The 230,686-nt window shown below is 70.8% G+C and carries 196 protein-coding genes, 2 pseudogenes and 2 riboswitches; of the genes and pseudogenes, 92 read left to right on the top strand and 106 right to left on the bottom strand.

The features are described from left to right. The first annotated feature begins 87 nt into the window (after window positions 1–87). Window positions 88–1,962, top strand: a complete 1,875-nt coding sequence (locus FB453_RS16910) for a nucleoside-diphosphate sugar epimerase/dehydratase (protein WP_145791398.1) — start codon at window positions 88–90, stop codon at window positions 1,960–1,962. 183 nt (window positions 1,963–2,145) lie between these two features. On the opposite strand, the gene wecB is transcribed toward FB453_RS16910, so the two are convergent. The 3 genes from wecB to FB453_RS16895 are packed head-to-tail and all read right to left on the bottom strand — an operon-like array spanning window position 2,146 to window position 5,469. Beyond that, window positions 2,146–3,270, bottom strand: a complete 1,125-nt coding sequence (wecB, locus tag FB453_RS16905; RefSeq protein WP_145791396.1) for a non-hydrolyzing UDP-N-acetylglucosamine 2-epimerase — start codon at window positions 3,268–3,270, stop codon at window positions 2,146–2,148. Between the two features lie 37 nt (window positions 3,271–3,307). Continuing rightward, window positions 3,308–4,435, bottom strand: coding sequence for a polysaccharide biosynthesis C-terminal domain-containing protein (locus tag FB453_RS16900; RefSeq protein ID WP_145791394.1), 1,128 nt, complete (start codon window positions 4,433–4,435; stop codon window positions 3,308–3,310). Beyond that, a complete protein-coding gene (locus FB453_RS16895) occupies window positions 4,429–5,469 on the bottom strand; it encodes an SDR family NAD(P)-dependent oxidoreductase (RefSeq protein ID WP_145791392.1) in 1,041 nt (346 codons plus the stop codon). Before FB453_RS16895 ends, FB453_RS16900 begins: the two co-directional genes overlap by 7 nt. 571 nt (window positions 5,470–6,040) lie before the next feature. Between FB453_RS16895 and FB453_RS16890 the strand changes: the two genes are divergently transcribed. Then, a complete protein-coding gene (locus tag FB453_RS16890; protein WP_145791390.1) occupies window positions 6,041–7,339 on the top strand; it encodes a hypothetical protein in 1,299 nt (432 codons plus the stop codon). Here the strand turns inward: FB453_RS16890 and FB453_RS16885 are convergent. Then, a complete protein-coding gene (locus FB453_RS16885) occupies window positions 7,310–8,638 on the bottom strand; it encodes a glycosyltransferase (protein WP_145791387.1) in 1,329 nt (442 codons plus the stop codon). The two genes, FB453_RS16890 and FB453_RS16885, sit on opposite strands and share 30 nt — an antisense overlap. Beyond that, the gene (locus tag FB453_RS16880) at window positions 8,635–9,654 is read right to left on the bottom strand and encodes a glycosyltransferase family 4 protein (protein ID WP_186718346.1); all 1,020 of its coding nucleotides are present in this window, start codon (window positions 9,652–9,654) and stop codon (window positions 8,635–8,637) included. Before FB453_RS16880 ends, FB453_RS16885 begins: the two co-directional genes overlap by 4 nt. A 349-nt stretch (window positions 9,655–10,003) precedes the next feature. Here FB453_RS16880 and FB453_RS16875 point away from each other — a divergent pair, with 349 nt between their 5' ends. After that, entirely contained in the window at window positions 10,004–11,197 is a 1,194-nt protein-coding gene (locus FB453_RS16875) for a glycosyltransferase (protein WP_186718344.1), read from the top strand. 10 nt (window positions 11,198–11,207) lie between these two features. On the opposite strand, the gene FB453_RS16870 is transcribed toward FB453_RS16875, so the two are convergent. The 4 genes from FB453_RS16870 to FB453_RS16855 form a co-directional block, all read right to left on the bottom strand. After that, the gene (locus FB453_RS16870) at window positions 11,208–11,693 is read right to left on the bottom strand and encodes a DapH/DapD/GlmU-related protein (RefSeq protein WP_486480310.1); all 486 of its coding nucleotides are present in this window, start codon (window positions 11,691–11,693) and stop codon (window positions 11,208–11,210) included. Window positions 11,694–11,787: 94 nt separating this feature from the next. Further along, entirely contained in the window at window positions 11,788–13,176 is a 1,389-nt protein-coding gene (locus tag FB453_RS16865) for a lipopolysaccharide biosynthesis protein (protein WP_186718342.1), read from the bottom strand. A gap of 125 nt (window positions 13,177–13,301) precedes the next feature. Then, entirely contained in the window at window positions 13,302–14,249 is a 948-nt protein-coding gene (locus FB453_RS16860; RefSeq protein WP_145791378.1) for an NAD-dependent epimerase/dehydratase family protein, read from the bottom strand. Window positions 14,250–14,366: 117 nt separating this feature from the next. Continuing rightward, complete coding sequence (locus FB453_RS16855; RefSeq protein ID WP_486480309.1) at window positions 14,367–15,011, bottom strand: acyltransferase; 645 nt, start codon at window positions 15,009–15,011, stop codon at window positions 14,367–14,369. 373 nt (window positions 15,012–15,384) lie between these two features. Between FB453_RS16855 and FB453_RS16850 the strand changes: the two genes are divergently transcribed. Together FB453_RS16850 and FB453_RS16845 are read left to right on the top strand one after the other, a co-directional pair. Further along, window positions 15,385–18,492 carry a M14 family metallopeptidase gene (locus tag FB453_RS16850; RefSeq protein WP_145791373.1) on the top strand — a complete coding sequence of 1,036 codons (3,108 nt, stop codon included), beginning with the start codon at window positions 15,385–15,387 and terminating at the stop codon, window positions 18,490–18,492. A gap of 100 nt (window positions 18,493–18,592) precedes the next feature. Further along, a complete protein-coding gene (locus FB453_RS16845) occupies window positions 18,593–19,501 on the top strand; it encodes an NAD(+)/NADH kinase (protein ID WP_238411002.1) in 909 nt (302 codons plus the stop codon). Window positions 19,502–19,554: 53 nt separating this feature from the next. Here the strand turns inward: FB453_RS16845 and pgm are convergent, their stop codons facing one another. After that, window positions 19,555–21,195 carry a phosphoglucomutase (alpha-D-glucose-1,6-bisphosphate-dependent) gene (gene pgm, locus FB453_RS16840; RefSeq protein ID WP_112584696.1) on the bottom strand — a complete coding sequence of 547 codons (1,641 nt, stop codon included), beginning with the start codon at window positions 21,193–21,195 and terminating at the stop codon, window positions 19,555–19,557. A 31-nt stretch (window positions 21,196–21,226) separates the two neighbouring features. Next, entirely contained in the window at window positions 21,227–22,459 is a 1,233-nt protein-coding gene (gene glgC / locus FB453_RS16835) for a glucose-1-phosphate adenylyltransferase (protein WP_091401467.1), read from the bottom strand. A 70-nt stretch (window positions 22,460–22,529) separates the two neighbouring features. On the opposite strand from glgC, the gene glgA reads away from it, so the two are divergent. Continuing rightward, window positions 22,530–23,747: a glycogen synthase gene (gene glgA, locus FB453_RS16830; RefSeq protein ID WP_145791371.1), complete on the top strand. Its 1,218-nt coding sequence runs from the start codon at window positions 22,530–22,532 to the stop codon at window positions 23,745–23,747. 12 nt (window positions 23,748–23,759) lie between these two features. Here glgA and FB453_RS16825 read toward each other — a convergent pair whose 3' ends face one another. Further along, complete coding sequence (locus FB453_RS16825) at window positions 23,760–24,704, bottom strand: inositol-3-phosphate synthase (protein WP_145791368.1); 945 nt, start codon at window positions 24,702–24,704, stop codon at window positions 23,760–23,762. Window positions 24,705–24,799: 95 nt separating this feature from the next. Between FB453_RS16825 and FB453_RS16820 the strand changes: the two genes are divergently transcribed. The 4 genes from FB453_RS16820 to glgB all read left to right on the top strand — a co-directional run bounded on the left by FB453_RS16820 (window position 24,800) and on the right by glgB (window position 30,932). Continuing rightward, entirely contained in the window at window positions 24,800–25,609 is an 810-nt protein-coding gene (locus FB453_RS16820) for a DUF222 domain-containing protein (protein ID WP_486480308.1), read from the top strand. An 83-nt stretch (window positions 25,610–25,692) separates the two neighbouring features. After that, window positions 25,693–26,475, top strand: coding sequence for a hypothetical protein (locus FB453_RS16815; protein WP_486480307.1), 783 nt, complete (start codon window positions 25,693–25,695; stop codon window positions 26,473–26,475). A 189-nt stretch (window positions 26,476–26,664) separates the two neighbouring features. Beyond that, on the top strand, window positions 26,665–28,842 hold the full coding sequence (locus FB453_RS16810; RefSeq protein ID WP_145791363.1) for an alpha-1,4-glucan--maltose-1-phosphate maltosyltransferase: 2,178 nt from the start codon (window positions 26,665–26,667) through the stop codon (window positions 28,840–28,842). Further along, window positions 28,830–30,932 carry a 1,4-alpha-glucan branching protein GlgB gene (glgB, locus tag FB453_RS16805; RefSeq protein WP_145791361.1) on the top strand — a complete coding sequence of 701 codons (2,103 nt, stop codon included), beginning with the start codon at window positions 28,830–28,832 and terminating at the stop codon, window positions 30,930–30,932. The genes FB453_RS16810 and glgB overlap by 13 nt, the downstream gene beginning before the upstream one ends. A 219-nt stretch (window positions 30,933–31,151) precedes the next feature. Here glgB and FB453_RS16800 read toward each other — a convergent pair whose 3' ends face one another. After that, window positions 31,152–32,159: an alpha/beta fold hydrolase gene (locus FB453_RS16800; protein ID WP_486480306.1), complete on the bottom strand. Its 1,008-nt coding sequence runs from the start codon at window positions 32,157–32,159 to the stop codon at window positions 31,152–31,154. A gap of 83 nt (window positions 32,160–32,242) precedes the next feature. On the opposite strand from FB453_RS16800, the gene FB453_RS16795 reads away from it, so the two are divergent. Next, complete coding sequence (locus tag FB453_RS16795) at window positions 32,243–32,890, top strand: TetR/AcrR family transcriptional regulator (RefSeq protein WP_486480305.1); 648 nt, start codon at window positions 32,243–32,245, stop codon at window positions 32,888–32,890. Window positions 32,891–32,897: 7 nt separating this feature from the next. On the opposite strand, the gene FB453_RS16790 is transcribed toward FB453_RS16795, so the two are convergent. Next, window positions 32,898–33,938 carry an App1 family protein phosphatidate phosphatase gene (locus FB453_RS16790; RefSeq protein ID WP_112585653.1) on the bottom strand — a complete coding sequence of 347 codons (1,041 nt, stop codon included), beginning with the start codon at window positions 33,936–33,938 and terminating at the stop codon, window positions 32,898–32,900. A 174-nt stretch (window positions 33,939–34,112) separates the two neighbouring features. Between FB453_RS16790 and FB453_RS16785 the strand changes: the two genes are divergently transcribed. The 4 genes from FB453_RS16785 to FB453_RS16770 all read left to right on the top strand — a co-directional run bounded on the left by FB453_RS16785 (window position 34,113) and on the right by FB453_RS16770 (window position 38,505). Beyond that, a complete protein-coding gene (locus tag FB453_RS16785; protein WP_145791358.1) occupies window positions 34,113–35,768 on the top strand; it encodes a glycosyltransferase family protein in 1,656 nt (551 codons plus the stop codon). Window positions 35,769–35,833: 65 nt separating this feature from the next. Beyond that, window positions 35,834–36,631: a peroxide stress protein YaaA gene (gene yaaA / locus FB453_RS16780; protein WP_145791355.1), complete on the top strand. Its 798-nt coding sequence runs from the start codon at window positions 35,834–35,836 to the stop codon at window positions 36,629–36,631. 106 nt (window positions 36,632–36,737) lie between these two features. After that, the gene (locus FB453_RS16775) at window positions 36,738–37,484 is read left to right on the top strand and encodes a hypothetical protein (protein WP_486480304.1); all 747 of its coding nucleotides are present in this window, start codon (window positions 36,738–36,740) and stop codon (window positions 37,482–37,484) included. Window positions 37,485–37,605: 121 nt separating this feature from the next. After that, window positions 37,606–38,505, top strand: a complete 900-nt coding sequence (locus FB453_RS16770) for a TAXI family TRAP transporter solute-binding subunit (RefSeq protein ID WP_486480317.1) — start codon at window positions 37,606–37,608, stop codon at window positions 38,503–38,505. Between the two features lie 10 nt (window positions 38,506–38,515). Here the strand turns inward: FB453_RS16770 and FB453_RS16765 are convergent, their stop codons facing one another. From FB453_RS16765 to FB453_RS16755, 3 genes are all read right to left on the bottom strand, one after another. Continuing rightward, complete coding sequence (locus tag FB453_RS16765) at window positions 38,516–39,946, bottom strand: sensor histidine kinase (protein ID WP_145791350.1); 1,431 nt, start codon at window positions 39,944–39,946, stop codon at window positions 38,516–38,518. A 9-nt stretch (window positions 39,947–39,955) separates the two neighbouring features. Next, a complete protein-coding gene (locus tag FB453_RS16760; RefSeq protein ID WP_091401433.1) occupies window positions 39,956–40,612 on the bottom strand; it encodes a response regulator transcription factor in 657 nt (218 codons plus the stop codon). A 97-nt stretch (window positions 40,613–40,709) separates the two neighbouring features. After that, entirely contained in the window at window positions 40,710–41,021 is a 312-nt protein-coding gene (locus tag FB453_RS16755) for a hypothetical protein (protein WP_112585549.1), read from the bottom strand. Window positions 41,022–41,134: 113 nt separating this feature from the next. Here FB453_RS16755 and FB453_RS16750 point away from each other — a divergent pair, with 113 nt between their 5' ends. Beyond that, window positions 41,135–41,473: a DUF952 domain-containing protein gene (locus FB453_RS16750; protein WP_145791348.1), complete on the top strand. Its 339-nt coding sequence runs from the start codon at window positions 41,135–41,137 to the stop codon at window positions 41,471–41,473. Window positions 41,474–41,579: 106 nt separating this feature from the next. On the opposite strand, the gene FB453_RS16745 is transcribed toward FB453_RS16750, so the two are convergent. From FB453_RS16745 to FB453_RS16735, 3 genes are all read right to left on the bottom strand, one after another. Further along, window positions 41,580–43,337, bottom strand: a complete 1,758-nt coding sequence (locus tag FB453_RS16745; protein WP_186718340.1) for a CDP-glycerol glycerophosphotransferase family protein — start codon at window positions 43,335–43,337, stop codon at window positions 41,580–41,582. A 228-nt stretch (window positions 43,338–43,565) separates the two neighbouring features. Further along, window positions 43,566–45,677 carry a DUF6077 domain-containing protein gene (locus FB453_RS16740; RefSeq protein ID WP_145791346.1) on the bottom strand — a complete coding sequence of 704 codons (2,112 nt, stop codon included), beginning with the start codon at window positions 45,675–45,677 and terminating at the stop codon, window positions 43,566–43,568. A gap of 125 nt (window positions 45,678–45,802) precedes the next feature. Continuing rightward, entirely contained in the window at window positions 45,803–46,441 is a 639-nt protein-coding gene (locus tag FB453_RS16735; protein ID WP_145791344.1) for a TetR/AcrR family transcriptional regulator, read from the bottom strand. Between the two features lie 180 nt (window positions 46,442–46,621). On the opposite strand from FB453_RS16735, the gene FB453_RS16730 reads away from it, so the two are divergent. From FB453_RS16730 to FB453_RS16715, 4 genes are all read left to right on the top strand, one after another. Then, window positions 46,622–47,515, top strand: a complete 894-nt coding sequence (locus tag FB453_RS16730) for an ABC transporter permease (RefSeq protein WP_145791342.1) — start codon at window positions 46,622–46,624, stop codon at window positions 47,513–47,515. 34 nt (window positions 47,516–47,549) lie between these two features. Next, window positions 47,550–48,326: an ABC transporter ATP-binding protein gene (locus FB453_RS16725; protein WP_112585647.1), complete on the top strand. Its 777-nt coding sequence runs from the start codon at window positions 47,550–47,552 to the stop codon at window positions 48,324–48,326. Window positions 48,327–48,472: 146 nt separating this feature from the next. Then, window positions 48,473–49,990, top strand: a complete 1,518-nt coding sequence (locus tag FB453_RS16720; RefSeq protein WP_145791340.1) for a bifunctional cytidylyltransferase/SDR family oxidoreductase — start codon at window positions 48,473–48,475, stop codon at window positions 49,988–49,990. Window positions 49,991–50,023: 33 nt separating this feature from the next. After that, window positions 50,024–51,694 (top strand): CDP-glycerol glycerophosphotransferase family protein, encoded by a 1,671-nt coding sequence (locus tag FB453_RS16715; protein ID WP_145791338.1) that lies wholly within the window; start codon window positions 50,024–50,026, stop codon window positions 51,692–51,694. 48 nt (window positions 51,695–51,742) lie between these two features. Here the strand turns inward: FB453_RS16715 and FB453_RS16710 are convergent, their stop codons facing one another. From FB453_RS16710 to FB453_RS16690, 5 genes are all read right to left on the bottom strand, one after another. Further along, a complete protein-coding gene (locus FB453_RS16710; protein ID WP_145791335.1) occupies window positions 51,743–52,489 on the bottom strand; it encodes an alpha/beta fold hydrolase in 747 nt (248 codons plus the stop codon). Window positions 52,490–52,612: 123 nt separating this feature from the next. Continuing rightward, window positions 52,613–53,461: a C39 family peptidase gene (locus FB453_RS16705; protein ID WP_186718337.1), complete on the bottom strand. Its 849-nt coding sequence runs from the start codon at window positions 53,459–53,461 to the stop codon at window positions 52,613–52,615. A gap of 232 nt (window positions 53,462–53,693) precedes the next feature. Then, a riboswitch (cyclic di-AMP (ydaO/yuaA leader) is annotated at window positions 53,694–53,834 on the bottom strand. A gap of 284 nt (window positions 53,835–54,118) precedes the next feature. Next, window positions 54,119–54,889 carry a hypothetical protein gene (locus FB453_RS16700; RefSeq protein ID WP_145791331.1) on the bottom strand — a complete coding sequence of 257 codons (771 nt, stop codon included), beginning with the start codon at window positions 54,887–54,889 and terminating at the stop codon, window positions 54,119–54,121. Between the two features lie 132 nt (window positions 54,890–55,021). Beyond that, the gene (locus FB453_RS16695; protein WP_145791329.1) at window positions 55,022–55,444 is read right to left on the bottom strand and encodes a hypothetical protein; all 423 of its coding nucleotides are present in this window, start codon (window positions 55,442–55,444) and stop codon (window positions 55,022–55,024) included. A gap of 92 nt (window positions 55,445–55,536) precedes the next feature. Further along, window positions 55,537–56,772, bottom strand: coding sequence for an acyltransferase family protein (locus FB453_RS16690; protein ID WP_486480303.1), 1,236 nt, complete (start codon window positions 56,770–56,772; stop codon window positions 55,537–55,539). A 298-nt stretch (window positions 56,773–57,070) separates the two neighbouring features. On the opposite strand from FB453_RS16690, the gene FB453_RS16685 reads away from it, so the two are divergent. Both FB453_RS16685 and pseI read left to right on the top strand, forming a co-directional pair. Further along, window positions 57,071–58,234: a glycosyltransferase gene (locus FB453_RS16685; RefSeq protein ID WP_145791327.1), complete on the top strand. Its 1,164-nt coding sequence runs from the start codon at window positions 57,071–57,073 to the stop codon at window positions 58,232–58,234. A 133-nt stretch (window positions 58,235–58,367) separates the two neighbouring features. Further along, the gene (pseI, locus tag FB453_RS16680; protein WP_145791325.1) at window positions 58,368–59,420 is read left to right on the top strand and encodes a pseudaminic acid synthase; all 1,053 of its coding nucleotides are present in this window, start codon (window positions 58,368–58,370) and stop codon (window positions 59,418–59,420) included. Window positions 59,421–59,450: 30 nt separating this feature from the next. On the opposite strand, the gene FB453_RS16675 is transcribed toward pseI, so the two are convergent. Genes FB453_RS16675 through FB453_RS16660 form a run of 4 tightly spaced genes read right to left on the bottom strand, consistent with a single transcriptional unit; the run spans window position 59,451 to window position 62,235 of the window. Next, window positions 59,451–59,936: a hypothetical protein gene (locus FB453_RS16675; RefSeq protein ID WP_222431362.1), complete on the bottom strand. Its 486-nt coding sequence runs from the start codon at window positions 59,934–59,936 to the stop codon at window positions 59,451–59,453. A 22-nt stretch (window positions 59,937–59,958) separates the two neighbouring features. Then, window positions 59,959–60,714, bottom strand: a complete 756-nt coding sequence (locus FB453_RS16670) for an SDR family NAD(P)-dependent oxidoreductase (protein ID WP_112585527.1) — start codon at window positions 60,712–60,714, stop codon at window positions 59,959–59,961. Continuing rightward, window positions 60,707–61,987: an AMP-binding protein gene (locus tag FB453_RS16665; protein WP_145791323.1), complete on the bottom strand. Its 1,281-nt coding sequence runs from the start codon at window positions 61,985–61,987 to the stop codon at window positions 60,707–60,709. The genes FB453_RS16670 and FB453_RS16665 overlap by 8 nt, the downstream gene beginning before the upstream one ends. Beyond that, window positions 61,984–62,235 (bottom strand): acyl carrier protein, encoded by a 252-nt coding sequence (locus FB453_RS16660; RefSeq protein WP_091401397.1) that lies wholly within the window; start codon window positions 62,233–62,235, stop codon window positions 61,984–61,986. The genes FB453_RS16665 and FB453_RS16660 overlap by 4 nt, the downstream gene beginning before the upstream one ends. A gap of 73 nt (window positions 62,236–62,308) precedes the next feature. Here FB453_RS16660 and FB453_RS16655 point away from each other — a divergent pair, with 73 nt between their 5' ends. After that, window positions 62,309–62,845, top strand: a complete 537-nt coding sequence (locus tag FB453_RS16655) for a GNAT family N-acetyltransferase (RefSeq protein ID WP_486480302.1) — start codon at window positions 62,309–62,311, stop codon at window positions 62,843–62,845. Window positions 62,846–62,947: 102 nt separating this feature from the next. Here the strand turns inward: FB453_RS16655 and FB453_RS16650 are convergent, their stop codons facing one another. After that, window positions 62,948–64,684: a glycosyltransferase family protein gene (locus tag FB453_RS16650; RefSeq protein ID WP_186718335.1), complete on the bottom strand. Its 1,737-nt coding sequence runs from the start codon at window positions 64,682–64,684 to the stop codon at window positions 62,948–62,950. Between the two features lie 365 nt (window positions 64,685–65,049). Between FB453_RS16650 and pseB the strand changes: the two genes are divergently transcribed. The 7 genes from pseB to FB453_RS16615 all read left to right on the top strand — a co-directional run bounded on the left by pseB (window position 65,050) and on the right by FB453_RS16615 (window position 72,410). Continuing rightward, window positions 65,050–66,033, top strand: a complete 984-nt coding sequence (gene pseB, locus FB453_RS16645; protein WP_145791319.1) for a UDP-N-acetylglucosamine 4,6-dehydratase (inverting) — start codon at window positions 65,050–65,052, stop codon at window positions 66,031–66,033. Next, window positions 66,030–67,187, top strand: coding sequence for a DegT/DnrJ/EryC1/StrS family aminotransferase (locus tag FB453_RS16640; protein WP_145791317.1), 1,158 nt, complete (start codon window positions 66,030–66,032; stop codon window positions 67,185–67,187). The genes pseB and FB453_RS16640 overlap by 4 nt, the downstream gene beginning before the upstream one ends. Window positions 67,188–67,197: 10 nt before the next feature. After that, window positions 67,198–68,046, top strand: coding sequence for a hypothetical protein (locus tag FB453_RS16635; RefSeq protein ID WP_145791315.1), 849 nt, complete (start codon window positions 67,198–67,200; stop codon window positions 68,044–68,046). Beyond that, window positions 68,036–69,862 (top strand): class I SAM-dependent methyltransferase, encoded by a 1,827-nt coding sequence (locus FB453_RS16630; RefSeq protein WP_145791313.1) that lies wholly within the window; start codon window positions 68,036–68,038, stop codon window positions 69,860–69,862. Before FB453_RS16635 ends, FB453_RS16630 begins: the two co-directional genes overlap by 11 nt. Next, on the top strand, window positions 69,859–70,632 hold the full coding sequence (locus tag FB453_RS16625) for a glycosyltransferase family protein (protein WP_486480301.1): 774 nt from the start codon (window positions 69,859–69,861) through the stop codon (window positions 70,630–70,632). The genes FB453_RS16630 and FB453_RS16625 overlap by 4 nt, the downstream gene beginning before the upstream one ends. Next, entirely contained in the window at window positions 70,629–71,705 is a 1,077-nt protein-coding gene (locus FB453_RS16620) for a spore coat protein (protein WP_145791310.1), read from the top strand. Before FB453_RS16625 ends, FB453_RS16620 begins: the two co-directional genes overlap by 4 nt. A gap of 69 nt (window positions 71,706–71,774) precedes the next feature. Then, the gene (locus tag FB453_RS16615; RefSeq protein ID WP_145791308.1) at window positions 71,775–72,410 is read left to right on the top strand and encodes an alpha-ketoglutarate-dependent dioxygenase AlkB; all 636 of its coding nucleotides are present in this window, start codon (window positions 71,775–71,777) and stop codon (window positions 72,408–72,410) included. 14 nt (window positions 72,411–72,424) lie between these two features. Here FB453_RS16615 and FB453_RS16610 read toward each other — a convergent pair whose 3' ends face one another. After that, the gene (locus FB453_RS16610; protein WP_145791306.1) at window positions 72,425–75,235 is read right to left on the bottom strand and encodes a BTAD domain-containing putative transcriptional regulator; all 2,811 of its coding nucleotides are present in this window, start codon (window positions 75,233–75,235) and stop codon (window positions 72,425–72,427) included. Window positions 75,236–75,584: 349 nt separating this feature from the next. Here FB453_RS16610 and FB453_RS16605 point away from each other — a divergent pair, with 349 nt between their 5' ends. Then, a complete protein-coding gene (locus FB453_RS16605) occupies window positions 75,585–76,157 on the top strand; it encodes a peptidoglycan-binding domain-containing protein (protein WP_186718333.1) in 573 nt (190 codons plus the stop codon). 201 nt (window positions 76,158–76,358) lie between these two features. On the opposite strand, the gene FB453_RS16600 is transcribed toward FB453_RS16605, so the two are convergent. The 5 genes and pseudogenes from FB453_RS16600 to FB453_RS16590 all read right to left on the bottom strand — a co-directional run bounded on the left by FB453_RS16600 (window position 76,359) and on the right by FB453_RS16590 (window position 83,086). Then, the gene (locus FB453_RS16600; protein ID WP_220090132.1) at window positions 76,359–76,877 is read right to left on the bottom strand and encodes a TrmH family RNA methyltransferase; all 519 of its coding nucleotides are present in this window, start codon (window positions 76,875–76,877) and stop codon (window positions 76,359–76,361) included. Window positions 76,878–77,127: 250 nt separating this feature from the next. After that, window positions 77,128–79,611, bottom strand: coding sequence for a DNA topoisomerase (ATP-hydrolyzing) (locus tag FB453_RS16595; protein WP_486480316.1), 2,484 nt, complete (start codon window positions 79,609–79,611; stop codon window positions 77,128–77,130). 270 nt (window positions 79,612–79,881) lie between these two features. After that, window positions 79,882–80,490 (bottom strand): annotated as a pseudogene (locus FB453_RS34915) (LAGLIDADG family homing endonuclease); the annotation flags it as partial. Next, a pseudogene (locus FB453_RS34910) lies at window positions 80,488–80,916 on the bottom strand (DNA gyrase subunit A); the annotation flags it as partial. The pseudogenes FB453_RS34910 and FB453_RS34915, both read right to left, overlap by 3 nt. A 112-nt stretch (window positions 80,917–81,028) precedes the next feature. Beyond that, window positions 81,029–83,086 (bottom strand): DNA topoisomerase IV subunit B, encoded by a 2,058-nt coding sequence (locus FB453_RS16590; RefSeq protein ID WP_145791301.1) that lies wholly within the window; start codon window positions 83,084–83,086, stop codon window positions 81,029–81,031. Window positions 83,087–83,386: 300 nt separating this feature from the next. On the opposite strand from FB453_RS16590, the gene FB453_RS16585 reads away from it, so the two are divergent. The 3 genes from FB453_RS16585 to FB453_RS16575 all read left to right on the top strand — a co-directional run bounded on the left by FB453_RS16585 (window position 83,387) and on the right by FB453_RS16575 (window position 86,030). Continuing rightward, window positions 83,387–83,572: a hypothetical protein gene (locus tag FB453_RS16585; RefSeq protein ID WP_145791299.1), complete on the top strand. Its 186-nt coding sequence runs from the start codon at window positions 83,387–83,389 to the stop codon at window positions 83,570–83,572. A gap of 195 nt (window positions 83,573–83,767) precedes the next feature. Continuing rightward, on the top strand, window positions 83,768–85,024 hold the full coding sequence (locus FB453_RS16580) for an SGNH/GDSL hydrolase family protein (RefSeq protein ID WP_145791297.1): 1,257 nt from the start codon (window positions 83,768–83,770) through the stop codon (window positions 85,022–85,024). A 142-nt stretch (window positions 85,025–85,166) separates the two neighbouring features. Further along, a complete protein-coding gene (locus tag FB453_RS16575; RefSeq protein ID WP_145791295.1) occupies window positions 85,167–86,030 on the top strand; it encodes an alpha/beta fold hydrolase in 864 nt (287 codons plus the stop codon). A gap of 30 nt (window positions 86,031–86,060) precedes the next feature. Here the strand turns inward: FB453_RS16575 and FB453_RS34245 are convergent, their stop codons facing one another. Continuing rightward, on the bottom strand, window positions 86,061–86,231 hold the full coding sequence (locus tag FB453_RS34245; protein ID WP_158629581.1) for a hypothetical protein: 171 nt from the start codon (window positions 86,229–86,231) through the stop codon (window positions 86,061–86,063). A gap of 197 nt (window positions 86,232–86,428) precedes the next feature. Between FB453_RS34245 and FB453_RS16570 the strand changes: the two genes are divergently transcribed. Both FB453_RS16570 and FB453_RS16565 read left to right on the top strand, forming a co-directional pair. Then, window positions 86,429–87,058 carry a hypothetical protein gene (locus FB453_RS16570; RefSeq protein WP_112585495.1) on the top strand — a complete coding sequence of 210 codons (630 nt, stop codon included), beginning with the start codon at window positions 86,429–86,431 and terminating at the stop codon, window positions 87,056–87,058. Window positions 87,059–87,257: 199 nt separating this feature from the next. Further along, window positions 87,258–87,629, top strand: a complete 372-nt coding sequence (locus FB453_RS16565) for a hypothetical protein (protein ID WP_091401355.1) — start codon at window positions 87,258–87,260, stop codon at window positions 87,627–87,629. 36 nt (window positions 87,630–87,665) lie between these two features. Here FB453_RS16565 and FB453_RS16560 read toward each other — a convergent pair whose 3' ends face one another. After that, window positions 87,666–88,571: a DUF72 domain-containing protein gene (locus FB453_RS16560; protein WP_145791293.1), complete on the bottom strand. Its 906-nt coding sequence runs from the start codon at window positions 88,569–88,571 to the stop codon at window positions 87,666–87,668. Window positions 88,572–88,703: 132 nt separating this feature from the next. Between FB453_RS16560 and FB453_RS16555 the strand changes: the two genes are divergently transcribed. Further along, the gene (locus tag FB453_RS16555) at window positions 88,704–89,207 is read left to right on the top strand and encodes a DinB family protein (RefSeq protein ID WP_145791291.1); all 504 of its coding nucleotides are present in this window, start codon (window positions 88,704–88,706) and stop codon (window positions 89,205–89,207) included. 43 nt (window positions 89,208–89,250) lie between these two features. On the opposite strand, the gene FB453_RS16550 is transcribed toward FB453_RS16555, so the two are convergent. From FB453_RS16550 to FB453_RS16540, 3 genes are all read right to left on the bottom strand, one after another. Further along, window positions 89,251–91,308, bottom strand: a complete 2,058-nt coding sequence (locus FB453_RS16550) for a glycogen debranching N-terminal domain-containing protein (protein ID WP_145791289.1) — start codon at window positions 91,306–91,308, stop codon at window positions 89,251–89,253. Next, on the bottom strand, window positions 91,305–91,730 hold the full coding sequence (locus FB453_RS16545) for an SCP2 sterol-binding domain-containing protein (protein ID WP_145791286.1): 426 nt from the start codon (window positions 91,728–91,730) through the stop codon (window positions 91,305–91,307). Before FB453_RS16545 ends, FB453_RS16550 begins: the two co-directional genes overlap by 4 nt. Window positions 91,731–91,810: 80 nt before the next feature. Then, window positions 91,811–92,320: a mycothiol transferase gene (locus FB453_RS16540; RefSeq protein ID WP_145791284.1), complete on the bottom strand. Its 510-nt coding sequence runs from the start codon at window positions 92,318–92,320 to the stop codon at window positions 91,811–91,813. 78 nt (window positions 92,321–92,398) lie between these two features. Here FB453_RS16540 and FB453_RS16535 point away from each other — a divergent pair, with 78 nt between their 5' ends. Next, entirely contained in the window at window positions 92,399–92,914 is a 516-nt protein-coding gene (locus tag FB453_RS16535) for a 2'-5' RNA ligase family protein (protein WP_145791282.1), read from the top strand. A gap of 209 nt (window positions 92,915–93,123) precedes the next feature. Next, window positions 93,124–93,309, top strand: a complete 186-nt coding sequence (locus FB453_RS16530; protein ID WP_091401337.1) for a hypothetical protein — start codon at window positions 93,124–93,126, stop codon at window positions 93,307–93,309. Window positions 93,310–93,325: 16 nt separating this feature from the next. Here the strand turns inward: FB453_RS16530 and corA are convergent, their stop codons facing one another. Then, window positions 93,326–94,456 (bottom strand): magnesium/cobalt transporter CorA, encoded by a 1,131-nt coding sequence (gene corA, locus FB453_RS16525; RefSeq protein ID WP_145791280.1) that lies wholly within the window; start codon window positions 94,454–94,456, stop codon window positions 93,326–93,328. Between the two features lie 154 nt (window positions 94,457–94,610). Between corA and FB453_RS16520 the strand changes: the two genes are divergently transcribed. From FB453_RS16520 to FB453_RS16505, 4 genes are all read left to right on the top strand, one after another. Next, window positions 94,611–96,566: an amino acid transporter gene (locus FB453_RS16520; protein WP_145791278.1), complete on the top strand. Its 1,956-nt coding sequence runs from the start codon at window positions 94,611–94,613 to the stop codon at window positions 96,564–96,566. An 86-nt stretch (window positions 96,567–96,652) separates the two neighbouring features. Beyond that, window positions 96,653–96,764, top strand: a riboswitch (SAM riboswitch). A gap of 273 nt (window positions 96,765–97,037) precedes the next feature. Further along, window positions 97,038–97,943, top strand: coding sequence for an ABC transporter substrate-binding protein (locus FB453_RS16515; RefSeq protein ID WP_145791276.1), 906 nt, complete (start codon window positions 97,038–97,040; stop codon window positions 97,941–97,943). A gap of 39 nt (window positions 97,944–97,982) precedes the next feature. Then, the gene (locus FB453_RS16510) at window positions 97,983–98,756 is read left to right on the top strand and encodes an amino acid ABC transporter permease (protein WP_145791274.1); all 774 of its coding nucleotides are present in this window, start codon (window positions 97,983–97,985) and stop codon (window positions 98,754–98,756) included. After that, window positions 98,753–99,496: an amino acid ABC transporter ATP-binding protein gene (locus tag FB453_RS16505; RefSeq protein WP_112585475.1), complete on the top strand. Its 744-nt coding sequence runs from the start codon at window positions 98,753–98,755 to the stop codon at window positions 99,494–99,496. Before FB453_RS16510 ends, FB453_RS16505 begins: the two co-directional genes overlap by 4 nt. A gap of 28 nt (window positions 99,497–99,524) precedes the next feature. On the opposite strand, the gene FB453_RS16500 is transcribed toward FB453_RS16505, so the two are convergent. Next, the gene (locus tag FB453_RS16500) at window positions 99,525–101,099 is read right to left on the bottom strand and encodes a Na+/H+ antiporter (protein WP_186718331.1); all 1,575 of its coding nucleotides are present in this window, start codon (window positions 101,097–101,099) and stop codon (window positions 99,525–99,527) included. A gap of 114 nt (window positions 101,100–101,213) precedes the next feature. Further along, window positions 101,214–104,519, bottom strand: a complete 3,306-nt coding sequence (locus FB453_RS16495; RefSeq protein WP_186718329.1) for a BTAD domain-containing putative transcriptional regulator — start codon at window positions 104,517–104,519, stop codon at window positions 101,214–101,216. Between the two features lie 138 nt (window positions 104,520–104,657). On the opposite strand from FB453_RS16495, the gene FB453_RS16490 reads away from it, so the two are divergent. The 3 genes from FB453_RS16490 (at window position 104,658) to FB453_RS16480 (ending at window position 106,749) form a co-directional block, all read left to right on the top strand. Next, a complete protein-coding gene (locus FB453_RS16490) occupies window positions 104,658–105,536 on the top strand; it encodes an alpha/beta hydrolase (RefSeq protein WP_145791271.1) in 879 nt (292 codons plus the stop codon). 368 nt (window positions 105,537–105,904) lie between these two features. Beyond that, the gene (locus tag FB453_RS16485) at window positions 105,905–106,354 is read left to right on the top strand and encodes a hypothetical protein (RefSeq protein ID WP_145791269.1); all 450 of its coding nucleotides are present in this window, start codon (window positions 105,905–105,907) and stop codon (window positions 106,352–106,354) included. Further along, entirely contained in the window at window positions 106,351–106,749 is a 399-nt protein-coding gene (locus FB453_RS16480; protein ID WP_145791267.1) for a hypothetical protein, read from the top strand. Before FB453_RS16485 ends, FB453_RS16480 begins: the two co-directional genes overlap by 4 nt. A gap of 43 nt (window positions 106,750–106,792) precedes the next feature. Here FB453_RS16480 and FB453_RS16475 read toward each other — a convergent pair whose 3' ends face one another. The 3 genes from FB453_RS16475 to FB453_RS16465 all read right to left on the bottom strand — a co-directional run bounded on the left by FB453_RS16475 (window position 106,793) and on the right by FB453_RS16465 (window position 110,480). Further along, complete coding sequence (locus FB453_RS16475) at window positions 106,793–108,961, bottom strand: hypothetical protein (RefSeq protein ID WP_145791265.1); 2,169 nt, start codon at window positions 108,959–108,961, stop codon at window positions 106,793–106,795. Between the two features lie 8 nt (window positions 108,962–108,969). Continuing rightward, window positions 108,970–109,440 (bottom strand): low temperature requirement protein A, encoded by a 471-nt coding sequence (locus FB453_RS16470; RefSeq protein WP_186718327.1) that lies wholly within the window; start codon window positions 109,438–109,440, stop codon window positions 108,970–108,972. Window positions 109,441–109,562: 122 nt separating this feature from the next. Continuing rightward, window positions 109,563–110,480, bottom strand: a complete 918-nt coding sequence (locus FB453_RS16465; protein WP_145791259.1) for an SDR family NAD(P)-dependent oxidoreductase — start codon at window positions 110,478–110,480, stop codon at window positions 109,563–109,565. A gap of 131 nt (window positions 110,481–110,611) precedes the next feature. Between FB453_RS16465 and FB453_RS16460 the strand changes: the two genes are divergently transcribed. Next, window positions 110,612–111,433, top strand: a complete 822-nt coding sequence (locus FB453_RS16460) for an MmyB family transcriptional regulator (RefSeq protein WP_145791257.1) — start codon at window positions 110,612–110,614, stop codon at window positions 111,431–111,433. A 25-nt stretch (window positions 111,434–111,458) separates the two neighbouring features. Here the strand turns inward: FB453_RS16460 and FB453_RS16455 are convergent, their stop codons facing one another. From FB453_RS16455 to FB453_RS16445, 3 genes are all read right to left on the bottom strand, one after another. Beyond that, entirely contained in the window at window positions 111,459–112,226 is a 768-nt protein-coding gene (locus FB453_RS16455) for a TetR/AcrR family transcriptional regulator (RefSeq protein ID WP_112585459.1), read from the bottom strand. 75 nt (window positions 112,227–112,301) lie between these two features. Further along, on the bottom strand, window positions 112,302–113,936 hold the full coding sequence (locus FB453_RS16450) for an MFS transporter (RefSeq protein WP_145791255.1): 1,635 nt from the start codon (window positions 113,934–113,936) through the stop codon (window positions 112,302–112,304). Continuing rightward, the gene (locus FB453_RS16445; RefSeq protein WP_145791252.1) at window positions 113,930–114,625 is read right to left on the bottom strand and encodes an SDR family oxidoreductase; all 696 of its coding nucleotides are present in this window, start codon (window positions 114,623–114,625) and stop codon (window positions 113,930–113,932) included. Before FB453_RS16445 ends, FB453_RS16450 begins: the two co-directional genes overlap by 7 nt. A 162-nt stretch (window positions 114,626–114,787) precedes the next feature. Here FB453_RS16445 and FB453_RS16440 point away from each other — a divergent pair, with 162 nt between their 5' ends. The 4 genes from FB453_RS16440 to FB453_RS16425 all read left to right on the top strand — a co-directional run bounded on the left by FB453_RS16440 (window position 114,788) and on the right by FB453_RS16425 (window position 118,684). Beyond that, window positions 114,788–116,080, top strand: a complete 1,293-nt coding sequence (locus FB453_RS16440) for a sensor domain-containing protein (protein ID WP_145791250.1) — start codon at window positions 114,788–114,790, stop codon at window positions 116,078–116,080. Next, the gene (locus tag FB453_RS16435) at window positions 116,068–116,733 is read left to right on the top strand and encodes a response regulator transcription factor (protein WP_112585451.1); all 666 of its coding nucleotides are present in this window, start codon (window positions 116,068–116,070) and stop codon (window positions 116,731–116,733) included. The genes FB453_RS16440 and FB453_RS16435 overlap by 13 nt, the downstream gene beginning before the upstream one ends. Window positions 116,734–116,835: 102 nt before the next feature. Continuing rightward, a complete protein-coding gene (locus tag FB453_RS16430; RefSeq protein WP_112731490.1) occupies window positions 116,836–117,897 on the top strand; it encodes a Gfo/Idh/MocA family oxidoreductase in 1,062 nt (353 codons plus the stop codon). 238 nt (window positions 117,898–118,135) lie between these two features. Continuing rightward, window positions 118,136–118,684 carry a DUF1062 domain-containing protein gene (locus tag FB453_RS16425; RefSeq protein ID WP_145791248.1) on the top strand — a complete coding sequence of 183 codons (549 nt, stop codon included), beginning with the start codon at window positions 118,136–118,138 and terminating at the stop codon, window positions 118,682–118,684. A gap of 164 nt (window positions 118,685–118,848) precedes the next feature. Here the strand turns inward: FB453_RS16425 and FB453_RS34240 are convergent, their stop codons facing one another. The 3 genes from FB453_RS34240 to FB453_RS16415 form a co-directional block, all read right to left on the bottom strand. Then, the gene (locus FB453_RS34240; protein ID WP_167457729.1) at window positions 118,849–119,007 is read right to left on the bottom strand and encodes a hypothetical protein; all 159 of its coding nucleotides are present in this window, start codon (window positions 119,005–119,007) and stop codon (window positions 118,849–118,851) included. Window positions 119,008–119,391: 384 nt separating this feature from the next. Continuing rightward, window positions 119,392–119,613, bottom strand: coding sequence for a hypothetical protein (locus FB453_RS16420; RefSeq protein WP_030335934.1), 222 nt, complete (start codon window positions 119,611–119,613; stop codon window positions 119,392–119,394). A 278-nt stretch (window positions 119,614–119,891) separates the two neighbouring features. Further along, entirely contained in the window at window positions 119,892–120,986 is a 1,095-nt protein-coding gene (locus FB453_RS16415; RefSeq protein WP_145791246.1) for a PIN domain-containing protein, read from the bottom strand. 219 nt (window positions 120,987–121,205) lie between these two features. Here FB453_RS16415 and FB453_RS16410 point away from each other — a divergent pair, with 219 nt between their 5' ends. Further along, window positions 121,206–123,242 carry a glycosyl hydrolase family 28-related protein gene (locus FB453_RS16410; protein WP_145791244.1) on the top strand — a complete coding sequence of 679 codons (2,037 nt, stop codon included), beginning with the start codon at window positions 121,206–121,208 and terminating at the stop codon, window positions 123,240–123,242. 41 nt (window positions 123,243–123,283) lie between these two features. On the opposite strand, the gene FB453_RS16405 is transcribed toward FB453_RS16410, so the two are convergent. The 5 genes from FB453_RS16405 to FB453_RS16385 form a co-directional block, all read right to left on the bottom strand. Next, window positions 123,284–123,625, bottom strand: a complete 342-nt coding sequence (locus FB453_RS16405) for an MmcQ/YjbR family DNA-binding protein (RefSeq protein ID WP_145791241.1) — start codon at window positions 123,623–123,625, stop codon at window positions 123,284–123,286. Between the two features lie 65 nt (window positions 123,626–123,690). After that, window positions 123,691–124,320: a CG0192-related protein gene (locus tag FB453_RS16400; RefSeq protein WP_145791238.1), complete on the bottom strand. Its 630-nt coding sequence runs from the start codon at window positions 124,318–124,320 to the stop codon at window positions 123,691–123,693. Between the two features lie 13 nt (window positions 124,321–124,333). Continuing rightward, on the bottom strand, window positions 124,334–125,431 hold the full coding sequence (locus FB453_RS16395) for an SRPBCC domain-containing protein (RefSeq protein WP_145791235.1): 1,098 nt from the start codon (window positions 125,429–125,431) through the stop codon (window positions 124,334–124,336). Between the two features lie 68 nt (window positions 125,432–125,499). Then, complete coding sequence (locus FB453_RS16390; protein WP_145791233.1) at window positions 125,500–126,549, bottom strand: nitronate monooxygenase; 1,050 nt, start codon at window positions 126,547–126,549, stop codon at window positions 125,500–125,502. Window positions 126,550–126,578: 29 nt separating this feature from the next. After that, a complete protein-coding gene (locus FB453_RS16385) occupies window positions 126,579–127,691 on the bottom strand; it encodes an esterase-like activity of phytase family protein (RefSeq protein WP_486480300.1) in 1,113 nt (370 codons plus the stop codon). 145 nt (window positions 127,692–127,836) lie between these two features. On the opposite strand from FB453_RS16385, the gene FB453_RS16380 reads away from it, so the two are divergent. Continuing rightward, window positions 127,837–128,802: a hypothetical protein gene (locus tag FB453_RS16380; RefSeq protein WP_186718325.1), complete on the top strand. Its 966-nt coding sequence runs from the start codon at window positions 127,837–127,839 to the stop codon at window positions 128,800–128,802. A 73-nt stretch (window positions 128,803–128,875) separates the two neighbouring features. Here FB453_RS16380 and FB453_RS16375 read toward each other — a convergent pair whose 3' ends face one another. Further along, window positions 128,876–129,985 carry a ricin-type beta-trefoil lectin domain protein gene (locus FB453_RS16375; RefSeq protein ID WP_145791228.1) on the bottom strand — a complete coding sequence of 370 codons (1,110 nt, stop codon included), beginning with the start codon at window positions 129,983–129,985 and terminating at the stop codon, window positions 128,876–128,878. Between the two features lie 244 nt (window positions 129,986–130,229). Here FB453_RS16375 and FB453_RS16370 point away from each other — a divergent pair, with 244 nt between their 5' ends. Further along, window positions 130,230–132,641: a M64 family metallopeptidase gene (locus tag FB453_RS16370; protein WP_145791226.1), complete on the top strand. Its 2,412-nt coding sequence runs from the start codon at window positions 130,230–130,232 to the stop codon at window positions 132,639–132,641. A gap of 174 nt (window positions 132,642–132,815) precedes the next feature. Beyond that, window positions 132,816–133,088, top strand: coding sequence for a hypothetical protein (locus tag FB453_RS16365; RefSeq protein WP_112698206.1), 273 nt, complete (start codon window positions 132,816–132,818; stop codon window positions 133,086–133,088). 300 nt (window positions 133,089–133,388) lie between these two features. On the opposite strand, the gene FB453_RS16360 is transcribed toward FB453_RS16365, so the two are convergent. Beyond that, on the bottom strand, window positions 133,389–134,657 hold the full coding sequence (locus tag FB453_RS16360) for an Nramp family divalent metal transporter (RefSeq protein ID WP_145791224.1): 1,269 nt from the start codon (window positions 134,655–134,657) through the stop codon (window positions 133,389–133,391). Window positions 134,658–134,921: 264 nt separating this feature from the next. Here FB453_RS16360 and FB453_RS16355 point away from each other — a divergent pair, with 264 nt between their 5' ends. Genes FB453_RS16355 through FB453_RS16345 form a run of 3 tightly spaced genes read left to right on the top strand, consistent with a single transcriptional unit; the run spans window position 134,922 to window position 137,226 of the window. Continuing rightward, window positions 134,922–135,329, top strand: coding sequence for a GntR family transcriptional regulator (locus FB453_RS16355; RefSeq protein WP_030335957.1), 408 nt, complete (start codon window positions 134,922–134,924; stop codon window positions 135,327–135,329). A 20-nt stretch (window positions 135,330–135,349) separates the two neighbouring features. Then, window positions 135,350–136,240 carry an ABC transporter ATP-binding protein gene (locus FB453_RS16350; RefSeq protein ID WP_145791221.1) on the top strand — a complete coding sequence of 297 codons (891 nt, stop codon included), beginning with the start codon at window positions 135,350–135,352 and terminating at the stop codon, window positions 136,238–136,240. Beyond that, window positions 136,237–137,226, top strand: a complete 990-nt coding sequence (locus FB453_RS16345) for a transporter (RefSeq protein ID WP_145791219.1) — start codon at window positions 136,237–136,239, stop codon at window positions 137,224–137,226. The genes FB453_RS16350 and FB453_RS16345 overlap by 4 nt, the downstream gene beginning before the upstream one ends. Before the next feature lie 48 nt (window positions 137,227–137,274). Here the strand turns inward: FB453_RS16345 and FB453_RS16340 are convergent, their stop codons facing one another. From FB453_RS16340 to FB453_RS16305, 8 genes are all read right to left on the bottom strand, one after another. Further along, window positions 137,275–138,363, bottom strand: coding sequence for a DNA glycosylase AlkZ-like family protein (locus tag FB453_RS16340; RefSeq protein WP_145791217.1), 1,089 nt, complete (start codon window positions 138,361–138,363; stop codon window positions 137,275–137,277). 70 nt (window positions 138,364–138,433) lie between these two features. Beyond that, window positions 138,434–139,264, bottom strand: coding sequence for an ABC transporter permease (locus tag FB453_RS16335; protein WP_145791214.1), 831 nt, complete (start codon window positions 139,262–139,264; stop codon window positions 138,434–138,436). Then, window positions 139,261–140,226: an ATP-binding cassette domain-containing protein gene (locus FB453_RS16330; protein ID WP_145791212.1), complete on the bottom strand. Its 966-nt coding sequence runs from the start codon at window positions 140,224–140,226 to the stop codon at window positions 139,261–139,263. Before FB453_RS16330 ends, FB453_RS16335 begins: the two co-directional genes overlap by 4 nt. Before the next feature lie 174 nt (window positions 140,227–140,400). Continuing rightward, on the bottom strand, window positions 140,401–141,663 hold the full coding sequence (locus tag FB453_RS16325; RefSeq protein WP_145791210.1) for an ROK family transcriptional regulator: 1,263 nt from the start codon (window positions 141,661–141,663) through the stop codon (window positions 140,401–140,403). Window positions 141,664–141,775: 112 nt separating this feature from the next. Then, window positions 141,776–142,879, bottom strand: a complete 1,104-nt coding sequence (locus FB453_RS16320) for a substrate-binding domain-containing protein (RefSeq protein ID WP_091401241.1) — start codon at window positions 142,877–142,879, stop codon at window positions 141,776–141,778. A 52-nt stretch (window positions 142,880–142,931) separates the two neighbouring features. Continuing rightward, window positions 142,932–144,230 (bottom strand): multiple monosaccharide ABC transporter permease, encoded by a 1,299-nt coding sequence (gene mmsB, locus FB453_RS16315; protein WP_112585417.1) that lies wholly within the window; start codon window positions 144,228–144,230, stop codon window positions 142,932–142,934. Then, the gene (mmsA, locus tag FB453_RS16310) at window positions 144,227–145,774 is read right to left on the bottom strand and encodes a multiple monosaccharide ABC transporter ATP-binding protein (protein ID WP_112585415.1); all 1,548 of its coding nucleotides are present in this window, start codon (window positions 145,772–145,774) and stop codon (window positions 144,227–144,229) included. The genes mmsB (FB453_RS16315) and mmsA (FB453_RS16310) overlap by 4 nt, the downstream gene beginning before the upstream one ends. A 536-nt stretch (window positions 145,775–146,310) precedes the next feature. After that, window positions 146,311–147,489, bottom strand: a complete 1,179-nt coding sequence (locus FB453_RS16305; protein WP_145791207.1) for an alcohol dehydrogenase catalytic domain-containing protein — start codon at window positions 147,487–147,489, stop codon at window positions 146,311–146,313. A gap of 134 nt (window positions 147,490–147,623) precedes the next feature. Here FB453_RS16305 and FB453_RS16300 point away from each other — a divergent pair, with 134 nt between their 5' ends. Further along, a complete protein-coding gene (locus FB453_RS16300) occupies window positions 147,624–148,208 on the top strand; it encodes a TetR/AcrR family transcriptional regulator (protein WP_145791206.1) in 585 nt (194 codons plus the stop codon). Continuing rightward, the gene (locus FB453_RS16295; RefSeq protein ID WP_186718323.1) at window positions 148,205–149,080 is read left to right on the top strand and encodes an alpha/beta fold hydrolase; all 876 of its coding nucleotides are present in this window, start codon (window positions 148,205–148,207) and stop codon (window positions 149,078–149,080) included. The genes FB453_RS16300 and FB453_RS16295 overlap by 4 nt, the downstream gene beginning before the upstream one ends. A 186-nt stretch (window positions 149,081–149,266) precedes the next feature. Here the strand turns inward: FB453_RS16295 and FB453_RS16290 are convergent, their stop codons facing one another. Further along, on the bottom strand, window positions 149,267–149,983 hold the full coding sequence (locus FB453_RS16290) for an SDR family oxidoreductase (protein WP_145791201.1): 717 nt from the start codon (window positions 149,981–149,983) through the stop codon (window positions 149,267–149,269). 68 nt (window positions 149,984–150,051) lie between these two features. On the opposite strand from FB453_RS16290, the gene FB453_RS16285 reads away from it, so the two are divergent. The 3 genes from FB453_RS16285 to FB453_RS16275 all read left to right on the top strand — a co-directional run bounded on the left by FB453_RS16285 (window position 150,052) and on the right by FB453_RS16275 (window position 153,926). Next, window positions 150,052–150,672 (top strand): TetR/AcrR family transcriptional regulator, encoded by a 621-nt coding sequence (locus FB453_RS16285; protein WP_112585405.1) that lies wholly within the window; start codon window positions 150,052–150,054, stop codon window positions 150,670–150,672. A gap of 112 nt (window positions 150,673–150,784) precedes the next feature. Next, complete coding sequence (locus tag FB453_RS16280) at window positions 150,785–152,470, top strand: ABC transporter ATP-binding protein/permease (protein ID WP_145791199.1); 1,686 nt, start codon at window positions 150,785–150,787, stop codon at window positions 152,468–152,470. Next, window positions 152,460–153,926, top strand: a complete 1,467-nt coding sequence (locus FB453_RS16275) for an aminotransferase class V-fold PLP-dependent enzyme (RefSeq protein WP_145791197.1) — start codon at window positions 152,460–152,462, stop codon at window positions 153,924–153,926. Before FB453_RS16280 ends, FB453_RS16275 begins: the two co-directional genes overlap by 11 nt. Before the next feature lie 18 nt (window positions 153,927–153,944). Here the strand turns inward: FB453_RS16275 and FB453_RS16270 are convergent, their stop codons facing one another. Then, on the bottom strand, window positions 153,945–154,343 hold the full coding sequence (locus tag FB453_RS16270) for a hypothetical protein (RefSeq protein WP_145791194.1): 399 nt from the start codon (window positions 154,341–154,343) through the stop codon (window positions 153,945–153,947). A gap of 71 nt (window positions 154,344–154,414) precedes the next feature. Continuing rightward, window positions 154,415–154,696, bottom strand: a complete 282-nt coding sequence (locus tag FB453_RS16265; protein ID WP_145791192.1) for a hypothetical protein — start codon at window positions 154,694–154,696, stop codon at window positions 154,415–154,417. A gap of 23 nt (window positions 154,697–154,719) precedes the next feature. On the opposite strand from FB453_RS16265, the gene FB453_RS16260 reads away from it, so the two are divergent. Both FB453_RS16260 and FB453_RS16255 read left to right on the top strand, forming a co-directional pair. After that, the gene (locus FB453_RS16260) at window positions 154,720–155,979 is read left to right on the top strand and encodes a family 16 glycosylhydrolase (protein WP_186718321.1); all 1,260 of its coding nucleotides are present in this window, start codon (window positions 154,720–154,722) and stop codon (window positions 155,977–155,979) included. A gap of 170 nt (window positions 155,980–156,149) precedes the next feature. Then, window positions 156,150–157,172, top strand: a complete 1,023-nt coding sequence (locus FB453_RS16255) for a DUF4331 family protein (RefSeq protein ID WP_112624851.1) — start codon at window positions 156,150–156,152, stop codon at window positions 157,170–157,172. A 104-nt stretch (window positions 157,173–157,276) separates the two neighbouring features. Here the strand turns inward: FB453_RS16255 and FB453_RS16250 are convergent, their stop codons facing one another. Beyond that, complete coding sequence (locus FB453_RS16250) at window positions 157,277–157,507, bottom strand: DUF2188 domain-containing protein (protein WP_091401205.1); 231 nt, start codon at window positions 157,505–157,507, stop codon at window positions 157,277–157,279. 73 nt (window positions 157,508–157,580) lie between these two features. Then, a complete protein-coding gene (locus FB453_RS16245; protein ID WP_112624843.1) occupies window positions 157,581–158,240 on the bottom strand; it encodes a M23 family metallopeptidase in 660 nt (219 codons plus the stop codon). A 122-nt stretch (window positions 158,241–158,362) separates the two neighbouring features. Between FB453_RS16245 and FB453_RS16240 the strand changes: the two genes are divergently transcribed. From FB453_RS16240 to FB453_RS16230, 3 genes are read left to right on the top strand one after another with little or no spacing between them, the layout of a single operon-like run. Then, entirely contained in the window at window positions 158,363–160,807 is a 2,445-nt protein-coding gene (locus FB453_RS16240) for a PEP/pyruvate-binding domain-containing protein (protein ID WP_145791190.1), read from the top strand. Then, entirely contained in the window at window positions 160,804–161,469 is a 666-nt protein-coding gene (locus FB453_RS16235) for a hypothetical protein (RefSeq protein WP_145791188.1), read from the top strand. Before FB453_RS16240 ends, FB453_RS16235 begins: the two co-directional genes overlap by 4 nt. Window positions 161,470–161,519: 50 nt before the next feature. Beyond that, window positions 161,520–162,098 (top strand): TetR family transcriptional regulator, encoded by a 579-nt coding sequence (locus FB453_RS16230; RefSeq protein ID WP_145791185.1) that lies wholly within the window; start codon window positions 161,520–161,522, stop codon window positions 162,096–162,098. A gap of 23 nt (window positions 162,099–162,121) precedes the next feature. On the opposite strand, the gene FB453_RS16225 is transcribed toward FB453_RS16230, so the two are convergent. The 5 genes from FB453_RS16225 to FB453_RS16205 form a co-directional block, all read right to left on the bottom strand. Continuing rightward, entirely contained in the window at window positions 162,122–163,507 is a 1,386-nt protein-coding gene (locus FB453_RS16225; RefSeq protein ID WP_145791182.1) for an N-acetylmuramoyl-L-alanine amidase, read from the bottom strand. Between the two features lie 66 nt (window positions 163,508–163,573). Then, complete coding sequence (locus FB453_RS16220) at window positions 163,574–164,740, bottom strand: M23 family metallopeptidase (RefSeq protein ID WP_486480299.1); 1,167 nt, start codon at window positions 164,738–164,740, stop codon at window positions 163,574–163,576. Between the two features lie 180 nt (window positions 164,741–164,920). Continuing rightward, entirely contained in the window at window positions 164,921–166,126 is a 1,206-nt protein-coding gene (locus FB453_RS16215; protein WP_486480298.1) for a hypothetical protein, read from the bottom strand. A 122-nt stretch (window positions 166,127–166,248) separates the two neighbouring features. After that, a complete protein-coding gene (locus FB453_RS16210; RefSeq protein ID WP_145791180.1) occupies window positions 166,249–167,232 on the bottom strand; it encodes a TolB-like translocation protein in 984 nt (327 codons plus the stop codon). Continuing rightward, window positions 167,229–168,524 carry an MFS transporter gene (locus tag FB453_RS16205; RefSeq protein ID WP_486480297.1) on the bottom strand — a complete coding sequence of 432 codons (1,296 nt, stop codon included), beginning with the start codon at window positions 168,522–168,524 and terminating at the stop codon, window positions 167,229–167,231. The genes FB453_RS16210 and FB453_RS16205 overlap by 4 nt, the downstream gene beginning before the upstream one ends. 220 nt (window positions 168,525–168,744) lie before the next feature. Here FB453_RS16205 and FB453_RS16200 point away from each other — a divergent pair, with 220 nt between their 5' ends. Beyond that, a complete protein-coding gene (locus FB453_RS16200; RefSeq protein WP_145791175.1) occupies window positions 168,745–170,124 on the top strand; it encodes a CBM96 family carbohydrate-binding protein in 1,380 nt (459 codons plus the stop codon). A gap of 58 nt (window positions 170,125–170,182) precedes the next feature. Here FB453_RS16200 and mmsB (FB453_RS16195) read toward each other — a convergent pair whose 3' ends face one another. From mmsB (FB453_RS16195) to FB453_RS16110, 18 genes are all read right to left on the bottom strand, one after another. Continuing rightward, window positions 170,183–171,433 (bottom strand): multiple monosaccharide ABC transporter permease, encoded by a 1,251-nt coding sequence (mmsB, locus tag FB453_RS16195; protein WP_112585363.1) that lies wholly within the window; start codon window positions 171,431–171,433, stop codon window positions 170,183–170,185. Further along, entirely contained in the window at window positions 171,430–172,968 is a 1,539-nt protein-coding gene (gene mmsA, locus FB453_RS16190; RefSeq protein WP_112585361.1) for a multiple monosaccharide ABC transporter ATP-binding protein, read from the bottom strand. Before mmsA (FB453_RS16190) ends, mmsB (FB453_RS16195) begins: the two co-directional genes overlap by 4 nt. Window positions 172,969–173,051: 83 nt before the next feature. Further along, window positions 173,052–174,194: a multiple monosaccharide ABC transporter substrate-binding protein gene (gene chvE / locus FB453_RS16185; protein ID WP_112585359.1), complete on the bottom strand. Its 1,143-nt coding sequence runs from the start codon at window positions 174,192–174,194 to the stop codon at window positions 173,052–173,054. Between the two features lie 310 nt (window positions 174,195–174,504). Further along, the gene (locus tag FB453_RS16180) at window positions 174,505–176,160 is read right to left on the bottom strand and encodes a ricin-type beta-trefoil lectin domain protein (RefSeq protein WP_145791172.1); all 1,656 of its coding nucleotides are present in this window, start codon (window positions 176,158–176,160) and stop codon (window positions 174,505–174,507) included. A 326-nt stretch (window positions 176,161–176,486) separates the two neighbouring features. Then, window positions 176,487–177,473, bottom strand: a complete 987-nt coding sequence (locus tag FB453_RS16175; protein WP_208646727.1) for a LacI family DNA-binding transcriptional regulator — start codon at window positions 177,471–177,473, stop codon at window positions 176,487–176,489. Between the two features lie 412 nt (window positions 177,474–177,885). Beyond that, the gene (locus FB453_RS16170) at window positions 177,886–179,991 is read right to left on the bottom strand and encodes a family 43 glycosylhydrolase (protein WP_145791170.1); all 2,106 of its coding nucleotides are present in this window, start codon (window positions 179,989–179,991) and stop codon (window positions 177,886–177,888) included. Between the two features lie 340 nt (window positions 179,992–180,331). Beyond that, window positions 180,332–181,834 (bottom strand): L-arabinose isomerase, encoded by a 1,503-nt coding sequence (gene araA, locus FB453_RS16165; protein ID WP_091401160.1) that lies wholly within the window; start codon window positions 181,832–181,834, stop codon window positions 180,332–180,334. A 26-nt stretch (window positions 181,835–181,860) separates the two neighbouring features. Then, window positions 181,861–182,850, bottom strand: a complete 990-nt coding sequence (yjfF, locus tag FB453_RS16160; protein ID WP_112585349.1) for a galactofuranose ABC transporter, permease protein YjfF — start codon at window positions 182,848–182,850, stop codon at window positions 181,861–181,863. Further along, window positions 182,847–183,917: an ABC transporter permease gene (locus tag FB453_RS16155; RefSeq protein WP_145791168.1), complete on the bottom strand. Its 1,071-nt coding sequence runs from the start codon at window positions 183,915–183,917 to the stop codon at window positions 182,847–182,849. The genes yjfF and FB453_RS16155 overlap by 4 nt, the downstream gene beginning before the upstream one ends. After that, window positions 183,914–185,455 carry a sugar ABC transporter ATP-binding protein gene (locus tag FB453_RS16150; protein ID WP_145791166.1) on the bottom strand — a complete coding sequence of 514 codons (1,542 nt, stop codon included), beginning with the start codon at window positions 185,453–185,455 and terminating at the stop codon, window positions 183,914–183,916. The genes FB453_RS16155 and FB453_RS16150 overlap by 4 nt, the downstream gene beginning before the upstream one ends. Before the next feature lie 191 nt (window positions 185,456–185,646). Continuing rightward, window positions 185,647–186,651 (bottom strand): ABC transporter substrate-binding protein, encoded by a 1,005-nt coding sequence (locus tag FB453_RS16145; protein ID WP_486480296.1) that lies wholly within the window; start codon window positions 186,649–186,651, stop codon window positions 185,647–185,649. 130 nt (window positions 186,652–186,781) lie between these two features. Then, a complete protein-coding gene (locus tag FB453_RS16140; protein WP_181518457.1) occupies window positions 186,782–187,474 on the bottom strand; it encodes an L-ribulose-5-phosphate 4-epimerase in 693 nt (230 codons plus the stop codon). Next, window positions 187,471–189,153 carry a ribulokinase gene (gene araB / locus FB453_RS16135; protein ID WP_145791164.1) on the bottom strand — a complete coding sequence of 561 codons (1,683 nt, stop codon included), beginning with the start codon at window positions 189,151–189,153 and terminating at the stop codon, window positions 187,471–187,473. Before araB ends, FB453_RS16140 begins: the two co-directional genes overlap by 4 nt. Window positions 189,154–189,929: 776 nt before the next feature. Further along, window positions 189,930–190,718 carry an ABC transporter permease gene (locus FB453_RS16130; RefSeq protein WP_145791162.1) on the bottom strand — a complete coding sequence of 263 codons (789 nt, stop codon included), beginning with the start codon at window positions 190,716–190,718 and terminating at the stop codon, window positions 189,930–189,932. Then, complete coding sequence (locus FB453_RS16125; protein WP_112601657.1) at window positions 190,715–191,692, bottom strand: ATP-binding cassette domain-containing protein; 978 nt, start codon at window positions 191,690–191,692, stop codon at window positions 190,715–190,717. Before FB453_RS16125 ends, FB453_RS16130 begins: the two co-directional genes overlap by 4 nt. Window positions 191,693–191,726: 34 nt before the next feature. Next, complete coding sequence (locus FB453_RS16120; RefSeq protein ID WP_145791159.1) at window positions 191,727–192,569, bottom strand: DUF4097 family beta strand repeat-containing protein; 843 nt, start codon at window positions 192,567–192,569, stop codon at window positions 191,727–191,729. A 73-nt stretch (window positions 192,570–192,642) separates the two neighbouring features. Then, entirely contained in the window at window positions 192,643–193,167 is a 525-nt protein-coding gene (locus FB453_RS16115) for a hypothetical protein (protein WP_145791158.1), read from the bottom strand. Window positions 193,168–193,258: 91 nt separating this feature from the next. Further along, a complete protein-coding gene (locus FB453_RS16110) occupies window positions 193,259–194,407 on the bottom strand; it encodes an FUSC family protein (RefSeq protein WP_145791155.1) in 1,149 nt (382 codons plus the stop codon). Window positions 194,408–194,640: 233 nt separating this feature from the next. Between FB453_RS16110 and FB453_RS16105 the strand changes: the two genes are divergently transcribed. Continuing rightward, window positions 194,641–196,872 (top strand): hypothetical protein, encoded by a 2,232-nt coding sequence (locus FB453_RS16105; RefSeq protein WP_145791152.1) that lies wholly within the window; start codon window positions 194,641–194,643, stop codon window positions 196,870–196,872. Between the two features lie 13 nt (window positions 196,873–196,885). On the opposite strand, the gene FB453_RS16100 is transcribed toward FB453_RS16105, so the two are convergent. Beyond that, complete coding sequence (locus FB453_RS16100) at window positions 196,886–197,641, bottom strand: SDR family oxidoreductase (RefSeq protein WP_145791150.1); 756 nt, start codon at window positions 197,639–197,641, stop codon at window positions 196,886–196,888. A 119-nt stretch (window positions 197,642–197,760) separates the two neighbouring features. Between FB453_RS16100 and FB453_RS16095 the strand changes: the two genes are divergently transcribed. Further along, complete coding sequence (locus tag FB453_RS16095; RefSeq protein WP_486480295.1) at window positions 197,761–198,414, top strand: class I SAM-dependent methyltransferase; 654 nt, start codon at window positions 197,761–197,763, stop codon at window positions 198,412–198,414. 316 nt (window positions 198,415–198,730) lie between these two features. Then, on the top strand, window positions 198,731–199,825 hold the full coding sequence (locus FB453_RS16090; RefSeq protein WP_486480294.1) for an ice-binding family protein: 1,095 nt from the start codon (window positions 198,731–198,733) through the stop codon (window positions 199,823–199,825). 200 nt (window positions 199,826–200,025) lie between these two features. Here FB453_RS16090 and FB453_RS16085 read toward each other — a convergent pair whose 3' ends face one another. Beyond that, window positions 200,026–200,556 carry a GTPase domain-containing protein gene (locus FB453_RS16085; RefSeq protein ID WP_145791145.1) on the bottom strand — a complete coding sequence of 177 codons (531 nt, stop codon included), beginning with the start codon at window positions 200,554–200,556 and terminating at the stop codon, window positions 200,026–200,028. A gap of 172 nt (window positions 200,557–200,728) precedes the next feature. Here FB453_RS16085 and FB453_RS16080 point away from each other — a divergent pair, with 172 nt between their 5' ends. Both FB453_RS16080 and prfH read left to right on the top strand, forming a co-directional pair. After that, window positions 200,729–201,916, top strand: a complete 1,188-nt coding sequence (locus FB453_RS16080; protein WP_145791143.1) for an RNA ligase RtcB family protein — start codon at window positions 200,729–200,731, stop codon at window positions 201,914–201,916. Next, window positions 201,913–202,542, top strand: coding sequence for a peptide chain release factor H (gene prfH / locus FB453_RS16075; protein WP_186718320.1), 630 nt, complete (start codon window positions 201,913–201,915; stop codon window positions 202,540–202,542). The genes FB453_RS16080 and prfH overlap by 4 nt, the downstream gene beginning before the upstream one ends. 4 nt (window positions 202,543–202,546) lie before the next feature. On the opposite strand, the gene FB453_RS16070 is transcribed toward prfH, so the two are convergent. After that, window positions 202,547–203,452, bottom strand: a complete 906-nt coding sequence (locus FB453_RS16070) for an alpha/beta fold hydrolase (RefSeq protein WP_145791141.1) — start codon at window positions 203,450–203,452, stop codon at window positions 202,547–202,549. Between the two features lie 162 nt (window positions 203,453–203,614). On the opposite strand from FB453_RS16070, the gene FB453_RS16065 reads away from it, so the two are divergent. From FB453_RS16065 to FB453_RS16050, 4 genes are all read left to right on the top strand, one after another. Continuing rightward, the gene (locus FB453_RS16065; protein WP_186718319.1) at window positions 203,615–204,985 is read left to right on the top strand and encodes a bacterial Ig-like domain-containing protein; all 1,371 of its coding nucleotides are present in this window, start codon (window positions 203,615–203,617) and stop codon (window positions 204,983–204,985) included. A gap of 23 nt (window positions 204,986–205,008) precedes the next feature. Further along, complete coding sequence (locus FB453_RS16060; protein WP_145791137.1) at window positions 205,009–205,839, top strand: PIG-L family deacetylase; 831 nt, start codon at window positions 205,009–205,011, stop codon at window positions 205,837–205,839. 332 nt (window positions 205,840–206,171) lie between these two features. Further along, window positions 206,172–207,365 (top strand): glycoside hydrolase family 10 protein, encoded by a 1,194-nt coding sequence (locus tag FB453_RS16055; RefSeq protein ID WP_145791135.1) that lies wholly within the window; start codon window positions 206,172–206,174, stop codon window positions 207,363–207,365. A gap of 189 nt (window positions 207,366–207,554) precedes the next feature. After that, the gene (locus FB453_RS16050; RefSeq protein WP_112585316.1) at window positions 207,555–207,896 is read left to right on the top strand and encodes an ArsR/SmtB family transcription factor; all 342 of its coding nucleotides are present in this window, start codon (window positions 207,555–207,557) and stop codon (window positions 207,894–207,896) included. A gap of 21 nt (window positions 207,897–207,917) precedes the next feature. Here the strand turns inward: FB453_RS16050 and argS are convergent, their stop codons facing one another. Further along, the gene (gene argS / locus FB453_RS16045; RefSeq protein WP_145791134.1) at window positions 207,918–209,636 is read right to left on the bottom strand and encodes an arginine--tRNA ligase; all 1,719 of its coding nucleotides are present in this window, start codon (window positions 209,634–209,636) and stop codon (window positions 207,918–207,920) included. A gap of 341 nt (window positions 209,637–209,977) precedes the next feature. Between argS and FB453_RS16040 the strand changes: the two genes are divergently transcribed. From FB453_RS16040 to FB453_RS16025, 4 genes are all read left to right on the top strand, one after another. Then, window positions 209,978–210,733: a hypothetical protein gene (locus FB453_RS16040; RefSeq protein ID WP_145791131.1), complete on the top strand. Its 756-nt coding sequence runs from the start codon at window positions 209,978–209,980 to the stop codon at window positions 210,731–210,733. A 143-nt stretch (window positions 210,734–210,876) separates the two neighbouring features. Beyond that, on the top strand, window positions 210,877–213,480 hold the full coding sequence (locus FB453_RS16035) for a hypothetical protein (protein ID WP_186718318.1): 2,604 nt from the start codon (window positions 210,877–210,879) through the stop codon (window positions 213,478–213,480). Between the two features lie 39 nt (window positions 213,481–213,519). Then, window positions 213,520–214,008: a nitroreductase/quinone reductase family protein gene (locus tag FB453_RS16030; RefSeq protein ID WP_145791127.1), complete on the top strand. Its 489-nt coding sequence runs from the start codon at window positions 213,520–213,522 to the stop codon at window positions 214,006–214,008. A 156-nt stretch (window positions 214,009–214,164) separates the two neighbouring features. After that, window positions 214,165–214,599 carry a DUF6223 family protein gene (locus FB453_RS16025; RefSeq protein ID WP_145791125.1) on the top strand — a complete coding sequence of 145 codons (435 nt, stop codon included), beginning with the start codon at window positions 214,165–214,167 and terminating at the stop codon, window positions 214,597–214,599. 89 nt (window positions 214,600–214,688) lie between these two features. Here FB453_RS16025 and FB453_RS16020 read toward each other — a convergent pair whose 3' ends face one another. From FB453_RS16020 to FB453_RS16010, 3 genes are read right to left on the bottom strand one after another with little or no spacing between them, the layout of a single operon-like run. Then, window positions 214,689–215,351, bottom strand: a complete 663-nt coding sequence (locus FB453_RS16020) for a response regulator transcription factor (RefSeq protein WP_145791123.1) — start codon at window positions 215,349–215,351, stop codon at window positions 214,689–214,691. Further along, on the bottom strand, window positions 215,348–216,481 hold the full coding sequence (locus FB453_RS16015; protein ID WP_145791121.1) for a sensor histidine kinase: 1,134 nt from the start codon (window positions 216,479–216,481) through the stop codon (window positions 215,348–215,350). The genes FB453_RS16020 and FB453_RS16015 overlap by 4 nt, the downstream gene beginning before the upstream one ends. Window positions 216,482–216,534: 53 nt before the next feature. Beyond that, entirely contained in the window at window positions 216,535–218,403 is a 1,869-nt protein-coding gene (locus FB453_RS16010; protein ID WP_145791631.1) for an ATP-binding cassette domain-containing protein, read from the bottom strand. A 305-nt stretch (window positions 218,404–218,708) separates the two neighbouring features. On the opposite strand from FB453_RS16010, the gene FB453_RS16005 reads away from it, so the two are divergent. Both FB453_RS16005 and FB453_RS16000 read left to right on the top strand, forming a co-directional pair. Next, window positions 218,709–219,101, top strand: a complete 393-nt coding sequence (locus FB453_RS16005; RefSeq protein ID WP_091401103.1) for a hypothetical protein — start codon at window positions 218,709–218,711, stop codon at window positions 219,099–219,101. Between the two features lie 55 nt (window positions 219,102–219,156). After that, entirely contained in the window at window positions 219,157–221,535 is a 2,379-nt protein-coding gene (locus FB453_RS16000) for a DUF4132 domain-containing protein (RefSeq protein ID WP_145791118.1), read from the top strand. 16 nt (window positions 221,536–221,551) lie between these two features. Here the strand turns inward: FB453_RS16000 and FB453_RS15995 are convergent, their stop codons facing one another. Beyond that, window positions 221,552–222,043, bottom strand: a complete 492-nt coding sequence (locus FB453_RS15995; RefSeq protein WP_145791116.1) for a MarR family transcriptional regulator — start codon at window positions 222,041–222,043, stop codon at window positions 221,552–221,554. A 107-nt stretch (window positions 222,044–222,150) separates the two neighbouring features. Between FB453_RS15995 and FB453_RS15990 the strand changes: the two genes are divergently transcribed. From FB453_RS15990 to FB453_RS15980, 3 genes are read left to right on the top strand one after another with little or no spacing between them, the layout of a single operon-like run. Continuing rightward, window positions 222,151–223,200 (top strand): LLM class flavin-dependent oxidoreductase, encoded by a 1,050-nt coding sequence (locus FB453_RS15990; protein ID WP_145791114.1) that lies wholly within the window; start codon window positions 222,151–222,153, stop codon window positions 223,198–223,200. Beyond that, the gene (locus tag FB453_RS15985) at window positions 223,193–224,221 is read left to right on the top strand and encodes an LLM class flavin-dependent oxidoreductase (protein ID WP_091401095.1); all 1,029 of its coding nucleotides are present in this window, start codon (window positions 223,193–223,195) and stop codon (window positions 224,219–224,221) included. The genes FB453_RS15990 and FB453_RS15985 overlap by 8 nt, the downstream gene beginning before the upstream one ends. Window positions 224,222–224,248: 27 nt before the next feature. Next, the gene (locus FB453_RS15980) at window positions 224,249–224,965 is read left to right on the top strand and encodes an NAD(P)-binding domain-containing protein (protein WP_145791112.1); all 717 of its coding nucleotides are present in this window, start codon (window positions 224,249–224,251) and stop codon (window positions 224,963–224,965) included. On the opposite strand, the gene FB453_RS15975 is transcribed toward FB453_RS15980, so the two are convergent. Next, the gene (locus tag FB453_RS15975) at window positions 224,962–225,681 is read right to left on the bottom strand and encodes a tetratricopeptide repeat protein (RefSeq protein WP_145791110.1); all 720 of its coding nucleotides are present in this window, start codon (window positions 225,679–225,681) and stop codon (window positions 224,962–224,964) included. The genes FB453_RS15980 and FB453_RS15975 overlap by 4 nt on opposite strands. A 43-nt stretch (window positions 225,682–225,724) precedes the next feature. After that, window positions 225,725–226,486: a GNAT family N-acetyltransferase gene (locus FB453_RS15970; protein WP_145791108.1), complete on the bottom strand. Its 762-nt coding sequence runs from the start codon at window positions 226,484–226,486 to the stop codon at window positions 225,725–225,727. A 209-nt stretch (window positions 226,487–226,695) separates the two neighbouring features. Here FB453_RS15970 and FB453_RS15965 point away from each other — a divergent pair, with 209 nt between their 5' ends. From FB453_RS15965 to FB453_RS15945, 5 genes are all read left to right on the top strand, one after another. Further along, window positions 226,696–227,142: an iron chaperone gene (locus FB453_RS15965; RefSeq protein ID WP_112677142.1), complete on the top strand. Its 447-nt coding sequence runs from the start codon at window positions 226,696–226,698 to the stop codon at window positions 227,140–227,142. A gap of 117 nt (window positions 227,143–227,259) precedes the next feature. Continuing rightward, window positions 227,260–227,775: a hypothetical protein gene (locus tag FB453_RS15960; RefSeq protein WP_145791106.1), complete on the top strand. Its 516-nt coding sequence runs from the start codon at window positions 227,260–227,262 to the stop codon at window positions 227,773–227,775. Between the two features lie 67 nt (window positions 227,776–227,842). Then, window positions 227,843–228,655: an inositol monophosphatase family protein gene (locus tag FB453_RS15955; RefSeq protein ID WP_145791104.1), complete on the top strand. Its 813-nt coding sequence runs from the start codon at window positions 227,843–227,845 to the stop codon at window positions 228,653–228,655. Window positions 228,656–228,759: 104 nt separating this feature from the next. After that, entirely contained in the window at window positions 228,760–229,164 is a 405-nt protein-coding gene (gene sodN, locus FB453_RS15950) for a superoxide dismutase, Ni (protein ID WP_145791102.1), read from the top strand. Between the two features lie 61 nt (window positions 229,165–229,225). Then, the gene (locus FB453_RS15945; RefSeq protein ID WP_145791100.1) at window positions 229,226–230,536 is read left to right on the top strand and encodes a radical SAM protein; all 1,311 of its coding nucleotides are present in this window, start codon (window positions 229,226–229,228) and stop codon (window positions 230,534–230,536) included. Window positions 230,537–230,686 lie beyond the last annotated feature (150 nt).

The raw sequence follows: 230,686 nt of genomic DNA, 5'->3' as shown, positions 1-230,686 counted from the left end.
GCTTCGCCCTGTAACAAGGACAAGGAGCGCAAAGCTCCTTCTGCCGGGCGGCGGAAGCAGTCGGAAGACGGGACAGGGAGCCAGTACATGCCCCAGGACACGGAGCACACGGAGCGGCTGGACCAGCGGACGCGGCGCGCCAGGGCTCGCCGCCGCGCCATCGGATTTCTCGCGGCCGACACCACCGCCTGGGTCGGCGGCTCAGTCGCGGCCGCTTGGACCCGGTCCGAGTTCCAGCTTCCTCCCGGCCAGCTCGGCCGAGCCGCAGCGGTCGGAACGGCCGCGGCGGTCATACACGTGGCAGTGGCGGCGTTGCGCCGGCTCTACTCCGGACGACACCCGCTGGGAAGCCTGCAGGAGGTCCAGGGCGTCGCCGGCACCACCATCACGACGGCCGGGATAGTGCTGCTCGGCCTGCTGCCGTCCGGCGAGCGACCGGTTCCGGCGAGCACCCCTCTGGTCGGCGGCGCGCTCGCCCTGCTGTTCATGCTCGGCGCCCGGTTCGCGTACCGGCACCGCCGCGACCTCGCCATGCGGCCGGATGTCCGGTCGTCGACGCCGGTGCTGCTGTTCGGGATGGGAGACGCCGGCCAGGGGCTGCTCCGGGCCATGCTCAGCGACCCGCGCGGTCGGTACCTACCGGTCGGCGCGCTCGACGACGACCCGGACAAGCGCGACCTGCGCATCGGCCGGGTCCGCGTGCTGGGTGGACGGAACGATGTCGCCACATCGGTCCGGCGTACCGGTGCCACCACCGTCATCTTCTCGGTGGCCAACGCCGACGCCGCGCTGATCCGCCAGATCCGTGGGGCCACCCTCGACGCCGGCGCGGTGTTCAAGGTGCTGCCCCCGGTCCGGGACCTGGTCGACCACCGGATCACCGTCACCGACGTCCGGGACGTGCAGATCGATGACCTGCTCGGTCGCCGTCAGGTGGTCGGTGACCTGCCGCTGAGCACCAGCAGCCTGACCGGGCGGCGAATCCTCGTCACCGGCGCCGGCGGGTCCATCGGCTCCGAACTCTGCCGCCAGGTGATGAAGGCCAACCCGGGTGAGCTGATGATGCTGGACCGGGACGAGTCGGCCCTGCACAGCCTCCAGATGTCGCTCGCCGGCCGGGCCATGTTGGACGGCCCCGAGCTGATCCTCGCCGACCTGCGGGACGACGAGGGCATTCGGCGGATCATCCGGGAGCGCCGACCGGAGGTCATCTTCCACGCGGCGGCGCTCAAGCACCTAACCCTGCTGCAACGGCACCCGGGCGAGGCGGTCAAGACAAACGTCTGGGGCACCCTGTCTGTGCTGGACGCCTGCCAGGATGTGGCGAAGTTCGTCAACATCTCCACTGACAAGGCGGCCAACCCGATCAGCGTCCTCGGCTACTCGAAACGGATCACCGAGCGACTGACCGCACACGCCGCGTCCCGATTCCCGGGGACCTTCCTCAGCGTCCGATTCGGCAATGTGCTGAGCAGCCGCGGCTCGGTGGTGACCGCGTTCCAACGGCAGATCGAGGACGGAAGGCCGCTGACCGTCACCCACCCCGACGTCACCCGCTACCTGATGACCGTCCAGGAGGCCGTCCACCTGGTGCTCCAGGCCGCCGAGATCGGGCAGGACGGCGAGGCACTGGTGCTCGACATGGGTGAGCCGGTCCGCATCACGGACCTGGCCCGACAGATGGCCGACCAGGCGTCCAGTTCCGTTCCGATCGTCTACACCGGCCTTCGGCCCGGCGAGAAGCTGCACGAAGACCTCCTCGGCACCGGGGAGGTGGACACCCGGCCGTTCCATCCGCTGGTGTCGCACGTGGCGGTCCCGGCGCTCGATCCGATAGAGGTCAGCGGGCTCGACCCGTACGACGACGCGGCGAAGATTGTCGAGCATCTAGCGCTGCTCTGCGCCCAGCCGGTCGGTCCGGTGGTGAAGGGTCCGCTGGGCGTACCCCTGCAGTCGCACTGATCGACCCCGCCGCTGCGACGGCGGTGCACGGGGTGACGCCGCGGCGGCGTCACCCCGTTCCGTTGCCTGAAGGGCGCCCCGCGGTCACCGCACCCCGTGGGCGCGGGCCGGGACCAAACGCACCGCCACCAGGGCTGGCCACCACAGGTTCGTGGTGGCCAGCTCTGGTGGCGGTGCTGCTGGTCAGCGGCGGATGCCCGCCCAGTCGTGGTGTCGGCGCACGGTGGAGAGGATGAAGTCGACCACGCGTCGGGAGGTGTTGGGCACCTGGTAGTCGACCGGGCAGGGCACCCCTTCCGCGGCGACCTGCGCCACCGTCACCTCGACAGCCTCGACCACGCCCTGCGGGTCCAGGCCGGTCATGATGATGCCGCCGGCGTCGAGCGCCTCGGGGCGTTCGATCGACTCGCGCAGCGTCACCGCGGGGAAGCCGAGGATGGCGGCCTCCTCGCTGATCGTGCCGCTGTCGGAGAGGGTGCAGTAGGCAGTGGTCTGCAGGTGTACGTAGTCGAGCAGCCCGAACGGATCGTGGAAGGCGATGCCGTCCAGCGCGCTGGCATCCGGGGCCAGCGCCTCCAGCCGCTTACGGGTGCGCGGGTGGGTGGAGACCAGCACCGGGAAGCCCCACCGGTCGCGAACCGCTACCAGGCAGTCCAGCAACCGCTGGAGCCGGTCGGGGCGGTCCACGTTCTCCTCCCGGTGGGCGCTGACCAGGAAGTAGCGGCCCTGGGCGAGTTCCAGTTGACTCAGGATGGTCGAGCTGGCGATCGGCGTCCGGTAGTGCTCCAACACCTCCCGCATCGGCGAGCCGGTGTGCAGGATCCGGCGCGGGTGCAGGCCCTCGGCGAGCAGGTTGCGCCGGGCGTGTTCGGTGTAGACGAGGTTGAAGTCGGCCACGTGGTCGACCAACCGGCGGTTGGTTTCCTCCGGCACGTTCAGGTCGAAGCAACGGTTGCCGGCCTCCATGTGGTAGACCGGCACCCGCATCCGGCGGGCCATCAGTGCGGCGATGCAGCTGTTGGTGTCACCGAGCACCAGCAGCGCGTCCGGCCGCACCTCGGCGATCGCCGTCTCCATGCCGACAAGCACCCCGCCGAGGACCCGGCCCAGCGATGAGGTGTCGACGCGGAGGAACCGATCTGGCTCCCGCAGGCGCAACTCTTTGAAGAACACGTCGGACAGGGCGGTGTCCCAGTTCTGCCCGGTGTGCACCAGCGTGTGCTCCACCGTGTCGTCGAGTCGAGCGATCACCCGGGAGAGCCTGATGATCTCGGGTCGGGTGCCGACCACCGTCATGATCCGGGTCATGCCCGTCCTCTCTCTGCTGTCACATGAGCGGTCGACCTCACGCGCTGACCGTCAGTGGCGCCGACCGGGTTGCCTCCACCGTCTCGGGCCAGGTGTCCGGCCGGTCCGGGTCGAAGAGCTCGTTGGTCCAGAACATCGTCACCAGTTCGTCCGCACCGGTGTTCACCAGCTTGTGCACCCACATCGTGGGCATGTCGATGAGGGCTGGCTCGGCGCCGCTCACCGGGAACCGCAGCACCTCGGAGTCGCCGACCCGGCGCAGGCTGATCTCGGCCGAGCCGCGCAGCACCACAAAGCGTTCCACCTTCGCCAGGTGGAAGTGTTCTCCCCGGGTGATCCCCGGGCGGGTGGTGGAGCAGAACGTCTGCCCCGCCCCGCCGTGTGCCTTCACCGTCTCGACCAGTTCGCCACGGGCATCGGCCCGCCGGGGCAGTGTGATCGGGTAGTGCGCCGGGAAGCAGTGCGACCGGTACGTGTTGAACAGCCGTACGTCGTGCCGGCTCAGCAGTGACGGAATCTCCCCAGTCCGGTACGTCGCGGCCATCCCGGTGAGCCGGTCCGCGAGAGCCTGGACGCCGATGCGCAGCGCCGGCATGGCCGGATCCCACGATCCACCGATGGGCACCCCGATGAGACGCGCCGAGGCGTCGGTGACGTGCACCAGGCTCAGCTCGCGATCGGCGTGCACCTCGGGCCGCCCACCCTCGGCGAGCAGCCGGCAGAAGGTCGCCACCGCCGAGTTGTAGTAAGGCCGGCCGTGCTCGCCGTACAGGTTCGGCAGCAACACGTCGTCGAGGTCGACGCCGGTGTCCGCCAGCACGCGGGCGGCAGCGGCCTTTGCGTCGCCGTACGGTGTGCCGTTGCCGGACTGCACCGAATTGGCGTAGACCACCCGCGCCGGCGGGTCCGCGCAGTGCTTGAGCCCATCGGCGAGCTGGGTGGCGAGCTGGATGTTGCCGGCGGCGACCTCGGCCGGCTCTCCACGGTTGACGCCGGCCAGGTGCAGCAGGCGGTCGTGACCGGCGATCTTCGCCGCGATCACGCCGGGGTCGGCCAGATCGGCGCGGCTGAGCACGGTCGGCTCCGGCCAGCCGAGCACGCGCAGCAGCACCCGGACGTGCCAGCCGAGAAAGCCGCCGCCACCCGTGACGGCGAGCCTCAGCACGCCAACACCGGGTCCCGCAGGGCCAGCTCCGCCCGCACCTCGGGCAGCGTCTTCAGCAACTCGACAATCTCGGGTACGCCGAGCTGCGGCGCGTTCGACGAGTTGAAATCTTCGGTCAGCCCGTCGCCGAACTCTCCCTCGGAGACGTAGAGCGCGTAGTTGAGGTCGCGACCGTCCAGCGGCACGCGGAGAAAGTCCCCGAAGTCCTCGGCCTGGACGAGCTCCTCCCGGCTGGCCAGCGTCTCGGCCTGCTTCTCGCCGTGCCGTACGCCGATCACATCGAGCTTGGCGGGTACGTCGAAGAGCTGACACACCGCCTCGGCCAGGTCGCCGACGGTGCAGGCCGCCGCCTTACGAATGAAGATGTCACCGGTCCGGGCGTGCTGGAACGCATGCTCGACCAGCTCGACGGAGTCGGCCAACGACATGACGAACCGGGTCATTCCCGGGTCGGTCACGGTGGGCGCCCGGCCCGCCTTGATCTGCTCGATGAAGAGCGGGATCACCGAGCCACGCGAGTACATGACATTGCCGTACCGCACGCAGGAGACCGTGGTGGCGCTGTTCGGGTTGTTCCGGGCGTGCGCCTGGACGACCTTCTCCATCATCGCCTTGCTCATGCCCATCGCGTTCACCGGGTAGACGGCCTTGTCGGTGCTGAGGACCACCACCGAGCCGACACCGTTACGCTCGGCGGCCTCGACAACATTGCTGCTGCCCAGCACGTTCGTCCGTACCGCCTCAAGGGGGAAGAACTCACACGACGGCACCTGCTTGAGAGCGGCCGCGTGGAAGATGTAGTCGATACCCCGGCTGGCCTTGAGCACCGAGTCGTAGTCCCGGATGTCCCCGACGTAGTAGCGGACCCGCTCGTCACCGAGCAGCCGACGCATCGCGTCCTGCTTGGCCTCGTCCCGGCTGAGCACCCGCACCTCGCCGACGCCGCGTGCGAGGAGCCGGCGGACCATCGTCTGTCCAAAGGAACCCGTACCGCCGGTGATGAGCACGCGGCGCCCGGTGGTCGCGAAAGTCATTGGTCCTCCCGTGTTGTCGATTCGCCGGTCCGCTACCCGACGACTCGACATTGGAGCCGGGGCACCGCCCACGCATCCGTCCGGAGCAAGGGCCGTCTCGGCCGGTTGCAGCACCGGGGACAACGACATGTCGGCTCAACAGATACGCATCTCTCTGCTAAGTCGCCGTAAAGTATGACAAAGAAGAAACGACCGCCGCTTCGCACCCGGCCCAACTGACGGCCAATTCATGAAACATCCGAAGTAACAGACCGACCCTTGCTATAACACCCTTACGCACTGGTGACGCCCTCATCCGGTACGCCCCGTCTGCGACCTGGCCTGCCCCAGAGGCGACACGTCGTTGGTCATTGCGTGTGCCCACGGACGGCGAGCCTGGTGGCGCACAGCGGGGACGAACGGAACGACCACTACCGGGAGGCACCCGGCGGAGCGGACACTGACGCGGGAGCACAGCTGGATGAGCACGACAACACCAGACCTCACCACCCGTCGATTCGCGCCGCCGTCGGCGTTGCCAAGACCGAACCACAATCCGCCGGTCCTGTTCCGGAGCTCCTTGCGAGCCTGGGTGCCACTGCTGCTGGCTGGCGGTTGGATGCTGGGGACATTCAGCCTCTTCTGGGCCGGGGCATTAGCGCAGGAGGTACCAAACCCCGGCACGCTGTGGCTGTTCGTGATGAGCGCTACCGGCGCCTTTGCCTTCGGTTATGTCGCCCAGCTCTTCCGCAACGATTTTCGGCCGAGGGCCAGCACGACACGATCCACGGAGGTGCTGCGGGCGCGACGGCTGGTCCTGGCTGGCGGCATCTACTACGTGGTCTTCGGCGTGGCCCTGTTGCTCGAATACGGGGCGACCGGCCCGGGCAGCATCATCGCCAGCCTGCAAGACCCCGCAGGCGCGTACCTCAACAAATTCACTGTCTACCAGCAGCAGGAGGACAACGGACGGACGAACCCGGTCATCCAGGTACTGACCCTGCTCGGCGTCCTCGGCACCGCGCTTGTTCCACTGCTGGTCGTCCACTGGCGACGGCTGTCGGGTGGTCTGCGACTGGTCGGGCTGGCCGGCATCGGGGTCTACAGTCTCTTCTTTCTCTACATCGGCACACTCAAGGGCCTCGGGGACTTCGTCCTGATGATTGCTGCCGGACTGCTCATCGCCTCGTCGCGAAATCGCGACCGCGCCGCACAAAAGGTGAAGCGGCGGCGTGCGACAGTGCTGGTGGCAGTCGTGTTCGCGCTCTTCTGCGCCTACATGATGAGCAGTCAGGCCGATCGGGTGGACCAGTTCGGCACCCACGACCGCGTCCGCGCCAATCCGACAGTTGAGCGGATTGCCGGTGAAAGGGTCGCGACGGGTCTCGCCGCGCTGGTGATCTACCCGACCCATGGCTATCTCGGCCTCGCGTACAACCTCGAAACGCCGTTCGTCTGGTCCCACGGCCTGGGCAGCACTCCGGCAATCACCTCGTACGGCACCCAGTACCTCGGCATCGAGGCTGACCAGTATCCGGCCTACCCGGTCCGCACCGAGGGCCGGACGGGATGGCCCGCGGGCATGTACTGGTCGACGATCTATCCCTGGCTGGCGTCGGATCTCACCTTCCCGGGAACCGTGCTCTTCATGGCCTTCCTGGGTTGGTTCTTCGCCCGGCTCTGGCGCGAGGTGAACCTCGCGGGCGGCATCCTGCCGACCTTGATCTTCGTTCAGATGTGTCTGCTCGTCGCCTACATTCCGGCGAACAACCAACTCGGCATGTCGCGCCCAGCGGTGATCGGTCTCGCCACTCTGCTGTCCTTGTATCTGTGGACCGCCCTCACCCGCAGCGTGAAGGGCTCAGCGCCGCCCGAGCGGGTGCTGCGGTAGCTCACCCTTCCCCGTCGGTACAGGGCCACGACGGTGGGAAGCGGTCATCAGTTCGACCAGGAAGGACCGAATCCGCTCACCCTGCGCCGCAGGCCCCCGCGTCTGTCGTACGAACGCGGCTCCGGCGCTGCCGAGAGCGCCCCTCTCAGCAGGAGACATGCCGAGCACCTGGAGCAGTGCGTCGCGCAGACCCTTGGCCGTGTCGGACTCAGCAAAGCAGAGATACGGATCGTAGTCGGCCGGGATGCCGGGCAGCCTGGTGGTCACTACCGGAATGCCGGTGGACAGGTACTCGATGAGCTTCGACGGAAACGAGTAGCGGACGAACGACTGATCCACCGGCCTCGGATTCACCAGAACCGAGGCGCGAGCGAGGCGCCGCACCAACCCATCGCGGTCAAGCAACTCGGGTGGGGCTATCCGGGGGTCTGCCTTCGCCTGCGTCCGCAGCCACTCCTCCAACTCGCCCCGACCGAACAGGAACAGACGCAGATCGGGATCGTCCATGCCGCGGAACGCCTCGACCAGTCGGTCGACGCCGTAGGCCCGAGTGAGCCCGCCGGCATACACCACGTCCCGGAAGCCAGCTGCCGGCCCTCGACTCGCCACCGAGGGCCCGTCCGCGTCAAACGAACCAGCCCGGTCAGACGCTGATGCCTGGGCAGCCGGCGGGTGGCAGATCCCCTCCATGACAAGACGCGGAAGCGAAGGCGCGAAGTCCTCGGCAAGCGCGGCGGTGAGCACCACTACGCCGGAACACCGACGCAGCGCCATGCGGACCAACGCGTGGTCCAGCCGGCGCAGCGCCCGGACGATCCGGCCGTCATCGGGGAGTACCACCCCGGGGGGATCGGTCAGGACCGGTACAACCCGTGCGGAGCCTCGCCATGCGACCAGGGAACCGAACCACAGGAAGGGCGTGTGGACGCCGTGGATGAGCAGGACGTCGTCGCCGTGCTGCCGTAACGCGCGCGAACCTGCACGTACGGCCGCCAGGAACCGCGTCACGTGTTTCAAGCCCAGCAGATTGACGAACCCCAGCAACTCTCCCTGCACGCCGTCCTGCTCGAACCGCCCTGACCTGAAGCGGATCTGCCGATTCCGTGGAAAGGTCGACGCGGGGGCCGCGGAGAGTAGTCGTACCGGACATCCTGCCGCGCGAACGCTCTCGACCAGGGCCCATGCGAACGTGTGGGTCTGGGTGGGCAGGACGACGTCTCGCGCCACGATGTGCTGGAAGAGGTCGTCCGCGACAGTGAAACCCAACAGCAGTACGTGGGGATGCGGCTCGTCGGTCACACCACTCCTTCCAGGATGCGCCGATAAACGCCATCAAGAGACCGGAGCATGACCGGCAGGCTGTATGCGTCCTGCACCACCTTGCGGCCCGTCTCCCCCACGTGTCGACGTTCGGCAGCGTCGGAGAGCAACGGCCCGAGGGCTCCGGCGAATGCCTCCGGATCTCCGGCCCTGACGAGGTGGCCACCGCCCTGACGGAGCACCTCGACGTTGCCACCAACGGCCGAGGCCACGACGGGCAGGGCGTGGGCCATTGCCTCCAACAAAGCGTTGGACAGGTTCTCGTGCAGGGTGGGAAAGACAAAAACATCAGCGGCCGAGAGAAGGTTCGGCACGTCGAGCCGATTGCCGAGCAGCCGTACCTCGGTACCGGGCACGTCGGCCAGGGCCTGGGTGATCCCGGCTCGGTCCGGCCCGTCGCCGGCGACCAGCAGGACCCGGGGGCCAGCCTGCGGCGGCAGTCGGCGCAGCGCGTCCGCTAGGACCCCGAATCCCTTGTCCCAGTTCAACCGCGCTACCGCGATCATGACCACGTCGTCGTGGGCCAGGCCGAGGTCGGCACGTCGGCTGTTTCTCGCATCGGCATCGACAACAGCAGGTAGCGGAACCCCGTTGGGAATTACGCCGACGAACTTGTCCTCGTACGCCCGCAGGAAACTCCGGCCCGCGGCGTACTCACACACCGTGGCGAAGTGGCTGGCCATCCGCAGAGTGGACGGCTCAGCACCCTGGGCCAGCATCGCGCGGCGCCACCTGCGGCCGCCGTGTTTCAGGTCCCGCACGCTGCCGTGCACGGTGACCAGGATCCGGGGGCAGCCGGCCATCCGGGCGGCGAGCACCCCGTGAAATCCCTCGTTCTGCAGGCCGCGCACATGCACCAGGTCGGGACGTACCCGTCGCAGGAGTCGTGTCCATTGACGCAACAGGGGCACGTTGAGGCCACCGTTGCCGCCGACCTGATGCATGCGGACGAACTCGTACTGCTCGCTCAACGCCGAATCCAGCACTCGCCGCACGGCGGTCAGTGGCCCGTTGGCACCAGGCGCGCCGGCCGAATGCTGCACAACGATCGGCCGCGCCCGCACGGACCGCGCGCTCGGGCTCTGGTCGTTCCGCCTGGCTGGTTCCACTGACACTCCATCGTCGACCAGGGGCCATCGGCGGCGCGCCCTGACTCCCGTAACCGCCTCGGTGCGTACAGTAACCAGCATTAGACGCTAAAGGCCTGAGACACGCTTTATACGAATGGAAAGCATGAAAAGCTACGAGACCCTCACCTCTGCAGCTCAGCCGACCATTGCCCCGGGCGAGCCCGTTCCACGAGTGGTCATGCTGGCGGCGTATCGGTTCCCGCACGGTGACGCGATGTCGAACCGACTGCTCCAACTGGCCCGCTCCGCTACCCCTCCAGGTGCGTCGACCCTGATCATCAACGACTGGCCCGGGGACGACCGCCAGCCGGAGTCGGTCGCCCTGCCACCCGAACTGCGGTTGATCACACTGTCCGCTGCCCGCGGAGGCGGCCGAATCCGTCGATGGGCACACCGACAGAGCCGCCCCCTGCGCGTGCTCAGGGCCCTGCGACAAGCGGGGATACCCACCGGTGATCTCACCGGAGTCTGCCTTCCACTGGGGTTGTGGAACCTGAGCACCTGGACCGTGCTGCGGCTGACGCTGCGTTGCCCGTTGACGGTTGACGTGCTCGAACGGCACGACCCCGCACAGTTTCGCCACGGGCGACTGACGCCCTACTTCATCCGGCACCGGTGGCACTCGTTTCTCGCTGGGCGGTTGGCGGATCAGGTCATCGCGATCTCCACGACGCTGCAACGACGCTTCGCGCGGCTGAATCGCGCCGCCCTGGTCGTTCCGCCCCAGGTCGACTGCGCCGACTACGGCCAGCCGGCGCCGTCGTCACTGCAGGGCGGCCTGCGGTTGCTGTACGCCGGCACCGCGGGGGCCAAGGATCATCTCGCGGCCGTGCTGGAGGGCATCCGTCGGCTGCCGGAGACGGATCGCCAACGGGTGCGGCTGACCATAGCCGGAATGACCAAGGAGCAGGCCGCCGCCGCGTCCGACCTGGACGACACGGCGGTGGCGGACCTCGGCGACCAACTCGTCTTCCTGGGCCGGGTGTCGCGCGACCGGGTTCTCGCCGAACTGGGCGCGGCGCACTTCTCGGTGCTGATCCGGCCCCCTGGGGGCTACGCGGAGGCGGGCTTTCCGTCGAAGGTTCCAGAGAGTCTGGCCGCCGGCTGCCCGGTTCTGCTCAACCACACCAGCGACCTGGCGACGTACATCGACGATGGCCGAGAGGGCATCGTGCTGGCGGGGCCGGGCGTCGACGACGTCCGGGAGGGTCTCCGGCGGGCACTCGCCCTGGATGACGCACAGTGGTGGCAGATGAGCCACTGCGCCCGGGAACGGGCCTCAGCGTTCGACTACCGAGCCTGGGCACCGACGGTCAGCGCGTTCGTGACCGGTCGCGCCACTGTCCCGAGCGGCCAGGACCAGGCGGGCGGCCAACCGACCGTCGCTCCACGACGGAACGGTGAGTGACGCAGCACGATCAGGCCGTCGGTTCGGCTGGAGCCGGCGGTCTGCGCGTCCCTTTGCCGCCCCTTGGTGTCGCCGGCACCGTCTGGTGGTCGCGCTGGCCCGATACGCCATAGATCTCGCGGATCACGGCAGCCTTCTCCTGAGCCGGCAGGTGGCCACAGCCGAGTGACTTGGCCTTCATCGTGGCGAGGTACTCGTCCGTGCTTCGCAGAACGCGGGCCGGTACGCCGGCGGCAACGCTGCCGTCCGGGATGTCACGGGTCACGACCGAGCCGGCCCCGATGATGCAGCGATCGCCGATCCGCACACCCGGCATGATGATGGACCGGACGCCGATGTAGACGTCGTCACCGATGCTGATCGGAGCGGTCCACTCGAGATCGGGGTGATCCCTCCGCAAGATGAGAGTTCCGCCGTCGTGAGTGAGGAACTGCACCCCGGCCGTGATGAAGACATTGTCACCCAGCGTGATCAGCCAGGGCTCGGAGCCGAACATGCTCCGGTTGATTCCATAGAAGCGCACCCGCCCTCGCAGATTCACACCGATCGAGCGAGCGAACTGTTCCGGGTTGCGGGCCGCCGCGCGCCGATCACGCAGGGCACCGACGATGCCGCGGACTGTACCTACCATCATGCTCCCTTCCCAAAGAATTCGATCCTGTCGCTGGGACCTTGGCCAACGCCTTGCGATATCCGATGACAGCGGCCGGCAGCACGGTGATCCCGTACGACAACGCGGAGGCGAACGCAACACCGGACAGACCCCCTCTCGCCGCCAGAAGGATCTTCAGCGGTACGGCGACGACCAGGCAGGCCGCCCAACCGACGAACTGCGGCCCCAGCAGTCCGATGCTGTTCTGCACCATGAACAGCGGCGCCGCGACAGCAACGAGAATCGACCACACGGCGAGCGCGACGAACAGCGGTGTCGGCACCTGTTCGAGGTCGTCCGAACGTACCCAGAGCTGCAGAATGTCGTTGCCGCTCAGGACGAGGCACAGCGCGGGCAGAGTCACCGCCGCAGCGGACAGGTAGACCATCCGTCGGGTGCTGCGCCGGACCCATCCCACGTCGCCCCGAGCGAGCGCCTCGCCGTTGGCTGGCCACAGTGGCAGGTTGACCAGGGTCACGAACAGGGCCAGTACCGCGAACATCCGCAGTATCACCGCGTAGTTGGCGGCCGCGTGGAGACCGAGCACCCGACTGACCAGGAAGCCGTCAAGGTTGAGGGCGATGGAACTCAACAAGGAGAGCCCGAAGAAGCGGGAACCCAGCCTGAGCAGTCCGCGCGCTACCGGAGCACGAACATCCTTAACGCGTGGTCGGAAGGCGGGTTGCTGCCAACCGAAGTAGCAGATCGAGTTCGCCAGGTTCATCAGGGGCACGGCGAGCACCGCGGCCGCGATCACCAGAGCCGGACTAGCTTCCGTGGCGACAGCTGCCACCACCAGGCCCGCCGAACCAAGACTGCCAGCGGCCTGCCAGAGGTTGCTCTGCGCAACCTGCTGGTGGGCGTACTGCACCCGCTGGATCAGAGCCAACGGAATGTTGATCAGGAACGCACCGAAGCAGGTCAACACCACAGCTCGGGCGTCCCGGGCCACCGCAGGGTCCGCGACGTTCAGCAGCGCCGGCCAGGGAACCAGCCGGACGGTGACCAGCAACACCACCAGTAGGGCCACCGCCAGCGCACCAAGCACGGCGTAGGCACTAGCGATTTCCCGGGCTGCCGCGCGCCGCTCATCAGTGGCGTACAACCGAGAGAGCCTGGTGAGCAGACCGTTTCCGAGTCCGAAGTCGGCGAACAGCGCCATCGCGGTCAGTGAGGTGATGGCCATCCACATGCCGTAGCGCTCGGCCCCGAGATAGCCGAAGGCGATCGGGGTGATCAGCAGTGGCGCGACCAGGCCGACAGCCTTGCCGGCGAGCGAAGAGGCGATGCCGGAGACCAGCGCGCGACCACGCGACCGTCGCGCCATCGACGTGTCGCCTTCGTGTAACTCCCGCCCCGCCGTCCCGGCCGGTACCTCTGGAGGGGTTTCCACCAAGGCGCCGCCGACCAGGACGGACGGGGCCGCACCGGCGGCCGGAGGCCGGTCGACCATCAGGCCTGCTGCTTCAACACATGCGCCTCGAACCACTCCACGGTGGCCCGTAGACCGTCGATGCGAGGGGTCGGCACCACGTCGGGAAAGAGTGAGCGGAGCACCCTGTTGTCGGCCTCGGAGTGCCGGACGTCCCCAGGGCGCGCCGCCACGTGCCGCCGGGTGATCGGGCGGCTGATGATCTGCTCCAGTTCGGACACCACCGTGTGCAACTCCGCCCGGGCGCCGAAGGCGAGATTGACCGGCTGCGGATGGGAGACCGAACGCTCTACCGCGTCGAGCAGCACGTCGCAGACAGTCTCAACGTAGGTGAAGTCGCGTGACTGCCGACCGTCCCCGTGGAGTTCGACGGGTTCACCGCGCAGTGCCGCGTAGATGAAGCGGGGGATGACAGCCGCGTAGCTGTGATCGTGCCGTTGGGCCGGGCCGTAGACGTTGAAGAATCGGAACGCGAGCGTAGGCAGGCCGAAGGACGCCTGGTAAGCCAGTGCGTAGGCCTCGGTGGCCAGTTTGCTCACCGCGTACGGACTGAGCGGGCGGGTCCAGGAGAGCTCGGTCTTGGGCAGCACCGGGTTCGCGCCGTAGACCGAGGAGGACGAGGCGACGACGACGTGGTTCACATCATGCCGACGAGCGGCCTCCAGCACCCGCAGTGTGCCGGTGGCGTTGGCGTGGTGTGACGCGATCGGATCACGCAGCGAACGCGGCACGCTGGGCAGCGCCGCCAGGTGCACCACCGCGTCCCGGCCGGTCATCGCCCGGTCCAGCGCCTCGTCATCGAGCATCGAACCCGGACTGGTGTCGACGTCGAGACCATCGAGGTTGCTCATCCGCCCCGTTGCGAGATCGTCGAGGATCCGGATGTCGGTGACGGTGCGACGCAGGACCGCGGCACGGGCCAGGTTCGAGCCGATGAATCCCGCGCCGCCGGTGATCAGTAGTCGCATTCGTTCCGCCTTCACGCCCCGTTGAGTGGTCATCCGGTCCAACGACTCTCACCAGCGGCCGTCACGCTTCGTCATTGCGTGACTACGAGATACCGCTGGCGGGCCGGCCGAGCGACATCAGCGACCGGCAGCCGCGGATGAGACTGGCCGAACTTCAGACCCCGGAAGGTCCGACAACGCCGCCAGTTCCGCCGGGGCCAGCCGGCGTTCGGGCGGGTAGAGCTGCTGTTCGTGCGAGATGATCGTCTCCACTGGCCAGCGCAGCCGGATGACCCGGGCCGGGTTGCCGGCGGCGACCGCGTAGGCCGGCACCGGACGGGTCACCACTGCGCCTGCCCCGATCACGGCGCCCCGACCGATCGTCACCCCGTGCAGGATGACGGCACGGGTACCCACCCACACGTCGTCGCCGATCGTCACTCCCCGGTCCAGAGCCGCGTCCGAGGGAGACTTCTCGACGGAGATCATCGGGGTGCCGACCCGGTCGATCCGATGATTGCCGCCCCGGATGGTGACCTCGGGCCCGAACATGACGTTGTCACCGATCCGGATCCGAGATCGAGCGGCCATGATGACCGGACGGTGCCCGAGGTCGACGTTACGGCCGACCTCGATCGTCTCGTAGGTGTAGATGCCGTCCGGGTCGAAGGTGAAGTTGTCACCCCGGGCGGCGAACCGGCCGGCGCTCGCCAAGCCGCGGACAGCCCTGCGAACCCGCATGCCGCTGACCCAGATCAGGTCCAGAAGACGGGCGACCCCCACGACCACACGCGCGGGTCGGTGCGACGACACGCGCATCAGGCTCTACACCGCCCAGCAACGACCGCTCCCCGCTGGGCCACACTGTGGATCTGACGCATCGAACCCTTCCCTCGCCTGATTCCGACGACACCACTTCGGACATGAGCGAGCGTACGGGTCATTTGCCGCTTTGATGTGGTATTGAGCGTTTCCCGGCGATCGATAGACTTCGGTCACCTCGCAGGCGTTTTGCGCAGACAGCCCGCACCGCCCGAACCGTCACGTGCAGCAGCTGCGTTGACACGATCAGCGACCTTGCACCCATCGACCTATTGACACCGATCACGCCGCACCCAAGGCTCGCGCCTACAGGTCCTTCACCCAAGGAGGCGCGATGAGACCGAGACGACTGGCGATCGCCGGCGTGGTCACCCTGCTCGGCGCACTGGCACTGACCCCACCAGCCAGCGCGAAGCCACCGTCCGACCCGGGCGCGCGTGACGGCCTGGAGGTGTACGTCGGCACTGTCGACGCGAAACAGCGGGATCAACTGCGCGCGGCGGGGGTCGACCTCGGCCACGACGCGAAGGCGGACGCGTCCGGTCGTACGACGGTCGAGACGGTCCTCAGCCGACGGCAGGCGAAGCGGTTGACCGACAAGGGCGTACCGCTGTCGGTGAAGAAGGTGCGAGGCAAGGACGCGTCGCAGGCGCTACGGGAGCAGGCCGCGGCCGGCTGGACGAGTTTCCGTCCCTACGGTGAGCCGGGCGGCCTGCGAGACGAGCTGAACGCCACCGCGGCCCGGTATCCCAAGCTGACCAAGGTGGAGACGATCGGTCGCAGCCAGCAGGGGCAGCCGATCGTCGCCGTGAAGGTCACCAAGAACGCGCGGACCGTCGCGGACGGCCGGCGACCGGCGGTGCTCTACGCCGGCGCGCAGCACGCCCGCGAGTGGATCACGCCGGAGATGACCCGCCGGCTGATGCATCACGTGCTGGACAGCTACGGCACCGACCGGGAGATCACCCGACTGCTGGACACGACCGAACTGTGGTTCCTGCCGGTCGCCAACCCGGACGGATACGACTTCACGTTCACCGCCGGTAACCGTTTGTGGCGCAAGAACCTGCGGGACAACAACGGTGACGGGCAGCTCGGCTCCGGCGACGGCGTCGACCTCAACCGCAACTTCAGCTACAAGTGGGGGTACGACAACGAGGGCTCCTCTCCGGAGCCGAACAGCGAGACCTACCGGGGCCCGGGCCCCAACTCCGAGCCGGAGACCAAGGCCCTGGACCGGCTCTTCAAGCGGGTCGGGTTCGAGTTCTTCGTCAACTACCACTCGGCGGCCGAACTGCTGCTCTACGGCATCGGCTGGCAGGTGAGCACACCCAGCCCCGACGACGAGATCTACAAGGCGATGGTCGGGGACGACGAGCATCCCGCGGTGCCCGGCTACGACCCGGACATCTCGGCGGAGCTGTACACCACAAACGGTGACACCGACAGTCACGCCACCGTCAGGTACGGCACGCTGGGCTTCACCCCGGAGATGTCCACCTGCGAGGCCGCCTCGGCCGTCGACCCGGACGACCAGTGGCGCCCCGAGGACTGCGTCAGCGGCTTCATCTTCCCTGACGACGAGACGCTGATCGCCGGCGAGGTGAGCAAGAATCTACCGTTCGCGTTGGCCGTGGCCCGGTCGGCGGCGGACCCGGACGACCCGGTTTCGGTGGTCGGTCGGAGCACTCCGGACTTCGTGGTCGACGCCTTCGACACCTCGTACGGGCGCACCCAGCAGGTCGCCTCGATCACCCGTCGGGCGCTGAGAAACGTGCGGATGCACTACACGGTCAACGGTGGGCGGCCGAAGACGGTCGCGGTCCGCGAGTGGCGCGGCGGCGAGCGGTACGGCGACACACACGACGACTACTACGCCGAGCTACGGGGCACGGTCAGCGGCGCGAAGCCGGGCGACCGGGTGGAGGTCTGGTTCACCGGGAACAAACCGCGCGCCGGGGTGGTGGCCAGCGAACACATCACCTATCGGGTGCACAACGACGTCGGGGGCGACGTGCTGGTCCTCGCGATGGAGGACGTCACCGGCCTCAGCCCGGCGCAGACCGGCACCACAGCGAAGTACGCCGACGAGGTCGCGGCGTCGCTGGGCGCCGCCGGGCGCAGCAGTGACGTGTACGACTTCGACGCGATGGGCCGCAGGGCGCCGCACCCGCTCGGCGTGCTGTCGCACTACGAGGCGGTGGTATGGGAGACCGGCGACGACGTGATCCTGCGCTCCCCCGGTCAGGTGGCCGGCACGACGGCCAGGGCGGCGCTGGAAACCGAGCTGGCCGTTCGGGACTACCTGAACGAGGGCGGCAAACTACTGGTCAGCGGCCAGTACGCGTTGTTCGCGCAGGGCGCCAACGGTTCGTACGTCTATCACCCGGACGCGCCACCGGAGTGCACCGACGCCGAGGCCGCCAGCTGTCTGCCGCTGTTGAACGACTTCCAGCAGTACTGGCTGGGCGCGCACACCTACGTCAGCGACGGCGGAACCAACCCGGACGGGGAGCCGTTCCCGGTCGTCGGGACCGACGCGGCGTTCACCGGCTTCGAGGGGCAGCTGAACGCCTCCGGCTCGGCGGAGAACCAGGCGCACACCGCGTCGTTCCTGACCACGTCGAGCTTCCTGCCGCAGGACGAGTTCCCGCAGTTCGCCAGTTCCGCGCCGGTGGGCTGGACCCGACCGGGCGGCGCGCCGTTCGATCCGCGTACGGGTGAGTGGTACCTGTACAGCGGGCAGACCGACGAGTCGTACAAGCGGCTCGCACGCACTGTGGATCTCACCGGGGCGAGCAGCGGAGAGTTGCGCTTCTTCACCTCCTACGAGATCGAGCAGGACTGGGACTTCATGTTCGTCGAGGCGCACGAGGTGGGTAGCGACGACTGGACGACCTTGCCGGACGCCAACGGCAAGACCAGCACGGTCACCGGGGACAGCTGCACCGAGGGTTGGGTGGAGCAGTTGCACCCGTTCCTCGCGCACTACCAGGGCGCGGACTGCTCTCCCACCGGGAGCACCGGCAGCTGGAACGCGGCGAGCGGGTCGTCGGGAGGCTGGAAGGAGTTCGTGGTCGACCTGTCGGGCTACGCCGGTAAGCAGGTCGAGGTGTCGATCACGTACGCCTCGGACTGGGGCACCCAGGGTCTCGGCGTCTTCCTGGACGACGCCCGGGTGCTGGTCGACGGGTCGACAGTGGCGGAGACCTCGTTCGAGTCGGCCGACCTGGGTGGCTGGACGGTGGCCGGTCCACCGCCCGGCTCCGCTGGCAACGCCAACGACTGGTCGCGCAGCCAGCAGGCGTTCGAGGAGGGCTCGGTGGTGGTCACCGGGGACACGGTGTACCTGGGCTTCGGGTTGGAGGGTCTGCCTCCGGCGGCCCGCGATGACCTGGTCGCCCGCTCGCTGACCCACCTCGCCGGGCAGTCCCGCCCCTGATGGCGGCGGGGTGCGCCGACGGTCCGCGGACCGTCGGCGCACCTTTGGTGTACGCCGGGTACGGTCGCTGCCGATGTGGTGAGCTGTACGGGTGTCGGGGCTGGGACTTGTGCTGCACCCCACCCGGGATGTCACCGAGGTGGTCGGGATCATCGAACGGTGGGCGAAGCGTCACCACAAGACGCTGATGGTTCGCGAGGAGGACCAGCACCGCGTCTCGTCCTGCATCGTGCCGGTGCCGGAGGACGAGGTGGCGGCCCGCGCCGACGCCTTGATCAGCGTCGGGGGCGACGGCACCATGTTGGGTGCGCTGCGATCCGCCGTCCTCGACCCGAAGCCGGTGCTCGGCGTACACCTGGGTCGTGTGGGTTTTCTCGTCGAGATCGAGCCGCCGGAGCTTCCTGAGGCGCTGAGCCGGTTGCTGTCGAAGGAGTTCACCATCGAGTCGCACGCCTGCCTCGCCTGCGACGTGTGTGGCGACGACGTGGTGGCGTTCAACGACATCGCGTTGGTGCGCCAGCCCGGCTCCGGCTTCGTCAACGTCACACTCGCCATCGACGGCCAGCAGTACGGCTACTACCGCTGCGACGCCGTGGTGGTCAGCACCCCCATCGGCTCCACGGCGTACAGCTACGCCGCCGGCGGCCCGCTGATCTCCCCGGCGGCGGACTCGATGGTGATCACGCCGTCGGCACCGATGGCCGGGATCTCCCGGTCGGTGGTGCTCTCACCGAGCGAGAAGATCCGGCTGGAACTGGAGCCCGACTCGTCCCCGGTGGTGGTGGAGATGGACGGGTTGGTGTTCCGCGACCCGGCCACCGAGGGAGCGGTGGAAATCAGCTACCGCCGCAACGCCGGCCTGGTGGTGCGCTTCGACCCGCTGCGCTACCAGGAACGCAACCAGTTGAAGATGACGCTGCTCGACCTGCCGTTCCTGCCCGAGCAGCTCCGCGAGCTGCTCCCTGAGGAACTGCGCCGCACCCAGCGGGAAATACCTCCGCCCTGCTGACCCCGCCCACCCGTCCTTATCAAGGCGGGCGGATGGGCGGGTGGGCGCCGGGGTTAGGAGGTCAGGGCTTGGTCTACCAGGGCCTTGGCTTCTTCTTGGATCTTCTTGAGGTGGTCGGGGCCTTGGAAGGACTCGGCGTAGATCTTGTAGACGTCCTCGGTGCCGGAGGGCCTCGCGGCGAACCAGCCGGACTCGGTGCTGACCTTGAGGCCGCCGATCGCCGCGCCGTTACCGGGAGCGGTGGTCAGCGTCGAGGTGATCGGCTCACCGGCGAGCTCGGTGGCGGTGACCTGCTCCGGGGAGAGCTTGCCGAGCACGGCCTTCTGCTCCCGGGTGGCAGGGGCGTCGATCCGGGCGTACGCGGGGGCGCCGAAGCGTTCGGCCAACTCCGCCCAGTGCTCGCTCGGGCTGCGGCCGGTGGTGGCCTGGATCTCGGCGGCGAGCAGGCAGAGCAGCAGGCCGTCCTTGTCGGTGGTCCAGGTCGAGCCGTCGCGCCGCAGGAACGACGCCCCGGCGCTCTCCTCGCCGCCGAAGCCGACAGCGCCGTCCAGCAGACCAGGCACGAACCACTTGAAGCCGACCGGCACCTCCAGCAGCGGCCGACCCAGGTCGGCGGCGACCCGGTCGATCATCGACGAGGAGACAAGGGTCTTGCCCACCGCGGCGGCCGGCCCCCACTCGGTGCGGGTGCGGAAGAGGTGACGAATCGCCACGGCCAGGTAGTGGTTGGGGTTCATCAGCCCGGCGTCCGGGGTGACGATGCCGTGCCGGTCGGCGTCGGCGTCGTTGCCCGTGGAGATCTGGTAGTCGGCCCGCGCGGCGATCAGCGACGCCATCGCGTTCGGCGAGGAGCAGTCCATCCGAATCTTGCCGTCGCCGTCCAGGGTCATGAACCGCCAGGTCGGGTCGACCGTCGGGTTGACCACGGTCAGGTCCAGGCGGTGCCGCTCGGCGATCTCACCCCAGTACGCCACGCTCGCCCCGCCCAGCGGGTCCGCGCCGATGCGGATCCCCGCGTCACGGATGGCGTCGATGTCGATCGCGGCCGGCAGGTCGTCGACGTAGTTGGCGAGGAAGTCGTACTCCCCGGTGGTGTCGGCCGCCCGCGCCCGTGCGTAGGTGATCCGGCGGACCTCCTTGAGCCCGGCGGCGAGGATGGCGTTGGCCCGGTCCTGGATCCACCGGGTCACGTCGGTGTCGGCCGGCCCACCGTTTGTGGGGTTGTACTTGAAACCGCCGTCGTCGGGCGGGTTGTGCGAAGGGGTGATCACGATGCCGTCGGCGAGCCCGCTGGTCCGCCCACTGTTGTGGGTGAGGATCGCGTGCGACAGCGCCGGGGTCGGGGTGTAACCGTCGCGGCTGTCCACCAGCACGGTGACCCCGTTGGCGGCGAGCACCTCCAGGGCGTCCACAGCGGCCGGAGCGGAAAGCGCGTGGGTGTCCCGGGCGAGGAAGAGCGGCCCGTCCAGCCCCTGCTCGCGCCGGTAGTCGCAGAGCGCCTGGGTGACCGCGAGGATGTGGTCGGAGTTGAACGCGTTGCGCAGGCTGGAGCCGCGGTGGCCGGAGGTGCCGAAGGAGACCTGCTGGGCCGGGTCCGCGGGATCCGGATGCTCGGCGTAGTAGGCGGTCACCAGGCGCGGCACGTCGACCAGGTCGGCGGGCTCGGCGGGCTGGCCGGCACGGGGGTGGGTCACTGCGGGATCCTCCTCGGGGAGTGCCTGTCGGTCACGGCACGACCTTCTGGCCCTTGCCGATCACCACGATGCCGTTGTCGGAAACGGTGTAGCGCTGCCGGTCCTTCTCCAGGTCGACGCCGATTTCGACGCCCTCCGGGACGAACACGTTCTTGTCCAGGATGGCCCGCCGGACCACCGCGTGCCGGCCGATCTCCACACCCTCCATCAGCACCGAACCCTCGACGTGCGCCCAGGAGTGCACCCGCACCTTCGGCGAGACGATCGAGTTCTCCACCAGCGAGCCGGAGATCACCACACCCGGGGAGACCATCGAGCCGACCGCCCGGCCGACCCGCTCACCCCACTGGTGCACGAACTTCGCCGGCGGCCACGGCGGCTGCTCGGTGTAGATCGGCCAGTCGAAGTTGTACATGTTGAAGACGGGGTGCACGTTGATCAGATCCATGTGCGCGTCGTAGAACGAGTCGAGCGTTCCCACGTCCCGCCAGTAGCCGCGATCACGGTCGGTGCTGCCCGGCACCTCGTTGTCGCGGAAGTCGTAGACGTTGGCCTCGCCGCGTTCGACGAGCATCGGGATGATGCTGCCGCCCATGTCGTGCTTGCTGGACTTGTCTTCGGCGTCGCGCTCGACCGCCTCGCAGAGCGCCCGGGTGGTGAAGACGTAGTTGCCCATCGAGGCGTAGATCTCATCCGGCGCGTCGGGCAGACCGACCGCGTCGGTGGGCTTCTCGCGGAACGCCCGGATCCGCTTGCCGTCCTCGCCGACCTCGATGACGCCGAACTGGTCGGCCATCGACAGCGGCTGGCGGATGCCGGCCACTGTCACCGCCGCGCCGGAGGCGATGTGGTCCTCCACCATCTGCCGCGGGTCCATCCGGTAGATGTGGTCGGCGCCGAAGACGATTACGTAGTCGGGCTGCTCGTCGTTGATCAGGTTGAAGCTCTGGTAGATGGCGTCGGCCGAGCCGGCGAACCACCACGGGCCACGACGCTGCTGCGCCGGCACGGGGGTGACGTAGTTGCCGAGCAGCGTGGACATGCGCCAGGTCTTGGTGATGTGTCGGTCGAGGGAGTGGGACTTGTACTGGGTCAGCACGACGATCTTGAGATAGCCGGCGTTGGCCAGGTTGGAGAGGACGAAGTCGACCATGCGGTACATCCCGCCGAACGGGACGGCCGGCTTGGCCCGATCCGTGGTGAGTGGCATCAGGCGCTTGCCCTCCCCACCCGCCAGGACGATCGCGAGCACCTTGGCAGCCATGCCCCGACGCTATCCACCCGCGTCCCACTTCACCACTCGTACGGGGAGTCTTCTGCACTAGGGTGCGCACATGACCGACTCCTCCCCGGCCACCGGATCCCTGCGCGTCGATCTGCTCACCCGCGAGTACCCACCGGAGGTCTACGGCGGCGCGGGTGTGCACGTCGAGTACCTGGCTCGGGAGTTGCGCAGCCTCGCCGACGTACGGGTGCACTGCTTCGGCCTGCCGCGCACCGAGCCGGGCGTCACCGCGTACGCCGAACCGCCGGGCCTGACTGGCGCGAACGCCGCACTGCGCACGATGGGCGTGGACCTGGAGATGGCCGCCGGCGCGGCCGGCACCGACGTGGTGCACAGTCACACCTGGTACGCGAACCTGGCCGGCCACACCGCGAAGCTGCTGCACGGTGTGCCGCACGTGGTGACCGCGCACAGCCTGGAGCCGCTGCGGCCGTGGAAGGCCGAGCAACTGGGCGGCGGTTACGCGCTCTCCTCCTGGATCGAGCGCACCGCGATGGAGTCCGCCGACGCGGTGATCGCGGTCAGCGGCGGAATGCGCAACGACGTGCTCACCGCGTACCCGCAGATCGACCCCGACCGGGTCCGGGTGGTCTACAACGGCATCGACACCGTCCAGTACGCCCCGGATCAGGGCACCGACGTGCTTGACCGGCTCGGCGTCGACCCGTCCCGCCCCAGCGTGGTCTACGTGGGCAGGATCACCCGGCAGAAGGGGCTGCCGTACCTGCTGCGGGCCGCCCGGGAGTTGCCGGCGGACACCCAGCTCGTCCTGCTCGCCGGCGCGCCGGACACCGCCGAGATCGCCGCCGAGGTGGAGGAGCTGGTCGCCGAGCTGCGGGCCAACCGTTCCGGCGTGATCTGGGTGGCCGAGATGCTGCCCAAGCCCGAGGTGATCCAGGTGCTCACGCACGCCACCGTCTTCGTCTGCCCGTCGGTCTACGAACCGATGGGCATCGTCAACCTGGAGGCGATGGCCTGCGAGACGGCCGTGGTGGCGACCGCGACCGGCGGCATCCCCGAGGTCGTGGCCGACGACGAGACCGGCCTGCTGGTGCCGATCGAGCAGGCCACCGACGGCTCCGGCACCCCACTGGACCCGGACCGCTTCGTGGCCGACCTGGCGGCCGCGATCAACACGCTGCTGGCCGACCCGGCGCGCACCGAGCGGTTCGGCCTGGCCGGTCGACGGCGCGCCGTGCAGCACTTCTCCTGGGACGCCATTGCCCGACAGACAGTGGAGGTCTACCGCTCCGTCGGCGCGGCCTGAGACAGACAGGCTTCAGATCGCCGTCCCCGGCGGAGACTTGAACAACGACGTCGCCTCGGCAGCATGACCACCACGCCCGTTCCGTAGCGCGCTCGCCGCGATGCGGATGAGGTCGATGTTGACGCCGGCGGCACCGCTCGGATCGTGCACCTTCAGCTTCACGTCGAGGCTCACCGCTGTCTCACCCCAACCCTGCGCCTCAAGGTTGAGGTGAGCCACCTTCTGCGACGCGAGATGCGGCAGGTACCCGAGCGGTGCCACCTCGACGCTGTCGGCGTCCGACAGGGCGTTGAGCTTGGACTGCTTCTTGGTGTTGGGGTTCTCGACGAGGTTGCGGAAGTCTTCGGTGCCGCCCAGATTGACCTGGTAGGAGCTGACCAGCGTGAGGCCCCGCTCCTTCAGGAGTCGCAGCAGCGCGTTGTGCAGCACCGAGGTGCCGAACTGGCTCGCCAGGTCGTCGCCGAGCAACGGCAGACCGGCAGCCTCGAAGCTGCCCAGCAGTTGTGGATCGCGGGCGACCGGGTCGGCGGTGGTGTTGATGAAGGCGACACCCGCCGTGTGGGCTGCCTCGGCGTACGCCCGGGCGGTCTCCGGCCGGCCACTCGGCGCCGAGTAGAGCAGCACCTCCGCCCCGGCCAGCGCCTCCGCCACCCGCCGCACCTCGCTCGCGTCGACGAGGCCCTTCGTGACCGGCACACCCGCTCCGGGCAGGTCGCAGTCCAGCCGGGGGAAGTTGTTGGGCGCCAGGAAGATTGCCTCGGTCAGGTCCCGACCGATCTTCTCCTCGGAGGTGGCGAAGGCCGCCACCACGTCGATGTCCCCCACCCCGAGCCCGTCGATCGTCGGCCTGCGGATTCCGACCAGGCTGCCGCTCTGGCGGTAGAGAGCAAGCCCCTGCACCAGCGCGGATGTGTTGTTACCGACACCGACAACCGCGACTCTCACCCGTTCGATCATGGCCGGAGGCTACGTCACCCCCGGGTCGGCGGTCCGTCCCGGCGGGACCGACAACGGTGCCGAAAAGTGTCGTACAGGTGTTCTAGTCTCTGCCTGTGATCGATGCGTTGGAGCAGGCCGAGGCCGCGATGGCGGCCTGCTTCGACACGCCCGCCTGGGCTGCGAGCGAGCACGATCTCGTGGCGGCGTTGGATGCGACGCATCGCCTGGAGCAGCGCCTGGCGGCGGTCAAGCTGACCCTCGTACGCGAGCTGGACGGTCGCGGCACCGCGACGGCACAGGGCGCGTCCTCGACGGCGGTGTGGCTGCGCGACCGGCTGCGTCTCGGGGTCGGTGCCGCCCGGCGGTTGGTCGAGCTGGCCGCGACACTCGACGCCGCCCCGGCCGCGGTGCGGGACGCGTTGACCTGTGGGGTGGTCGACCTGGAGCAGGTCCGGGTCATCGCCGAGACGGTCGAGACCGTCCACGCCAGCGCCGGCACCGAGGTCGCGGACAAGGCCGCCGGCGTCCTCGTCGACTGGGCGATGCAGTTCGACGCCGCCCTGCTGCGCAGGCTCGGCACCCGCATCCTCGACCACGTCGCCCCGGACGTCGCCGACGCCGCCGCCGAGGCGGCGATGCGGGCCGAGGAGTCCCGGGCCGCACGGGACCGTCACATCACCATCAGCGAGCAGACCGACGGCCGGCTACGGCTCACCGGCATCCTCGACACCGAAGCCGCCGCCGCGTTGCGCGCTGCCATCGATCCGCTCACCACGCCCACCGGGCCCGACGACACCCGCACCCCGGGGCAACGCCGCCACGACGCCCTGGCCGACGTGTGCCGGCTCGCCCTTCGCAGCGGTGAGCTACCCGAGAACGGCCAGGGCAAGGGGTTGTTCGTGGCTGCGGAACCGCCCGCCTGACTCCCTGGGCCCACCGCTCGCGGGTATTCGCTCGACGCCGGGTTGGCCGCCTGTCACGATGCGGAGCCATGGCGGACGACGGGTTGAGGCATCTTCTCGAGACGTGGGCGGACGTCGATCCGGCGCGGTACCCGTTCGACTCGGTCGAGATGTCGGTGGCGGTCCGGACGTTGGTGCCTCCGCCGCCTCCCCAGCCGACCCTCGATGATGGGTGGGTCGGGTATTCAGAAGCCTCCGCCTGGGTCGAGTCCGTCAGCGTGCTCCTGTCCGACCGGTACGGTCCGTGGGCCTACCGCTGGCACTGGGGGCCCTGGGAACGGGAGCATGTGGGCTTCGTGACCGACCGCATCCCGTCGCCGGCTGACGCGCCGACGTTCGTCGCCGACTTGCTACTGGCCTGGCGGCACTGGTTGGAGAGCGTGGCTGAGCGTTTCGACCACCTTCTGCCGGCGGTCGATCCGGCGCGGGCCGCCGGCACGGCGGATGTCGTCGCCGCCTGGGAGGTCGCCGTCGCACAGCTGATGGCGTTTGTCGCCATCCCCGTCGTCGATGACGACGGCTGGCAGGGAAACTCCCAGCGCACCCTGCAGTGGTTCCTCACCGCCGCCGGCATACCGCCGGAACAGGCGCAGGTTGTGGTCGACGGAGCGCTCGATCGGTTCGGCGTGTGGGCGCCGCTGACCGCGGTGGAGATCGGCGAGGTCGCCGATCGGGTTGCCCGAGACGCGCTCGGCCTCACCGGGATCGTGCCGGCCGGCCGAGTCGGCGAATGGCCCGACACCTGGCCACACGGTTGGCCGTCCTGGCGGGCGACGAACACCGTTTCGGGCGCGAGGCCGCCGTCCGACCGCGGGCACTACAGGTGATCTCACCGGGCCGGCACCACGAAGATCCGCACTACTTCGGGGAAGTTGCCGCGTCGACGACGCCTTGAGGCAGCAGCTTCCCCGAAAGTGCGCGGATCTTGCCGGGGCGGCCCTGGGCGCGGCACCGGTGTGGGGCGGACCGGCGGGCTTGACCGCGCGCGAACGGATCTCGCGCAGTAGGTTGGCGGGGTGACTGGACGGTTCCCGATCGAAGACGTCTCCCCCGTCGTCTCGTGCGGGCGATACCCGGCCAAGGCGGTGGTCGACGAGCCCGTTCCGGTGTCGGCGCGCGCCTACCGGGAGGGGCACGACGCGCTGGGCTGCAACGTGGTGTGGGCTGGGCCGGACGGCGCGAGCCGGCCCTTCACCCGGATGCGCCCCGGCGAGCCCGGCCAGGACCGCTGGCACGCCACCATCGCACCGGACGCCGTCGGCTCGTGGACCTTCTCGGTGGAGGCGTTCCAGGACCCGTACCTGACCTGGCAGAACGCGGTGACCAAGAAGATCGCCGCCGGGCAGGGGCCGGAGGACCTGGCCAACGACCTGGCCGAGGGCGCACGGGTGCTCGCCGCCGCCCGGGGCCTCGTGCCGGCCGCCGACCGACACCGGGTCGCCGACGCGCTCACCGCGCTGGTCGACACCGACCTGCCGCTGGCGCAGCGGGTCGACCCGGCGCTGGGCCTGGCCGACCTGCTCTGGGAGCACCCGGTCCGGGAGCTGGTCACCGCCGGTGACGCGTACTCGATCTGGGTTGACCGCAAGCGGGCGCTCTACTCGGCCTGGTACGAGTTCTTCCCCCGCTCCGAAGGAGCGGTGGGCGGGCGGTCCGGCACCTTCGCGACCGCCACCGAGCGGCTGCCAGGGGTGGCCGCGATGGGCTTCGACGTGCTCTACCTGCCGCCGATCCACCCGATCGGGAGGGTCAACCGCAAGGGCCCGAACAACGCGCTCACCGCCGGGCCGACCGACGTGGGCTCGCCGTGGGCGATCGGCGCCGCCGAGGGCGGCCACGACACGATCCACCCCGATCTGGGTACGCAGGCGGACTTCCGGGCCTTCATCCAGGCGGCGGCGGCACAGGGCCTGGAAGTGGCGATGGACCTGGCGTTGCAGTGCGCGCCGGACCACCCGTGGGTCACCGAGCACCCGGAGTGGTTCACCACCCGGGCCGACGGCAGCATCGCGTACGCGGAGAACCCGCCGAAGAAGTACCAGGACATCTACCCGGTCAACTTCGACAACGACCCGGAGGGCATCCGGGCCGAGGTGCTGCGGGTGGTGCTGCACTGGGTCGGCGAGGGCATTCGGATCTTCCGGGTGGACAACCCGCACACCAAGCCGTTCGACTTCTGGCACTGGCTGATCGCCGAGGTGAAGGCGGTCGACCCGGACGTGCTGTTCCTGGCCGAGGCGTTCACCCGGCCGGCCATCATGCACGGCCTCGGCAAGATCGGCTTCACGCAGTCGTACACCTATTTCACCTGGCGCACGACGGCGGCCGAGATGCGGGCGTACTGCGAGGAGCTGATCGAGGCGGCCGACTACATGCGGCCGAACTTCTGGCCGAACACCCCGGACATCCTGCACGAGTCGTTGCAGCACGGCGGCCCGCCGATGTTCAAGATCCGGGCGGTGCTGGCCGCGCTGCTCTCCCCCTCCTGGGGCCTGTACGCCGGTTACGAGCTGTTCGAGCACGTGGCCCGACCGGGCGCCGAGGAGTACCTGGACAACGAGAAGTATGAGCTGCGACCCCGGGACTGGGCCGGTGCCGAGGCGCAGGGCCGCTCGCTGGCGCCGTTCCTGGCCACCCTCAACCGGGTACGCCAGCACAACCCGGCCCTGCATCAGCTCCGCAACCTGCGCTTCCACGAGATCGACAACCCGGCGCTGCTCTGCTGGTCCAAGCACGATCCGGAGACCGGCAACACGGTCATCGTGATCTGCTCTTTTGACTCGCGCGAGGTGCAGTGGGGCAACACCACCCTCGACATGCCGGCGCTCGGCTTCGACTGGCACGAACGGTTCGCGGTGTACGACGAGCTGACCGGCACCAGTTACGACTGGGGTCAGCGCAACGCGGTACGGCTCGACCCGTACCTGCAACCGGCGCACGTGTTGACAGTGCGTCGCCCGACCCCGCCGACCGTGCCGCTGCCGGCGGGCGCCGAGCCGGCCGACCTCACCGTCGCCGAGGTGCCCGACGACCTCTCCGGCGGTACCGCGCCGACGACACCGGCCACGACGACACCGGCCACGAAGACTCCGGCCACGACCCCGGCCACTGTGGCGTCCCGGCTGTCCGCCGCCCGTTCGTCCCGTTCCGCGCCGACCGCTCCCGCTCCGAAGGACGCCCGATGGACCAGCTGATCTCCGGCGCGACGCACGACCCGCACGCGCTGCTCGGCGCGCACCCCGCCGACTCCTCGACGACGATCCGCACGATGCGCCGGGGCGCCGCCGACGTGGCGCTGCTCGTCGGCGACGAACGGCACCCGATGAAGCGGGTGCACGACGTGGGCATCTTCGAGGCGCAGGTCGACGGCACCGTGCTCGACTACCGGGTGGAGGTCGACGGCACCACCCACGACGACCCGTACCGCTACCCGCCGACCCTCGGTGAGCTGGACCTGCACCTGATCCGCGAGGGCCGGCACGAGCGACTGTGGGAGGCGCTCGGCGCCCGGGTCTTCGACGAGGGCGTGGCGTTCGGCGTCTGGGCGCCCAACGCCCGTGGGGTGCGGGTGATCGGCGACTTCACCGGCTGGGGCCCCGACGACGGCTGGCCGATGCGGTCACTCGGCTCCAGCGGGGTGTGGGAGCTGTTCGTCCCCAACGCCCGGGCCGGGGCCCGCTACAAGTACCGGGTGCTGGGCGCCGACGGGCAGTGGCGGGACAAGGCCGACCCCCTCGCGGCGTACGCCGAGGTGCCGCCGGCCACCGCCTCGGTGGTGCACCACTCGACGTACCGGTGGGACGACGCGGACTGGCTGGCCCGGCGCGCCGAACGGCAGCCGCACCAGGAACCGATGAGCGTCTACGAGGTGCACCTCGGCTCGTGGCGGCCCGGCCTGGGCTACCGCGAACTGGCCGAACAACTCACCGCGTACGTCACCGAGCTGGGCTTCACGCACGTGGAGTTCCTCCCGGTGATGGAGCACCCGTTCGGCGGCTCCTGGGGCTACCAGGTGACCGGCTACTACGCGCCGACCTCCCGGTTCGGCGACCCGGACGAGTTCCGCCACCTCGTCGACCGGCTGCACGCCGCCGGCATCGGCGTACTCCTGGACTGGGTGCCCGCGCACTTCCCGAAGGACGAGTGGGCCCTCGCGCGGTTCGACGGCACCCCGCTCTACGAGCACCCCGACCCACGGCGCGGCGAGCACCCCGACTGGGGCACGTACGTCTTCGACTTCGGTCGCAACGAGGTGCGCAACTTCCTGGTCGCCAACGCGCTCTACTGGTGCGACCAGTTCCACGTCGACGGGCTGCGGGTCGACGCGGTCGCCTCGATGCTCTACCTGGACTACTCCCGCAACCACGGCGAGTGGGCCCCGAACAAGTACGGCGGCCGGGAAAACCTGGAGGCCATCGCGCTCATGCAGGAGGTGAACGCGACCGTCTACAAGCACCACGCCGGCGTCGTCATGATCGCCGAGGAGTCGACTGCCTGGCCGGGCGTCACCCGCCCAACCGCCGACGGCGGGCTGGGCTTCGGGTTCAAGTGGAACATGGGCTGGATGCACGACACCCTGCTCTACACCTCGAAGGACCCGATCTACCGCCAGCACCACCACCACCAGCTCACCTTCTCCCTGGCGTACGCCTGGAGCGAGAACTACGTGCTGCCGATCAGCCACGACGAGGTGGTGCACGGCAAGGGCTCACTGGCCGGCAAGATGCCCGGCGACACCTGGCAGCGGCTGGCGAACGTCCGGGCGCTGCTGGCGTACATGTGGGCGCACCCCGGCAAGCAACTGCTCTTCATGGGCTCCGAACTGGCCGACGACCGGGAGTGGAGCGAGGAGCGCGGCCTCGACTGGTACCTGCTGCACGACCCGGCCCGCGCCGGTGTGCAACGACTCGTCGGTGACCTCAACCGGGTCTACCGGGACACCCCGGCGCTCTGGGCACAGGACACCGAGCCGGCCGGGTTCCGCTGGATCGCCGGCGACGACGTCGCCAACAACACAGTGTCGTTCGTCCGGATCGCCCCGGACGGCTCGACGCTGGTGTGCGTGGCGAACTTCTCCGCTCAGCCGCTGCACGACTACCGGATCGGCCTACCGGCCGGTGGAACGTGGACCGAGGTGCTCAACACCGACGCCCACCACTACGGCGGGTCGGGGGTGGGCAACATGGGTGCGGTGCACGCCGAGAACGTGCCGTGGCACGGAATGGTTGCCTCGGCGGCCCTCCAGGTCCCGCCGCTGGGTGCCGTCTGGCTCCGCCAGGGCTGACCCGCTGACGCTCTCCCCATGATCACTTGATGCTGAGTAGTTCTGTGGATCTTCTGGCAACTACTCAGCATCAAGTGATCGAGCGCGTCCGCTCGTCGAGCCTCGAAGCGTGCGTGCCACGCCATCCACCGTCACTTCCCACCTCCCGCCCCGGCGGGTCGGATGGGACCGTAGCCCAGCGCGGCAACCTCGGCGGCAGGCAGGATCGCGGCCGGGGCATCATGGCTGCTCCGCCCGGAGGAACGCGGAGATGTCGGCGGCTATCTCGTTCGGGTATTCGCCGTTGAGGGCGTGCGAAGCGTCCGGGTAGGTCTTCACGGTGCCGTGGGTCAGGGACCGCTCCGCCAGCTTCGCGGCCTCGCCAGCGTCGTGCAGCCGGGACTTTCCCGCCATCAGGACGAGCACCGGGACGTCGACCGCCGCAAGCTGGTCCTCGGATGGCCGGGTCGGGGCGGACAGCTTCATCACGTACGCCTGCATGCCGGCCTCGATCATCCGGGCGACCGGTACGTCCTCCACCGGGGCGCCGTTCGCCGTCCAACTGGTGAAGCTGTCCCGCCAGGATCGGGGCGCCCAGCGAACGCTCACCGGGATGGACCGCAGCACCACCTCCGCTGACAGACCAGCGAAGACCAGGACCGGATCGAGCAGCACGACGCTCCCCACCTTCTGCGGCCGGTGCACCGCGAGGTTCATCGCCGTCCAACCGCCGAACGACACGCCGACCAGGTGGATGATCGGCTCGGGCAGCGCCAGCAGGACCTCGTGCAACCACTGCGCGTGTGCCGTCGTGCCCGTGATGGGGCGCTGCTGAATACTCATGCCCGGCTCACCGAGCAGATCGACGGTGTAGACGCCGCGCAGTCGCAGCAACGACGGCAGGTTGTCCGCCCAAACCGGTGACGCCGACGCCCGGCCGGGCAGGAGCAGCAGGGGCGCGGCTGTCGGCTCGGTGCCGCCGCTGAAGTGGTAGAGCCGCACGACGCCGTATCCGGTCCGGACATCGAGCGTGCGGTCGGGGGCCGGCAACTGCGCCATCGCCTCCCGGTACGCACCGACGAAACGGTCGTGGGACTCCGTCGACGTGAAGTAGCCGACGGGTGCGGGGTCGCGCAGCGCGTACGCGATCGCCACCGTGATCACCGCGAGCACCGCGGCGGCCCGGATCAGGAGGCGCCGATGCGCTCGCAGGAATGTGCCCACCCTCCGCACGACGTTCATCACCATGAGGTCAGATTACTAACCGCGTGGTAGAAAATACAACCATCAGGTCAGAAGGTGGGGGGCGAAGGGGCCGGTACGGTAAGCGGGTGCACCCGAACGACGCCACGTCAGCGCAGGTCCGCGCCGCCAAGCCACTCACGATCACCGAGCAGGCGCGACAGGCGCAACTCATTGGCGTGACCATCGATCTGGTTGCCCGGCACGGCTATTCGGGCACCTCACTCGCCCGGATCGCGGAGGCGGCTGGCATCTCCAAGGCGGCCGTCCTCTACCACTTCCCGTCCAAGGACGCGGTCGTGCGGACCGCCTACGCCTCGGTCCTGGAGTCCCTCACCGAGTACGTCGGCGCCGAAGTCGGGTCGCGATCCGGTGCGCCCGCGGTGGAGGCCTACGTCCGGTCCCTGGTGGCGTACCTGCGGGAGCACCCGGACCACACGCGGATGATCGTCGAGGCGTTGAGCGAGGAGACCGGCATCGGTGACACGCCGAACGCGCGCAGTCGGCGGGAGGCGGTCGCCGGTCTGATCGACGCGGCGCGGGCGGCCGGCGACTACCGGCCCAGCATCGACCCGCAGGCCACCGCCGTCATCGTGAACGGGGCCATCGACGCGATCGTGTCGGAGTGCCTGGCCGACCCCGACTTCGACAGCCGCCACGCAGCCGAGGAACTGGTCACCATGCTTCGCCGGTCCCTCGGCACCGCACCGCAGGACGCCGGGAATCCGTCGTCCTGATCGGCCGTCACACCAGGCCGGCGTCGCGCAGTAGCTGCCACAGGCCGGCGCCGTCCGGGGCGGACAGCCACTTCTGCCCCACCGGTCCCGCCGACGACGAGCCGGCCGGGGCGGGCAGGCTGCCGGCCAGCACCGCCTGGGTCGGGGAGAGCCGGCGGATCGCCACCCCGGCGACGTTCTCCGGGTGGGCAGCGGCGAACTCCCGGTAGATCTCCTGGTCGTGCTGCCCGTCGTCGCCGACCAGCAGCCACTTCACGTCGGGAAACTCCTTGGCCATCCGGGCCAGGGTGACCCGCTTGTGCTCCCGCCCGCTGCGGAACCACCGGTCGGCGGTCGGACCCCAGTCGGTCAACAGCAGCGGCCCGGCCGGGTAGAGGTGCCGGGACAGAAACCGGGTCAGCGTCGGTGCCACGTTCCAGGCGCCGGTGGAGAGGTAGAAGACCGGGGCGCCGGGGTGCGCGGTGACCAGCCGCTCGTAGAGGACCGCCATACCGGGAACGGCATTACGGGCGTGCTCGTCGAGCACGAACGTGTTCCATGCGGCGAGCAGCGGCCGGGGCAGCGCGGTCACCATCACCGTGTCGTCGATGTCGGAGATGATGCCGAACTTGACCTCCGGGTCGAGGATGCGCACCGGGGCGTCGACCGGTTCGGCGTCCGGGACACTGAGCCGGACCGTACCCCAACCGGGCGGCAGGTCCGCCTCGACCAGTGTGTCGACGAAGCCGCTGCGGTCGGCCCGCGTCTCGTGCCGCACCCCGCCGGCCTCGATGGTCACAGTGACGTGCTTGTTCGGCAGCGTCGTGAAGCTGCGCCAGCCGCGGACCTTGTCCAGCCGACCTCGCTGGCGGGTGTCCGGACGGCCCAGCAGCACCCGACACATCACCCGCACCCAACCCGGCGCACCGTAGCCGGTGTACGCGACGATGTTGACCCGCCAGCCGGTGCGTCGCAGCCGGCGCTCGACGAGCTGGTGCACGGCGTCCTCGATCCGCGCAGCCCGGTGCAGGTTCGGAACGGCCAGTTGGCCGGCGGGAGTGGGTGGCACGCGCCAACCCTGCCACACGTCGACAGCCACGGCCACGCGAGCCGACCCGGGCCGCGCGACCGCGGCCCGGCCACCGTGGAGCCGATCCAGCCCCACCCCGGCTGCGCCGATCCACCTCGGCGACCCGGCCGAACGTGAAACACTCCGGTCGGGACGACGACGGGGGCGCTGGTCGTGTCGCATCCAGAGCAGCACCGTGGGCGATGGCGCCCGCGACTCGATCGGCCGGCGCTCGTCGCGCTGCTGTTCGGGCTCGCCGGTGTCGTCTACCGGCTGGTCCTGACGCTCTTCACGGTGCCGGTGTCGAACAGCGACGAGGCAACGTTCGGCCTCGCCGCGCTGCACATCGGGCAGAGCCGGGAACACCCGGTCTTCCTCTACGGCCAGCACTACATGGGGATGTTGGAGTCGTACCTGGCCGCTCCCCTGGTGGCGGTGTTCGGGCCGAGCTGGCCGGTGCTGCGGCTGCCGATGCTCGCCCTCTACGCGGTCTTCCTCTACCTGATCCACCGGCTGACCCGCCGACTCGGCACCCCGTGGTTCGCCGCCTTCGTGGTGGGTCTGCTCGCGCTCGGCCCGGAGCGGGTGGTGCGTGACCAGCTCACCGTTGTCGGTGGGCGGCCGGAGGTGAAGCCGGCGGTGCTCCTGATGCTGCTGATCACGGTGGGGTTGGCCGCCGGCACGGTCCACCGCCGACGGCTCGCGATCGGCCTGTTCGGCTTGCTCGTCGGGCTGTCCGTCTGGTCGGACTGGCTGATCCTGCCGTACCTCGCGGTGGCCGGGCTGGCACTGGTCTGGGCGGTGCGGCGGGAGCTGTTGGGCTGGTCCGGTCTGCTGCTGGTGGCGGGGTTGGTCGTCGGCCTGGCTCCGATGATCGTCGACAACCTGCGGGCCGGGCCAGGTGACGACTCGCTGTCGGTGTTCCGGGAGGTCAGCACCAAGGCCGGGCCCCAGCCGCCGTGGTCCGACCGGGTCCGGGGTGGCCTGCTGGAGGGGGTGCCGCTGGCGCACGGGCTCTGCCCGGTGGACGGCTGCGGACGCTGGCAACAGTGGTTCGGGGTGCTGTACCCGGTGCTGCTGCTGGTCGCCGCGGCGCTCGCGGTGCTCGCGTACCGCCGCGCCGCCGGGGCGCCGCGTGGGGAGCGGGTCGGACGCGGGACCGGAGGGCTGCGTGGGGAGCGGGTCGGGCCGGTCGTGCAGCTCGCGCTGATCGCCGGCGCGGCGTTGACACTGCTGTCGTACGTGCGCAGTCCGCTCGCCGCGACCAGCCCGCTGGACAACGCCCGGTACCTGTCGGTGCTGCAACTGTCGCTGCCGGCGGTGCTCTGGCCGCTCTGGGTGGCGGCGCTGACCACCTGGCGGGGCACCAGCAGCGTGCTGGGGCGGTTCACCGGCGCGCTGTCCGCCGCCGTGCTGGCCGCGCTGACCGTGACCACCCTGGTGATCACCGTGCTGTTCGCGGCCACCGGCACCGCGGCGTCGCGGACCGAGGAGCGCCAGGCCCGGGAGTTGGCCGCCGCGCTGCGCGCCGACGGACCCCACGAGGTGTACGGGGACTACTGGACCTGCAACCGGTTGATCTTCAACACGGATGAGTCGGTGGTCTGCGGGGTGCTCAACGGAAACCTGTCGCCGGGCCAGAACCGCTACCGACCGTACTGGCGGCAGGTGGGGCGGGCCGAACGGCCGGGCTACGTGGTCGAGGTCGACTCGCCGATGGACCGGCGGTTGCGCCAATTGCTCGCCGACCGGGCCGACGCCGCGCTGGTGCGGGAGGTCGGCGGCTATCGCGTGTACCACCCCGACACCCCGGTGCGGCCCTGGCGGTAGGGGCTGGTCGTACGCTGGCCGGGCCGGCGCGTGGGGCGCCGCCGTTTCGCCCGTCGAGGAGACCCATGCTCATCCTGTTGCCGCCCTCGGAGGGAAAGGCCGACGCCGGCACCGGGCGGCGCTGGACCCCGGACCGGCTCTCGCTGCCCGAGCTGAACCCGGCCCGCGAACGGGTGCTGGACGCCCTGGTGGCGCTGAGCGCCGGGCCGGACGAGGAGGCCGCTCGGGCGGCGCTCGGCCTCAGCGAGGGCCAGCGGGGCGAGCTGCGGCGCAACGCCCGACTGCGGGAGGCGGCCACCGCACCGGCCGAGCGGCTCTACACCGGGGTGCTCTACGAGGCGTTGGACCTGGCCTCGTTGCCGGCCACGGCACAACGGGCGGCCCGCCGGTCGATCCTGATCAGCTCCGGGTTGTGGGGCGCGGTCCGACTGGCCGACCGGATCCCGCCGTACCGCTGCCCCATCGGCGCCCGCCTGCCCGACGTCGGGGCGCTGTCGACGTACTGGCGCAGGGAACTGACGCCGGCGGTGGACGGCGCCGCCGGGCGCGGCCCGGTGCTGGACCTGCGCTCCGGCGCGTACGCCGCCACCTGGACGCCGCGCGGTGAGCTGGCCGAGCGCACTGTCACCGTGCGGGTTCTGCACGAGCGGGAGGTCGACGGCGTGCCGGTCCGCTCGGTGGTCAGCCACTTCAACAAGGCGACCAAGGGGCGTCTGGTCCGGGACCTGCTCGTCGCCGGCGCCCGACCGCGCAACGCTGCGGAACTGGTGGGCACCCTGCGGGAGTTGAAGCACACAGTGCTGGAGCAGGCCACCGCCGCGGGCCGGGTGCGGCAACTGGATCTGGTGGTCACAGACCTGTAGCCGCACCGCAGCCGCAAGATTTGCTCAAGGCTGGGCCGGACCGGTTCCGTAACGGCGTGCCAGGGGCCACGGTAGGGCAACCCAGACTCCGACAAGGGAGCCTCCGTTGACCCACGAACCCCTAGTGCTCGACCGGCCCCACACCCCGACCACCCCGTCCCCGCTGGGCTGGCTGACACTGGGCGACGCGTTCGAGGCTGCCTGCCTGCTGCGTTGCACACCGCCACCGACCGCCGCCCGGCCCAGCGCGGTACGGGCCGAGCACACCGCCGGGGTGGAGTTCAACCGGGAGGACGCCGCGCAGCGAATGCGGCAACTGCTCAACCGGCTGGACATCCCGGTCACCCACGAGGTGGCCGTCGGCGGCCTACGTCGCCGTTACGAGCTGCACCGGCTGTGGGTGCCCCGGGAGCACCAGGGCGCGTACACCCGAATGTTGGACGCGGGCTGGTGGCAGGGGCGACGCGAGCTGCTCGGCGGGCCGCTGCCCGGCGCCTCACCGGCCCGCCGACGGTTGGTGACCCGCCTGGCGGAAGCAGCCTGGCGCTCGGCGTTGCTGGCCGCCGGGCGGCACGTCCGCCGGCACATCCTCGGTGTCCGGCTCACCGACCGGGAGCTGGCCGCGGTGCTGATCCGGGGCGCGGCCGTGCTCGACGTGCCGGCCCGGCTCCGCCCCGGCACCGGTTGCTTCCTGGTCAGCGTGGCCGACGGCCCGGACCGGCAGCGGATCCTGCGCAGTGCGGCGTTGGAGCCGGCGCGCGGCCCGATCGCGGAACCCGGGACGGCGCCCGGGGTGACCCAGGCGTCGGCACGGGGCGCGGGCGTGGCGCCGGCAGGTCGGGCGGCCTGCTGATCGGGTTCCGACCGTCCGGCACGTCGCCAACCCGGGCTTGCGCGCACCCGCCCGACGGCGCACAGTGCACCGCGTGAGTCGTACCTCGTCCCGCCGGGCCGGCCTGGCCACCCTGTCGACGGTGCTGCTGATCGCGAACCTGGCCATCGCCAGCTGCCGGGACGCCCCGACCGAGCCGACGTCGATCCGGATCGCCACCGGTAGCCCCACCGCTGTCTACTACGCGTTCGGGCAGTCCCTGGCGGCCATCCTCAACCGGGAACTCCCCGACGTACGGGCCAGCGTGGTGATCACCGCCGCCTCGGCGGAGAACGTCCAGCTCGTCGGCTCCGGCGGGGCCGAGCTGGGCTTCACCCAGGCCGACGTGCTGCCCACCAACACGGCGGGAAGCCCCACTGTCGACGCCGTCGCCCGGGTGTACGACGACCAACTGCACCTGGTCACCACGAGCGGCGGCCCGGTCCGCACGGTCGCCGACCTGCGCGGCCGGCGAGTCTCCGTCGGTGCTGCCGGCTCGGGCACCGAGATCACCGCGACCCGGCTGCTGGAGGTGGCCCGCCTCGGTGGTGACGAGGTGCGTCGCGAACGACTCGGACTGGACGACTCGGTGGCCGCTCTGCGCTCCGGGCGGATCGACGCGTTCTTCTTCTCTGGTGGGTTGCCGGTCCGGGGAATCGAGGAGTTGGCCGACGCCAGCGCCATCCGGATCGTGGACCTCAGCGAGTGGACCGAGCCGCTGCGCTCACGCTACGGCCAGGTCTACGTCTCCCGGGACATCCCCCGCTCGGTGTACGGGGTGGACGCGGTGACCACCGTGGCCGACCCGAACTACCTGATCGTCCGGGCCGACCTGCCAGAGCCGTTGGTCCGTGAGGTGACCCGGCTGCTGATGGACCGTCGCGCCGAGCTGGCCGCCGCCCATCCGGCGGCGGGACGGATGAGCCCTCGCTCGGCGATCGTCACCGCACCGCTGTCGCTGCACCCCGGCGCCGCGTCCTGGTACCGCGCCACCAAACCGTGACGGCCGGGCCTCACCGCGCCGGGGAGGGTCGCAGGTCGGCGGCCGGTTCCTCCTCCTCCGGCTCCACCAGAAGGGTCGGCGTCGGGAACCACAGGGCGGCGACCAGCCCCCGCGACTCCCCCGGGCGCATGGTGAGCCGCCCGTCCGAGGCGTCCACCAGCACGGCCGCGATGGTCAGACCGAGCCCCGCGCCGTCCACGTTCTGCGCGTCCGGGGCCCGCCAGAACCGCTCGGTCGCCTGGCCGAGCTGACTCTCGGTCATGCCGGGGCCGGAGTCGCGAACCTCCAGCGCCACCCCGCCGTCGCGGCGGGCCACCGTCACCGTCACCGCCCCGCCCGCCCCGCTGAACTTCACCGCGTTGTCGATGAGCGCGTCCAGCGCCTGGTCGACGGCGGTCGGCACGGTCTGGGCGTACGCCGGGGCGTCGGTAGTGGCCAGCCGCAACGCGACCGACCGGTGCCGGGCCAGCGGCGCCCACGCGGCCACCCGGGAGGCCGCCACCGCGGCGGCGTCCACGGTGACGCGCTCGTTCTCCTCCCGTTCGGCCCGGGCAAGGGTGAGCAGCGCGTCGAGCACCAGCGCGAGCCGGTCGGTCTCCTCCAGGGCCAGCCGGTGCTCGGAACGACCGTCCGGGTCGGTGAGGCTGGGCCCCAACTCCTCCACCCGCAGCCGCAGCGCGGTGAGCGGGTTACGCAGTTGGTGACTGGCGTGCGCGACGAAGGCCCGCTGCCGATCCATCACGTCGGAGACCACGTCGGCCATGTGGTTGAAGCTGGCCGCGAGGCGGCGCAGCTCCGGCGGTCCCAGCCGGTGCTGCACCCGGGCTCCCCGGTCGCCCTCGGCGATCTCGTGGGTGACCGCGTCCAGTTCGGTGACCGGACGCAGCACCCAACCGGCCAGCCCGAACGCGGTGAGCACGCAGGCCAGCACGGCGAGCAGACCGGCCAGGGCGAGCAGCAGCCACCACGCGACGACGGCTCGGCGGATCGGACCGGCCGGGGTCACGATCACCACCGCTCCGAGCACCTCACCTCCGTCGTTGATCGGTACCGCCACCACCACCGGGTCGGTCGTCCACGGCCAGACCGACTCGGGGGCGCTGGTCTGCTGCCCGGACAGCGCGACGTCCAACACCGTCGCGGTCCCCGGGCTGGCCTGCCACCTCGGCGACGAGACCGGGATGTTCCGGTCCCGGTCGACGATCGCGGCGCTGATCGCGTACAGGTCGTCGTAGCTGGTCAGCTCCGACTCGATCGGGCCGGGCCCGCCGTCGCGCAACGCCGGGCCGGCCAGCGAGGCGAACCGGGTGGCGTCGGCGAGCCGGTCGGCGCGGACCCGTTCGGTCTCGCGGCTGGCCATGGTGGCGGCCAGTGGGGTCTCCAACGCGATGAGGACGAGGACCATCAGCAGCAGATAGCTGATCACCAGGCGACGGCGCACGTCAGCTCCTCACGCGTCGCGCAGCCGGTAGCCGACACCGCGTACGGTCTCCACCAGGCGGGCGTCGCCGAGCTTGCCGCGCAGCGACCCGACGTGCACCTCGACGGTGTGCCGGTCGGCCCAGGTGGTGCCCCAGGCGTCGAGCAGGATCCGATCGCGGGGCACCGCCACCCCGGGCTGGCGGGCCAGCGAGAGCAGCACGTCGAACTCCTTGCGGGTCAACGTGACGGCGCGGCCGTCGACGGTCACCGTCCGCGCGGCCACGTCGATGCGGACCGGCCCGGCCTCGATGAGGTGCCGCTCGGGCGCGGCGTTCGCGGCGCGGCGCAGCACCGCCTCGATCCGGGCCTGCAACTCCACCATCGAGAACGGCTTGACCACGTAGTCGTCAGCGCCCAGGCGCAGACCCAGCACCCGGTCACGTTCCTCACCCCGGGCGGTCACCGCGATGATGCCGAGCTGACTGCTGCGCCGACGCAGCTCCCGGCACAGGTCCGTGCCGTCCCCGTCGGGCAGGGTCAGGTCGAGCAGCACCAGGTCACAGGGGGCGGCGGAGAGCGCCGCGGCGACGGTGGCGGCGTGCTCGACCTCGTACCCCCGGCGGGTGAGGGCGGAGGACAGCGCAGCGGCCACCCGGCGGTCGTCCTCCACCAGCAGGATCCGCACCCGTGCCCCCGTCCCTCGCAGCGCTGTTCTGCGAATGGTGGCAGAAGTGCGCGGGGACCGGGAGGCCGCCCACCCGCGCTGGGCGGGCTACCGGCCGCTACAGGCCGAAGGTGTCGTCGGCGATGGCGTCCCGGACGCCGTCGGTGAACCCGCGGAAGCCCGGGTCCTCGTGGCTGGCCGGCACGCTGGTGACGTTGACCCCGCTGGCCTGGGTGACCGCGTCGACCAGGGCCGGATAGTCGATTTCGGCATCCTGGAGGGCGTCATCGTCCGCCTCGGCAAGGTTGATCACATGCTGCACGTCGTCGGACGACGTGTCCGGGTCATCGGCCCACTCGCCGCCGGCCTGGTAGCACTCGTCGTACAGCGCGCGCTGGCTGTCGGTCCAGTCGTCGTCGTAGCTCTGCATCGCCCATCCCTCCGCGGCCCTTGACCTGAGCATGCCCGGCGGGAGGCGACGGGCGCGGCGGTACCGGCGAAAACCGGGCGGGCGCGCCGACCACGGCCCCGTACGCTGCTGTGGTGATCTACAAACTGCTGTCGAGCGCCGAATGGGACGACGCCCTCGCCGCCGGTGCCTTCACCGGCTCGGCGGTGGACCGGCAGGACGGGTTCATCCATCTCTCCGGCGCCGACCAGGTGGTCGAGACGGCGCGGCGGCACTTCACCGGCGCGACCGGGTTGACAGTGCTCAGCGTCGAGGAGGAGCGACTGGGCGACGCGCTGCGGTGGGAGCCGTCGCGCGGCGGGCAGCTCTTCCCGCACGTGTACGGCCCGCTGCCGGTCACGGCGGTGGTGGCGGCGCGGGCGTTGCCGGCGGACCTTCCGGCCGCCGACGCGGTGGCCGCCCTGCTGGGCTGACGCGGTGGCCGCCCTGCTGGGCTGACGCGGTGGCCGCCCTGCTGGCTGACACGGACGCGCCCGGCCCGACAGTGTCGGGCCGGGCGCGATGCCGTAGTGACGGGGCTCAGTGGCAGAGCCGGTCGATCTCCTGCTGGAACCGGTCCATCGGGTTCGCCTCGGCGGGGCCGAGCAGGTAGGTCTTCAGCTCCCGGCGGGCCTCGGTCATCGGGTCGTCGCCGGCCCGGGTGACCGACACGATCTTCTCCAGCTCGCCGCAGTCCTTGGAGAGCAGGTACGCGGCCCGCGCCGTCGGGTACTCGCGGCGGAAGTCGTCCTCCGACAGGCCGGCCGGGTTGGCCACCACGTACGGCCGCTGGCTCTGCACGAAGTCGGACACCACACTGGACACGTCGCTGATCAGCAGGTCGGTCTGGTTGAAGCAGTCGAACAGCGCCGGCGTGCGGCCGGTGACCACCAGGTGCGCGGTGCCGTCCAGCGAGGACGCGTCCGGGTTGCCGCCAGCGGCGCGGATCGCCGTGACGACCCGGTCGTGCACGGCCTTCGCCGCCTTGGACCGCGACCCGGTGAGCGGGTGCGGCTTGTAGATCAGGCGGACCCGGGGGTTCGTGGCGAGCAGTCCCTTGACGATCCGCTCACCCATCAGCACCAGCGAGGTGTGGTACGGGTCGTCGTCGAGCCAGCCCTCCCAGGTGGGCGCGTAGAGCACTGTGAACGGCCGGTCCACCGACTCGGCGCCGAAGGTGTGCACACCGGCGAGCTGCGGCCGGCCGATCTCGACGATGTCCGAGTCGAGCACACCCACACCGGCCCGCGCGTAACGCTCCCGGCCGGCCAGGCCGGCGACCCAGACCTCGTCGTACACCTTGCTGTAGGGGTTGACGCTGGCCTGCTTGTCGCTGTCGCCGTGCCCGACGAAGACGTGCTTCGTACCCGGCTCGCGGAGCATGTGGATGTTCGCGCCGACGTTTGCGGAGTAGAGCGCCGCGCGGATGCCGCCAAGGTCGAGGTTCATGAAGTCGACCCCGGCCGGTACGCAGATCACCGGCAGCCGGGTGTCGGCCAACTCCAGGAACGCCTCCCGGCTGCGCATCAGCACCACCGCGCGCTGCTGGAGCGCCTCGGTCGGGGCGAGCCACATGTTCGCCTGGTAGACGTCCTTGGCCGGGCCGGCGAAGTAGAGCGCCACCTCCGGCCGGTAGTTGTCCAGCCAGCGCTGGACCGCCGGCAGCAGCGGGCCCTGCCCGGCGCCCCGACCCCGAAGCCAGGTCAGCGCGATGATGGCGCCCACCAGACCGGTCGCCACGACCGCCACCGCGCCGGCCGCGAAGAACGGCGTCGGATCGTGCTGCACCGCGGCGGCCACGCCGGCCGGCACCAGCAGCAGGTTGAGCAGGGGCATCCGGTCACCGGCGACCGCCGCCGCCCAGGCGGGCGGTTGGGGGGCGCTGGACAGTGGACCCAGCTCGATGTTGCGCACCATGGCGGAGAGCGGGTTACGCCGCTCGATCATGGTGGAGAGCGCACCGGCGAAGACCGACACGACCCACACCGCGGCCGGCAGCACCAGCAGCAGGGTCAGCTCGCCACCGCTGAGCCGCACCTCGGCAACGACCAGCAACACGGCCGCGAGGTCCCGGGTCAGCTGCCGGTACGACCAGTGCAGGCCCACCTTCTCCAGCAGCAGCTGCGACGACGGAGACCAGCGGGCGACGGCGAACTCGCCGAAGATGGCGGCCAACCCGGCGACGGCGAACAGGCCGATCCAACCGAATACGCCACCGACGAGCATGACCAGGTAGGCCAGGACCAGTAGCGCACTCTGGGCGGCCACACCGAGGCGTCCTGTCAACGTGCCGAACAAACGAGTTCGCTCCCTACGAGATTTCGTTGCGGGCGGTGCCCGTGATGGACCGACGTCACTCCCCCGTCGCACAACGGCTCAGTAGCGGCCGGCTGCGTGTGACTGCGACCTTAACGCGAGGGGACAGCTCGGTGTCGCTCGGGTATCCGGCACCATTTCGGGCAAAGTTCCGCACCGGGGCGCGCCCGACCCCACCGCGGGGCCGGGCGCTCGGTGCGGGTGAAGCGCTCAGCCGACCCGCCGGAAGCAGGTCATCGCGCCGGGTGCCTTGCGCTTGGCGAACTCCTGGTAGCCCAGCTGCGGCGCGGTGTCGCGGGCGTACCGGTTGCCGTTGTAGACGCAGATGGTGCCCACGTCGAGGCGGTCCAGTGCCGGCTTCAACTCGGCCGGCGTCGGGCTGGCGGCGCCGTCCGCGAAGCCGGAGAGCAGCAGTCGGTCCTTGGCGAACTGGGAGTTGAGGTCGTACTCGACGAGGTAGAAGTCACGGGGCAGGACAACCCGGACCTCGCTCGTGACGATCGGCGTGGTGCGCATGATCGTCTTCGGGGCGAGCAGCAGGCCCTGGGGACGGTCCAGGTCCTTGATCCAGAACGCGATCGCCTGACGCTGCTGCGGAAGCTTCCAGGTGGGGCGGTCGTGCACCTCGACCCAGCTCTTCGGCGACCACATCGGCGTGGCGAACAACGCGAACGAGGCGACCAGCAGCACCGCGATCCCCCCGGACGCCGCCCGGCGCAGCGCCCGGGTCGGTGCCGGCACGCGCACGGTGCAGAGCAGACCGATCAGCGTCGGCAGGGCGAGCAGCCACGGCACGCGCCAGAGCACCACCGAGATGCCGCTCAACGCGCTCAGCAGCTCCAGCACGCCGGGCACGAACAACACGCTCAGCGCGAGGGCGGCACCGGCGGCGAGCAGCGCGGGCGTACGCCGACGGGCCAGCAACGCGCCGCACCACAGCGCCAGACCGCTGATCACCCCGACCACGCCGAACAGCAGGGTCCGCCGGTAGGTGTACGCCGCGTCGAAGAAGGCGTCGTCCGCGCCGGTCGCGCTCATCCCGCCGAGCACCAGGCGGGAGACCACCAGCGAGCCGATCGGGTACGCGAGGGCGGCGGCCGCCGCGACGATGGCGGCCTTCCACCGACCGACCAGCAGCATGGCGAAGCCGGCGGCGGCGACCAGCATCGGCAGGATGATCGCCGCGGTGTTGGTGAGCCCGATCGCGGTGATGGAGAGCGCCACGATGAGCAGCAGGCTGCGCCGCGACCGGTTGTCGAACCACTCGGTCAGGTAGAGCCACATCAGCGGGATGACCGCCGAGACGAACATGCCCTTGCCCTCGTGCAGCCGGGGAAGGTGGAACGTGCCCAGTGCGGCGTCCCCGCCCGCGACGAGGTAGAGGTACGCGATCGCCACGGTGAAGGCGAGCACCGGACGGCGCGGGGCCCACCGGTGCGTCAGCCGCCACAGCGCCAGCGCTGCGAGCACCGCCATGATCGGCAGCAGCACGTACCAGAGGGCCGAGCTGGCGTGGATGCCGATGACGTTGGCGAACGCGCCGTCGAACACCTCGATCGACGGGATGGGCGGCTGTGAGCCCATCGACGGCAGCACGTTCTCGGAGAACAGGAAGTCGTTGAGCGGGATCAGGTCACGCTCGGCGATCCACACCGACTTGCCGACGTAGTACACGTCGTCCGGGGTGTTGCGGGCCATGAAGAACGACGAGATGCCGACCAGGACCGAGACGACCAGCGCGTACGCCGACTGCGCCGGGGTGGGCGCCGGGGCGGCCGGCGTGGGCGTCGGCCCGCTCAACCAGGCCTGGCGCACCAGCAGCAGCCCGCCGACGGCCGCGAGCAGGCCGGACACGGCCGGGATCCACCAGGAGACGTTGACGCTGGTGTTGGCCAGACCGGCGGAGACGGCGGCCACGGCGGCGGCGGCCAGCACACCGATCAGCAGGCGACGGTCGGCGGCGGGCCGCGCGCTGACGGGCTCCTCCCGTGCCGCCGACGCGCTGTCGGCCGGGGCGCTGTCGGCCGGGGCGCGGCGGCGGGCACGCAGCACGGCCACGACCGCGAGCACCACACAGGCCAGCAGCCAGATCCGGAAGGTGACCGACGGACGCAGGTCACCCAGGAAGGCCAGGTGGTAGAGCACTGTGAAGAGCGCGAATGCGATCACCGCACCATCGGTGAGCACCGCCGGGGCGACGGCCACCAGCGCGCGTACCCGGGACAGACCCTTGCGGGCGTCGGCGGGCCGGGATGCCTGCCCGGGCCGCGGCGTCGGATCCGGTTCGGCGGGCGCTACGGCGATGCTGTCGACGTTGGCCACGGGCGTCCTTACTCGTCGGGCGGATGAGGGGCGTCGGCACGGTGACGGCCGGGTGTCAAGGGGGCAGCGTAGCGGAATCGGGCAGGGGTGCCGTTGCTGCCGGCGACCGAGTGTCGGGGAGCTGGTCAACCCGCCATCGGTGCCGCCCGCGGGCGGGGCAGCACGCTGTCGGCGCCGAGCCCGGCCGCCACGGATTCGACCAGATTGTCGAGGTAGCCGTCGGTCAGTGGGAGACGGGCGATGGCGAGCCGCCAGTAGAGCGGCCCCACGATGAGGTCGACGGCGGCGTCCAGCTCCGTGTCGGCGGGCAGTTCGCCACGCTGCACGGCCCGGGTGACCAGGTGACCGCCGATCTCCTGCTGACGGGCGTGCAGCACCTGACGCAGGGTCGCGTCGATGCTGGGGTTGCGGGCGGCCTCGGCCAGGAGATCCGGAATGATCTGCGACGCCAGTGGGTGGCGCAGCGCGTGCGCCACCGCCTGGAACAGCAGCGCGAGATCACCGCGCAGCGTCCCGGTGTCCAGTGCGGGGAGCTTGCCGTGTGCCGCAGCGGCGACGACCTCCAGCACCAGATCGAGCTTCGAGCTCCACCGTCGGTAGATCGCCGTCTTGCTGACGCCGGCCCGCCGGGCCACCGCCTCGATGGAGAGCCGGCCGTAGCCGACAGCGGCGAGCTCCTGCATCAGCGCCCGGCGGATCGCCGTGGTGATCTCGTCGCGCAGCACCGCCGCGCCGGCCGGCGCCCGCCTCTTCTCGGTGGTCATCGAGGGCTCTTATCGCAGGTCACGCCGGATAGCGTAGCGCAACGACGGTACGGTTGCGTCCCGACGTGTTTCGGACTACTGTCCTCGCAGCGACGAGGCGGCGCCCCGCGCAAATTTCCCACTAGGATTCGATCGTCGCGAGCAACCCCCGTCTGCACGAAAGATCGGAGCGCCATTTCCATGGCCACCACCGCGCTGGTCGACCCCGACACGGGCCTGACCCAGGCGCAGCTGGCCGCTCGGCACGGGCTACGGGTCGCCGGTGAGCGACCCAGCCTCGTCGAGTACAGCCGCCGACTCTGGGCCTACCGGCACTTCATCGCCGCGTACGCCAATGCCAAGCTCGTCGCCTCGTACAGCAACGCCAAGCTGGGTCAGCTCTGGCAGGTGCTCACCCCGCTCACCAACGCGGCGGTCTACTACCTGATCTTCGGGGTGGTGCTTGCACAGAACAGCATCCCGAACTTCATCGCCTACCTGACCACCGGGTTGTTCATCTTCAACTTCACCCAGAGCGCGGTCCTGGCCGGCACCCAGTCGATCAGCAGCAACCTGGGGCTGATCCGGGCGCTGCACTTCCCCCGGGCCAGCCTGCCGCTGTCCACCACGATCACCCAGTTCCAGCAACTGCTGGCCTCGATGGTGGTGCTGGTCGGCATCGTGCTGGTCACCGGCGAGCCGCTCACCTGGGAGTGGTTGCTGCTGGTGCCGGCGCTGCTGCTGCAGGCGGTGTTCAACGCCGGCGTGGTGCTGCTGGTGGCCCGACTCGGCGCCAAGTCGAGCGACCTGAAGCAGGTCATGCCGTTCATCATGCGTACCTGGATGTACGGCTCCGGCGTCCTCTACAGCGTCAGCCTCTTCGACCGGCTGCCCGGCTGGGCGACGACAGTGGTGCAGTACAACCCGCTGCTGGTCTACATCGAGCTGGCGCGGTACGCGCTGCTCGAGGAGGCGCCGCTGCTCAACGAGTCGCTGACCCAGCTCTGGCTGGTCGGCGCCGGTTGGGCGCTGGTCGCCGGCATCGGCGGTTTCATCTACTTCTGGCGCGGCGAACAGGAGTACGGCCGTGGTTGATCACTTCGACGCCCCCACCGAGGCGAGCGCGACGATGACCCGAACCCAGGAGCGCATCCCGACAGTGGTCGTGGACGACGCGCACATCATCTACCGGGTGCACCAGGGTGCCGCCGGTGGCACCACGCCGGTGGCCGCGCTGCGCCGGCTGGTCAAGCGCACCCACGCGCCGAACGTCCGGGAGGTGCACGCGGTCAAGGGCATCTCGTTCACCGCGTACCGGGGCGAGGCGATCGGGCTGATCGGCAGCAACGGCTCCGGCAAGTCCACCATTCTGCGGGCCATCGCCGGTCTGCTGCCGGTGAACCGGGGCGCCATCCACACCCAGGGGCAGCCGTCGCTGCTGGGCGTCAACGCCGCCCTACTCAACGACCTCTCCGGGGAGCGCAACGTCGTCCTCGGGTGCCTGGCCATGGGCATGCACCCCGATGACGTGGCCAAGCAGGCCGCGGGAATCATCGACTTCTCCGGAATCAACGAGCGGGGTGACTTCGCCAGCCTGCCGATGCGGACGTACTCGTCGGGCATGGCGGCCCGGCTGCGGTTCTCCATCGCCGCCGCCAAGAAGCACGACGTGCTGCTCATCGACGAGGCGCTCGCCACCGGCGACAAGGGCTTCCGCAGGCGCAGCGAGCAGCGGGTGCGGGAGCTGCGGGAGGGCGCGGGGACGGTGTTCCTGGTCAGCCACCAGCTCTCCTCCGTACGGGACACCTGCGAACGGACGATCTGGCTGGAATCGGGCGTCATCCGGATGGATGGCCCCACCGACGAGGTCATCCGGGCGTACGAGGCATACGCGAACAGCAAGTAGAGTTCCGGCGAACGTCCGGCATCGACATGGCACCCGAGGACCGCGTCGCCCGCGTTGGGGCGACGCGGTCCGCGCGTTAAGGTTCATTCCGTCGCCGCTCGGGCGGAACCTTCCGTTAACGCATCCCTGAGAGTGAGGATCCGGCAATGACGCAGGACCAGACCCCTGGCCCGGACGCCGAAGCGGAGACCCCGACGCCGTGGCGGCCCTCGCGGACAGTGGCGGTGGTTCTGGCCGGCGGCACCGGGACGCGGCTGGGGCTCGGCATCCCGAAGCAGCTGCTGAAGATCGCCGGTAAGCCGATCATCGAGCACACCCTCGCGGTCTTCGAGGCGGCACCGGAGATCGACGAGATCATCGTGCTGATGGCCACCGGCCACGTCAAGGACGCCCAGCAGATCGTCGAGAAGGCCGGCCTGCGCAAGGTCACCAAGGTGATCGAGGGCGGTGACACCCGCAACGCCACCACCCGGATCGCCCTGGACGCGGTCGGCCCGGAAGACTGCAACATCCTCTTCCACGACGCGGTACGCCCGCTGCTCAGCGGCCGGATCGTGCGCGAGTGCGTCAACGCGCTCTGGAGTTACGACGCCGTGGACGTGGCCATCCCCTCCGCGGACACGATCATCCAGGTCGACGACAACGACTGCATCACCGACATCCCGGTGCGCTCCCGGCTGCGCCGTGGTCAGACCCCGCAGGCGTTCCGCTCCCCCACGATCCGGGCGGCGTACCAGATCGCCGAGGACGACCCGGACTTCGCCGCCACCGACGACTGTGGCGTGGTGCTGCGCTACCTTCCCGGCACCCCGATCAAGGTGATCGACGGTTCGGACGAGAACATCAAGGTCACCCACCCGGTCGACGTGCACCTGGCGGACAAGCTCTTCCAGCTCGCCGCCGCGCAGGCGCCCCGACTGACCGACCACCGCAGCTACAGCGAGGAGCTGACCGGCCGGACCATCGTGGTGTTCGGCGGCAGCTACGGCATCGGCCACGAGTTGGCTGAGCTGGCCCGGCGCTACGGCGCCCAGGTCTTTCCGTTCAGCCGTTCCAGCACGGGCACCCACGTGGAGCGGGCCGAGGACGTCGAGGCCGCGCTGACGACCGCCTTCGAGGCCACCGGCCGGATCGACCACGTGGTGGTCACCGCCGGCATCCTGGAGAAGGGCGCCCTCGCCGAGATGGACGAGGAGACCATGGACCGGGTGCTCCAGGTCAACTTCGTCGGCCCGGTGACCATCGCCCGCCAGGCCCTCCCGTACCTGCAGCAGACCAAGGGCCAGTTGCTGCTCTACACCTCCAGCTCCTACACCCGGGGCCGGGCCCGCTACGCGCTCTACTCGGCCACCAAGGCCGCCCTGGTCAACCTCACCCAGGCGCTCGCCGACGAGTGGGCCGACGTGGGCGTCCGCGTCAACTGCATCAACCCGGAGCGCACCGCCACGCCGATGCGGACGCGGGCCTTCGGCGAGGAGCCGGAGCACACCCTGCTCGCCGCGGAGGCCGTCGCCCAGTCGTCGCTGGACGTGCTGATCTCCGACCTGACCGGTCAGGTGATCGACGTACGCCGGGCACCCGGTGACGGGCCCACGCCGAGCGTGCCGGCGCAGTCCGGGTCGGGTCGGGTCGAGACGCCGGCCGGCGCGACGTCCGCGAACTGACGCCGACGGCTGCGGAACCACGAACGGAGCGACATGCGCGGCGACCTGGTCCGAAAACTGGCCGCCCGGTGCCTGACCACCGGGTTGGCCGTGCTGGCCTTTGTCGTGCTGGCGCTGACCGACGCCACCGGCTGGGGGCTGGCGTTGGCCGTCGCCGCGCTGGCCGCCTCGGCCGCCGAGCAGCGGATCCGGCCCGGCGCCGACCTGGTGGCGGAGACCACGTTGATCGCCGCGGCGATCCTGGTCGGTTACTCCCGGCGGCTGGACGACGGGCTCAACCTCGCGCTGGTCGCCACGGGGCTGGTCCTGCTGGGGCTGGTGCTGCTGGTGGGGCCGCTGCGCACCGCCGGCGGTCTGGAGATCCGGGCGGCCAACCTGCCGGTACGCGCCTGGACGCCGCTGATCGCCGACCGGCTCGGCACGGCCCTGCTCGGGCTGCTCGCCGCCCTGGCGCTCGCCGCCGCGCTCGCCCTGCCGACCGGTGTGGCGCTGGCCGCCAGCCTGCTGGTCGGCGGGGGCGCCGGTGCGGTCGCACTGGACCTCGCCCGGCGGCGGTTCCGGCCGCGGGCCGGTGGCGGGTCGGTGACCGCCGCGCTGCGCCAGCACCAGCCGGAGTTCCTGCTCTACTTCTCCGCGCCTCCCGGCTCGGAATACCAGGTCACCATGTGGCTGCCGTACCTGGAACGGATCGGCCGGCCGTTCCTGGTCGTGCTGCGTGAGCCGGAGTTCCTGGCGCCGATCGCGGCAGCCACCGACGCGCCGGTGGTCTACTGCCCCACCCTGCGGGCGATAGACGAGGCGTTGGTGCCGAGCCTGCGGGCGGCGTTCTACGTCAACCACGGTGCGAAGAACAGCCACTGCGTCCGATTCACCCAGCTCACCCACATCCAGCTGCACCACGGCGACAGCGACAAGGCGCCGAGCGCCAACCCGGTGTCGGGGATTTTCGATCGGATCTTCGTGGCCGGACAGGCGGCGATCGACCGGTACGCCCGCGCCGGAGTGCAGATCCCGGCGGACAAGTTCGTGGTGGTGGGTCGCCCACAGGTCGAGTCGATCGAGGTACGCCCGGAGCCCGCGAAAGGGTTGGCGCACCCGACGGTGCTCTACACGCCGACCTGGACCGGGCACCACGCCGACGCCGACTACTGCTCGCTGCCGGTGGCCGAAAGCCTGCTGCGCCGACTGTTGGAGCGCGGCGCGACGGTGATCCTGCGGGCCCACCCGTACACCGCGCAGAACCCGGCATCAGCCCGACAACTGGGCCGCCTGACCGAGTTGCTCGTCGCCGACCGGGCCCGCACCGGCCGCCAGCACGTGGTCGGAGCGGCGGCTCGGGAGCTGAGCCTGACCGAGTGCGTCAACTCCGCCGACGCGCTGGTCTCCGACGTGTCCGGCGTGATCTCGGACTTCCTCTACTCCGGCAAGCCGTACGCGGTCACCGACATGGGCGACGAGGGCGACCGGTTCGTGGAGCGGTTCCCGCTGGCCGGGTCGAGTTACGTGCTGCGCCGGGACATGTCCAACGTGGACGAGGTGCTGACCGCACTGCTGGACACCGATCCGCTGGCCGAGGCCCGCTGGGCCACCCGCCGCCGCTACCTGGGTGACTTCCCGGCCGAGTCGTACGCTGAGGCGTTCCTGACCGCTGCCCGCCGGGAGCTGGCACCGGCTGAGACACTGACCGCGTCCACACCGGCGTAGGGCCTGTTTCATAAGGGCGGTCGAGCCGAGGCCGGCCGCCCTGACCGCTCAGCGGTACGGGTCGAGCAGCGCCAGCACCGCTGCCGGGTCCTCCACGTGCGCGTTGTGCCCGAGACCGGGCAGCGTGGCGACCGGTACGCCGTACTCCTTGAGCTGTTCGTCGGTGACCATCGGATCGTTCTCCCCGCGCGCCAGCACCACCGGCACGTCGGTCGCCGCCAGAAGCGCGGCCAGGTCGGGCTCGCCGACGGCGAAGGCGGTCGGGTCCATGGCGAGGCGCCACCGGCCGTCAACCTGGCGCAGGCCGGCGTCCACCACCGGGTGGTCCGGCGGGACCAGGCCGGCCAGACCGGAGACCCGCAGGTAGCGGCGAGCCGCCTCGGTGCGGCTGGCGAACCAGCTCACCGGGCGGGCGGCGACCTCGGCCGCGCGGGTCAGCTCAGCGGGTGACCAGAGCGCCTTGATGCCCAGCCCGACCACCGCGTCCACCGGCGTTCCGGCGTCGCGGGCGGCCAGCGCCAGGCCGACCACCCCACCCAGCGAGTGTCCGAGCACGACCAGCCGGTCGTCGGGGGCGAGGGCCTGCGCGACCTGCTGGGCGAAGCCCGCGAAGGAGTACGCCGGCAGCGGCGACGCCCAGCCGTGGCCGGCGAGGTCCGGTGCCAGCCACCGCCCGGGCCAGTGCTGCTCAAGGTACGGGGCCCAGGGCAACCACACGTCCCCGGTCGCTCCCATGCCGTGCAGCAGCAGCAGAACCGGCCTGCGGCCGGCGTGACCACCCGTCTTCTCCACCACGGCCGCAGTCTCCCACGGTTCACGGCCAGGTACGAGAGCCGTCGATGACGGACCGCGCTGACAAACGCCGCGGGCGCCGGCCCCTTGTGGGAGACGGTGCCCGCGGCGGTCAGCGTGCCCGGGTCAGGCGGAGTAGCCCCGGCTGGTGATCCAGTTGGCCAGGTCGATCGTGGTGATCCAGTACGACGGGTCGGCCGGGTTCGCCGAGTCGGCGATCCGTACGGTGCGACCGTTGTCCTTGTAGCCCACCACGGCGATGTAGTGCCCGCCGCCGTAGGAGTGCCAGCCGCCGTCGGTGTCGGTGGCGTCCCCGACGACGTTGGCCACCACGCCCCGGCCGTCGGTGATGGCCTTCACCACGTCGGCCTGGAGGCGGTCCATCTGTGCCGGGCTGGGCGCGCCGGGGAACATCCGGGTCCGGTACGGGGAGCCCTTCACCTCGGCGTTGAGCACCCGGGTGGTGTCCTCGGCCGAGTTGGTGCCCATCTCGGTGGTGCCCAGCTCGGCGCCGAGCTGCTCCTGGGTGCGGTCGATGCCGGCGGCGCTGAGCGCGTTCCGGGTGGCCGCCGGGCCGCAGTTGTAGTACGTGTTCTGCGCCTCGTAGTCGTAGTCGAGCACCTTGGTCGCGGGCGGCTTCGGCCGCTCTGGCTTCCGGGTCAGGTCGGGGTTGCTGCTGGCCTTCGCGGCGGGCGACGCGGCGCTGGTGGCCGGGGCGGCCGTGGTCGGCACGGCGCTGGCCGAGGGGGACGCGTCCCGAGCCTCGCCGCGGGAGGCGGCGACGTCGCTGCGCATCTCGGCGACAGTGGTCGCGGTGCGCTGGCCGGCCGGGGCGTCGTCGGCAGTGGTGAGCAGGGCGCCGGTGGTGGTGGCGATCGCGAGGGCCGCGGCGGAGGCGGCGACGATCTGGTACGGGCGCTCGGTGGCGAGACGGCGGAGCTGACGCTGCAGGGTGTGCTTCACGGGGTCCTCCACGGATCGGGGGGAGAGCGGCACCCGGGGCCGGACCGGCATCCGGGCAGGCGCCAGCGCGCGGACCGTGGTCCGCGGATGGTGAACCGCTCAGGGGAACGCCCGGCGCGGCCGGGCGGGGAAGGCGATGACCCGGGAGGTCAGCTCACCGTGACTGGACGAATGAGCGGGTGCACCGCCGCGCCGTGGAGGCGAGGGAACAACCGAGGGGTGGAAAGGTGCTGCACGAGGATGGGACTCCTTCCGACACCGCCTACCGGGTTAGCTGACGGATTCGGGCGGGAAGACGCCCTACCGCGGGCCGTGGCTCGCGGATTCACCCCGGACTTACTGGTGGGTCCCCGGTTCGTTGATCACGATTAAGCGGGTCGATGCGGCGTCGCGTCTTGCGATCGGTTACCGCACCGGACGGGACGACACTACTGGCGTCTCAACCCCCTGCCAAGCCAGGTTCACCTGCGTAAACCCCCATCGGCGCGACAATTTCTGCGTGTATTGGCGATGATGTGACTCGATGGGACAACCGGTTACGGCGACGCCTGCGGGCGACAACCGGACAGGCCGCAAAAAACGCGACCACAATCGCGGGAACAATCCCGCCGATCGTGCCGGCCGTCCCATTTCGCGATCAGGTGACCGGCCTCACATCACGGATTGGGCTCAACCCACCCGGGCCGGGCGCCACCGTGCCACGACGGCGGGACGCAGCGCCCCGGCCACCGTGCGGCGCGCGGGGACCAGGGTCGGGCGGAGCCGGGCCGCCGCCGCGTACGCCTCCTCGGCGAGGGCACGAGCCGACTCGGCGGCCAACTCCGCGTCGCGCCAGGCGGCCCGCTCACGGTCGGCGGCCACCTGGTAGTCGGCCAGCCGCGCATCCCGGACCACCCGGCTGATCAGCACCTCCTGCTCGACCGGGTGTCGCCGGGGATCCCAGCCGCGCCGGTGCCCGAACACGTCGCCGAGCTGCGCCATGGTCAGGTCGCCCCGCCAGTACGCCGCCATCGCCGCCCGGTGCAGATAGCGTTCCCGGGCGGCGTACTCGGCGGGGGTGTGCCGGGTCTGCGGGGTGGGCAACGCCCCGGCGCCGGCGAAGCGACGCGCGGCGGTGTCCGCCTCGTCGTACCGGATGCTGGCCTGCTCCAGCTGCTCCTGAGCAGTCAGCCAGGCGGCACGCCACCGCTTGGCGGTGGTGGCCGCACCGGCCGCGGCGACGGCCACCTCCTCGGCGTAGCGGCGCATGTCGACGGCCTCGGCGGCGGCCAGCTCCCGAGCAGTGGGCCCGGCCGGGAGCGGGTCGTCAGTGGGCCGGTCCCGTTCGGGGCGGGCGGCCAGCACGGCGAGCAGGCCCAGGGTCAGCAGGAACAGCGTCGACCAGATGGCGGCGGCCTGCGGCACCTCGGTCACGAACTGGTAGAAGACGACGGTCTCCATGGTCGGCACCTCGGGGAGAGAGCAGTGCGATGGGGAGCCGCGCGACCAGCGGGCCACGGCGGGCCACGGGTCGGCGGGTCAGGGAGCGGGTGGGTCGACAGGGAGCGGTGTCGGGACGGTCGTCCCGGTGGCTCAGCGACCGGGTGGGGCCCGGGAAACCCGACCGCCCGCTGCGTCGACGAGGGACAGCCGGTCGGATTCGGCCGCACGGACCGGCAGCACGCCGGCCGCGATGGCGCCCTGATCGCCGGGAAGCGCCACCAGCGTGTCGACCGACCATGTCGGGACCGGCTCCTCGGCGGCCTCCGGCGGTATCGCCGGGCCCGGGCGGGCCGCACTGTGTGCCTCGCAGTGCCGGTAGCAGGCCGCCAGCGACCCGACGGCGACCGAGGCCGGCACGGCGCTCGACGTCGGTACCGGGCCGGGTGTCGGCGTGGCGGCCGTGGCCGGGCCTGCGCCGAGCGCCAGGGCCGCGACGACGGCGAGGCTGGTCAGCACCCGAGTCGCCCAGCGCGCCACCCACCACAGCGGACAGGTGAACGCGACCGGAAGCACGTCCCCACGCTACCGTCGCGCCGACCCGGGCGCACCGACCACGGGCGTGTCGGATCACGCCGCGCCGGCCCCGTTGACCAGGGTGGACGTTGTCAGCGCAGGTCGACGTACGTTGATCGACCGCCGACCCGACCGACCTCGTCGGCAGGTCCGTCGACCTCTTCGCGGGCGCTGCTCGCGGGGTCTCGTGCGTCGTCGTCGCCGGCCGCGCGTTGTCGGGGGACGGGCGCCGGACGGGCCACACGGCGCGGCGCGAGCCGGCGCATCATCGGGGTTTCGACGAAGCGGTGCAGCAGCCCGGCGAGGATCAGGTTCGCCGCCAGGAAGCCGAGCACCACGGCCGGGCCACGCCAACCTGCGAAGCCGATCCCCCAGGTTCCGCTCCAGCGCAGCACGCTCGTCATCACCAGCACGTGCACCAGGTAGAAGGCGAACGAGACCTCACCGAGCCAGACCACCGGCCGGGACCGCCACGGCGAGCGCCGACCCCGCACGTCCGCGTCCGCGGCCGCCGTGATCACCAACAGGTACGCGACCGCGAGCAGCGTGGTCCACAGCTCGGCGCGGATCCACTGCGCGGCCGCCACCCAGGTGACCAGGAAGATCCCGCTGGCCACTGTCAGTCCGGGACCGCGCCAGAGCCCCCGGCGCATCAACTCGGCCGCCACCGCGCCCAACCAGAACTCCAGCGACCGCACCGGCGGGAAGATCTGGGTGAACCACCAGCGGCTCACCTCCGGCACCAACTCCTGCGCCGGCCAGAGCGCGAGGATCAGCAGCGGCAGCGCGACGATCAGCGCCCAGAGCAGCTTCGGCCGGGCCCGGCGCAGCAGTGGCAGCGCCAGCGGCAGACAGAGGTAGAAGAAGAACTCGCAGGACAGCGACCAGCTGACGGTGTTGATGCTGTAGAACCAGCCCGGCCGGGGGTCCCACGCCTGCAACAGCAGCAGGTTCTCCAACGCGGCCGCCGGCAGGACCGGGTCGGCGAACCACCAGGCGACCACCAGCGTCGCCGCGAACAGCACCAGGTGGTTCGGGTAGATCTTGGCGATCCGCCGCCGCCAGAAGGTACGCCGGGAGTCCCCCTCCCGGGCCGACCAGACCAGCACGAACCCGCTGAGGATGAAGAAGAACTGCACCCCGGAGAGGCCGAGGGTGAACAGCGCGTCGATGACGGCCTTGTAGTCCGGCTCGGCGATGATCCGCATGGTGCCGGCGTGAAAGCCGAAGACCAGCAGCGCGGCGATCCAACGCAGCCCGGTCAGCGAGGGCAGCCGGGGCGGGGCGGGTGCTGGCCGGGCGGCCGACGTCGCGGCGACGCTCGTCATGCCGGGATCCCGGCGCTCGGCAGGGTCACCAGCACGGTCGTAGCCTCCTCGTCGCGGCGTCGGACGACGCGACGGCGACGCCCACGACGACCCGGCAGGGCCGCACCGAGGCACCCTACCGGGTCACTCCCGGGTGAACCGGACGCATCCCACCCGCCCCACGAGCCCGCGATCCCCGGGTCCGAAAACGCCCATCGGCCGGCGTTAACCTTCCGCTGGGCGGGAGTTCAGAGAGTCCACCATCGGCGGCAACGTCAGGTTCCGGGGCCGGCCACCCGGGTCGTCGAAGGTGGCGGACGTGGTCAATGAGCCGACGCACGCACCGCTGCTGAGCATCGTCGTGCCCGTGTACGGCGTCGAGGCGTACCTGTACCAGTGCCTCGAGTCGATCCGGGCCGACATCCCGGCGGGCGAGTCGGACGCGGTCGAGCTGATCGCCGTCGACGACGCCTCCCCGGACGGCTGCGGCGACATGCTCCGCTCGTACGCGGTGAGCCGCGACGGCGTGCGCGTCGTGCACCTGAGCAGCAACGTGGGTCTGGGGCTGGCCCGCAACGCCGGGCTCGACGTGGCCACCGGCCGGTACGTCTGGTTCGTCGACAGCGACGACTGGTTGCCACCGGGCACGATCGCGGCGGTGCTGGACCGGCTGCGCCAGCACCAGCCCGACGTGCTGATGCTCGACCACCTGCGGATGCACGAGGACGGCCGGCGGGAGGTCGACGCGAGCAGCCCGCTGCTGCGCGGGATCACCGGCGTCACCCGGTTGGCCGACCAGCCGCAGCTGCTGCGGGTGCAGCACACCGCCTGGAACAAGGTGGTCCGCCGGGACTTCATGGACGACTTGGAGCTGCGGTTCTTCCCCGGCTGGTACGAGGACATCCCGTTCAGCCACCCCCTGCTGATCGGGGCCGAGAAGATCTCCGTGCTGGACCGGGTCTGCTACCTGTACCGCCAGGGCCGCCAGGGCGCCATCACCTCCACCCGCAGCGGCCGGCACTTCGACGCCTTCGCCCAGTACGAGCGGCTGATGGACTGGGTCGCCCGAAAGCACCCGGACGAGCGGTTGCAGGCCGAGCTGTTCGAGCTGATGATCAGCCACTACCTGGTGGTGGTGGGCAACGACGGCCGGCTGCACCCACACCTGCGGCGCGACTTCTTCCACCGGGCCGCCGCGCACTACCGTCGCTACCTGCCCACCGGCGGCTACCCGCTGCCCCCGGGAGTGACCGGGCTCAAGCACCGCCTCGTCGGGCGGGGTGACTGGGTGGCGTACTCGGCGCTACGCCAGGCCCATCGGGTCGCTGGTCGCCTGCGTCGACCCGGCCCGGCGGTCGGCGCCGACGGCGGTTCGCTCGCCGCCGACGAGGACCCGGGGCGAGGGGCGAGCGCCGGGCCGACGCGCGACGGTGGGCTCGCGCCGGAGCGGCGCGACGCGCTGGCCGTCGGCCGGCTGCTGTGATCGACCCCACCGCACAGCACGCCGGGAGCCGGGGCGGCTCCCGGCGCCCTGATTTCCCAGGTCGTCCGCCCGCCGGGTGGACGACGACAGCACCACCGCACCCCGGTGCGGGCGTACCTGAGCAGAGGTCGGAATGACGGCGACAATCAAGATCGGACCGCACGCGGTCGGTCCCGGGGAGCGACCGTTCGTGGTCGCCGAGATGTCCGGCAACCACAACGGCGATCTGAACCGGGCGCTGGCCATCGTCGACGCGGTGGCCGCGAGCGGGGCGCACGCGCTCAAGCTCCAGACGTACCGGCCGGACACCATCACCATCGACGTCGACACCCCGGCGTTTCGGATCTCCAGCGGGCACGAGCTGTGGGGCGGGGAGAACCTGTACCGCCTCTACGAACGCGCGCACACCCCGTACGAGTGGCACGCCCCGATCTTCGAGCGGGCCCGCGAGCGGGGCCTGACCGTCTTCTCGTCGCCGTTCGACGCGACCGCTGTGGAGCTGCTGGAGTCGCTGGGCGCGCCCGCGTACAAGATCGCCTCGTCGGAGCTGGTCGACCTGCCGCTGATCCGACTTGTGGCCAGCACCGGCAAGCCGATGGTGATCTCCACCGGAATGGCGACGGTCGCCGAGATCGACGCCGCCGTACGCACCGCCCGGGCCGGCGGCGCGGCGGGCATCGTCCTGCTGGCCTGCACCGCGTCCTACCCGGCGCCGCCGGCCGACAGCAACCTGCGCCGGTTGCCGGTGCTGGCCGGCGCGTTCGACGTGCCGGTCGGGCTCTCCGACCACACTCCCGGCATCGGGGTGGCGGTCGCCTCGGTGGCGCTCGGCGCCTGCTTCATCGAGAAGCACGTGACGCTGGACCGGGCCGACGGCGGCGTGGACTCGGACTTCTCCCTGAACCCGGCGGAGCTCACGGCCCTGGTCGCCGAGTCCGGCCGCGCGTACGAGGCGCTGGGCGGCACCGCGATCGGACCGACCCCCGCGGAGCGGGAGGGGCTACGGTTCCGCCGGTCCCTTTTCGTGGTCGAGGACGTCCGGGCCGGCGATCCGGTGACCGCGCACAACGTCCGCTCGATCCGGCCGGCCGGCGGGCTGGCGCCCGTGGAGATCGACCGGGTCCTGGGCCGCGCCTTCACCACCGACGTCCCGCGTGGCACCCCCCTGAGCTGGGACCAGGTCTAACCCCAGCCGCCCCGCCCCGCGATCTTGCAGTTACTGTTCCGGCGAAAGGCGCGCAAGCCGCGATTCGGCGTCAGAAAGTGCAAGATCGCGGGGCGGGAGGGTCGGGGCGAAGCCAACGGTGACCACCAGGTCGGCCACCCAGAGGGTCCGCCAGATCGCCGATCCGTCGGCCGGCGTACCCAGACCATGGCGCCGCCACCAGGCCGCCACCGACACATCGGCCAACTTGCACCAGCATTCGGCCCGGGTCCAGCGGGCCCAGAAGTCCGCCGTGCCGAACCGGCGGGCCAGCGCCGGGGGCACCGGGGCATCGGCGCGCTCCGCGTCGACGGCCACCCGCCAGCCGGGCGCCGGTGGGCCGTACCAGCCGACGCACCGTCCATCGTCGAGGTGACTGCGGGTCACCGCGTCTGCCATCGCCGCCGGCGGCCCGATGCGCAGATGCTGCTCGGCGGCGACGAGCAGCCCCGGCACCGGACGCGGCACGGCCGCGCCGCCGTGCCGTGCTGGTTGCACCGGCAGGGGAACACCTCGCAGGTCAGATGGCGGCGGCACCGTCCACCACTATGACCTGGCCGTTGATGTTGGTGTGCTCCCGCAGCAGCATCCGCACGACCGGGGTGACCTCCACCGGCTCGGTCAGGTGACCGGTCGGGGTGCGGCGCACGATCTGGTCGAGCTGGGTCGGACCGAGCACGGCGGACATCTCCGAGGCGAAGAATCCGGGCGCGACCGAGTTGACCAGCATCCGGCCGCCCAGTTCGCGGGCGAGCGAGCGGGTGGCGGCGTCCATGCCGCCCTTGGTGGCCGAGTACGCGACCAGGCCGGGGAACCCGCGCTGCCCGCAGATCGAGGTGATGTTGACGATCCGCCCGCGCAGCCCCTTGGCGAGCATCCGACGGATCACCAACCGGGTCAGCTGAAGCGGGGCCGTCAGGTTGGTCTCGATGATCCGGGCGATGTCGTCGGCGGCGGTGTGCGCGTGCAGGGAGTCCTGCCCCATGGCGGCGTTGTTGACGATGCCGTCGATCGGGCCGAGGCGCTGCTCCACCTCTCGGACGAAGCTCTGCGCGGCGCGCAGGTCGGTGACGTCCACCGAGCCGACGTGCACCCGGTCGGGGTGCTCGGCGGCGAGCTTCTCCAGCTCCGGGGTGATGGTGCGGGCGAACGCGGCCACGCGTACGCCCGCGTCGAGCAGGTCGGTGACGATGGCCAGGCCCAGGCCACGGGAACCGCCGGAGACGAGGACCACTGAGCTGGGCGGGACGAGCTGGGTGTCGGCTGGCTCAGACATCGCTCTTCAGGGTCTCCTTGACGGGAATGTCGGTCAGGACGCGAATGCGGCGTGGCACCGCGTGCTCGGGAAGCCGGTCGGCGCACCAGCGGACCAGCGCGGCCTCGTCCGGCACACCGGTGTCAGCGCCGGACGGGTCGGCAGCGGCGAGGACCACCTCGGCGACCACCATCCGCCCGAGCACCGGGGCACGGCGGCCGGTCACCCGTGCCCAGGCCACCGCCGGATGCCCGGTCAGCACGCCGCGGACCATGCCGGCGGAGACTTTGCTACCACCGACGTTGATCTCGTCGGAGTCCAGTCGGCCGGTGATCAGCACCCGGCCGTCGAGCACCTGCACCCGGTCGCCGGTGCGGATCGGGCCGGCGAGACCGGCCCCGTGGTACGGGGAGGTGACCACCAGCTCGTCGTCGCGGACCGAGAGCGTCGGCCGGCCCGGGGTTTCCCGGTCCAGCCAGTCGACCGGGAACCCGGCCCGCCCGTCGTGCACCACAATGGACGCACCCGCCTCGGAGGACGCGTAGATCCAGGAGATCCGGGCCGTCGGGAAGACCTCCCGCAGCTGGTCCAGGATCGCCTGGTCCACCGGCTCCCCACCGAGGGTGATCTGGCGCAGCGGCACCCGGGCCAGCGCTTCGGCGTCGCGGTAGAGGGTGCGCCGCCAGAAGGTCGGGGTGCCGGAGGCCGCGTCCACCTCGTGGGTGGCCGCGACAGTGGGCCAGTCGTCCAACTCGTCGGGCTCGACCACCACCAGGTGCTGACCGGGCTGGGTCAGCGACAGGGTGACGACCTGCCACCAGGCGTACGTGCCGGGGGCGTACGGGCAGAGCCAGGTCCGTTCAGGCTGGTCGGCCCGCACCGTGGTCAGCGTGTCGAGGGTGTGCCCGACCCGCTTCGGACGCCCGGTGGAGCCCGAGGTCAGCAGCCAGAGCCGACCCGGCTCGGCGGCTCGCGGCCCGGCCGGTGCGCTCGGGTGCACGCCGTCGTCGTCGAGGACGCCGACGGTGAACCCGGCCGTCAGCAGCTCGGTGCGCAACACCGCGTCGACCCGACTCGCGGTGCTGAGCAGCAGCTCGGTGCCGTGCACGGCGTGCTGCCGCGCCGCGGTGAGCGCGTGCACGGCCGAGCGGGCGAGCACCGCCGCCGGGTCGGGCAGGGTGGGCGTCGGCAGCGAACGCCAGGTCAGCGCGACGCCACCGACGACGAGCCGGTTGTCGACACCGGCTGGCTCCGGGCCGGCGGGGGTCAGGTGGCGCGACGTCGCGACGGTCACTGGTGTTGAAGCTCGACGAGGAAGTCGAGGACGTCCCCGACGGTGGCGATGCGACGCAGCCCGGGGGCGTCGAAGTTGAGCTCCTCCCCCGTCTCGTCCTCCACCCGCAGGGCCAGCTCGGAGAAGTCGAGCGACCGGAAGCCGATCTCCCGCAACTGCGCCGCGTCGTCCGCGGGCAGCTCCTTGTCCTGATTCTTCAGCACCTGAGCCATGAGGTCGCGGATCTGCGCGCGACTCAATTCGTTCATGCGCCGCAGTCTACAACCCAACGAATGCCTATCTGATTTCCCGGTAGGCCCGGGTAAGGTGCCGGAACCCGACGTGAACGGCCAGGAAAGCGAGACGCACGTGCTGCGCGAAGCGACGACGGACGACGTTCATCTGATGTTGTCCTGGCGTAATCAGGAAACCAATCGACAGGTCAGCAAAACCAGTCACGAGATCACCGCCGAGGAGCACGCCCGGTGGTGGTCGGCGGTCCGCGACGACCCGTCCCGGCGAGTGCTGGTGTACGTCCGCGACGACCGGCCCTGCGGTGTGGTCACCTTCTTCGACCTGCGGTTGGATGGCCCCCGAACCGGCGCGTGGGGCTTCTATCTCGACGCCGACGGGCTGGCCGGGCGAGGCGAGACACTGCCGGCCTGGCTGGGTGTCATGCGGGAGGCCGTCGAGTACGCCTTCGACGGGCTGCACCTGGACCGACTCGACGGCGAGGTGCTCGGCCGCAATACCGTCGTACGACAGATGAACCGGCGTTTCCGATTCGTCGAGGGCACCCCACGACAGGAGCTGTCCGACGGTCGGAAAATCACCGTCATCCCGATTTCCCTGGCTCGGGCAGACCGCCGCCAGCGCTGATTGTCGGACACTTTTCCGTAATGGACGGGAACCATTAACCGACAGTGCTCCCGGTGGACATCCGCCGTTCACGAATAGCGGTGTCCACCGGGGCGGGGTGGGTCAGGCCCGCCGCCAGGCCGCCCAGTGCTGTTCCGGGTTCCCGCCGAGTCGGACGAAGCCGTACGCCGTGCCGTCCCAGTCGTCGACCTGCCCCGGTGCCCAGCGGGCGAACACGACCTGCGCCGCCGCAGGCGGCTGCTTGTTGCCGAACCACCGGACGTCGGTCCAGGTCACCTGATGGCTGAGGTTGAACCGGAGGACGTAGTGCACGCCGGTCGAGGCCCACACCCGCTCGCCGGGGCGGACGCCGACGTCGGCCACCCGGGGCGTCGGGGCGGTGCTCTCGGCGGCCGGTCGCACGATCCGCTTGTCGATCACCTGCATCGTGACGAGATTGACCACCACGAGGGCGCAGAGGATCGGCAGCCGCAGGCGGGGCACCCGGGCCGCGGCGACGAGCAGCACACAGCCGGCGATGCCGACCAGCGACCCGACCACCGGTCGCAGCTCCCGCCAGCCCCCGGTCAACGCCACCAGGTCCGGCGCGCTGAACCCGCCGTAGCGCAGTTGGTGGCCCTGGCTGGCCACGTACGCGAGTCGGGCCGCGATCAGCGCACCGCCACCGACCAGCAGCGCCACCGCGACCGCCGCCCGGCGCAGCACCACCCGCCAGCCGGCGGTGAACAGCACCCCCAGCCCGACCAGCAGCCAGAACGGCGCCAGCATCTGCACGTACCGGCCGTAGATCGCGTCCAGCGGCTTGCCGGTGATGCCGGACAGGATCACCGACGCGCCGCCGGCCACCCCGACGGTCACCACCAGCGCCACGCCCATCGTCCAAAGGGCCGCGTCGCCGTGCCGTGGACGCCACAGCTCGCGCACCGCGCCGACCCAGGCCACCCCGGCCATTCCGAACGTGATCACCACGAGGTACCAGAGCTGGGTGGTGACCGCGGCGCTCACCCGGGCCACGCCCTGGGCGGAGGCGATCGCCTCGAACGTGCTGCCGCCAGGGGTGCTGCCGAGCAGGTAGACCTTGCCGCCGAGGTGGCGGATGGCGGCCTCGTTGACGAGCGCCATGGCGAGCACCGGCAGCAGCGCCGCGAGCACCACGGGCGGGCTGATCCGGCGGCGGACGAACAGCAGCAGCACCAGCCCGGCGTGCACGGCCACGATCACCAGGCCGCGGGAGTGCAGCAGGTGGAACCCGCCGACGAGCAGGCCCACGGTGGCGGCGGCGAGCGGGCCGGGCCGGGTGATCCAGCGGTGCACGGCGAGCAACCAGGCGACCACGAGCGGTGCCATCACCGCGTCGATCATGGCGACGCCCGCGTAGAAGGCGGTGGCCGGCAGGGTCGCCGCCGCGACCGCGCCGAGCAGCGCGTACGAGCGGCGCAGCTGGAACAGACGGCGACCGAACAGGTACGCCAGCGGCAGCAGCGTCGAGTTCACCATCGCGTTGATCAGCTGGACGATCCGGTAGCTGTCGGTGAAGTCCCGGTCCCCGAGGAACGCCGGCGAGATCAGCATCGGGTAGCCGACCCGGCGCAGCAGGTCGTTCTCGCTGCTGAAGCCCCCCGGACCGCCGGCCAACGCGCGGGCGGTGTTCAGGTAGCTGTCCTCGTCGGTGTGGGCGATCGGCAGCACGACGTGCCGGGACCACCACATGCGCCAGGCCACGCTGAGCACCCAACCGACGACCAGCAGCAGCGGCACCAGCCAACGCCGGGCGGGCGGGCCGCTCGGCGTCTCGGCCACCACCACCGGCCGTTCGATCACGTCACTACCGGGTGCCATGAACGCCTCCAGAATTGCCGGCCGGACCGGGCCCGCGCTGATCCGACGGGCCCACCGGCCGGCGTCGGTGACGTCCGGGGTGGCCCGCTCGCACCGAGCCGGTGTGGATGTCGGGTGAACGTGGGACCCGGCTGCGCGCCGGGCCGCCGGGTCGTTCGCGCGGTCACTGTAACGGCCCGATCCGGCCAGGTCAGCCCACATTCGGGACGGTCGGAAGTGTTCGCCTACGCGGTGTTCGGCATTCACGGAAGCAGAGGTTGTGGTTCACCCGCGAGCGCCGAGGAGTTAACCCGCCATGGCTAGCGTGTCACCCCGGTCGGCCGGCCCAGGGCCGCTCGTTCATCCACGAACACGGGAGCACCACATTGAGTGAGTTGAATGGATCGTCCATTCTGATCACCGGGGGAACTGGTTCCTTCGGCAGGACGTTCCTCCGGCACATCCTCAACGAGGCCGACCCCGCCCGCGTGGTGGTGTTCTCCCGCGACGAGCTCAAGCAGTACGAGCTGCGCCAGCAACTCGGCGACGACCCGCGGCTGCGCTGGTTCATCGGCGACATCCGGGACCGGCACCGCCTCACCAGGGCCATGCACGGCGTCGACCACGTGGTGCACGCCGCCGCGCTGAAGCAGGTGGACACCGCGGAGTACAACCCCTCGGAGTACATCGCCACCAACATCACCGGCTCGCAGCACGTCGTGGACGCGGCGATCGAGGCCGGCGTCAAGAAGGTCATCGCGCTCTCCACCGACAAGGCGTCCAGCCCGATCAACCTGTATGGCGCGACGAAGCTGGTCGGCGACAAGTTGTTCGTCTCGGCCAACCACTACGCCGCCCAGCACCCCACCCGGTTCGCTGTGGTGCGCTACGGCAACGTGGTGGGCAGCCGCGGCTCGGTGGTCCCGCTGTTCCGCCGGCTGGCCGCCGAGGGCAAGAGCCTACCGATCACCGACAAACGGATGACCCGCTTCTGGATCACCCTGGATCAGGCCGTGCAGTTCGTCATGGACTCGTTCGACCAGATGCAGGGTGGCGAGCTTTTCGTGCCGCGCATCCCGAGCATGCGCATCCTCGACCTGGTCGAGGCCGTGGCCCCGGACGCCACCACCCACGAGATCGGGATTCGGCCGGGCGAGAAGCTGCACGAGGAGATGATCGCGCCCGACGACAGCCGGCGGACGCTTCGCGCCGACGGCTGGTTCATCGTCCAGCCGACCATCGCCACCTGGGGCTACCAGGCGCCGGTCGACTGCGACCCGGTGCCGGACGGCTTCGCCTACCAGTCGGATACCAACGACGAGTGGCTCACCGTCGAGCAGTTGCGCGACATGCTCGGCATCAACGGATGACGGGGATGCTCCCGTACGGCCGGCAGTCGATCAGCGAGGACGACGTCGCAGCCGTCGCCGACGTGCTGCGCGGCGACTGGCTCACCACCGGTCCGCAGGTCGACGCCTTCGAGGCCGACCTCGCCCGGTGGACCGGCGGAGTCGGTGTCGCCGCCGTCTCCAACGGCACCGCGGCGCTGCACGTGGCGTACGCGGCGGCCGGGGTGGGGCCGGGCGACGAGGTGGTCGTCCCGCCGATGACGTTCGTGGCGACCGCCAGCAGCGCGGTCGCCCTCGGCGCGAAGATCGTGTTCGCCGACGTCGACGACGAGACGTTCTGCCTCGACCCGGCGGCGGCCGCCGCCGCGGTCACCTCGCGGACGAAGGTCGTCGCCGCTGTCGACTACGCCGGCCACCCCGCCGACTACGACGCGCTGCGCACGTCGGTCGAGGGCAGCGACGCGCTGCTGCTCGCCGACGCGGCGCACTCGATCGGCGGGACGTACCACGGTCGGCCGGTCGGTTCGCTCGCCGACCTGACCACGTTCTCGTTCTTCCCCACGAAGAACCTGACCACCGCCGAGGGCGGCGCCGTCGCGGCGCTGGACCCGGAGATCCTGAAGCGGGCCCGCCGGTTCCGCGGCGTCGGCGTGGTCCGCGAACGCGGCGACCTGCGTTTCCCGGATGAGGGCGGCTGGCACCAGGAGGTGCACGAGTTCGGGCTGAACTACCGGCTGCCGGACGTGCTCTGCGCTCTGGGTCGCAGCCAACTGCGTCGGCTCGGCGAGTTCACGGCCCGCCGCAGCGCCCTGGTCGCCCGCTACGACGAGGCACTGGCCGACCTCGACGGCGTACTGCTGCCGAACCGCAGGTCGTGGGCCCACCCGGCCTGGCACCTCTACCCGATCCGGGTGCTCGACGGGCGTCGCCGCGAGGTGTACGACCGGATGCGGGCCGCCGGCATCGGCGTCCAGGTCAACTACATCCCGGTGCACTGGCACCCGGCCTTCGCCGACCTGGGTTACCGGCGCGGGTCCTGCCCGGTGGCCGAGTCGTTCTACGCCCAGCAGCTGTCGCTGCCGCTGTACCCGGGACTCAGCGACGCCGACCAGGACCGCGTCATCGATGCGCTGACCGCCGCGGTGCGGGTCGGCTCGGTGCGTTCCGCCGCCTGATGGGAACCTGATGCACCACGCCAACCACTTCTACGGCCACGCGCACGTGCTGGCCCGGTACGCCGGCCTCGGTGACCGGCACCCGCCCCGGATCAACGGGTACGTGCAGCACGGCTGGAACATCGGTGACGGCCTGGCCCCCGGCCACCCGTACGCCGAACGCACCCCCAGCCTGCTCTGGTCGGAGCAGACCCGCCGCCGGGCCTGGTCCGTGGGGCGACGCAACGTGGTCGTCATCGGCGCGCCGTTCAGCTACCTGTTGGCCATGCGACCCGAGGAACCACCGGCCGAGGAGCGGGAGGGCACCATCTGGTACCCGTTCCACGGCTGGGAGGGTCAACACGTCAAGGGCGACCACCGCAAACTGATCGCCCTCATCCAGGACACCGAGCCCGGCCCGGTCACTGTCTGCCTCTACTGGCACGAGTACCGGATGCGCAACGTGCGCCGGCTCTACGAGCGCGCCGGGTTCCGGGTGATCTGCCACGGCTACCGGGGGCACTGGTGGAAGGACACCGACCCGGAGTTCCTCGACCGACAGCTCACCGAGCTGCGCCGTCACCGCCGGGTAGCGTCCAACCGGCTGACCAGCGCGATCTTCTACGGCATCGCGGCGGGGTGCGAGCCGGCGGTCTACGGCGACCCGATGATCCTGTCCAACGAGGACCCCACCTTCGGCGGCACCGCTCGGATCCGACGGCAGTGGCCGCAGTTGCACGGCACCGCTGTCGACCTGCCCACCGCTGTCGAGATCGCCCGCGCCGAGCTGGGCACCGACCACCGCTGCACGCCAGCCGAGCTACGCGAGCTGCTCGGTTGGGCGAACCTCCAGGAGGAAGAGGAAGACCGTGACGACTGAGACGGCACCCGCCGACCGGATCACCCTGCCGGGCGGCGAGATGCTGGCCTGGTCGGACCTGCCGCAGGAACGGCTGGCCAACGGGGGGCCGCTCGCCGCGCTGGCCGCCCGGTTGGTGCCGCCCGGCGCCCGGGTCCTGGTGGCCGGTCCACACGACCCGGCGCTGCTCGACCAGCTCACCCACGCCGAGGTCACCTGCCTGCTGCGCAGCCACCCGGACGCGGTGGCGCTGGCGCACCGGGCCGCCCGCGTGGTGGTGGGTGGCCCGGCCGGGCTGCCCGACGACGAGACGTACGACGTGGTGATCGCCGCTGCCGGGCTGGACCCGGTGGAGTCGGTGGAGGGCACCCGGCTCGGCTGGGACGCTGTGCTGGCGCGACTCGTCGCCGCAGTGCGACCGGGTGGCGCGTTGCTGCTGCGCCTGGACAACCCCTTGGGCCTGCACCGGCTGGTCGACACCACCCCCTGGTACGCCCGCCGCGACGACTCCGCCTGGGCGATCGGCGGCGTGCTGGACCGGGCCCACCCGGCCAACCGGGACCAACTGCGCGAGCGGCTCGGCGCCGTGGGGCTGCGGCCGGCCGCGTGCTGGGCCGCGTACCCCGGTGTCAGCACCCCGACGGCGCTGCTGGACGCCGACCACCTCGACCGGGACGCGGGCTCCGGCCTGTTCGACGCGGTGCTGCACGGCGCCTGCGCCGGGGGTTTCACCAGCGCCACAGTGCTCCAGGACCCGGCCCGGCTCGCTGTGGACGCGCTGCACGCCGGGCGCGCCGCCGACCTCGCACCGGGCTGGCTGACCCTCGCCCACCGGCCCGCCGACCCCACGGACCCGACCACGCCGACCGTCGAGGCGGACCTGCCGGTGGCTCTCGTGCAGACCGGTCGCCCCGGGATCGGCGTGCTGGAGGTGCTGAACGGCCCCTCGGGTTGGCGCTGGGGGCTCATCCCGACCACCGAGGCGACGACGCCGGCCGTCGCGCCGTTCGCCAGCCGCGAGGCCGCGTACCGGGACGCGGATGCGCTGTCCGGACCGGTGCCGTCCGGCCGGCTGCTGCGTACCCTGCTGCTCGACGCGGCCCTGCGCCGCGACCTGGCCGCCCTGCGCGCGCTGCTGCGCGGGTACGCGGGCTGGCTCGCCGACCAGGCCGACACCGACGGCCGAATCGCCGGCGCGGCGGCGCTGGCCGGCACCGACAACGTGGTGGTCGACGGCGAGCGGTACGGGGTGCTCGACCCCAGCTGGCGGGCCACCGCCGCGCTGCCCGGCGACGTGGTGCTCGCCCGCGGGCTGTGGCGCTTCGCCGCGGGCCTGCTCATCGGCGGGTACGCCCACCCGTGGTCGTCCACTCTCGACGTCGCGGGCCTGACCGTGGTGCTCGGCGGACTCGCCGGTCACGACCTCGACCGCGCGACCGTCAGCGAGGCGGTCGCGGCCGAGGCGGCCATCGCCGCCGCGCTGCACGGGCTGGGCGCCGACGGCACTGTCGGCCTCGCCACCGAGCTGCACGCCGTCGCGCCGACCGACCCGCCGGTCGGCGGGCACAGCTACCAGCAGCTACGCGAGGCGTGGCTGCGCCAGCGCGAGGAACTCACCCGGTTGGCCGCGCTGACCGCGTGGACCGAGGAGCTGCTCACCTCGCGAGAACGGGCGCTGCGCCGGGCCGAGACGACGATCGGCCTGCTCAGCGGGTCGCTCAGCTACCGGGTGGGCCGGCTCGCCATCACCCCGGCCCGCCTGGCCAAGCGGGGTGCCCGCGCCGCAAAACGTCGGGCCACCGCGGTGCTGGCCCCCAAGCAGGAGGAGCAGCAGTGACCGGCGTACCGGTACCCGGGGTCTCCGCGGACGACGCGGGGCCACGGATCGTCGGCATCGTTCAGGCGCGGATGGGCTCGTCCCGGCTGCCCGGCAAGGTGCTCCGCCCGCTCGCCGGACGCTCCGTGCTGGGCCGGGTCGTACGCGCCGCCTCCGACAGCGGCGTCCTGGCCGACCTGGTGGTCGCCACCAGCACCGACACGGTCGACGATGCGGTGGCCGCCGAGTGCGCGCGGCTCGACGTGCCGTGCCACCGCGGGCCGGTCGACGACGTGCTGGACCGGTTCCTGGGTGCCCTCGCGGCGCACCCGGGGGACGCCGTCATGCGGTTCACCGCCGACTGCCCTCTGCTCGACCCGGAGATCATCACCCTGGTCGCGTCGGTGTACCGGGCGGTCCCCGGGCTGGACTACGCCAGCACGTCGATCGCCCGGACCCTGCCCCGAGGGCTGGACGTCGAGATCATCCGAGCGGAGACGCTGCGTACCCTGGGCCGGCTCGCCACCGACCACCACCGCGTGCACGTCACCTCGTACGCGTACACCCATCCGGAGCTGTTCCGGGTGCTCGGGGTGACGCTCACGCCGGACCGCTCCGCGCTGCGGCTCACCCTCGACACCGAGCAGGACTGGACGCTGGTCAGGGCAATCATCGACCACTTCGGTGACGTCAGCGTGCCGCTGGCCAAGCTCGCCGACTGGCTCGACGGTCAGCCCCGGCTGCGGGTGCTCAACGCCGACGTACGACAGAAGCACCTGGAGGAGTCCTGAGTACCCTGAGGGTCGGGTTGCGCTGCGACGCCGGGCCACGGCGCGGCGTCGGCCACCTCGTCCGCTGCCTGGCGCTCGCCGAGGAGTTCCTCGCCCGGGGCGCCGACGTCACAGTGTTCGGCGCCGTCGAACGGCTCGACTGGGCAACCGCGGAGCTGGCCGCGCGGGGCATCCCGCTGCTCCCCGGCCCGGACTCGGCGGCCGAACTGGTCGAGGTGGCCCGCCGACACCACCTGGACGTGCTGGTCCTCGACTCCTACGAACTGGACCCGGCCGGGGCCGGCGCCCTGCGCGCCGCCGGCGTCCACACCCTCGCCATCATCGACGGCGACAGCCGGGGCCAGGTCGCGGACCTCTACCTCGACCAGAACTTCGGAGCGGAGCTGCCCGGGCCGGGGTCCGCAGCGGAGCTGCCCGGCCGGCTGCTCGCCGGGACCGGGTACGCCCTGCTGCGCGACACCGTGATCAGCGCCCGGCCGCCGGTCGTACCGCCCGCCACGGCGGTCAGCCGCCCCCGGGTGCTGGCTTTCTTCGGCGGCACCGACGCGGTCGGCGCGGCGCCGGTCCTGACCCGGGTGCTGGTGGCCACCGGCCACCCGATGGACCTCACTGTCATCGTCGGGCGACCCGAGATCGAGGCGGAGGTCGACGATGTCGCCCCCGGCCGGGGGCAGACCATCCGACCGGTACCGCCCACCACCTCGCTGCCGGCACTGATCACCGAAGCGGACCTGGTGGTCAGCGCCGCCGGCACGTCCACCTGGGAACTCTGCTGCCTCGGCGCACCCAGCGCACTGGTCTGCGTGGTCGACAACCAACGTGAGTCGTACACCCGGGTGGTGCGGCACGGCCTGGCCGCCGGCCTCGGCGAGCTGCCGGAGCTGACCGCCGGTGGCGTCGCCGGACGAGCCGCCCGCGCGACGGCGGCACGGACCCTGCACGGGCTGCTCAGCTCGCCGCAGCGGCGCGCGACGCTCGCCGCGCGCGCCTGGTCAACCGTCGACGGGCAGGGCCGGGCGCGGGTGGTGGACGCGGTGTTCGACGCCGTACGCGCCGCCGCCGTCCCCGGCTGACCGCGGAAGGCCAGGTCGGACCGGGCCGACACTAGCACGGGTGTACGAAAGTGCTGCTAGTGTGGCCGTATGACGCAGGCCGCCTACCAGCCGTCGATGCTCGACCTGGCCGACGCCGGGCCGACCCTGGGGCCGCTGCCCGGCCAGATCCGCCGGCACCAGCTCAGCCGGGGCGCCTGGGTCGACCACCTTCCCGGCTGGGTGCGCGGCTCCGACACCGTCCTCGACACCCTGCTCACCGAGGTGCCCTGGCGTGCCGAGCGGCGCACCATGTATGACGCCGAGGTCGACGTGCCCCGCCTGCTCTGCTGGTATGACGGCGCGAGGCAACTCCCCCATCCCGTGCTCACCGCCGCGCGGGCAGCGCTGACCAGTTACTACGCGCCCGAGTTGGGCGAGCCCTTCGTCACCGCCGGCATGTGCCTCTACCGCTCCGGGCGCGACAGCGTGGCCTGGCACGGCGACACCATCGGTCGCTCGGCGCACACCGACACGATCGTCGCGATCGTGTCGTTCGGAGCACCCCGACCGCTGCTGTTGCGCCCACGCGGCGGCGGCGAGAGCCAGCGCTTTCCGGTGGGCCACGGCGACCTGATCGTCATGGGCGGCTCGTGTCAACGCACCTGGGAGCACGCCATCCCCAAGACCACCCGACCCGTGGGCCCCCGGGTGAGCGTCCAGTTCCGCCCCCACAACGTCGCCTGACCGTGGGCCCTGCACTAGGGCGTCAGACGTTCGAGGCGGTGGCGGACCTCCTCGACTGCGGGGTCGCCCACGTCCTCATAGATCCGCGCGGCCAGGCGCCAAGCGGCAGCGGCAGCGTTCCGGTCACCCATCCCTTCCCGCGTGTCCCCGAGTCGGATGAGGGTCTCCGCCTCGTGATACCGGTCCGCGGAGTCACGAAAGAGTGCGATCGCCTGCTCGTAGCAGTTGGCCGCGCGGTCGCGTTCACCGAGGCGGTCGTAGGCGAAGCCGAGGCTGTCCAGCGTCGCGGCCTGACCGTTGCGGTCGTCGGTCCGTCGTTGCTGGTCGAGGGCCTCGCTGCAGCTGGCGATGGCCTGGACATAGTCGCCGGTGCTGGCGAGCAGCCAACCAATCGCGTTGAGCGTCCGGGCCTCGCCCGCGTGATTGCCGACCAGCCGGTAGAGCCGCAGCGCCTCGCGACCGTGTGCGAGCGCCTCGTCGAGCCGGCCGTCCAGGTAGCAGAGCTCGCAGTAGTTGTGCAGCGTCTGGGCCTGGCCGATCGGGTCGCCGAGACGTTCGTGTAGCTCAAGCGCTCGCTTGAGCCGGTACTCGGCAGTGGTGCGGTCGCCCAGTCGGGTCAGCGCGCGGGAGACCAGCCGGTTGGCGACGGCCTGACCGGCGAGGTCGTCGATCTTCTCCGCGGCACCCAGCGCGACCTCTTGGATGGCGAGCTGGTCCTGCCAGAGGCCGCGCGGCGCCACGAAGGTGGTCAGCGCCCACGCGATCTGCCAGGCATACGTCTCGAAGCCGTTCTCGGCGGCCTGTCGGACCACCCGGACCAACACTCGATGCTCCGCCGTGAACCAGGCGAGAGCGCCGTCGTGACCGGTCACCGACGGCCTGGCGGGTACGGGCAGCGGCGGCATCGGCTCGATCGGGGGCCACTGCGGCTGGAGTAGCCGGGCGGCGGGATAGGCGGAGTGCAGGTAGTGGTCGTACAGGCGATGTCGGGCTGCGACGTGTTCGTCGCCGCGCTCCGACGACTGTGCGAGCTCGGCCGCGTAGGCGCGCAGAAGATCGTGGAAGGCGAACCGGCCGGGCGCGTGCTCCGCCAGCAGATGGAGCCGGGTCAGTTCCCGCAGGATCGGCGTAACGGCCGCAGCCGACTCACCGGCGAGCGCCGAGGCCGCGGCGGTGGTCAGGTCCGGGCCCGGATGCAGCCCAAGCAGGGTGAACAGCCGGGCCGCGTTCACCCCCAGGGCCAGGAACGACCACGAGAAGACGCGCCGGACGTCGCCGTCGGCCAACGCGTCCAGCCTCGCCTCGGCCGAGTGCAGTTCGGCGGCGATCGCGCTGAGCGGGAACGTGGGATGGGTCGCGACACGCGCCGCCACTATCGACAGTGCCAGCGGAAGCCGGCCTGCGGCCTCGATGATGTCGGCCACCGCCACCGACTCGGAGGCGAGCCGGCTGACCCCGAGACGCCTGGCGAGCAGGCTCCTCGACTCCTCCGCCGTCAGCACGTCCAGTGTCAACGGCGTGGCACACTCGGCGGCGATCAGGCCGCCGAGCCGGTCACGGCTGGTGACCACGACCATGCAGCGGCCCGCACCGGGCAGCAGGGCGCGCACCTGGGCGGAGTCGCGAGCGTTGTCGAGCACCAGGAGCATCCGACGGGAGGCCAGCAGGCTGCGGTAGAGACCAGTCCGGGCCTCCATGTCGGAGGGTATCCGGGCGTGGGGCACACCGAGCGCTTCGAGGAAGCCGGACAGGGCGTCGGGCGGGGACACCGCGCCAGCTTCGTCGTAACCACGAAGGTTCACATAGAGCTGGCCGTCCGGGAAGCTGTCGGCAACCCGGTGCGCCCAGTGCAACGCCAGCGCCGTCTTGCCGACTCCGGCCATGCCGGACACCACAGAGATGGCCCCGCTCGTCGGCCCCTCAGCCCCGCCGTGCAGAAGCCCGTCGAGGCCCGCCAGCTCGACGCTGCGTCCGACGAACTCCGGCACCGCACGCGGCAGTTGCTCGGGGCGCTGAATGAGCGGCCCCACTGTCGTCTCCGGCGCCGGCCGGTCCGGCCCCGTTGGCGGTTGCGCCGTCAGGCCCGGGCGGTGATGCAGGATGTCGTCGTACAGCGTGACGAGCTCCGGTGCGGGATCGAGGCCAGTCTCCTCCGCCAGCGCGTGTCGGGCCTGCCGAAAAGCATCCAGTGCGCCGGCCACGTCTCCGATGCGGTACAGGCCCACCATCAACTGGCCCCACGCCCGCTGCCGCAACGGATGCCGGTCGAGCAGGCCGCGCAACCGGTGCACGACATCGGCCGACGCGCCGAGGGCCAGCACCGCCTCGGCGTAGTCCTCCTCGACGAGCAGCCGGCGCTCCTCCAACTGCGCCACCCGCCGAGCCAGTGTCGAGCGCAGCGGCAGGTCGGACAGCGGCGCGCCACGCCACAGGCGCACCGCGGCGGAGAGTTCGGCCTCGGCCCGGTCCAGATCGGAAACGGCGAGCGCCTCGCGGCCCCGCGCCGCCGCAGCGTCGAACAGGTCCACGTCCCGTTCGTCTGGGCCCACCCGCAGCAGGTAGCCGCCGGCCGCAGCGGTTATCCCATCCCAGGTCGCCCCACCGCCCAGCGACCGCCGCAGCCCGCGCACATAGGTGCGCAAATTCGCGGCGGCCGACGCCGGCTCTTCGTCGCCCCACAGCATCGCGGCCAACTCGTTGGTGCCGACGACCTCATTCGGGCGCAGCAGCAGGGTCGCCAGCAGGAGACGCTGCTTCACCGAGCCCAGTGGAACCGACCGGCCGTCGCGGTACACCCGGAACGGGCCAAGGAGTTCGAAACGCAACCAGGCACCTCACATGTGGGCGCTGCCATGTGCCGCCACGCGTACAGCACCCGGATGACGCGGGCGAGTAGATGAGCTGTGCGTGAGTTGTACGGCGGTTGTACCGGCCCCACCGTACCTTCTCCACGGGGGGCCCGGAGCGGTGAGGACGGTTCTACCGTCCTCACCGCCCCATCCAAGAGCACCGATCGCCAGGCCTGGTTGCACGACGGTGGCGCGAGGCCCAACGGGACCGTCTGTCCACACCTGGCGCGAGGCCACCTCGCCTCGTCGTGCCAGGTGTGACACCGCCGGCTGGCGCAACGCCGCAGCACCGTTGCCCCTCATGAATCCCGACCAGAGGAGATACATGTCGTCGCTCCGCTCCACCCGCCGCGTCCTCAAGAGAGTCGCAGTGCCCGCCATCGGCGCGGCACTGGCCATCGGCATCAACGTCACCATCGCCACGCCGGCCGCGGCCAGCGGCTCCTACACGGGCCGGGCGTTCGTCCATGGCACCGGCGCGGTGTCTGACGACTTCGATGACGAAGGCGTCACCAACGTCACCACGCACCGCAACTCGAACGTCGCCTGTCTCTGGCAGACCATTCTCTGGGCGAATGGGTACCTGCCCTCGTCCGGGGTCGACGGCGTCTTCGGCGACCAGACCGATGCCGCGACGAGGAACTTCCAGCGCGACAAGGGCCTCTCGGCGGATGGCTCCGCAGGCCGGAACAGCTGGACGAAGGCCGGCGACACGCTGGTGCAGCACGACAACCAGAACGGGTGGCTGTACGTGGTGTACCACGGGGCGACGGGTTCCCGGAGCCCGTACGGCTCGCACCAGTTCGTCCTACAGCGTTCGCCCGACGGGAACTACCGGTTCTACCCGCCTCAGGGCAGCGGCCCCTACTGGGCCGCCTACAACTCCCGCACCTGCTGACCTCGCCCAGGACCACGACGGGGCGGATGCCGGGCCAGCCCGTGTGCCGATCCGGAAGAGAAATATCGCGAGTGGCCCGACCCCCACGCGGTGACCAGCGACTCGCAAGGTAGGTCCGAGCGCGACGGGACCGGTTGTCCGGACCTACCTTGCGGTTCTCCGGCCTGATCGCCACTGATCCAGCGGCGACCGGGCACCGTACTAGAGGAGGCCGGCCAGTTTGTAGAGGACCAGGGAGCCGGCTACCGCGACGTTCAGGCTGTGGCCGTGGCCGACCATGGGAATCTCCACCGCCGCGTCCAGTTGGTCGAGCGCCTCGGGCGGGATGCCGGTCGCCTCGTGGCCCAGCAGCACCACGGTGCGCCCCCGAGCGGCGGGCAGATCTCCGAGCCGGACGGCCTCGTCGGCCAGTTCCACCCCGAGGACCCGGGTGCCGGCGGCCCGTTCGGCGGCCAGCCATTGCAGCGGACTGCCGACCCGGTGGACGCAGCCCGGCCGCCGCAGCGTGTTGCCCCGGGCCACTGCCTCGTCCACCCAACGGAACGGTGGCACGGCGAGGCAGGCGCCGACCGCGTCGCACGTACGCAACAGGGTGCCCAGGTTCGCGCCGTGCAGCGGCCAGAGCGGCGCGGCGATCAGGTGACCCCAGCAGCGGTGTGGCCGGGGACGGCGGGCGGCGCGTAGCTCACGCCTCGGCCGGACCCGGATGGCGGCGCTCACGCCGCGCCGGCGACTCCGCCGGACAGAGAAGAAATCATGTTGAGGGGCGCTTCGCGGTGCACCCGGACCCTCACCGACAACAGAGGGCACCACCATACCGCGCTGGCGGAGACCCCACCCCGCATGATCGTGCTCGACCCAGGATCGAGTGGCATCACCGCGTCGGTGATGCCACTACTTCCAGGATCGAGCACGATCTCGGCGGACCTGGCACCCCGGGCATCCTCGGGCGACGGCGCAGGTGGGTGGGTCAGTCTCGTTCGATCAGGTGGCCCACCACCGTCGGGCCGAGCATCACCGCGAAGCCGCTGCCGTCACGGCGTGGGTCCGCCGCGGGCAGCTCCACGGGATCGCCGGTGGCGGTCGCGCCGACCGGTCGCGGGCCCACCCAGGCGACGGCCACGTCCGTCTCACCCTTGAGGAAGCGGTGCGCGCGCACGCCGCCGGTCGCCCGGCCCTTCGCCGGGTACGCCTTGAACGGCGTCACCTTGACCGTCGCGCCGGTGGAGGTGACCACCATCGGCTCGCCATGCCCCGGATCGTCGGTGCGCACCGCGCCGAAGAACGCGACCCGCGCCCCGGCCGGCAGGTTGATGCCGGCCATACCGCCGCCCTTGAGGCCCTGCGGCCGGACCAACCCGGCGGGGAAGCGCAACAGCGACGCCTCCGAGGTGACGAAGGTCAGCGTCTCGGTGCCATCGGCCAGCCAGGTCGCCCCGACCACCTCGTCACCGTCGCGCAGACCGATCACCTCGAACTCGTCGGAGCGCACCGGCCACTCCGGCGAGCAGATCTTCACCGCGCCCTGCCGGGTGCCCAACGCCAGCCCCGGTGAGCCCTCCGCCTGCCCGCCCAGCGGGGCCAGGCCGACAACGGTCTCCCCCGCCGCCAACGGCACCAGCTCGGCCGCGGACATACCGCCACGCAGTGACACAGTGCCCGCCTGCTCGGGCAGCACCGGCAGCGGCAGGACGTCGACCTTGAACGCCCGACCGGCGCTGGTCAACAGCAGCACCCGACCACGGGCGGTGGAGTGCGCGATGGCGCGTACCGTGTCGTGCTTGACCCGGCCGTTGCGTCGGCGCCCCTCGGAGCTCTCCTCCGACTCGGCAGCGGTCCGGGCGACCAGCCCGGTCGCGGAGAGGATCACCTGGCACGGGTCGTCGGCGACCTCCAGCGGGCCGGCCGGCGCGGACGCGGCCAGCACCTCCTTCAGGTCACCGTCGACAAGCGTCGTACGACGTTCGGTGGCGAACTGCTTGACCACGGCCGCCAGCTCGTCGGAGACCACCTTCCGGAGCACCCGCTCGTCGTCGAGGATCTTGCTCAGCTCGGCGATCTCGGCGCGCAGCCGCTCCTGCTCGGCCTCCAGCTCGATCCGGTCGAACTTCGTCAGCCGACGCAACGGAGTGTCCAGGATGTACGTGGCCTGGATGTCGGAGAGGCCGAACCGGCTCATCAGCCCGTCCTTCGCGGCCTGCGCGTCGTCGCTGCCCCGGATCAGCCGGACCACCTCGTCGATGTCCAGCAGCGCGATCAGCAGACCGTCGACCAGGTGCAGCCGCTCCTGACGCTTGCGCCGACGGTACGAGGTGCGCCGGGTGACCACCTCGTACCGGTGGGCCAGGAAGACCTCCAGCAGCGCCTTGAGGCCCAGCGTGCGCGGCTGCCCGTCGACCAGGACCAGGTTGTTGACGCCGAACGACTGCTCCAGCGGGGTCAGCCGGTAGAGGTCGGCGAGCAGCGCCTGCGGGTTGACCCCCACCTTGCACTCGACGACGAGCCGGGTGCCGCTCTCCCGGTCGGTGAGGTCCTTGACGTCGGCGATGCCGGTCAGCCGCTTGGTCTTGGTGACCTCGTTGGTGATCGCGGCGATGACCTTCTCCGCGCCGACACCGTAGGGCAGCTCGACCACTGTGATCGCCTGACGGCCCCGGCTGCCCTCGATCGGGCCGATCTCCACCTTGCCGCGCATCCGCACCACGCCACGCCCGGTCTCGTACGCCCTGCGCACCTCGTCCAGGCCGAGCAGCACCCCACCGGTGGGCAGGTCGGGGCCGGGGACGAACTCCATGAGTTTGTCCAGAGTGGCGTCCGGGTGGTTGATCAACCAGCGGGCCGCGGAGACGACCTCCGCCAGGTTGTGCGGGATCATGTTGGTGGCCATCCCGACCGCAATCCCGGACGCGCCGTTGACCAGCAGGTTGGGAAAGGCCGCCGGCAGCACGGTCGGCTGGGTCAGCGACCCGTCGTAGTTGGGCTCGACATCGACGGTGTCCTCGCCCAGCTCACCGACGAGCAGCATGGCCTCGCGGGACATGCGTGCTTCCGTGTAACGCGAGGCGGCCGGGCCGTCGTCTGGGGATCCAAAATTTCCGTGCCCGTCGATGAGTGGCACGTTGAGGGAGAAGTCCTGCGCGAGGCGGACCATCGCGTCATAGATCGCCGTATCGCCGTGTGGATGGTACTTACCCATGCAGTTGTGAACGACATAGCCCTCGGCGACGAACGCGTGCTCATCACTGCCGACCTGGATGTCGTACGTGACGTCGGGCGAAACCGCCTCAACCGACGTGACCCGCAGGAACGAACTGCCGACCAACGCGTCGAGCCGAGCAGCGAGCGGTGAGCCAAGGCGGTGGAGTTTGTGGATCCATCCGTCTCGTACCGCCCGCTCCAACTGGAACGACCGGTCCGCGAGCGGAACGCCATTGCGGTCCTTGCCATACCGCACTTTCGGGCCACCGCTTGCCGAGAGCGAGTCACGGAACGCCTGTCCGTCCTGGTCCCGGAACCACCCGCCGCCCTGATGCGCCGCCGTGAACTCCGCGATGACCGGGCCGTACGGCAACCGGTCATTGCCCTGCTTGCCGCTGTACTCGTAGCCGATCTCGGCGACCCGCTGCAAGCCGTCGTGCTTGTATCCGATCCGCACCCAGGGCAGCAACAACCGGGCAAGGTCAGCGGCGTCCCGACCGCTGACCGAGAGACCAAGGAGCGGGTTACCCGCGGAGGCGCGACCGCTGGTCCAGTGGTGCCCGTGCAGCCCCAGGTCGGCAAGCATGGCGTAGATCTGCCGCACCAGCACCTCGCTCGTGCTGACGAAGACGATCTCCCTGAAGCGCTTACGGACGTAGCCATCCCCGTCGAAGAAGCCGGCAAGGAACGGCACCCATGCCGATCGGTTCGCGATGATGTCGCCCGGCACGTGTTTGTCCCGGCTGAGCGGACGTGTGGCCTCCAGCAGCCCCTCGTGCCGGCTGAAGGTCAGAATGTGCTGGTCGCGATGCAGCGGATTCTCGGCCTCACGCTTTCCTCGGGAAACGTTCAGCCCGCTGGCGATGGCCCAACCATGGGCAACATCCAGCGGCTCGACGTCACACATGTGGATCCGGACCCGGCCGTCCGCTTCGCGAGACCGATGGGCAGGGAAGCCCTCAGCCACCAGCAGCCCGCGCACATAGTCGTAGACGTCACCAGTAGGCGTCGACACCGCATTGCGGCGACTGCCGTACGCCAATGCCAGTCGCCCGGGGAGATCCCGAGCCTCCGCCCATTGAACCGACAGGTCATCGGCGACCACGCGGAAGCGCTGGCCCGGCGTGACGAGCATCGTGTGCCCGTTGCTCCAGGTCACGCGTACGAGATCGGACACTGGATTCTGATAGACAGCAGTCACCGGTACGGACGCTCCGTCGCCGTCCAGCACGAGGTCCCCGACCTCGATCTCCTCAATGGCCCGCAAACCGTCGGGCGTCGAGACGAGTGTGCCGGCAACGAAGCAGTCCCCGACAATTCGGGCAGACTTCACGTGCCCGCGGTCGGGGCGGTAGCCCTGCTCGTACATCGACCAGAGGATGCGCCGGTGCACGGGCTTGAGGCCGTCGCGGGCGTCGGGCAGGGCTCGGGAGTGGATGACCGAGAACGCGTACTCCAGGTAGGAGTCGGAAACCTCGGTGACCAGCGGGTTGTCGAACACCCGCGCGCCGGCCTGGTCGAACGAGGAGAGGTCGACCTTGTTTTCCTTACGGCGTGCCATGACTCAGCTCTCCACTGGAACGGAACGGGCGCTCATGCCGTCGCTTCGCTTCGCTTCGCAACGGCATGAGGCACCATCGCGCTGTACCAAAAATTCGCTCACTGTCGCTCGCTCATGCGTCGATCGCATCCCGGTCGACGCGGTCGGCGGAGTCGATGAGCCAGTTGCGACGCGGCTCGACCTTCTCGCCCATCAGCAGTTCGAGGATGCGTTCGGCGGCGTCGACGTCATCGAGGGTGATCCGACGCACGGCCCGGGTGGCCGGGTTCATCGTGGTGTCCCACAACTCGTCGGCGTCCATCTCACCGAGACCCTTGAACCGTGGGATGGGCGTGACGATCTGCTTGCCGGCCTTCTCCAGCTTGCGGACCGTCGTCTCCATCTCGGCCTGCGTGTAGGTGTAGACGGTCTGCGGGCTGCGCCCCTTGGTGGTGATCTTGTGCAGGGGCGGCATCGCGGCGTAGAGCCGACCGGCCTCGATCAGCGGCCGCATGTACCGGGCGAACAGGGTGATCAGCAGCGTACGGATGTGGGCGCCGTCCACGTCGGCGTCGGCCATGATCAGCACACGGCCGTAGCGCAGCGCGGAGAGGTCGAAGGTGCGCCCCGAGCCGGCGCCGAGGACCTGCACGATGGCCGCGCACTCGGCATTGTCCAGAACCTGCTGGAGGTTGGCCTTCTGCACGTTGAGGATCTTGCCGCGGATCGGCAGCAGCGCCTGGTATTCCGACGAACGGGCCATCCGGCTCGTACCCAGGGCGCTGTCACCCTCGACGATGAACAGCTCGCTGCGATCGATGCCGGTGGCCCGGCAGTCGACAAGCTTCGGCGGCATGGACGCGCCCTCCAGGGCGGTCTTGCGCCGGGCGGCGTCCTTCTGTTGCTTCTGGGTGAGTCGCACCCGGGCGGCGTCGACGATCTTCTGCAGGACGGTGCGCGCCTCGGCCTTGGTGCGCCGGTCCTCCAGCCAGGCCTTGATGTGGGCATCGACCAGGGACTGGAGAACCTTGGTGATGCCGGTGGTGGAGAGCTCGTCCTTGGTCTGCGAGGTGAACTGCGGCTCGGGGATCCGCACGTGCACCACCGCCGTCATCCCCTCCAGGACGTCGTCCAGGGTGGGCGGCTCCTCCTTGGCCTTGAGCAGGCCGCGGGTGTTGCGGATGGCGTCGGCGAGCGCGCGGACGAGGGCCCGCTCGAAACCCTTGCGGTGGGTGCCGCCGTGCGCGTTGCGGATGGTGTTGGTGAAGCACTCGACGGTGCGCTCGTAACCGGTGCCCCACCGGAACGCCACCTCGACCTCGGCGCGACGCTGCACGTTGGACTGCATGACGCCGTTGGCGTCGGCGGCGTTCTCCCGGTAGGTGCCCTCGCCGTTGACCAGCAGGGTGCCGGAGACCGGCCGATCGCCGGCCGGGGCGAGGAACTCCACCATGTCGCTGAGCCCGTTGGGGTAGTGGAACCGCTCCTCGGCGGGCGCCTCACCGGTCAGGTCGCGCAGCAGGTAGGACACGCCGGGGACCAGGAACGCGGTGTTGCGAAGCTTCATCCGGACGGCGTCGACGTCGAGCGCGGCGCCGGTCTCGAAGTAGCGGGCGTCGTGCCACCAGCGGATCGAGGTGCCGGTGCGCTGGCCGCGCTTCATGGCACCGGTCACCTGGAGCCCGGGGCCGGCGGTGAAGGGTGCGTCCGGCCCGTCGCCGTCGAAGATGCCCGGGACGCCGTGCCGGAACGACATCGCGTGGATCTTGCCGGCCCGGCGGACGGTCACGTCGAAGCGGCGGGACAGCGCGTTGACCGCCGATGCGCCGACGCCGTGCAGACCGCCGGAGGTCTTGTAGCCGGAGCCGCCGAACTTGCCGCCGGCGTGCAGCCGGGTCAGCACCAGCTCGACGCCGGAGATGCCGGACTTGGCGTGCACGTCGGTGGGGATGCCGCGGCCGTCGTCGTCGACCTGCACCGAGCCGTCGGCGTGCAGGATCACCTCGACGTGGCTGGCGTGACCGGCGACACCCTCGTCGGTGGAGTTGTCGAGGATCTCGTTGACGAGGTGACCCACGCCACGGCTGTCGGTGGAACCGATGTACATGCCGGGCCGCTTGCGGACAGCGTCCAGCCCCTCAAGGTGGGTGAGGTCATCGGCCCCGTACAGGGTGTCAGGCTCTGCGGTCAACTGGTCGTACTCCCCGGTCTCGGCGGTGTGCTGCCGGTCACCGGCGACATCAGCCGGCGTGGCGCGCCGCAGCGAGCCTAGCCCGAGGCTAGGACAACCACCGGAGGACCTACGCGACCCGCCGCGCGCGCCCCTCCGGACGTGAGCCAACGAACAGCCGCCGCGTGATCATGGGACCACGCAGAGACACCGCCACCGGTACGCTCAGCCATGATCGCGGCCGGTTGAGCGCGGGGTGCACGCCGGACCGGGTCGAGGAGATCGGGAGGCGGTCGAGGTGGACGCGCGCTGCTGGGCGCCGTGGACGCGCTCCGTCCGGCGCAGCCGTGGCTCACCCCGTTCGGCATCGTGCGCAACCTGCTGTCCGGTGAGATGAGCGCCCTGCGGTGGGTGCAGTGGCTGTGCGTACTCCTGATCTGGGGCGTCGGGCTGAACGCCGTGGGCGCGGCCGTGTTGAACCGCCGCGGCCGCCCGACCGGTCGCTGACAACGCGCCGAGGGCGCGGGTCGGCGCGGTCGACAACCCGGAGCGCGGGTCCAATCTCGACGCGGTAGCCCGCCATGCCTACGGGCGCATGTCTTTCGTCGAACGAATCTGTTACGGGCCATTGACGCCCGTCGCGCCGGGGTGATCTGATCGCGCCCTCAGAGAATCTTTCATCTTTCGATGGTTGGGGGCCCCATGCCCAGGTTCCGGCATACCGCGCTCGCCGCGGGACTAACGATCGCCATGGCCGCGTTGTCGACCGCCGTCGCGCTGCCCGCACCCGCGTCCGCCGCGTTGCCCACCGCCGCGGTGGCACTCGGGGACAGCTTCATCAGTGGCGAGGGCGCCGGGGCGTACACCCCGGTCGTCGACGTCAACGGAGTCAGCCAGGGCTTCCCCGGTTGGACCGCGGCGAACAACAACGCGTTCTTCTGCCACCGCTCGGCGAACGCCTCGCTCAACCAGGCCAACCTGCCGGGCATCCAGAACCGGTTCAACCTGGCCTGCTCCGGCGGTCAGCCACACGACATCGCCAACGCCTCCCAGGCGCGGACCAACGGTCGTACAGTCGCCTCGCAGCTGAGTCAGCTGCGCGCCGTCGCGCAGACCCAGGACATCGACCTGGTGCTGGTCGGCCTCGGCTCCAACAACAGCTCGTTCACCTTCGGCAGTGTCGCGGAGAAGTGCGCCAACCGGTTCATCGCCGACGCCTGGACCGGCTGGTGGGAGTTCTGGGCGTACCTGAACGGGCCGGTGGAGCAGAAGCCGTGCAGCGACGCCGACCTGGCCACCGCCGCGCAGCTTAGCGCCGCGACCGCCGAGACCACCGCGGCCGTACGCCAGATCCTGACCACCCTCGACCAGGTGGACGCGGACGGGCAGCACCGGGTGGTGTTCCAGGACTACACGAACCCGCTGCCGCTGGACCTGAACCCGCAGTTCCACGAGGAGGACAGCCGGGACGACACCCGGGACAAGTTCCGTGACCTGGGTGCCGAGCGGTACGCGGGCGGTTGCCCGATCCACCGGGCCAGCCTGGCGCCGGGGCACCGCTTCTCCCAGGGCCTGGGCAGCATCGTGAAGTCCACCCGGGACACTCTGGCCGCCGAGTTCCCCGCCGACGAGCTGGTGTACCTGAACGTGCAGCAGGCCTTCAACGGTGCCCGGCTCTGCGAGCAGACCAGCAGCCCGAGCGGCGCGCTGGCCACTCCGATCCGGCTTCAGGACGGCGCAACCGGCACCTTCGTCACCAGCCTCGCCGGCAAGGACAAGATCGCCATTCAGCGCATCGCCAACACCTGCGTCACCTACTTCCAGACCTGCCAGGAGTCGTGGCACCCGAACGCCACCGGGCACCAGGTGCTCGGCCAGTGCCTGAGCGGCGCGGCCTCCACCAGCGCCCGTTCGGTGGCCTGCGTGCGGGCCAGCAACGGGGCGATCTCGGTCTCCTGACCGCAGCGTCCTTCGGAGGGCTCCGCCGTTCGGCGGGGCCCTCCGTCGCGTCCGTTCAGCGCGCGGCACGTCTGCCCACCGCTGTCGTGGACTTAAATGCCTACTGCTACCCGCCGGTAACGTCAGGCCGTAGGCTGGGCCGATGAACGGGGACCCGGAGTACGCGCAGGAGTACGTCGACGTCGACGGTGGCCGGTTGGGTGTGCAGGTCTATCCGGAACCGGACGGCGTGCCGGGCGCGCCGGTGGTCGTGATCTGGCCCGCGATGGGGGTCCGGGCCCGGTACTACCGGCCCTTCGCCGCCGCGCTGCGCGCCGCCGGGCTGGCAGTGGTCGTGGCCGACCTGCGCGGCACCGGGGCGAGCACGCCCGCGCCGAGTCGGGCGGACCGGCACGGTTACGCCGAACTGGCCGACGACGTCGGCGCCGTCCTGGCCGCCCTCAAGCCACGTCTGGACGGACGCACCCGACTGCTCCTCGGGCACTCGCTCGGCGGGCAGGCCGCGCTGCTGCACCTCGCCCTGCACGGCAGCGGCGAGGTGGACGGGTTGGCGCTGGTGGCGGTCGGCATCCCGTACTGGCGGACCTACCCGGGCCGGCGCGGCCTCGGCGTACTGCCCTACACCCAGGGGATCGCCGCCACTGCCGCGCTGCTCGGGGTCTGGCCGGGCTGGGGCTTCGGCGGTCGGCAGGCACGCGGCGTGATCCGCGACTGGGCCCACACCGCGCGGACCGGCCGATTCCCCCGGCTCGACGGTACGGACACCGAGGCCGCCGTCCGCGCGGTACGGACTCCGGTGCTGGCCGTCAGTGTGGACGACGACCAGTTCACCCCGCACGAGACCATGGACCACCTCTGCGCGAAGCTCGCCGACGCGCCGGTGACCCGGGAGCGGTACACAGTGGCGCAGGCCGGTACGACGTTGGACCACTTCACCTGGGTCCGCGCCAGCGGCCCGCTGGCGCGGCGGATCGCCGGTTTCGTCGGCGATCTGCCGCCCCGCTGAGCCGTACCGGCCGGTTGGCGGCCGGTCGGCTCACTCGTCCTGGTCCAGCGGCACCAGTTCACCGTCCCGCTCCACCTGAATCTCGGCGTGCTCCTTGCGAGGTGCGACCTCTGCGGTGTTCCGGTGTGGGTCGTTGTCGGGGTGCATGAGCACCGCGTCTGTTTTGGGGGTCTTCTCCCTGCTCTCGTCCGGCTGTGACATCGCGTTCCCCTCTCGTCGGCGTCGCTCGGGATCTACCCACCACCGGGCGAGTGACTCCTGCCCGGGGCAGGTCGACCCGCCGACGCCACGGATGTCCGGTAGCGGCCCTCCACGACGCGGATCGGTCCGCCCGGGGCGGGGTTAGCCGCCCGACCGGCGGGTAAGCCGCACCGCCCGACACGGCGGAAGGGGATCACATGTCCGAACGGCACACCGCACTGCGCTCGATGCACGATCTGGGCCTGGCGGCCTGGTTTGGCGGCTCCCTCATGGGTGCCTTCGGTGTCAACGGCGCAGCGGCGAAAATCAGCGACTCGACCCAGCGACTCCCGGTCGCCTCGGCCGGATGGTCCAAGTGGACCCCGGTCAACGCGGCCGCGATCGGCGCCCACCTGGCCGGCGCCGTCGGCGAGCTGGTGACCGAGAGCCCACGGGTGGCGGCCCAGTCCGGCGTAGGCCGGGCCAGCGCCATCAAGACGGCGTTGACCATCGGCGCGCTGGCGGTCACCGGCTACAGCCGGTTGGTCGGAATGCGGCTGGAGAAGGCCGGCGGGCCGTCGGTGAGCGGCGCCACCGAGCCGAACCACCAGACCCCGGCCAGTGTGGCCTCGTCGCAGCGGCAGATGAAGCTGCTCCAGTGGGCCATTCCGGCTCTGACCGGGACGCTGGTCGTGGTCACCGCGTACATGGGTGAGCAGCAGAAGCCCGGACAGGTGTTCCGCGGGATGCTCGGTCGCACCGGTGGGATAAAGGGCGCCTCGAAGACCATGATCAAGATGGCGGGAATGAGCAACGGCAAGCGGCCGATGGCGATGGCCGGACGCTGAACGTCGGGCCGGCCGGCGTCCCGCCGCCACCTCGACGGCGGGGCGCTGGCCGGCCCTACGCGCGCACCGGAGCGACGACGGATGCCACGTGCGCGGCGGCGTGCCGGCGACATGTCGTACGCCGCGCTCGGGCGGGCGGTCCGGGCCCGAGGACGGCACATCGTCCGCCGCTGGCGGCGGACCGACGAGCGGGGTGGCCATGACGGCGCACAAGGGACGCAGCGGGGACAACGACCGGCTGGAGCCGGAAGCGACCAAGCCGTGGGGTACCGGCGACGGCTTCGACGCCGACGCGCCCTGGGGCACGGCCGACGACTCACCGATGGACGAGGGCAGCGAGGAGACCGCGGTGCCCGAGGGACGGCGCGGCGAGCGACGCGCGGGTGCTCCGGCGGGCCGGTCGGACCCGGCGGGACGGCACGGCTTTGGCTCGGTCGAGCCGACCCGTACGACGATGGCCGGACCGGGTGCCCCACCCGATCCCGCCCCCAGCGGCCGGAGCTTCCCCGACGACGCGGACATCGGCGAGTCGACCCAGGACGCCCTGCGCAGCCGGGGACGGCGGTCCTGAGCGGACCGGCGTCCGGCCGGGCAGTCCGTGCCGCGATCAGCCGGTCGCCGGGACGGCCTGCTCGACGACCATGGTCTCGGCGAGCAGTTGCGCCAGCCGGGTGGCGTCGCGCTGGGCCTGACCTGCGCAGCAGTTGTTGAACAACACGTGCAGTTCGTCGGGGAGATCGGCGAACCCGGCCAGCCGTCCGGCCCAGTGCCGCAGCTCGTCCTCGGCGTACGCGTACCGGAACTTCTCCTGCTTGTCGCCCTCGCCCCAGGCGTCGCTGTGACCGTGGAACCGGACGATCGCCGGTTCCGCCGTCATGGTCAGGATCGGTGGCACCGACGACGGGTGCCCCTGTGGCATGTCGACGCAGACCAGCGACAGGTCGTGGGCGCGTAGCAGGTCCAGAGTTTCCGCCGCCACGTCGTCGTCCAACCAGGAGCCGTGCCGCAGCTCCACAGCGACCCGCCACGGCCGGCAGCGCTGCGCCAGCTCGATGATCCGGCGTTCAGCTGCGGGGCTGCGCACCAGCCACGGCGGGAACTGCAACATCACCACACCGAGCTTGCCGGCCGCAGCGATCGGGTCGAGGGCCGCGCGGAACCTTGCCCACAGCTCGTCGTACGCCGGCTCCGGCAGGTCTCGGCGGCGGATCCGGCTCGGGCCGCTGGCCGGTCGCAGGTCCCGGGGCAGCACGGCGACCGGTGTCGGGTGACCGGTGAAGAGGCTGAACGCCTTGACGTCGAAGGTGAAGTCGTCAGGTGTGGCGTCCACCCAGCCCTGGGTCGTCTCGGGCACCGGGATGGCGTAGTAGGACGTGTCCACCTCGACCATCGGGAACTGGCTGGCGTAGAAGCCCAGTCGACGGGCCGGCGTGCTGGCCGAGCGCGGGTACCACCCGGAGCGCAGCAGGGACTGGTCCGCCCAGGACGACGTGCCCACCTTAATCACACCCATGTCATTCAGTGGACCGCCACCGGCGCGGATCGGCAACCGCTGGGGTCTTCGGTCGACCTGGTGTCGTGCCCGGAAAGTGTCGGTGCCTCGCCCTACGGTGGCACCGGATGGACATCAACGAAGGGTGGCGGCATGACCAGCACTGAGCAGCTCACCGGTGAGCACACCGATCTCCTCCAGGCGCTTCGCGGGCACCGCGGTTTTCTCCTGCAGACGGTCGACGGGCTCACCGACGAGCAGGCGGCCAGCCGCCCCACGGTCAGCGGCCTCTGCCTCGGCGGCCTCATCAAGCACGTGGCCGGCGTCGAGCGCCGGTGGATGCTCTTCGCTGTGGGCGGCGCCGAGGCGATGGACCGTGAGGAGGTCGACTGGGTCGGCCAGTTCCAGATGGCACCGGGCGAGACCCTCGCCGGGCTGGTCGAGCGCTTCCAGGAGGTGGCCGCCCAGACCGACGAGTTGACCGCCACCCTCGACCTGGACGCGGCGCACCCGCTGCCGCAGGCGCCGTGGTTCGAGCCGGGGGCGAGTTGGACGGTCCGCCGGGTGCTGCTGCACCTGATCGCCGAGACGGCCCAGCACGCCGGGCACGCCGACATCCTCCGGGAGTCGATCGACGGCGCCAAGACCATGGGCTGACTCCGACGCCGACCGTCGCCGGGCCGAGCGCCGCCGCACCCCCTCAGCGCAGGCGGCGTCGGCGTTCGGTGGTCCGGTCCCTCGCGTAGGCGTCGGAGTGACCCCAACGACCCGGGATGTCCAGCAGCTCCAGCCGACCGAACCCCTCCGGCACCGCCGGGTTCACCAACAGGTTGTCGCCGGTGGGTCGCAGCCCCAGCATGGTGCCGAGCAGCATCAGCAACGCCCCCGACGCCCACGCCTGCGGGCGGCAGCTCGTCGTCAACTGCACGGGGTAGGTCGTCAGGTCGCGCTCGTATCCGGCGATCACTCCCGGCGCCTCGCCACCGAGCGTCTGCGCCATGTCGAAGATGCCGGCCGCGATCCGGGCCGCCTGCACGTCGAGGCGGTAGCGGCGCAACCCGGCGGCGATCAGCGCGTTGTCCGACGGCCATACCGCGCCCAGGTGCGTGCCCACCGGGTTGTACGTGCGCTGCCCCGCGGCGAACGTGCGTACCCCCCAACCGCTGAACAGTCGCGGCCCGACCAGGTGCTCGGCGACCGCCTCCGCACGGTCGTCCGCGACGATCCCGCTCCAGAGCAGATGCCCGATGTTCGAGGCCAGCGCATCGACCGGTTCGCCGTACGGGTCGAGCGCCAACGCGTAGTACTCCCGGTGCGGCAGCCAGAAGTCCCGGTTGAAGCGCTCCTTCAGCGCTGCCGCCTCCCGTTCCAACCGATCGGCGTACGCGGGGTCGCCCCAGAACTCCCGGGCCAGCCGGGCGCCGCGCCGCTTCGCGTCGTACGCGTAGCCCTGCAACTCGCAGGTGGCGCGGGGGAAGGCGGGTTGCCGACCGTGGGCATCGACGATGGCGTCCGGGGAGTCCTTCCAGCACTGGTTGATCGTGCCGTCACGTTCGTTGCGACGCTGGTAGCGCAGGTAGCCGTCGCCGGTCAGGTCGCCGTACTCGTCGATCCAGTCCAGCGCCATCCGGGCCGGATGGCGCAGCTCGCGGACCAGGTCGGCGTCACCGGACCAGCGCTCGTACTCGTCGAGCAGCACGACGAAGAGCGGGGTGGTGTCCGCCGCGCCGTAGTACAGCGCGCTCACCCGGTCGCTGAATGTTCCGGTCTCGCCGTACCGGAGCTGGGCCAGGATCTTGCCGGGCTCCTCGTCCAGCGCGTCGTCGAGCTGGCCGCCCTGCATGAGCGCCAGCATCCGTAGCGTCGCCGGAGCAAGTTCGGGGGTGAAGGCCATCGTCTGGAGGCAGGTGATCAGGGCGTCCCGTCCACACAACCCCATCGCCCACGGCAGACCACCGATCGGCACCCGCTCGCGGTGCGACAGCGGCCTGTAGCGCAGCGCCGCCAGGTCCGCGAGGCTGCCCTGGTAGAGCTCCTCCAGGCCGCTGCGTTCGGCCACCAGCTGCGGTGCCCGGTCCAGCCACTGCACCAGGTCCTCGCGCATCCCTGTCCGCACAATCTGCTGGTGCGACTGGAGGTCGGCGCGGAGATCCCGGCCTTCCTCGCCGCCCATGGTCACGCTGACGTGCAGGTCGGTCTCCCATTTCCCCTCGGGTGCGATCCGGATCCGGAACGTCATTCCCTTCTCGTCCACCTCGGCGGGGACGGTGCTGCGCACTGTGGTCTGGCGGACGAACCGGTCCCGCTGGTAGCGCAGCACGAGTTGCTGGTCCGCCGAGTCGGCGCTGACCTCGACGGCCCGCTGCCGGAGCTGCCCGACCTCGACGATGTCGGTGAAGTCGCTGGCCATCTCCATCCGGACGGTGTACTCGGCGGGCTGCGACGAGTGGTTGAGCACAGTGATGTTCTCGTGGAAGCAGTCGTGCACCGAGCGGTGCCTGATGATCGACATGTCGGCGTCGACGTAGTGGCTCGCCGCACCGGGGACCAGGAAGAACCGGGTCTCGAAGTACGTGAGGTCGTCGCGGGCGAGAGCGTTGATCCGCTCGCCGTCGATCCTGAGCACCCAGTGGGACAAGAACCGGGTGTCGTACGCGAAGAGTCCGACCGGGGTCTGCGGGTCGACCTCGATGTCGCCCTGGGCGTCGCTGATCGCGAACAGGTTGCCGGCGATGACGTGCACCAGTTCCTGCTTCACGGCCGCTCATTCCGAGCGGTCGTCTCATTCCGAGCGGTCCTCGCGGTCCGGCCAACCAACGCGGCCCGGCCCAGCTCGTGCGGATGGCGGGCGCCGTCCGGCCCGGCGAAGATCCGCCGCAGCAGCATCAGCAGTTGCATGTTGCCGTGCACGGTCAGCTCGTTGCGCAGCAGGCCCGCGCCCGGGTGCAGCTCGCCGCGGGCCATCCGGTCGAAGACCGCCCGGTCGGCCCGCACCACCAGCTCGGCGTCGTCGGCCGATCGGGTCACCCGGACCCGTTGGTCGGCGATGGTCAGGTACCAGTGATCGGTGCTGCCGTCGTCACGGAGATCCAGCCGCAGCGTCCCCGCGGTGGTCTCCGGCAGGTCGGGCCGCCGACCGGTGTCCAACTGTCGCAGGTACTGCTCCGCCGTAGCGCCCATCGGGCCCCCTCCCCACGGTTTCCCGCAGGATCACCCGCGTCGGGGTGAGCCCGGCTCACCTGAAAAGGGTGAGGGGCGCGTCAGCCGGCCTCGATCAGGCCGCGCACGTAGGCGGCCTGGCCCACGTGTTGCAGGTCGTCGTCGACGATGCTGACCAACCGGACGCCGAGGGTGACCGGCGGGTCCCACCCCTCGTCGACCACGCGGTCCAGGTCCGTCGGGGCCAGGCCGGCCAGGAAGCTTCCGGTACGCGCCGCGACCGCCTGGTAGTAGTCGATCAGCGCCTGCGCGCTCTCCGGCCGCACCGCGGCGACCTGAGCGGGCGAGTGCCCGTAGCCGGTGTTGTCGGGGTCCGCGGCGAGCCCGAACCGACCCGCCCAGTCGCCGCTCACCCAGATCTGCTCGGCGTCGAGCAGGTCGGCGACGTGGTGGTCCTGCACCCGGGTGAGGTGCCAGACCAGCCAACCGACCGAGTTGGCGCCCGGCCCGGGCTGGTGGCGCAGTTGCTCGGGGCTGAGGCCGTCGACGGCCGCGCGGACGAGGTCGGGCAGCCGGTCATACGCCTCGGTCAGCAGGTCACTCACGTCCACGGGTACGCCTTCCTGGTCGGTTTCCGAACAGGTACCGCCGGACCAGGGCGCGCAAACCTCGACGGCTACGGTGATCGAATGGTCGCCGCGGTGGAGTTGTACCTGGACCCGGACGCCACCCGCCGGATCCGGGTGCTCTGGGATGCGCTGGAGGCCGAGGGGGTGCAGAGCATGCGCTCGCTGCTGGAGCAGCGCCACCGTCCGCACGTCTCGCTCATGGTGGCGCCCCATTTTGACCCGGAGCAGGTCGCCGAGGCGCTACAGGGGACGGTGGTGGCCGCCCCGCTGCGGCTCGACTTCCAGCACGCCGGCCAGTTCGTCGGTCGGGTGCTCTGGCTCGGCCCGGCGCCCACACCGGAGTTGCTGGCGCACCACCGGCTGGTGCACGACCGGCTCGCCGCCGCCGGCGTCGCCCTCGCCGAGCACTACCAGCCGGGGCGGTGGGTGCCGCACTGCACGCTCTCCATGCGGGTGCCGAACACGCTGATGGCCGCCGCGGTGCGCCGCTGCCTGGAGGTGTTGCCGCTGGCCGCGACAGTGGTCGGCGCGGCGCTCACCGACCACGCGCGCGGCATCGCCCACCCGCTGCCTTGACCGTGCCTCGACCGTCGAGGCGTAATGTCCGGTTTGGCGGGCGACAGTCGGAAACCCGAAAACAAGCGGTGCGGATGCGGCCGGGCGTGGGAAGGTTCGAGTGGCTGTCGTACCGGTGGTGGGCTGCTCACAGGCGGTCCGCCCATCCGGTGTGGCGCGGGGTCACCCCGCGCCGCCCACGGCGGCTTCGACGAGGAGAGGCAGGGCCCATGCAGGCTCAGCGCAGGCCACCGCGCACGGAGCGGAGCCAGACCCGGGACGACCGGACCGGCGGCGGAATGACCGGGGCGGCCACGCCACTGACGATCTGGGCGGCCGCCGTACTGCTCGGCCGGATCGGTGCCGGCGACGACGACGTCGAGGACGAACGGCACATCCTGCGCGGCATCGAGTGAATCTCGGCCCCGCGGCTCAGAGCCAGCCGCGCCGCTTGAAGATCACATAGAGGGTGCCGCAGACCAGCAGCATCAACAGCAGCGCGAAGAGGTAGCCGAAGCGCCAGTTCAGCTCCGGCATGTGGACGAAGTTCATGCCGTACACGGTGCCGATGAGCGTGGGAGCGAAGAGGATCGCCGCCCAGGAGGAGACCTTCTTCAGCTCCTCGTTCTGGCTGTAGCTGGCCGCGGTGAGGCTGCGCATCTCCTCGTTCTGCTGCTGCGAGACGAGGGTGGCGTTGACGGTGAGGATGTTCTGCAACAGGTGCCGGAAACCGTCCACCCGCTCCACCACCTGGGTCAGGTGGTCGGTCACGTCGCGCAGGTAGCGGCGCAGCTCCTCGTCGGCGCTGGCGCTGCCGGCGCCGTCGGCCAGCGCGTCGAGCACGCTGAGCAGCGGGCGGGCGGCCCGCTGGAACTGGATGACCTCGCGGCTGAGCCCGTAGATGCGGCGGCTGGCGTTCGGGTCGCCACCGAACACCTGGGTCTCGATCTCGTCGATGTCGTTCTCCAGTCCGGCCACCACCGGCGCGTACCCGTCGACGACCTGGTCGAGGATCGCGTACAGGACCGCCTCCGGCCCCCGGGCGAGCATCTGCGCCTCGGTCTCCAGCCGCCGCCGCACCGCGGCCAGGTCGGGCGCCTCGCCGTGTCGGACGGTGACCACGAAGCCCGGCCCGATGAACAGGTGCAGTTCGGAGAACTCGACCTCCTCCCGGAGGTCGTTGTAGCGGGCGGCGCGCAGCACCACGAACAGGGTGTGCCCGTACCGCTCCAGCTTGGGACGCTGGTGGGCGTTGATCGCGTCCTCAACCGCCAGGTCGTGCAGCCGAAACTCCCGGGCCAGCGAGGTGATCTGCTCGATGTCGGGCCGGTACAACCCGATCCAGGCCATCGCGCTGTCCTGCTCCTGGAGGCAGCGGTACGTCTCGGCGAGGCCGGACGGCGAGGCGAACCGGTGCCCCCGGATGTAGACCGCGCTGTCCACCAGGCCGCCGTGGGAGGCGGCGGGCGTCTCCGTGGACGGCGCCACACCGACCCTCGTCTCGTACTCGTCGAGTTGGCGGCCGAAGCCACCACCCGGGCGGAAGCGACGGCCGCCGACCATGCCCTGTCCCCTCCCCCGGTGCCGCCCATCCAGCCCGGGGCGCTGCTTCCCCCCTGTCCTGGGCACTGAAACCCGCCGTGGCGTCGGCTGGGTTCCACGCACCGGCGGACGGGGCCGGCCCGTCGGGCGGATACTCACGGTGACCGTGGGCGGGATGACGGGGGCGCCGGTGACTGTCGACAGACGCGCCGGCCGGTTGCGGGGGTGGCTGCTCGACGCCGGCTCGGACCAGGCCGTGCAGCACCCGGGGCCGCACGGGCGGCCGCCGGAGCACCGGCACCACCAGTGGTGGAAGGTGATGTGCCTGACCGGGGTCGACTACTTCTCCACGTTGGGTTACCAGCCCGGCATCGCGGCGCTGGCCGCCGGGGCGCTGTCACCGGTGGCGACCCTGGTGCTGGTGCTGGTGACCCTGCTGGGGGCGCTGCCGGTCTACCGGCGGGTGGCGGTGGAGAGCCCGCACGGTGAGGGTTCCATCGCGATGCTGGTACGCCTGCTGAGCTACTGGCCGGGCAAGTTGCTGGTGCTGGTGCTGCTCGGTTTCGTGGCCACCGACTTCATCATCACCATCACCCTCTCGGCCGCCGACGCGACGGCGCACATCGACGAGAACCCGTTCTGGCCGAGCGGGCTCAAGGGTCACGAGGTGCTGGTCACGCTGTTGCTGGTGTCGCTGCTGGGCGCGGTGTTCCTCAAGGGATTCACCGAGGCCATCGGGATCGCCGTCGTCCTGGTCGCGGTCTATCTGACGCTGAACGCGGTGGTGGTGGCCGACGCGCTGTGGCGGGTGGCGACGCATCCGAGCGCGGTCGGCGACTGGACGACCACGCTGACCACCGGGCACGGCGATCCGTGGCTGGTGGTCGGGCTGTCGCTGCTGGTCTTTCCGAAGCTGGCGTTGGGGCTGTCCGGCTTCGAGACGGGGGTGGCGGTCATGCCGAGCGTACGGGGTGACCCGCAGGACTCGGAGGCACGACCGCTGGGCCGGATCCGTGGCGCCCGCCGGCTGCTCACCACCGCAGCGGTGATCATGAGCGTCTTCCTGATCACCAGCAGCGTGACGACCACCGTGCTCATTCCGCCGGAGGCCTTCCAACCGGGCGGGCCGGCGAACGGGCGCGCGCTGGCCTACCTGGCGCACGCCCACCTCGGCGAGGTGTTCGGCACCGTCTACGACCTGTCCACCATCGGAATCCTCTGGTTCGCCGGGGCATCGGCGATGGCTGGTCTGCTCAACCTCGTGCCGCGCTACCTGCCCCGCTACGGCATGGCGCCGACCTGGGCGCGAGCCGTCCGGCCGCTGGTGCTGGTCTTCACCGCCGTGGCGTTCCTGATCACGATCGTCTTCGAGGCCAGCGTGGACGCGCAGGGCAGCGCGTACGCCACCGGGGTCCTGGTGTTGATCACCTCGGCCGCGACGGCGGTGACGCTCGCGGCGCTCCGGCAGCGTCAGCGCGGTCGCACCATCGCGTTCGGAGTCATCGCGGTGATCTTCGTCTACACCACAGTGGCCAACGTGGTGGAGCGCCCGAGCGGCGTCAAGATCGCGGCATGTTTCATCGGCGGGATCATCCTGGTGTCGGTGCTGTCCCGGCTGATGCGGGCCTACGAGCTGCGGGTCGACCACGTCGAACTGGATCACGTCGCGGCCCGGATGATCGACGAACGCGCCGGACGACGGATCCGCCTCATCGCGCACGAACCCGACCGGCGCGACGAGGCGGAGTACCGCGCCAAGCTGGCGCAGACCATGGCGGACAACGACTTTCCCGACGACGGCGACGTCATCTTCGTCGAGGTCACTGTCACCGACCCCTCCGACTTCGAGACGGAGCTGCTGGTCCGCGGCGGGGTGGTCGACGGCCGCTTCCCGGTGCTCAGCCTGGCCAGCTCGTCGGTGCCCACCGCGCTCGCCGCCCTGTTGCTGGAGATCCGCGACCGCAGCCGTCGGCGCCCCCACATCTACTTCGAGTGGTCCGAGGGCGGTCCGACCCGCAACTTCCTGCGCTACCTGGCGTTCGGACAGGGCGCCATCGCCTCGGTGACCCGGGAGATCCTGCGCCGCCAGGAGCCCAACCCGCACCGCCGGCCGCACGTGCACGCCGGCTGACCTGCGAGCCGACAGTCCGTCGCGCACAGTGAGTGTGGTCATAACGACTGGACGATCCACCCGCTCCTGCTGCTAGCCTCGGCGCAGGTCATGAGTGCCAGCGCGAAGCCCCGGCTCGCTGGCCGGCAACCCTCCTCCGCGGTGGGGTGCCCCGGGTGAAGACCAGGCACCGGCAGCACGTCGGTGCAAGCGTGGCCTGGCACCCAGGTCAGCACAGACCCGGGAGAACCATGCGCATCCTCGGCACCACCCCACCGACCGACGTCGCGGACTCCCGCACCGGTCGACCCTCGCCCGCACTGATCCGGCGACGGCACGTGGACATGATGCGAATGTGCAGCGCCGCCTGTCGTCGCGGCATCGCGCTCTAGCACCACCTTCCCGAGCTCCTTTCCCACCGGTACGCCCATCGGGCGCGCCGTCGGTGGCGCACGTCCGTGCGCGCCGAGACACCACCCTTCGGAGACACCCGTGCGATTCCTTCCTGCCCTGACCCGCGCCGCTGCCCTGGGCGCGGCCACGATCCTGGCCGCCACCGCCCTCACCGCCTGCGGCGACGACAGCTCGTCCGACGCCACCGCCAACCCGTACGGCCTGGCCCAGTCGGGCGTGCTGCGCGCCGGAACGCTGACCGACGCCCCGCCGAACGTGTACCTCAAGGACGGCAAGTTCACCGGCTTCGACAATGACCTGCTGACCGCCGTGGCCGGCAAGCTCGGTCTCACTGTCGAGTTCGTCGGCACCGACTTCTCCGCGCTGCTCAGCCAGGTCAACAACCGCAAGTTCGACGTGGGCAGCTCCTCGATCACCATCACCGAGGCCCGCAGGAAGACCGTCGACTTCGGCAACGGCTACGACTTCGGCTACTTCGGCCTGGACGTCCCGGTCGGCTCGCCGATCACCGGCTTCGACCAGCTCGCCGGCAAACGGGTCGTGGTGGTGCAGGGCACCGTCCAGGACGACTACGCCACCGGCAAGCAGCTCAACCCGGTGCGGGTGCCCGACTACAACGGCGCGATCAACCAGCTCAAGGCGGGCACCGCCGACGCCTGGATCGCCCCGGCGGAGATCGGCGAGAAGTCGGCCACCGACAGCAACGGCAAGATCACCGTGGCGGCCAAGCAGCTCAGCCCGGCACCAACCGCGTACGCCGTGGCCAAGGGGAACGACAAGCTGCGCGAGGCGCTGAACAAGAGCCTCGACGAGGTCATCGCCGATGGCACCTGGAGCCGGTTGCAGGCGCAGTACTACCCGGGCCGGCCGATCCCGGCGGACTTCACGCCGGGCAGCGGCACTGTGAAGGCTCCGTCCGTGTCGACCGCGCCGTCGGCGTCCGCTACGGCCGTGCCGTCGGCGTCCGCGTCGACCGCGTCCTGAGCCGGTGACGAGCGAGCAGGGCGGTAGGAGGAGCGACCGATGGATCCGTTGAGCACCCTGTGGGAGACGTTCTTCGACTGGGACGCGATGCGCGAGGCGCTGCCCGAGATGCTGACCGTCGGGTTGCCCAACACGCTGATCCTGGCGGTCTCCGCCGCCCTGCTCGGCTCGGTGCTGGGCCTGCTGCTGGCCGTCGCCGGGATTTCCCGCAGTCGCTGGCTGCGCTGGCCGGCGCGGGTCTACACCGACGTGTTCCGGGGGCTGCCGGCCGCGGCGACGATCCTGCTGATCGGCGTCGGGCTGGCCCCGCTGGGCATGCAGGTCTGGGGGCCGGATCCCTACCCGTTGGGCATCCTGGCGCTGTCGCTCATCGCCGCCGCGTACATCGGGGAGATCTTCCGCTCGGGCATTCAGTCGGTGGAGGCCGCCCAGTTGGAGGGCGCCCGGGCGCTCGGCTTCTCCTGGGCCGACGCGATGCGGCTGGTGATCATTCCGCAGGGCATCCGGCGGGTGCTGCCGGCCTGGGTGAACCAGCTCATCGCACTGATCAAGGACTCCAGCCTGGTCTACTTCCTCGGCCTGGTGGCCAGCCAGCGGGAGCTGTTCAGGATCGGGCAGGACTACGCGGCCACCACCGGCAACGAGTCGGCGCTGCTGCTGGCGGGGCTCTGCTACCTGGCGTTGACGGTCCCGCTGACGCACGTCGTGAACTGGATCGACCGGCGGCTGCGCAACGGCCGGCCGGCCACCGCGTCGGCCGAAGAGGACGACGACATCGCGTCGTACGCCGCAACGGAAGGGGATCGGCGATGACCACCGCCACGACGACCTCGGTCAGCCTCGACGTACGCGACGTGCACCTCGCCTTCGGACCGAACCGGGTGCTGCGCGGCGTCGACCTCTCGGTGCCGCGAGGCGCGACGGCCTGCGTCATCGGGCCGTCCGGGTCGGGCAAGTCCACACTGCTGCGCACCATCAACCGGCTGATCGAACCGGACCGGGGCGACGTGCTGCTGGACGGGCGCAGCGTGCTGGGCGACGACCCGGACGCGCTACGGCAGCGGGTGGGCATGGTGTTCCAGCAGTTCAACCTCTTTCCGCACATGAGCGTGCTGCGCAACGTCACGCTGGCGCTGCGGCGGCTGCGCAAGCTCGGTGCGGACGAGGCGGAGACCGTCGCCCGGGCCCAGTTGGAGCTGGTGGGGCTGGCCGGCAAGGCGAACTCCCGGCCGGCGCAGCTCTCCGGTGGTCAACAGCAGCGGGTGGCGATCGCCCGCGCGCTGGCGCTGCGGCCCGAGGTGATGCTCTTCGACGAGGCCACCTCGGCGCTCGACCCGGAGTTGGTCAAGGGCGTCCTCGGGGTGATGGCCGACCTGTCCGCCGCCGGCATGACCATGGTGGTGGTGACCCACGAGATGGGCTTCGCCCGGCAGGTCGCCGACACCGTCGCCTTCATGGACCGGGGCGTGGTGCTGGAGGCCGGCCCACCCGAGGCGATCTTCGAGCGGGCCGAGCATCCGCGGCTTCGCCGTTTCCTCGACCAGGTGCTCTGAGCCGCGCGGCCCGACGGGTTGCCGACGGTCACTCGTTGGGCCCGCGCCCCAGCAGCCGGATCTCCTCGTTGTCCAGCGCGGACTGAAGTTCCTGGAGCACCAGGTCGTCGATCTCCCGGTTGTCGCGCAGCCGGGTGACCTCCCGCCTCTTGTGGGCGAGAACGCCGAGGCGCAGTCGGCGTTCCAGGCGGCGCTCCTCGGCGGTGTTCCCACCGCTCTCGTCGAGGTCCTCCAGATGCCGCCGGTACTCGGCTTCCAGCCGACGCACCGATTCATCCTGGGCACCGATCTCCGCGGCGACCTGGGGAAGAGCGGCCAGGCCCACCTCGGTGGCCCGCCGCCGCGCGTTGCGGGCCTCGTCGACGCGTTCCGGGTCGCCGCTCAGCCCGGCCCAGCGCACGACCAACGGCAGGGTGGTGCCCTGAAGCAGCATGATCAGCACGATCACCAGCGCGGTGACGAAGATGATCAGATCCCGTTCGACCACCGGTTGACCGTCGACCATCACCGTCGGGACGGCCAGGGCGGCGGCCAGCGAGACCGCGCCCCGGAAACCGGACCAGCCCGCGACGGTCCCCACCCGCCAGGCGGACGGCCCCTGGCTCGGGTCCATCATCCGCCGGCGCCGCAGCCGCGCCGACTGCGCGGTCAGATAGACGAAGAGCAGGCGGGTGCCGATCACGACCAGTGTGACCACCAGCACGATCAGCAGCGCCCGCTCGGGCGAGGTGCTGGTGATGCTCCGCACCGAGCGGGGAATCTGCGTGCCGAGCAGGACGAACAACCCGCCGTTGATCAGGAACGTGGAGAGGTCCCAGAACGCGTACGCCAGCACCCGGGACCGGGCGCGGATCACCCGTGGGCCGGCGTAGGCCAGCACCAGGCCGGCGACCACTACCGCCAGCACACCGCTGGCGTGCACCGCGTCGGCGAGCAGGAAGGCGCCGAACGGGGTCAGCACGCTGAGCGCGCCCTCGCGCAACGGATCGTCGAGCCGCTTGCGGATCAGCACCACGGCGGCGCCCACCAGCAGACCGGCGACCACGCCCCCGACGCTGGCGCCGACGAACTCCTCACCGATGCCCAGCACGCCCGGCCTGGCGCTGTGGCTGAGCAGACCCACTGCCACCGCGAAGACCACCAGCGCGGTGCCGTCGTTGATCAGGCTCTCCGCGTGCAGGGTGGTGAGCAGCTTCCGCGGCAGCCGCTTGGCCAGGCCGGTGACCGCGGCGGCGTCGGTCGGCGCGAGGACCGCGCCGAGCACCCAGGCGGCAGCGGGGTTCACCCCGAACGCCTGCGCGGCGAACGACACAGTGACCATGGTGAGCACCACCAGCACCACGGCGAGCAACCCGATCACCGGCAGGTTGGCCCGGATCTCCCGCAGACTGATGGTGAGGCTCTCCCGGTACAGGATCGCCGGCAGGAAGATCAGCAGGACCAGCTCAGGTTCCAGGGTGACCTCGGACAGCGGCGGCGTGAGCCCGAGCAGCACGCCCAACGCGATGAGCAGGACCGGCGGGGCGACCCGGTACCGACCGCCGAGGGTGGTGCCGACCAGGACGGTGACGCCGAGCACCACGATCAGGATGAGCGCCTCCACGCGTACACCCCCTCGGACCACGGCCGGCGGTGGACGCGCCGGTGGTTCCATCTGACCGCACCGGCCGGTGGGTTCCGGCGGAAACCGGCAAGTCGCGGTGCCCGCGGGCGAGGGTCAGGCGGTGGCGCGGGCGCGCGCTGTCACCGCACGGGCCGTACGACGGTGTTCGGCCGCCTCCTCGTGCCGGCCCAACGCGGCGGCCAGGTCGGCGAGGTGCCCGGCCACCGGGCCGACGGTGAGCACCCCGCTGCCGGCGGCCAGCTCGTCGACGGCCGGCAGCAGCTCGGCGTGGACCCGCGTCATCGTGGCCCGGTCGTCGAGGGCGCGCGCCGCCCGACCGACGAGGCAGAGCCGCACCTCACGCAGCAGATCGTGCGGCCCCTCGGGAAGCGCCCGCAGGGCGGCCGCGGCGGCGTCCCGGTCGTCGGCGGCGAGCAGCAGCAACGGCCGGACCCACGGTTCGTGCGGCCCCCAGTCCAGGTCCGCCCAGTCGGCAGCGCCGAGCCCGATGGTCGGCCGGTCGGCGCCGATGGTATCGGCCAGCCGCAGGCCGAGCAGGGCCAGCGGGAGCAACCCCTGGGTCAGCCCCGGCATGCTGTCGGCGCTCACCCGGTCGGCCGCCGAGCGGTACGCCTGCGCCGCCGCGTCCGACCCGCCGTCGAGGGCCAGGCGCAGTGCGGCGTACCACCGGGTGAAGACACCGACCAACGGCAGCTCGTACCGTTCGGCGAGGCGGTCGGCGGCGCGGGCGTGCGCGTCGGCGGCGGGCCGGTCGGCCAGCGCGCAGTTGGCCTGGACCAGGACCAGGTGGCCGAGCACCTCGAAGGTCACCAGGTGGTGCCGGGCGGCCAGCTCGACCAGTTCCACGCCGATCCGGGCCCGCGCGTCGGCAAGACCGACGCGCTGGAAGGCGTGCATGAAACGGGCGTTGAGCGCGAAGGCCAACAGCCCGGGGTCGCCGATGTCGCGGGCGATCGTCTCGGCCTCGACGGCGGCGCGGCGGCCACGATCGGTGGTGGTGCCGCGCAGCTCCAACGCGAGGGTGCTCAGCAGCCGACTGCGCTGCGCCGAGCCGATCGGGCCGAGCGCGGTCAGGGCGTGTTCGGCGGCTCGGACGATGTGCCCGGAGAGCAGGTCGTCGTCGTTGCGCGTCCAACTGGCGGGCACGTCGAAGCCAGCCAGGGCCTCCTGGATCAGCAGGGGGTCTCCGGTGGACTCGGCGACGGTGATCGCCTCGGCACGCCGTAGCCGCGCCTCGGCCAGCCGGCCCGTCACGGCCAGCGCCCGCCCCAGGCCGAGCAGCGCGGTCACCCGCCCACGCGGCTCGACCCCGCCGGCGCGGCCGTACGCGTCGATCGCCTGGCCCCACAGGCGGGCCGCCTCGTGGGGGTTGCCGCCCCGTTCGGCCCGCTCGGCCGCCACCTGGGCGTACGTCGACGCCTCGGCGGCGTGGACCGGCCCGCCGGCGCGCAGCAGGTGGTACGCGAGGGCCGCCGGATCGACGGGTTCCCGCTGTCGCAGCACCTCGACGACGGCCCCGTGCCAGGTGGCGCGGCGCGGCGCGGACAGGTCGGCGTAGAGCGTGTCGCGGACCAGGATGTGGGTGAAGCGCAGCCGCCCGTCGGACTCCCGTTCGGTGAGGAACCCGGCCGCCAGGGCGCGGTCCACGGCGTCCAGCGCTGTCGTCGGGTCACCGGCCAACACGCCCAGCACGTCCGGGTCGAGGTCCCGGCCGAGCACGGCCGCCTGCCGCAGCACGGTACGGGTCGAGGCCGGCAGCTGCGCCAACCGGTGCCGGATCACGTCGCGTACCCCGGGCGGCACGGCGGCCAACCCCGCCTGCCCCGTGCTCGCGTACAGCTGGGCCAGTTCGCGGACGAAGAACGGGTTACCGCCGCTGCGCTGGTGGATCGACCGGGCGGTGGCCTGGTCCAGTTCCGACCCGACGATGGCGCCGGCCAGCTCGCCGGTCGCCGACGCGGGCAGGCCGGCAAGATACTCCCGGACCGGCTCCAGCCGGGCGGCGCGGGCCAGGGTGGCGGTCAGCTCCGGGCTGATCTCGGTGGCCCGGTAGGTGCCGAGGATCAGCACCGGCCCGCCGGCCGGCTGCGGGCCGGTGAGCAGTGCGGTCAGCAGGTCCAGGGTGTCACCGTCGGCGCGGTGCAGGTCGTCGAGGACCAGCAGGACCGGCTCCCGGTCGGCGACCGCCGAGATCAGCGAGGCCACCGCGCGGTGTCGACGGAACCGTACGGTGGCGGGGTCAGCCGAGCCGTCAGCCGAGCTGGCGGGGGCGGGAGCGGCGACGGGGGCGGCCGGCCCGGCGAGCGCGTCGGTGATCTGGGTCCACGGCCACGCTGGCGGAGCGCCCTCGTACTCCGGGCTGCGTCCCCACGCCGTGGTCCAGCCCTCGGCGGCGAGTCGCCGGGTCAGGGCCTCGGCCAGTGCCGTCTTGCCGGCGCCCGGGTCGCCGCTGAGCAGGACGAGCGTGGGCTGGCGGTGGCGGGACGCGGCCTCGGCGGCGCGCCGCAGCAGTTCCAGCTCCGCGTCGCGGCCCACGAACGGGCGCTGCTCCGCCTGGACCTGTCGAACGGGTTCCCCGAGGCCGGGGGTGGCGGCCCGGTCGAGGGCCGGGGCGAGGTGCGGCGCCTGGGCCAGGATGTCGGCTTCCAGCCGTCGCAGCTCGGGCCCCGGGTCCACGCCCAGCTCGGTCACCAGGACGTGGCGGGCTTCCCGCAGCGCGGCCAGCGCGTCGCCCTGCCGGCCGGCGCGGTACCGGGCCGTCGCGAGCAGTCGCCAGGCGTCCTCGCGCAGCGGATGGCTGGCCAGGTGTGCCGGTAGGTCCGCGGCGGCCTCGTCCGGTCGGCCCACCGCCAGGAGCGCCTCTGCCCGCCGCTCGACGGCGAGCATCCGCAGCTCGTCCAGCCGGTTGATCTCCGCGACCGCCCAGGACTCGTTGGCGCAGTCGGCGTACGCGGGCCCGCGCCAGAGCCCGAGCGCCGACTCCAGCGCGGCCAGGGCCGGCGCGGGACGCCCGGCCGCCAGCAGCCGGCCCGCCTCGCCGACGGCCGCCTCGAACTGTCCGGCGTCGACAGCGTCCGGTGCGGCCTTCAGCGCGTACCCGGGCGGCTCGGTGACCAGGATCCGGGGCGGCTGCCGGGGTGGTCTGTCGGGCTCCAGGGCCCGGCGCAGGTCGGCGACGAAGGTCCGGATCGCGCCCACCGCGCCGTCCGGTGCGACCTCCCACAGGTCGTCGACGAGACGATCCACCGGCACCACCCGACCGTGGGCGATCAACAGCCGGCCCAGCACCAGGCGCTGCCGGTGCCCCCGCAGGGGGACCGGGCCGCGCTCGGTCGCGGCGATCACCGGCCCGAGTACGCCGAAGGTCACCGCGACGGGCGCCGTCAGCTGCCTGGTCATGGCACCAATCTAGGCCCGTGGCCCGGCCGGCACTGATCCGACGCTGACCGGCTGCTGATCACCGCCGGACAGGCTCGGTGAGGTACGACGGCGACGGGCCACCGCCCCCGCCGGCACTGCTCACCAGGAAGGTTCCCCGTGGACCCGAAGATCAACGGATTCGACTACCGACGCGTCACCGTCGCCGACGGGGTGACGCTCAACGCCGCCGTGGGCGGTTCCGGGCCGGCGATCGTGCTGTTGCACGGCTTTCCGCAGACCCACCTCATGTGGCGGCACGTCGCCGCCGATCTGGCCGCCGACCACACGGTCATCTGCCCCGACCTGCGCGGCTACGGCGACAGCGACAAGCCCCTCGACACCGACGGCACCGGGTACGCCAAGCGCACCATGGCCGCCGACATCGTGGCGCTGGCCGGCGCGCTCGGTCACGATCGGTTCGCGTTGGCCGGGCACGACCGGGGCGCCCTGGTCGCGTTCCGCGCCGGCCTCGACCATCCGGCGGCGATCAGTCAGCTGGCCCTGCTCGACGTGCTACCCACGGTGGACATGTGGGACGTGCTGCACGGCGCCAGCGCCGCCGTGGCGTTTCACCTCTACCTGATGGCGCAGCCGCCCGGCCTGCCCGAGGAGCTGATCGCCGGCAGCCCGGACGCCTTCTTCGGCCATTTCCTGGACGTCTGGACCCGTGATCCGGAGGCCCTGCCGGCGGAGGTGCGGGCCGCGTACCTGCGCGCGTCCCGCGACGCCGTCCCCTCGATCGTCGCCGACTATCGGGCGTCCGCCGGGATCGACGTGGCCCACGACGCCGCTGACCGGGCGGCCGGCAACCAACTGCGGATGCCGGTGACTGTGCTCCAGCAGGACTGGGGTGCGGCGCTGGGCTACGACGCGGCGGCGGTGTGGCGGGCCTGGGCACCCGACCTGGACCACCAGACGGTCACCTGCGGACACTTCATGGCGGAGGAGGCCCCGGCCGAGGTGCTCCGGGCGCTGCGCGCCCTGCTCGCCCGTTGATCGATCGGCGACCCGGCCACCACTGTCACCCTGGGCAAGATATCCGACACTCCTTGTCGCCAGGTGATCGTACGGCCGGGTCGCCGCGCTTCACCCGCCCAGCAGCCCAAGAACCGGCCGGCAACGGGCCTTGACCTGCGGGAATGCGACGTTACACCAGGTGGACGCCAACCGGTCATCGGTGATACACAGGCAGATATCGGCAGCCAACGACGTCGAGTCGTTCCATCTTCTCGCCCCAACGACCGTCCACAGGCAACGCACCACTGGGCTTCGCCGCACGGACCGCAGCTCGACAGTCGCGACCCGCCGAACGGCACTGGTCCACCAGCCGCTGCCGGACGCCGGTCCTCGACCAAGGAGTTGCTGTGGGAAACCTCCGTATCCGGTCGCGTAACCAACCGTACGAGATCGCTGTCCTGGCCGCGGCATCTCTCTGCGGCATTCTGATGATGACCCTGAATGTCCGGCCGACGTCCGTTCAGACGTCGATGCCGGGGCCGATCCAGGTCGCCTGGGAGCTGGGTCTGATCGCGGTGGGCGTGGGTGGACTACTGGGCATCCTCTGGCCCGGCCGGCTCTCCACCGGGCTCGGCCTCGAACTCGCGTCGGTACTGGTGCTCGGCACGATCACCGGCATGTACGCGGTAGCCGTGCTGGTCATGTCGGGCCGAACTTCCATCGTCGCGACGTCGTTCGTGATGGCGGTGACGGTCGGGTCGCTCTGGCGGGCCGCGCAGATCGCCATCGACCTTCGTCGCCTGGCCCGAGCGTGCGAATTTGTGACATACGAACAGTTGCAGGCAGGTGTTACGTGATCACCGCACCCGCACCGGCTGCACCGCACTGGGTGCAGGTGGCGCTCAGCGTGCTCGGCATCCTCGGCGGAGGCACCGGCCTCGCCGCTATCGCCACCGTCGTGGTTCAGCGGGGCAAGTTCAAGGCCGATGCCGCCGACACGCTCACCGAGGCCGCCCTCACGCTCGTGCAGCCGTTGCAGACGCGGATCACCCAACTGGAGGGCGAGGCGTTCAGCGCCCGGTCCGAACTGGGCACGCTCCGCGAACAGGTCAACCAGTTGCAGTTCGTGGTCCGGGTGCTCACCCGGACGCTGGACCGCTGGCGCGCCGCGATCCGTGCCCCCGACGCCACGCTGCGCAAGGTCCGAGCGACGGTGGCAGAGTCGGACCGGATTCCCGAGATGGACCGTTGACCGCGGTGGCGTCCCCGCACCGCCCGCCCCACGACCGGCCGGTTCAGCTGGCACCACGAAGGCGTTCGGCGAGTTCGCGCACCGCCGCCCGGAACTCGGGGTCGGTCTCGCCCGGATGGTGCCTGCGCAGCGGCGGCGCTGACCGCTCCCCCGGCGCCGGCAGCAGGTCCGGTGGGTCCCGCAACCGCCGGTCGACCTGGCCCGCCGGATCGGTCGGGTCCGGTGATGGATCGCCGGGGCGGTGTGCGGCGAAGACCCAGCCGCCGACCGGGTCGGTGTCCCGCCAGAGGTTGAGCCACCGCCACTCGACCCGCTCCCCCACGTCACGCAGCACCTCCTCGTTGAGGTAGGCCGGAAAGAGCCGCGCGTACAGGCGGTCCAGCGGTGACCCGTAGGTGAGCAGCGCGACCCGTCGACGTACGCGCGGGGGCAGCCGCAGCACCGCGAGCGCGAGCAGCGCGGACCCGTGGCTGTGCCCACAGAGCAGAACCCCGACGTGCCGCTCGGCCAGTTGGCTGATCCGGTCAGCCAGTTCCGGCACCGCGCGGTCGGCGTAGCTCGGCGGGGCGAACGGGTGCGCGGCCCGGGGCCAGAAGGTGCCCAGGTCCCACAGGATGCCGACGTGTCGGCGAAACCACGCGGTCCGATAGGCGAACACGCCACCGGTCACCAGCGTGAGCAGCAACGCGGCGACAAGGTAGCTACCCCCGCTGAGCCCCATCTGGACGGCTCCGGCCGGCAGCCCGAGCAGTTGCCGGGTCAAGTCCTCCGGTTCGCGCCCGCTACGCCCCACCAGACTCGTGGCCAGTCCGACCACCGCGAGCGCCGCATACGTGGCGGCCAGCGGACCCAACCACTCGGTGAACCGCGCCCGGGCGATGGTCTTCGTCGTCAGCCGTAACCTGCCGACCGCCTCCGCTGGCACGACCGGGAAGTCACGGGCGGTGATCGCCGCAGCCGCACGCAGCCGGCGCCGCCGCGACACGACGGTCAACGCGCCGCACAGCAGCACCGCCGCGACCACGTGCAGGAAGAAGGCCAGCAGCGTCCAGCGGTACGGCAACGGTGGCCCACCATCACCGCGGTAGCCGCCGAGCAACTCCCCCGTCTGGTAGACGAGGCCGGCGGAGAGCGCGCCGGACAGGCCGACCGCGAGGGCGGCGAGGACCGCCGCGCCCAGGCCACCCGGCAGCGCGGACCGGCCGCCCACCCGACCGCGCTGCCACAGCACCACCACGCTGAGCAGCACCAGCGACGTCATCTGGCCCAACAGAGCTGCGCCGGCGATCCCGCCGTAGCCGGGAAGTTCGGCCGCCGACGACCAGTCGCGCCGGTCGCTCGCCACGGTGACGAGGGTCGCCACGGTCAGGACGGCCGACAGCGCGCCCGCCGTGCGGGCGGTCCAGGTCGCCGTTCGGGCGGTCGCCGCCCGGTCGAGCATCCCCGGAGCGGCGAGCAGACCGACGCAGGCCAGCAACACCGCCGCGCTGAGCGCCAGCAGCAGCGTCGTGGAGAACGTCGCGCCGCTGGCGCGACGGGCCGTGAGCAGCACGACATTGAGTACGGCGAGCGCGGCGGCCACGTGGATCGCGCGCAACCGGTGCACCAGCGGCTCCACGGCCCGCAGTGGGTTGTCGGCCGGGCCGGACCGACGGGTGCCGAGGAGGCGCAGGACCGCTATGGCGGCGATCGGCAGGAGCGCCAGCACGACCAGCCGCTGCCCGACGTTCCGACCGTCGAGCCCGGCCATGGTGTCGAAGGGCGGGCGGCAGCGGGCCGCGCCGAGACACCGCCAGGCGAGCAGGTCGAGGGCCACTCCGGCGATGGACACCACGTACAGCACTGTGAGGTTGAGCGCGAGGAGCCGACACAGCACGCTGACCGCGACGGCGCGGCGGCGGCCGGTGGGGCGCATCCACACGGCCACGTTGCTGAGCATGAACGGCAGTAGGAAGACCATGGCGAGGGTCCGGCCGACGGTGCCCGAGGGCAGGTCACCCCAGCGGTAAGCCTCCAGCGTTATCCCGTCCGGGCCGTCGCCGTCGGACCGGGTGCCGCGGTGAAAGCCCCCGCTGCCGTCGCCGGCGACCTGCCGGACCTGCGGCTGGTCGAGGATGACCGTTGGGTCCGCCCCGGACACGCCGTGCACCCGCAACTCCACCACGTCGTGTCGTCGCGGTTGGTCGCCGTGCCGCTGTCTTCCCTCAGGCATCGGGGGCGCTATCCGTGTCGCCGCTTGTTGGGTGCGTCGCTCTCCCCGGGCTGGCGCATGGACCGCCGCAGTGCCGGCATCGCGTCGAACAGGACGATCAGCAGCAGCACCCCGGCGACGACGGCGCTGTTGACCAGTTGCGGAGACCGCACTGTCGCCAGCCCGCCCACGATGATCGCCGGCACACCCGCGGCCATCAGCAGGCCGCCGAACATCGTCCAGAGCAGCAGGGTGACGATCAGCGGAGCCCGGGGGTCGAACCAGTCCGCCGACCAGGCGGTCACGAACCACACCCACCAGAGCGCCGCCAGCATCAGCAGCGTCTGGAAACCACCGTTGAAGCTGGGGTCGTCGAGCAGCGCCCGGGACAACCGGGTCAGCGCGAAGATGAACGCCAGGTCGAAGAAGAGTTCCAGGAACGACGTTTTGCCCGGGTTCTCCCGCCGGAGCAGCAGCCGTCCCGGAAGCCTGCCCGCCATCGCCATCCTTCCCCGGCCCGCAGCTGCCACCGCCGCCCCAGTCGTACCACCCGGACCGCGGGGCCCGGGTCGGTTCCGCCGAGCCGGGCCGTCGTGGTTCGGCGGCAGCCGGTGACGCCGCGCTAGGAGGTCAGGTCGGACGCCACAGTCCAGAGCCGCTCGGCGTTGCCCGGGTCGACCGCGTACGCGGCCACGCCGCTGTAGTCGGCGGGCCGCTCGGTGACGACCGGGGCCTCGGTGCAGTCCTCGAAGTAGCGGCCGCCGATGCCGTCCAGTAACGGGGAGGCCGCGAGCAGCACCGAGGTCGCCGCACCCTGTTGCGGGGTCTTGTGCATCTCCTTTGGCGACTTGAGCCCACCGGTGTGCTTCTGCAACCCGGTGGCGATCGCGCCCGGGTTCAGCGCGTTGGAGTAGATCCCCTCGTCGGCCCAGCGGCGGGTGGCTTCCACGGCGAGCAGGGCCTCGGCGCTCTTGGACTGCCCGTAGGCCAGCAGCGGGTCGTAGGGCCGGAACGCGAAGTGCAGGTCATCGAAGATCACCGGGGAGAAGAGGTTGCCGCTGGAGCTGACCGACACCACCCGGGCACCGTCGGCTGCGGCGAGGGCGTCGTGCAGGCCGACGGTCAACGCGAAGTGCCCCATGAAGTTGGTGGCGAACTGCATCTCCCAGCCCTCGGCGGTGAGCTCCAGCTCGGGCAGCGCCATGATGCCCGCGTTGTTGACGAGGATGTGCAGCGGCTGGTCCCAGCCGGCGACGAACTGGCGTACCGAGGTCTGGTCCGCCAGGTCCAGCGCGCGGACGGTGACCCGCTCCGCGCCGATGCTGGCCGCGATGTCGGCGGCGGCCTGCTCACCCGCAGGGACCCGGCGGACCCCGAGCACGACCTCGGCGCCGGCGGCGGCGAGCGAACGGGCCGTCTCGATGCCGATACCGGCGGCGCCGCCGGTGATGATGGCCCGCTTGCCGCTCAGGTCCACCCCGGCGATGACCTCGTCGGCGGTCGAGGCGAAACCGAAGGGGGTCGTGATGCGCTCTGTCATTGCTGTCCCGTCTCTCGATCACCCTTACTCCGACACTGTCACCCCGGTGGCAGGCGTTAGCCGGTTCCCTGCTTTTCCTGGTAGTGGCAGGACCAGGCTGGGCGGTCGGTGGCGGCTCCTACGATGGGCGGGTGAGCACGGCCGGCCCGCTGGGCGAATACCTGCGTGCCCGGCGCGAGCTGATCGGGCCGGGTGACGTCGGCCTGCCCGCGCACGGCCGTCGGCGGGTGCCCGGCCTGCGGCGCGAGGAGGCGGCCCTGCTCGCCGGCATCAGCGCCGACTACTACCTGCGGTTGGAGCAGGGGCGTGACCGGCACCCGTCGACGCAGGTGGTCGAGGCGCTGGCCCGCGCTCTGAGGCTGGACGCGGACGCCGCGGCACACCTGCACGGCCTGGCCCGGCCGGTGCCGGCCCGCCGGACGGCGCGACCCTCGGAGCGGGTGCCGGTGGGCATCCGGCAGTTGGTCGGTTCGTGGGCCGGGACGCCCGCCTTCGTGCACGGTCGACACCTGGACGTGCTCTTCGCCAACCCCGCCGCGACGGTGCTGGCGCCGATCTTCACCACTGGGGTGAACCTGCTGCGCGCGGTCTTCCTGGACCCGAGCGTGCCGGCGCTCTACCCGGCTCTGACGGCGGTCGCGGCCAACGCGGTGGCCGGCCTGCGCGCACAGGTCGGCCCCGAGGTGGACGACCCCCGCCTCATCGAGCTGGTGGAGGAGCTGACGGCTGGCAGCGAGCGGTTTCGGCGTTTGTGGGCCCGCCACGACGTCACGGCCCGTGCGGGCGGCGGGGTGCGGGTGTTCCAGCACCCGGAGCTGGGCGAGTTGGCGCTGCGCTACGAGAAGCTCGCGATCAGCGGCACCACCCAGTCGCTGGTCGTCTATCACGCCGAGCCGGGCAGCCCGTCGGCGCGCTCGCTGGCCCGGCTGGCTCGACGGGCGGCACCGCGCTAGCGTCGCCGTCCCCGAAGAGGACCGGCTATCGGTTGGCCGCCCGCTCGGCGACCACCACCGAAATCCCATCGAGGACGCGTTGCAGACCGAACTCGAACGCGTACTCCGGGCCGTACGCGGCACCGTGCTGCTGGCCGGCGGCCGTGCCGACCCGGGACGCGGTCGGGTAGGCGCCGGGCTTCAGGAAGGTCTCCAGCCAGGGCGCGTGCGACTGCCACCACTGACCGTCGGTCATGCCGGTCTCGCGCTCCAGGTCGACCACCTCGGAGGCGGCCCGGGCGGCGCTCTTCACGTGACCCAGCACGAGGGTGAGCACCGCGTCGACCTCGACGTCGGTGAGCCCGATGTCGACGATCGCGCCGAGCTCGTAGTCGTACTTGGCCATCAGGTGCGGACCGAGCACCGGGCGGGTCGTCTCGGCCCGGAGCATCCACGGATGCCGTTGGTAGAGCGCCAGATTGTCGCGGGCGATCCGTTCCAGCCTGGTCCGCCAGTCGCCCTCGACGACAGGGCGCGGCATCTCGCCGTACGCAGTGTCGATCATGACGGCGACGAGTTCGGCCTTGCCCGGCACGTAGGTGTAGACCGACATCGTGCCGACCCCCAGCGCCTCACCGACCCGGCGCATGGTCAGCGCGTCGAGCCCCTCGGCGTCGGCGATGTCCATCGCCACCCGGACGATCCGGTCGACGCTGAGCGCTGGACCGGCGCTGCGGCTGGTCGGCTCGCGGGTGCGCCAGAGAAGGGCCAGGCTGCGGGCCGGGTCCGCGGTCGCCTTGCGCTCACTCGCCATGGTGCGGCCATCCTAACAACGAGGCCGTACGCCGTACGACCGCGCCGGCCTGCTCTCGCGCGCCCCGCAACGCTGTCAGAGCGCCTCGCGGTCGTCGGACAGCGTCGGACCGGCGGCGGCGGGCACCAGGTGTCGGACCTCCGGCTCCCCGTCGGTCAGCTCCCGGGCCCGTTGCTCGGCCGCGCGGTCCTCACCGGTCAACCGGCCACCGTGCTGGCGCAGGTGCTCGTCCCAGGACGGCACCAGATACACCTCGACGAAGCGGTCCACCGTCTCGGCCGGGCGGAACAGCCCCCAGCGCATCGCGCCGGTCCGCTGCCGCGCGCCACGCACCAGGTCCATCGCCGCCAGGAACCGTTGGGTCCGCTCCGGCCGGACGGTGTACTGCACCGTCACCAGCACCGGCCCCACCCCCGGGTCCGGCTCGTGCGCCAGGTGCAGTTGCGGCCAGTAGGCCGCCGGTTCCCGGTTCACCGACCGCAGGTCCGGCAACGGCCAGATCCGACTCGTCAGGGTGCCGAGAAGCATCAGCGCCGCCGCCGCCAGGTACGCGAGGAGCAGCCCGGCCATGTCGGCCACCAACCCCCAGAGCAGCGCGCCGACCGCCTGCCCACCGGCGAAGCACACCTGGTAGACGGCCAGGCCCCGGGCCCGCACCCAACTGGGCAGGAAGAGCTGCATCTCGGCGTTGACGTTGGCCAGCACCGTCACCCAGGCCATCCCGGCGGGCAGCAGGGCCAGCAGCACCAGCGGCACCGCCCGCACGGTGCCGACCACTGTCAGCGCCACTGTGAACAGCGCCCCGGCGATCAGCAGAAGCTGGTTGGCCGACAGCCGGGTGCGGATCACGGCCAGCAGCACCCCACCCGCGATGGCGCCCACGCCGAGGGCGGCCAACAGCACCCCGTACCCGCCGGAGCCCAGCCCCAGCCGCCGACTCGCCACCAACGGCAGCAACGCCCACAGCGCGCTGGCCGGGACCACGAAGACCAACGCACGACGCAACAGCCGGCGGACGGCCGGCGAGTGGCGTACGTAGCGGCTGCCGGCGCGCAACGCGGCGGTGAACCGCTCGGGCACCTCGACCGCGCGGGCGTTACCGGGCCGCCAGCGCCACAGCGCGTACGCGAAGATCCCGAATGCGACAGCGTTGATGCCGAAGACCGGGGCAACGCCGGTACGGGCGATCAGCACGCCGGCCACCGCGGGCCCGAGCGCCCTCGCCACGTTCACGCTTATCGAACCGAGCGCGGACGCCGACCGCAGTTGGTCCTGCGGCACCAGCTCCGGAATCACCGCCGCCCAGGCCGGCAGGGTCAGCGCCTGTCCGACCCCGAACGCGAAGGTGAGGGTCAGCAGCAGCGCCGGCGGCATCCGGCCGGCCAGGGTGAGCAGGGTCAACGCCACCGCCACCGCCACCAGGAACAGCTGCACGGCGATCAACAGGTGCCGGCGGTCGAAGCTGTCGGCCAGCACCCCGGCGGGCAACGCCAGCAGCAGGACCGGCAGCAGACTGGCGGTCTGCACCAACGCGACAAGGGTGGAGGCGTTGGAGTGGTTGATCAGCAGCCACTGCGCGCCGACGGTCTGCATCCAGGTGCCGATGTTGGCGGCGAGCAGGGCCAGCCACAGGTTGCGGTAGACCGCCGTACGCAGCGGCGCCCAGGCCGAGGCCGGACGGTCGGCGGGTCCGGCTGCGGCCGTCACCACCGCCCGTCCGCGCGCAACACGCGCTCACCCGAGACGTAGAGGTCGTCGGGTTCGAGCAGCAGCAACCGGACGACCTCGGTGGCGACCTGTTCGGGCATGGCGTACACCTTGTCCAGGAACTCGGCACCCACCCGTTCCTGTAGCCGCGTCGGCATCGGCCCGGGATGCAGCTGCATCACCTTGACCCGGTTGCTGTGCTGGGCCTCGGCCAGCGAATCGACCAGGCTGTTGCCGTAGCTCTTGGTGGCCCGGTAGACGGGGATGCCGGGCCGGGGCGCCGCCAGCGCCAGCGCGCCGATGTAGACGACGTTGCCGTGGCCCTGTCGGTGCAGGTGCCGCACCGCCTCCCGCAGCAGGTACGTGATGCCCAGAACGTTGACCTCCACGGCCCGGCGGATGTGTTCCACCGACAGGTCCCCCAGGTCGCCGCCCGCCCACATGGAGGCGCAGGCCGCCACCCCGTCGATAGTGCCGTAGCGCTCGACCACCTCGGCGAGCCCGTCGCGGACCTGCTCGTAGGAGGAGACGTCGCAGACGACGCCGTCGCAACCCAGCTCGTCGGTCGCGGCGGCGACCTCGGCCGGCACGTTGCCGAACACCACTACCTGATGCTCGTCGACGAGCAGTCGGGCCACCGCGAGGCCGAGACCGCTGGTCCCGCCGACCACCACGAAGGTTCTGGCACCCATGTCTCTCCAGCCGTCGCCGGCACAGGTCACGCGGGCCGCGCGACGGCGCGTTCTTCCCGTTTCCGGACCCCGCACACCCGTGCGCCGGTAGTGCTGGGCATACCCCGAAGAGTGGATCTGGACGGCTGGGGCACCCGGTCGCTCCCGATTAGCGTCTGCTGCATGACCACGGAACACAGTTCGCACCTGGCCGAGGCGCTACGCCGCCGCCGCTGGCTGATCTCCGCGTGGCCCTGGCGCGCGCTGGCCTACCTGGTGACCACCGTGCCGATCGCCGGCGTGCTCGGCGTCGGGCTGCTCGTCATCGGCGCCCCCCTGCTGGCCGCCGCCAACGGGCTCCGACAGCACGGCCGACCGCCAAGCATCGCGCTGATGCTGTTCCTGGCGACCGGCAGCCTCACCCTGTTGGCGTTGGCCCCGCTCGTTAGCTTCCCGGTGGCCGTCGTCGAGCGGTGGCGGGTCGGGCTCGTCGACGGTCGTCCGCTGGCCTCGTCGCCGTGGCCGGGCCTGGTCGCCCGCTACCGCAGCGCCGCGACCTGGCGGGAGGTGGCGTACCTGTTCTGGCTGGGCGGGTTCACGCCGGTCGCGTACTGGGTGTTCCTGGTGCTGGTACTGCTCGACCTTGGAATGATCTCCAGCCCCTGGCTGGCCGGCGACGCCAACCAGCCGGTGGTGATCTGGCAGCCTATCGACAGCACCGGCGAAGCCATTCCGTACGCGATCGTCGGGGTGCTGTTGATCCCGGTGCTCTGGTACGCCATCGGTCTGCTCGCCGCCGTCCAGGCAGCCGTGGCCCGGTGGTTGCTGGCCCACCCGGTGGACGGGGCGGCGCTGCGTGAGGTCACCCGTTCCCGCACCCGACTGGTCGGCGCGTACGAGGCCGAACGCCGCCGCATCGAGCGCGACCTGCACGACGGCGCACAGCCCCGGCTCACCAGCCTCACCCTCCAGCTGGGGCTGGCCCGGCTGGACGTACCCGAGGACTCCCCCGCCTCCCGACCACTCGCCGTGGCGCACGACCAGGCCCGGGGCCTGATGGTGATGCTGCGACAGTTGGTGCACGGCATCCGCCCGCAGAGCCTCACCGACCTCGGCCTGGCCGGCGCCGTACGCGAGCTGGCCGACGCCGCCACCATCCCGGTCGCCGTGCACGCCGACCTGCACGACGAACTGCCGGAGATCGTGGAGACCACCGCCTACTTCGTGGTCTCCGAGGCGCTGGGCAACGTGGCCCGACACGCCCAGGCGACCCGCGCCGACGTACGCCTCACCCGGGCCGGCGGTGACCTCGTCGTCGAGGTGACCGACGACGGTCAGGGTGGCGCCGACCCGGCCCGGGGCACCGGCCTGACCGGGCTCGCCGACCGGGTCGCCGCCGTGGACGGCCGGCTGCTGCTGTCCAGCCCGCCCGGCGGGCCTACAGTGGTCCGGGTGGAGCTGCCATGTCGTCGGTGACCCGGGTGGTGCTCGCCGAGGACGAGGTGCTGCTGCGGGAGGGTCTGGTCGCGCTGCTGACCCGCTTCGACTTCACGGTCTGCGCGGCCGTCGGCTCCGCACCGGACCTGCTGGCGGCGGCCCGCGACCACCAACCGGACCTGGTGCTGACCGACATCCGGATGCCGCCGGGCCGCCGCGACGACGGGCTGCGAGCGGCCGTCACGCTGCGCACCGAGCGACCTGACCTCCCGGTCGTGGTGCTCAGCCAGTACGTGCAGACCGGGTACGCGGCGGCGCTGCTGGACAGCGGCGACGGCCAACGCGTCGGCTACCTGCTCAAGGACCGGGTCGCCGAGGTCACCGAGTTCGTCGACACGCTGCGCCGGGTCGCCGGGGGCGGCACCGCCATCGACCCGGACGTGGTCCGGCAACTTCTGCACCGCCCCCGCGACCCGCTCGCCGCACTGTCCGCCCGGGAACGCGAGGTGTTGGCGCTGCTCGCCGAGGGGCGGTCCAACGCGTCGATCGCCGGCCGCCTGCACGTCAGCGAGGCGGCGGTCGGCAAGCACGTCGGCAACATCCTGCTCAAGCTCGACCTGCCACCCAGCGACGACACCAACCGTCGGGTGCTCGCGGTCCTCACCTACCTGCGCGCCGACCCGGTGACCTGACCGGCGCCGGGCCGAGATCGGGCCCGACCGCCCCCGGCGTAGATTCTTCTCAGCGGTACCGGCGCCAGGTCAGGGCGCGGACCAGGGAGACGGGGGCACGGCATGGCGAAGGCGCTGCGGGTTGGTCTGCTGGGGTACGGGCTGGCGGGCCGGGTGTTCCACGCCCCGCTGATCGCCGCGACTCCCGGGCTGCGGCTCGACGCCATCGTGACCCGTGATCCGCAGCGACGCGAGCAGGCCCGACAGCACTTCCCGGACGCCCGCCTGGTCGACGACGCCGACGAGCTGTGGCGTACCCCGGACGCCCTGGACCTGGTCGTGGTGGCGACGCCGAACCGGCAGCACGTGCCGATGGCGCGCGCGGCGCTCGCCGCCGGCCTGCCGGTCGTCGTCGACAAGCCCCTCTCCCCGACCGCCGCGGAGGGCCGCGTGCTGATCGACGAGGCGACCGAGCGTGGGGTGCCGCTGACGGTCTTTCAGAACCGGCGCTGGGACGGCGACTTCCTGACCGTCCGCCGCCTCGTCGAGCAGGGCGAGTTGGGGCAGGTGCTGCGCTTCGAGTCCCGGTTCGAGCGGTTCCGTCCGACGATCAAGCCGGGCTGGCGGGAGCTCGCCGGTCCGGAGGAGGCCGGCGGCGCCCTCTTCGACCTCGGCGCCCACCTCGTCGACCAGGCGGTGCAGCTGTTCGGCCCTGTCGACCGGGTCTACGCGGAGGTGGACCGTCGCCGCGCGGGTGCGGCCGTCGACGACGACGCCTTCGTGGCGTTGACCCACGCCAACGGGGTCCACTCGCACCTGTGGATGGGTGCGGTGACCGCTCAACTCGGGCCACGCCTGCGGGTGTTGGGCGATCGGGCCGGCTACACCAGCTACGGGCTGGACGTGCAGGAGGCGGCGCTGCACGACGGTGGCCGACCGGACCAGCCGGGCTGGGGCGAGGTCCCGTCGGACCGCTACGGCCTGCTCGGCGTCGACGGTGACCTGCGGCCGGTGCCGACCGAACCCGGCGCGTACCAGAGCTTCTACGCCCAGGTGGCGGCTGCGCTGCGCGACGGCACGCCGATGCCGGTGGACCCCCGGGACTCCGTCCACACTGTCGAGCTGATCGAGCTGGCCCACCGGTCGGCGGCCGAGGGCGTGGTTCTGCCGGTCCCGACCACCTGACCGGGGCGGACCCCCGACCGCTCGACACCTCCCGCCACCCGGGCTCCTGACGCGTACGCGAAAACCAGTGGAGCGGCGCCGCCGTGCGCCGTTACCGTGCTGCGCAACCAGGTCGTCTAGGCAAGGACGTGCCGTTGTACACCCTGTGAGACCTCCCGAGAGCTGATCTGTCGCGCGTTGCGCAGTTGCGCCGCGCTCCTTTTTGCTGCGGACTTCTCACTGAGACCGGTGTACTTCTGTGCTCAAAAATTGGGCCGTCGCGCCCACCTGCCTGCCCATCATTCGCCGCCGTTGCCACGCGTGCGCGTCCCAACGCCTTCGGGCGAGCGGCAAGTTCCGTGTCAACGCCAACCACAAGCTCCTCGACGTCTGGCTGCTCGCGCTCTGCACCGCCTGCGGGGAGACGGCCAAGCTCACCGTCCTGGAACGGATGACGGTGCGCTCCATCCCACCCGAACTGCTGGGTCGGCTCCATGCCAACGACCCCGGCCTGACCGCTGAACTGCTTCAGGATCCGGCCGTCCAGCACCAAAACCGATTCGCCCTGGACTGGACCGACGCCTGGCGTCTCGACACAGGTGGATCGGATCACCTGGACCTCGACGTGATCGACGTCGCGGTCCGCAACGCGGCACGGGTCCCGGTCCGGCCGACCCGACTGATCGCAGAGGGTTGCGGTTTGTCGCGGGGCGAGGTCGACCGACTGATCGCGGAGGGGAAGATCGTTTCGGCGTTCCGGTTGAGCGGCAAGCTCTCCGGGGACTTCACCTTCACGCTGAAGCGCTGACGCGCCATCGGGGCCTGTCCGGCCGGGACGCCGGGCAGGCCCCGTTGGCAGCGGCATGGGCGGCCAGCACTTTGATCGACTCGGTTTCCGTGAAAGCGGGGAGTTGGACCGCCTCCAACACCGCATTTTCAGGGAAACCGCGTGGATCATGGTTTCGGTAGCCCTCAGTCGGCGTTCTTCTCGGAGCGAGCGTCGTCCGGCGCGCGGGCGTCGTCGTCGGTGAGCGCGTCGTCCGACGTCTTGGGCAGGTTGGCGAGCCGACGCTCGGCCTCCCGGGCCTCATCGTCGATCCTGGGGTTCTCCTCGTCGGGACCGTGCGACATGGGGACCTCCATCGGGCGCGACAGGCAGACCCACGTGTACCCGACCTGAGGGCGGAGACACGGAGGTAGTCAGGATCCCTTGGTCAGATACGGCCGAACGGGTGCTGAGTACGCACTTGAGTCGGGCTCTTGAGAGGCCGTGGCGAGCTGGCGGCTGCCTCGAGTGCCAAGCGCGCGACGACTGCCCGCGACTGGATTCGGCATTGGCGCCTCTGGCAGACGTTGCTTCCGTCATGCTTCAGAGGGCGGTGACCTGTGCGTTGGAGGTAGTCGGCAGCTGTACCGCTGAGCGCTTTCGGCGGACCAACGTACCGAGCGCCGGGCCGGTCGGCGGGCGCGCCGGGCTGGAGCCCGGGAGCGTTGCCGACCCGGCCCGGTGCCGGATCAGCGCTGCTTTAGCTCGCGCCAGGATGGGTGGGTGCCGCGCCAGGCGTCGGCGAGGATGGCCGCCGAGGCCCGGCTTGGGCACTGCTGCACCCGCTCACGACCCGACGCCCCACCGATCTGGGCGCGGACCTCCCAACCCTGCCCGTCAGTACGGATGTACACGTCCCGGCGCCCGCGCGGGGTCGTGTCTCCGTTCCACCAGTGCTCCTCCACCTTCATTCGCCGACCGTATAGCAATTCCCGCGCCGAGGGTACGGCGCAGGTATGCCCGGACCGGGGCAAGGGCGACAATCCAGGCGCATTTCGGGCCAACCGTTGACGGTTCGAAACCATAACGGGCGGTTCTCCCGCTCCTGACTTGCGAATCAGGAACCCCGCCCCACTCTGCACCCTCCCCGCAACTCCCACCCCCAGCCGATGTTGATCAAGAGGTTCCCGTCACGAATCGCGTTCCCGGTGACGCAAACCTCTTGATCAACACGAGAAGGAGCGGGGCCTCAGGTTTGGGTTGTCAGGAGGTAGTCGTCGGCTTCGGGGCTCCAGCGCAGGTCCAGTACGCCTGCGGTGGCGGCGGCCTTGCAGAACTGCAGGAAGCTGCGGTAGCCGAGCTTCTTCTCGCTGAAGTCGGGGCGGGCCCGGCGTACCTGGTTCTTCAACCCGGACAACGCCACCGGGTTCCCGCCACTACCAAGGTCCGCCACGACGCCCCGGAGTAGGCCGAACGCCACCTCGCGGTCGCCATGCTCGGGCAGCGAGACCTCGGGGTCACCCTTCGCCGGCCCCTCGCCCAGCTCGATCACGTTGCGCTCGGCGAGGTGGCGCAGCAGTTCGCCGAAGGTACGGAAGCCGTAGTCGGACTCGCTGAAGGTGGGGTCCTTGCGCAGCAGGGTGCGCTTGAGCCGGGAGGCGGTGACCTCACCGTTGGCGCTGCCCTGCAACCCGGCGACCGACTGGGCGACGAGCACGGCGAGGGCGTCCACGTCGCGGCCGGGCTCCTCCCCCGCCGGCCGACGGTCCACCTCCGGCTCGTGCTCCCGCTCCGGCTCGGGTGGGCGTTGCTCCGCGCCGGCCTGCCGGGTGGCGGGACGAGCGCGCCGGCCACGGGCCGGCGGGATGTCCACGCCCTCCAAGCGGTCGTAGTACAGGAACTCGTCGCACGCCGGGGGAAGCAGCCCCGAGGTGGACCCCTCGACCCCGACGCCGATGACCCGCTTGTTCAGCTCGCGCAGCTTGTGCACCAGCGGGGTGAAGTCGCTGTCGCCACTACAGATCACGAAGGTGGAGATGTAGTCGCGTTCGAACGCCAGCTCGATCGCGTCGACTGCCATCTTGATGTCCGCGGCATTCTTACGGGACGCGCCCATCCGCTGTGGAATCTCGATCAGCTCGACGTGGGAGCGGGTGAGCATGCGGCGGTCCTCGTCGAAGTAGGACCAGTCGGCGTACGCCCGGCGGACCACCACCCGACCTCGTTCGGCCAGCGCGTCGGCGATGGGCCGGAAGTCGAAGGCCGCGCCGCCGCGATGGTCGCGCGCGCCCAACGCGAGGTTCTCGTAGTCGAGGAAGAGGGCAATCCGGTCTTCTTGATCCACGCGGATCAGCCTACGCCGGGCGTGAGCTGGTCGGGGCGGGCGACGCGCGACACCTCAACTCGACGGCCGTCCATTTCTTGCGGCCTGAAAGTCCTTTATTTTCGTTGTTCGATAGATGTCTTGCAGTGCCCTGTCTGGTGCTGCATCATGACGATCAATGTCGGGCGTCGGGGGAACGCCGGGCGGACCTCCACCACCACCCACCCAGGAGGGTCACCGATGTTTCGCAGCCTCACGCCGGCGCGGGGACGCCCCGGCCGGCCCAGCGGCACCGCCGTCGCGCTCGCGGCCGGTCTCGCCGTGCTGGTCGCCGGGCCCACCGCGGCCGCCGCCAGTCCACCCGCGTCCGCCGGCGCGCAGCCGGTGGTCACCCGGGCCGCCCTCGACCCGGCGCTGGTCGCCGGACGCGGCGCGGACGTCGACTTTCTCGAGCAGGAAGCGGAGAACGCCCGCACCAACGGCGAGATCATCGGGCCCGACCGGACCGCCTACACGTTGCCCGCAGAGGCATCCGGCCGCCGCGCCGTCCGGCTCACCCCCGGGGAGTACGTGGAGTTCGTCCTGCCCAGCGCGGCGAACGGGATCACCGTGCGGTACAGCATCCCGGACGCGCCGCAGGGTGGTGGGATCACCGCGCCGCTGCGGGTCGCCGTCAACGGCAAGCACCTGCGCACCATGACGCTCACGTCGCAGTACTCGTGGCTCTACAACCAGTACCCGTTCACCAACGACCCGCAGGCCGGGCTGCTGCACCCGGACTGGTGGATCACCGAGTGCCAGTGCGTGCCGTCGGCCACCACGCCGTACCCGAGCATCGACAAGCCGTTCCGGCCCACCCACTTCTACGACGAGCAGCGGCTGCTGCTCGGACGTACCTACCGGGCCGGCGACAAGGTCCGGCTCACCGCGCCGCCCGGTAGCGCCGCCGCCTGGACCGTCATCGACCTGCTCGACTCCGAGTTGGTAGCGCCGCCGCACGTCCGACTGCTCGCCGCGAACGTGCTCGCCTTCGGCGCCGACCCCACCGGCCGGCGGGATTCCGCCGACGCGCTGGACCGGGCCATCGCCTTCGCTCGGCGCGCCCACCTCAAGGTGTACATCCCGCCGGGCACCTACCAGGTCAACCGGCACATCATCGTCGACGACGTGACCATCGAGGGCGCCGGCAACTGGTACACCACCATCAAGGGCCGCGAGGTCGCCCTGCCAACGCCCGCGCCGGACGGCTCGGTGCACACCGGAGTCGGGTTCTACGGGCGCGACGCCGCCGACGGCGGCAGCCGTAACGTGCACCTCTCCGGCTTCGCCATCGAGGGCGACGTGCGGGAGCGCATCGACACCGACCAGGTCAACGCGATCGGTGGGGCGATGAGCGACTCCACCATCGACGGGCTCTACCTGCACCACACCAAGGCCGGCCTGTGGTTCGACGGCCCGATGCGCAACGTCCGGGTCACCAACAACATCATCGTCGACCAGATCGCCGACGCGCTCAACTTCCACACCGGTGTGACCGACTCCCTCATGTCGCACAACTTCGTCCGCAACACCGGCGACGACGGCCTGGCGATGTGGTCGGAGAAGACGGCCAACGCACGGAACACGTTCGACCACAACACCGTGCAGTCACCGACCCTGGCCAACGGCATCGCCATCTACGGCGGCACCGACACCACGGTCTCGCACAACCTGGTCGCCGACCCGGTACGCGAGGGCAGCGGCCTGCACGCCGGGGCCCGCTTCGGCGCGGAGCCGTTCACCGGGCACCTGCGGTTCACCAACAACACCACCGCCCGCGCCGGCACGTACGAGCTGAACTGGAACATCGGGCTGGGCGCGATCTGGGTCTTCGCCCTGGATCGCAGCATCGAGGCGCCCATCGAGGTGACCGGCGACGCGTACCTGGACAACACGTACAACGCGATCATGCTGGTCAGCGACTGGCCGGTTAAGGATCTCTACTCGATCTCCGATGCGCGGTTCCGGAACGTCCGGGTCGACGGCACCGGCACCTCGGTGGTCAGCGCCCGCGCGGCCGGGTCCGCCTCGTTCGCCAACGTGGACGCCCGCAACGTCGGCGCGGTCGGCGTCAACAACTGTGGATCGTTCCACTTCACCCCGGCCGGTTCGGAGTTCACACTGACCGACCTCGGCGGTAACGACGGCGGATGGCTCGCGCCGTGGCTGCTGCCCAACACCATCACCTGCGACGACCGGCCGCCCGTGTCGCCGCCGCCGCCTCCGGCACAGTGGTGACAGCGGTGGGCGGCCCGGGAAGTCGGGCCGCCCACCGTCTGTCAGCTGCCCAGCCGCTGCCGCGCCAGGAACTTCGGCACCACCATCCGCCACGCCTCGGCGACCAACTCGGTCATGTGATCGTGGTCCAGTCGCGCGGCGTGGCAGCACATCCAGTGGAAGCGCAGGTCGGCCTCTCCCGGCAGGAAGAACAGCTCCGGGTCGGTGGCGACCAGACCGGCCCGCTCCTGCTTCGGGAACGCGAAGCCCATCGTCGCCTCGTCCCGCGAGAAGGCGACGTAGACCATCGACCCAACCCGGAACTTCACCCGGTCCCGGATCAGGTGCTCGCTACTGCGCGGCAGCGTTCGGGCGAGAGCCCGCACATCGGCGACGGTGACCACGTCCCGACCGTACGGCCGTCCGGTCCTCCCGTCGACCGCGACGAGCGGGTCGGGCGACCGGGACGTCAGCGCGCCCGCACGTACGCCAGCGGCACTCTCGTCGGTTGCCCGTTCCATCTGCCGAGCAGGGTGGCCCCGGCGCTGTCGACAGCGCCGGGACGGCGGACGACGACCAGCTCGACAGTGTCGGTGTCGATGAGCGTGCTGTCCCCATCGACCACCCGACGCACGACGCCGACCGGTGTCACGTTGGCGTCCCCGGCTCCGTCGACGACGACCGTCATGGTCGGCTCACGCAGCTCGCGCCGACCGTCGACCTCGAAGTACTGCTCCGCCTGGCCGCTGCCGGTGAGGATGGCGTCGGCGAGCGCGGCGGCGTACACCGGGTCGACGCAGCCGTCGTACACCCAGCGCCGGCCGAGCACCGAGTGCTCGGTGGTGCCGACCAGCCAGGCGTCCGCACCGTCGAGGGGCGCGGCGCGGTAGGTGAGCGGGACATGGTGGACCGGCCCGTCCGCGGCACCGACCAGCATCGTCTCGATGCCGACCTCGCCGGCCGGGTCGTCGAAGCGGTAGGCGCCCCGGATCACCATCTCGACGCCGGTCGGTCCGGCGAACCACTGTCGGTCGGGCAGCCAGGCCGTCAGCAGGTCCAGCTTCGTGGGGTGCAGGGTCGCCCTGTGCAGCAGTGCCATGACGGCAGCCTAGTCAGAGGCCCGCGCACTGTTGCCCGCCGATCGTGCAGCTCTCCGGTTCCCGGGCGTTCGGCCGGCTGTCGCGGACGTCGAAGCTGATCGTCTGGGATCCCCCGGCCGCCAAGGCGGCTCCGGTGAACGTGATCACCTGTCTGTCCTGTCGCCAGTTCGCGCCGTCGACGTCGTCGACTGTGGTGCCTTCGGCGAGAGTGACCACCACGGCCCAGTCCGCCACCGGTGCGCTGCCGGGGTTGCGGACCACGATCTCGCCGGTGTAGCCGAACAGCCGGTCGGAGTCGGTCTCGTATCGGGCCGTGACGGGCGCCGGTGGTGGAGGTGGAGGTGGCGCAGCCGACGCGGGTGTCCGCGAGGGCTTCGCCGACGGGGTCCGACTCGGCGAGGTGGTCGCCGACGCGGTGGTCCGGGAGGGGCGCGCCGAGGGGGTCGCCGTGGGAGCGACGGTGGTCCTGCCGGCCGTGACGGTCGGCGACGCGGTCGCGGTCGGTGCGGGCGCGGCGGCCGGCTTCGGGTCGGGCGGTAACGCAACCCATGCCGCCGTTCCCGCCACCAGCACGGCCCCGGCGACCACGGCGACCAGCGTGCGACGCCGACGGGGGTTGCGGCCGGCCCTGCCGCGTACGCCGATCAGCGGCAGTTCCGCGGTCATCCCACCGTCGGCCCGGCTCAGGTCGACCTGCTGGAAGGCGAGCCAGTCGAGGATGGCCGGCAGCCGTACCGTCAGCGCCTGCCGGAGCTGTTGCTCGCGCGGCTCGTGCTGCTCGGCGGACCACGCGCCGTGCGTGCTGACCTCCCGTAGCTCCAGTCGGCAGCCCTGCTTCGTGGTCGTGACCGTGCAGGTCAGCTCGCTGAGCCGGCCGGCCTCGTCGCAGGCCAGCACGAGGAGGTCCGGCTCCTGCCGCTCGGTCACCTCGACCTCGACGTTGGCCTCGAAGCCGGGCAGACCGGAGGTGTGCAGCAGCATCCGGTCCGCTACGCCCTCGACAGTCTCGGCCTCGGCGAACCACCGGCCGAGCAACTCCCGATCGGTCAGAGCGCGCCAGACCCGCTCAGCCGGGTGGGACAGGTCGACCTGCGCACCGATCTCGATCACGGCGAGACTCTAACGGGTTGCCCGACCGGCCTCTTCCGGCCCGCCCGAGCTGGTTGCCGGCGTCCTGGTCAGCCCCAGCGGCTGGAGCGCTCGACCACTGTGGCCAGCGCGGCCCGGGCCTCGGCGCTCACCTCGGCGACCACCCGCGCCGCCGGCACGTCCCGGGCCAGCGGGTGCGCCTGCCCGGCCCACAGGTTGGCCACCGATGCGTCCGCGTCGTGCCGGGCATCGGCGAGCAGGGGACGCGTCAGGTGCAGCACCTGCGGGTAACCACTCGGTGCCACCGCGTCGTGCTGGCGCAGGAAGTCGTTGGCCACGCCACGGGCCCGCTTACCGGTGTACGCCCGGGTCAACGCGGTCGGCGCGGCACTGGCCACCGCCGCCCGGTGCATCGGCGAACTGCCCGCCTCCGGGCAGCGCAGGAAGGCCGTGCCGAGTTGCGCGGCGGCAGCGCCGGCAGCGAGCACGGCGGCCACCGAGGGGCCGTCGACGAGGCCACCCGCGGCCACCAACGGCCGGTCACAGCGGGCGGCGGTCAGCCGGAGCAGCGGCAGCAACCCGTAGTCGTCGTCGTCCGGCAGGCCGCCGCGATGCCCACCGGCCTCGGTGCCCTGCACCACCACCGCGTCCACACCCAGGTCGGCGGCGGCGGTCGCGGCGTCCGGGCGGGTGACGGTGGCCCACACCTCGGTGCCCCGCTCGCGCAGGGCGGTCACCGCCGCCCGGTCGGGCAGCCCGAACACGAAGGACACGACCGGGACCGGGTCCGCGAGCAGCGCGGCCAGTTTCTCCGGGTACGCGTCGTCGCCGCCCACCGGCTCGCCCAGGCTCACGCCGCGCTGCGCGGCCTGCGGGGCGAGCCGTTCGGCGTACGCCCGGATGGCGGCGTCGTCGACGGCGCCGGGGTCGGGCAGGAAGAGGTTCACACCGAACGGCCGATCGGTACGCGCGCGGACCTCGGCGACGTCGGCGACCAGCCGGCCGGTGTCGATCATCCCGGCGGCGAGGAAGCCCAGCCCACCCGCGGCGGACACGGCGGCCACCAGCGCGGGCGTGGACGGGCCACCAGCCATCGGAGCGGCGATGATCGGCTGGCGCAACGTGGACAGGACGGACATCCCCCCATCCTGCCGCAGGCCCGCCCCGCTCACCGGCGCGAGGTGTGCCTCCACCAGAGCGCGCCGCCCAACCCGAGCAGGACCAGCAGTGTTCCCGCGCCGAGGGCCAGCGGCCAGGTTTGCCCATCCTCTCCGCCGACCTCTCCGGCGGCCGGACGGACCGCCGTGGGCGACACCGGGTCGACGGACTCCGTGGAGGGCGCAGCGGTGGCCGTGCTGGCGGTGGCCGGGTAACGCAGGATCGTCGAGCGGGTGCCGGCTGGTTGACCGGCGGACTCGGAGACGGTGAGCAACGACCGACCGTCGCGACTGTAGGTGATCGACTCGCCCTGGGGCTCGTCCGGCAGCGGGGTGATCCGCGGGGTGCCGCTGGTCAACGCGCGGACCACGTCGCCGTCGGGCACGTCGTACTCGAAGGCGTCGGCGTAGCTGCGCAGCACCACCCGCCGTCCGTCCGGCGCGCTCGCCGCGCCGGTGATCACCCCACGCCCCAGAAACGAGAACGGGTTGCTGGTAGTGGTCGAGGGCACCGTCACCTGGCCGAGTGCGGTCAGCGGCGTCGTCGCGTCCGACCGCAGCGCGGTGGCCGGCGCGTACAGGAAGACCGTGCCACTGCCGCCCTTGGTGACGATCAGCGGCCGACCGGACGCGTCGAGCAGCAGCGCCTCGGCGTCGTGCGGACGGTCCGGGTAGGTCATCCGGTGCAGCACCGGCTGCTTCGCCCCCGGCGCCAGCCGCCACACGCCGACCGTCGGCCGGGAGCGGTCGTTGTCACCGATGTCGGCGACCCAGACCGTCCCGTCCCGGCCGATGGCAAGATCCTCCGTGTCGCGGGGCCGGGACGGGAAGGAGACGGTGCGCACCACCGCGCAGCGCTGGTCGAGGAAGAAGATCCGGCGGCGGGCCTCGTCGTCGGCCCCGTCGTTGATCACCACGTACCCGTCGTCGGTGGCGACCATCCCGGAGATCTCGCGCAGCCGGTCGTCGCGCACCTGGCAGACCGGCGTCCCCGCCGCCGCAGCCGCCGTGGCAGCGCCCGGCACCAGCACCACGGCCGGCGGCAGCACACCCGCGAGCAACGCGGTCAGGACCGCGCCCGCACGAGCGCGCCGCCCCCAGGTCAACCGTCCACGTACCCGCATCGCCCATCCTCCTCGTCGCGGCCGTGACCGGCCACCCGCCCATCCTGGCCGATCCCGGCCACGGTCGGCGGTCATCGGGGGGACGCGCCGGGACCCCTGGCCGATGTACTGTCGCTCCGCCTGATCTTCAAGCCGGAGGGTGGACATGTCCGTGAGCGACACCGCCCCGGCCACAGGGTTCGGTCGGCGGCTGCTGCGCCGCCTCGGCCGCCCGGCCGGTGGCCCCGCCGTCGCGTGGGTGCCGCTCGCCGCGGTCGTCTGCGGCCTCTTCACCGGCGCGCTGGCCAGCCGGGCCGCCTGGGAGACGTCCCGACCGCAACCCGACCGGGCCGAGGCCGCCGCCGTCCTCACCGAGGTCTTTCCCGGCCACGACCTCGCCGAGATCGACACCCCGCCGGCGCTCTTCGTCGTCTACGGGCACGCGCTGCGCCTGGGGACCGTCAAGACCCTGGTGTTCGGTGACGGCGGCGAGTATCAGGAGAGCGCCACCGGCGCCTTCGCCCTCGGCGCGCCACCGGCGCCCGTCGCACAGATCGTCACGGTGGCCCGGGAGCGCCTGACCGGTGGCGGCTGGCGGGTGTACGACCCACAGGTGTCCGATCGCGTCAGCTGCGCGGACAAGATGTGCGCCACCCCGCGGGCGATCACCGACACCGCGCTGACCGCCCGACGTGGCGACACCATCCTGAACGCCTCGATCTCCTCGCAGACAGCCGTCGACGCCAGCTACCTCTCGGTCGAGCTGCACCGCGCGCCACCGCCCCTGGTGGTCCCCGCCGGAGTGCTCGGCACGGTGCTGGGCGCGGTGGCCGGTTGGCTGGTCTTCGGCTGGGTCAGCCGACGCACCGAGGGACGCCGTAGCTGCGGCACTGTGAACGGCCTGATCGGTGTGGCCACGGTGCTGTGGTGGCTGCCGGTGCTGCTGGCCGCACCGCAGCTGCTGCACCACCACCTCGGCGAGCCACACCCGGCCTGGCACCCGTACTGGGAGTGGCTGGGCCAGCCGGCCGCCTCGCTGCTCTTCCTGGTCGGCGCGGTGTGCGTGCTGCTGGCGCTGGGGCTGGCCGCCGGAACCCGCCGGAACACCATGCCCGAGGCGACGGCCGACTGACCCCCGGCGGACCGGTCGCGGCCCGCCCAGGGCCGGCCCCGTCGGGTGCACGGGGACCGGCCCTGGGCATCTGTCAGCGGACGGACCAGCGCTGCGCGGCGGTGCCGTTGCACGTCCAGAGCTGCGTGGTCGTGCCGTTGGCAGTGCCGGCGGAGGTCACGCTGACGCACTTGCCAGCGGAGGTGAGCACGATCGAGCCGTCCGTACGGAACGCGAAACGCTGCGCGGCGGTGCCGTTGCAGGTCCAGATCTGCACCTTCGTGCCGTCGGCGCTCGCCCCACCGTTCACGTCCAGGCACCGATCGCCGTAGACCCGCAGCTCCCCTGCGGCGGTGCGGGTCCAGCGCTGGTTGGTGCCACCGTGGCAGTCCCAGATGATCGTGGCGGTGCCGGTGGTGGTGCTGGCGCCGGAGACGTCCAGGCAACGCCCGGAGGCGGGGTTGACCAGGCCGACGGCGGTGCCCACCGGCGGCCCGCCCGCCGGAACCAGGCTGCCGGGCACCGACTGCAGCGCCGCGTACCAGCGGGCCGCCATCTTGTCGTACCCGCCGGCGTTGGGGTGGACGCCGTCGGCGAGGTCGGCGGTGGTGAGCGCGGCGTGCATGTCGACCAGGTGCACCCGGCTGCCCTTCTGCGCCACGATGCCGGGGATCGCCGCGTTGTACGCCTGCACCCGCGCCTCCAGGTTCGGGTCGGACTCCGGGGTGATGGTGGCGACGAAGACATCCGCCTCCGGAGCCGTCGACCTGATCTTGTCGATGAGACCGGAGAGCCGGGCCGGAGCGCTCGCGAGGTTGTAGTTCTGGTTCACGTCGTTGGTGCCGATGTGCAGCAGCACCGTACGCGCGTCGGTGGCCCGCAACCAGGTGACGATGTTGGCGTCGAGCTGGTCGATGCGCCAACCGGAGTGGCCCTCGTGGTCGTGGTCACCGAGGCTGGCCGGCCCGTTGAACCCGGAGCCGACGAAGTCGACTGTGTAGCCGCCGCCAGCCAGCCGCTGCCACAGGTTGATCCGGTACCCGCCGGGCACGTTGAACCCGTCGGTGATCGAGTCACCGAGTGGCATCACGCGTACGCCACCGTTCGACTCGGCCTGAGCGGGTGCGACCTGGGCCAGCGCCAGCACGGCGCCGAGGACGAGCCCGAAGGCCCCGGCGGCGGCCCGTCGTGCGTTCCATCGCATGGTTGATCCCTCTCCTCGAAGGTCGTCCGGGACCGTCCGTGGTACGCCGTCCGCCGAAAACGACTACCACACCCGAACGCATCCATTGATGCTGAGCGATGACTTGGCCTGGCACTACCGATTCCGGCATGGGCGCGAGCCGAGCGCCGGTTTGGCTGCGCCGAGCGGTCCGGGTTCGGGCACCTCCGACGTCCACCGAGGACGGGAGGGTTACCTGTCGGTGCGCGGACCGGTACGGTCCGAGATGTCCACGGTCGCGGCAGGCCCGGACGACGGCGCCCCCGCCGGGCCCGACGCCCGGGACCGCCAGGCCGACCGGCCATGGAAGGGGCGCAGCGTGCGGATCAACGTGGGGTTGTGCGTCGCGGCGCTCGTCGCGGCGGGACTGACGGTCGGCACACCGGCCGCCGCCACACCGTCCGCCGGCCCGGTGGCCGGCACCAGCGTGGTGCCGGTCCAGGTCACCGGTGACCCGGCGACGCGGTTCAACCTGGTGCTGCTGGGCGACGGTTACACCGAGGCCGACCTACCCACCTTCCGAGCGCACGTGGACCGGCACCTCAACACCCTGTGGACGATCGAGCCGTTCAAGTCCTACCGCAGCTACTTCAACGTCTACGCCGTGGAGATCATCTCGGCGGAGTCCGGGGTGGACTGCGACCCCGGCCTGTCCGCGCCGCGACGTGACACCGCGTTGGGCATGGGCTTCTGGGGTGGTTGCAACCCGGCGAGCGTGCAACGTCTGCTCACTGTCGACGGCACCGCCGCGAACGCGTACGCCGACCTGGCCGTCGGCACCAACCCCGGCAACCGGCAGCTGGTCGCGCTGGCCAACAGCGGCACCTACGGTGGGGCCGGCGGCAGCAACGCCACCGCCTCCGGCGGCAACGCGCTTTCCGCGCTGATCAGCCCCCACGAGCTGGGGCACTCGCTCGGTGGCTTGCAGGACGAGTACGACTACTACGGCCGTGGGGTGCCGGGCGACACCTACAGCGGGCCGGAACCGGACTCGGTGCACCACACCGTGCTGACCGAGCGGCAGATGCGCGACACCCGGGCCAAGTGGTGGCGCTGGCTGGGTGAGCCGAGCGAGGCGGGCGGAACGATCGGACGCTACGAGGGCGGCCTGTACCTCCAGCGTGGGGTGTGGCGGCCGAGCCGGCACTCGATGATGAAGTCGCTGGGCTTCTACTTCGACCAGGTCGGCCGGGAGCGGATGACCGAACGGATCGCCGCCCGGGTCGGCATCGTGCAGGGCGGCACGGCCACCGATCAGGCGGTCGGCGCGGACCGGCTGCTCTGGGTGGACACCCTGCACCCGGTGAGCCACGCGCTGACCGTGACGTGGTCGGTGGACGGCAGGGCGGTGCCGCGTACCGGCAATGCCCGCCATCTGGACCTGCGGAGACTACGGCTCTCTCCCGGCCGGCACACGGTGACCGTCACGGTGACCGACCCGACGGAGTTCGTCCGCGACCCGGCGGTCCGCAGCTCACCGGCGCTGACCCAGACCCGCGCCTGGACCGTGGACACCGCGGTGCGTACCCCGGTTGTGGAGTCGCCGCTGGCGATCACCGCGTCCACCGCGACCGACCGGCCGGTCGGCGCGCACGACGTGGTGTACGTGCGGACCAGCCAGTCCACCGATCGGGCGCCACGCGTGCGCTGGACCCTCGACGGCAGGCCGGTGGCCGACACCGGCACCGACCGGGACGTCGACCTGGGCGCGCTGCGCCTGTCGCGGGGTACCCACCGGCTGACCGCCCGGGTAGACGAGCCGGGCACCGGGAGGGCGGTGACCCGCACCTGGACGGTCGACGCGACGCGACCCGACGTGGCGTACGCCCTCTCCGAGCCGCTGCTCACCGTCACCCGGCCCGGCCGACCCACCGAGTACGTGTACAACGGCCCGTTCACCATGGGGTTGACCGGCACCGACGACGGCATCGGCCAGGTCACCTCGGAGTTCCGGCTCGACGGCGACGGGTGGCACAACTACTACGGCTGGCCCACCGATGCCCGGTCGCCGTTCCTGTTCACCGCCACTGGCACCGACGTGGACGGCCTGGTCTACGGCAACCTCGGCTCGGGCGGCCTGTCCGTGTCCCCGTTCGCTGAGCGGTCTCCCGGGTACGGCCGGCACCGCATCGAGTACCGGGGCATCGACGCGGTCGGCAACATCGGACCGGCCCGCGCGTTCGTGGCCACGCTGATCCCGCCGCCACCGGCCTGCACCACAGTGGTCACCGGCCGACATGCCGGCCCGCTGACCGTCGCCGCCGGCGTCACCTGCCTGCGCGCGGCCACCGTGACCGGCCCGGTCACCGTCGCGCCCGGCGCCGCCCTGGTCGCCCAGGGCTCCTCGATCGCCGGGAACCTGACGGCATTCCGCGCCGCGGTCGTCGAGGTGCTGAACACCGAGGTACGCGGCGCAGTGTCGCTGGCCGGCACCACCGACCACGTCACGATGGTGGGGGCCCGGGTGGCCGGGCCGTTGGCACTGGCCGGTACCGCATCGGCGCCCATCCTCGCAGGCGGCGAGGTGGGCGCGTTGGCCTGCTCGGGCGGCCCGACCCCGGTCGACCTGGGGGCACCCACCACGGTGCGGAAGCCGACCGGGGGCCACTGCCGCCGCGTCATGCCGCCGGCGGCATGACGATCAGCCCTCAAGATCCGCGCAACTACCGGGAACGTGCTGCTTCCGCCGCCGCGGAGGCAGCACCATCCCGGGAACTGCCCAGATCTTGACCAGCGTGGCGGCGTGAGTGCGGCACCGGCGGGTAGGCAGCGGCCCGGCGGCATGTCGACACCCGCCGGGTGGGAGGCTCCGATGAGCACGTACCGGGACGAACAGGGCGGCACGTTCCCTCCGCCGGAGGCGGATGCCCTGGAACAACGGCAGGACGCGTTCGACGTCGGGCCGCCGGACCGGGTCTCGGGTGACGTGGACCCGGAGGCCGCCGAGGCCGACCTGGCCGAGCAGGGCGCCTTCCCGGCGGGCACGCTCGAGGAGGTGACGTCGCTTCCGGCCGACGCCAACCCGGCGGACGCCCTCGAACAGCGTCAGGAGATCCCGACCCGAGACGAGGGGCGTCGCACCTGACCACACCCGCCCCAAGCTGGCGGCCGAAGCCGGCTTCGGCCGCCAAGCCGGCTCGGGCCCGTCAAGGCTGGGCTGCCCTCGGAACGGGCCCGGCCACCCACAGGGCCCGGCGCAATGACTCACAGGTGTAACGCTCGTGAGAGTGTCCGGGCCCGGGCAGCCTGCCCGGCTCAGCCGGCGACACCGGCCAGCCGGCTCAGCCGGCGACACCGGCCAGCCGGCTCAGCCGGCGACACCGACCAGCCGGCTCAGCCGGCGACACCGACCAGCCGGCTCAGCCGGCGACACCGACCAGCCGGCTCAGCCGGCGACGACCTGCCAGAGGAGGAACGCGTTGAGCGCGACCACCAGCACGGCCACCACTGACGCGGCGGCGGTGGTGAGCGGGTGGTTGACCAGGTTGCCCATCAGGTCGCGTCGGCGGGTGAAGGCGACCACCGGGATCAGCGCGAACGGGATGCCGAAGCTGAGGATGACCTGGGACAGCACGAGCGCCCGGGTCGGGTCGAGGCCGATGGCGAGCACGGCCAGCGCGGGCAGCAGGGTGACCAGCCGACGCAGCAGCAGCGGTACCCGCCGACGCAGGAAGCCCTGCATGATCACTTCTCCGGCGTAGGTGCCGACGCTCGTGGAGGCGAGCCCGGAGACCAGCAGGGCCACGGCGAACCCGAACGCGGCGGCGGTCCCGATGGTCTGGCCGAGCCCGGCGTGCACCCCCTCCAGGCTGTCCGCACCGCCCGGGCCGCCGCCCCGGAAGCTGGCCGCGGCGATCAGCAGCATGGCGAGGTTGACCGCGCCGGCCGCGCTCAGGGCGAGCAGCACGTCGGTGCGCTGGCCGCGGAACAGGATCCGACGCTCGGTGTCGTCGGCGGCGGGAATGCGGTCGCGGGTGAGCGCGGAGTGCACGTAGATGACGTGCGGCATGACGGTCGCGCCGAGGATGCCGGCGGCCAACAGCACGCTGTCCGTGCCCTGTAGGCGCGGCACCATGCCGGCCATGGCAGAGCCGGGATCGGAGCCGGAGGCGAGCAGGTTGGCGGCGAAGGCCAGCACGATCACCCCGAGCAGGACGGCGATGACAACCTCGAAGGCGCGGTACCCGCGCGAGCGCAGGGCGAGCACGGCGAACGCGGCCGTGCCGATGATGATCCCGCCGGGCAGCAGGGGGATGCCGAAGAGCAGGTACAGGGCGACCGCACCACCGATCACCTCGGCCAGGTCGGTGGCCATGGCGACCAACTCGGCCTGCACCCACATCACCCGGTTCACTGGCCGGGGTAGGCGTTCCCGGCACAACTCGGGCAGGCTGCGCCCGGTGGCCAGACCCAGCTTCGCAGTGAGCGTCTGCACCAGCATCGCCATCAGGTTGGCCACCACCACGACCCAGACCAGCAGGTAGCCGTAGCGGGCGCCGGCGGCGGAGTTGGTGGCGAAGTTGCCGGGGTCGACGTACGCGACGGCGGCGACGAACGCCGGGCCGAGCAGGATCAACCGCCCGCGTACGCGACCCCGTGCGCGAGCGGCCTGTAGTGGAGTCGCCCTCGACGTCGTCAGTTCGTTGGTGACCACCGAACACCTCCCCGTCCACGCGGATCGCTGCCGGTCCCTTCCCCGCGGGCTGACCCTTGGGTGCCAAGCGGTGGCCTGCCGGTGCCACCAGGGTCGCCGCCGCCGGGCCCGTCCCGATGCGCCCGCCGGCCAGGAAGCGGCGCGCCGGACGAGACGCGCCGCGCCCGAACAGAACGTGCCGCGCCGAGCTTGACAGCCGGTGGGTCACCAATGAAGCTGTCTATTAGTCCTACTGTCGTAGGACAACAGGAAGGATCATCGGGAGTGATCGAGTTCGTACTGGACAGCCGGTCGAAGGTGAACACCTACATGCAGCTCGTGCAGCAGGTGAAACAGGCGCTACGGGTTGGCCTGCTGACACCGGGCGACCAGTTGCCGAAGGTCCGGGACGTCGCGCAATCCCTGGCGATCAACCCGAACACGGTGCTGAAGGCGTACCGGGAGTTGGAGATCGAGGGTCTGGTCGGTGGCCGACCCGGGGTGGGCACGTTCGTCCAGCGCACCCTGGCCGGCGCGTCCCTGCCCAATCAGGCCGAGTTGCGCGACGACCTGGTCGCCTGGCTGCACCGGGCGCAAGCGGCCGGTCTCACGGCCGAGGACGTCATCGCCCTGGTGGAGACGACGCTGCGCGCCACCCTCGCCGACGACGCCCCACAGAAGGAGCCCGCGTGAGCGGAACGAGAGGACAAGGGATGGACATGGTCTTGGAAGCAGACCGGCTCGGCAAGCGGTACGGCAGCACCTGGGCGTTGCGGGACTGCTCGCTGCATCTGCCGGCCGGCCGGATCGCCGCGCTGGTCGGGCCGAACGGCGCGGGCAAGAGCACGCTGTTGCACCTGGCCGTCGGGCTGCTCAAACCCGATGCGGGCACGGTCCGGGTGTTCGGTCGGTCCCCGTACGGTGACACGGAGGGCCTGGCCGACATCGGGTTCGTCGCCCAGGACACCCCGCTGTACCGGGATTTCACGGCGTCCGAGTTGGTCATCGCCGGCGGCAAGCTGAACAAGCGGTGGGACGCGACGCTGGCCCGTACTCGGCTGGCGCAGCTCGGCATTCCACCGGACAAGCCGGTCGGCAAGCTCTCCGGCGGTCAACGGGCCCAGGTCGCGCTTGCTCTGGCTCTGGCCAAGCAGCCGCGGTTGCTGCTGCTCGACGAACCGGTCGCCAGCCTCGACCCCCTGGCTCGACGGGAGTTCCTCCAGTCGTTGATGGGCAGCGTCGCGGAGTCGGGCACCACAGTTCTGCTCTCCTCGCACCTGCTGGCCGACCTGGAGCGCGTCTGCGACTACCTGATCGTGCTCAACGCCTCCCAGGTGCAGCTCACCGGCGCGGTCGACGACCTGGTCGCCGGGCACCGGCAGCTCGTCGGGCCGCGGCACGACGGCGGCGCTATCGGGGGCGTCGCCGCAGTGATCCGGGCCAGCCACACCGACCGGCAGTCCACGTTGCTCGTCCGCACCGACGGGCCGGTCATCGATCCGGCCTGGACGGTCCGCGAGGTGAGCCTGGAGGACGTCGTGCTGGCCTACCTGGCCGACGGCACCACGCAGACCAGTCACAGCGAGTGGGGGGTAGCAGCATGATCTGGTTGACCTGGCGGCAACATCGCAAGCAGGCGTTCTACACCCTGCTGGGGCTCGCGGCGCTTGCCGCCCTGCTGGTGCCCATCGGCCTGGCGATGCGCCACACCTTCTCCGACCTCGGGCTGACGGACTGCGCCAGCCAACTCGCCCGCGCCGACGTGGCGCAGGCGACCCGGGAGACGTGCGATGCGGGCTATCGGCGCTTCGGCAACCAGTACGGCAACCTCAGTCTGGTGGCCGTACTGCTGATCACCCTGCCGGTGCTGGTCGGCCTGTTCTGGGGTGCACCGCTGGTCGCCCGCGAGGTGGAGCAGGGCACGCACCGGTTCGTCTGGACCCAGGGCGTCGGCCGGACCCGCTGGGCCCTGGTGAAGTTCGGTCTGGTGAGCGGGTCCGTTCTGATCCTCGCGACGGTCTACGGGCTGGGCATGTCCTGGTGGGTCGACCCGCTCACCAAGGCCGCGCACGAGGGCCGGTTCGGCATGATCGTCTTCGATCTGCAGGGCATCGTTCCGATCGGCTACACCCTGTTCGCCGTGGCGCTGGGCGTCTTCGCCGGCACCGTCTGGAAGCGGATGCTGCCCGCCATGGGCATCACCCTCGCCGGCTTCATCGGCGTACGGGCGGCGGTGGAGCTGCTGGCCCGACGGCACTATCAGCCGGCCCGGACCCAGACCTTCCCGATCGAGGGGGAAGGGCCACCGGAGGTCAGCCGGGGAGATTGGGTCCTCGCCCAGGGCGTCCGGAACCCCGACGGCACGATGATCGCGGAGGGCGGCCGGATCCAGTGCCCACCGGGCGGGAAGGGGCCGGACGGTCGGGTCTGCGGCGCCGAGTTGGGCCTCGAGCCGGGCGCGTACAACTGGCAGCTGTACCAGCCGGCAGACCGGTTCTGGCTGTTCCAGGGCATCGAGACGGGCATCTTCGTCGCCCTCGCCGCGATCCTGCTCTACTTCGCCATCCGGCAGCTGCGTCGGATCGCCTAGCTGGGCGACGGGTGCTCGTCGGGGCGCGGGGGCCTCGGCGAGCACCCGTCAACGCGGGCGCTCGACGGTCAGCGTGAGCCAGGACGCCAGGTCGTGCAGCTCCTCGTGCACCGCCCGGGTCACCTCGGGGGTGAAGGGCACGTCCTCGTGGACGGCGTGCACGGTGAGCGTGCCGCGCCGGCGCTCGGCCGTGGCGTCCACCTTTCCGACCAGCTGATCGCCGTGCAGGATCGGCAGCGCGAAGTAGCCCCACCGCCGACTCGCCTTGGGCTTGTACATCTCCAGCACGTACTCGTACTCGAAGAGGTCGGCGAGGCGGACCCGATCGTGCACCAGCCGGTCGAACGGCGACAACAGCGCCGTACGCCCGGTGAAGGGCTGACCGAGCGCGGCCGGGTCCACTCGCCACTCCCCCGCGACGCCCTCGATGACCGCTGGCTCGCCGGCGTCACCGACCTCGGCCGGCTCGCCAGGCACGACCACCGCCTTCTCCCGAGCGATGCCCAGCGCCCGCAGCCGTCGCTCGTTGCGAAGTCGGCGCGCCTGCTCCAGCTCGATGGCGGGGACGTCGGCCGGGTAGACCCGCTCGGCCACGTCCCAGAGCCGCTGTCGGCCCTGGCGGCCGGCGATCGCGACCTCGCCGCGCAGGACCAGGAACTCCAGCATCTGGGTGACGTTGCGGTTGTTGGTCCAGCCCGACGACGGCCAGGGCACGGCGCTCGTGTCCGGGATGTCGCGGGAGAGCAGCGGACCAGAACGGCCGAGCAGGTCGAGGACGTCTCGCCGGAACGAGTCGTTGGCGCGCAGCCACTCGCGGTGGCGCTCATGACCCGGTGACGCCGCCATCGCCGCGAGGAAGAGCCCCAGGTCGTCCATCGGTCGCACCATCGCCTGGTGCTCGAAGAGCGTCCGGTCCCGTTCGAGGGCCTCGCGCATCTGCGCGGGCTGGTACGACGAGCCGAGCCGGCTCCAGCAGACGAGGTCGGCGCTGGGCGCGACGGCGGCGGTCGGGTCGATCTGCACCAGGGTCAACTGGCGGACCACTGTCAGCAGGTCGGTCGGACGCGGCGCGGCCAGCAGCTGGGCCCGGATGGCGATCCGCCGCGCCTGGGCCCGATCGAGTCGGTGCACACCCACGTCGGTGAGCCTAACGACGACCACCGACACCGATCGGGCCCAGAGAGTCGAACCCCGCGTCCGCGCGAGCTCAGCCGGACAGCCGTCGGTACCGGGCGACCGAGAGGGGCAGGAAGATCGCGACCAGGACGAGCGGCCAGAGCACGGCCAGCAACGGGTAGTGCTGCGCCGCCCAGGAGTCGCCGCCCCAACCGGGGTTGCCGAACAGCTCACGGGTGGCGCCGACGGTCGCCGACAGCGGGTTCCACGCGGCCACCGCCCCGAGCCAGGCAGGCATGGTGGACGGTGCGACGAACGCGTTGGAGAGGAAGCCGAGCGGAAACTCCAGGGTCTGCACGGCCACCACGGCGGTCTGTCCACGGGCGACCAACCCGAGGAAGATGCCGACCCAGATCAGGGCGAAGCGCAACAGCAGGATCAAACCCACCGCCGCCAGCGTGGCACCGCCCCCACCATGTGCCCGCCACCCGATTGCGAGACCGGTCAGCAGCAGGACCCCGAGGGTGACCGCCGCGAACAGCATGTCGGCCACCGCCCGGGCCGCCAGCGGCGCCAGCGGTGAGACGGGCATCGACCGGAGCCGGTCGGTCACCCCGCGCTCCAGGTCCTCGGCAATGGCGATAGTGGTGAGGCTGATGCCGAAGACCATGGTCATCACGAACATGCCGGGCATCAGGAACTCTCGGTAGCTGCCACCGCCGGGCACCTGCAAGGCGCCACCGAACAGGTAGGCGAACATCAGCACGATCAGGATGTTGAAGCCGAGCGAGGCGATCAGCGCGCCAGGATCGCGTCGCCACCGGGCCAGGCCGCGCCAGATCAGCGTGCCGCTGTCGGCCAGGAGGGCGGGCCGGCCGGGCGTCAGATCCACCGCCGGGGCCGGCATGCTCACCGCGCTCATGCCGCCACCTCGGCGGTCGCCGCCCGGTGCCCGGTGAGGTGCAGGAACACGTCGTCCAGGGTTGGGCGGCGCAGCGCGACGTCCGCCACCGGGACGTTCACGGCGTCGAGCGCCCGCAACACGTCGACGAGCGCACCGGCCTGGTGACCGACCCGGACGCTCACCATCCGCCGGTCCACGTCGACCGTCGGTTCGTCGTCGGCCGCCCGGCGTATCTGGGTGACCGCGGCGGCAAGGTCGGTCGGCGCTGCGACGACCACCTCGATCCGATCGCCGCCGAGCCGGGTCTTGAGGTCGTCCGGAGTTCCCTCGGCGATCACCCGGCCGGCCTCGACCACCGAGATCCGGTCGGCGAGTTGGTCGGCCTCGTCCAGTTGCTGGGTGGTGAGCAGCACCGTGGTGCCGGTGCGTACCAACTCGCGGACCGACTCCCACACCTCGTTGCGACCGCGCGGGTCCAGCCCGGTGGTGGGCTCGTCGAGGAAGAGGACCGCTGGGGCCAGGATCATGCCGGCCGCCAGGTCGAGCCGTCGGCGCATGCCGCCGGAGTACGTGCTGACCGGCTGCTCGGCGGCGTCGGCGAGACCGAAACGTTGCAGCAGCTCGACCGCCCGTTGGCGGGCCCGGCGGCGACCCAGGTGGAACAGCCGGCCGAAGAGCACCAGATTCTGCCGGCCGCTCAGCGCCTCGTCGAGCGCGGGATGCTGCCCCACCAGTCCGATGCGGTAGCGCACCTGGTCGGGTTGGCTGGTCACGTCGAAGCCGGCCACCTCGGCACGACCCTCGTCGAGTCGGAGCAGGGTGGAGAGGATCCGTACCGAGGTGGTCTTACCGGCCCCGTTCGGGCCGAGCAGGCCGCACACGGTTCCCCGCGGCACCCGCAGGTCGAACCCGTCCAGCGCGTACCGGTCCCGATACCGCTTGCGCAGCCCTTGCGCCACTATCGCGTCGGCTCTTGTCATCAGAGCGCTCCCCTCCCGAAACTGTCTGCCCGCACTACCGTACAGCGTACGATAGCGTGTACGAGAAGCCGCATGAAGGTCAGATCGAGTGGGGGCAGGGTGAGGCCAGCGGCAACAGTCGCGGCCGACGTCGGGTCACTTCCGGAGCCACGCGACACCGGCGGGGAGTTGCGGCTACGCGGGCTCGGCGGTCCCGACCTGGCCCGCGACGCCGACGTTCAACGGGTCAGCCAGGAGCTTGTCGAACGCCAACTCGGCGGCGCCGATCAGGACGGCGTCGCGCCCGAGCGCCGCCGCGCGCAACCGCAGGTGCTCGCGGGAGGCGGGCAGTGGCATGGTGTCGAGCCGGTCCCGGACCACGTCCGCGCCGGCGGTGAAGATGTCGCGCAGCGAGCCACCGAACACCACGGCGTCCGGGTTGACCACGTTGACCAGGTTCGCCACGCCGAAGCCGAGCCAGTCCGCCACCTGCTCGACCGCCGCGCGGGCGGTCGGGTCGCCGTCCGCCGCCGCGCGCAGCACCTCGGCCACCACCGCGCGGTCGCTCGGGTCACGGCCGGCGTGCCGCAACAGCGCGGCTTCGGAGATCTCGGTCTCCCAGCAACCGCGTGACCCGCAGCCGCAGGGCAGGCCGTTGGGGTTGACGACCATGTGGCCGACCTTGCCGCTGTGACCCCGGTGGCCGATCACCAGTCGGCCACCGACGATGATGCCGGCGCTGATGCCCAGGTCGCCGTGCAGGTAGATGACGTCGTCGATGCCGACCGCGACGCCCCGGACATGCTCGGCCAGGCCGGCGATGTCAGCCAGGTCACCGGCCACGAAACCGGGGCCGGAGCTGAACTCCGCCTCCAGCGCGGCGCCGAGCGTCTCGTCGATGCTGGCGATCCGGAGCCTGCCGTCCGGATCGCGGGTGGTGTCGGTTACCGCGGCGGCGCCGCCGACCAGCAGCGCGTCGCCGGCCACCGACCGTTCCATGTCGCGGACCAGGTCGGCGAGGGGCCCGACGGCTTCGATCGCCGACATGCCACTGGGTCGGGGGATCTCCCGTAGATCGAGGATCTGCCCGCCGAGGCCGACCCGGGCGGCCCGCAGCCGGTCCGCGTCGATGCTCAACGCGTGGGCGTAGACCCGGTCGGAGCGAGGGCTGACGACCAGCGAGGGGCGGCCGGCGCGGCGGGCGGTGGTCGGAGCCTCCTCGGTGACCAGGCCGCTGGCGACCAGGTCGGCCGCGAGGGCGCCGATGGTGCTTCGGTTGAGGCCGAGCCGGCTGGTCAGCTCGGCGCGGGACGTCGGTCCGTGCAGGTGGACGTAGCGCAGCACAGCGCCGAGGTTCTGCCGCCGGATCTCCTCCTGGCTGGCGCCGGGAACCGACGGCAGCGGGGATTCGGCGTTGCGGCCGACGCCGGCTGGCCTGGCCCGTACTGGTATCGCCACGGTCAGACCTCCTTCCGGGTCGAGGCCGGTTGGTGCGGGGGTGCAGGGACGACGATGGGTCCCGGTAGAGGAGACCCGGGACCCATCGGCGTTACTACCTACCGTGCGGTGATTACTTGGTGAGCGGCGCGAGCTTCGGGTCGTTGGCGTACGCCTCAGCCGCGTTCGCCTTGGTGACGGCGACCGGCGGGAGCAGGTACGTGTCGACGACCTTGCTGCCGTTGTTGTAGGACTTGGTGTCGTTCACCTGCGGCTTGTCGCCGGCCTGGAGAGCCTTGACCATGTTGATGGTCTCCTTCACCAGGTTGCGGGTGTCCTTGTTGATCGTCATGTACTGCTCGCCCTTGACGATCGACTTGACCGACTCAACCTCGGAGTCCTGACCGGTGACGACCGGGGTCGGCTTGCCAGCACCCTTGACCGAGGTCAGGATGGCGCGGGCCAGCGTGTCGTTCGGGGAGAGGACGCCGTCCAGCTCCTTGTTGCCGTAGGTCGAGGTCAGCAGCTGGTCCATGCGGGCCTGCGCACCCTCGGCCTTCCAGCCCTGGATGGCGGTCTGCTTGACGTCCTTCTGACCCGAGGCGACGACCACGTTGCCCTTGTCGATCTCCGGCTTGAGCACGTCCATCGCGCCGTTGAAGAAGACACCGGCGTTGTTGTCGTCCGGCGAGCCGGAGAACAGCTCGATGTTGTACGGGCCGTTCGGCTTCTTGGCCTTCATGCCGTCCAGCAAGGCCTGGCCCTGGAGCTGGCCGACCTTGAAGTTGTCGAAGGCGACGTAGTAGTCGAGGTCCGGGGTGTTCGTGATGAGCCGGTCGTAGGCGATGACCTTCACGCCGGCCGTGTGGGCCGCCGCGACCTGGGTCGACAGCTGCGCGGCGTCGGTCGCGCCGATGACGATGACCTTGGCGCCCTTGGTGACCATCGCGGTGATCTGAGCCTGCTGGTCGGCGACAGTGGTCGACGCGCCGGCGTACTGCACGTCACCCTGGAAGCCGGCCTCCTTGAGGCCGTTGCTGAACAGGTCACCGGCGAGGACCCAGTTCTCCGAGGTCTTGGCCGGCAGGGCCACGCCGATCAGCGAGTTCGCCGGGAAGCCCTTGGCGGCCTCGCCGCCGGAGCCGCTGTCGCCGTCGCGGCCGGAACCGCAGCCGGCGAGGGCCAGCATGGCGGCGGCGCTGATGGCTACCACCGACGTGCCGAAGAATTTACGCATGGTGAGGACTTGCCTTTCTAGATGGTGAGGCGGGTAGAGAGGTCGGTGGCCGTCAGCCGGACACCGCTGCCTTGGCGGGCTCGCGCTCCGCGTCCGGCGGTGAGGCGGGTGGGGCGGAGTCCTCGCGGCGGAAGGGCCGCATCAGGCTCCCGATGATGGAGAAGCGCCCCTGGCTCTTGTTGTAGACGTCGATCGCGACGGCCAGCAACAGGACCAGACCCTTGATGATCTGGACGCGGTCGGTGCCGACACCCATGAGCTGGAGGCCGTTGTTGAGCACGGCCATGACGAGACCACCGACGATGGATCCGCTGATGGTGCCGATACCGCCGGCGACGGCCGCGCCACCGATGAAGACCGCGGCGATGGCGTCCAGCTCCCAGCCGTTGCCGTCCTGCGGTCCGGAGGCCGCGGAACGGGCCACGAAGATCATGCCGGCCAGCGCGGCCAGGACGGACATGTTCATCATGACGAAGAAGTTGACCCGCTTGAGCTTCACACCGGACAGCTCGGCCGCCCGGGAGTTGCCGCCCACCGCGTAGATGTGCCGGCCACCGGCCGTGTTGCGGGTGTAGAAGGAGTACGCGATGACCAGGACCAGCAGGATGATGCCGGAGATCGGGAAGCTGGTGCCGACGCGACCGCTGGCGAAGCGCAGCGCCGCGAAGGCGATCACGCCGACCATGATGGCCATCCGCAGGATGGAGATCCACATGGGCGCCGGGTCGGCGTCCATCGCCCGTCGGGTCTTGCGGGCCTGGATCTCGCGCCACACCACAGCCAACGCCGCGGCCAGGCCGAGCAGCAGCGTGGCGTTGTTGTAGCCGGTGTTCGGACCGAACTCGGGCAGGAAGCCGGAGCCGATCTCCCGGAAGCCCTCCGGCACCGGGACGGTGCTCGCGTTACCGATGAACTGGTTGCCGCCCCGGAAGAGCAGCATGCCCGCCAGGGTGACGATGAACGCCGGCACCCCGATGTAGGCCACCCAGAAGCCCTGCCAGGCGCCGATCACCGCGCCGATGGCGAGGCCGAACACGATGGCAGCGGGCCAGGGCAGGTCCCACTCGGTCATCGACTTCGCGACCAGGATGCCGGCGAAGGCGGCGACCGAGCCGACCGAGAGGTCGATGTGCCCGGCCACGATCACCATGAGCATGCCGATGGCCAGAATCAGAATGTACGAGTTCTGCTGGAACAGCGCGATCAGGTTGTCCGACCGCAGGGTGAGGCCGTCGGTCAGGATCTGGAACAGGACGACGATCGCCACCAGAGTGAAGATCATTCCGAACTGGCGAGCGTTGGAGGTGGTGCCTCCGAACAGGTTCTTCTGAAGGTCCTTCAATCGGCTCATCGTGTGGCCATCTTCTTCGTCGAGGTCATCTGCTTCATGAGGGTTTCCGGGGTGGCGTCCGCCCGGGCGATCTCGCCCGTGATGGCGCCTTCGAACACGGTGTAGATGCGGTCGCAGAGCCCGATCAGCTCAGGCAGCTCCGAGGAGATGACGATGACGCCCTTCCCCTGGTCGGCGAGCCGCTGGATGATGCCGTAGATCTCGTACTTGGCACCCACGTCGATGCCGCGGGTCGGCTCGTCGAGGATCAGCAGGTCCGGGTCGGTGAACATCCACTTGGCCAGGACGACCTTCTGCTGATTGCCGCCGGAGAGCTTGGAGACGCTCTCGTCGACCGTCGGGGCCTTGGTCCGCAGCTCCTTGCGGTACGCCTCAGCCGCCTGGTACTCCTCGACCTCGTTCAGGACGCCGTGGTGCGAGATCTTGGACAGCTTGGCGGCCACCGTCGACGTCTTGATGTCGTCGAGCAGGTTGAGGCCGATCGCCTTGCGGTCCTCGCTGACGTACGCGAGCCCGTTGTCGATGGCATCCGCCACCGACTTCAGGACGATCTCCTTGCCGTCCTTGATGATCGTGCCCGACTCGTACACCCCGTAGGAGCGGCCGAAGACACTCATCGCGAGTTCCGTGCGGCCCGCGCCCATGAGACCGGCGAAGCCGACGATCTCGCCGCGGCGCACCACGAAACTCTCGTTCTTGCAGACCTGCCGCTCGGCGGAGATCGGGTGCCGGACGTTCCAGTCGCGGACCTCGAAGAAGACCTCACCGATCTTCGGCGTGTGGTCCGGGAACCGGCTGCTCAGCTCGCGGCCGACCATGCCCCGCACGATCCGGTCCTCGTCGACCCCGTCCGCCTTGACGTCGAGGGTCTCCACGGTCCGGCCGTCACGCAGGATGGTGATCTGGTCGGCGATCGCCTCGATCTCGTTCAGCTTGTGCGAGATCATGATCGAGGTGATGCCGCGGGAGCGGAACCCGCGCAGCAGGTCCAGCAGGTGCTTGGAGTCGGCCTCGTTCAGCGCCGCGGTGGGCTCGTCGAGGATCAGCAGCTTCACGTCCTTGGCGAACGCCTTGGCGATCTCCACGAGCTGCTGCTTGCCGACCCCGATGTCCTTGATCAGGGTGTCCGGGTCCTCTTCCAGACCGACCCGGGCCATCAGGTCCAGCGCCATCCGGTTCGCGGCCTTCCAGTCGATCGCGCCCCGCTTGCGCGGTTCGTTGCCGAGGAAGATGTTCTCGGCGATCGACATCCCTGGAATGAGCGCGAGCTCCTGGTGGATGATCACGATTCCGGCGTTCTCACTGGCCCGGATGTCGGAGAACTTGCTCTCCGACCCCTGGTAGATGATCTTGCCGTCGTAGGTGCCGTGGGGGTACACCCCGCTGAGCACCTTCATCAGGGTGGACTTGCCCGCGCCGTTCTCGCCGCAGATGGCATGGATCTCGCCGGCGCGAACCACCAGGTTGACGTCGGAGAGGGCCTTGACTCCGGGAAACTCCTTGGTGATGGAGCGCATCTCAAGGAGGATGGGCACGTCGCTCATCGCTCGTACCACCTCGCCAACGTCATCGGTTGCCTCCGGAAGGTTGAACCTTCACTTGGTTTTGTTGTTGACGGCAACGTATTGCGGCCGGAGGGCCATCCGCAAGGCGAGGGACTGTTGAAAAAGTAACAATCCGGTAATATAGATGTCGCACAGTGTTCGCCCGCCACAGCGGCAACGACAGCCCCTCCCGGTACCCCAGGCCTGACCGCAGCACCCACGCCTACCTGCGACAACGCGCCAATCGACCCCGGCCGTTCCCGCAGCTTTCCCACCAGGAAAGATGCCTCAGGGACGGTGCATCCGGTAACGCAGCGCACACGTCACGCCATCGAATGATGGGAATCGGGCACCAGCTCAGCGCCGCACGCGAGGCGCACCGCAGGCCTCTGGCGGCTTGATGTGACCCACGCCTCTACCGACCGCACGCATCGATGGTCACCATCCTGCGCCGTACGACGGACCAGAGCCCTGACGTCCCTTATGCGCAGTTCGTGACGGCACACCGCGACCCGCAGGCCGGAGGCGTCGGCCGGTCAGCTCGGGTGCAGCACCGCCTTGATCACCCCGTGCTCCCGCCGGTCGAAGTGGCGATACAGCTCGGGGGCGTCGGCCAGGGTGCCGTGGTGGGTGACGATCACGCTGGGCCGCGCCCGGCCCGCGACGACCAGGTCCCGCAGCAGGACGGTGTAGCGGCGGTCGTGGGTGCGACCGAACCGGACCGCCACGCCCTTGCTGAACAGCGTTCCCCACGGTGCGACCAGGTTCTCGTGGCCGTCCGCGCCCGGACCGGGGTGGGGATCCCGGTCCGGGTACACCCCGGCGACCGCGATCGCGCCGGCGGCGTTGACCAGCCGGGCCGCGTCGGCAATGACCTGGTTCGGACGCTCCCGGTCGGGGTGCTCCCGGTCGCGGGCCTGGAACCCGACCGCGTCGATGACCTTGTCGACACCGCCCAGTTTCTCCTCGCCGAGCGGCAACCCTCCCCGGGCCCGGTCGGCCCGGATCTGCTCGACCGGATCGCCCCGGCGGAAGTCGATCGGCACGGCGCCGATCTCGCCGGCCTTGTCGAGTCGAGCGTCGACCCCGTCGACGGAGTACACGACCCGAGCGCCTCGGAGCAGCGCCGCATAGGCGCCCAGCAGGCCGATGGTGCCGGCGCCGAACACCGCCACGGTGTCACCGGGCCCGACCTCGGCGAGGGTGGCGGCGGCGTGCCACCCGGTGACGAACGCGTCGGCCAGCAGCACGAAGTCGTCCTCGTACGCGTCCCCCGGTTCGCCGGGCAGGGGTACGCAGTTGGCGTCGGCCCACGGCACCCGCAGCAGGTCGGCCTGCGCTCCCCGGTACGGACCCATCCCGGCGTACCCGTACGCCGCGCCCGGCCCCTCGGCCCGGGCCCGCAGGCAGGCCGCCGAGAGCCCGCGGGCACACATCACACAGGTCCCGCAGAACAGGTGCGTGGGGATCACCACCCGGGTGCCCGATTGGACGGTCTGCACCGCGGCGCCCACCTCCTGCACCACGCCCAGCGGTTCGTGACCGAGCACCAGGCCGGGCTCGGCGCTGGTGCGTCCGTCGTACATGTGCAGGTCGGTGCCGCACAGGGCGGTGGAGGTTATCCGCACGAGCGCGTCGGTCTCCGCCTCCAGCGTCGCGTCGGGCACCTCCCGCACCGCGACCGTCCGGACGTCGGTGTAGACGACGGCTCTCATCCCGGCGCTCCTGTTCGGCTGTGGAACGGCCGGTCTTCCCCCGACTGGGCAGTTCATGCCTGCCCGACCCGGCAGCCGACGACGATGCTATCTTAGGGTCCCTAAGTTATTTCCTAGTGAAGCAAAGGTTCGGTATGCCACGGCAGGGTCTGACCAGCGCGCGCGTCTCGGCCGCCGCGGCCGAGCTGGCGGATTCGGTCGGCCTGTCCCGGTTGACCGTCGCAGCCGTCGCCCGGCACTTCGGGGTCTCGGACGCGGCCCTGTACGTGCACGTCCGCAGCCGGGACGCGTTGATCGAGCACGTCGCGGTCCGGGCGGCGGCCACGTTCGCCGACGCACTCGCGATCGCGGTGGCGGGGCGGGCCGGTCGCCAGGCCCTGGTCGGGTTCGCCGACGCCTGGCGCGCGTTCGCCGTCACCCATCCCGGGCAGTACGCGGCGACCCAGCTTCAACTGCCGCCCGAGGTCGGCACCGGGTCGGCCGGGCACCTACGCATGATCGAGCTGAGCTACGCGATGCTGCGCGGGTACGGGCTCGACGAGCCGGCCCTGACCGACGCCATCCGATTCGTCCGCAGCACCTTCCACGGCTTCGTGAGCCTCGAAACGGTCGACGGTTTCGGGCATCCCCGTGCTGTCGACGCGTCGTGGCAATCGATCCTCGACGCGGTGCACACCACGTTGAGCAACTGGCCGACCCAGAAACAGGAGCAGCAGTGAGCAGCCACGATCAGTCGGTCGAGTCGGCCGACGGAACCCACCTGGTGGTACGACGACTGGGCGTCGGAGACCCCGTCGTCCTGGTGCACGGCTCGGGTGGCGGGCTGCACTCCTGGGCCACCGTCGCGGAGCACCTGACCCGGGACCACGAGGTATGGCTGCCGGCCCGGCGCGGATACGGTCCCAGTGACGTCCCGGCCGGCACCAAGTCCTTCCGGGACGAGACCGCCGATCTGCGCGCCGTCATCGAGGCGGCCCGGCGATCCTCGGGCCGACCGGTCCATCTCGTCGGCGCGTCCTACGGAGCGACAGTGGCGCTGCACACCACCTTGGCTGATCCGCGCGACGTACGCTCCCTGGCGATCTTCGAGCCGCCGCTCTACGCGGCCGGGGCGCAGGTCGCGCCGCTGCTCGACCGGTACCGTGCCGCCTTCCAGCGCGACGATGCCGCCGCGATGGCAGCGGCCCTGAACGACGTGACGCGGGTTCCGGCCGAGATCGTCGCCGCGATGGCCGCCGGCGCGGGCGATCGGGTGCCCGACCCGGTCGAGGCGCGCCGCTCGGCGGTTGGCTGGCTGCACGATCTGGAGGCGCTCGCACAGGACAGCACGGACATCACCCGGTGGTCCTCGATCGCCGTGCCGACTCTCCTGCTGGCCGGCGCGGACACCTGGGAGCCGATGCCCAGCACGATGAACGCGCTGGCGAGGACGATTCCAGCGGTCCGCTACGTCGTCTGGCCGGGTCAGTCGCACTTCGTGACCATGACGGCACCAACCCTGGTCGCCGACGCGTTGCGGCAGTTCTTCACCGCACAACCGGCGGCCTGGCCGAGCCGGCCGAGGCACCGGCGGCCCAGCCGAGACAGCTGACCGCCGTCAGCCCATCGAACGCACCCGGTCGGGCTCGATGGCGGCGACCGGTGACCCACCGGCGCACGAGGGCGTACCCCCCGCGCGGGGTGTCTCACCGGTCGCCGTCGGGCAGGATCCGCACCAGCGGTGCGGATCCTGCCCCCCACATCGATGGGATGTGCCGGCCCGCTCGGTGTGGCGGGATCAGTGGCCGGCGTTCTGGCCGCCGTCGACGTGCAGGATCTCGCCGGTGACGAACGGGGCGGACTCGAGGTAGAGGACGGCGTCGACGACGTCGCTGGTCTCACCCATCCGGCCGACCGGGTGCAGGCCCGCCAGCGTCTGGTGCGTCTCGACCGGGTGCATCGGGGTCTTGATGATGCCGGGCGCGACGGCGTTGACCCGTACGCCCCGGGCCGCGTACTCGATGGCCAGGGACTTGGTGGCGGAGCTGAGGCCGCCCTTGGTCAACGACGCGAGCGCCGACGGAACGTGCGAACTGGGCTGGTCGACGAAGCTGGTCGTGATGCTGACGATGTGCCCCGAGCCCCCGGCCAGCAGGTGCGGCAGGACACGCCGGGTGAGGTGGAAGAACCCGGCGAGGTTGACCCCGGTGACCAGGTCGAACTCCTCGTCGGTGTAGTCGGTGAACGGCTTGGCGACGAAGACGCCGGCGTTGTTCACCAGGCTGTCGATCCGCCCGAAGCGGTCCAGTGCGGCACGCACCACCCGCTCGGCGGTGTCGGCCTCGGCGATGTCGCCCTGGACCGTGACGATCTCCGGGTCACCGGACGCGCCGATCGAGCGCGAGGTCGCCACGACGCCGTACCCGAGCTTGCGGTAGGCGGCCACGAGGTCGGCTCCGATGCCCTGGGAGGCGCCGGTGATCACAACGACCTTCTGGCTCTGACTGCTGTTCATGAGGGAACCACCTTCACTAGACGACTGGTCTACTAAAAACTAGCCGACCGGTCGTGTATCGTCGAGGCATGGGTCGAACCAGTGACGCGAAGAACAAGATCCTCGACGCGGCAGCAACGCTGATCGAGCAGCGCGGCTACACGGCGCTCGGTGTGGCCGAGATTTGCGCGGCGGCGGGTGTACCGAAGGGCAGCTTCTACTACTTCTTCGAGTCCAAGCAGGCGCTCGCCCGCGCCGTCATCGACGAGCACTGGGTCACCCAGCGCCGCCAGTGGGAGCAGTTGCTCGGCAGCGAGCGCGACCCGCTGCAGCGGCTCCGGGACCTGTTCGAGGCCACCGAGGAGGTCCAGCGCGTCGGCCAGCAGAAGGCCGGCGTGGTCGCGGGCTGCCTCTTCGGCAACCTCGCCCTCGAACTCAGCAACCAGGCCGAGGAGATCCGCGGTCGGCTCCAGGAGATCTTCGAGGAGCAGATCAGCCTCATCGAGCAGGTCGTCGTCGAGGCGAAGGAGCGCGGCCTGGCGGGCCCGGCGGTCGACAGCCGGGAGGCCGCCCGATCGATCGTCGCCCAGATCGAGGGTCGGGTCCTGCTCGCGAAGTTGCTCAACGACCCGACCCAGTTGGAGACGCTGTGGCGCAACTGCCTTGATCTCCTCCAGGTGCCGGCGCAGGCGCGGACCACCACCGGCTGAACGGACGACGGTCGCTGACCGTCCACTCTGGGCGCCCTGCTCGGCCGCTCAGTAGCATCGGCGAGGCACGATATTCAGGCGGACCACTACCCGACCGGATCGAGCACTCGACATGACGACCGAGCAGACCACGTCTCCCCCGCGTGCCGGTGTCGGCATCGCCGCTCAGGGGCTGGGCCAGAGCGTCCGGAGCGGTCGCCAGATCCTGACCGACATCTCCCTGAGCATCGCGCCGGGTGAGCTGGTCGCGATCATCGGCGCCAGCGGCGCCGGGAAGACCACCCTGCTGGAGATCCTCGCCGGGGTACAGCGACCGGCGGCGGGCACCGTGACGTACGACGGCACCGCCGCGGCCGGCACCATCGGTGTCGTCCCGCAGGACGACATCATCCACCGCGAGCTGCCCCTGGCCCGTACCCTGCGGTACGCCGCCCGACTACGCCTGCCCTCCACCACCGCGCCGGCCGAGATCAGTGACCGGGTCGCGGAGGTGCTCGCCGAGCTGCGACTCACCGACCGGGCCGCCACGCCGGTCGGCCTGCTCAGCGGCGGTGAACGCAAGCGCGCCAGCATCGCCGTCGAGCTGCTCACCCGACCCGGCGTGTTCTTCCTGGACGAGCCCACCTCCGGACTGGACCCGGCGATCGCCGTGGAGCTGCTCCGGGTGCTCCGCGCGCTCGCCGACACAGGTGCCACCGTCGTGCTGACCACTCACCAGATCACCGACGTGGACCATTGCGACCGGGTCGTCGTGCTGACCCGTCAGGGCCGGCTGGCGTTCACCGGCACCCCGGCCGCCGCCCGGGAGTTCTTCGGCCTGCGGTCCCTGGTCGAGGTGCACCTCCGGCTCGACGAAGCGACGCAACCCGCCGAGTGGCCCGATCGCTTCGCCGAGCAGCGCGCGGCCGAACAGCCGCCCCGTACCACCGACGACGCTGACATCGCCGCGACGCCGCCCCGGCGCGTCGGCCGGCTGCGCCAGTGGGCGGTCCTCACCGCGCGCAACACGGAGATCGTCGCCCGTAACCGGCTGACCCTGGCGATCCTGCTCGGCTCGCCGCTGATGGTGCTCGGCATGTTCGCGCTGCTGTTCCGGCCGGGGGCGTTCGAGCCGACCAGACCCAGCCCGACGGTGACCGTGATGATCCTGTTCTGGATCGCGTTCGGCGGCTTCTTCTTCGGGCTGACCTACGGGCTCCTCCAGATCTGCACCGAGCTGCCGATCCTGCGCCGGGAGCGGCTCGCCGGTGTCCGGCTGGTGCCGTACCTGTTGGCGAAGGTCGCGGTGCTGCTGCCGCTGCTGGCCCTGGTGGACCTGGCCCTGCTCGGGGTGCTGCGCGGCATGGACCGGCTGCCGCCGGTCGGCGGCGATGACTTCGCCGCCCTGTACGCGACCCTGCTGCTCTCCTCGGCGGCGGCGCTCGCCCTCGGTCTGCTCTGCTCGGCGGCCGTGTCCGACGCGGCCCAGGCGACGCTCATGCTGCCGATGCTCTGCTTCCCACAGGTGCTGTTCGTCGGCGCGATTCTGCCGGTGCCGGCCATGGCGGTCGGCGGTCAGTGGCTCAGCTACGCGATGTCGAACCGGTGGGCGTTCGAGGGCCTGGGACACACCGCCGGGGTGGAGCGGCTCTGGCGCGACGGCGGCTCTCCGCTCGGCCCGCCGCTGCTGGCCACGTACGGCGACAGCTTCTCCCGGCCGGTGTGGGTCGACTGGCTGGTGCTCGGCGGTTTCGTGCTGCTCTTCCTGGGCGTGGCCTGGGCGGTCCTGCTCCGACGGGATCCCCGTCGTGCGTCCTGACCCGACGCCGCACGCCTCCCCCGCGGCGCTGCCGGGATACGCCGCCACCGGCCGGATCGACGAGCTGCGCGCCACCGAGTACCGACACCTGGACACCGACGGGCAGGTGTACCTCGACTACGCCGGAGCCGGGGTGGCCGCCCAGGCGCAGGTTCGCGCCCACCACGACCGGTTGCTCGCCGGCCTGTACAGCAACCCCCACTCGGAGAACCCCACGAGCGTGGCGGCGGGCTCACTGGTGGAGTCGGCGCGACGCGCGGTGCTCGACTTCTTCCGCGCCGACCCGGACGAGTACGCGGTCATCTTCACCCCGAACTCCAGCGGCGCCTGCCGGCTGGTCGGTGAGGCGTACGACTTCGGCCGGTCCGCGCCGCTCGTGCTCACCTGGGACAACCACAACTCGGTCAACGGCATCCGCGAGTACGCGCGGTCGGCTCGCGCGTCCGTACGCTATCTGCCGCTGAACGGGCCGGAGCTGCGGGTCGCCGAGTCGGACCTGGTCGCGGCGCTGGACGCTGGCCGAGGCAGCCTGGCCCGTCGGTGGGGTCGGCCCGGTCGGCGCGGGCTGTTCGCCTTTCCGGCGCAGAGCAACTTCTCCGGGGTGCAGCACCCGCTGGGCTGGGTGAAGCTGGCCCACCAGCGCGGCTACGACGTGCTGCTCGACGCGGCCGCCTTCGCGCCGACGAACCGGCTGGACCTCAGCGTCGTCCGGCCGGATTTCGTCTGCCTGAGCTGGTACAAGCTCTTCGGCTACCCCACCGGGGTCGGCGCGCTGCTGGCTCGCCGTTCGGCGCTGGCCCGGTTGCGTCGGCCGTGGTTCGCCGGCGGCACGATCCGCGCGGTGAGCGTGCAGGGCGACTGGCACCGGCCGATGGACGACGAGTCGGCGTTCGAGGACGGCACGCTCAACTTCCTGAGCATTCCGGACGTGGAGTTCGGGTTGCGCTGGCTCGACTCGATCGGCGTGGACCTCGTCCACTCCCGGGTCGGCCTGCTCACCGAGTGGCTGCTGGAGCGGCTGGCCACCCTGCGGCACGACACCGGCGGGCCGCTGGTCCAGGTGTACGGGCCGACGACGGGTGCGGGGCGCGGTGGCACGGTGACCTTCAACCTCCGCCACCCGGACGGCACGCTGGTCGACGAACGGCTCGTGGCGCGTGAGGCGGCAACGGCCGGGCTCTCCCTGCGTACCGGCTGTTTCTGCAACCCGGGCGCGGCCGAGGGCGCGTTCGGGATGAGCCGGACGTCGATGCGGCAGCGGCTGTTGGCGGGCGTCGACACGATCGACCAGTACCTTGCCGCGCTGGGGCTACCGACGGGCGGCGCGGTCCGCGTCTCGTTCGGCCTGGCCTCGAATGCGACCGACGCGGAGCGCCTCGTCGACTTCGTCCAGTCGACCTACCTCAACCGGAGTGCCGGTGCGGAGTCACCTCTGCCACCTCGGCTGCGCTGCTGACCTGCCCGACCAGGCCGACTAGCTGACCTGGGCCACCGGCGCCGGGCGGTGCTTGATCTCCTCCATGAACGGGAACCGGGCGGTCAGCTCGGCGAACGTCAGGCCGGCCCGCCAGGCTGCGGCCACCTGGGCGACCTGCACCAGGTCCATGACGTCACCGCGGGCAAGAACCTCTCCCGCGACGCGCAGGTCAATCATGAAGTACCGGGCCTGCGACCCCAGCCCCACGCAGACCACGCCCTCGTCGGAGTGCAGCTCGGCGCAGGTGAACCGGGCCCGCCCCTGCTCCGGCGCGGTCACCCGGCCGACGTCGAGCCCGTGGCGGGCAGCAGTTTCGATCAGCGCGGGGGCCAGGCCACCCCGCTCGACCAGATCCGGGTAGAGGCGCACACCCAGCGCCGTCGACGCCTCGCTCATGACTGACTCCCACTTCCTTGTGACAGAGACCAGCAGCGCGCAGGTTACGGGAAAGTTTCCGGCACGCCTCGTCATCCTGTCCCGCGTGGACGCCCCACGGCAATAGGAAGGGTCGATTCGACCGCTATCGAGTAACGCTCGACCGCGCCGAACTCTTTCGATGGGTCGGCGTCGTCCATCTCGGAGGCATCGAGCAATGCGACGGCGACGACCGGCGTCGGCGCTCCGCGCTCACTGCTCAGCATCGGGCGGTAACGGACGGTCGTGATATTGGAAACACTCTTGACAGAAAGACATGATATCGACATGCTTCGCTTTAGAGAGCGCTCTCTATCCTGGTAAAACGCCTCCACCACCCCAAGCTGAGGAGCCTCCCGTGTTCACAGCCCGGCCCAGCCTCCGCTTCCGCCCCCTCGTACTGCTGGCGGCCGCCCTCGTCGCGATCGCGACGGCGCTCGTCGTCCCGGCGCACCCCGACCGGGCCGAGGCCGCCATCGGCCCCATCAGCTGGCAGGACGAGTTCAACTCCCCCGCCGGCACGCCCGTCGACCAGAACAAGTGGCGGTTCGACATCGGCGGTGGCGGCTGGGGCAACAACGAGCGGCAGTACTACACGAACAGCACCAGCAACGCCGTCCACGACGGCCAGGGCAACCTGGTCATCACCGCCCGCCGGGACAATCCCGCCAACTACCAGTGCCACTACGGGCGCTGCGAGTACACGTCGGCGCGGTTGCTGACGGCGGCCACCTTCACCCAGACGTACGGGCGGTTCGAGGCCCGGATCAAGATCCCGCGTGGTCAGGGCATCTGGCCGGCCTTCTGGATGCTCGGCACCGGCGGCGGGTGGCCCGACGCTGGCGAGATCGACGTCATGGAGAACATCGGGCGGGAGCCCAACACCGTCTACGGCACGGTGCACGGGCCCGGCTACTCCGGCGGCGGCGGCATCACGGGCAGCCGCACCCTTGGCGCGCCGCTCGCCGACACCTTCCACACCTACCGGGTGGACTGGGAGCCGAACGTCATCACCTGGTACGTCGACGGGGTGCAGTACCACCGGGTCGATCCCGCTCGGCTCGGCGGCAACCGCTGGGTGTTCGACCACCCCTTCTTCATGATCCTCAACGTGGCGGTCGGTGGTAACTGGCCCGGCTACCCGGACGGCTCGACCCAGTTCCCGCAGCAGATGCTCGTCGACTACGTCCGGGTGTCCAGCTACACCTCGGGTGGCGGGGGCGACCCGACCCCCGGCACCAACCGGATCCGGGGCGCGCAGAGCGGTCGCTGCATCGACATCCCCGGCGCCAACCCGGTAGAGGGTGCCAAACTCCAGATCTGGGACTGCAACACCACGGCGGCCCAGAGCTGGACCTTCGCCTCCGACGGGACCGTCCGCGCGATGGGCAAGTGCATGGACCCGGCCTGGGCCGGCACCGCCAACGGCACCGAGGTCAACCTGGTCAGTTGCAACGGCAACACCGCGCAACGCTTCACCCTCAACGCCTCCGGCGACCTGGTCAACCTCAACGCCAACAAGTGCGTGGACGTACGGGAGGCCAACCCCAACAACGGCGGCAAGCTGCACCTGTGGGACTGCCTCGGCGCCGCCAACCAGAAGTGGTCTCGCATCTGATCACCCGAGCACAAAGGCGTGGGCCGTCCGAGGAGGAACTCGGGCGGCCCACGGCCGTTGGAGCCCCCGCCCACCTCCTCGAACCGGATTAACTCGATGGGCGAGGAGGCCAGGCTCATGCCCACTATGTTCGGATTAGTCCAGAATCCGGCAGTTCCGGGAGTGAGCTCATGTCGCACCACCTCGATACGCCCCTGGCCGCCCAGGGCGGCCAGTTGTACATCGACGACCTGTTCGTCTTCAACGGTGACCGCGCCACGGTGTTCGTCATGGACGTCAACAGCTCGGTGACCAAGGCCGACATCAAGCGCGGCTTCCACGCCGAGGCGCGTTACGAGATCAAGATTCACATCAACGGCGCCGAGGTGGAGGACCTGACCTACCGGTTCGCCTTCGGCGAGCTGGACGGTGACGCCCGGCAGGCCCTCCAGTTGTACGAGCTCACCGGAGCGGACGCCCGCGACGACGCCGCGATGGGCACCCCCATCGCCGAGGGGCGAACCGGCGAGGTGACGACCGGCGGCAACGTCCGGATCTGGGCCGGCCGGATCACCGACCCCTTCTTCATCGACCTCGACGAACTCGCCACCATCAACGGCGCGGTCAAGAACGGTTCGCCTGTGGACCGCTCGGCGTGGCGAGCCGACCAGGCCAAGAACAGCTTCGCCGGCACCACAGTCGAGTCGATCGTCCTCGAGGTCTCCCACGACGAGCCACTGCTGCGCGACGGCACCGAGATCGGCGTGTGGTGTCGCACCATGCTGGCCACCGACGCCGGCGGATGGCGCCAGATCAACCGCGCCGGCCACCCCATGATGTGGCCGATCTTCTGGCCCCACGACACCGACTTCTCCGACCCCGCCAACTTCCGGCACCCCAGCAACGACCTCACCGAGGGCGGGGAGGAGATCGCGAACGCGGTCGCCGGGGTGGTCAAGGCGAACGGCACCGCACCGGACCCGCAGGCGTACGGCTGGAGCGTCGCCCGGCAGCTCTACCCCGACCTGCTCTCGTACAAGGTCGGCACGGCCGCGAACTTCGGCTTCGCGGTCCGCAACGGGCGCACCCTGGCCGACAACGTGCCCGAGGTGATGTTCTCCCTGGTCCTCAACACCGGCACCACGTCGGGCCTCACCTCGGAGGTCACCAAGGCCGCCCGTTCCGCCACGTTCCCGTACGTGGTCGCGGCCTGAATCCGCTCGCGGGGCTCGGCGGCCGGCACGGTCCCCGACGGCGTAAAAGCGGACCGACCCCCACGGTCACGCCGGGGAGGTCGGTCCGCTGAGACTGGAAGCTGTCAGCCCTCGATGTCCCGAGGGTCACGGCTGCGGGGGTAGGTGTTCTTCTCCCCGATCGTGCCGTCCTGCTTCTTGATCACGTGTTCGACGCCGCGGTCGGCCGCCATCTCGCGGCCCTGGGCCTGCGCGTCGGCCTTCACGTCATGCGTACTGCTGGCCCGCTCCTGGCCCTCCGGCTTGTTCTTCCACTGCCCGTCCTCGTGGTACGTGTCGACGTCGCCCTTGGCCATGACCGGCTCCTCCCTGCGTCTGCGCTGTCCCCCGAATCAGTGCCCCCGAGCCGCGCCGGGCAAACTGGGGTCCTCAGGAGACAGCCGGGCAGTTGTTGCTCACCCGCCGCAGAATCTGCTCGCGTTCGTCGGTGGTGATGCCCGACGGCGTGCCGTCGAAGTGGGTCTCGACCTTGTCCCAGCCGCGGCGCTGCTCGTAGTGCAGGTGGGGGGCTCCGGAGTTGCCGGTGCTGCCGAGCCGCCCGATCTGGTCACCCTGGGCGACCTTCTGACCGACGGTGACCAGCGGCGGTTCGAGCATGTGCAGGTACTGCGTCTCCCACTTGCCGCCGTGGTCGATCTTCACCCAGTAGCCGCCGCCACGCCCCCGTGGGCCATCCGGGTTCTCCGGGTTCCGACCACCCAGCGAGCCGTTGATGCCCGCCACGGTGACCGTGCCGGCGTACGACGCGAGCACCGGCCGCCCCCACGTCTCGCCCTCGGTCGGGAAGAAATCGACGTCGTAGTCGTCGTGACCGGGGTAGGTGCTGAGCTGCCACGTCTCGCCGCAGGTCACCGGCATCTGGAAGAGCGGGCGCGGCCCGGCCGGTCGCAGCATCGGCACCGCGACCACCGCGACGCCCAGAACGGCCGCCGCCGCGACGAGCGCGAGGAGGACGCGGATGGCGCGGCTTCGAGGGCGGCGGTGGGAACGGGCTCTGGTCGGGCGGCCGGTCGTCACCGGCCCGAGCATGGCAGATCCCGGCAACGTTCCGATCCCGAGGTGGCGCACCCGCAGCGGTGACATTGCAGTCGCATCGCAAAGGGGATATCGTCAGATGCAATGCAGTTGTATTGCAACGAGAGTGGGCTGCCATGCACGTGATCGCGTTGTCCGAGGTGACCGCCGAGACGGCCGCCCTGGTCGGCGGCAAGGCGGCCGGGCTGGGCGAGCTGATCCGGCACGGCGAGCGGGTCCCCGACGGTTTCTGCGTGACCACTGAGGCACACCGGCTCGGCGTCGTCCCCACGGCCGAGGTCGTCGCCGCGTACCAGCGGCTCGGCGCGGGCCCGGTGGCGGTGCGCTCCAGCGCCACAGCCGAGGACCTGCCGGACGCGAGCTTCGCCGGGCAGCAGGACACCGTCCTCGACGTCACCGGCACCGCCGAGCTGATCGCCGCCATCGAGAAATGCTGGGCCTCGCTGCACGGCGACCGCGCGACCGCCTACCGCGACGCCCGGGGCATCGATCACCAAACGGTGCGGATGGCCGTCGTCGTGCAGCGCATGGTTGCACCCACGGTGGCCGGAGTGCTGTTCACCGCGAACCCGCTGACCGGGCGCCGCGACGAGATGGCCGTCGACGCCGCTGCCGGCCTCGGCACGACAGTGGTGGACGGCGCCGCAGCCGTCGACCACTACATCCTCGACGACGTCACGCGCACCGAGGCCGGATGCCTGACGTCCACGCAGCTGGCCCGCCTCCGCGCCACCGGCGAGCGGTTGCAGGCCCACTTCGGCTGCCCGCAGGATGTCGAGTGGGCCATCGACGCTGACGACGTCCTGTGGCTCCTCCAGTCCCGGCCGATCACCAGCCTGTTCCCCGCCCCGCCGCTCAGCGAGAAGCCCCTCCCCCGCGTCTACCTGGAGTTCGGGCACGTCCAGGGCATGCTGCAACCGGTGACCCCGATGGGCATGTCGACCCTGCGGACGCAGATCGCCGCGATGCTCGCCGCGCTCGGGGTGCGGGTCGAGATCGTCGACATCGGCGGCCGCCTCTACGGCGACCTGACCGACCTCGCGCGCGACCGGTCGTCCCGCAAGCGACTGGTGAAGCTTTTGGCGGTCGACTTCGGGCCGCGCGCCCAGGCGGTGATGCAGCACGTGCTGGCCGATCCCCGGTTCGCCCCGACCAGCGGCGGCGCCCGGCGCGGTGGGGCACCGGGGGCCGCGTCGCTGCGGACGGCCCGCCGCGCGGTGGTGGGGATCCTGCGGGCGCTGGCCCGTCCCGAGGCGACGCGGACCCGGATGTTCGAGGCGATCGAGCAGCTGAGGGTAAGCTCCGCCGCCCCCGCCGACCTGCGTACCACCGCGGACCGGCTGCGCTTCGTGCAGGCGCAGGACGACGACGACGCCGATGACAGCGCCGACGCGATCATGTGGCCGATCGTCGCCGGGATGCTCGCCGCCGCCCTGCCGACCGCGCTGCTCAAGGGCGTCGCCGGCCCGGACGAGATCCACACCGTGCTCGGCGGCATGCCGCACAACGTCACCATCGAGATGGACCTGGCCCTGTGGCGGCTCGCCCAGGGCGTGGGCGAGCACCGCCAACTCCTCCTCGACACCCCGCCGGCCGAGTTGGCCGTACGCCACCTGCGCGGGACGCTGCCCGACATCGGCATGGCGGCCTTCCTGGACGTCTACGGGCACCGGGGCGTCGCCGAAGTCGACCTCGGGGTGCCGCGCTGGGCGGAGGACCCCACGCCGGTCTTCGCCGCGGTCGCCAACTACCTGCGGGTCACCGATCCGCAACAGGGTCCCGACCAGCGCTTTCAGCGGGCCGCCTCGGCGGCCGAGACAGCGCTGGAGGAACTGGTCACCCGAGCTCGCCGCCGACGGCCGGTCCGGGGCTGGATCGCCGGTTTCCTGTTGCGCCGGGCGCGGTCGTTGGCCGGCCTGCGTGAGGCCGGCAAGTTCGCCGGGCTGTACCCGCTGCGCGAGACCCGTCGCCAACTGCTGCTCATCGGCGCCGATCTGCACGCCCGCGGGTCGCTGGACCAGCCCGACGACATCATGTTCCTGACCCTCGACGAGGTGCACACAGTCGTACACCAGGGTGTTGATCTGCGCGGCACCGTCACCGCCCGACGGGCCGTGCACCGCCGGGAGCTGCGGCGTCGGACGGTCCCGGTGGCACTGCTCTCCGACGGTACGGATGTGGAGACCGTCCTGCCGGCGGCATCGACGGGCGACGGGACGCTCGCCGGAGTGGGTGCGTCGGCGGGCCGGGTGACCGGCCCCGCCCGGGTGGTGCACGACCCGGGCACCGCTCACGTCGAGCCCGGCGAAGTCCTGGTGGCCGCGACCACGGACCCTGGCTGGACCCCGCTGTTCCTCACCGCGGCGGCGCTGGTCACCGAGACCGGCGCGATCATGGCGCACGGCCCGACGGTGGCCCGTGAGTACGGCATTCCCGCCGTCATCTGCGTGCCGGACGCCACCCGGACCATCACCACCGGGCAGCTCGTCACAGTGGACGGCAGCGCCGGAACCGTCACGCTGCACGAACCGTCGGCCCCCGAGCAGGAAGGACGACCATGACCGACACGAAGACACCGACCAGGGCGCGAGTGGGCCCGCTGCTGCGTCGGGCGGCCGAGGCCGAGGCCGCGACGTGGCGCAGCCTGTACGTGTGGGCGCGGCGTCGTCCACTGCCGCTGGGGCCCGGCGACGAGCCGTTCGGCTACCTCGGCGTGGTCAAGCCGATCCTGGGCATCTTCATCGGCCTGTCGGTCGTGGAGATCCCGATCTTCGACGTGGTGGTCACCCACGTGGTGCCGTGGCGGCCCGCCCGCTGGATCGTGCTGGGCCTCGGCATCTGGGGTCTGCTCTGGATGATCGGCCTGTTCGCCAGCATGACGATCCACCCCCACGTCGTGGGCGACCGGGGCCTGCGGGTGCGGCTCAGCTGGGGCGTCGACATCTGGATCCCGTGGACGGACGTCGAGGCGCTGCGCAAGCGCTACCGATCGTTGCCGTCGAGCAGATCGGTGCAGGTCGAGCAGGAGGGCGACCGCCGGGTGGTGTCCATCTCGGTCGGCAGCCAGACCAGCATCGACGTCCTGTTGCGTCGGCCGCTGACCTTCGACCTGCCGAAGGCCGGGTCCACGCCGGTCAACGAGCTGCGACTGTACGCCGACGACCCGGACGGCCTGCTGCGCAGTGCGCGGGGCACTCCGGTGAGCCAGACCGTCAGCCGGTGACGCCGCGCTGGCGGAATCTCCGGGCCACCCACTGTGAAACGATCGAGGCCATGCCCAAGAAGGTCGATCACCAGGAGCGACGCACCCTCATCGCGGATGCGCTGATGCGGGTCGCCGCGGATCAGGGCCTGGAGGCCGTCAGCCTCCGACACGTGGCTGCCGCGGCCGGCGTGTCCGCCGGGATGGTCCAGCACTACTTCCGGACCAAGGACGAGATGATGGCGTTCGCGATGGCGGTGGTCCGCGAGCGTGGCCAGGCCCGGGTCACCGAGGCCCTGGCGCGGCTGGGCGAGAACCCCGCCCCCCGGCTGCTGCTGCGCACATTGATCGCGGCGCTGTTGCCGCTCGACGACCGCACCCGTGACGACGGGCGGGTGGCACTGGCATTCCTCGCCTACACCGCGGTACGACCGGCGTCCGCGACCGGCCTGCGGGCCGACACCATGCAGCTGACCAGCTTCATCGCCAGCGTCCTGCCCAGCGGAGACACCGCCGAGGGGGCCGGCCTGCTCGCGTTGATGGAGGGGTTGGGCGTCTACCTGCTGGGCGGGCAGTACACCGCCGAGCAGGCGCTGGGCGCGCTGGACGCCCAGCTGGACCTGCTCTTCGGCTCGTCGGCGGCCGCCTGAGCGGTCGCGGTCGTACCGCGCCCTCAGCAGCGCGGCACGTTCGGGATGTACCCGTCGTAGCCGGTCAGCACGAAGGCGTCCGAGACGTAGCGGTTGGTGCCGATCCGGTTCCACACGGCGGTCGTGCCGTACGGGCCGGTGACCGTGCTGCCGACGGCCTGGCAGTAGACGGCGACGGTGGCGCCGTCGGCGACCGAGCCGACGACCGGATAGCTGGCGCCGGGGCCGGAGCGCACGTTGAGGCTGGACGCCTCGGTGGTCACCGCGCCGGAGCCGATGCCGGTGATCCCGTTCACCAACTGCATGTAGTAGGTCCAGTTCCAGTTCGGGCCCGGGTCGGTGTGGGTGGCACCGGGCACCTCACGGTGGGCGATGATGTGCGCCCGGTCCCTGGGAATGCCGTACTTCGTGGCGAGGCTGCGGGTGAGCGCGGCCGAGGCGCGGTACATCGCGTCGGTGAACCAGACGGGATTGTCGACGAACCCCTCGTGCTCGATGCCGATCGACTCGGTGTTGTAGGTCCAGTTGCCGGCGTGCCAGGCGATGTCCTTCTCCCGCACCGACTGGGTGACGGCCCCGTCGGAGGAGCGGAAGGTGTAGTGCGCGCTGGCCTGCGCGGCCGGGTTCTGGAACCAGCTGACAGCGCCGGCGTACGAGCCCTGCGTCAGGTGGATGACGATGCGGTTGACCGGGTGACTGCCCGGTCGACTGGCCACCGTGTAGTTGCTCGTGCTGGCCGGCGCCCACGCGGCCGGCCCGTAGTCGGTGCTCAGGGTGCCGATCCCGCCGAGCACAACGGCCCGCTCCAGGCCACCCCGCCGGGGCGCGACCGGTCGCCCTGCCACCGCCTCGCCGCGCCCGGTGAACCCAGCCCGCAGCAGGTCGTAGACGGTGTCGGCGTAGAGCCGCGCGACCGACGCCTCGCTGGCGCCGCCGTACCGGGCGACCGCTCCGTACCAACCGTTCACGTCGTCGCGCGTCGCGGCGGTGAGGCCGGCCTGATCGGCGTACGAGCGCAGCACGGCCGCCGCCCCGAGCACGTTCGCCGCGGGTTCGGTCCGCAGCGCGGCCGGACTGAGCCGGGTGAGCGCGGCAGCCTCGTCCAGGGTGCGCACGCCGGGGGCGCTCGCCAGGTGCATCAGCCCGTGACCGCCCGCCGCGCTTGGTGTGCGGGCGTGCATGTCCAGCCGCGACTCGGCGTACCCCAGCGCCACCAGCAGGTCGCGTGGCACGTCGTACCGCGCGGCGGCGGTGTCGAACGCGACGGCCAGCGGGGCGGCCGGCGCCGGCGTCCCACCGGGGTCGGCGACAGCCGGTGACACGACCGCGACGACTCCGGTCAGGGCGGCGGTCAGGGCGGTGGTCAGGGCGAGCAGGAACCGGCCTCCGTGGAAGGTGCGAACGGACATGAGCCCTCCTTGCGGTGACTGTGGGTTGGCGGCCGGTGGGCCGCCAACCCACAGGGATGAACCTCGTCAGCACCAGCCGTTGATCGGACCGTTCACACCGGTCGACAGGTAGGCGTCGGACACCCAACTGCCGTCGCTCAACCGGTTCCAGAGCGCCGTGGTGCCGTACCGGCCGGTGTGGGAGGTGCCGTTGGCGGAGCAGGAGATGGTGACTGTGGCGCCGTCGGCCACCGAGCCCAGCGAGCCGTAGCCGGTCCCCGGCCCGGCACGTCGGGTGAGCGCCCCGCCGCCGTTCGCGTCGACCACCCCCTGGTTGAAGCCGAGCGCGCCGTAGTTGTACAGGCCGCCGCCGGCACCGGCCCAGGCCGACCCGTGCCGCGCCCCGCCCTGGTACGCGGCGGCGCCGTTGGCCAGTACCCACTTGCCGATGTCGTGGCCGGCGATCGGCACGTACGCGCTGTTCTGCCGGAGCCCGAAGTGGACGTGCCGGCCGTAGGCGGCTCCGCCGCAGGTGACGTCGGTGCCGGTGTTGCCCAGGACGGCGCCCTGGCCGACGCTGGCGCCGTTGACGGAGATGCTGTTCCACAGGTGGTAGTAGTCGGTCGAGTAGCCCCGGTCGTGAATGACCCGGATCCACCCCTGACACATCGTGTACGCCGCTCCGGCGCGGGTGGCCCGGACCACCTGGTCACCACCGGCCAGGTCGACCGAGCTGTACGGCGACTCGGTCCCACCCCAGCCGTGCGGGCCGCTGGTGAGCGTCCACGTCTGGCCCACACCGAACGGCAGGGCCATACCGGTCCGGTAGTCCCCGCCCGCGTACATCGGGGTGGGGGTGGTGGTGAGCACGCCTTTCTCCTGGCTTGTCATCAGGGGCGACTCGGCGGCCAGCGCACCGAAGGCGGCCTCGCCGTCGAAGGCGATCCGCCACCCGGCGGGCTCGGACCGGGCGATGAAGATCGACCCGGTCGGGTGGGCGTCCTCCTGTCGGGGCGCGAGCGCGACGGCGGTGCCGAACGCCCACCGGCCGCTGGTGCGGCTGACGGTGATCCGGGTCTCCGGTTGCGCATCGGCGGCGGACAGCTCGGCGGTGCCGAGCAGTTTGGCGGTCACCGCAGCGGTGAGCGTGGGGGTCACGGCCGCGGAGGCGGCGCTGGGGGTGGCCCCGATCAGGCTCGTGACCATCAACAGGGCCGCGGCGACGCCGCCGGCCAATCGTCGACCGTTTCTCATCGTGCCCTCACTTTCGATTGGGGTCTCGGACCGGCTTGATGCAGAGCCCGTGGCCGCTGAGGGGTGCAGTGCCGGCGGGCCTGAGCAGCGGCGACTGCCAGGTTCAAGAGATCGGCATAAATATTGAAGCTGATTGTTGTGTAGTAAACCGTCGAAGTCAACGCGCTCAGCGAAGGTTTCCTACATCGTCTGATTTCGTTCGCCGACACTCGGATCCGTCCGTGCCGTGGTGGCCCGCGCCTTCAGTCGGCGCAGCTCGTCGGCGGACATCAGCCAGGTGGAGTTCGTCGTCCCCAGGCCGAGGAGCACCTGGTCGAAGGAGTTGCCGTCGTTGTCGTCGGTGTAGCAGACGCTCACCTCACCCCAGGGCGACGCGGCGACCGCGAAGTGCTCCTGCCGACCCGTCGTGGTCTGGCTCAGCGCCTGGGCCGCCAGTCGGCCGGTGGACGTGCCGTCCGGGTTGAGGCCGCGCGCCCAGACGTCCGGGTTGGCGCCGGACACCGTCCAGCCCACCACCACGTTGTCCTGGTCGTCGATGCCGACCCCGGGGGCGATGGCGCCGGTGCCGGTGGAGACCGGAACCTCGTCGTGCCGGGCCGTGCCCGCAGCGGTGAACGATCGGGCCGAGACACCCCGGGTGCCGGTGTGGTCAGATTCCCACCCGACTGTGAAGTCACCGGCGAAGTTCGCCGCCACCGAGGCACGCTGCTGCTGCCCCCCACTCTGGGCGTTGGCCGTCCGCCGCGACAGCGCCACGGCGCCGTTGGACCGGGCCAGCCGGGTCAGCCCGATGTTGTACGAGCCGTTGGCGTCGGCGTCCTCGTCCCAGACCACCAGCGCCTCGCCGGACGCGGACACCGCGACGTCGGGACGGTGGTGCGCGCCCGTCGCCTGCGAGGCCGTCACCTCGTACGCCTTGGTGGTGGCGGCGGTGAAGCCGGCGGCCTTGACGGTGGCGGGAGCGGTGCCCTGCACGTCCTCCCAGACCACTGTGAAGCCGACGGCGGCGGCGTTGGTGGGCGCGCCGTCCGGGTCGACCGCCACCTTTGGCCAGATCTGCTGCCCGGCGTCGCTGGCATTGGCCTGCCCCGAGCCGAGCACCGCGCCGGCGGGCGACACCACCCGGTACTGGATGTTGTAGACGCCGTTGCCGTCACCGTCGGCGGCCCAGACCACCACGGCGTTGCCCCGGTCGTCGAGCCCGACGTCGGGGCTGAGGTGCCGCCAGGCGGCCCCGCTGGTCCCCCCGGTGGAGAGCTTCAGCTCGTAGGCGGGGGTGCCGTCGCGGAACAGCCGCAGGTAGACCTCGCTGCGGGTGTCGTCCTGCGGGGCGGTGCCGTCCCGGTCGTCCTCCCAGACCACTGCGACGTGGCCGTTGCGGTTCATGGCGATGGAGGGCAGGAACGTCGATGAACGGCGATGGCTGCGGGGCGGAATCGGACATGACGGAATGCTGTCCGCGCCAAGGCGTTCAGGTGTCCGGACCGCCGGGGCCGGGGGCCGGACCGTCAGGTGAGCGGCGACGGCGACTCGGCGCCGGGGATCACCAGCGTCGGCGTGCCGAACCCGTCCGCCGGGACGCTCCAGACGTCGGGCTGGCCGTCGTCCCGGCGCAGCGTGTAGGCCAGCTTTCCGTTGTCCAGCCACGCGGCCTGGTCATCGACGCTGCGGGTCTCGGCGGTCGCGGTGACCCGCGTGGTAGCCAGGTCCAGGACCGACAGCCGCCAGCCCTTCGCCGGGTCGGCGTCGACCGCCTCCTTGAACGCGAGCCGGGTGCCGTCCGGTGACAGCGACGGGCACTCGACGTTCTCCTTCAGCGTCTCGACCGTACGTGCGGCGAGGTCACCCCGGACGAGGTACCTCTCGCCCCCGGTCGCCATGGTCGCGTAGAAGCGGTTGTCGTCGGCGGTGAAGGTGACGCCCCAGTAGTTGACGTCCGCGTTGCGGTAGCCCCGGCCCTCCCGGGTGATCGCGAACTCTTCGAGCGAGGCCACAGTGGTGCCGGTACGGGTGTCGAGGATCCCGGTGCGGGTGGAGAAGCCACTGGAGGTGTACGAGTCGCCACCGACGAACGTCGTCCAGGAGACCATCCGACCGGAGGCCGAGACCCGGGCCCGGTTCGGCAGCCCCGGCACACTGACCGCTCGGGTCTGGCGCAGCGCCGCGTCGAGCACGACAACCTGGTACGACCACGCCGTCTCCGGCTTCAGGCAGACCCCGGTGCCGGCCGCCGCGTACACCCGGAGGCATTCCAGGCCGGCGACGGTGCGCGGCCCGGCGGGGTCGGTCGCGGCGACGGTGGAGACGTGTCGGTCGGTGATAGCCAGCAGGCGCGGCCCGGACGTCAGGGTGACCGCCTGCGCGCCGCCAGCGGGTGGCGGCGTCCGGGGAGCCTGCGCGGCCGTGGCGGCGTAGCCGGCTGCCACGGTGCCCAACAGCACGGCCGAGGCGACCACCACGCCGAGCTTGGCTCGGGTCGACATCGCGGTCATCGGGGCACCTTCCGGGTGGTGAGTCGGGACGGGGAGGCCAGCAGGAGCAGCGTGCCGACCAGGACGCCGGCGACGACCACGGTCGCCGCGCGGATCGCGTTCTCCGGCCCCCACGCCTGCCAGGCCAGACCGAACAGCACGGAGGAGACGAGGTACGCGAGGGCCTGCCCGGTCTGCACCAACGCGATTCCGGTGGTCCGCAGACGCGCCGGCAGCACCGGACCGGCGAGCGCGATGAGCACGCCGTCGGTGGCCGCGTAGAAGGCGCCGTACATCGTCAGCGCCAGGGCGATCAGCGGCCAACCGTCGACCGGACCGGCCAGCAGCAGGTACGTCGCACCGAGGGCGGTGTAACCGCCGATCACCACGGGCAGGCGACCGATCCGGTCGGCGAGTACGCCGAGCGGAGCGGCGAGCAGCAGGTACGCCAGGCTGGTTCCCACCGCGAGCAGCGGGAACCAGCGCAGGCCGAGGTCCATCCGGCGTTGCAGCAGCAGGTAGACGAAGCCGTCGCCGATGGTGGCCAGCCCGAGCATCGCGGCGGCCAGCACCAGCCGCCGGGCGGGTCCGCCGCGCAGCAGCCCGAACGCCTCGCGGACGGAGACCTTCGGGTCGTTGGTCTCGCCCGCCGCCTCGCCGTCCGTCGCCTCGCCGTCCGGCTGCTCCCGAACGAAGAGCACCAGCACCACGACGGCCAGGGCCGCGATGCAGAAGCTGGTGACGAAGACCGCGTCGTACGACTGCCCGACGACCAACAGGACAGCGAACGCGGCGAGTGGCCCGAGGAACGCGCCGACGCTGTCCATCGCCCGGTGCACGCCGAACGCCCGACCCAGCGCCTCGGGTGGCGTGGAGAGCGTGATCAGCGCGTCGCGCGGCGCGCTCCGCACCCCCTTGCCGATCCGGTCGACGGCGATGACGGCGCCGATCGCCGGGATCGACCGACCGGCGAGCAGCAGGCCGAGCTTCGCGACCGCCGAGAGCGCGTACCCGACGCCGGCGATCAGCTTGCGCCGCCGGAACCGGTCGGCGGCAAAACCACCGACGACCCGCAGCAGCGCGGTGGCCCCGGTGTGGACGCCGTCCAGCACGCCGAAGGCCACCGGGCTGAGGTGCAGGCCCAGCACCAGATAGAGCGGCAGGACCGCGGCCACCATCTCGGCCGACACGTCGGTGATCAGACTGACAGTGCCGAGCGCAACGACGTTGCCGCTGACCATCGCGAACCGACGGCGTCGCGGCCCCGATCCGGGTTGGTCGGCGACCGGTCGGGAGACGGTCGAAAGGTACACGAGCATCTCCTCTGATCCACGGTCGACGGGCAGCCATCGTCCGTACTCAGTGGAGGCGGCACAACGGACCGCGGGTGGCATCCGGGCGAGGGTCGGGTGAACGAGCTCCCAACAGCGAGGTGTTCGCCTGCCGGGACGCGCTGTTCATCCGCCCGTCGCCCGCCGGCTCATCGACCTTCCTACATTCCTTGCGCTCTTCCCACGAGGTAAGGAGTCCTGGATGGACATTCGATCCCCCCGTCCGTCGGTGACGCTGGGGGTGGTCACGGTGATCGTCGCCGCGACCGCCGCCGTCGTCGTGACCGGCGCTGGCGCGGCGTCGGCGGCGAGCGTGACCTTCACGCCGGTCGCCGACACCTACGTCCAGAGCGACGCGGCCGCCACCAACTACGGCACGTCCACGCAGGTGGTGGTCGACAACTCGCCAGTGCGGCGCTCGTTCCTGCGCTTCACAGTGAGCGGTGTCAGCGGCACGGTGACCGGCGCCAAGTTGCGACTGCGCACGATCAGCGGCAACAGCGGCAGCGACGCCGGTGGCACGTTCCGCCGGATGTCCAACACGACCTGGTCGGAGACCGGCACCACCTGGAACAACCAGCCGACCATCGACGGGGCCACGCTCGGCACGATCGGCGCGGTCAGCGGCAACACCTGGTACGAGGTCGACGTCACTGCCGCGGTCACCGGCAACGGCACGTACAGCTTCGGCGCCACCTCGACCAGCGGTGACGGCGCCTACTACGACACCCGCGAGAGTGGCGCGGACGCTCCGCAACTGGTGGTCACCACCGGGAGCACCACGCCACCCCCGTCGGGCGACCCGGTGTTCGTCGGTGCCGGCGACATCGCCGACTCGGGCTCCGGCGACAGCGCCACCGCGACGCTGCTGGACAGCATCCCTGGGACGGTCTTCACCACCGGCGACAACGTCTACGACAGCGGGACGGCGTCGCAGTTCAACAGCTATTACGAGCCCACCTGGGGTCGGCACAAGTCCCGCACCCGCCCGTCGCCGGGCAACCACGACTACAACACGTCGGGTGCGACCGGCTACTACAACTACTTCGCTACGTCCGCCGGCCCGAGCGGGCGCGGGTACTACTCGTTCGACCTCGGCAACTGGCACGTCGTGTCGCTGAACTCGAACATCAGCATGTCGGCCGGCTCGACGCAGGAGCAGTGGCTGCGCGCGGACCTGGCCGCCAGCAGCAAGCCGTGCACGATCGCGTACTGGCACCACCCGCTGTTCACGTCCAGCTCCAACCACGCGCCGTCGACGTCGACGCGTCCGCTGTACCAGGCCCTCTACGACTACAACGCCGACGTCGTGGTGTGGGGACACAACCACGTCTACGAGCGGTTCGCCCCGATGAACCCGGCCGGTGGCGCCGACTCCAGCCGGGGTCTGCGCAGCTTCGTCGCCGGGATGGGCGGCGCCGGCCACTACGGCTTCGGCACCATCCAGCCCAACAGCGAGGCGCGTAACAGTTCGGCGTGGGGCGTACTGAAGTTCACCCTGCACTCCAACAGCTACGACTGGCAGTTCGTGCCGGTGGCCGGCCAGACCTACACCGACAACGGCACCAGCACCTGCCACTGACGAACGCGTGCCCCCTGTCCGCGAGGCGGGCAGGGGGCACGTGCGTACCGGCCGAGCGTCAGCGGGCCGTGCCGGCGCGACGCTTGTTGTAGACGTCGAAGGCGACCGCGACGAGCAGGACGAGACCCTTCACCACCGACTGGGTCGACTGGTCGATGCCCATCAGCTGCATGCCGTTGCTCATCACCGCCATGATCAGACCACCGACCATCGCGCCCACCACGGTGCCCACGCCACCGGTGACCGCCGCGCCGCCGATGAAGGCCGCGGCGATCGCGTCCAGCTCGAACATGTTGCCGGCGGCGGGCTGGGCGCCGTTCGACCGCGACGAGTAGATGACGCCGGCCACCGCCGCCAGGAAGCCCATGTTGACGAACATCCAGAAGTTGACGGTGCGGACCTTCACCCCGGACAGCGCCGCCGCCGACAGGTTGCCGCCGATCGCGTAGACCTGGCGACCGAAGACGGTACGCCGGGTGAGCAGGCCGTAGACCAGCACCAGGACCGCCAGGATGATCAGCACGATCGGCAGCCCTCGGGCGTGCGCCAGCTGCCAGGCGAAGTACATGAGGACCGCGCCGACCAGCACGACCCGGGCGACGAAGAGCGGGAACGACTCGACGGGCTGCTGGTAGCGGATCCGCGCCACGCGGGTGCGGAAGCCGCTGACCGCGTAGCCGGCCACGGCGATGGCGCCGATCAGCAGCGTGAAGGCGTCGAAGCCCTGCCCACCGAGCAGGCCGTTGAGGAAGCCCGCCGCGACCTGCTGGTACTCGGACGGGAACGGCGACAGCGAGATGTTGTCGAGCACCCGCAGGGTCAGACCCCGGAACAGCAGCATGCCGGCCAGGGTCACGATGAAGGCCGGAATGCCGGCGTACGCCACCCAGAACCCGTGCCACGCCCCGACCGCGACACCGACGACCAGCGCGGCCACGACGCCGATCCACCAGGGGTGGCCCTGCTGGATCACCAGGACGGCGGAGACCGCTCCGGTGAGCGCGACGACCGATCCGACCGACAGGTCGATGTGCCCGCCGATGATCAGGATGACCATCCCGATCGCGAGGACCAGGATGTACGAGTACTGGAGGACGATGTTGGTGATGTTGCCGGGGCTCAGCAGCACCCCGTCGGTCAGGACCGCGAAGAGCGCGACGATGACGACCAGGGCGACGTAGATCCCGCTCTGCCGCAGGTTGTTCAACACCAGCGCCCGCAGGTCGCTCGTCCCGCTGTGCAGGGCGGCGGCGGGCGGGCTGTCCGGGGGCGTGGGGTGCTCCGTCGAAGGGGTCTTGATGCTGGTCATCCGACGAGCTCCTTGTCCTTGGTCATCAGCTCCATGAGGCTCTCCTGAGTCGCCTCGGCCACCGGCATCTCGCCGGTGATCCGGCCGGCGGCGAGGGTGTAGATGCGGTCGCACATTCCGAGCAGCTCCGGCAGCTCGGAGGAGATGACGATCACCGCCTTACCGGCGGCCACCAGCCGGTTGATGATCGTGTAGATCTCGTACTTGGCGCCGACGTCGATGCCGCGGGTGGGCTCGTCGAGGATCAGCACGTCCGGGTCGGTGAACAGCCACTTCGACAGGACGACCTTCTGCTGGTTGCCGCCGGAGAGCTTGCCGACCACCGCCATGACGCTCGGCGTCCGGATGTTCATCTCCTTGCGGCTCGCCTCGGCAACCTTGATCTCCTCGTTGCCGTTCACCCAGCCCAGGCGGGACAGCCGGTCCAACGCGGCGGCGGACACGTTGCGCCGCACGTCGTCGATGAGGTTGAGGCCGTAGCGTTTGCGGTCCTCGGTGACGTAGGCGATGCCGTTGTCGATCGCCTCGGCGACGGTGCGTGCCTGCACCTCCCGCCCGTGGACGAAGAGTCGGCCCCGGATGTCGCGCCCGTAGGACCGACCGAACACGCTCATGGCCAGCTCGGTCCGCCCGGCCCCCATGAGGCCCGCGATGCCGACGACCTCGCCGGCGCGTACGGACAGGCCGACGCCCTCGACAACCATCCGGTCCTGGACCGGGTGACGCACCGTCCAGTCCTCGATGCGCAGGACCTCGTCACCGGGGGACGACTCGCGGTCGGGGTAGAAGCTGTCCAGGTCGCGCCCGACCATGCCCCGGATGATCCGCTGCTGGGTCACCTCGTCCGACCGCATGTCGAGGGTCTCCACGGCGCGCCCGTCCCGGATGACGGTGGTCGAGTCGGCGATGGCGGTGATCTCGTTGAGCTTGTGCGAGATCATGATGCAGGTGATGCCCTGCTCCTTGAGGGCCCGCAACAGGTCGAGCAGGTGCGCCGAGTCGATGTCGTTGAGCGCGGCCGTCGGCTCGTCCAGGATGAGCAGGCGCACCTTCTTCGACAGCGCCTTGGCGATCTCCACGAGCTGTTGCTTGCCGACGCCGAGCTGGATGACCGGGGTGACCGGGTTCTCGTGCAGCCCGACGGACGCGAGCAGCTTCGCCGCTTCGGCGTTGGCGAAGTTCCAGTCGATGAGCCCGCTGCGGCCGCGCCGCTCGTTGCCGAGGAAGATGTTCTCCGCGATCGACAGGTACGGCACCAGGGCGAGCTCCTGGTGGATGATGACGATGCCGTTGGCCTCGCTGTCGCGGATGCCACGGAACTGCATCGGCTTGCCGTCGAAGAGGATCTCGCCGTCGTACGAGCCGGACGGGTAGACGCCGGACAGCACCTTCATCAGGGTGGACTTGCCGGCGCCGTTCTCACCACAGATGGCGTGGATCTCCCCGCGGCGCACTGCGAGGGTGACGTCCTCCAGCGCGGTCACGCCGGGGAAGGTCTTGGTGATGCGACGCATCTCGAGGATGGTGTCGTCCATGGTCACTGTCCTCCGTCAGGTCTGGACGTGGTACGCGCCCAGGCGTCGGGCCCGGCGGGTGACCGCCGGGCCCGACGAGTGGCTTACTTCTTGGCCTGACCGGCGGCGACCTCTTCCGCCGTCCAGTAGCCGGAGTCGATCAGCGTCGCCTTGATGTCGTCCTTGTAGACGGTCGCGATCGGCAGCAGGTACGCCGGGACGACCTTGACGCCGTTGTTGTACGTCTTGGTGTCGTTGGCCTGCGGCTGCTTCTTCTGCAGGAACGCCTCGGCCGCGTTCACGGCCTGCTCGGCCAGCAGCCGGGTGTCCTTGAAGACCGTGGAGCTCTGCACGCCGTCGTTGATCAGCTTGATCGAGGCGATCTCCGCGTCCTGGCCGGTCACCACCGGGAGCTTCTTAGCGCCCTTGCCGTAGCCGGCGTTCTGCAGGGCGGTGATGATGCCGCGGGAGATGCCGTCGTACGGCGAAAGCACGCCGTCGACCTTCGAGCCGTCGTTGTAGCTGGAGGTGAGCAGGTTCTCCATCCGCTTCTGCGCGGTCTCCTGCTGCCACCGCAGGATGGCTACCTGCTCGGGGGTGGTCTGCTTGGACTTGACGACCAGCGTGCCGTTGTCGATGAACGGCTTCAGCGTGTCCATCGCGCCGCCGAAGAAGTACTGGGTGTTGTTGTCATCCAGCGACCCGGCGAAGAGCTCGACGTTCAGCGGCCCCTTGGCCGTGCCCTTCGAGCCGTCCTTGTTCAGCAGGCCGAGACCGACGAGCAGCGCGGTGCCCTGGGCGACGCCAACCTTGTAGTTGTCGAAGCTGACGTAGAAGTCGACGTCCTTGCTGCCACGGATCAGCCGGTCGTAGGAGATGACCGGGATCTTCGCGGCCGCGGCGGCCTGCAGCTGGCTGCTGAGCGCGGTGCCGTCGATCGCCGCGAGGACCAGAACATCGGCACCCTGGGTGATCATCTGGTCGACCTGCTGCGACTGCGTAGGGATGTCGTCGCCGGCGTACTGGAGGTCGACCTTGTAGCCCTTGGCCTCAAGCTTCGACTTCACCGCGTTGCCGTCGGCGATCCACCGCTCCGAGGTCTGCGTCGGCATCGACACACCGATGGTCAGATCGCTGGGCTTCTCGTCGCCGGACTTCTCACCGCTGCCCGCACCCCCGCCGCTGCACGCCGCCAAACTCAGCGCCAGTGCGGCGCCGCCGAGAGCAACCAGGAATTTCCTGCCCACGGGCTTCTCCTCTCTGGACTCCCCCGCCGACTGCCGGGGCCAACTGTCATCTTTCGGGTAGTGTTAGCGCTCACATAGATTGCGTCAACACCAGATCCGAAATACCGGTGTCACGGTCTCGTAACGGAGCATCCAGGCGAGCGTAGCCATGTGGCCGATCCGCCGGAAGGGCAGGACGCGGCGACTCAGCGTGGTCGTCCGCAGCACTCTACAGACCGATGCCCGCGGACGACGTCTGTCGTCCGCGGGCACCAGCATCGGCCGGATCAGGTGGGTCGCCGCGACCTCGGCCTTCGGCGGTCCCGATCGGCTACCGCTGCGACCACCGCTGGTTCGCCGCTCCGGTGCACGTCCAGAGGATCACCGTGGTGCCGTTGGCAGTGGCATTGGCGTTGACGTCCAGGCAGAGCCCCGACTGCGTGTTGCTGATCGTGCCGTTGGCGTTGACCGTCCATTGCTGGTTGGTCCCGCCGTTGCAGTCCCAGATCTGCACCTTGGCGCCGGCCGCGGCGTTCGGCGGCGCGTCCAGGCACTTGCCGAGGGCCTGCAGGGTCTGACCGCTGCTGGTCCAGCGCTGGTTGGCGGCGCCGTTGCAGTCCCAGATGACCGGCTGCGTGCCGTTGGTCGTGTTGCTGTTCGGCACGTCGAGGCAGCGGCCGGAGGCGGCGCTGGCGTACGCGCTCGACGTGGTCGGCGGCGGCGTCGTCGGAGGAGTCGTCCCGCCACCGCTGACCCGGTACACCACAGTGCCGTGCGCGGGGACGCTGGCGCTGATGGTCCCGCTGCTGGAACTGGTGCCGCCGGTCCACGCGTCCACCAGCGTGAACGACGAGCCGGACTTGCCGATGGCCGCGGCCGTGGTCGAGATCGTCGTCGTCGAGCCGCCCTGGTTGAAGAGGGCGACGGCCACGTCACCGTTGGCGAGCCGCTTGGCCAGCACCCGACGCGTGCCGTCGAACGACACCTGCGTTCCCTGCAACCCGAGCGAGTCCTGGTTGATCGCGATCAGGTTGGCGTTCTTGAGGATCGTCTGCGTCGCAGCGTTCATGTTCCGCACGTCGTTGCCGGCGATGAGCGGAGACGCCATGATCGCCCACATCGCGAAGTGGCTGCGCATCTCCGTGTCGTTCATGCCGCCGCGACCGACCTCCATCATGTCGGGGTCGTTGAACCCGCCCGGCCTCGCATAGGACGCCAGCGGAACGGTGACGTTGATGATGTTCTGGATGCCCATCGGGTAGCCGTTGCTCTGGCCGGTGTCCCACGCGTTGGTGATGTCCTCGGTGGTTCGCCACATGTTCGCCACGTCGCCCCAGTTGCGCTGCGGGCCGGTCTTGGCGTGGATGCTGTTGGAGTTGATGCTGTAGACGATCGGTCGGCCGGTGGCGGCCAGCGCGTCACGCATCTTGGCGAAGGTGGTCACCTGGTCGTTGATGCTGCCCTCCGGCGAGCACCAGTCGTACTTGAGGAAGTCGACACCCCAGGCGGCGAACTGGCGTGCATCCTGCACCTCGTGGCCACGGCTGCCGGTCGCGCCGGGGTAGGCGCCGAAGTACTGCGCACAGGTCTTGTCGACCGGCACCTGGTAGAGGCCGAACTTCAGGTTCCGGGCGTGCAGGTAGTCGCCGAGCGCCTTCATCCCGCTGGGGAACCGGCCGGGGTCGCCCTGGATGTTGCCGGAGCTGTCCCGGTTGGGGTTGAACCAGCAGTCGTCGACCACGACGTAGTTGTAGCCCAGGTCCCGCATGCCGCTGCTGACGATCGCATCTGCCGTCTGGCGGATCAGCGCCTCGTTGATGTTGCAGCCGAACGAGTTCCACGAATTCCAACCCATGGGGGGAGTGCGCGCCACGCCGTTGTCCAGTGCCTGCGCCGTCGGGGCGCGAAGGCCGACCAGGCCACCGGCGAGCAGAATTCCGGCCGCCAGTACGCTCCCCCAGCGACGACCTCGGGTATTGCGGTTCATCGAGCCTCCTTGTCGGTGACGCCCGCCCGTGATTACGATCTCTGGTCGGTACGCCGATAGTTGGGTGCCAATTTTTGTTAGCGTTAACAGAGGCGCCCATCATATTACGGCGACATTTCACGAGGTTCAATACCTTCACCATGCCGTATCGCTTGGCATCGATTGGTCACACTCTGCAACCCATCGAGTCGCGTCTTATCGAGCGAGGAAGCCGAGAATTGGCGCGCGCTGGCGCGGGCCCACACGCGCGTGCACCGCTGGGCGGGGAACGGCGGCGAGACCACTCTCCGCACCACACCGGGGGCGAACGCCGGTTGGTGCGACCGTCAGCGACGAGGTGGGGCGACGCTCTCGCGGACGACCAGAGCGGGGGCGATGGTCTGCCGCAGCGCCCCACCGGTGCCCGACTCGATCTGGGACAGCAGCATCTGCAGGCTCGCTCGCGCCACCGCGTCGAAGTCCGGTCGGACGGTGGTCAGCGGCGGAATGAAGTACGCCGCCTCCGGTACGTCGTCGAAGCCGACCACGCTGATCTCGTGCGGCACCCGTCGACCGAACTCGTGCAGCGCCCGCAGCACGCCCAGCGCGAGATGGTCGTTGGCGGTGAAGACGGCGGTGACCTCCGGCATCCGCGCCAACATCTGCCCGCACCGGTAACCCGACGCGGCGGACCAGTCCCCCGGCATCGGCGGCGGCGGATCCAGCCCGGCGGCCAGCAGCGCCTGCCGCCAGCCGTCGATCCGACCCACGCTGTCGAACCAGTCGGTCGGCCCGGAGACGTGCCAGACAGTACGGTGCCCGGCGTCGAGCAGATGTTGCGTCGCCGCCCGGGCGCCCGCCACCTGGTCGACAGTCACCAGCGGCACCGGCCGGCTCGGATCACCGTCGACCGTGACCAGCGGGACATCCTTGGGCAGGCGCTCCAGCGCCTCACCGGCCGACTCGACCGGGGCGATGACCACGATGCCGGCCACCCGGTGCGACAGGTGCCGCTCGACGGCCGCCGAGATGGAGCGGTGGTCCAGGTTACGCACGCTGCCGACGCTGACCGCGAAGCCCTCTTCGGCGGCGGTCTGCTCCAGGGCGGCCAGCAGCGACGCCGGACCGTAGAGCGTCGTGTTCTGCGCTACCACACCGATCACCTGTGATCGACCGGTCACCAGGGCGCGTGCCGCGCCGTTGGGGCGGTAGCCGAGTTCGGCGATCGCCGCGCGTACCCGAAGCCGGGTCTGCTCACGGACGTTGGGGTGCCCGTTGAGCACCCGCGACACCGTCTGATGGGAGACACCGGCGAGACGAGCAACGTCCGTCATCGCGGGACCGTGGACGGCCATTTCACTCCCCCCGCTACATCTCCGGCCCGCGGCCCGTCGACGTCGACTGGAGCGGCCCGGCCCGGTCCCCCTCGCTCAGTCACCACGCCGGTGCTGAATCCCAGGTGACCAGCGCTGGATCGCCGACAGTCTACGCCAGCAACGGCCCCGAACACGGAACGCCTGTGTGGGGACCGCTCGACGCGCCGAGGCCGTACAACGCGGTGCCCGTCCGGAGTCCCCGACCAACAGGTACGGGACACGGTCCTGATGTGGTACGCCGGCCTGCCCTCGCTCCTGGACAGAGCGTGGAACAGGCCGGCGAGGACCTGACGCGGTGGCGCGGACTTCACATGCCGCCAGGGCTGCGTCGCCAGCGCAACCGGTCAGAGCGATCGTCGTGTGACCGGTGTCACGGGGTGGTCAGGTCGAAGCGCCGCACGGTGACCGCGCCACCGAGCGCCTGCGTCGCGTGGTTGAAGATGGCGAATCGGTAGCCCATGAAGAACTGCCAGTTGTTCGCCAGCGTCAGTGTGTTGCCGAACGAGGTGAAGTTGACCCCGTCCGTGCTGTACGAGAAACGGGCCTGTCGGCCGGAGCCGGGTCTGATGTCGGCGTTGGCGCGCAACCAGATCCGGACACCGGAGACAGCGGTGCTCGCCACCTCGCTGCCGGTGCTTGTGGTGTTCCAGCTGCCGTCCATCGTCAGGCCGTTCTGCATGACCAGTCGGGTGCTCCCGTTGTCGCGTCGGACTCCGATCCAGGCCGACGAGTTGCGCAGCACCGCCAGGCCGGTGCGATCACCGTCGCGCATGGTGGAGTAGTCCAACTCGATCGTCGCGGTCGAGGTGGGGCCCTGGATGCGGTGGGTCAGCGTGTTGCGCGCCTTGTACAGGTCGCCGGTGACGGTGGCGGTCTGCAGGTTCAGCCCGTTGTTGACCGACCACTTGCTGTTGTCCGGGTTGTGGTTCCACTCCCACTGCGGGCCGAGCGTGGTGCCGGCGAACGTGTCGGTGCCGGTGAGCGGCTTGACCGCCCGGGGCGGCGCGGGCAGGTTCGGCTTCGGGTACGAGCTGCCCCAGGTGCCGTTGACCGTCTGCAGCACCGGCCAGCCATCGCCGGTCCAGGTGATCGGGGCCATGGCCGGCATCCGGCCACCGGGGTACGCGTCGACGAAGGACATGTAGTACCAGTCCCCGTTCTGGGTCTGCACCAGGCCACCCTGGTGCGGCACACCGCCACCGGAGATCGGGCCGGGCAGGTTGAGCAGCACCTGGCGCTGCTCGTACGGGCCGAACGGGCCGTTCGTCGACTTCAGCACGTACTGGCCGTTGGCCGGGCGGGTGAGCCAGATGTAGTAGGCACCGTTGCGCTTGTAGAAACGCGCGCCCTCCAGCGTCCCGATGCTCGACGGCGTCTGGTACACCTGCTGGGCGCGGACCTGGGACTTCCCGTCGGCGGACAGCTGCGCCACGCTGATCGTGCCGTTGCCGTACGCCACGTACATGGTGTCGTTGTCGTCGACCAGCATCCCCGCGTCGTAGTAGCAGTTGGGGATGGTGGTGTGCTTGCTCCAGGCCCCGTCGACGGCGGACGCGGTGTAGATGTGGGTCTGCGCGAAGTCGATGCACCCGGCCCAGTAGTACGTCCGGTTGCTCGGCCGGTAGTTCAGCGTCGACGCCCAGATGCCGTCGACGTAGGCGTTACCACCGCTCATGTCGTACTTCGACCCGAAGTCGAGTCGAGGCACGGAGTGACCGGCGAACTCCCAGTTCACCAGGTCGTACGAGCGCAGGACCGGCGCGCCAGGCGAGTAGTGCATGGTGGACGCCGACATGTAGTAGGCGTTGTCCACCCGGATGATGTCGACGTCGGCGAAGTCCTGCCAGACCACCGGGTTCGAGTATGTGCCGTTCGACGGGGGTGGCGTCGTGGGGTCGGTCCCGCCGTCGACGCGGACGAGCTGCCACTGCTGGTTGGTGCCGTTCCAGTCGTCGTACTGCACGATGTTGCCACCGTCGGCGGTCGAGGCGCCCTGCACCTCCATCGCCTTGTTGCTGTTGCGGTTGATCAACCGAACGTAGCCGCTGTCGGAGTCGGTTAGCCGGAACTGCTGGTTGGTGCCGTTGTTGTCGGTCCACTGCACGACGCTGGCGCCGTTGGCGGTCGAGCGGCCGGAGACGTCCAGCACCTTGCCCGACAACCTCGACTTGAGTCGGTAGTAGCCGCCTCCGGAGTCCACGAACTGCCACTGCTGCTGGTTGCCGTTGTTACGCGTCCACTGGGTGATCCGCGCACCGTCGGTCGTGGCCAGGTTGTACACGTCCACGGCCTTGCCACTGTTGCGGTTCACCAACACGTACCAGGCGCTGGTGTCGACGGTGGCCGCTGACGCGGGCGACGAGGCGACGGCCGCAGCCGCGCCACCGACCACCAGCACCATCGCGGCGACGGCGAGTCTCGACAGCCACCCGCGCCGTCGCGGCGCACCCCGGGGAACCCGACCGATAGAAAGCATGATCCTCCTCTGCTGACGCGAACCGTGCGGTCTGGGTCGGCGTCCGCGGCACCGGGCGGGGCACCGAGCTGACCACGCCCGGCCATGTGATCGCTAACACCGACGGTCCGACCGTTGCGGTGACGAGGTGCCGAAACCGCGGGGGTAGGACGCGCGCGCGGCCGGACCAGCCAACGACATCGACCATCTTGGTTATAGACTGTGAGCGATAACATGCTGTTAGTCAAGGCGTAACACAACCGCCTCGTGGCCTCCGCTGGCGCACACGCGAACGGGTGGCCCACCCCCGCCCGCAGGCAGGGGTGGACCACCCGTCTTTCGTACGATCAGACCGCGCGAATCAGAAGCCGCGGGCCAGCCGGTAGTACGCCTGGTTCCAGCGCAGCTCGTCGGCGAAGCGGCGAGGCTCCGTGGCGGCGTCGATGACGACGAGCTCGGTGCGGCTCATCTCCGCCAGGTCGTGCAGCTCCTCCACGCCCACCGCCTGCGACAGCACTGTGTGGTGCGGAGCGCCCGCGGTGATCCACGCTTCGGCCGAGACCGGCAGGTCGGGGCGCGGACGCCAGACGGCACGGGCAACCGGCAACCTGCGCAGCGGCTGCGGCGGCGCCACCACGTCGATCTCGTTGGCCACCAGCCGGAAACGCTCCCCCATGTCGGACAGCCCGAGCACCACGGCCGGACCGGGCGCGGCGTCGAACACCAGCCGGACCGGGTCCTCCCGGCCACCGATGCTCAGCGGATGGATCTCCACGTTGGGCACGTCGGAGGCGATCGTCGGACAGACCTCCAGCATGTGGGCGCCGAGCACCAACTCGTTGCCCGGGGTGAGGTCGTAGGTGTAGTCCTCCATGAACGACGTGCCGCCGCTCACGCCCACCGACATCGCCTTGAGGGTGCGGACCAGGACCGAGGTCTTCCAGTCGCCCTCACCGCCGAAGCCGTAGCCGTCCGCCATCAGCCGCTGCACGGCGATGCCCGGCAGCTGACGCAGCCCACCGAGGTCCTCGAAGTTCGTCGTGAAGGCCCGGAACCCGCCCGCGTCCAGGAAGGCGCGCATGCCCAACTCCACGCGCGCGGCGTACCGCAGTGAGTCGTGCTGCTCACCGCCCGGCAGCAGCTCGCCGACGATGCGGTAGGTGTCCTCGTACTCCTTGACCAGGTCGTCCACCTGCGCGTCGGTGACCTCGCCGACCACCTCGACCAGGTCGTTGACGCCGTAGGTGTTGACCGAGACCCCGAACCGCAGCTCGGCCTCGACCTTGTCGCCCTCGGTCACCGCGACGTCGCGCATGTTGTCACCGAAGCGGGCCAGGCGCAGCGACCGCATCGCCGACCAGCCCAGCGCGGCGCGGGCCCAGGCCCCGATCCGAGTGGTCACCCGCGGGTCGCTGACGTGCCCGGCCACGGTCTTACGGGCCACACCGAGACGCGTCTGGATGTACCCGAACTCACGGTCGCCGTGGGCGGCCTGGTTCAGGTTCATGAAGTCCATGTCGATGTCGTTCCACGGCAGCAGAACGTTGGCCTGGGTGTGCAGGTGCAGCAGCGGTGTCTGCAACGCGTCCAGACCGGAGATCCACATCTTGGCCGGTGAGAACGTGTGCATCCAGGCGATGACCCCGACGGCACCCTGAGCGGCGGCGTCCCGGCAGACCTGCAGGATCTCACCGCTGTTGGTCAGGACGGGCTTCCAGACCACGCGGGCGGGAATCTGCGGCGAGTCGTCGAGTGCGGCCGCGATCTGGCGAGACTGCTCGGCCACCTGGCGGAGCGTCTCCTCGCCGTACATGCCTTGGCTGCCGGTGAGGAACCAGATCTCGGGTTCGGTGTGTGGTGCCATGGAGTTGCCTTCCGCGAGAGGGGCGGTCACTTGTAACGGATTCCGATGAGGCGCTGGAGGAGGATGAACGCGAAGAGCAGACCGCCAATCACGATCTTGGTCCACCAGGAGTTGAGGCTCCCGTCGAAGGTGATGAGGGTCTGGATCACGCCGAGGACCAGCACGCCGAGCACCGTGCCGAAGACGTAACCAGCGCCGCCGGTGAGCACCGTGCCACCGATGACGACGGCGGCGATGACGTCCAGCTCCATCCCCACGCCGATCAGCGGCGCGCCGGAGAGGGTGTAGAAGGACAGCAGGATCCCGCCGATGGCCGAGCACAGACCACTGATCGTGTAAACGGCGATCCGGGTCCGGCCCACCGGCAGGCCCATCAGCAGCGCCGACTGCGGGTTGCCGCCGATGGCGTACACGTTGCGCCCCAGCCGGGTGTAGGCCAGCGTGTACGCGGCGATGACGACCACCACGAAGGCGATCAGCACGCTGATCGACACGAAGTTGCCCTGGGGGTTACCGATCCGCTCCTGCGACATCGAGGTCCAGAACCCGTCGGTGATCGGGATCGACGCGCCGGAGATGAAGGTGCACATGCCCCGGGCGAAGAACATCCCGGCGAGCGTGACGATGAACGGCTGGATCTCGAAGAAGTGGATGACGCAGCCCATCAACAGGCCGAGTGTCGGACCGATGAGCAGGGCGATGACCAGCACCAGCGCCGCCGGCATGCCGTCCTGCAGCAGCGCGGCCGACACCATCGCCGTCATGGCGACCACCGAACCGACCGACAGGTCGATGCCACCGGTGAGGATCACGAAGGTCATGCCCACCGCGACGACGAGCAGGAAGCCGTTGTCGATGAAGACGTTGAAGATGACCTGGACGTTGGAGAACGCCGTGTACTGCGAGACGCCGATGCCGTACATCACCAGCAGCAGGGCGAGCGTCGCCAGGACCGGTATCTGCTTCCTCGGCAGCCGGAACCGGGTACGACCGGCGGTAAGCGTTCCAGTGGTCATGCCGGCACCTGCTCCTTCGGCTTGTCGGCGATGGTGGCGGGCGGCGGGGCGTTGCGCCTACGTCGGCTGAACCGGGCCCGGAAGGCCGGCGCCTGGATGAGGCAGACGGCGATGACGACGACCGCCTTGAACAGCAGCGAGGTCTGCGGTGAGATGTCCATGGCGTACACCGTGGTGGTCAGGGTCTGGATGATCAGCGCGCCGATGATCGTGCCGCTGAGGAAGAACCGGCCACCCGCGAGCGACGTACCGCCGATGACGACCGCGAGGATCGCGTCCAGCTCGACCCAGAGGCCGGCGGCGTTGCCGTCGGCGCTGGAGACGTTTGCGGTCATCATGAAACCGGCGACCGCCGCACAGGCGGCGCTGATCACGTACACCAGGAAGATGACCCGGCCGGACCGGATGCCGGCGAGCCGGCTGGCCATGGCGTTGCCGCCCACCGACTCGATGATCATGCCGAGTGCGGTGCGACGGGTGAACGCGGCGACCAGCAGGGCTGCGGCGAGCGCGATGAAGATGGCCAGCGGCAGGGTCAACGCGTGGCCCAGGCCGATCGCCCGGTACGGCTCGGAGTTGATGGTGATGATCTGGCCCTCGGTGATCAGCTGGGCGAGACCCCGACCGGCCACCATCAGGATCAGGGTGGCGATGATCGGTTGGATACCGATCACGGCCACCAGCACCCCGTTCCAGGCGCCGAGCACGAGCGAGACACCCAGCGCCATCGCGAGGGCGGTCACCACCACGCCAAGGCTGTTCTGGTCGGGCTGCTTGCTGATGTACATGCAGGCGATGGCGCCGCTGATCGCGCAGAGCGAGCCCACCGACAGGTCGATGCCGCCGGTGGAGATGACCAGGGTCATGCCCAACGCGACGAGGATCAGCGGTGCGCTCAGCCGCAGGATGTCGATCGGCGTGCCGTACAGGTGCCCGTCCTTGAGCTCGATGGACAGGAACCCGGGCCGGTAGATCGTATTGGCGGCGAGCATGACGAACAGCACGGCGGCGGGCCAGAACAGCCGGTGACCGATCATCGTCCGATAGCGGCTCATGGTGTCGTTCATCGGTCTGCCTCCTCCCGGTGGGATCCGCTGGCGATGGTCTGCATGATGCGGTCGGCGTCCAGGCTCTCGTCGTTGGCGAGCTGCGCGACCATCTGCCGGTCCCGCATGACCGCCACCTTGTGGCTGAGGCGCAGCACCTCCTCCAGCTCGGCGGAGATGAACAGCACCGCCATGCCCCCGTCGGACAGCTGCGTCACGAGCTTCTGGATCTCGGTCTTCGCGCCGATGTCGATGCCCCGGGTCGGCTCGTCGAGGATCAGCAGTCGCGGCTCGGTGATCAGCCACCGGGCCAGCAGCACCTTCTGCTGGTTGCCGCCGGAGAGGTTGCGTACCGGCACCTCCGGGTCGGCGGGCCGGATGTTGAGGGCCTTGACGTACTTGTCGACCAGCTCGTCCTGGCGGCGACGCGGAATGGGCCGCAGCCAGCCGCGTGCCGCCTGCATGGCGAGGATCATGTTCTCGCGGACCGACAGGTCCGCGACGATCCCCTCGGCCCGGCGGTTCTCCGAACAGAAGCCCACGCCGTGGTCGATGGCCTGCGCGGGGGTGCGCAGGCTGGTCGCCGCGCCGTCGATCGCCACCTGACCGCCGTCGGTCCGATCGGCCCCGAACAGCAACCGCGCGACCTCGGTACGCCCCGAGCCCAGCAGGCCGGCCAGGCCCACCACCTCGCCGGCGTGGATGGTGAGACTGAACGGCTCGACCGCACCCGCCCGACCGAAGTCCGACACCGCCACCAGTGGGGTGCCCTCCTCCAGCGCGGCCAGGTCCCGCCGGGAGTGCTCCTCGATGCCCTCCAGGACGTCGAGCTCCTTGCCGATCATCTTCTCGACCAGGGAGAGCTGGGGCAGCTCGGCGGTGAGGTACTCGCCGACGAGCCCGCCGTTGCGCAGCACGGTGATCCGGTCGGCGATCTCGTAGACCTGGTCGAGGAAGTGGGTCACGAACAGGATCGCAATGCCCTCGTCGCGCAGTTGCCGCATGATGCGGAACAGCTGTGCCACCTCGCTTGCGTCGAGGCTGGACGTCGGTTCGTCCAGGATCAGCACCCGGGCCTTGATGTCGATCGCGCGGGCGATGGCGACCATCTGCTGGATCGCGAGCGAGTACGAGCCGAGAGGCGCGCTGACGTCGAGGTCGAGGTCGAGGCGGGCCAGCAGGGCCCGGGCGCGGCGCCGAACCTCACCCCAGCGGACGGCGCCGAAGACCCGAGGCTCACGGCCGATGAAGATGTTCTCCGCCACCGAGAGGTTGGTGCAGAGGTTGACTTCCTGGAAAACGGTGCTCACACCGGCGGCGGTCGCCTGCATCGGCCCGTTGAACGACACGGACTCACCGTCGAGGGTGATCGCGCCCTGGTCGGTGTCGTAGACGCCGGTGAGCACCTTGATGAGGGTGGACTTGCCGGCGCCGTTCTCGCCCATCAGGGCGTGCACCTCGCCGGGGAAGAGCCGGAAGTTGACGTCGTGGAGTGCGCGCACCCCGGGGAAGGACTTGCTGATCCCGGTCATCGTCAGGACCGGACGGCTATCCGTCATCCCATCAGACCTCTTCTGGGTTGTCGACACGGAAGGGCCGCTACGCTCCCGCCGCGCCCGCCCGGTCGTCCCCTGGGGGGCCGCTCGGGCGGGCGCGGTTTCGGAGGTCGTCGCGGGCCGAGCCCGGTCCGTTTCGGGTAGGAAAGCGACGCGGCGGGGCCGCCACGCGAGCGCGGCGACCCCGTCGTCGATCAGTACTTACGGTTGGGCAGAGCTTCCTTGGCCTGTTCGGTCGTGAAGGTGGTCTCCTGCGTCTCGATCCGAGCAGGCACCTCCTGGCCGTCCTTGACCTTCTTGGCGAGGTCCATCAGCTGTGGGCCGAGTAGCGGGCTGCACTCCGCGATGAAGTTGAACTTCCCGTCGGCGAGAGCCTGCATGCCGTCCTTGACGGCGTCGATCGTGATGATGGTGATGTCCTTGCCCGGCACCTTGCCCGCGGCGGTGATCGCCTCGAGCGCGCCCAGACCCATGTCGTCGTTGTGCGCGAACAGCACGTCGATCTTCGGGTTGGCCTTGAGGAACTGCTCCATGACCTGCTTACCGCCGGCCCGGGTGAAGTCGCCCGTCTGCGAGGCGATGACCTTCAGGTTCGGGTTGGCGGCGATCGCCTCGGCGAAGCCCTTCTTGCGGTCGTTCGCCGGCGCCGCGCCCGTGCTGCCCTGCAGCTCGACGATGTTCACCGGACCCGAGGCGGTCTTCTTCTGCTCGACCAGCCACTCACCGGCGAGCTTGCCCTCCTTGACAAAGTCCGAGCCGAGGAAGGTCTTGTACAGCGACTTGTCGGCCGAGTCCACCGAGCGGTCGGTCAGGATGACCGGGATGCCGGCGTCCTTGGCCTCCTTGAGCACGGTGTCCCACCCGGACTCCACCACCGGCGAGAAGGCGATCACGTCGACCTTCTGCTGGATGTAGTTGCGGATCGCCTTGATCTGGTTTTCCTGCTTCTGCTGAGCGTCGTCGAACTTCAGCTCGATTCCGGCGGCCGTGGCGGCCTCCTTGATCGAGATGGTGTTCGCGGTACGCCACCCGCTCTCCGCACCGACCTGGGAGAAGCCCATCGTGATCTTGCCGTCGTCCTTGGTGCCGCCGCCGCCCGTGTCGCTATTGCCGCAGGCCGCCACGCCGCCGACCAGCAGCACGCTGGCGAGGACCGCGGCAGCGCGCCACGGAGCGGACTGCGTTCGCATCTTTCCCATCGAATCTCCTTGGCTGGATGTGGTGGGTAACCGCGCCAACCGCCGAGGTGCGAAGAAGCGGCGTACGCGGGTGGTGCGTGCTGGTGCGTCGTGGTGCAGACCGACGGGTCCCGGATGATCGGTGCAGGGGTCAGGAACCCGCCGGTGCGACTGGTTGTTGACCGTAGACGTTCTGGTAACGGTCATAAAGAGCATCAATGTCTGCCTGGGCCATCGGGACCGGTTGCCCAAGGGTGTGGGCGAGGTGCGCGGTACGGGCCACGTCCTCGCACATGACCGCCGCCTTGACCGCCGCGCGGGCGTCGCGGCCGATCGTGAACACGCCGTGGTTGCGCATCAGCACCGCGGGCGAGCGGTGCCCGGCGAGCGTGGCGACGATGCCCTTGCCGATGTCGTCACCGCCGATCAGCGCGAACGGGCCGATCGGGATCTCCCCGCCGAACTCGTCGGCCTGGGCGGTGAGGTGGCAGGGGATCGACTCCCCGCACGCGGCCCAGGCGGTCGCGTACGAGCTGTGCGTGTGCACGACCCCACCGACCTCGGGCATGGCCCGGTAGACGTAGGCGTGGGCGGCGGTGTCGCTGGACGGGGCGAAGTCGCCCTCGACGAGAACGCCGTCGAGGTCGCACACCACCATCGTGGCCGCGGTGAGGTCGTCGTAGCTCACCCCACTCGGCTTGATCACCATCAGGTCCTGGCCGGGAACCCGCGCGGAGACGTTGCCGGACGTCCAGGCGACCAGGTTGTACCGGGTCAGCTCGGCGTGCAGGCGGGCTACGGTCTCGCGCAGCTCGGCGATCTGTCGGGTCACCTCGGCGTTCACGCCACCACCTCCAACGGGGCCTCGTGGGTGGTCGCGGCGGTCTCGACCGCCGCGTTGCGGATCGCCCGCAGGCGGAGCATGACGTCGTTGCCGCCACGTCCGAAGTGGTCGTGCAGCGCGCGGTACTCGGCGTAGAGGGCGTCGTAGGCGCGGGCCCGCTCGGGGTCCGGACGGTAGACCGCCTCGTGCACCCGACCCATCGCCTGCGACGCCTCGTGGATCGAGGGGAAATCACCGGCGGCGACGGCGGCGTGGATCGCCGAGCCCAGCGCCGGCCCCTGCGCCGAGGCGATGATGTTCAGCGGTCGCCTGGTCACGTCGGCGTAGATCTGCATCAGCAGCGCGTTGTTTGTCAGACCACCGGCGATCACCAGGTCGTTCACCGGGACTCCGGCGTCGACGAACGCCTCGATGATCATCCGGGTGCCGTACGCGGTGGACTCCAGCAGGGCTCGGTAGATGTCCGCCGGCCGGGTGGCCAGGGTCATGCCGACGATCATCCCGCTGAGGTCGTGGTTGACCAGCAGGGAACGGTTGCCGTTCCACCAGTCCAACGCGATCAGGCCGTGCGCGCCGACGGGCTGACTCGCGGCCAGCTCGGTGAGGCGCTCGTGCGAGTCGACGCCCGCCGGGGCGGCGTGCTCGACGAACCAGCCGAAGATGTCGCCGACACCGCTCTGCCCGGCCTCGTAACCCCACGCGCCGGGGCTGATGCCACCGTCCACCACACCGCACATGCCGGCCACCTCGGCGACCTCCGCGCCGTTGACGACGTGGCAGGTCGAGGTGCCCATGATGGCGACCAGCCGGCCGGGCTGCACCGCCTGCGCGGACGCCGCGGTGACGTGCGCGTCGACGTTGCCGACGGCCACCGCGATCCCCTCCGGCAGGCCGGTCCAGGCGGCGGCCTGGGCGGTGAGCGCGCCGGCCCGGGCACCGAGGGGCAGCAACGGACCGTCCAGCTTGGCCACGAAGTCCCCGAAGTTGGGGTTGAGCGCGGTCAGGAAGCCCTCGGAGGGGTAGTGACCGTCCTGCAGGATGCCCTTGTAGCCGGCCGTGCAGACGTTACGGGTCTCGGTGCCGCAGAGCTGCCAGACGATCCAGTCGGCCGCCTCGATGAAGCGCTCGGCCCGGTCGTAGACCTCCGGGTCCTCCTCCAGGATCTGCAGACCCTTGGCGTACTGCCACTCAGCGGAGATCTTGCCGCCGTACCGGCCGATCCACGGCTCGGCCCGCTCATGGGCCAGCGCGTTGATCCGGTCGGCGTGCGGCTGCGCGGCGTGGTGCTTCCACAGCTTGACCCAGGCGTGCGGTCGGTCGCGCAGCTCGGGCGTCTCGCACAGCGGGGTGCCGTCGGCGAGCGTCGGCAGCACGGTGCAGGCGGTGAAGTCGATGCCGATGCCGACCACCGCCGCCGGGTCCACCCCCGCGGCGGACACCGCCGCCGGAACGGCGTACCGCAGAACGTCGCGGTAGTCCTGTGGGTTCTGCAGGGCCCAGTCCGGGGGCAGCGTTCGACCCCCCGGAAGCGCCGTGCTGATCACGCCATCGCCGTACTCGTGCACCGCGGTCCCCAACTCGGCACCATCGCCGACACGGACCACCAGAGCTCGCCCGGACAGGGTGCCGTAGTCGACACCGACGACGTAGCGGTCGTCAGCTCCGTCCACACGGTTCATGTTCACCTCCACCGTTAACGGGGATAGTGTTAACGCTCACATCCAGGCTCGTCAAGACATCTACCCGCAACAGCTCCGTAACGGAACGCGGAAGGCGGACCGACTCGGGAGGGTAGATAGCGGACCGGTGCAAACCCGAAGAATCCGCCCTCAACTGCGGCAGCCATCCGACGAATGGGGCCCACGTCCGGTACGAGAGCCACCCGAACACCGGTCGACAGGCGGCGCGACAGTTACAGCGCGCCGCACACCGCGGCTTCGCCGTCCGATAGCGACCACTTGTCCCCCGGCGATGATGGCAGCGATAACATCCCCGGTGCGTTGCGGTCGCGCGCTCTGGATCCCCCCGACAGCCATCGACGACCATGCGGGCTCATGGCTGAGCGCTCCGGAGGGCGATCCACCCACCGCGAAGCCGGACGGCATGCCTGTGTTATCGATAACATTCAACGTCTTGGTGTGCCCGCGTCCCCCGGTCGGCGCCCGCGCCCAACGGCGCGTCGGGCGGCCCCGGAAAGCAAGATCCACTCGCGCTTCTTGAAGTCGCGGGTTCCGCGGCGGCGTGATCAGCCGAATTCACGAAAGCCGAGTCGATCACGCACTCACGCCAGCGGTCCGCCGCCCAATCACGCACTCGCGTCGGCGGCCCGACGTCCGATCACGCACTCGCACCGCCGACCCGCCGGTCGCACTACGCCACGAGCCGGCGGCCCGACCCCTGTGGGCCGAGCCGCCGGCTCTCCGCTGCGTTGCCGGGACCGAGCGCGCCGGACGGATCAGGCCGTCCGGTTGCGGTTGTACAGGGCCTTGGCCCAGAGGAAGCAGCCCACGGTGATGACGGCGCACCAGACGACCGCGATGAGCCCGTTGGCGCCGATCCCGGTACCCAGCAGCAGGCCGCGAAGGGTCTCCATGACGGGCGTGAAGGGCTGGTAGTCCGCGAACCACCGCACGGCGGTCGGCATGGAGTCGGTGGGGACGAACCCGCTGCCGAGGAACGGCAGGAGGATCAGCGGCATGGGCAGGTTGCTGGCCGTCTCGACGCTGTCACTGACCAGGCCGAGGGCGACGGACAGCCAGGTGAGCGCAAAGGTGATCATGGCAAGGACGCCGATCGCCGCGAGCCACTCGACCGCGTTGGCGTTGGGCCGGAACCCGACCAGCAGCGCCACGACGGTGACGGCCGCGAGGCTGAGCATGGTCTGCACCAGGCTGCCTAGCACGTGACCCGTCAGGACCGACGGTCGGAAGATCGACATCGTGCGGAACCGGGCGATGATCCCCTCGGTCATGTCCATCGCGACCGAGATGGCGGTGCCCTGCGCGGCGCTGACCACAGTGATGAGCAGGATGCCGGGGGTGACGTAGTTGGCGTACTGGGAGCGGTCGCCGGACGGGCCGAGACCGGCGCCGAGCGTGCCGCCGAAGACGTAGACGAAGAGCAGCAGGATGATGATCGGGATGCCGATGAGCAGGAACGTCATCGACGGGTACCGCCGCATGTGCAGCAGGTTTCGCCGCAGCATGGTGCTCGAGTCGCGGACGGCGAGGGAGAGGGTGCTCATCGCGCGGGAGCCCTTTCGTGGTCGGGTCGGCTGGCCCGCGTGTCGGGCTGACCGGTGAGGGTGAGGAAGACGTCGTCGAGGTCGGGGGTGTGGACGGAGAGCCCCGCCACGCTGATCGAGGCGCGGTCGAGCTGGTCGAGCAGGGATCGCAGCGACCCGACCCCACCGTCACTCGGCACCTGGAGGGTGAGCGCCGCGTCGTCCCGGGTGGCGGCGTCGAACGTCCGGGCCGCCGAGTCGAGCCCCTCCTGGTCGGCGAACTGCAACACGACGTGGCCGCCCGGGATGAGCCGCTTGAGCTCGCGCGGAGTGCCCTCGGCGATCAGTCGGCCGTGGTCGAGGAACGCCACCCGGTCGGCGAGCTGGTCGGCCTCCTCCAGGTACTGCGTGGTGAGCAGGATGGTCACGCCCTCGGCGGCGAGCGCGCGGATGATGTGCCACATGGCCCGGCGGCTGCGTGGGTCGAGGCCGGTGGTCGGCTCGTCGAGGAAGATGACCCGGGGCTCGCCGACCAGGGTCATCGCGAGGTCGAGGCGTCGGCGCATGCCACCGGAGTACGTCGACACCGGCTTGCCCGCCGCCTCGGTCAGGTCGAACTGGTCGAGCAGGTCGGCGATCCGCCGCCGACCGGCGGCCCTGTCCAGGTGGCACAGGTCGGCCATCAGGATCAGGTTCTCCCGACCGGTGAGCAGGTTGTCTACGGCGGAGAACTGGCCGGTGACGCCGATCAGCGCGCGTACCGCGTCGGGTTCCCGGGTCAGGTCGTGGCCGAAGACGCGGGCGTTACCGCCGTCGGCGTCGATCAGGGTGGAAAGGATCTGCACGGTGGTGGTCTTGCCGGCGCCGTTCGGACCGAGCAACGCGAAGATGGTGCCCTCGGTGATCATCAGGTCGATGCCGTTCAGCACGACCTTGTCGCCGTAGGACTTGCGCAGGTCGGTGGCGACGATCGCGGGGTTCATGGAGCTGGTCATGGTCTCCTCATTTGTGGTCGGCGGGGCGGTGGGGTCAGGCGCGGCGGATCATGATGTCGCCGTAGGACGTGTTCGCCCGGACCTCGACCGTCTCGTCGGTCTGCGCCGGGCTGTCGGTCGACTCCAGCGCGTTGTGCACGCGGCCGTGCTTGGAACTCACGTCGAGCCAGGCGGCGGTCCCGCGACGGATGCCGACCTCGATCGCGCCGAAGGAGGTCTGTGCGTCGATCGCGCCGCGGGTGACCGCACCGAGCCGCAGGTTGCCGTAGGCGGTGCGCGCCGTCACCGAGGCCTGCGAGGCGTCCACTGTGATGTCGCCGTAGGCGGTGTTGATCCGGACGTCGCCACCGCTGTGGCCGATCCAGCAGTCGCCGGACGAGTTCTTGATCTCGGCGGTGCCGTCGACCGCGCCGATGCGCACCTTGCCGGACGAGGCCTTCACCCGGGCGGAGCCCAGCACATGCTCGACAGCGACCTCGCCGTGGCTGCTGTCGATCTCCAACGGCCCGGTCTCGTCGAGTCGGATGCCGCTGCCGGTCTTGATCCGACACTCGCCGAGCCGACCCTCGCAGCGGAATGCCGCCCACGCCGCCTCGGCGTACACCCGTGACCCGGTCGGCACCTCGATCTGGACGTCGACCGACGGCCCGGGGCCGAACCCGTAGCGGCGCCAGCTCTTCGGCACGCGGATCACCAGTCGCCCGGCGGTGAACTCGACGGTGCTCTGGTCGGCGGCGCTCACGTCGGCCTTGCTCGACGGGTCACGCGGCCGCACCGTCACCACCGTGTCGGTGCGGTCGCTCGCGGCGATCCAGGCATCGCCGATCGGCAGCTCGATCTGGACGGAAATCGGTTCTGGCGTCTCGAAAACAGGCATGGTGGTCTCCCGAACTGTGGTCGGCGGAGGTCGCCGCTGGTCAGCGGCGTGGTGGTGGAAGGGGTACGGGGAGTTAGCGGGCCCAGCCGGTGAAGTGCTGGCCGGAGGTCGGCTCCACCCGGCGGGGTGGACGACGCTGCGTATCGCCCGCCCCGATGGCACCGGCGACGGCGCGCACCAGCCAGGCGTTGACCGAGAGCCCGGCGCGGCTGGCGGCGTCCTCGACGCTGGCCTTCAGGTGGTCGGGGAGCCGCAGGTTGATCCGCGAGGTGCCGCCCTCGTCGCCGTCAGGCGCGGACACCGGCACCGCCAGCGGTGGCGGGCCGCTGGGCTCGCTCGCCACCGCGACCGGCGGGCTGGCCGGCGTCACCACGAAGTCGGGCTCGCGCCCGCGCAACCGAACGTGCACCGAGCCCGGTGCGAGGTCGCGGGTGATCTCGTCGGCCGCGTCCGACAGCGCTTCGAGCAGCGTGAGACGGGTGGCGGCCTCCAACTGCGCGAAGAGTCGTTCGGCCAACGCTCGGGCCTCCGGGTCCACGCCCTCCGCGGCCACGGCGAACTCGTTACGCAGGTTCTCGACGTATGACCTCAGCTCCATGGCACCATCATGGCACCACTTTGGCTCAGAGTGCAACAGGCGTGGCTCAGGAAGATGCCGACGCCTGGCTCCGCCGAGGGTCACCTGGCTCTCAGAGAGAGCCGAAAAGCCTCCTGACCAGGTGGTTCGCGTCCTCCTGGCTCAGGCCGGAGGCGACCAGGAGGTCACTGACGGTCGTCCGGACCTGTGCCACCACCACCGCACCGGAGAAGCCGACGCCGTCCCGGTAGGCGTGGCCGGCCGTCCGGACCGCTCGTAGCGCCTGCTCCCGGGCCCGGTTCGGCTCGGCGCCGGCGGCGAACTGCCGCTTGAGCAGGCGGACCGCCTCGGCGAGATCGGCCACCGCCGTCGGCAGCGACTCCGGCACCGGCTCGCCGTCCTCGATGAGCGTCACCGATCGTCGGATCAGGGTGCCGCTGTTGCGCATCGCCCGGTCGATCGGCTCTGCCGCCTGCGCGTAGCGGCCCACCGGCCCGTGCCGTTGATGCCAGTACACCGGTGACAGGGTGCTCGCCTCCCGGGCGCCCTGGGTCGCCTCGACGAACGCCTTCAACCGGCCCGCGCTCTGCCGCAGCTCACCCCGGGCGGTACGGGCCAGAGCGGCATCCCGCTCGGCCAGCGCCTCGGCGGTGGCGTCAAGCTGGGTCGCGAGAAGATCCAACGCCGGCCGCGCGGCCCGGTTGAGCACCCGCAGCGGGTTCAGCGGCAGCAACACGGCGGTGACCAGCAGCGCCACCCCTCCCCCGACGAGCGCGTCCACGAACCGGGGGATCTCCAGATCCCGGACGGCCGGGCTGAGCGTGGCGATGAGCACCGCCGTCGCCCCCGCCTGGATCACCACCGCCGCGCTACCCACCAGGAAGAGCGCGACGACGATCGCCAGCACGACGATCAGGGCGAGCTGCCACCACCCGGTGCCGATCACCAGGAGGAGCAGGTCGCCGATCAGCACTCCGACGGCGACCCCGATGATCAGCTCGACGGTGCGACGCAACCGCTGGCCGACCGACGCGGCGAGCGTCGAGACGGCGGAGATCGGCGCGAAGACCGGCTGCGACACCTGCAGCAGCGAATGCGCCACCAGCCAGGCCAGCGCCGCGGCCAGGCCGGCCTGCACGGCAAGGCCGCCGATCGTTCGTACCCGACGGACCCGGTCGCGCAACGCGGCCACCAGGCGGTCCCGCCACCGGGCGACGGTCGACGGGCCCGCGTCCGCTCCGCGCCGACCGGCAGCGACCATGGCGGCACCTACCCCGCCACGACCGGATCAATCCTCGCCGGCATGGCCCGGCCGGTGACCGCCGGTCGGGCCCGGCCTGGGCGGTAGCGCCCCGGCCGGGATTGAGGGCGTCCGGATCGGGTAGACCCGGCTCTGCCGTCACCGCGGTCGACGGCCCGGCGCGTGACGTCGGGCTGGGTCGCGGGCCAAGGGCTGCGAGACGCCTCGGGGGGACGAAGGATGGATCAGCGCGGTTGAGCGGGCTGGACGGCTCCGGTGACGTCGTGGAGCTACGGGTGCACGGAGTCTCCGGCGCGAGCGCCGCACAGGTGCTGGACCTGCAACAGACCGGGCAGGTAGCCGGTGACCGCAGTGGCGGGTTCTACCGGCCGCGCCCGCGGTACCCGGACAGCGCCGGAGTGCACGGGGTGACGCTTGAGGCGTACCGCTGGGGTGACCTGCCCTCCGGGACCGTGGCCCGCACCCTGGCGGTGGTCTTCCTGCTCCCGTTCATGCTGGTGAACGTCGCGATCTGGATGCGCCCGGCGAACCCACGTTCCGAAGCGACGGTCAAGTCCCTGTGCCGGGTGCTGGCACTCACGCTCACCGTGTTGTACGTGCTCGCCATCGCCGGGGTCGCCCTGGACCTCGTCGGTTGGAAGTGCCTGGCCTCGCCGGACTGCCTGGCGGGACGCAGTTGGTTGTCCTGGTTGGGTGGACGCCCGGTCGGACTGCGGCTGGCGGTGCTCGCGCTGGTCCCGGCCGCCGCTGTCGGTCTGATCTGGCGCGTCAGCTGCCGTCCGGGGCGGACCTTCGAGGCGTTCCGGGCACCCGATCAGGGCACCTCCGCGTCTCGGCTCGGCACGGTCGGCCAGTGGGACGCCGAGCCACTGGTGGGCCGGTTGCGCGCCATCCACGTCGCGGCGGCCTTCGCGACGCTGGACCTCGTCCTGCTTCTGGCGCGGGGCGCCAGTAACGCCTCGCCGGCCACGATCGCGCTGACGGCGATCACGGGGGTGATCCTGACGGGCTGCGTGGGGCTGCTCTGCACACCGCCGCTGATGGACAGGGCCCCCGGCGACCAGCGGCTCGACCGGGTCACCCGCGCCCTCCGGACCGCCGCCATCGTCCTGACCGTGGTCGTCGTGGCACACGTGCCGACCAGCTCGCAGCCGTGGCCGCAGGAGCACGGGCTCCCCGGCTACGACCCGACCCTGGCCGGTCTGTTCGTGGCGCAGACGACGCTGTTGGTCGCCCTGGGCGTGGTGCTGCTCTGGCACCGGCGCCGGGAACACGGCGCCACCCCGCTGTTCGGGCTGGGCGCTCTCGTTGTCGCCGCCACCGGGATCAGCATGGCGGTGGCGTACTCCGCCGAACTGGTCTACCGGGTGGCGGACTTCCTGGACCGCGGCGTGTCCACCGGAGCGGGCATCGCCTCCGGCCCACCCCGCGCCTACACCTGGGCGATCTACGGCTTCTTCCGCGCGGTGCTTTTCACCGCGATCGTCGCCGGCCTCGTCATCCTGGTCTCCCGTCGCAGTCGACGGCGGGCCGCCGCGGCGATCGTCGCGCGCGACTTCCCGAACCCGCCGGCCGAGGCAGGGCCCCGACTGCGGCAGGTCCGAGACGCGATAGCCCGGGCTCGCTTCACCGAGAAGCTGGTGCCGTTGGCCGTGCTCTACGGTTGCCTCGCCGGACTCGGCACGGCCACCACCACCATCGGCCTGCTGGGGCAGGTCCCGGGCGACGTCATCGAGCGGAACATCGGATTCCCGGCGGGCGTGATCACGTTCGTCATCGCGTTCGGTAGCTGGGTGATCGCGGCGATCATCCTCGGTCTGATCATCGGCGGCATCTTCGCGTACCGGACCGAGCCGTACCGCCGGCACATCGGTGTCCTCTGGGACCTCGGCACCTTCTGGCCCCGGGCCGCCCACCCGTTCGCACCGCCCTGTTACTCCGAGCGGGCGGTGCCGGAGTTGGCCCGCCGGATCACCTACCTGGTCGAGCGCGGCGACACGGTGCTGCTCACCGGGCACAGCCACGGCTCGGTTCTGCTCGCCGCCACGGTGCTCCAACTGCCGCCGCAGGTCGGCGACCGGGTCGCCCTGCTCACCCACGGATCCCCGCTGCGCCGCCTCTACGCACGGCTCTTCCCCGCGTACGTCGACGACGCGGCACTGCACGAGATCGGCCGGCGGGTGGGGTGGCGCTGGGTGAACCTGTGGCGCGACACCGACCCCATCGGTGGCTGGATCTTCTCGCCGCGTCCCGCACCCGCGCCGGCCACCACCGGTGACCCGGCCGCCGCGGTGGATCGTCGACAACGTGACCCCAGTGACGTGGTGACACCCGCCGGGGACAGTGTCGCCCCACCCATCCACGGGCACTGGCCGGGCGAGTCCGACGAGCCGTTCACCGAGGCGGTACGGGAGTTGGTGCAGCGCCTCGGTGGGCGGGCCGGTCCGTTCGGGACGCCGAGGTAGCGGGCCGGTGGGCTCAATGTCCCCGGCCGGCCCGGGCACGCCAGTCGTCCAGGGCGGTGCCGGCGAGGCGGGCACCGTCGGCCGGGACGAGCGAGCGTTCGCCCAGCTTGGCACCGAAGTAGCGGGCGTCGGGGTCGGCCACCACCGAACGAGGGTCCTGTTGGTCGGCGAGGAGGGACCGGCCCAGTTCGTCGAGGCGGAACTGCTCCGGGCCGGCGACCTCGACCACGGAGTTCGTCGGCGCGGCCAGCGCGACCTCGGCGACCGCGGCCGCGACGTCGTCCGCGGCCATCGGCTGAATGAGCACCGGCGCGAGGTGCACGGTGTCGCCGTCCGTGGCGGTGTCGATGATGCCCTGGAGGAACTCGAAGAACTGGGTGGCGTGCACCACCGAGTACGGGAGTCCGGACGCGACGATGAGCTTCTCCTGGGCGACCTTCGCGCGCATGTACCCGCTGTCCGGGATCCGGTCGCACCCCACGATGGAGAGCGCCACATAGTGGTTCACCCCGGCGTCCGACGCGGCGGCGAGGAGCGTCCGGGTCGAGGTCTCGAAGAACTCCAGTACGGCGGCGTCCTCGAAGGACGGCGAGTTCGACACGTCGACGACGACCTCGGCGTTGGTGAGCGCATCGGCCACTCCCTCGCCGGTCAGGGTGTTCACGCCGGTCTTCGGCGATGCCGGCACCGCCTCGTGGCCCTGGGCGCCGAGGCGGTCCACGAGCTTGGAACCGATGAGGCCGCTGCCCCCGATGACGACGATCTTCATGGTCGCACCACGTCCTGTCTGCACTGGGTTGAATCGTGCTGCCAACCAGTAAGACGGAAAGCGTGCGCGGATGCAGGACAATCGCCAGAGAACAGTTCGACGGAGATCAGGAGGTCGACGTGGCCACGGTGTCCCACCCGGTGTTCGCCCGGGTCTACGAGCGGCTCAGCGTCGCCATGGACCGCGCCGGCACTGCGGCGTTCCGGCGGGACCTGGTCGCCGGCCTCTCCGGCCGGGTGATCGAGATCGGCGCGGGCAACGGGCGGATGTTCGCCCACTACCCGCCGGGGGTGACAGAGGTCCTCGCTGTCGAACCGGAACGGCGTCTGCGTGCCGCTGCCGAGCGCGCCGCGTCGACCGCACCGGTTGCGGTCACTGTCGTCGACGGTCTGGCCGAGGCGGTGCCCGCCGGGGACGGCGAGTTCGACGCGGCGGTGGTGGCGTTGGTGTTGTGCACCGTGCCCGATCAGGCGAGCGCGTTGGCCGAGATCAGCCGGGTGCTGCGCCCCGGAGGCCAGGTGCGGTTCTTCGAGCACGTGGCCGCCGAGGAGGCCACCGGTCTGCATCGCGCCCAACGACTCCTCGACGCCACACTGTGGCCGAAGCTGTTCGCCGGTTGCCACACCAATCGCGACACCGTCGCCGCCATCGTGGCGGCCGGCTTCGAGGTGCAGGAGCTGCGCAGGTTCCGTTTCCCGGCCACCAGCAACAGCCCCTCCTCTCCCTGCGTCCTCGGCCGCGCGGTCAGGCCGCTCCCAACGGGCCGGCGGTAGACCGAGGTTCGGCTCGACCGCTTGGCCGCACCCGCCCGCCTGTGGCGGAAGCGGCAAACAAGAACGCGAAGGTTAGTCCAATTCAGATAGATTCACTTCGGCTATTGTCCCAACTTGCCCTCATTAGAACACCTGCCGTGATGTGGTGGTCAACGCGCTTATCGGCGCCATACAGGCCGTATCACGCAGGACGCCGCTCGCTCGGACGTCTCCTGCGAGTAGTACCCACGGAGGGTGTTCTGTGACAGCTAAACCCAAAAATTGGCTACGGCGGCGAGTTGTCCTGCCGTCGCTCGCGGCTGGCGCAGCCGCCACAGTGGCAGCCAGCCTGCTGCTCTTCAGCTCGACCGCCGCAAACGCGCAGGAAGCACCGGTCAACCTGGGGACGGCGGCCGACTTCTCCGTCCTGGCCGGAGCGGAGCCCACAAACACCGGCCCCAGCTTCCTGGCCCAGAGCCTCGGGCGGTTCCCCGGAAACACCCAGTCCGGATTCGAAACGGCAACCATCGGCGGCGAGGTACACCTCGGTGACGCGGTCGCACTACAGGCCCAGAGCGATTTGACCATCGCCTTCAACGACGCCGCCGGCCGGACCCCGTTCACCATCCTGCCGGCCGAGCTGGGTGGCAACACGCTCAACGAAGGGGTCTATCGGATCGGAGCCGCCCAACTGACCGGACCGTTGACGCTCAACGGCCAGGGCGACCCGTCGGCCGTGTTCATTTTCCAGGTCGACTCCTCGCTGACGACGGCGTCGAACAGCAGTGTCGTCCTGATCAACGGGGCTTCGGCCTGCAACGTGTTCTGGAAGATCGGCAGCTCGGCGACGATCGGCACCGGCACCACGTTCGTGGGCACCATCATGGCTCAGGCCGCGATCACGATGGCCACGGGCGCGACCCTCCAGGGCCGAGCGCTGGCGCGTACCGCCGCCGTCACCCTCGACACCAACGTCATCACCGCGCCGAACTGCGCCGGGCCGACGGGCCCGCCCGGACCGACCGGCCCACCCGGGCCTACCGGTCCGCCCGGCCCGTCCGGTCCGCCCGGGAGCCCCGGCGCACCCGGCAGCCCCGGCGCACCCGGCAGCCCCGGAGCGCCCGGCAGCCCCGGAGCGCCCGGTAGTCCGGGAGCGCCTGGCGCACCCGGCAGCCCCGGAGCACCCGGAGCACCCGGTAGCCCCGGCGCACCTGGTCCGTCCGGACCTCCCGGAGCACCCGGAGCACCTGGCAGCCCCGGTGCACCTGGCAGCCCTGGCGCACCCGGTCAACCTGGTGGGGGCGGCAAGCAACCCATCCTGCCGGTCACCGGCGGCGGTGCGGTCCCGGCCATGACCGGCGTCGGAAGTGTGCTGGTCGTGCTGGGCGCGGTCGCGTTCTTCCTGGCCCGGCGTCGACGCCTGGAGTCCTGATCGGCGGCCCGGCCGGTGTGATCCCCGGCCGGGCCACGTCACGTCGTCGGCCCGCTCCCCATCGGGAGCGGGCCGACGACGCGTTCGCCACGGACGAGCCCCCAACTCGCGCATGGCGTCGTCCTCGCGCTCGTGCGAGAGGTAGAAGCAGGATCCGTGGCCGGGAGTCGCCGAGGCGCACCACGTAGGTCCGCGGGCCCTCACCGGCGGGGCAGCCCGGCCAGCCAGACGTCCAGCTCCGCCGGGGAGCGCAGTAACACCACGGGCGGCGCGGACGGGTCGGCCTGCCAGTCCCGCATCCGCCGTCGGGCCCGGCCGAACGCGGTGACGTGCCACACCAGGATCGAGTCCGGGGACAGCACACTGCTCAGCGACTCGCGGTTGCCGTTGCAGATCACCTCGCCGGTGACCACCCGGCGGACGGTGCGGCGGAGCAACCGCCCGAACGAACGCCATCGTGGATAGTCCAGGCCGACGACCAGGTCGGCGCGCGCCATCGGGACGTCGCGCCAGCCGTGGTACGCCCCGTCGATGATCCAGCGGTCCCGTCGGCAGATCTCCTGGATCCGGCTGCGTTGCTGGGTGACCGGCACCTCGACCCAGCCCGGTTGCCAGAGCAGATCGTCCACCGGATACCAGGGCAGTCCGAGGTGTTCGGCCAACCGCGCCGCGAGAGTGGACTTGCCGGAGCCGTACACCCCGTAGACCAGGATGCGACGCGGTGCGCTCATCGCGGCAGCGTACGTCGTGAAGGAAAATCAGTTGTCGTGCCTGGCGCGCCTCGGCCAGAGTGACGTCCATGACGTACTGACGGACTCCACCCCCTGCTCCGCGCCACCGGTGATGCCTCCCGGGGGCCGTGACGCCGTCCGCTTTCACGTTCGCAGCCAGAGATGAGCCTCCTTGTCCCAGCACCACCTCCCTCGGGAGCCCCTGCCCCCGTCCGCCCCGGCCACCGTCACGGTGTTCGCCTCTCCCGCGAGCTGGATCGAGTCCGACGCGCTCGCACAGTGCCAACAGGTCGCCGCCCTGGACGGCATGCGGCACGTCGCCGCGATGCCGGACCTGCATCCCGGCAAGGGCGCGCCCATCGGCGCGGCCATGGCGTCGACAGTGCTGTACCCGTTCCTGGTGGGCTCCGACATCGGCTGCGGCATCGCCGTGTTTCCGATCAAGCTCAAGCGGGCCGTACCGGAACGGCTCGCCGCCCGGTTCCCCGACCTCGACCAGGCGCTCGACCCGGTGCGCGACGCCGACGACCCCGCCTGGGCCGTCGTCGACGGTGACGTTCCGGCCGGTCACCTGGACGGCCTCGGGACGGTGGGCCGGGGCAACCACTTCGTGGAGCTGGCCCGCGTCGACACCGTCTTCGACGTACGGCACGCGGGCCGGCTCGGGCTCGACGCGGGCGATCTCGTGCTGATCGTGCACAGCGGTTCCCGTGGTCTGGGCGAGCGGATCCTGCGGACGCACACCGAGGTCCACGGCGCCGGGCCGGCGCCCGACCCCGCCGCCTACCTGGGCATGCACGACGACGCAGTGCGCTGGGGTTCGCTCAACCGCCGGGTGTTGGCCGCCCGGGTGGCGCACGCGTTGGGGACCGAGCCCACCGCGCCGATCGTCGATCAGTGCCACAACCTGGTCGAGGTCCGGGACGGGATCTACCTGCACCGCAAGGGAGCGGCGCCGGGTGACGGGCGCGATGTCCTGATCGCCGGCACCCGGGGAACGGCGTCCTACCTGGTGGCCGCGCACGCCGGGCCGGCGGCCAACCATTCGGTGGCCCACGGCGCTGGGCGCAAGATGTCGCGCGCCGACGCCCTGCGGCGGGGCCGGGCCAAGCACACGGTCGAGGAGCTACGCCGTACCCCGGTGGGTTCGCTGGTGGTGTGCGGTGACCGGCAGCTGCTCTTCGAGGAGGCGCCCACGGCGTACAAGCGCATCGAGCAGGTGATCGCCGACCTGGTCGAGCACCGGCTGGCCACACCGGTGGTCAGCACGACGCCAGTGGTCACCTACAAGACACCCGACCTCGGGTCCGCCGCACGCTCGGAGCGGCGGGGCCACCGCGGCCGGCGAGGCCGCTCGTGACCACGTTCCTGCTGATGTCGGCCGGGCGTGGGCCACAGGAGTGCGCCTGGGCACTGAGTCACCTGCTGCGCCGGCTGCGCGACGAGGGCGTCCGCCGAGGTCTGACGATCCAGCAGGTCGAGGCGATTCCCGGTGACCGCGCCGGCACCTACCGGTCGGTCCTGATCCGGATCTCCGGCGTCGACGCCGAGGCGTTCGCGGCCTCGTGGACCGGGACGCTGTGCTGGCAGGCCCCGAGCCCGTACCGGTCGGGCGCCGGCCGGAAGAACTGGTACGTCACCGCCCAGCCGCCCGAACGCGACGCTCCGCCGACGACGTTTCGCGAGGCGGACGTCGACATCGTCGCCTGCCGCACCGGCGGGCCGGGTGGTCAGCACCGGAACAAGGCCAGCACGGCGGTACGCGCAACACACCGCCCCTCGGGCCTGGTGGTCGTGGTGGACGAGGAGCGGCAGTTCAGCCTCAACCGCCGGATCGCCCTGGACCTGCTGCGCCAACGCATCGAGCAGGGCGACGAGGCGGCGCGGCGTGCCGTCACCACCGCCCGGTGGCGCATCCACGACGAGCTGGTCCGCGGCGATCCGGTGCGGGTGGAACGTCCGACGCCCCGGCGACCGCGAGCCTAGCGACTCAGACCTCCAGCACCGCTTCCGCGAATGCCTGCGGCGCCTCCTGCGGCAGGTTGTGCCCGACACCGCCCCCGACGGTCCGGTGCTCGTACGGCCCGGCGAACTGCTTGCCGTAGACGGTGGGCTCCAGGTGCGGCGCACCGTTGGCATCGCCCTCCAGCGAGATGCTGGGCACCGTGATCTTCGGCTTCGCGGCCAGGCGCTCCTCGATCTCCGCGTACTGCGGCTCGCCGTCGGCGAGGGCCAGCCGCCAGCGGTAGTTGTGGATGACGATGTCGACGTGATCGGGGTTGTCGAACGACGCCGCGCTGCGATCGAACGTCGCGTCGTCGAACGTCCATCTGGGCGACGCGGTGTGCCAGATCAGCTTGGCGAAGTCGCGCCGGTTCTTGTCGTACCCTGCCCGGCCGCGCTCGGTGGCGAAGTAGTACTGGTACCACCACGCGAACTCCGCCTTCGGCGGCAGCGGGACCGTGCCCGACTTCTGCCCGTCGATCAGGTAGCCGCTCACCGAGACCAGACCCCGGCAGCGTTCGGGCCACAGCGCGGCGACGACGTCGGCGGTCCGCGCGCCCCAGTCGAACCCGGCGAGCTTCGCGGAGTCGATGTTCAGCGCGTCCATCAGGGCGATGAGGTCGAGCCCCATGGCCGCCGGTTCACCGTTTCGCATGGTGTCGTCGGAGAGGAAGCGGGTCGTGCCGTAGCCCCGCAGGTACGGAACGACGACCCGCTGACCGGCGGCGGTGAGCAGCGGTACGACGTCGGCGAAGCTGTGGATGTCGTAGGGCCACCCGTGCAGGAGGATCACCACGTCCCCGTCGGGCGGCCCAGCGTCGACGTATCCGACGTTCAGGACTCCGGCCTCGACCTGTCGCAGGTCAGTGAACCCGCCAGTGGCCCTTGCCATCGACCTCTCCCCGCGTCCGGACCTGCTCGGATGTGCTGATCACGCCCGAATCTAACGACCTGCCCGGAGCCTGAGCGCCGTTCACACAAGGACCGCTCGACGGATGCCGAACTGGGTAGGATGACCGCTCCGGTGAGCCGAGTGGCGGCGGAAGGCGGTCGGATGGCACAGACCGAGGAGCGCCCCCGGGTCGCGCTGGCCCCGTTCTCGCGCTACGGCATGGTCAACTTCGCTCGATCCAACAGCCCGGCGGGGCAACAGCTCTACCTCGCCGCAAGCGTCGGAAACGATCCGACCAGTTGGGTCGCCGTCAACGACGGGCAGGCGGTGCTCCGGTCCCGCAGGGGCATGCACGCCCTCCGCGACCCGTCCATCGTCCGCTCCCCGGAGGGGGACAGGTTCTACCTCGTCGCCACCGATCTGAACGTCGATGGCCGGGCGTACGGGTGGCGGGGCTGGGACTGGGCGCAGAGCGGCGCGAGCCGGCACATCGAGGTGTGGGAGTCCACCGACCTGCGGACCTGGTCCGAGCAGCGACACGTGCTTGTCGCCCCGGAGGAGGCAGGCATGGCGTTCGCCCCGGAGGCCATCTGGGACGAGTCGATCGACGCCTACGTCGTCTACTGGACCTCGTCGATGTACGCCCCCGGCACGTACTACACACCGGATCGCACCGACCCGCGTGGCCGCTTCCCGCTCACCCGGAACCAGATCCTCTACAGCACCACGCGGGATTTCGTGACGTTCACCCCGGCGCAGGTGATGTGCGGCCGGCCCCACCACGGGGCGCTGGACGCGGTGATCATCCGGGACGACACGGACGGGTCCTACCACCGCTTCGTCTGCGACCGCACGGCCACCGGCGTCGGGGTCACACCGTACGTCCCGTCGTGCGGATCGCAGGACATCTACCAGGAGCGGTCGACCGCCATCCTCGCTGCGCCCGACGACTGGGAACTGGTGGCGAGCTGCATCACCCACCGGACGATGAACACCACCTACGCCGAAGCGCCGATGGTGGTCAAGGCGAACCCCGGTGACGTACGCGGACCGGGCTACTACCTCTGGGCCGACCAGATCTGGGCCGGGTCGCCCTCCGGTAAGCACCTGGAGGAGCAGCTGCACCCGTACTGGAGCGCGGACCTCGCGTCGGGCGACTGGACGCCCATCGACTGGAGGCGGAAGCCCGCATACGACCTGGCGGACGGCGTGCTGCGCCACGGGAGCGTCTTCGCCCTCACCCAGGCGGAGCATGCCGCGATGCGGGGTGCCGACCCGACGAGCGTCGCGGTGCGGACGCCGCCGACCAGGACCACGTACGCCGTCGGCGAGCCCCTCGACCACACGGGTCTCGTGGTCACGGCCGACTACACCGACGGGGTGCGGGACGAGGTGCTGGCGCACGGCCGCGGCGGGTACACGGTCTCGGGGTACGACCCCGGCACCGCGGGTGCGCAGACAGTCATCGTGTCCTACTCGCTGGTCGGTGTGACGAGGACCGCCTCGTTCCCGGTGCAGGTCGTGGGGCCGTAGCCGGATGACCGTAGGGTGATGGCATGGCTGAGCGACCTCTGACCCTGATGGCGGTGCACGCCCACCCCGACGACGAGGCGACGAGCACCGGCGGCGTCCTTGCCCGCTATGCCGCCGAGGGGGTCACCACAGTGCTGGTGACCTGCACCGACGGGCGATGTGGGGACGGCCCGGGTGGGGTCAAGCCGGGCGAGGAGGGGCACGACCCGGCAGCCGTGGTGGCGATGCGCCAGGCCGAGCTGGAGGCCAGCTGCGCCACGCTGAACGTCACCCACCTGGAGACGCTCGGCTACGCCGACTCCGGGATGATGGGCTGGCCCACCAACGACCTGCCCGGCGCGTTCTGGACGACGCCGGTGTCGGAGGCGGCGGCCCGGCTCGCCGAGCTGATTCGGCGGTACCAGCCGGACGTGATCGTCACGTACGACGAGAACGGTTTCTACGGCCACCCGGACCACATCCAGGCCCATCGGATCACCATGGCCGCCGTCGAGCAGACGGACGTCCCGGCGAAGGTCTACTGGACCACGGTGCCGCGTACGGCGTTCGCGGAGTTCGGCCGGATCATGAAGGAGCTCGGCGTCGAGTGGGCCGAGCCGGACGCGGCGTCGGAGCCGGGGCCGCAGCTCGGCCTGCCCGACGACGAGATCACCACCTGGATCGACACGAGCAAGTACGGCGCGCAGAAGTTCGACGCGCTGGCCACGCACGCCAGTCAGACCGAGAACATCTTCTTCCTGCAACTGGGCCAGGAGCGGTTCACCGAGCTGATGGGCGTGGAGACCTTCGTGCGGGTCCGGGACCGGACGGGCGCGCCGACCCCCGAGGACGACCTCTTCGCCGGTCTGCGCTGACCACTCTTCCCTAGCGCCACCAGGCATCGTCGGCCACCGGGTCGACGATGCCTGCGGCGTGCGCCGCGATGACCTCACCACGCGAACCGGTCGCCGGTCGCCGAAAGTTTCGACCGCCAGCCACTCAGCGCTGGGCAGGTCATGTGACGAATTTCCGGAAGTTTTCAGCGTTGACGCCCAGACATAGATCGGCTTAACGTTTCGAGCAAGTTTCCGGTTTCCGGCCGGAACTACCGGCGTCACCAAGCCAGCTCGCATCTCCACCCGACCAATACCGGACCCTCACCTCCTAGATCGACGTCTATCTATTGATCGTCTGGAAGGGAAGGCACATGAAGTTGAGACAGTGGTCGACCGTCGGCCTGGTCGCCGTCGCGACCATCGCCACGCTGAACACGGTGCCGGCGACCGCGAGTCGACCGTACGACCCGACGACGCAGAGCCTCGGCACCCTCGGCCTGCGCCACGGCCTGCACGTCGGCACCGCGGTCGACATGGACGCCCTCAACGACGCCAGCGACCCGCAGTACCGCAAGCTGGCCTCCTCCGAGTTCGCCTCGGTCACGGCCGAGAACGTGATGAAGTGGGAGAGCCTGGAGCCGACCCGCGGCGTCTACAACTGGGCGCCGGCCGATCAGTTCGTCGACTTCGCCAAGCGCAACCGGCAGAGCGTGCGCGGCCACGTGCTGGTCTGGCACAACCAGCTGCCTGCCTGGCTGACCAGCGGCGTCGCCGACGGCTCCATCAGCAAGCAGGAGTTGCGCGAGCTGCTGCGCAACCACATCACCACAGTCGTCAACCGCTACAAGGGCAAGATCTGGCAGTGGGACGTGGTCAACGAGGCGGTCAGCGACCCGTGGGACACCCCGTCGACCCTGCACTACAAGGGCTTCTGGGCGCAGAACCTCGGGCCCGGCTACATCGCCGACGCGTTCCGTTGGGCACGGGCCGCCGACCCCAAGGCCCTGCTGTTCTACAACGACTACAACATCGAGGCGTTCGGCTCGGGCAACCCGGCGGACGACAAGACCCAGTTCGTGTACGACATGACCAAGAGCCTGCGCGCCCAGGGCGTCCCGATCGACGGTGTCGGCTCCCAGGGGCACCTGGGCACCCAGTACGGCAACTTCGACACCCTCCAGGTGACCGCCGCGTTGAAGAAGTTCAGCGGGCTCGGCGTCGCTACCGCGTTCACCGAGGTCGACGTCCGCAGCCAGCTGACGGAGGGCGTCCAGGCCGGCAACTCGGAGGAGATCAACCCCCGGCTACAGGCGTCGGCCGCGAACTTCAGCGTGCTGATGAAGGCGTGCCTCGCCGTGCGGAGCTGCCTGTCGTACACCGTCTGGGGTTTCAGTGACAACCATTCGTGGGTGCCCGGCTGGTTCGACGACCCGCCGGAGGGCCTGGCCACCATCTACGACGAGAACTACCAGCCCAAGCGGGCGTACCAGGAGTTGAAGTCCGATCTGATCTTCGCAGGGCCGCCGTACGTCCTGCCCCGCATCGCACCCAAACCCCGCCGCTGACGCCCCGGGCCGTGTGGAGCTTCCCGAAGCTCCACACGGCCCGGGTGCCGCCACGGACGTCGACGTTCGACTCACGTTCGGTGGTTCCGTTGCGCCATCCGGACGCCATCGGAGGTCTGGTGCCGGATCTGCCGGTTTATTGATGGTGTTGGTGTCACTATGGCAGGCGTGGGAACTGCGAAAACTGCCATGCCTGCGATCTCGCCGCTCACCGGCGATCCCATCAAGCGGGCCGATGCCGAGCGGCTAGCGGGGGTGCTGAAGGCCTTCGCCGATCCGGCACGACTTCGGTTGCTCAGCCTGATCCAGTCCGCGCCGGAAGGTGAGGCGTCAGTGAGTGACCTCACCGCGGCGCTCAACCTCTCCCAGCCGACGGTGAGTCATCACCTTCGGATCCTCACCGAGGCCGGCCTACTCGAACGCGACAAGCGCGGGGTCTGGGCGTACTACCGCCTGGTGCCCGCCGCGATCGCGCAGATCGCCGACCTGTTGACGCCGCCCCGGAAGCGGGCGACGAAGAGGGCCCGCTGACCGGGCCGGAGGGCCGAATCGTCACATCCGCTCCACAGTGCGGATGCCCAGCAGGTGCAGCCCCTGCCGCAGGGTCCGGGCGGTCAGCTCGGCCAGCAGCAGCCGGCTCTCCCGCAGCTCGTCCGTGGCACGCAACACCGGGCAGCGCTCGTAGAACGCGTTGAACGCGGTCGCGAGTCGGTGCAGGTAGCCGGCGAGCTGATGAAACTCGAGACTCTGCTCCAGCTCGCCAACCACAGCGGCGAAGCCGAGCAGCTCGACCGCGAGCGCCCGCTCCGCCGGCTGCGCCACCACGATGGGCGCGTCCGGCCGCACGACGGTCCCGGCCCGTCGCAGCACCGACCGGATCCGGGCGTACGCGTACTGGAGGTAGGGCGCGGTGTTGCCGTCCAGCGCCAACATCCGCTCCCAGTCCAGAACGTAGTCAGTGGTCCGGTCGACGGACAGGTCGGCGTACTTGATGGCACCGATGCCCACCGCGCGGCCGATCTCGTCGGCGGTCCCGGCGTCCAGATCCGGGTTCCTGCTCCGGGCCAGGTCGGTGGCACGGGCGACCGCCTCCTCCAACAGCCCCACCAGCTTCACCGACTCACCGGCCCGGCTGCGCAGCATCCGCCCGTCGGCGCCGAGGATGGACCCGAAGCCCAGGTGCTCGGCCCGTGCCGGCGGGCAGAGCCAGCCGGCCGCCTCGGCGACGGCGAACACCATGGCGAAGTGCTGCCGCTGCGGTAGGCCGACGACGTACAGCAGCCGGGTGGCGCCCAGCTCGCCGACGCGCTGCCGCAACGCGGCCAGGTCGGTGGCCGGATAGCCGTACCCACCGTCGCTCTTGCGCACGATCAGCGGCAACGGCTCGTCGTCCCGTCCGGTGAACCCCTGCGGAAAGACGCACTCGGCCCCACCGCTGGGCAGCAGCAGCCCCAGCCGGTCCAGGTCGTCGACGACGCCCGCGAGCCTGTCGTTGTAGGCACTCTCGCCCCGAAAGTCGGCAGCGGTCAACGTCACGTCGAGCAGGTCGTACACGGTCAGGAAGTACCGCTCGGACTGCGTCACCAGCAGCCGCCACAACCGGCGGGTCCGCTCGTCACCGCCCTGCAACGCGACCACCCGCAGCCGCGACCGTTCCTGGAACGCCTCGTCGGCGTCGAACTTCACCCGGGCCGCCCGGTAGAACGTGTCCAGGTCCCCCATCGACAGGTTCTGCGCGGCTTCGGCCTCGCCGAGGTCGATCAGATGCTCGATCAGCATGCCGAACGGTGTCCCCCAGTCACCCAGGTGGTTGACCCGCACCACCCGGTGCCCGAGCCAGTCCAGCAGCCGCGCCACAGCATCACCGATGACAGTGGAGCGGAGGTGCCCGACGTGCATCTCCTTCGCCACGTTGGGTGCCGAGTAGTCGACCACCACGGTCTGCGGCGTCACCGTCGGCGGCACACCGAGCCGGGCGTCACCGGCCAGCCCGCCGACCAGGTCGGCCAGGGCCCGGTCGGCAACCGTCAGATTGAGGAAACCCGGCCCGGAGACCTCCGCCGACACCCCGACGTCGTCGAGCACCGCGTGCGCCAGCACCGCCGCCGCGATGTCGCGCGGCGGGCGGCCGAGCCGCCGGGCCAGCGCCAGCGCCGCGTCGGACTGGAAGTCCGCACGCGGGGACCGCCGCACCAGCGGGTCGACCGGGCCGCCGGCCACCGCCGCGAACGCCGGCGCCAGCCGGTCGGACAACAACTTTTCAAGATCCATGAGTACGCCGATCTCGCTCGGACCCGCGCTGTCACGCGAGCCGTTGACGGGGAGACACGGACGGACCGAGGACGACCAGCGAACGACCGGCGGCTCGATCCGCCGGTCGCAGGAAACAGGTCAGCGCGGGCGGGCGACGGATCGCCGGCGTCGCCCCGCACCGACCCGGACGTCACACGACAGTCCGGTGCACTGAGCGATCACGCTGGTCATGCGGGGCAGCTTAGCGGCCCGGCCGACGCGACGACACCTCGATTCCGGTGGTCCGGTCGGTGCCCGGGGCGTGGTCGTTTCGTTGGACACCGGGCAGGGAACTGCCTCGGGACGGACGAGGGGTGATGATGAGCCGATACATACCACTGCCGATGGCCCGTACGCGACGCGCGCTCGCGCTGCTCGGCACCGTCGCACTGGCTGCTGCCTGCACCACCACCGAGGATCCGCCCGGCTCGGCCCCGGCGACCACCGCACCGGCCACCGCGTCGGCGTCAGCACCCTCGACAGAACCACCATCGCCGAGCGCGAGCACCCCGGTGACCATCCCGACCTCCGCCTTCGTCGAGTTGCCCGCCGAGCTGCGGAAGTCTCCGCGACGGACGACGCCCGTCGAGGAGGCCCTGCCGAAGCTGTGCGGCAACGAGTTCGGTACCGGCGGCCGGCAGGTAACCGCGAGCGCCGCGATGACCGTCACCTACCAGAAGGCCGGCGAGCCCTCCAGCAACGTGCCGCAGGGGATGATCCACCAGACCATCTTCACCTTCGGCGGCGACGGCGCCTCGGGTTACCTGAGCCGTCTCCGCACGGCCGTGCAGGCGTGCCCCTCGTACGACCAGTCCGGAAACCGCGTCACCGTCAAGAGTCAGGCACTGCCCGGGGTCGGCGACGAGGCGTTGCTGCTGACCCGGACCTGGCCCGAGACGAGCCTGAACGGCGAACGCACCGGCGACACCGCGTCCAGCCAGATCGCGGTGGCCCGTGTCGACAGCGCGGTGACGGTCTTCGACGACCAGGGGTGGGAGGGCACCAGCGGCAACCCCGCCATCCTGGACCGGGTCGTCCGCCACGGCGTACGCGTCATCGACGCCTGGCAGCGGTAACCCCAGGTCGCCGTTACAACGGCTTCCACCGACCGGTCCTGTTCTCCGTCAGATCATGGACACCTGGACCCGGGCCGCGCTCGCGCCCGGAGACTAGAGGATCTCGGTCCACAGTGAAGTTGACGACCTGGACGTGGCGGCTGATGAAGGTTTCTCCCCCGGGCAGCGGCGAGCACCGCGACGGTCCACCGCATGCCGGCGAGCTGTTCACCGACCGGGAGACCGAGTCCCAGGCGTTCAAGTCGACAGTGACCCGTTTTCGCCAGCTGCTCGACAGTGACGACGAGGTCGGGGTCGCCCGCCACAACGTGCTGACCTTCTACGGCCTGGGTGGCATCGGCAAGACCGCTCTCTCCGAACGGTTGGAGGCCTGGGTCCGTCACGACCTTCCGCTTGTCAACGGCTGGGGGCCGCCTCCGGCCACCAACGTCGACACGACGGCCCGCATCGACCTGCACGGCTCTGCCGGTCGCATGGACCTTCCGGCCGCACTGCTCGCTTTGCGGGCCGGAGCGGCCGGCATCCGTCGCCGTTGGCCGGTCTTCGACCTGGCGTTCACGGCCTACTGGTCGGCCCTACGTCCCGGTGAGCCGCTGCCGCGCTTCCGGGGGCGGGACGAGCTGGAGAACTCGGTGGCGGAGACGGTGGGCGAGGTACTCAAGGACCTCGGCTCGCTGGCGGACCTTGCCGGTGGCACGGCCGCCTCGCTCGGGGTGCGTGGTGTCCGGAAGGTGGTCGGCGAACTCCGGCGCCGACGTGATCTGCGGCTCGCCGTCGACGGGTTCCCGGGCTTCGAGGATTTCCTGCTCCGTTGCGCCGACGAGCCGAGCCCCACCGAGCCTCGACCGGCCCTGGCCTGCGAGCTCGCCGCGGCTCTGTCGTGGGAGCTGGCCCAGATCGTTCCGTCGCCCCTGGTGGCGGTGTTCGTCGACACGACCGAGCGGCTCGCCCTGGACCCGCGACGGGTCTCGGAGGGACACCTCAACCGGCTGATCCACTGCATGCCGAACGTGTTGTTCGTACTGACCGGGCGCGATCTGCTGGACTGGTACGACGACAGCCGCGTCGACCTTCCGCACCGCGGGTGGTGGACCTGGCCAGGGCTCGTGCCGGGCACCTCGGACAATCCCCGGCAGCATCTCGTGGGCAACCTCTCCCCCTCGGACACCCGGGCGCTGATCCTGCGCGGACGGACCCAACTCGACCTGCCGATGAGCGACGAGGTTGTCGAGGACCTGGTCCGATCGTCGGCGGGGCTGCCGCAGTATCTGGAACTGGCCCGGCAGGTCGCCATCTCGATCAAGGATGCCGGGGTCGGACGCCAGGTGAAGACCCAGGACGTCACGGGTTCCCTCGGTTCGCTGGTGATGCGCATCCTCGACGACGTTCCGGCCGACGAGCAACGGGCCATCCGGGCCGCGTGCCTGTTCCGGGTCTTCGACACGCATCTGATGGCGGCCGCGGCGGACGTCGACCACGGGTGCGCCGAGCGGGCCGTTCGGCGTCCGATGATCGACCACCACCACGGCGACCGCTTCCCGTACCGGATACACGACGCCGTCCGGGAGGCGATTCGCCGGTCCGACCACCAGATCTCCGGCGGCTGGGCCGAGCGCGACTGGGAGCTGGCTGCCGTCCGGGCCGCCGCGGCGGTCCGACGTCTGCATGACGATGCCAAGGATCGTGAGGACAATCGCGAGGTCCTGGACCTGATCGGTGTCGCCGTCGTGCTGGTGTGCGAGCAGAGCACGACGCTGGAGCCAGCTCCGAGCGAGAACTACGCGGACTGGTTGTCACGTGCGATCGTGTTCAGTCCTTCGGTGCAGGGCCTGCGGTCCCGGGTGCCGGCGGCGAGCCGCACCGAGTACGGTCGCCTGGTCCTGAACTTCATCGCGGCCAAGTCCATCGAGACGCCCGTGGACGAGCGGCTCGGTCTGCTCCGCGAGATCTTCGACTCTGATCACCCGCTCTGGACCGCCGCGGGCCGGCATCTGGGCTACACCCTGCGGCTGCGCCAGCGTTGGGACGAGGCGCTCGCCGTCTTCGACGAGCTGGTCGCACGTAAGCCCGCGCCACTGCACCTGGGGCAGCGTCCACAGGTCCTGAGCCTGGCGCGGCGTTTCACAGACGCCGACCAGGCCGCGCAGGGGCTCCCGGTGCAGAGCTTCATCACGAGGCTGGCGGAGTACGCCCATGGTCGGCCGGAGCGCTACTTCGCCGAGGTCCCCGACAAGATGGCAAAGCTTCGCGGCGCCGGCCGCCAGCGGGAGTATCTGGAAGAGGTCGGCACACTGCTGATGCGACGGGCGTTCTTCCGCGGCGATGTGAGCGTCGACGAGTTGCGCGACTTCGCCGAGCAGGCCGACCTGTCCGGCCACCTGGTAGCGACCCGCTCGGCGCTGCTGACCACGGTCCTGCTGGGGCGCTCGGCCCCGACGGACATCGTGCTGGCCATCGACCGGCTACGAACCCTGGACGAGGCGTCGATGGGCGATATCGGGTACCGCTACGGACTTGCCGAATCCTGCACCTCACTGATCGTCGGCGACCGCGACCGCCTGGAGCGACTACGAGACGAGCTCAGCCGGCTGCCGTCGCGAACCCGTTCGATGATCCCGGTCGAGTGCTTCCTGGAATCGGTTGGCTTACCACTGCCCGCCCAGCCAACCCAGTGGCTCGAGCCCGCCGAGGTCGTCACCCGCCGCTGGGCCGATCACTTCGCGGCGTACGCCGCACGTCACAGGTGATGCAAACCCATCATCGCTCGTCGCTACGGGAGGTTCGCCATGTCGGACGGTCAGGGAACGAAGGCACCGTGGCTTCCGCCGCGGTGGTTCATCCGGCTGGCCTGGTCGGTGCATCGGGGCTTGTACCGGGTCACCGGCAGCCGGGTCGGGCTGTGGCGACCCCGCGAGCACCGGTGGGGCACGCTGCTGCTGACCACGACCGGTCGCCGCACCGGTGAGCAGCGCAGCGTCATCATCGCGTACTTCGGGGATGGTCAAAACCTGGTTGGCGTGGCGATGAACGGCTGGGGTGAGGGCGCCCCCGCCTGGTGGCTCAACCTCCAGGCGCACCCGGACGCGTCGGTCGATCTGGCCGACGGGCGGCGGCTGGTCCGCGGCCGGGCCGCCACCGACGACGAGCGGTCGCGGCTGTGGCCCCGCTGGCGCGAGGCCGACAAGAACTTCGACGCCCACGCCGCGCGGCGATCGTCGGAGACCACAGTGGTGGTGCTGGAGCCCAGATCGGGTGGCGGCTCCCCCACGCCATGAGGCGCTGCCAGGTCGGAAGACAACTGCGGCGGTACGACGTTCCGCGCGCGTACATCCCGGGTGGTAGGCCCATCGGCAACTCCGGCATGACGACTCACCAGCGGTTTGCTTCCTAGGCTGCCACGCGTACCCGTCACGCGACCGAGGGGATCCACAATGTCTGTCCGTCACCTGCTCGCCGCCGCCGTAGCCGCCCCGCTCGCAGGGATCGAGCTAGCCGCACCGGCAGCCGCGCACGTCTCGGCCCAGCCGACCGCTGCCACCGCTCTCTCCATGAGTTCAGGGCGTCTCGGCGCCAGTGCGGCCGTCCTGTTGGGGCTGGTCGGCACCGTCATCGGAGGACTTGCCCTGGCCCGCCCCGCCGGCCGGCTCGGTACCGGCTCGGGAAGCCTCGGAGCCGTCCTGGCCCTGGCGATGGGGCTGATCGGCATGGTGCTCGGCGGGCTGGTGGTGGCCACCTCCGACAGTGGCATCGGCACGGGCAACGGGCGAGGCGGGGCCTACGTGGCGATGATTGTCGGACTGGCCGGCGTGGTGCTCGGCGGGCTGGCCCTGCTTCGCGCGCGCCGCACCGGCCGCCTGGCGGGCTGACCCTGAGGGGTTCCGGCGTGGAATCGGAATCGGCCTGGCTGATCTCGTACCGCCCATGATCGTTTCGGCCGACCAGCCGACGGTGGTGCTCAGGAGCGAGCGAGCCAACCAGGCACGGTCAGACCGGACTCGTAGGCGAGGATCACCAACTGGGCTCGGTCCCGGGCCTGGGCCTTGGTCATGATCCGGCTGACATGTGTCTTGGCGGTCGCCGGGCTCAGCACCAACCGCGCCGCGATCTCGTCGTTGGAGAGGCCGGCGGCGACCAGCGTCAGCACTTCACGCTCCCGCTCGGTGAGCACGCTCAGTCGCGGCCCGGGGTCGGGATGCTTGGCCCGGGCCGCGAACTCGGCGATCAACCGCCGGGTGATCGACGGCGCGATCAGCGCGTCACCCCGGGCCACCACCCGCACTCCGTGGATCAACTCCGCTGGCTCGGTGTCCTTGACCAGGAAGCCGCTGGCACCGGCCCGCAGCGCGCCGTAGACGTAATCGTCCAGGTCGAACGTGGTCAGGATGATGACGCGAGCATCGGAGTTCGCGACGATCTCACCAGTGGCGGCCAGGCCGTCGAGCCCGGGCATCCGGATGTCCATGAGGACGACATCGGGTCGCAGTTGCCGGGCCAATCGCACCGCCTCGAATCCGTCGGCAGCCTCGCCGACCACCTCGAGACCGTCCTCACCGTCGAGAATGGACCGGAAGCCGGCGCGTACGAGGGTCTGGTCGTCGACGAGAAGCAGCCGGATCACATCTGCTCCCCCACCGGCGCCGGGTCGGGTCGCATCGGCAGACGGGCGCTGACTCGGAAGCCCCCGTCCGGCTGCGCACCAGTGGTCAACGAACCGCCGAGTGCCCGTGCCCGCTCCCGCATTCCGAGAATCCCGCTGCCCGGCGAATCCGGCTGGCCGGTGCCGTCGTCCTCGACCTCCACGAGCACGTCGTCGTGATCGGGCCGGACCCGGACCACAGCGGTGGTGGCACGCGCGTGACGCGCCACGTTGGTGAGCGCCTCCTGGACGATCCGATACACCGCCAGATCGACCTCCGGCGGTAGCGACCGTGTCTCGGCCAGCTCGGTGCGGATCTTCAACTCCGGCCCGGCGGCCGTCCTGATCAGATCACCGAGGCGGTTCAGACCGGGTGCGGGCACGACCGTCGGGGCCTGCCGCAGTGCGCCCAGGGTCGCGCGCAACTCACTCAACGTCTCCTTGCTGGTCTGTTTGATCGCGGTGAGGGCCTGCTCGGACCGGACCGGGTCGGGTCGGTGCAACGCGGCGCTGGCCTGCACGTTGATCAACGACAGGTGGTGGCCGAGCACGTCGTGCAACTCCCGGGCAATGCGCAGCCGCTCCTCGGTGGCCCGTCGCCGGGCCTCCTCCTCCATCCGCTGCTCGGCGACGACCGCTCGGGCCTGCGCCTCGGCGAGGTAGGCGCGGCGGTTGCGGGTCACGCCGACGATGACCGCGACGAGCCAACCGGCGTGCAGCAGCGTCGCCCCGTTCATGGTGTTCGGGGACCGGTTGTAGCTGTCCGCCACGGCGAAGGCGATCACCGAGGCGAGACCGAGCCCGATGGCGACCGCGAGATATCCCTCGTCGACGACGGTGTAGAGCGCCACGACGAACACCAACATGATCGGGCCGGGCCGGTGCAGCAACGCTCCGTACGCGCCGATGGCAACCAGCGCCACGACGCCCACCGGCACCGGGTGGCGGCGGCGGACGTACAGCGCACCGGTGGAGAGCAGCACCGTCAGCAGCGCCGCCCATTCGGCGGCGGTGTCGATGCCGCGCGACTGCACCACCAGGCCCGTGACGGCGACCAGACCCACGGCGGGCACCAGTGCCACGTCCGCCGTCCGGCCCCGCCACCCTGACATGGGCCGAAGCCTAGCCTCCCGCGATCCAGCGGCAGAAGGTCCGACTGGACGGTTCAGGTGTGCCGGTGGCCCTCGGCCAGGTTCGCGTCGTAGCCGGCGGCCTGGAGGGCGAACAGTTCGGCGTACCGGCCGCCGGTGGCGACGAGGTCGGCGTGTGTGCCGGCCTCGACGAGCCGGCCGTGGTGCAGGACGAAAATCCGGTCGGCGTGCCGGACGTTGGCGAGCCGGTGCGTGATGAGGATCGTGGTGGCACTACCTCTCCGGTCCCGGATGGTCTGGAACAGGGCGTCCTCGGCGCGGGGGTCGAGCGCGGAGGACGGCTCATCCATGATCAGCAGTTCGGCGTCGCGCAGGAAGCCGCGAGCCGCAGTGATGCGCTGCCACTGCCCACCGGAGAGGTCCTGGCCTCGCGCGAAGGTCCGGTCGAGCAGCGTCTCGTACCCGTGCGGAAGTTCGTTGATCATGTCGTGGGCGACGGCGCGGCCGGCGGCGGCCTCGATGCGATCCTGCCGGGCCTCGCTGTCGACGTCGCCGATGGCGATGTTCGTAGCCGCGGTGAACGGCCACTTGTGGTATTCCTGCGTCACCACCGCGATCCGGGCACGCAGCCCGTCGACGTTCCAGTCCGACAACGGGCGGCCGTTCCACTCGATACTGCCCTCGCTGGGGGCGCGAAGACCGGCGATCATCGCGGCGAGGGTCGTCTTGCCCGAGCCGTTCTCCCCGACGAACGCGACGGTCTGCCCGGCGGTGATCGTCAACGTCACGCCGTCGACGGCGGAGTCGTCCCGATCGGGGTAGCGCAGGCTCACCTCGTTGACTGTCAACTCCCGCAGCCGCTCAGGATCGGCCGCGGCAATAGGCCCGGTGCTGGTCGGCAGGTAGGCGTCGGCGCGGGTCATGAACCCGGTGTAGTCGCCGAAGTGCTGCCCCTCGGTGTAGACGTGGTCGACCTGAAACGTGGCGATGGCCAGGGACCGCTGCGCGGACTGCACCGCGATGACGCAGGTCGCCGCGGCGGCGAGCGGGATCTGCCCGTCGAGGAGCAGCAAGCCGAGCAGGGCGTAGACGGTGCCGGTCGCGAGACCGCCGACGACGGCTCCGACAGTGGTGGTCGTGGTGACCCGCCGGGCGAGGGCGAGCTGGATGTCGGTCTCCACCTGCATCACCCGGTCGTACTGGTCGAGCAGGAACCGGCGCAGCCCGTAGGAGCGCAACTCCGGGGCCGAGGCACGTTCGGCCATCAACTTGTGCAACAGCCACAGTCGACGTCGACGCACCGATCCCGCGGTGTAGGTCTGGTAGCGCAGATGCCCGGCCCGCAATGACGCCCACGCGTTGGGCACGGTGGCGACCAGCAGCGCCAGCAGCAGCAGCGGATGAATGATGACGACGGCGGCCGCCACGGCGAGCAGCCCGGCCAGCCCGGCGAGCAGGTTCATCGACGCCTGCACCAGCCCGATCGTCGACTCGGTGCCGCGCGAGGCGCGTTCCATGTCATCGGCGAACGCGTCGGCGTCGAACGCCTCCAACCGGACCGCTGTGGACACCTCGAACAGGCCCCGCTCCACCTCACGGCTCACCCGGGGCGTCAACCCGTTCTGCGCGTACCCGGTGGCGATGCCCATCCCGGCGCGGAGCGCGACCGTCGCCGCCAGCACGGCCAACGCGGGCAGGGCCGCCCGTACCTTGTCCGCGGTCGGTCCGCCGGCGAACAGTTCCACCAACACCCGCTGCGTGGCCAAGAGGCCGAAGGCGGCCATCACCCCCGCGCCGACAGTGGCCGCGGCCACCACACCGGTACGGATCCGGTCCGCGCGCCAGCTGATACCGATGGCTGTCCAGACGAGCCTGGGCAGCTCCGCGAAGACGGCGAAGACGCCGGCCTCCGCGCGCGCCCGGACTCCCGTCTCCCACCACATTTCCCGCAGCTCCGGCAGCACCGACTCCGTGCGCGCAGAGCCGGGTTGGCCCGGTCGAACGCGGCGGGCCTCTGCGGTGGCGGTCTCGAACATGTCGTACCTCCCGGGGCGGCAGCCGTCGCCGTCTCAGCCAGGGCCGGCGGATTGGCGGGTTCCTGGAGGATTGGACCACCCGGGCATAGCCCTTAGCAATTGACCGATCACTAATTGTCATGGATGAGGTGGTGGCCGGATGCGGCGCTACTCCATCGCGTCAGACGCCCGTGCCATGATCGCGCTCACCTCACAGCAAGGAGCATGGCGGCATGGCCACGGCGATCGTTCGGGACGAGACAGCGACAGGGAAGGCCATCGACCACTGGCCGTTGACCGGGCTGCCGGAGCGCATCTCCGCTCGGGAGCTGGTCCGGCTACGCGTCCGCGAGGAGGTTGCCCGGTTCAACGCCCAACAGTCCGAGCACTTCCGGGGGTTGGTTCAGCCAACCGACACGGAGGCCACCCTGAACGGCTACCGGGTCACCTCGGGCAGGCGGCTCGACTGGGAGCAGCAGGCGGATGCCGCCTGTAAGGCCTTCGCCCGCAACGGTTTCCTGCTGCTCGTCGGGCACCGCCAGATCGAGGACCTCGACGAGGAGATCGACCTGCTGGCCGACCCGGACGTGGCGTTCGTACGGCTCGTCCCGCTGGTGGGTGGCTGACATGGCCGACTGGGCAGCGCTCCTACCCGTCTTGACCGATGCGGACCGACGTCGGGTGGAACTCGGTCTTACCGAGGCGGACGCTCGAATCAGGGCCGTCCTGCACGCCGCCAGCAGTTACCACTGGCGGTTCTCGGTGACCAACGTGCCGGAGTGGAGCGCTGTCGAGACGTGGCCCGTCGAGCTGCGCCGTAGCGCCGCCCTGGCCATGCACCTGGAGTCGGCGACCAGTTCGACTCCCACCGCGCTCAACGATGTGGTGCGGAGCCTCGCCGACGGCGACCTGCCCTGGACGCGGGAGGATCTCGTCTGGTGCCTGGAGGTCTGCGCGCGCGGCGAGTCCTATGACAACGGGGCACACCTGGAGTTGCCGGCCGTGGTCGCCGCGCGCCTGGCGCCGGCCGAGTTGGCCGACCTGGTGCCGGCCCTCGACGCCCTCGTCAGCGAACTGGTCGGTGACCATTTCGTCGCAGCGGAGCCTCGACGACGCGCCGTCCTCCTGATCGGCGCGGGCCTCGATCGTGCTACCGGCCGGAGTGTGCCGTCCTGGCTGCTCCACGACGGAGACGGGTTCGGGCCGCTCGCCCGCGCCGAGCTGGGTGTCGTCCTCGCCGCGCCGGGCGTGCCGGAGTTGCTGGCGCACTGCGCCTCGTTGGAGAAGCCGACAGCGCCAGCGAAGTGGCAGCGCCGCGTCGACGACATCCTCGCCACCGCGCCGGACGGCACCGGGGCCGTGCAATCGATCCTGGAAGCATTCGCCGCCTACGGTCTGCCCCTGCACGACGACACCGACCGCCTTCTGCGCGGCCTGGTCTGGGCGTTGTCGCGCCAGCCGGACGAGCGGGCGACGGACCTGTTGGCGCGGGTCACCGCCACCGCGGCGGCGGCGGCGCGACAGTCGCCGGGCTTCCCCCATGCCCAGAAGACGGCGGTGGCGGCCATTCAGCTGCTCGCGGGACGCGACGGCGAGGCGCCGGTACGCACGCTGGCGAGGCTGGCGGTCACGGTCCGGAACAAGGCGGTGCAGAGCCGTGTCCAGACCGCACTGGCCAACCTTGGGGCGCTGCGCGGTTGGTCGCTCAACGAGGTGATGGAGCTCGCCGTCGACGACCACGGGCTCGCCCCCGACGGTCGACTGTGCACAGCGGTCGGGCCGTACGAGGCGGCGGTCGAGGTGATCGGCGAAAAGGCGCGCCTGACCTTCTCGCGTGACGGCGTCCCGCTCAAGGGCGTTCCGGCCGCGGTGAAGCAGACGTACGGTGGCGAACTCCAGCAACTGCGTGACCTCGTCAAGAGCGTTGGCGCGACGCTGTCCGGCGAGCGCCAGCGGGTGGAGGGGCTGCTGTCCGAGGAGCGCACCTGGTCGTACTCGGACTGGTCGGCCCGATACCTCGAACACCCGATCACCGCGACCTACGGGCGGCGGTTGGTGTGGGAGACCAGCAGCGACGGCCACCGGTGGACGGCGGGCCTGCCCCGACGCGACAGCGACGGTTGGACGATCGCCGACCTGGAGGGTCGGGCCGCCCCGGGGGATCAGGTCAGGCTCTGGCATCCCGTTCGCGCGACGACGGACGAGGTCCTCGCCTGGCGGGAGCACGTCCTCGCCACCGGTCTGACGCAGCCGTTCAAGCAGGCATTCCGAGAGGTCTACCTGCTCACGCCCGCCGAGGAGCGGACGCACACCTATTCCAACCGGTTCGCCGCCCACATCCTGCGCTACCGGCAGGCGAACGCGCTCGTCCGCGCCCGGGGCTGGCAGGCCGGATACCTCGGCACCTGGGACGGCGGCTACGAGAGCGAAGCCACCAAGCCCTTCGGCGGTGGTATGTGGCGGGCGTCGTTCCACCACCAACTGGTCGCCAACACTGATGAACGCCGCTACGACGTCGAGTTCTGCTCCACCGACCAGGTCCGCTTCGCCCGTCGCGACGGCGCGACCTGGCAACCGACGCCGGTCGTCGACGTGCCACCGCTGGTGTTCAGCGAGGCCATGCGGGACGTGGACCTGTTCGTCGGCGTCACCTCGATCGCCAGTGACCCGCAGTGGGCCGATCGCGGCGAGGATCGCTTCCACGCCTACTGGCACAGCACGGCCATCGCGGAGCTGACCCCGTCGGCGCAGGTGCGCAAGGACGCACTGGCTCGGCTGCTGCCCCGCACGAACATCGCCGATCGGGTGCGCCTCTCCGAGCGGTACCTACACGTCCGCGGCACCATCCGCAGTTACCGGATCCACCTCGGGTCCGGCAACATCATGATGGAGCCCGACGACGCCTATCTCTGCATCGTCGCGGCACGCGACCGCACGGGCCGGCTGCACCTGCCCTTCGACGATGACCCCATGTTGTCGACGATCCTGTCCAAGGCGTTCATGCTGGCCGCCGACGACACGATCACCGACACCACGGTGCTCGGGCAGCTCGCCAGATGACCGGGAAGCCCAGTGATCAGTCCTTCCCCAGGACGTCGAGCTGCGCTCGCAGCGCCGTGGCGATCTCGCCCGCCGCGACGATCTGATCCGGGGTGAGCGCGTCGACGAATAGCTCCCGGATGGCGCGCAGGTGGGGAAAGGTGGCTCCCCTGAACGCCTCGGCGCCGGCCGTCGTGAGCAGCACCTCCGCACCGCGGGGAACCGTGGCGCACTCCTGGCGGCGGATCAGGCCGCGCCGCTCCATCCGCCCGAGGTGGTGGGAGAGCCGGCTCCGCTCCCACCCGATGTGCGAGGCGAGTGCGGACGAGCGCATCGCCTGGCCCTCCGCCTCGCTGAGGGCGAGGAGCACTGAGTAGTCCCCGGTCGAGAGCGAGGAGTCGCCCTGGAGTCGGGACTCGAGCCGGGAGCCGAGCGCTGCCGTCGTCTCGATGAAGTCCCGCCAGATTCGCAGCTCGTCGGCGGTCGGGAGCTGGCGTCCGCCCCGCCGGCCGGGTGTGGCCTCCGTCATCTCACTCTCCCGGGAATTGACGTGTCAATCGCCAAGTTACATCATTGACATGTCAACCGGTAGGTCCGCTCCCGCGGGTCGCCGGCGGATTGCACGAGGAGGAGACGATGGCAGCTGCAGACTTCGAGCTGGGGCTCAACTCGTTCGGGGAGGTGGCCACCGACGGCGACCGGGTTCTGAGCGACGCCGAGACCGTACGGCTACTCGTGGACGAGGCACGGCTCGCCGAGTCGGCCGGACTCGACGTGTTCAGCGTCGGTGAGCACTACCGCGAGGGCCACAACGACTCGGCCACACCCGTGCTGCTGGCCGCGGCCGCGACGGCAACCGAGCGAATTCGCCTCGGCACCTCGGTCACCGTGCTCAGCACCAACGACCCGGTACGGCTCTACCACGAGTTCTCCACCCTCGACGCCGTCTCCGACGGCCGTGCCCAGATTGTCCTCGGCCGCGCCTCCGCTACCGAGTCGTTTCCGCTGTTCGGTTACGACCTGGCCGACTACGAGCGGTTGTTCGAGGAGAAGCTCGACCTCTTCCTGCGGCTTCAGCAGGATGAACCGGTCACCTGGTCCGGCACGGTACGAACCGCACTGACCGCGCAGCGGCTGCACCCACGGATGCAGCCGGGCGGCATCCCGACCTGGATCGGTGTCGGGGGAAGCCCAAATTCGGTCATCCGCGCCGCCCGGCACGGACTTCCGCTCATGCTCGCGATCATCGGCGGGCGCCCCCAGCGCTTCGCCGGCCACGTCGACCTCTACACCAGGGCGCTCGAACAATTCGGGCATACCCTGCAGCCAATCGGGCAGCACTCACTCGGCCTTGTCGCAGACACCGACGAGGAGGCGGTGGAGACGTGGTGGCGATACTGGCAGCCGGTCGTGGCGGCCCTGGCCGCCGAACGCGGCTTCTACAAGCCGGACCGTGCGCGCTACGAGGCCGAGATCGACCACGGGGCGCTTTTCGTCGGTTCGCCCGAGACGGTGGCGCAGAAGATCGCCACTGTCGCTCGCGACCTGCGACTGAGCCGCTTCGACCTGAAGTACGACATCATGCACCTGCCCCGCGAGGCACGCGCGCGCACCATCCAACTGCTGGGCAGTGAGGTCGCGCCGCGGGTCCGGGAGCTGCTGGCTAAGGAGCCCAACCATGTCTGATCTGCTGTTCGGCCTGGACACCTTCGGCGACGTACCGCAGGACGACGCCGGCAAGCTCGTCTCTCACGCGGCGGCGATCCGGCAGGTCGTCGATGAGGCCGTGCTCGCCGACCAACTCGGGGTCGACGTCATCGCCCTGGGCGAGCACCACCGGCCGGAGTATTCGGTCTCCACGCCGGAGACGGTGCTGGCCGGAATCGCCACCCGCACCTCGCGGATCCGGTTGGCCTCCGGCGTGACGGTGCTGAGTTCGGACGACCCGGTACGGGTGTTCCAGCGCTTCGCCACAGTGGACGCGCTGTCGAACGGCCGAGCCGAGGTCATCCTCGGTCGCGGCTCGTTCACCGAGTCGTTTCCGCTCTTCGGTTACGACCTGCGCGACTACGACACGCTGTTCGAGGAGAAGATCGAACTGTTCGTCAAGTTGCTGGACGAGAAGCCGGTCACCTGGAGCGGCACCCTGCGTGCCCCGCTGGAGAACGCCGACGTGTTCCCGAAGACCGAATCGGGTCACCTGGACACCTGGGTCGGTGTGGGTGGCTCGCCGCAGTCGGTCGTCCGCACCGCCCAGTACGGGCTGCCACTCATGCTCGCCATCATCGGCGGCGCCCCCGAGCGCTTCGCGCCCTACATCGACCTGTACCGCCGGGCGGCCGATCAGCTCGGTACGACCGCGCACCCGGTCGGCATGCACTCGCCGGGCTTCATCGCCGACACCGACGAGCAGGCCAAGGAGATCTACTGGCCGCACTACCGGATCATGCGAGACCGGATCGGCAAACTGCGGGGTTGGCCCCCGATCCGCCGTCAGGAGTTCGACTCCGAGGTGGAGAACGGCTCCCTCTACATCGGTTCACCGGAGACGGTGGCCCGCCGGATGGCCCGTGCGATCCGCAGCCTCGGCGTCGGCCGGTTCGACCTCATCTACTCGGCCGGAGCGCAGCCGGCCAGTGCCCGGATGCGCGCCGTGGAACTCTACGGCTCGAAGGTGATCCCCATGGTCCGCGAACTGCTGGCCTGATCAGCACTTCTCAAGCGAGAGGACGACATGAACGACAACGACCGGAGCCGGCCGGCGACCCTCGGCATCCTCGGGGCCGGCAAGGTGGGCACGGTGCTCGCCCGGCTCGCCGTCGCCGCCGGCTACCGGGTACGGGTGGCCGGCTCCGGCGACCCGGCGAAGATCGCCCTCACCGTCGAGGTCCTCGCCCCGGGGGCGGAGGCCACCACGGCGGTCGACGCGGCGGCCGACGCCGACGTCGTCATCCTCGCCCTGCCCCTGGGCAAGTACCGCGGCGTTCCCGCCGAGGCGTTGCGCGGCAAGCTGGTCGTCGATGCCATGAACTACTGGTGGGAGATCGACGGCATCCGCGACGACCTCACCAACCCGCGTACCTCGTCGAGCGAGACCGTCCAGGCGTTCCTGTCCGGCTCACGCGTCGTGAAGGCGTTCAACCACATGGGCTATCACGACCTGGAGGACGAGGCCCGGCCGGCGGGGGCGACCGGCCGCAAGGCCATCGCGATCGCCGGCGACGACAACGCCGACCTCACCGAGGTCGCGGCCCTGGTGGACGCGCTCGGCTTCGACCCGGTCGTCGCCGGCCCGTTGGCCGAGGGGGTACGACTCGAACCGGGCAGCGAGTTGTTCGGCGCCAACGTGAGCGCCGACGAGGTACGCGCCATGCTCGACCGCTTCGGAGAGTCGGAGCGGGGACGGGTCATCACCGCCGCCCGAGCCTCGACCTCGCCCGAGGCGGCCTAGGCGTCGAACGCCGCCCGCGGTTCGAGGTGCTGGCCTGCGGCGTACTGCTCGTCGAAGTCGCTCGGGCCCAGCGCCTCGGTCGCGGCGGCGCGCATCCTGGCGAGGTCCGCCGCGTCGTCCGGGTCCGGCACCTGGCCGAGTGCCGCGAACGCGGCATCGGCAACACCGATCATCCTGGCCGCGCGGGAGTGGTCCCCTTCGGCGGTCGCGAGCGCGGCGCCGGCGACGCAGACGTACGGCACGAAGTCGACCCAGCCGTTGTGGAACACCCGCTCGCGGTTCTCGGCGAACAGCGTTCGGGCCACGTCCAGGTTGCCCAGCCCCAACTCACAGAACGCGAGGTTGTGGAATTCGGAGTTGACCGTCTTGGGTTGGCCGAGCGCCTCGTTGAGCGCGATGCTCTCCCGGTACAGGTCCCGAGCGCGGAGCAGGTCACCGGACATCCTCGCCACGCCGGCCAGCACGTGCCTCGGTCGTTCCTCCAGGGCCCGGTCGCCGGAGCGCAGCGCCACCGCGAGAGCCTCCCGGGCTCGTGCCTCTCCCCCCGGCAGGTCACCGCCGCGAATGGCGACCCGGGCGAGGCTGTACCGGGCCTCCACCTCGCCCGCCAGGTCATCGACCGCCTGGGCCCGCTCGATCTCGGCCTCGCTCATCCGCACCACGGCGTCGGTCTCGCCTCGGCGAAACGCCGAGCGCACGCTCTCACTGAAGGTCATGGCCCTCTCCCCCATCACTGACGCGCCCGGTCGAAATCGTCCGTCACCGCGCGTGGAACATGGTCCAGGTCTCCACGAGAGTGAAGCCCATCGACTCGTAGAGTGGTCGACCCATCACGCTGGTGTGCAGGTAGGCGGCGTCCGCGCCGGCCGCGATGCCGTCCCGCAGAACCGTCTCGGTGATCACCCGGCCCAGGCCACGACCCCGGGCGGACGGAACGACGGCGATGTTGAACACGCCGACCACCCCCGAGGTCCGCATCCCGAGCCCGGTGCCGACGGGTCGGCCGGACTCCTCGGCCAGGTAGCCGGTGATGGGGTCGGCGTCGAGCACCGCACCACCCATCAGCGATCCGAAGAGGCCCTCGGGAACCTCGAAGCTCCGGGTGAGGGCGTCGGTGTAGAGGTCGTTCTCGGCGGCGCCGACCTGACGCACCGAGGGGCGCTCCGCCGAGCCGGCACGGAAGGTGAGGTCGTCCGCCGCGCAGGCCAGCAGGGGCAGCTCGGCGCGTTCGAGGAGGCCGTGCCGGGCCGCGAGGTCAGCGACCTGGTCGTCCGCCTCGCCCCTCACGATGATCGACCAGTGCGCTGCCTGCCGGCCGACCTGGGTCGCCATCTCGTCGAGCGACCCGAGGTCGGGCTCGGTGGACCTGTCGTAGGCCGCGTTGAGCGTCGCGACACCGGCCTGGGTCACCCCCGCGCGGGCGGTGCCCCGCTCGGCGTACCCGCCCTTCGGAGTCACAGTGCACAGCGCCTCGAAGGCGTCGAAGTACGCCGCCGCCATCCGATCGGCGGTGATGTTCATGACGGGACTCCCTAGACCGGTCGTTCTGCTTCGGTCGACAACCTAGCCACCGATCACGCTGACCGGCAAATCACGGGTACGAGGACCGCCACGTGCTGTCCGGCTTCGAACCGATCAGGAATCGAGAAGCCCGACAGAGCCCGAGCGGCCTAGCCTTTCCCCAGGTGAACGGCAGCACGCCGACCTGAACGACGAGAGGGAGCCCGAGAATGTCCGCGAAGACCACTACCGTGTCCGACGGCTTCAGCCCCGAGGAGCGGGCCGCGATGAAGGAGCGCGCCGACGAGCTGCGCGCCGAGGGCAAGAAGGGCGCCAAGAAGGCGGACGGGCTGCAAGCGGTCCTCGACCGGATCGCGCAGATGGAGCCGGAGGACCGCGCGCTCGCCGAGCGGGTGCACGTGACGGTGACCGCCGCCGCCCCGGGCCTGACCCCGAAGACCTGGTACGGGATGCCCGCCTACGCGAACGAGGACGGCAAGATCATCGTCTTCTTCCAGGACTCCGGCAAGTTCAACTACCGGTACTCGACACTGGGCTTCCAGGACCCGGCCAACCTGGACGACGGGGACCTCTGGCCGGTGGCGTACGCGTTGCAGCAGTGGAGCCCGGCCGTGGAGAAGAAGATCACCGAGCTGGTGCAGACGGCGGTCTCCTGACCGATGCCCGCCCCCTCGTTGGCTCGCTCCCGGTGCGATGATCGAGGGCCGGAGCCGACGGAGACAGGTGGTGCGGACGATGCGGTATGGGCCGCCGGCGGTACGACGGGTCCCCCGATGACCGGCCGGGCCGGTGAGGTGTTCGACACCGGTCGGGCGCTGTCCGACGTCGAGTCGTTGCTCGCCGCGGACCTGCCCACGGGCGGTGCGCCGGTCAGCGAGGGGGACCCGGTCACCGGTGAGTGGACGGGCACCCGCGGCGAGGGCTTTCGGATCGTCCCGCTCTGGGAGAGCGAAGCCCTGACGGGTGTGTACGGTCCCGAATGGAACGAGGCCGAGGATGCCGCCGAGGCGAACCTTGCCCTGGTCGTAGCGGAGTTGGACCAGAGGTGGGGCGCGCACCGCAAGGTCTCCATGCGGGTGCCGCTGTTTCGGGATCAGGCCGGTGAACCCATGCCGGCGCTGTTCCAGTCGCTCTGCGACCTGGACTGTTACGGCGACCTGGCGGTCTGGGGGCCGACGGTGACCGAGGGTCGGTGGATCGCGGTCTCGGTCAACCAGTGTGACGGCGACGCTCCCATGATCATGACGGCGGTTGTCAGTCAACCACCGATCATCGAACTGTCGGAGTGACCCGCCCGGCGCCCACGCCCCGGTACGGGCCGTCATCGACGTCGCCCACAGCTCCTATGGTTCGTGCATGTCGATCACAGACCATGCGCTGGTTGTCGAGGCGGCGGAAGCTGGAGCCGCAGTTGTCCGCTCCCGGTACGGCTCCACACTGACGCGCGTCATGAAGACCGGCGGCGACTTCGCCACCGCCGCCGACGTCGAGGCCGAGCAGGCCATCCTCGACGTCATACGCACGGCGCGTCCGGACGACGCCGTGGTGGCCGAGGAGAGCGGGCGCACGGGTACGGGCGACAATGGACGCACCTGGCTGGTCGACCCGCTGTGCGGCACGTTGAACTTTGCCGCGCGGACCATGCTGGCCTCGGTCAACGTCGCCCTGCGCACCGGGCCGGACGTCACAGTGGCGGCCTCGGCGGACCCGTTCGCCGATGAGGTGTTCTGGACCGACGGCACCGCCGCGTACGTCCGGGGTGCGGGGACGGACGAGCGACTGTTCCCGTCGGCCGAGTCGACGCTGGTCGACCTCAACCTCGACCCGCCCTTCCCCAACCGGGACGTCTTCCTGGCCGCCCGCATGCTCGCCGACGAGGGCTTCCAAGAACGGTTCCGGCCCCGGGTGGTCTCCACCAGCCTCGCCGTGGCCTGGGTGGCCGCCGGTCGCCGCGCCGCCTATGTGACGGACCGCCACGACCTGCGCAACAGCGTCCACTTCGCGGCCGGAATCGCGCTCTGCCAGGCGGCCGGCTGCGTGGTCACCGGGCTCGACGGCCAGCCGCTGCACGCTGGTGGGGACGGTCTCGTCGCGGCAGCGGACGAGCGGACGCACGCCGCCCTGCTGACGCTCATCCGGAAACAGGGCTCGCGATCGACTCGGCCTTGACATGAAGTGCGGTTGAGGTTCTAGCGTCCCTAGATGATCACGTCAGGGCCGCCGCGCCCGGACGTACGTACGTCAGCTGAACGACCACCGTCGAAGGGATTCCGATGTTCCTGTCCCGCCTTCTCCGCCCCCGTACCGTCGCGAGCGCGCACTGCGATCTGCCCTGCGGCGTTTACGACCCCGCGCAGGCCCGCATCGAGGCCGAGTCGATCAAGGCGATCTCCGAGAAGTACCAGGCCAGCGACGACCCGGAGTTTCGCACCCGCGCGCTGCTCATCAAGGAGCAGCGGGCCGAGCTGGTGAAGCACCACCTCTGGGTCCTGTGGACCGACTACTTCAAGCAGCCGCACTTCGAGAAGTACCCCCAGCTGCACAGCCTCTTCAACGAGGCGACCAAGCTGGCAGGTGCCGGCGGCGCGAAGGGCGCCGCGGACCCGGCGGTCGCCGAGCAGCTCCTCGGCAAGATCGAGGAGATCTCGAAGATCTTCTGGGAGACCAAGCAGAGCTGATCAGCCGGCACCGGGTGGCACCGGCCACCCGGTTCGGCGTACCGCGTTCGGGAGGAACCGCATGACGTCGCGCACCGACCTCGTCGAAGAGTTGATGGGCCGTTTTCCACACGTGCCGCGGGAGGCGGTCCTCAAGGAGGACCTGCTGCGGGGCGGGCTCGCCTTCGACGACGCGGCACTGACCGACAACGAGCACGGCGACGTCAAGCCGAAGTCGTACTTCATCTTCTCCTTCGATCACCGGACGCTGCCGGAGTTGGGGACGGCGGCGCTGCGCCGGCCACCGGAGGAGATCGTGCTCACCGGGGGTCCGTACGAGCTGCGTCGTACCGTCGTTTCGGTCCGCACCAACCCCAGCTCGCCGTACCGCGTCGGCACCGACAGCGACGGTCGACTGCGCCTGTTCCTGGACGGACGGCCGATCGCCGATGTCGGGCTGCCCCCCATGCCGGCGTACTACCGCCACACGCTCGCCAACGGCAAGTCGGTGATGGAGGTCGCCCCGACGATCCAGTGGGGCTACCTCATCTACCTCACCGCGTTCCGGGTCTGCCAGTACTTCGGGGCCAAGGAGGAGTGCCAGTACTGCGACATCAACCACAACTGGCGGCAGCACAAGCAGGCCGGCCGGCCCTACACCGGGGTCAAGCCCGTCGACGAGGTCCTCGAGGCCCTGGAGATCATCAACCGGCACGACGTCGACCGCGCGTCGCAGGCGTACACGCTGACCGGTGGCAGCATCACCTCGCAGGTCAACGGGCTGGCCGAGGCCGACTTCTACGGCCGGTACGCGCAGGCGATCGAGGAGCGGTTTCCCGGACGGTGGATCGGCAAGGTCGTGGCCCAGGCGCTGCCCCGAGCCGATGTGCAGCGGTTCCACGACTACGGGATCCGCATCTACCACCCCAACTACGAGGTGTGGGACAAGCGGCTGTTCGAGTTGTACTGCCCGGGCAAGGAGCGGTACGTCGGCCGGGAGGAGTGGCACCGGCGCATCCTCGACTCCGCCGAGGTTTTCGGCCCGCGCAACGTGATCCCGAACTTCGTGGCGGGCGTCGAGATGGCCGCCCCGCACGGCTTCACGAGCGTCGACGAGGCGATCGCCTCCACCACCGAGGGGCTTGACTACTTCATGTCCCGGGGGATCACGCCCCGGTTCACCACCTGGTGTCCGGAGCCCACCACACCGCTGGGCCGGACGAACCCGCAGGGCGCGCCGCTCGAATACCACGTCCGCCTGCTGGAGGCCTATCGGGCGACCATGGACGCCCACGGCCTGTCCAGCCCGCCCGGGTACGGCCCCGCCGGGCCCGGGCGAGCGGTCTTCTCGGTCAGCTCCTTCATGGACACCCTGCCGTCCACGGAATCGTGACGGGCCCGCTCGGCTGGCCCGCCCCGGTGGTTCCGCCGATGAGCGGTATACCTCAGAGGCATAAATATGGGTCTTGTGACGTGTCTGTGGGTGGTTGGGCGCGTCGTTTATGGCGCACGCCGTTGTCCTGCCTAGGTTCTGGCTTGTCGA

The sequence above is a fragment of the Micromonospora sp. CNZ322 genome, assembly GCF_007827755.1.
The sequence above is the reverse complement of the archived record's forward strand: the minus strand, read 5'-3'. Positions and strand labels throughout refer to the sequence as shown.

What these genes read in the sequence shown, in the direction of transcription:
- FB453_RS16910 (WP_145791398.1), top strand. Translation starts at nt 88, where the DNA reads ATGCCCCAGGACACGGAGCACACGGAGCGGCTGGACCAGCGGACGCGG.
- wecB (WP_145791396.1), bottom strand. Translation starts at nt 3,270, where the DNA reads ATGACCCGGATCATGACGGTGGTCGGCACCCGACCCGAGATCATCAGG.
- FB453_RS16895 (WP_145791392.1), bottom strand. Translation starts at nt 5,469, where the DNA reads ATGACTTTCGCGACCACCGGGCGCCGCGTGCTCATCACCGGCGGTACG.
- FB453_RS16875 (WP_186718344.1), top strand. Translation starts at nt 10,004, where the DNA reads ATGTCGAACCGACTGCTCCAACTGGCCCGCTCCGCTACCCCTCCAGGT.
- FB453_RS16870 (WP_486480310.1), bottom strand. Translation starts at nt 11,693, where the DNA reads ATGTTCGGCTCCGAGCCCTGGCTGATCACGCTGGGTGACAATGTCTTC.
- FB453_RS16865 (WP_186718342.1), bottom strand. Translation starts at nt 13,176, where the DNA reads ATGGCGCGACGGTCGCGTGGTCGCGCGCTGGTCTCCGGCATCGCCTCT.
- FB453_RS16860 (WP_145791378.1), bottom strand. Translation starts at nt 14,249, where the DNA reads ATGCGACTACTGATCACCGGCGGCGCGGGATTCATCGGCTCGAACCTG.
- FB453_RS16850 (WP_145791373.1), top strand. Translation starts at nt 15,385, where the DNA reads ATGAGACCGAGACGACTGGCGATCGCCGGCGTGGTCACCCTGCTCGGC.
- glgC (WP_091401467.1), bottom strand. Translation starts at nt 22,459, where the DNA reads ATGGCTGCCAAGGTGCTCGCGATCGTCCTGGCGGGTGGGGAGGGCAAG.
- glgA (WP_145791371.1), top strand. Translation starts at nt 22,530, where the DNA reads ATGACCGACTCCTCCCCGGCCACCGGATCCCTGCGCGTCGATCTGCTC.
- FB453_RS16825 (WP_145791368.1), bottom strand. Translation starts at nt 24,704, where the DNA reads ATGATCGAACGGGTGAGAGTCGCGGTTGTCGGTGTCGGTAACAACACA.
- glgB (WP_145791361.1), top strand. Translation starts at nt 28,830, where the DNA reads ATGGACCAGCTGATCTCCGGCGCGACGCACGACCCGCACGCGCTGCTC.
- FB453_RS16800 (WP_486480306.1), bottom strand. Translation starts at nt 32,159, where the DNA reads ATGGTGATGAACGTCGTGCGGAGGGTGGGCACATTCCTGCGAGCGCAT.
- yaaA (WP_145791355.1), top strand. Translation starts at nt 35,834, where the DNA reads ATGCTCATCCTGTTGCCGCCCTCGGAGGGAAAGGCCGACGCCGGCACC.
- FB453_RS16755 (WP_112585549.1), bottom strand. Translation starts at nt 41,021, where the DNA reads ATGCAGAGCTACGACGACGACTGGACCGACAGCCAGCGCGCGCTGTAC.
- FB453_RS16735 (WP_145791344.1), bottom strand. Translation starts at nt 46,441, where the DNA reads ATGACCACCGAGAAGAGGCGGGCGCCGGCCGGCGCGGCGGTGCTGCGC.
- FB453_RS16730 (WP_145791342.1), top strand. Translation starts at nt 46,622, where the DNA reads ATGGCCACCACCGCGCTGGTCGACCCCGACACGGGCCTGACCCAGGCG.
- FB453_RS16725 (WP_112585647.1), top strand. Translation starts at nt 47,550, where the DNA reads ATGACCCGAACCCAGGAGCGCATCCCGACAGTGGTCGTGGACGACGCG.
- FB453_RS16720 (WP_145791340.1), top strand. Translation starts at nt 48,473, where the DNA reads ATGACGCAGGACCAGACCCCTGGCCCGGACGCCGAAGCGGAGACCCCG.
- FB453_RS16715 (WP_145791338.1), top strand. Translation starts at nt 50,024, where the DNA reads ATGCGCGGCGACCTGGTCCGAAAACTGGCCGCCCGGTGCCTGACCACC.
- FB453_RS16700 (WP_145791331.1), bottom strand. Translation starts at nt 54,889, where the DNA reads ATGGAGACCGTCGTCTTCTACCAGTTCGTGACCGAGGTGCCGCAGGCC.
- FB453_RS16690 (WP_486480303.1), bottom strand. Translation starts at nt 56,772, where the DNA reads ATGACGAGCGTCGCCGCGACGTCGGCCGCCCGGCCAGCACCCGCCCCG.
- pseI (WP_145791325.1), top strand. Translation starts at nt 58,368, where the DNA reads ATGACGGCGACAATCAAGATCGGACCGCACGCGGTCGGTCCCGGGGAG.
- FB453_RS16670 (WP_112585527.1), bottom strand. Translation starts at nt 60,714, where the DNA reads ATGTCTGAGCCAGCCGACACCCAGCTCGTCCCGCCCAGCTCAGTGGTC.
- FB453_RS16660 (WP_091401397.1), bottom strand. Translation starts at nt 62,235, where the DNA reads ATGAACGAATTGAGTCGCGCGCAGATCCGCGACCTCATGGCTCAGGTG.
- FB453_RS16650 (WP_186718335.1), bottom strand. Translation starts at nt 64,684, where the DNA reads ATGGCACCCGGTAGTGACGTGATCGAACGGCCGGTGGTGGTGGCCGAG.
- FB453_RS16640 (WP_145791317.1), top strand. Translation starts at nt 66,030, where the DNA reads ATGACGGGGATGCTCCCGTACGGCCGGCAGTCGATCAGCGAGGACGAC.
- FB453_RS16635 (WP_145791315.1), top strand. Translation starts at nt 67,198, where the DNA reads ATGCACCACGCCAACCACTTCTACGGCCACGCGCACGTGCTGGCCCGG.
- FB453_RS16615 (WP_145791308.1), top strand. Translation starts at nt 71,775, where the DNA reads ATGACGCAGGCCGCCTACCAGCCGTCGATGCTCGACCTGGCCGACGCC.
- FB453_RS16605 (WP_186718333.1), top strand. Translation starts at nt 75,585, where the DNA reads ATGTCGTCGCTCCGCTCCACCCGCCGCGTCCTCAAGAGAGTCGCAGTG.
- FB453_RS16580 (WP_145791297.1), top strand. Translation starts at nt 83,768, where the DNA reads ATGCCCAGGTTCCGGCATACCGCGCTCGCCGCGGGACTAACGATCGCC.
- FB453_RS16575 (WP_145791295.1), top strand. Translation starts at nt 85,167, where the DNA reads ATGAACGGGGACCCGGAGTACGCGCAGGAGTACGTCGACGTCGACGGT.
- FB453_RS34245 (WP_158629581.1), bottom strand. Translation starts at nt 86,231, where the DNA reads ATGTCACAGCCGGACGAGAGCAGGGAGAAGACCCCCAAAACAGACGCG.
- FB453_RS16570 (WP_112585495.1), top strand. Translation starts at nt 86,429, where the DNA reads ATGTCCGAACGGCACACCGCACTGCGCTCGATGCACGATCTGGGCCTG.
- FB453_RS16565 (WP_091401355.1), top strand. Translation starts at nt 87,258, where the DNA reads ATGACGGCGCACAAGGGACGCAGCGGGGACAACGACCGGCTGGAGCCG.
- FB453_RS16560 (WP_145791293.1), bottom strand. Translation starts at nt 88,571, where the DNA reads ATGGGTGTGATTAAGGTGGGCACGTCGTCCTGGGCGGACCAGTCCCTG.
- FB453_RS16555 (WP_145791291.1), top strand. Translation starts at nt 88,704, where the DNA reads ATGACCAGCACTGAGCAGCTCACCGGTGAGCACACCGATCTCCTCCAG.
- FB453_RS16545 (WP_145791286.1), bottom strand. Translation starts at nt 91,730, where the DNA reads ATGGGCGCTACGGCGGAGCAGTACCTGCGACAGTTGGACACCGGTCGG.
- FB453_RS16535 (WP_145791282.1), top strand. Translation starts at nt 92,399, where the DNA reads ATGGTCGCCGCGGTGGAGTTGTACCTGGACCCGGACGCCACCCGCCGG.
- FB453_RS16530 (WP_091401337.1), top strand. Translation starts at nt 93,124, where the DNA reads ATGCAGGCTCAGCGCAGGCCACCGCGCACGGAGCGGAGCCAGACCCGG.
- corA (WP_145791280.1), bottom strand. Translation starts at nt 94,456, where the DNA reads ATGGTCGGCGGCCGTCGCTTCCGCCCGGGTGGTGGCTTCGGCCGCCAA.
- FB453_RS16520 (WP_145791278.1), top strand. Translation starts at nt 94,611, where the DNA reads ATGACGGGGGCGCCGGTGACTGTCGACAGACGCGCCGGCCGGTTGCGG.
- FB453_RS16510 (WP_145791274.1), top strand. Translation starts at nt 97,983, where the DNA reads ATGGATCCGTTGAGCACCCTGTGGGAGACGTTCTTCGACTGGGACGCG.
- FB453_RS16505 (WP_112585475.1), top strand. Translation starts at nt 98,753, where the DNA reads ATGACCACCGCCACGACGACCTCGGTCAGCCTCGACGTACGCGACGTG.
- FB453_RS16495 (WP_186718329.1), bottom strand. Translation starts at nt 104,519, where the DNA reads ATGACCAGGCAGCTGACGGCGCCCGTCGCGGTGACCTTCGGCGTACTC.
- FB453_RS16475 (WP_145791265.1), bottom strand. Translation starts at nt 108,961, where the DNA reads ATGCCTGAGGGAAGACAGCGGCACGGCGACCAACCGCGACGACACGAC.
- FB453_RS16470 (WP_186718327.1), bottom strand. Translation starts at nt 109,440, where the DNA reads ATGGCGGGCAGGCTTCCGGGACGGCTGCTGCTCCGGCGGGAGAACCCG.
- FB453_RS16465 (WP_145791259.1), bottom strand. Translation starts at nt 110,480, where the DNA reads ATGACAGAGCGCATCACGACCCCCTTCGGTTTCGCCTCGACCGCCGAC.
- FB453_RS16455 (WP_112585459.1), bottom strand. Translation starts at nt 112,226, where the DNA reads ATGGCGAGTGAGCGCAAGGCGACCGCGGACCCGGCCCGCAGCCTGGCC.
- FB453_RS16445 (WP_145791252.1), bottom strand. Translation starts at nt 114,625, where the DNA reads ATGGGTGCCAGAACCTTCGTGGTGGTCGGCGGGACCAGCGGTCTCGGC.
- FB453_RS16440 (WP_145791250.1), top strand. Translation starts at nt 114,788, where the DNA reads ATGACCACGGAACACAGTTCGCACCTGGCCGAGGCGCTACGCCGCCGC.
- FB453_RS16435 (WP_112585451.1), top strand. Translation starts at nt 116,068, where the DNA reads ATGTCGTCGGTGACCCGGGTGGTGCTCGCCGAGGACGAGGTGCTGCTG.
- FB453_RS16430 (WP_112731490.1), top strand. Translation starts at nt 116,836, where the DNA reads ATGGCGAAGGCGCTGCGGGTTGGTCTGCTGGGGTACGGGCTGGCGGGC.
- FB453_RS34240 (WP_167457729.1), bottom strand. Translation starts at nt 119,007, where the DNA reads ATGTCGCACGGTCCCGACGAGGAGAACCCCAGGATCGACGATGAGGCC.
- FB453_RS16420 (WP_030335934.1), bottom strand. Translation starts at nt 119,613, where the DNA reads ATGAAGGTGGAGGAGCACTGGTGGAACGGAGACACGACCCCGCGCGGG.
- FB453_RS16410 (WP_145791244.1), top strand. Translation starts at nt 121,206, where the DNA reads ATGTTTCGCAGCCTCACGCCGGCGCGGGGACGCCCCGGCCGGCCCAGC.
- FB453_RS16400 (WP_145791238.1), bottom strand. Translation starts at nt 124,320, where the DNA reads ATGGCACTGCTGCACAGGGCGACCCTGCACCCCACGAAGCTGGACCTG.
- FB453_RS16390 (WP_145791233.1), bottom strand. Translation starts at nt 126,549, where the DNA reads ATGTCCGTCCTGTCCACGTTGCGCCAGCCGATCATCGCCGCTCCGATG.
- FB453_RS16385 (WP_486480300.1), bottom strand. Translation starts at nt 127,691, where the DNA reads ATGCGGGTACGTGGACGGTTGACCTGGGGGCGGCGCGCTCGTGCGGGC.
- FB453_RS16380 (WP_186718325.1), top strand. Translation starts at nt 127,837, where the DNA reads ATGTCCGTGAGCGACACCGCCCCGGCCACAGGGTTCGGTCGGCGGCTG.
- FB453_RS16375 (WP_145791228.1), bottom strand. Translation starts at nt 129,985, where the DNA reads ATGCGATGGAACGCACGACGGGCCGCCGCCGGGGCCTTCGGGCTCGTC.
- FB453_RS16370 (WP_145791226.1), top strand. Translation starts at nt 130,230, where the DNA reads ATGTCCACGGTCGCGGCAGGCCCGGACGACGGCGCCCCCGCCGGGCCC.
- FB453_RS16365 (WP_112698206.1), top strand. Translation starts at nt 132,816, where the DNA reads ATGAGCACGTACCGGGACGAACAGGGCGGCACGTTCCCTCCGCCGGAG.
- FB453_RS16350 (WP_145791221.1), top strand. Translation starts at nt 135,350, where the DNA reads ATGGACATGGTCTTGGAAGCAGACCGGCTCGGCAAGCGGTACGGCAGC.
- FB453_RS16345 (WP_145791219.1), top strand. Translation starts at nt 136,237, where the DNA reads ATGATCTGGTTGACCTGGCGGCAACATCGCAAGCAGGCGTTCTACACC.
- FB453_RS16335 (WP_145791214.1), bottom strand. Translation starts at nt 139,264, where the DNA reads ATGAGCGCGGTGAGCATGCCGGCCCCGGCGGTGGATCTGACGCCCGGC.
- FB453_RS16330 (WP_145791212.1), bottom strand. Translation starts at nt 140,226, where the DNA reads ATGACAAGAGCCGACGCGATAGTGGCGCAAGGGCTGCGCAAGCGGTAT.
- FB453_RS16320 (WP_091401241.1), bottom strand. Translation starts at nt 142,879, where the DNA reads ATGCGTAAATTCTTCGGCACGTCGGTGGTAGCCATCAGCGCCGCCGCC.
- mmsB (WP_112585417.1), bottom strand. Translation starts at nt 144,230, where the DNA reads ATGAGCCGATTGAAGGACCTTCAGAAGAACCTGTTCGGAGGCACCACC.
- mmsA (WP_112585415.1), bottom strand. Translation starts at nt 145,774, where the DNA reads ATGAGCGACGTGCCCATCCTCCTTGAGATGCGCTCCATCACCAAGGAG.
- FB453_RS16305 (WP_145791207.1), bottom strand. Translation starts at nt 147,489, where the DNA reads ATGAGAGCCGTCGTCTACACCGACGTCCGGACGGTCGCGGTGCGGGAG.
- FB453_RS16300 (WP_145791206.1), top strand. Translation starts at nt 147,624, where the DNA reads ATGCCACGGCAGGGTCTGACCAGCGCGCGCGTCTCGGCCGCCGCGGCC.
- FB453_RS16290 (WP_145791201.1), bottom strand. Translation starts at nt 149,983, where the DNA reads ATGAACAGCAGTCAGAGCCAGAAGGTCGTTGTGATCACCGGCGCCTCC.
- FB453_RS16285 (WP_112585405.1), top strand. Translation starts at nt 150,052, where the DNA reads ATGGGTCGAACCAGTGACGCGAAGAACAAGATCCTCGACGCGGCAGCA.
- FB453_RS16280 (WP_145791199.1), top strand. Translation starts at nt 150,785, where the DNA reads ATGACGACCGAGCAGACCACGTCTCCCCCGCGTGCCGGTGTCGGCATC.
- FB453_RS16270 (WP_145791194.1), bottom strand. Translation starts at nt 154,343, where the DNA reads ATGAGCGAGGCGTCGACGGCGCTGGGTGTGCGCCTCTACCCGGATCTG.
- FB453_RS16255 (WP_112624851.1), top strand. Translation starts at nt 156,150, where the DNA reads ATGTCGCACCACCTCGATACGCCCCTGGCCGCCCAGGGCGGCCAGTTG.
- FB453_RS16250 (WP_091401205.1), bottom strand. Translation starts at nt 157,507, where the DNA reads ATGGCCAAGGGCGACGTCGACACGTACCACGAGGACGGGCAGTGGAAG.
- FB453_RS16245 (WP_112624843.1), bottom strand. Translation starts at nt 158,240, where the DNA reads ATGCTCGGGCCGGTGACGACCGGCCGCCCGACCAGAGCCCGTTCCCAC.
- FB453_RS16240 (WP_145791190.1), top strand. Translation starts at nt 158,363, where the DNA reads ATGCACGTGATCGCGTTGTCCGAGGTGACCGCCGAGACGGCCGCCCTG.
- FB453_RS16235 (WP_145791188.1), top strand. Translation starts at nt 160,804, where the DNA reads ATGACCGACACGAAGACACCGACCAGGGCGCGAGTGGGCCCGCTGCTG.
- FB453_RS16230 (WP_145791185.1), top strand. Translation starts at nt 161,520, where the DNA reads ATGCCCAAGAAGGTCGATCACCAGGAGCGACGCACCCTCATCGCGGAT.
- FB453_RS16225 (WP_145791182.1), bottom strand. Translation starts at nt 163,507, where the DNA reads ATGTCCGTTCGCACCTTCCACGGAGGCCGGTTCCTGCTCGCCCTGACC.
- FB453_RS16220 (WP_486480299.1), bottom strand. Translation starts at nt 164,740, where the DNA reads ATGAGAAACGGTCGACGATTGGCCGGCGGCGTCGCCGCGGCCCTGTTG.
- FB453_RS16215 (WP_486480298.1), bottom strand. Translation starts at nt 166,126, where the DNA reads ATGAACCGCAACGGCCACGTCGCAGTGGTCTGGGAGGACGACCGGGAC.
- FB453_RS16210 (WP_145791180.1), bottom strand. Translation starts at nt 167,232, where the DNA reads ATGACCGCGATGTCGACCCGAGCCAAGCTCGGCGTGGTGGTCGCCTCG.
- FB453_RS16200 (WP_145791175.1), top strand. Translation starts at nt 168,745, where the DNA reads ATGGACATTCGATCCCCCCGTCCGTCGGTGACGCTGGGGGTGGTCACG.
- mmsB (WP_112585363.1), bottom strand. Translation starts at nt 171,433, where the DNA reads ATGACCAGCATCAAGACCCCTTCGACGGAGCACCCCACGCCCCCGGAC.
- mmsA (WP_112585361.1), bottom strand. Translation starts at nt 172,968, where the DNA reads ATGGACGACACCATCCTCGAGATGCGTCGCATCACCAAGACCTTCCCC.
- FB453_RS16180 (WP_145791172.1), bottom strand. Translation starts at nt 176,160, where the DNA reads ATGAACCGCAATACCCGAGGTCGTCGCTGGGGGAGCGTACTGGCGGCC.
- FB453_RS16175 (WP_208646727.1), bottom strand. Translation starts at nt 177,473, where the DNA reads ATGACGGACGTTGCTCGTCTCGCCGGTGTCTCCCATCAGACGGTGTCG.
- FB453_RS16170 (WP_145791170.1), bottom strand. Translation starts at nt 179,991, where the DNA reads ATGCTTTCTATCGGTCGGGTTCCCCGGGGTGCGCCGCGACGGCGCGGG.
- araA (WP_091401160.1), bottom strand. Translation starts at nt 181,834, where the DNA reads ATGGCACCACACACCGAACCCGAGATCTGGTTCCTCACCGGCAGCCAA.
- yjfF (WP_112585349.1), bottom strand. Translation starts at nt 182,850, where the DNA reads ATGACCACTGGAACGCTTACCGCCGGTCGTACCCGGTTCCGGCTGCCG.
- FB453_RS16155 (WP_145791168.1), bottom strand. Translation starts at nt 183,917, where the DNA reads ATGAACGACACCATGAGCCGCTATCGGACGATGATCGGTCACCGGCTG.
- FB453_RS16150 (WP_145791166.1), bottom strand. Translation starts at nt 185,455, where the DNA reads ATGACGGATAGCCGTCCGGTCCTGACGATGACCGGGATCAGCAAGTCC.
- FB453_RS16145 (WP_486480296.1), bottom strand. Translation starts at nt 186,651, where the DNA reads ATGGGAAAGATGCGAACGCAGTCCGCTCCGTGGCGCGCTGCCGCGGTC.
- araB (WP_145791164.1), bottom strand. Translation starts at nt 189,153, where the DNA reads ATGAACCGTGTGGACGGAGCTGACGACCGCTACGTCGTCGGTGTCGAC.
- FB453_RS16130 (WP_145791162.1), bottom strand. Translation starts at nt 190,718, where the DNA reads ATGAGCACCCTCTCCCTCGCCGTCCGCGACTCGAGCACCATGCTGCGG.
- FB453_RS16125 (WP_112601657.1), bottom strand. Translation starts at nt 191,692, where the DNA reads ATGACCAGCTCCATGAACCCCGCGATCGTCGCCACCGACCTGCGCAAG.
- FB453_RS16120 (WP_145791159.1), bottom strand. Translation starts at nt 192,569, where the DNA reads ATGCCTGTTTTCGAGACGCCAGAACCGATTTCCGTCCAGATCGAGCTG.
- FB453_RS16115 (WP_145791158.1), bottom strand. Translation starts at nt 193,167, where the DNA reads ATGGAGCTGAGGTCATACGTCGAGAACCTGCGTAACGAGTTCGCCGTG.
- FB453_RS16110 (WP_145791155.1), bottom strand. Translation starts at nt 194,407, where the DNA reads ATGGTCGCTGCCGGTCGGCGCGGAGCGGACGCGGGCCCGTCGACCGTC.
- FB453_RS16100 (WP_145791150.1), bottom strand. Translation starts at nt 197,641, where the DNA reads ATGAAGATCGTCGTCATCGGGGGCAGCGGCCTCATCGGTTCCAAGCTC.
- FB453_RS16085 (WP_145791145.1), bottom strand. Translation starts at nt 200,556, where the DNA reads ATGAGCGCACCGCGTCGCATCCTGGTCTACGGGGTGTACGGCTCCGGC.
- FB453_RS16070 (WP_145791141.1), bottom strand. Translation starts at nt 203,452, where the DNA reads ATGGCAAGGGCCACTGGCGGGTTCACTGACCTGCGACAGGTCGAGGCC.
- FB453_RS16065 (WP_186718319.1), top strand. Translation starts at nt 203,615, where the DNA reads ATGGCACAGACCGAGGAGCGCCCCCGGGTCGCGCTGGCCCCGTTCTCG.
- FB453_RS16060 (WP_145791137.1), top strand. Translation starts at nt 205,009, where the DNA reads ATGGCTGAGCGACCTCTGACCCTGATGGCGGTGCACGCCCACCCCGAC.
- FB453_RS16055 (WP_145791135.1), top strand. Translation starts at nt 206,172, where the DNA reads ATGAAGTTGAGACAGTGGTCGACCGTCGGCCTGGTCGCCGTCGCGACC.
- FB453_RS16050 (WP_112585316.1), top strand. Translation starts at nt 207,555, where the DNA reads ATGCCTGCGATCTCGCCGCTCACCGGCGATCCCATCAAGCGGGCCGAT.
- argS (WP_145791134.1), bottom strand. Translation starts at nt 209,636, where the DNA reads ATGGATCTTGAAAAGTTGTTGTCCGACCGGCTGGCGCCGGCGTTCGCG.
- FB453_RS16040 (WP_145791131.1), top strand. Translation starts at nt 209,978, where the DNA reads ATGAGCCGATACATACCACTGCCGATGGCCCGTACGCGACGCGCGCTC.
- FB453_RS16035 (WP_186718318.1), top strand. Translation starts at nt 210,877, where the DNA reads ATGAAGGTTTCTCCCCCGGGCAGCGGCGAGCACCGCGACGGTCCACCG.
- FB453_RS16030 (WP_145791127.1), top strand. Translation starts at nt 213,520, where the DNA reads ATGTCGGACGGTCAGGGAACGAAGGCACCGTGGCTTCCGCCGCGGTGG.
- FB453_RS16025 (WP_145791125.1), top strand. Translation starts at nt 214,165, where the DNA reads ATGTCTGTCCGTCACCTGCTCGCCGCCGCCGTAGCCGCCCCGCTCGCA.
- FB453_RS16015 (WP_145791121.1), bottom strand. Translation starts at nt 216,481, where the DNA reads ATGTCAGGGTGGCGGGGCCGGACGGCGGACGTGGCACTGGTGCCCGCC.
- FB453_RS16010 (WP_145791631.1), bottom strand. Translation starts at nt 218,403, where the DNA reads ATGTGGTGGGAGACGGGAGTCCGGGCGCGCGCGGAGGCCGGCGTCTTC.
- FB453_RS16005 (WP_091401103.1), top strand. Translation starts at nt 218,709, where the DNA reads ATGGCCACGGCGATCGTTCGGGACGAGACAGCGACAGGGAAGGCCATC.
- FB453_RS15995 (WP_145791116.1), bottom strand. Translation starts at nt 222,043, where the DNA reads ATGACGGAGGCCACACCCGGCCGGCGGGGCGGACGCCAGCTCCCGACC.
- FB453_RS15990 (WP_145791114.1), top strand. Translation starts at nt 222,151, where the DNA reads ATGGCAGCTGCAGACTTCGAGCTGGGGCTCAACTCGTTCGGGGAGGTG.
- FB453_RS15985 (WP_091401095.1), top strand. Translation starts at nt 223,193, where the DNA reads ATGTCTGATCTGCTGTTCGGCCTGGACACCTTCGGCGACGTACCGCAG.
- FB453_RS15980 (WP_145791112.1), top strand. Translation starts at nt 224,249, where the DNA reads ATGAACGACAACGACCGGAGCCGGCCGGCGACCCTCGGCATCCTCGGG.
- FB453_RS15975 (WP_145791110.1), bottom strand. Translation starts at nt 225,681, where the DNA reads ATGACCTTCAGTGAGAGCGTGCGCTCGGCGTTTCGCCGAGGCGAGACC.
- FB453_RS15970 (WP_145791108.1), bottom strand. Translation starts at nt 226,486, where the DNA reads ATGAACATCACCGCCGATCGGATGGCGGCGGCGTACTTCGACGCCTTC.
- FB453_RS15965 (WP_112677142.1), top strand. Translation starts at nt 226,696, where the DNA reads ATGTCCGCGAAGACCACTACCGTGTCCGACGGCTTCAGCCCCGAGGAG.
- FB453_RS15960 (WP_145791106.1), top strand. Translation starts at nt 227,260, where the DNA reads ATGACCGGCCGGGCCGGTGAGGTGTTCGACACCGGTCGGGCGCTGTCC.
- FB453_RS15955 (WP_145791104.1), top strand. Translation starts at nt 227,843, where the DNA reads ATGTCGATCACAGACCATGCGCTGGTTGTCGAGGCGGCGGAAGCTGGA.
- sodN (WP_145791102.1), top strand. Translation starts at nt 228,760, where the DNA reads ATGTTCCTGTCCCGCCTTCTCCGCCCCCGTACCGTCGCGAGCGCGCAC.
- FB453_RS15945 (WP_145791100.1), top strand. Translation starts at nt 229,226, where the DNA reads ATGACGTCGCGCACCGACCTCGTCGAAGAGTTGATGGGCCGTTTTCCA.